At 39.4% G+C, this 230686-nt stretch carries 188 protein-coding genes and 1 other annotated feature (2 of these 189 running past the window's edge); of the genes, 152 read left to right on the top strand and 36 right to left on the bottom strand.

The features are described from left to right. The 3 genes from IGI67_RS14565 to IGI67_RS14575 all read left to right on the top strand — a co-directional run. On the top strand, positions 1–1915 hold the 3' portion of the coding sequence (locus IGI67_RS14565) for a hypothetical protein (protein ID WP_429958150.1). Its footprint begins 1628 nt before the window's first position; only the last 1915 of its 3543 coding nucleotides appear in the window; the start codon falls outside the window, past its left edge; its stop codon occupies positions 1913–1915. A 95-nt stretch (positions 1916–2010) separates the two neighbouring features. Next, on the top strand, positions 2011–2478 hold the full coding sequence (locus IGI67_RS14570; RefSeq protein ID WP_429958151.1) for a MarR family transcriptional regulator: 468 nt from the start codon (positions 2011–2013) through the stop codon (positions 2476–2478). A 272-nt stretch (positions 2479–2750) separates the two neighbouring features. Further along, the gene (locus IGI67_RS14575; protein ID WP_207109081.1) at positions 2751–4157 is read left to right on the top strand and encodes an MDR family MFS transporter; all 1407 of its coding nucleotides are present in this window, start codon (positions 2751–2753) and stop codon (positions 4155–4157) included. Positions 4158–4234: 77 nt separating this feature from the next. Here IGI67_RS14575 and IGI67_RS14580 read toward each other — a convergent pair whose 3' ends face one another. Further along, positions 4235–5512: a replication-associated recombination protein A gene (locus IGI67_RS14580; RefSeq protein WP_429958152.1), complete on the bottom strand. Its 1278-nt coding sequence runs from the start codon at positions 5510–5512 to the stop codon at positions 4235–4237. A 215-nt stretch (positions 5513–5727) separates the two neighbouring features. Between IGI67_RS14580 and IGI67_RS14585 the strand changes: the two genes are divergently transcribed. The 10 genes from IGI67_RS14585 to IGI67_RS14630 all read left to right on the top strand — a co-directional run bounded on the left by IGI67_RS14585 (position 5728) and on the right by IGI67_RS14630 (position 16045). Next, a complete protein-coding gene (locus IGI67_RS14585) occupies positions 5728–6354 on the top strand; it encodes a DNA-3-methyladenine glycosylase (RefSeq protein WP_429958153.1) in 627 nt (208 codons plus the stop codon). A gap of 2 nt (positions 6355–6356) precedes the next feature. Next, complete coding sequence (locus tag IGI67_RS14590) at positions 6357–6833, top strand: DUF3013 family protein (RefSeq protein ID WP_429958154.1); 477 nt, start codon at positions 6357–6359, stop codon at positions 6831–6833. Positions 6834–6910: 77 nt separating this feature from the next. Then, positions 6911–7858 (top strand): 50S ribosomal protein L11 methyltransferase, encoded by a 948-nt coding sequence (gene prmA, locus IGI67_RS14595; protein ID WP_429958155.1) that lies wholly within the window; start codon positions 6911–6913, stop codon positions 7856–7858. A gap of 1 nt (position 7859) precedes the next feature. Next, positions 7860–8603 carry a 16S rRNA (uracil(1498)-N(3))-methyltransferase gene (locus tag IGI67_RS14600; RefSeq protein ID WP_429958156.1) on the top strand — a complete coding sequence of 248 codons (744 nt, stop codon included), beginning with the start codon at positions 7860–7862 and terminating at the stop codon, positions 8601–8603. A gap of 73 nt (positions 8604–8676) precedes the next feature. Beyond that, the gene (locus tag IGI67_RS14605; RefSeq protein ID WP_429958157.1) at positions 8677–10884 is read left to right on the top strand and encodes a RelA/SpoT family protein; all 2208 of its coding nucleotides are present in this window, start codon (positions 8677–8679) and stop codon (positions 10882–10884) included. Between the two features lie 153 nt (positions 10885–11037). Beyond that, a complete protein-coding gene (gene dtd / locus IGI67_RS14610) occupies positions 11038–11484 on the top strand; it encodes a D-aminoacyl-tRNA deacylase (RefSeq protein WP_429958158.1) in 447 nt (148 codons plus the stop codon). A 276-nt stretch (positions 11485–11760) separates the two neighbouring features. Beyond that, on the top strand, positions 11761–13143 hold the full coding sequence (gene fumC, locus IGI67_RS14615) for a class II fumarate hydratase (protein ID WP_429958159.1): 1383 nt from the start codon (positions 11761–11763) through the stop codon (positions 13141–13143). Continuing rightward, complete coding sequence (locus tag IGI67_RS14620; protein WP_429958160.1) at positions 13130–14299, top strand: NAD(P)-dependent malic enzyme; 1170 nt, start codon at positions 13130–13132, stop codon at positions 14297–14299. The genes fumC and IGI67_RS14620 overlap by 14 nt, the downstream gene beginning before the upstream one ends. Before the next feature lie 22 nt (positions 14300–14321). Further along, a complete protein-coding gene (locus IGI67_RS14625) occupies positions 14322–14666 on the top strand; it encodes a DUF2200 domain-containing protein (RefSeq protein WP_429958161.1) in 345 nt (114 codons plus the stop codon). Positions 14667–14797: 131 nt separating this feature from the next. Next, complete coding sequence (locus tag IGI67_RS14630; RefSeq protein ID WP_429958162.1) at positions 14798–16045, top strand: IS256 family transposase; 1248 nt, start codon at positions 14798–14800, stop codon at positions 16043–16045. A 253-nt stretch (positions 16046–16298) separates the two neighbouring features. Here IGI67_RS14630 and IGI67_RS14635 read toward each other — a convergent pair whose 3' ends face one another. Next, positions 16299–17414 (bottom strand): glycosyltransferase family 1 protein, encoded by a 1116-nt coding sequence (locus tag IGI67_RS14635; RefSeq protein WP_429958652.1) that lies wholly within the window; start codon positions 17412–17414, stop codon positions 16299–16301. A gap of 411 nt (positions 17415–17825) precedes the next feature. Between IGI67_RS14635 and IGI67_RS14640 the strand changes: the two genes are divergently transcribed. Both IGI67_RS14640 and metG read left to right on the top strand, forming a co-directional pair. After that, a complete protein-coding gene (locus tag IGI67_RS14640) occupies positions 17826–19994 on the top strand; it encodes a MucBP domain-containing protein (RefSeq protein WP_429958163.1) in 2169 nt (722 codons plus the stop codon). 262 nt (positions 19995–20256) lie between these two features. Further along, a complete protein-coding gene (gene metG, locus IGI67_RS14645; RefSeq protein WP_207108017.1) occupies positions 20257–22266 on the top strand; it encodes a methionine--tRNA ligase in 2010 nt (669 codons plus the stop codon). Between the two features lie 44 nt (positions 22267–22310). On the opposite strand, the gene IGI67_RS14650 is transcribed toward metG, so the two are convergent. Genes IGI67_RS14650 through IGI67_RS14665 form a run of 4 tightly spaced genes read right to left on the bottom strand, consistent with a single transcriptional unit; the run spans position 22311 to position 25165 of the window. Then, positions 22311–23024, bottom strand: coding sequence for a hypothetical protein (locus IGI67_RS14650; protein WP_429958164.1), 714 nt, complete (start codon positions 23022–23024; stop codon positions 22311–22313). Next, on the bottom strand, positions 23008–23721 hold the full coding sequence (locus IGI67_RS14655) for a hypothetical protein (RefSeq protein ID WP_429958165.1): 714 nt from the start codon (positions 23719–23721) through the stop codon (positions 23008–23010). Before IGI67_RS14655 ends, IGI67_RS14650 begins: the two co-directional genes overlap by 17 nt. Continuing rightward, positions 23718–24575: an ABC transporter ATP-binding protein gene (locus tag IGI67_RS14660; RefSeq protein WP_429958166.1), complete on the bottom strand. Its 858-nt coding sequence runs from the start codon at positions 24573–24575 to the stop codon at positions 23718–23720. The genes IGI67_RS14655 and IGI67_RS14660 overlap by 4 nt, the downstream gene beginning before the upstream one ends. 2 nt (positions 24576–24577) lie before the next feature. Further along, positions 24578–25165 carry a TetR/AcrR family transcriptional regulator gene (locus tag IGI67_RS14665; RefSeq protein WP_429958167.1) on the bottom strand — a complete coding sequence of 196 codons (588 nt, stop codon included), beginning with the start codon at positions 25163–25165 and terminating at the stop codon, positions 24578–24580. A 620-nt stretch (positions 25166–25785) separates the two neighbouring features. Between IGI67_RS14665 and IGI67_RS14670 the strand changes: the two genes are divergently transcribed. The 7 genes from IGI67_RS14670 (at position 25786) to IGI67_RS14700 (ending at position 38287) form a co-directional block, all read left to right on the top strand. Beyond that, positions 25786–25935, top strand: a complete 150-nt coding sequence (locus IGI67_RS14670) for a hypothetical protein (RefSeq protein ID WP_429958168.1) — start codon at positions 25786–25788, stop codon at positions 25933–25935. 570 nt (positions 25936–26505) lie between these two features. Continuing rightward, positions 26506–30678, top strand: a complete 4173-nt coding sequence (locus IGI67_RS14675; RefSeq protein ID WP_429958169.1) for a SpaA isopeptide-forming pilin-related protein — start codon at positions 26506–26508, stop codon at positions 30676–30678. Continuing rightward, positions 30675–32147, top strand: a complete 1473-nt coding sequence (locus tag IGI67_RS14680; protein WP_429958170.1) for a SpaH/EbpB family LPXTG-anchored major pilin — start codon at positions 30675–30677, stop codon at positions 32145–32147. The genes IGI67_RS14675 and IGI67_RS14680 overlap by 4 nt, the downstream gene beginning before the upstream one ends. Positions 32148–32151: 4 nt before the next feature. Then, entirely contained in the window at positions 32152–34053 is a 1902-nt protein-coding gene (locus IGI67_RS14685) for a SpaH/EbpB family LPXTG-anchored major pilin (RefSeq protein ID WP_429958171.1), read from the top strand. A gap of 16 nt (positions 34054–34069) precedes the next feature. Then, positions 34070–34912 (top strand): class C sortase, encoded by an 843-nt coding sequence (locus tag IGI67_RS14690; RefSeq protein WP_429958172.1) that lies wholly within the window; start codon positions 34070–34072, stop codon positions 34910–34912. 536 nt (positions 34913–35448) lie between these two features. Beyond that, positions 35449–36291 (top strand): BglG family transcription antiterminator LicT, encoded by an 843-nt coding sequence (gene licT / locus IGI67_RS14695; protein ID WP_207108010.1) that lies wholly within the window; start codon positions 35449–35451, stop codon positions 36289–36291. A 94-nt stretch (positions 36292–36385) separates the two neighbouring features. Beyond that, entirely contained in the window at positions 36386–38287 is a 1902-nt protein-coding gene (locus IGI67_RS14700) for a beta-glucoside-specific PTS transporter subunit IIABC (protein ID WP_429958173.1), read from the top strand. A 36-nt stretch (positions 38288–38323) separates the two neighbouring features. Here IGI67_RS14700 and IGI67_RS14705 read toward each other — a convergent pair whose 3' ends face one another. Beyond that, positions 38324–39241 carry a MurR/RpiR family transcriptional regulator gene (locus tag IGI67_RS14705; RefSeq protein WP_207108008.1) on the bottom strand — a complete coding sequence of 306 codons (918 nt, stop codon included), beginning with the start codon at positions 39239–39241 and terminating at the stop codon, positions 38324–38326. 218 nt (positions 39242–39459) lie between these two features. On the opposite strand from IGI67_RS14705, the gene IGI67_RS14710 reads away from it, so the two are divergent. The 10 genes from IGI67_RS14710 (at position 39460) to IGI67_RS14755 (ending at position 60568) form a co-directional block, all read left to right on the top strand. Continuing rightward, positions 39460–40851 (top strand): 6-phospho-beta-glucosidase, encoded by a 1392-nt coding sequence (locus IGI67_RS14710; protein ID WP_429958174.1) that lies wholly within the window; start codon positions 39460–39462, stop codon positions 40849–40851. 17 nt (positions 40852–40868) lie between these two features. Next, positions 40869–42299 carry a 6-phospho-beta-glucosidase gene (locus IGI67_RS14715; protein WP_207108006.1) on the top strand — a complete coding sequence of 477 codons (1431 nt, stop codon included), beginning with the start codon at positions 40869–40871 and terminating at the stop codon, positions 42297–42299. A 344-nt stretch (positions 42300–42643) separates the two neighbouring features. Next, positions 42644–45832, top strand: a complete 3189-nt coding sequence (locus IGI67_RS14720) for a vWA domain-containing protein (protein ID WP_429958175.1) — start codon at positions 42644–42646, stop codon at positions 45830–45832. Between the two features lie 687 nt (positions 45833–46519). After that, a complete protein-coding gene (locus IGI67_RS14725) occupies positions 46520–48013 on the top strand; it encodes a helix-turn-helix domain-containing protein (RefSeq protein WP_207110026.1) in 1494 nt (497 codons plus the stop codon). 336 nt (positions 48014–48349) lie between these two features. Beyond that, positions 48350–51532 carry a vWA domain-containing protein gene (locus IGI67_RS14730; RefSeq protein WP_429958176.1) on the top strand — a complete coding sequence of 1061 codons (3183 nt, stop codon included), beginning with the start codon at positions 48350–48352 and terminating at the stop codon, positions 51530–51532. Between the two features lie 2 nt (positions 51533–51534). Beyond that, positions 51535–52251 (top strand): pilin N-terminal domain-containing protein, encoded by a 717-nt coding sequence (locus IGI67_RS14735; protein WP_207110024.1) that lies wholly within the window; start codon positions 51535–51537, stop codon positions 52249–52251. Between the two features lie 5 nt (positions 52252–52256). Beyond that, positions 52257–53906, top strand: coding sequence for a SpaH/EbpB family LPXTG-anchored major pilin (locus IGI67_RS14740; RefSeq protein ID WP_429958177.1), 1650 nt, complete (start codon positions 52257–52259; stop codon positions 53904–53906). A 476-nt stretch (positions 53907–54382) separates the two neighbouring features. Further along, positions 54383–58231 (top strand): SpaA isopeptide-forming pilin-related protein, encoded by a 3849-nt coding sequence (locus tag IGI67_RS14745; RefSeq protein ID WP_429958178.1) that lies wholly within the window; start codon positions 54383–54385, stop codon positions 58229–58231. Beyond that, positions 58231–58986 (top strand): hypothetical protein, encoded by a 756-nt coding sequence (locus IGI67_RS14750; RefSeq protein ID WP_429958179.1) that lies wholly within the window; start codon positions 58231–58233, stop codon positions 58984–58986. Before IGI67_RS14745 ends, IGI67_RS14750 begins: the two co-directional genes overlap by 1 nt. After that, complete coding sequence (locus IGI67_RS14755) at positions 58976–60568, top strand: SpaH/EbpB family LPXTG-anchored major pilin (RefSeq protein WP_429958180.1); 1593 nt, start codon at positions 58976–58978, stop codon at positions 60566–60568. The genes IGI67_RS14750 and IGI67_RS14755 overlap by 11 nt, the downstream gene beginning before the upstream one ends. A 71-nt stretch (positions 60569–60639) precedes the next feature. On the opposite strand, the gene IGI67_RS14760 is transcribed toward IGI67_RS14755, so the two are convergent. After that, positions 60640–60852, bottom strand: a complete 213-nt coding sequence (locus IGI67_RS14760; protein ID WP_429958181.1) for a hypothetical protein — start codon at positions 60850–60852, stop codon at positions 60640–60642. A 661-nt stretch (positions 60853–61513) separates the two neighbouring features. Between IGI67_RS14760 and IGI67_RS14765 the strand changes: the two genes are divergently transcribed. The 4 genes from IGI67_RS14765 (at position 61514) to IGI67_RS14780 (ending at position 66810) form a co-directional block, all read left to right on the top strand. Next, on the top strand, positions 61514–62974 hold the full coding sequence (locus IGI67_RS14765; RefSeq protein WP_429958182.1) for an NAD-dependent succinate-semialdehyde dehydrogenase: 1461 nt from the start codon (positions 61514–61516) through the stop codon (positions 62972–62974). 93 nt (positions 62975–63067) lie between these two features. Continuing rightward, positions 63068–63751, top strand: a complete 684-nt coding sequence (locus IGI67_RS14770; protein ID WP_429956748.1) for a transposase — start codon at positions 63068–63070, stop codon at positions 63749–63751. A gap of 17 nt (positions 63752–63768) precedes the next feature. Further along, positions 63769–64650, top strand: coding sequence for an IS3 family transposase (locus tag IGI67_RS14775; protein WP_429956747.1), 882 nt, complete (start codon positions 63769–63771; stop codon positions 64648–64650). Between the two features lie 666 nt (positions 64651–65316). Then, on the top strand, positions 65317–66810 hold the full coding sequence (locus IGI67_RS14780; protein ID WP_207110018.1) for a helix-turn-helix domain-containing protein: 1494 nt from the start codon (positions 65317–65319) through the stop codon (positions 66808–66810). A gap of 116 nt (positions 66811–66926) precedes the next feature. Here IGI67_RS14780 and IGI67_RS14785 read toward each other — a convergent pair whose 3' ends face one another. Then, positions 66927–67124: a hypothetical protein gene (locus IGI67_RS14785; protein ID WP_429958183.1), complete on the bottom strand. Its 198-nt coding sequence runs from the start codon at positions 67122–67124 to the stop codon at positions 66927–66929. A gap of 122 nt (positions 67125–67246) precedes the next feature. After that, on the bottom strand, positions 67247–67843 hold the full coding sequence (locus tag IGI67_RS14790; RefSeq protein WP_207110016.1) for a hypothetical protein: 597 nt from the start codon (positions 67841–67843) through the stop codon (positions 67247–67249). A gap of 224 nt (positions 67844–68067) precedes the next feature. Between IGI67_RS14790 and IGI67_RS14795 the strand changes: the two genes are divergently transcribed. The 12 genes from IGI67_RS14795 to IGI67_RS14850 all read left to right on the top strand — a co-directional run bounded on the left by IGI67_RS14795 (position 68068) and on the right by IGI67_RS14850 (position 80923). Continuing rightward, entirely contained in the window at positions 68068–69228 is a 1161-nt protein-coding gene (locus tag IGI67_RS14795) for a PTS transporter subunit EIIC (RefSeq protein ID WP_429958184.1), read from the top strand. 20 nt (positions 69229–69248) lie between these two features. After that, a complete protein-coding gene (locus IGI67_RS14800; protein WP_429958185.1) occupies positions 69249–70055 on the top strand; it encodes a Cof-type HAD-IIB family hydrolase in 807 nt (268 codons plus the stop codon). Positions 70056–70093: 38 nt separating this feature from the next. Next, the gene (locus tag IGI67_RS14805; protein WP_429958186.1) at positions 70094–71041 is read left to right on the top strand and encodes a LacI family DNA-binding transcriptional regulator; all 948 of its coding nucleotides are present in this window, start codon (positions 70094–70096) and stop codon (positions 71039–71041) included. Positions 71042–71234: 193 nt separating this feature from the next. Further along, entirely contained in the window at positions 71235–72011 is a 777-nt protein-coding gene (locus IGI67_RS14810; RefSeq protein WP_429958187.1) for a TatD family hydrolase, read from the top strand. Further along, entirely contained in the window at positions 72004–72567 is a 564-nt protein-coding gene (rnmV, locus tag IGI67_RS14815; protein WP_207110011.1) for a ribonuclease M5, read from the top strand. Before IGI67_RS14810 ends, rnmV begins: the two co-directional genes overlap by 8 nt. After that, on the top strand, positions 72564–73442 hold the full coding sequence (rsmA, locus tag IGI67_RS14820) for a 16S rRNA (adenine(1518)-N(6)/adenine(1519)-N(6))-dimethyltransferase RsmA (protein WP_429958188.1): 879 nt from the start codon (positions 72564–72566) through the stop codon (positions 73440–73442). The genes rnmV and rsmA overlap by 4 nt, the downstream gene beginning before the upstream one ends. A 111-nt stretch (positions 73443–73553) precedes the next feature. After that, positions 73554–74702: a DUF3089 domain-containing protein gene (locus IGI67_RS14825; protein ID WP_429958189.1), complete on the top strand. Its 1149-nt coding sequence runs from the start codon at positions 73554–73556 to the stop codon at positions 74700–74702. 148 nt (positions 74703–74850) lie between these two features. Further along, positions 74851–74976 (top strand): hypothetical protein, encoded by a 126-nt coding sequence (locus IGI67_RS14830; protein ID WP_429958190.1) that lies wholly within the window; start codon positions 74851–74853, stop codon positions 74974–74976. A 1008-nt stretch (positions 74977–75984) separates the two neighbouring features. Beyond that, positions 75985–77019 (top strand): DUF916 and DUF3324 domain-containing protein, encoded by a 1035-nt coding sequence (locus tag IGI67_RS14835; protein ID WP_429958191.1) that lies wholly within the window; start codon positions 75985–75987, stop codon positions 77017–77019. 14 nt (positions 77020–77033) lie between these two features. Continuing rightward, entirely contained in the window at positions 77034–77381 is a 348-nt protein-coding gene (locus IGI67_RS14840) for an LPXTG cell wall anchor domain-containing protein (protein ID WP_429958192.1), read from the top strand. Beyond that, positions 77374–80043, top strand: coding sequence for a WxL domain-containing protein (locus IGI67_RS14845; protein ID WP_429958193.1), 2670 nt, complete (start codon positions 77374–77376; stop codon positions 80041–80043). The genes IGI67_RS14840 and IGI67_RS14845 overlap by 8 nt, the downstream gene beginning before the upstream one ends. A gap of 280 nt (positions 80044–80323) precedes the next feature. After that, positions 80324–80923, top strand: coding sequence for a winged helix-turn-helix domain-containing protein (locus tag IGI67_RS14850; RefSeq protein WP_429958194.1), 600 nt, complete (start codon positions 80324–80326; stop codon positions 80921–80923). 48 nt (positions 80924–80971) lie between these two features. Here the strand turns inward: IGI67_RS14850 and IGI67_RS14855 are convergent, their stop codons facing one another. After that, a complete protein-coding gene (locus IGI67_RS14855) occupies positions 80972–81790 on the bottom strand; it encodes a MurR/RpiR family transcriptional regulator (RefSeq protein WP_429958195.1) in 819 nt (272 codons plus the stop codon). Between the two features lie 146 nt (positions 81791–81936). On the opposite strand from IGI67_RS14855, the gene IGI67_RS14860 reads away from it, so the two are divergent. The 3 genes from IGI67_RS14860 to IGI67_RS14870 all read left to right on the top strand — a co-directional run bounded on the left by IGI67_RS14860 (position 81937) and on the right by IGI67_RS14870 (position 84691). Next, positions 81937–82620, top strand: a complete 684-nt coding sequence (locus IGI67_RS14860; RefSeq protein WP_429958196.1) for an N-acetylmannosamine-6-phosphate 2-epimerase — start codon at positions 81937–81939, stop codon at positions 82618–82620. A 78-nt stretch (positions 82621–82698) separates the two neighbouring features. Continuing rightward, positions 82699–84201, top strand: coding sequence for a PTS transporter subunit EIIC (locus IGI67_RS14865; protein WP_429958197.1), 1503 nt, complete (start codon positions 82699–82701; stop codon positions 84199–84201). A 28-nt stretch (positions 84202–84229) separates the two neighbouring features. After that, a complete protein-coding gene (locus IGI67_RS14870) occupies positions 84230–84691 on the top strand; it encodes a PTS sugar transporter subunit IIA (RefSeq protein WP_429958198.1) in 462 nt (153 codons plus the stop codon). Positions 84692–84899: 208 nt separating this feature from the next. On the opposite strand, the gene IGI67_RS14875 is transcribed toward IGI67_RS14870, so the two are convergent. The 3 genes from IGI67_RS14875 to IGI67_RS14885 are packed head-to-tail and all read right to left on the bottom strand — an operon-like array spanning position 84900 to position 87880. Next, a complete protein-coding gene (locus tag IGI67_RS14875; RefSeq protein ID WP_429958199.1) occupies positions 84900–86000 on the bottom strand; it encodes an SIS domain-containing protein in 1101 nt (366 codons plus the stop codon). 15 nt (positions 86001–86015) lie between these two features. Then, complete coding sequence (locus tag IGI67_RS14880) at positions 86016–86822, bottom strand: Cof-type HAD-IIB family hydrolase (protein ID WP_207109998.1); 807 nt, start codon at positions 86820–86822, stop codon at positions 86016–86018. Next, on the bottom strand, positions 86822–87880 hold the full coding sequence (locus IGI67_RS14885) for a LacI family DNA-binding transcriptional regulator (protein WP_429958200.1): 1059 nt from the start codon (positions 87878–87880) through the stop codon (positions 86822–86824). Before IGI67_RS14885 ends, IGI67_RS14880 begins: the two co-directional genes overlap by 1 nt. A gap of 181 nt (positions 87881–88061) precedes the next feature. Here IGI67_RS14885 and IGI67_RS14890 point away from each other — a divergent pair, with 181 nt between their 5' ends. Genes IGI67_RS14890 through IGI67_RS14900 form a run of 3 tightly spaced genes read left to right on the top strand, consistent with a single transcriptional unit; the run spans position 88062 to position 92711 of the window. Beyond that, complete coding sequence (locus IGI67_RS14890; RefSeq protein ID WP_207109996.1) at positions 88062–89024, top strand: ROK family protein; 963 nt, start codon at positions 88062–88064, stop codon at positions 89022–89024. Next, complete coding sequence (locus IGI67_RS14895) at positions 89017–91395, top strand: glycoside hydrolase family 9 protein (RefSeq protein WP_429958201.1); 2379 nt, start codon at positions 89017–89019, stop codon at positions 91393–91395. The genes IGI67_RS14890 and IGI67_RS14895 overlap by 8 nt, the downstream gene beginning before the upstream one ends. Before the next feature lie 5 nt (positions 91396–91400). Continuing rightward, positions 91401–92711, top strand: coding sequence for a PTS sugar transporter subunit IIC (locus tag IGI67_RS14900; protein WP_207109994.1), 1311 nt, complete (start codon positions 91401–91403; stop codon positions 92709–92711). A 39-nt stretch (positions 92712–92750) separates the two neighbouring features. Here IGI67_RS14900 and IGI67_RS14905 read toward each other — a convergent pair whose 3' ends face one another. The 5 genes from IGI67_RS14905 to IGI67_RS14925 all read right to left on the bottom strand — a co-directional run bounded on the left by IGI67_RS14905 (position 92751) and on the right by IGI67_RS14925 (position 97334). Then, complete coding sequence (locus IGI67_RS14905; protein WP_429958202.1) at positions 92751–93371, bottom strand: hypothetical protein; 621 nt, start codon at positions 93369–93371, stop codon at positions 92751–92753. Continuing rightward, on the bottom strand, positions 93355–94566 hold the full coding sequence (locus IGI67_RS14910; RefSeq protein WP_429958203.1) for an ABC transporter permease: 1212 nt from the start codon (positions 94564–94566) through the stop codon (positions 93355–93357). The genes IGI67_RS14905 and IGI67_RS14910 overlap by 17 nt, the downstream gene beginning before the upstream one ends. A 1-nt stretch (position 94567) precedes the next feature. Continuing rightward, a complete protein-coding gene (locus tag IGI67_RS14915) occupies positions 94568–95452 on the bottom strand; it encodes an ATP-binding cassette domain-containing protein (RefSeq protein ID WP_429958204.1) in 885 nt (294 codons plus the stop codon). Positions 95453–95526: 74 nt separating this feature from the next. After that, on the bottom strand, positions 95527–96675 hold the full coding sequence (locus IGI67_RS14920) for a HAMP domain-containing sensor histidine kinase (protein ID WP_429958205.1): 1149 nt from the start codon (positions 96673–96675) through the stop codon (positions 95527–95529). Further along, positions 96663–97334 carry a response regulator transcription factor gene (locus IGI67_RS14925; RefSeq protein WP_429958206.1) on the bottom strand — a complete coding sequence of 224 codons (672 nt, stop codon included), beginning with the start codon at positions 97332–97334 and terminating at the stop codon, positions 96663–96665. Before IGI67_RS14925 ends, IGI67_RS14920 begins: the two co-directional genes overlap by 13 nt. Positions 97335–97511: 177 nt before the next feature. After that, positions 97512–97753, top strand: a binding site (T-box leader). Between the two features lie 58 nt (positions 97754–97811). Here IGI67_RS14925 and IGI67_RS14930 point away from each other — a divergent pair. From IGI67_RS14930 to IGI67_RS15045, 24 genes are all read left to right on the top strand, one after another. Then, positions 97812–98915: a 5-methyltetrahydropteroyltriglutamate--homocysteine S-methyltransferase gene (locus IGI67_RS14930; protein ID WP_429958207.1), complete on the top strand. Its 1104-nt coding sequence runs from the start codon at positions 97812–97814 to the stop codon at positions 98913–98915. Positions 98916–99563: 648 nt separating this feature from the next. Continuing rightward, on the top strand, positions 99564–100667 hold the full coding sequence (locus IGI67_RS14935) for a tyrosine-type recombinase/integrase (protein WP_207109988.1): 1104 nt from the start codon (positions 99564–99566) through the stop codon (positions 100665–100667). Positions 100668–101153: 486 nt separating this feature from the next. Continuing rightward, positions 101154–102938 carry a SpaH/EbpB family LPXTG-anchored major pilin gene (locus tag IGI67_RS14940; RefSeq protein ID WP_429958208.1) on the top strand — a complete coding sequence of 595 codons (1785 nt, stop codon included), beginning with the start codon at positions 101154–101156 and terminating at the stop codon, positions 102936–102938. A 27-nt stretch (positions 102939–102965) separates the two neighbouring features. Beyond that, complete coding sequence (locus tag IGI67_RS14945) at positions 102966–107864, top strand: SpaA isopeptide-forming pilin-related protein (protein WP_429958209.1); 4899 nt, start codon at positions 102966–102968, stop codon at positions 107862–107864. 1 nt (position 107865) lies between these two features. Continuing rightward, the gene (locus tag IGI67_RS14950; RefSeq protein ID WP_429958210.1) at positions 107866–108582 is read left to right on the top strand and encodes a pilin N-terminal domain-containing protein; all 717 of its coding nucleotides are present in this window, start codon (positions 107866–107868) and stop codon (positions 108580–108582) included. A 110-nt stretch (positions 108583–108692) separates the two neighbouring features. Beyond that, entirely contained in the window at positions 108693–110447 is a 1755-nt protein-coding gene (locus tag IGI67_RS14955) for a class C sortase (protein WP_429958211.1), read from the top strand. A gap of 14 nt (positions 110448–110461) precedes the next feature. Beyond that, a complete protein-coding gene (locus IGI67_RS14960) occupies positions 110462–112642 on the top strand; it encodes a glucosaminidase domain-containing protein (RefSeq protein WP_429958212.1) in 2181 nt (726 codons plus the stop codon). A gap of 160 nt (positions 112643–112802) precedes the next feature. Beyond that, positions 112803–113366 carry a signal peptidase I gene (gene lepB, locus IGI67_RS14965; protein WP_429958213.1) on the top strand — a complete coding sequence of 188 codons (564 nt, stop codon included), beginning with the start codon at positions 112803–112805 and terminating at the stop codon, positions 113364–113366. Positions 113367–113409: 43 nt separating this feature from the next. Next, positions 113410–114186, top strand: a complete 777-nt coding sequence (locus IGI67_RS14970; RefSeq protein ID WP_429958214.1) for a hypothetical protein — start codon at positions 113410–113412, stop codon at positions 114184–114186. Next, on the top strand, positions 114186–115763 hold the full coding sequence (locus IGI67_RS14975; protein WP_429958215.1) for a hypothetical protein: 1578 nt from the start codon (positions 114186–114188) through the stop codon (positions 115761–115763). The genes IGI67_RS14970 and IGI67_RS14975 overlap by 1 nt, the downstream gene beginning before the upstream one ends. A gap of 47 nt (positions 115764–115810) precedes the next feature. Beyond that, entirely contained in the window at positions 115811–116551 is a 741-nt protein-coding gene (locus IGI67_RS14980; RefSeq protein WP_429958216.1) for a hypothetical protein, read from the top strand. A gap of 22 nt (positions 116552–116573) precedes the next feature. Further along, on the top strand, positions 116574–117677 hold the full coding sequence (locus IGI67_RS14985; protein ID WP_429958217.1) for a hypothetical protein: 1104 nt from the start codon (positions 116574–116576) through the stop codon (positions 117675–117677). A gap of 47 nt (positions 117678–117724) precedes the next feature. After that, complete coding sequence (locus IGI67_RS14990; RefSeq protein ID WP_207109978.1) at positions 117725–118519, top strand: helix-turn-helix domain-containing protein; 795 nt, start codon at positions 117725–117727, stop codon at positions 118517–118519. Between the two features lie 79 nt (positions 118520–118598). Further along, positions 118599–120308 (top strand): immunoglobulin-like domain-containing protein, encoded by a 1710-nt coding sequence (locus tag IGI67_RS14995; RefSeq protein ID WP_429958218.1) that lies wholly within the window; start codon positions 118599–118601, stop codon positions 120306–120308. Between the two features lie 93 nt (positions 120309–120401). Next, positions 120402–121106 (top strand): DUF975 family protein, encoded by a 705-nt coding sequence (locus IGI67_RS15000; RefSeq protein WP_429958219.1) that lies wholly within the window; start codon positions 120402–120404, stop codon positions 121104–121106. A 158-nt stretch (positions 121107–121264) separates the two neighbouring features. Then, a complete protein-coding gene (locus IGI67_RS15005) occupies positions 121265–122524 on the top strand; it encodes a hypothetical protein (RefSeq protein WP_429958220.1) in 1260 nt (419 codons plus the stop codon). A gap of 166 nt (positions 122525–122690) precedes the next feature. Next, positions 122691–123632, top strand: a complete 942-nt coding sequence (locus IGI67_RS15010; RefSeq protein ID WP_429958221.1) for a rhodanese-related sulfurtransferase — start codon at positions 122691–122693, stop codon at positions 123630–123632. Positions 123633–123736: 104 nt separating this feature from the next. After that, entirely contained in the window at positions 123737–124348 is a 612-nt protein-coding gene (locus IGI67_RS15015; RefSeq protein ID WP_207109973.1) for a hypothetical protein, read from the top strand. A gap of 169 nt (positions 124349–124517) precedes the next feature. Beyond that, the gene (locus IGI67_RS15020; RefSeq protein WP_429958222.1) at positions 124518–125222 is read left to right on the top strand and encodes a winged helix-turn-helix domain-containing protein; all 705 of its coding nucleotides are present in this window, start codon (positions 124518–124520) and stop codon (positions 125220–125222) included. A 179-nt stretch (positions 125223–125401) separates the two neighbouring features. Then, entirely contained in the window at positions 125402–126574 is a 1173-nt protein-coding gene (locus IGI67_RS15025) for a glycoside hydrolase family 3 protein (RefSeq protein WP_429958223.1), read from the top strand. A 114-nt stretch (positions 126575–126688) separates the two neighbouring features. Continuing rightward, positions 126689–127912 carry an MFS transporter gene (locus tag IGI67_RS15030; RefSeq protein ID WP_429958224.1) on the top strand — a complete coding sequence of 408 codons (1224 nt, stop codon included), beginning with the start codon at positions 126689–126691 and terminating at the stop codon, positions 127910–127912. A 259-nt stretch (positions 127913–128171) separates the two neighbouring features. Continuing rightward, positions 128172–128510, top strand: a complete 339-nt coding sequence (locus tag IGI67_RS15035; protein ID WP_207109969.1) for a carboxymuconolactone decarboxylase family protein — start codon at positions 128172–128174, stop codon at positions 128508–128510. Positions 128511–128602: 92 nt separating this feature from the next. Then, on the top strand, positions 128603–128914 hold the full coding sequence (locus tag IGI67_RS15040; RefSeq protein WP_429958225.1) for a hypothetical protein: 312 nt from the start codon (positions 128603–128605) through the stop codon (positions 128912–128914). 834 nt (positions 128915–129748) lie between these two features. Beyond that, complete coding sequence (locus IGI67_RS15045; protein WP_429958226.1) at positions 129749–129982, top strand: hypothetical protein; 234 nt, start codon at positions 129749–129751, stop codon at positions 129980–129982. Positions 129983–130623: 641 nt separating this feature from the next. On the opposite strand, the gene IGI67_RS15050 is transcribed toward IGI67_RS15045, so the two are convergent. Continuing rightward, positions 130624–131241: a DUF4386 domain-containing protein gene (locus IGI67_RS15050; protein ID WP_429958227.1), complete on the bottom strand. Its 618-nt coding sequence runs from the start codon at positions 131239–131241 to the stop codon at positions 130624–130626. Between the two features lie 141 nt (positions 131242–131382). On the opposite strand from IGI67_RS15050, the gene IGI67_RS15055 reads away from it, so the two are divergent. Further along, complete coding sequence (locus IGI67_RS15055; RefSeq protein ID WP_429958228.1) at positions 131383–131961, top strand: TetR/AcrR family transcriptional regulator; 579 nt, start codon at positions 131383–131385, stop codon at positions 131959–131961. Between the two features lie 1458 nt (positions 131962–133419). Here IGI67_RS15055 and IGI67_RS15060 read toward each other — a convergent pair. Then, positions 133420–133776, bottom strand: coding sequence for a helix-turn-helix domain-containing protein (locus IGI67_RS15060; RefSeq protein WP_429958229.1), 357 nt, complete (start codon positions 133774–133776; stop codon positions 133420–133422). A 300-nt stretch (positions 133777–134076) separates the two neighbouring features. Here IGI67_RS15060 and IGI67_RS15065 point away from each other — a divergent pair, with 300 nt between their 5' ends. The 7 genes from IGI67_RS15065 (at position 134077) to IGI67_RS15095 (ending at position 138651) form a co-directional block, all read left to right on the top strand. Beyond that, the gene (locus IGI67_RS15065; protein WP_429958230.1) at positions 134077–134283 is read left to right on the top strand and encodes an XRE family transcriptional regulator; all 207 of its coding nucleotides are present in this window, start codon (positions 134077–134079) and stop codon (positions 134281–134283) included. After that, entirely contained in the window at positions 134283–134834 is a 552-nt protein-coding gene (locus tag IGI67_RS15070) for a hypothetical protein (RefSeq protein WP_429958231.1), read from the top strand. Before IGI67_RS15065 ends, IGI67_RS15070 begins: the two co-directional genes overlap by 1 nt. Before the next feature lie 35 nt (positions 134835–134869). Next, positions 134870–135730, top strand: coding sequence for a LysM peptidoglycan-binding domain-containing protein (locus IGI67_RS15075; RefSeq protein WP_429958232.1), 861 nt, complete (start codon positions 134870–134872; stop codon positions 135728–135730). A 118-nt stretch (positions 135731–135848) separates the two neighbouring features. Next, positions 135849–136736, top strand: coding sequence for a hypothetical protein (locus IGI67_RS15080; protein WP_429958233.1), 888 nt, complete (start codon positions 135849–135851; stop codon positions 136734–136736). Positions 136737–137306: 570 nt separating this feature from the next. Further along, entirely contained in the window at positions 137307–137867 is a 561-nt protein-coding gene (locus tag IGI67_RS15085) for a hypothetical protein (RefSeq protein WP_429958234.1), read from the top strand. 37 nt (positions 137868–137904) lie between these two features. Continuing rightward, positions 137905–138357, top strand: coding sequence for a GTP pyrophosphokinase (locus tag IGI67_RS15090; protein ID WP_429958235.1), 453 nt, complete (start codon positions 137905–137907; stop codon positions 138355–138357). A 72-nt stretch (positions 138358–138429) separates the two neighbouring features. After that, a complete protein-coding gene (locus tag IGI67_RS15095) occupies positions 138430–138651 on the top strand; it encodes a hypothetical protein (RefSeq protein ID WP_429958236.1) in 222 nt (73 codons plus the stop codon). A gap of 702 nt (positions 138652–139353) precedes the next feature. Here the strand turns inward: IGI67_RS15095 and IGI67_RS15100 are convergent. The 3 genes from IGI67_RS15100 to IGI67_RS15110 form a co-directional block, all read right to left on the bottom strand. Further along, positions 139354–141111: an ABC transporter ATP-binding protein gene (locus IGI67_RS15100; protein WP_429958237.1), complete on the bottom strand. Its 1758-nt coding sequence runs from the start codon at positions 141109–141111 to the stop codon at positions 139354–139356. Further along, positions 141108–142832 (bottom strand): ABC transporter ATP-binding protein, encoded by a 1725-nt coding sequence (locus IGI67_RS15105; RefSeq protein ID WP_429958238.1) that lies wholly within the window; start codon positions 142830–142832, stop codon positions 141108–141110. Before IGI67_RS15105 ends, IGI67_RS15100 begins: the two co-directional genes overlap by 4 nt. A gap of 195 nt (positions 142833–143027) precedes the next feature. Beyond that, the gene (locus IGI67_RS15110) at positions 143028–144548 is read right to left on the bottom strand and encodes a helix-turn-helix domain-containing protein (RefSeq protein WP_429958239.1); all 1521 of its coding nucleotides are present in this window, start codon (positions 144546–144548) and stop codon (positions 143028–143030) included. A gap of 413 nt (positions 144549–144961) precedes the next feature. Here IGI67_RS15110 and IGI67_RS15115 point away from each other — a divergent pair, with 413 nt between their 5' ends. The 11 genes from IGI67_RS15115 to spxA all read left to right on the top strand — a co-directional run bounded on the left by IGI67_RS15115 (position 144962) and on the right by spxA (position 155450). Next, positions 144962–145741 (top strand): putative ABC transporter permease, encoded by a 780-nt coding sequence (locus tag IGI67_RS15115; RefSeq protein ID WP_429958240.1) that lies wholly within the window; start codon positions 144962–144964, stop codon positions 145739–145741. A 194-nt stretch (positions 145742–145935) separates the two neighbouring features. Beyond that, positions 145936–147132, top strand: coding sequence for a 3D domain-containing protein (locus IGI67_RS15120; protein ID WP_429958241.1), 1197 nt, complete (start codon positions 145936–145938; stop codon positions 147130–147132). A 230-nt stretch (positions 147133–147362) separates the two neighbouring features. Further along, positions 147363–149951: a sigma 54-interacting transcriptional regulator gene (locus IGI67_RS15125; RefSeq protein WP_429958242.1), complete on the top strand. Its 2589-nt coding sequence runs from the start codon at positions 147363–147365 to the stop codon at positions 149949–149951. A gap of 131 nt (positions 149952–150082) precedes the next feature. Continuing rightward, complete coding sequence (locus IGI67_RS15130) at positions 150083–150490, top strand: PTS sugar transporter subunit IIA (protein ID WP_429958243.1); 408 nt, start codon at positions 150083–150085, stop codon at positions 150488–150490. Continuing rightward, positions 150487–150966: a PTS sugar transporter subunit IIB gene (locus IGI67_RS15135; protein WP_429958244.1), complete on the top strand. Its 480-nt coding sequence runs from the start codon at positions 150487–150489 to the stop codon at positions 150964–150966. Before IGI67_RS15130 ends, IGI67_RS15135 begins: the two co-directional genes overlap by 4 nt. 20 nt (positions 150967–150986) lie before the next feature. Then, entirely contained in the window at positions 150987–151751 is a 765-nt protein-coding gene (locus IGI67_RS15140; protein ID WP_207110625.1) for a PTS mannose/fructose/sorbose/N-acetylgalactosamine transporter subunit IIC, read from the top strand. Then, on the top strand, positions 151744–152559 hold the full coding sequence (locus IGI67_RS15145) for a PTS system mannose/fructose/sorbose family transporter subunit IID (RefSeq protein WP_207110624.1): 816 nt from the start codon (positions 151744–151746) through the stop codon (positions 152557–152559). The genes IGI67_RS15140 and IGI67_RS15145 overlap by 8 nt, the downstream gene beginning before the upstream one ends. A gap of 13 nt (positions 152560–152572) precedes the next feature. Continuing rightward, the gene (locus tag IGI67_RS15150) at positions 152573–153343 is read left to right on the top strand and encodes an alpha/beta hydrolase (protein ID WP_429958245.1); all 771 of its coding nucleotides are present in this window, start codon (positions 152573–152575) and stop codon (positions 153341–153343) included. After that, positions 153343–153690 carry a hypothetical protein gene (locus tag IGI67_RS15155; RefSeq protein ID WP_429958246.1) on the top strand — a complete coding sequence of 116 codons (348 nt, stop codon included), beginning with the start codon at positions 153343–153345 and terminating at the stop codon, positions 153688–153690. The genes IGI67_RS15150 and IGI67_RS15155 overlap by 1 nt, the downstream gene beginning before the upstream one ends. A gap of 18 nt (positions 153691–153708) precedes the next feature. Next, positions 153709–154509, top strand: coding sequence for an SDR family oxidoreductase (locus tag IGI67_RS15160; RefSeq protein WP_429958247.1), 801 nt, complete (start codon positions 153709–153711; stop codon positions 154507–154509). Positions 154510–155024: 515 nt separating this feature from the next. Then, positions 155025–155450, top strand: coding sequence for a transcriptional regulator SpxA (gene spxA / locus IGI67_RS15165; protein ID WP_429958248.1), 426 nt, complete (start codon positions 155025–155027; stop codon positions 155448–155450). A gap of 101 nt (positions 155451–155551) precedes the next feature. On the opposite strand, the gene ahpF is transcribed toward spxA, so the two are convergent. Both ahpF and ahpC read right to left on the bottom strand, forming a co-directional pair. After that, a complete protein-coding gene (gene ahpF, locus IGI67_RS15170) occupies positions 155552–157084 on the bottom strand; it encodes an alkyl hydroperoxide reductase subunit F (RefSeq protein WP_429958249.1) in 1533 nt (510 codons plus the stop codon). Positions 157085–157093: 9 nt separating this feature from the next. Further along, positions 157094–157657, bottom strand: coding sequence for an alkyl hydroperoxide reductase subunit C (gene ahpC / locus IGI67_RS15175; RefSeq protein WP_207110618.1), 564 nt, complete (start codon positions 157655–157657; stop codon positions 157094–157096). Positions 157658–158158: 501 nt separating this feature from the next. Here ahpC and IGI67_RS15180 point away from each other — a divergent pair. The 17 genes from IGI67_RS15180 to IGI67_RS15260 all read left to right on the top strand — a co-directional run bounded on the left by IGI67_RS15180 (position 158159) and on the right by IGI67_RS15260 (position 183143). Continuing rightward, entirely contained in the window at positions 158159–168094 is a 9936-nt protein-coding gene (locus IGI67_RS15180) for a SpaA isopeptide-forming pilin-related protein (RefSeq protein WP_429958250.1), read from the top strand. A gap of 861 nt (positions 168095–168955) precedes the next feature. After that, on the top strand, positions 168956–169564 hold the full coding sequence (locus tag IGI67_RS15185) for a hypothetical protein (protein WP_429958251.1): 609 nt from the start codon (positions 168956–168958) through the stop codon (positions 169562–169564). Continuing rightward, positions 169557–170240: a class D sortase gene (locus IGI67_RS15190; protein WP_429958252.1), complete on the top strand. Its 684-nt coding sequence runs from the start codon at positions 169557–169559 to the stop codon at positions 170238–170240. Before IGI67_RS15185 ends, IGI67_RS15190 begins: the two co-directional genes overlap by 8 nt. Positions 170241–170255: 15 nt before the next feature. Next, a complete protein-coding gene (locus IGI67_RS15195) occupies positions 170256–171101 on the top strand; it encodes a hypothetical protein (protein ID WP_429958253.1) in 846 nt (281 codons plus the stop codon). A gap of 14 nt (positions 171102–171115) precedes the next feature. Beyond that, on the top strand, positions 171116–171904 hold the full coding sequence (locus IGI67_RS15200; protein ID WP_429958254.1) for a YveK family protein: 789 nt from the start codon (positions 171116–171118) through the stop codon (positions 171902–171904). 14 nt (positions 171905–171918) lie between these two features. Next, positions 171919–172680: a CpsD/CapB family tyrosine-protein kinase gene (locus IGI67_RS15205; RefSeq protein ID WP_429958255.1), complete on the top strand. Its 762-nt coding sequence runs from the start codon at positions 171919–171921 to the stop codon at positions 172678–172680. 7 nt (positions 172681–172687) lie between these two features. Further along, positions 172688–173455, top strand: coding sequence for a tyrosine-protein phosphatase (locus IGI67_RS15210; RefSeq protein WP_429958256.1), 768 nt, complete (start codon positions 172688–172690; stop codon positions 173453–173455). Positions 173456–173479: 24 nt separating this feature from the next. Continuing rightward, positions 173480–174196 carry a sugar transferase gene (locus IGI67_RS15215; RefSeq protein WP_429958653.1) on the top strand — a complete coding sequence of 239 codons (717 nt, stop codon included), beginning with the start codon at positions 173480–173482 and terminating at the stop codon, positions 174194–174196. A gap of 14 nt (positions 174197–174210) precedes the next feature. Continuing rightward, complete coding sequence (gene pssD / locus IGI67_RS15220) at positions 174211–174666, top strand: PssD/Cps14F family polysaccharide biosynthesis glycosyltransferase (protein WP_429958257.1); 456 nt, start codon at positions 174211–174213, stop codon at positions 174664–174666. Next, positions 174650–175156, top strand: a complete 507-nt coding sequence (pssE, locus tag IGI67_RS15225; protein WP_429958258.1) for a PssE/Cps14G family polysaccharide biosynthesis glycosyltransferase — start codon at positions 174650–174652, stop codon at positions 175154–175156. Before pssD ends, pssE begins: the two co-directional genes overlap by 17 nt. Before the next feature lie 24 nt (positions 175157–175180). After that, entirely contained in the window at positions 175181–176128 is a 948-nt protein-coding gene (locus tag IGI67_RS15230; protein ID WP_429958259.1) for a glycosyltransferase, read from the top strand. Then, the gene (locus IGI67_RS15235; RefSeq protein ID WP_429958260.1) at positions 176118–177032 is read left to right on the top strand and encodes an alpha-1,2-fucosyltransferase; all 915 of its coding nucleotides are present in this window, start codon (positions 176118–176120) and stop codon (positions 177030–177032) included. Before IGI67_RS15230 ends, IGI67_RS15235 begins: the two co-directional genes overlap by 11 nt. After that, positions 177029–178255: an O-antigen ligase family protein gene (locus IGI67_RS15240; protein ID WP_429958261.1), complete on the top strand. Its 1227-nt coding sequence runs from the start codon at positions 177029–177031 to the stop codon at positions 178253–178255. Before IGI67_RS15235 ends, IGI67_RS15240 begins: the two co-directional genes overlap by 4 nt. A 9-nt stretch (positions 178256–178264) precedes the next feature. Next, entirely contained in the window at positions 178265–179446 is a 1182-nt protein-coding gene (locus tag IGI67_RS15245; protein ID WP_429958262.1) for a CDP-glycerol glycerophosphotransferase family protein, read from the top strand. Positions 179447–179450: 4 nt separating this feature from the next. Further along, positions 179451–180980, top strand: coding sequence for a lipopolysaccharide biosynthesis protein (locus tag IGI67_RS15250; RefSeq protein WP_429958263.1), 1530 nt, complete (start codon positions 179451–179453; stop codon positions 180978–180980). Positions 180981–180984: 4 nt separating this feature from the next. Next, positions 180985–182151 carry a nucleotide sugar dehydrogenase gene (locus IGI67_RS15255; RefSeq protein ID WP_429958264.1) on the top strand — a complete coding sequence of 389 codons (1167 nt, stop codon included), beginning with the start codon at positions 180985–180987 and terminating at the stop codon, positions 182149–182151. 56 nt (positions 182152–182207) lie between these two features. Continuing rightward, positions 182208–183143, top strand: coding sequence for an LCP family protein (locus tag IGI67_RS15260; RefSeq protein WP_429958265.1), 936 nt, complete (start codon positions 182208–182210; stop codon positions 183141–183143). A 212-nt stretch (positions 183144–183355) separates the two neighbouring features. Here the strand turns inward: IGI67_RS15260 and IGI67_RS15265 are convergent, their stop codons facing one another. The 6 genes from IGI67_RS15265 to IGI67_RS15290 all read right to left on the bottom strand — a co-directional run bounded on the left by IGI67_RS15265 (position 183356) and on the right by IGI67_RS15290 (position 186175). Further along, a complete protein-coding gene (locus tag IGI67_RS15265; RefSeq protein ID WP_429958266.1) occupies positions 183356–183448 on the bottom strand; it encodes a type I toxin-antitoxin system Fst family toxin in 93 nt (30 codons plus the stop codon). A gap of 199 nt (positions 183449–183647) precedes the next feature. Next, complete coding sequence (locus IGI67_RS15270; RefSeq protein WP_429958267.1) at positions 183648–184220, bottom strand: DUF2922 family protein; 573 nt, start codon at positions 184218–184220, stop codon at positions 183648–183650. 48 nt (positions 184221–184268) lie between these two features. Continuing rightward, positions 184269–184652, bottom strand: a complete 384-nt coding sequence (locus tag IGI67_RS15275) for a hypothetical protein (protein ID WP_429958268.1) — start codon at positions 184650–184652, stop codon at positions 184269–184271. A gap of 64 nt (positions 184653–184716) precedes the next feature. After that, complete coding sequence (locus tag IGI67_RS15280) at positions 184717–184929, bottom strand: DUF2922 family protein (RefSeq protein ID WP_429957477.1); 213 nt, start codon at positions 184927–184929, stop codon at positions 184717–184719. A gap of 19 nt (positions 184930–184948) precedes the next feature. Continuing rightward, on the bottom strand, positions 184949–185158 hold the full coding sequence (locus IGI67_RS15285) for a hypothetical protein (protein WP_429958269.1): 210 nt from the start codon (positions 185156–185158) through the stop codon (positions 184949–184951). Between the two features lie 291 nt (positions 185159–185449). Then, positions 185450–186175, bottom strand: coding sequence for a hypothetical protein (locus IGI67_RS15290; protein WP_429958270.1), 726 nt, complete (start codon positions 186173–186175; stop codon positions 185450–185452). Between the two features lie 547 nt (positions 186176–186722). Between IGI67_RS15290 and IGI67_RS15295 the strand changes: the two genes are divergently transcribed. From IGI67_RS15295 to IGI67_RS15335, 9 genes are all read left to right on the top strand, one after another. Continuing rightward, positions 186723–187829, top strand: coding sequence for a tyrosine-type recombinase/integrase (locus IGI67_RS15295; RefSeq protein WP_429958271.1), 1107 nt, complete (start codon positions 186723–186725; stop codon positions 187827–187829). Between the two features lie 363 nt (positions 187830–188192). Then, a complete protein-coding gene (locus IGI67_RS15300; RefSeq protein ID WP_429958272.1) occupies positions 188193–188972 on the top strand; it encodes a WxL domain-containing protein in 780 nt (259 codons plus the stop codon). A gap of 84 nt (positions 188973–189056) precedes the next feature. Continuing rightward, complete coding sequence (locus tag IGI67_RS15305; protein WP_429958273.1) at positions 189057–190148, top strand: DUF916 and DUF3324 domain-containing protein; 1092 nt, start codon at positions 189057–189059, stop codon at positions 190146–190148. Continuing rightward, positions 190138–190479, top strand: a complete 342-nt coding sequence (locus IGI67_RS15310; RefSeq protein ID WP_429958274.1) for an LPXTG cell wall anchor domain-containing protein — start codon at positions 190138–190140, stop codon at positions 190477–190479. The genes IGI67_RS15305 and IGI67_RS15310 overlap by 11 nt, the downstream gene beginning before the upstream one ends. Beyond that, positions 190476–192872: a WxL domain-containing protein gene (locus IGI67_RS15315; protein WP_429958275.1), complete on the top strand. Its 2397-nt coding sequence runs from the start codon at positions 190476–190478 to the stop codon at positions 192870–192872. Before IGI67_RS15310 ends, IGI67_RS15315 begins: the two co-directional genes overlap by 4 nt. An 18-nt stretch (positions 192873–192890) precedes the next feature. Continuing rightward, a complete protein-coding gene (locus IGI67_RS15320) occupies positions 192891–193106 on the top strand; it encodes a hypothetical protein (RefSeq protein ID WP_429958276.1) in 216 nt (71 codons plus the stop codon). Between the two features lie 71 nt (positions 193107–193177). Then, positions 193178–193909: a helix-turn-helix domain-containing protein gene (locus IGI67_RS15325; protein ID WP_429958277.1), complete on the top strand. Its 732-nt coding sequence runs from the start codon at positions 193178–193180 to the stop codon at positions 193907–193909. 24 nt (positions 193910–193933) lie between these two features. After that, on the top strand, positions 193934–194650 hold the full coding sequence (locus IGI67_RS15330; RefSeq protein WP_429958278.1) for a helix-turn-helix domain-containing protein: 717 nt from the start codon (positions 193934–193936) through the stop codon (positions 194648–194650). Between the two features lie 175 nt (positions 194651–194825). Then, positions 194826–195389, top strand: coding sequence for a VanZ family protein (locus IGI67_RS15335; protein ID WP_429958279.1), 564 nt, complete (start codon positions 194826–194828; stop codon positions 195387–195389). A 294-nt stretch (positions 195390–195683) separates the two neighbouring features. Here IGI67_RS15335 and IGI67_RS15340 read toward each other — a convergent pair whose 3' ends face one another. After that, positions 195684–197393 carry a hypothetical protein gene (locus IGI67_RS15340; RefSeq protein WP_429958280.1) on the bottom strand — a complete coding sequence of 570 codons (1710 nt, stop codon included), beginning with the start codon at positions 197391–197393 and terminating at the stop codon, positions 195684–195686. Next, the gene (locus tag IGI67_RS15345; protein WP_429958281.1) at positions 197393–198475 is read right to left on the bottom strand and encodes an acyltransferase family protein; all 1083 of its coding nucleotides are present in this window, start codon (positions 198473–198475) and stop codon (positions 197393–197395) included. The genes IGI67_RS15340 and IGI67_RS15345 overlap by 1 nt, the downstream gene beginning before the upstream one ends. 363 nt (positions 198476–198838) lie before the next feature. Between IGI67_RS15345 and IGI67_RS15350 the strand changes: the two genes are divergently transcribed. The 7 genes from IGI67_RS15350 to IGI67_RS15380 all read left to right on the top strand — a co-directional run bounded on the left by IGI67_RS15350 (position 198839) and on the right by IGI67_RS15380 (position 208371). Next, positions 198839–199627 carry a helix-turn-helix domain-containing protein gene (locus tag IGI67_RS15350; RefSeq protein WP_429958282.1) on the top strand — a complete coding sequence of 263 codons (789 nt, stop codon included), beginning with the start codon at positions 198839–198841 and terminating at the stop codon, positions 199625–199627. A gap of 726 nt (positions 199628–200353) precedes the next feature. Then, positions 200354–204328, top strand: coding sequence for a SpaA isopeptide-forming pilin-related protein (locus IGI67_RS15355; RefSeq protein WP_429958283.1), 3975 nt, complete (start codon positions 200354–200356; stop codon positions 204326–204328). After that, entirely contained in the window at positions 204309–205991 is a 1683-nt protein-coding gene (locus tag IGI67_RS15360; protein ID WP_429958284.1) for a SpaH/EbpB family LPXTG-anchored major pilin, read from the top strand. The genes IGI67_RS15355 and IGI67_RS15360 overlap by 20 nt, the downstream gene beginning before the upstream one ends. A gap of 65 nt (positions 205992–206056) precedes the next feature. Next, the gene (locus IGI67_RS15365) at positions 206057–206878 is read left to right on the top strand and encodes a class C sortase (protein ID WP_429958285.1); all 822 of its coding nucleotides are present in this window, start codon (positions 206057–206059) and stop codon (positions 206876–206878) included. Positions 206879–206942: 64 nt separating this feature from the next. After that, positions 206943–207542 carry an alpha/beta hydrolase gene (locus tag IGI67_RS15370; RefSeq protein ID WP_429958286.1) on the top strand — a complete coding sequence of 200 codons (600 nt, stop codon included), beginning with the start codon at positions 206943–206945 and terminating at the stop codon, positions 207540–207542. A gap of 25 nt (positions 207543–207567) precedes the next feature. Next, complete coding sequence (locus IGI67_RS15375) at positions 207568–207909, top strand: hypothetical protein (RefSeq protein WP_429958287.1); 342 nt, start codon at positions 207568–207570, stop codon at positions 207907–207909. Positions 207910–208056: 147 nt separating this feature from the next. Beyond that, on the top strand, positions 208057–208371 hold the full coding sequence (locus IGI67_RS15380) for a putative quinol monooxygenase (RefSeq protein WP_429958288.1): 315 nt from the start codon (positions 208057–208059) through the stop codon (positions 208369–208371). Between the two features lie 325 nt (positions 208372–208696). On the opposite strand, the gene IGI67_RS15385 is transcribed toward IGI67_RS15380, so the two are convergent. Then, the gene (locus IGI67_RS15385) at positions 208697–208927 is read right to left on the bottom strand and encodes a helix-turn-helix domain-containing protein (protein ID WP_207107783.1); all 231 of its coding nucleotides are present in this window, start codon (positions 208925–208927) and stop codon (positions 208697–208699) included. Positions 208928–209263: 336 nt separating this feature from the next. On the opposite strand from IGI67_RS15385, the gene IGI67_RS15390 reads away from it, so the two are divergent. Both IGI67_RS15390 and IGI67_RS15395 read left to right on the top strand, forming a co-directional pair. Then, on the top strand, positions 209264–210169 hold the full coding sequence (locus IGI67_RS15390; protein WP_429958289.1) for a magnesium transporter CorA family protein: 906 nt from the start codon (positions 209264–209266) through the stop codon (positions 210167–210169). A 68-nt stretch (positions 210170–210237) separates the two neighbouring features. Continuing rightward, positions 210238–210471 (top strand): type II toxin-antitoxin system prevent-host-death family antitoxin, encoded by a 234-nt coding sequence (locus IGI67_RS15395; RefSeq protein ID WP_429958290.1) that lies wholly within the window; start codon positions 210238–210240, stop codon positions 210469–210471. A 78-nt stretch (positions 210472–210549) separates the two neighbouring features. Here the strand turns inward: IGI67_RS15395 and IGI67_RS15400 are convergent, their stop codons facing one another. Beyond that, the gene (locus IGI67_RS15400) at positions 210550–211524 is read right to left on the bottom strand and encodes an alpha/beta hydrolase (RefSeq protein WP_429958291.1); all 975 of its coding nucleotides are present in this window, start codon (positions 211522–211524) and stop codon (positions 210550–210552) included. 114 nt (positions 211525–211638) lie between these two features. Here IGI67_RS15400 and IGI67_RS15405 point away from each other — a divergent pair, with 114 nt between their 5' ends. From IGI67_RS15405 to IGI67_RS15500, 20 genes are all read left to right on the top strand, one after another. Beyond that, positions 211639–212076: a MerR family transcriptional regulator gene (locus IGI67_RS15405; protein ID WP_429958292.1), complete on the top strand. Its 438-nt coding sequence runs from the start codon at positions 211639–211641 to the stop codon at positions 212074–212076. A gap of 297 nt (positions 212077–212373) precedes the next feature. Continuing rightward, positions 212374–214218 (top strand): BglG family transcription antiterminator, encoded by a 1845-nt coding sequence (locus IGI67_RS15410; protein WP_429958293.1) that lies wholly within the window; start codon positions 212374–212376, stop codon positions 214216–214218. A 40-nt stretch (positions 214219–214258) separates the two neighbouring features. Beyond that, the gene (locus IGI67_RS15415; protein ID WP_207107778.1) at positions 214259–214591 is read left to right on the top strand and encodes a PRD domain-containing protein; all 333 of its coding nucleotides are present in this window, start codon (positions 214259–214261) and stop codon (positions 214589–214591) included. 17 nt (positions 214592–214608) lie between these two features. Continuing rightward, positions 214609–214962, top strand: a complete 354-nt coding sequence (locus IGI67_RS15420) for a glycine-rich SFCGS family protein (protein WP_207107777.1) — start codon at positions 214609–214611, stop codon at positions 214960–214962. A 12-nt stretch (positions 214963–214974) separates the two neighbouring features. Continuing rightward, positions 214975–215325: a DUF4312 family protein gene (locus IGI67_RS15425; RefSeq protein ID WP_429958294.1), complete on the top strand. Its 351-nt coding sequence runs from the start codon at positions 214975–214977 to the stop codon at positions 215323–215325. A gap of 101 nt (positions 215326–215426) precedes the next feature. Continuing rightward, positions 215427–216206 carry a DUF4311 domain-containing protein gene (locus IGI67_RS15430; protein ID WP_207107775.1) on the top strand — a complete coding sequence of 260 codons (780 nt, stop codon included), beginning with the start codon at positions 215427–215429 and terminating at the stop codon, positions 216204–216206. Between the two features lie 382 nt (positions 216207–216588). After that, positions 216589–217281 carry a DUF4310 family protein gene (locus tag IGI67_RS15435; protein ID WP_429958295.1) on the top strand — a complete coding sequence of 231 codons (693 nt, stop codon included), beginning with the start codon at positions 216589–216591 and terminating at the stop codon, positions 217279–217281. Between the two features lie 15 nt (positions 217282–217296). Continuing rightward, complete coding sequence (locus IGI67_RS15440; protein ID WP_429958296.1) at positions 217297–218403, top strand: amidohydrolase/deacetylase family metallohydrolase; 1107 nt, start codon at positions 217297–217299, stop codon at positions 218401–218403. Further along, the gene (locus IGI67_RS15445) at positions 218393–219481 is read left to right on the top strand and encodes a DgaE family pyridoxal phosphate-dependent ammonia lyase (RefSeq protein WP_429958297.1); all 1089 of its coding nucleotides are present in this window, start codon (positions 218393–218395) and stop codon (positions 219479–219481) included. The genes IGI67_RS15440 and IGI67_RS15445 overlap by 11 nt, the downstream gene beginning before the upstream one ends. Positions 219482–219516: 35 nt before the next feature. Next, on the top strand, positions 219517–220254 hold the full coding sequence (dagF, locus tag IGI67_RS15450) for a 2-dehydro-3-deoxy-phosphogluconate aldolase (RefSeq protein WP_429958298.1): 738 nt from the start codon (positions 219517–219519) through the stop codon (positions 220252–220254). A gap of 184 nt (positions 220255–220438) precedes the next feature. Beyond that, positions 220439–220873, top strand: coding sequence for a hypothetical protein (locus tag IGI67_RS15455; protein ID WP_207107770.1), 435 nt, complete (start codon positions 220439–220441; stop codon positions 220871–220873). Between the two features lie 391 nt (positions 220874–221264). Then, complete coding sequence (locus IGI67_RS15460) at positions 221265–222257, top strand: ABC transporter ATP-binding protein (RefSeq protein WP_207107769.1); 993 nt, start codon at positions 221265–221267, stop codon at positions 222255–222257. A 1-nt stretch (position 222258) separates the two neighbouring features. Beyond that, complete coding sequence (locus tag IGI67_RS15465) at positions 222259–223257, top strand: ABC transporter ATP-binding protein (protein WP_429958299.1); 999 nt, start codon at positions 222259–222261, stop codon at positions 223255–223257. Positions 223258–223326: 69 nt separating this feature from the next. Continuing rightward, on the top strand, positions 223327–224928 hold the full coding sequence (locus IGI67_RS15470) for an ABC transporter substrate-binding protein (protein ID WP_207107768.1): 1602 nt from the start codon (positions 223327–223329) through the stop codon (positions 224926–224928). A gap of 24 nt (positions 224929–224952) precedes the next feature. After that, positions 224953–225975 (top strand): ABC transporter permease, encoded by a 1023-nt coding sequence (locus IGI67_RS15475; RefSeq protein WP_207107767.1) that lies wholly within the window; start codon positions 224953–224955, stop codon positions 225973–225975. Beyond that, complete coding sequence (locus IGI67_RS15480) at positions 225975–226802, top strand: ABC transporter permease (protein WP_429958300.1); 828 nt, start codon at positions 225975–225977, stop codon at positions 226800–226802. Before IGI67_RS15475 ends, IGI67_RS15480 begins: the two co-directional genes overlap by 1 nt. 336 nt (positions 226803–227138) lie before the next feature. Continuing rightward, on the top strand, positions 227139–228179 hold the full coding sequence (locus tag IGI67_RS15485; RefSeq protein WP_429958301.1) for a serine hydrolase: 1041 nt from the start codon (positions 227139–227141) through the stop codon (positions 228177–228179). Between the two features lie 203 nt (positions 228180–228382). Beyond that, positions 228383–229315, top strand: a complete 933-nt coding sequence (locus tag IGI67_RS15490) for a zinc-ribbon domain-containing protein (protein ID WP_429958302.1) — start codon at positions 228383–228385, stop codon at positions 229313–229315. Positions 229316–229435: 120 nt separating this feature from the next. After that, positions 229436–230272 (top strand): serine hydrolase, encoded by an 837-nt coding sequence (locus IGI67_RS15495; protein ID WP_429958303.1) that lies wholly within the window; start codon positions 229436–229438, stop codon positions 230270–230272. A gap of 326 nt (positions 230273–230598) precedes the next feature. Further along, positions 230599–230686, top strand: partial view of a zinc-dependent alcohol dehydrogenase gene (locus IGI67_RS15500; protein ID WP_429958304.1) — the 5' end (the start) only. The gene runs 947 nt beyond the window's last position; only the first 88 of its 1035 coding nucleotides appear in the window; the start codon lies at positions 230599–230601; its stop codon lies off the right edge, out of view.

The following is a 230686-nucleotide window of genomic DNA, read 5'->3' on the forward strand; positions in this document are numbered from 1 at the left end:
TGATTGCCGCCTGCGATTGGAGGGAGGACAAGTCAGCGGGCTTTGCGGAGCCGGCGGCGGTTGTTATCGTATCTATGGAAACAGTTTGCTTGAAATGACTGGCGGTGTCCTCGAACGATACGCAGTAGCAGGCAGCAACTACGATCGTTGGATGGTCGGCAATGCGCGTACTGAAATTTCCGGTGGTAAGATTCTAGGATTGCTGGCGGCTTCCTATGGTGTGCGCTCGAACCATAGGATCGAAGGAGATGTTGAGACTATTGTCAGTGGAGGACGCTTTGCCAAAAGCAATGAAGCAACCCAAATTATGGGCGGGATAGCCAAAAATGGACTGGTTAGTGGGAATGTTTCATTGAAGTTGACAGGATCATTAGAGCTAGCAGCAGGTATTGGTATTTCAGCAGCACGACCTAGAAATGCCGAAGTAAAAAATTGTCTCGGCGGCGCTGACAAACAAGTCGCTTTTGAATTAACAACTGAGCAGCCATTTACAGCAGTTGAATTACTGGGAGATGGAGCAGAGAATCCATTGTCGCTCTATACTCCGAAAATTGATTTGAAAATCAAGGCGCCCAATGGAAGCTTTTCTTTGATTCAAGGAATGATCAAAAATAGTTATGGTACCCGGTTGAATCATGAAGTGGCGATTGATGTTCAAGCAGCTCAAGCGCTCGAAACAATCATCGGCAGCGACTTGACGACTTTTAATAATCGATTAATCGAAAATAGTACTGTGGATGTCGCGTTGAAAATCGGCGCTGAGCAGGACGGAATTCAGGTCGAAAAAATCGCGAACTTCACCCAATTAGCTATTGAAAAGCAAGTATCGGCAAAAGCAATTCTCAATGGCAGTGGAGCGACTAGTGAAAATTTTGAACAAAGCCATCATCAATTCGGTGACCTCACCTTGGCGGCAGGAGCTCAGTTAGCGGTGGAGGAATTGAAAACAGGACGTCTGATCGTTGCTGAAAATGCTGAGCTGCATTCCCCGCCAGCAGCGAAAAGTATATTTCTCCGAGAATTAGTCCCAGAGAAAAGACTGATTTGGCGCTCGTTGCTCTCTGAAAGTCTGAGAGCGGTTCAAGGAAAGTACTTTGCTCAGCAAAAAGGCTATTCTGTGATGACTTTTGCAGGGGGTGCAAGTGCATTATCTCCAGAAAATTTTATCGGCTTTGATGCGGCTGGCTCTGCTTTTACGGGGGATTCCAATAATGAGGTGGGATTGGCGGTCGCTGCTGTGATAATTGATTATCAAGTAACCAGTCCATCTGGCAAGATCACGCATAACCTTCCTTTAAAGCCGGAGAACCGACCGTTACCGCTAACTGCCTGGGGTACTGTGAATGAGAAAGGAGGGGAGATGGTTCTTCCCGTTGGAAATAAACTAGTCCCTGAGCTGACATTTATTGGAACAGAAAATTCTTCTTTTCAGCAAGCAGAAATAACCGCCGGCAACGGCGAGAAGGAAGTGGTAACAGAAAATTTTTGGCGTCCGACAGAAAATGGGTATTATCAGATCAAAGCCCAGTTTGAACAGGCCAACGGGACTCTTCAGCTGCTTTCAGTTCCAGAGATAATAGATTTTGGCCGGCAAGCGATTGGAAAGAAGACAACTTTTTATCCGAAAGTTATCGGGCAACTTGAGATAGCAGATACGCGAATCGAACAAGAACCATGGGAACTGACTTTACAGGCTGAAGCACCAGAAGATGGGTACCTTTATTTCCAAGAATTTGGGAAAAGCTTTCCCTTAAATGAGGCAGCAGTATTGTTTAAGCAGACTGGCTCTTTGACAACAACCTTTGACGATTGGGGCGAAACGAAGGGAGTATACCTAACTATTCCAAAAGAGCGTCAAAGAATGGGTGATCATACAATGACCTTTCATTGGACATTAACGACTAAGGTTGAATGATTTTGTTGAAAAAGAAACAAAATTGACCTAGAATAGTTTTGCACTCATCAAGTTATCAGGAGACAATTCATTACGATGAATAGGAGAAAAAGCGCATGAACAAAAGAGAAGAAGTTCTAGAAGGGTTCAGCGAAGTATTTAATAAACGCGCCTGGTTGGATAAAATGAAGATGGAGAAAGCTTTAGCAGGCTATACAGCTTCAGAGGTTCACTGTATTGAATTCATTGGTAAACACAAAGAGCCCAATGTCACGAAAATGGCCGAGTCGATGTATATGACCCGCGGAGCAATCAGCAAACTGACGAAAAAAATGCTGAAAAAAGGGTATATCGAAAGCTATCAAAAGTCTGATAACAAGAAAGAAATCTATTTCAAGCTGACAGAGGAAGGAAAAAGAGTCTTCACTGTTCACGAGCAGCTTCATCAGGAGTTTGAAGCTCGTGATGAGATCGTTTTTGAACCAATCACTGATGATCAATATGAAGCTTTTTTAACATTTCTCGACCGCTACAATCAGCATTTGGATCAAGAAATCAAAAAACAAGGAATGACCATTCATTAGTTTGCGGCAGTCGATCGAGGCTGCTTCTTTTTTTTAAAGTTTTTTGTTGACTGGGAAACAAAGCGGGTGTATAGTTTCCTAGGAAACAAAAACTCGACTGCAACGAGAAATGCATCTTTACTCATATTCGATGGGAGGAAACCTTCGATAGATGAGATGAAGAGCGAATCAAAAGATATTGCGCAAAGCTATTAATCTAGTTTTTCTTATGGGTTAATCAGAGCGGAGTACTCTTTGACTATAGTTACTTAACAGGAGAAAGGAGTTTTTTTATGACTCAATCAACTAAATTATCCAAAAAGGTGTTAGCGTCCGCTTGGGCGATTGCCCTTGGTGCGATCGCACCCATGCTAGACTCTACAATGGTGAATATCGCTATTGATCAATTAACCAAAAACTTTCATACGACACTAGGAACAATCCAGTGGGCGATTACGGGTTACGTACTTGCACTAGCTATTGCTGTGCCGTTGGCAGGCTGGATGATGAATCACTTTGACGGAAAGAAAATTTTTATCGGAGCGGTCATTCTTTTCGGCGTCACCTCTGTACTAGCTGGTATCAGCTGGAATGTCGTCAGTTTTATCGTTTTTCGTTTGCTTCAAGGGTTTACAGCAGGGATCATCACACCGTTGATGTCGACACTTCTAGTAAAGACAGCAGGACCGGAAAATATCGGTCAGGTAATGGCGATTGTTAGTACGCCCATGATTTTTGGTCCGATCCTTGGCCCAGTGCTGGGCGGCTTCATTGTTCAAGCAGCTTCTTGGCGCTGGATTTTCTTCATCAATGTCTTTATCGTTTTAATCGCAGTGCCCTTGATGATTCAGCTGCTGCCAACATTTGCTCCATTCAATCGAGAAAGCAAATTAGATCTTTTCGGTATTCTCGATTTGTCGATTATGAGTGCGGCTTTGATTTACGGCATCACAAAAGCTGCTGATCACGCAACCTTTAAGAATGGTGAAACAGTGATCTGGACAGGTATTGGAGCGGCTTTTCTACTGGCGTATATTTTTTACGATCGTTATAAGAACCATGCAACTGTTCTGCCGCTGACGATCTTTTCTCATAGAAGTTTTCGGGCTTCTAGTATTGGTCTGTTCTTTGCCAACATCGCGATTATGGGACCCATGATAATCCTGCCGCTGTTCTTCCAGAATTTCCGTCATTTTTCAGCGATGGAAGCGGCTATTGCTTTGATTCCGCAAGGATTGGGTATGCTAGTGACCCGACCATTGATCGGTCAGCTGATCGATAGAATCGGGGCTAAATATGTTGTGATTGTTAGTTTACTGATCTCTTTGCTAGGGACCATTCCGTTGGTATTTGTTACAGATAAAACCAGTATGATTTGGATTTCTGTAATTTTATTTGTTCGCGGCACCAGCTTTGGCGGGATAAATTTACCATTGACGAGTGATGCGTATACAGGATTAGCGGATGAAGAACTACCGGATGCTGGTGTTGGAATCAATATTATCGAAAATCTTGGTGCCAGCTTCGGTTCGGCCATGATTGCTACGGTCGTCGCAACGGTGCTTCAAAACGATCAACCAACGATTGCTCATGAATTATCTGCTTATCATACGGGCTTTCTTGTCTCTGTCATCGTCTTAGTGCTGATTTTTATTCCAGGTGTCTTTCTGACAAATAAAACGAAACAGACGGTCAAATAACGTGTTTTGTAAAAAAATCCCCTAACTAGGAATGGTTCTTTGTCCTAGTTAGGGGATTTATTGTGTTCAATTGTGGCTTATTTTTTCTTCTTCCATTCCTCGATTCGCTGATATTGCTGACCGAGTGCTTGTTCATATTTACCTGTAGCTTTTGGTTCATAATAATGCGCATCTTTGATTTTATCAGGCAGATACTGCTGATCGACCCAAGCATTTTCAAAGCTGTGGGGGTATTGATAGCCGACACCGCGATTAAGAGCTTTAGCTCCTTTATAATGACTATCCCGTAAATGATCAGGCACTTCTCCAGCATTTCCCATCTGAATATCTGTGATCGCTGCATCCAAGGCTACGTAGGCCGAATTTGATTTAGGCGAGAGGCACAGATCAACGACAGCATCCGCTAAAGGAATTCGAGCTTCCGGAAAGCCCAATTTTTCGGCCGCTTGAACCGCTTGAACCGTGCGCGCAGCGGCAGCGGGATTGGCTAAGCCGATATCTTCATAGCCCATCACCATCAAACGACGACAAATAATCGGTAAATCCCCTGCTTCGACGAGTCGTCCTAAATAATGCAATGCCGCATTGACGTCACTGCCGCGAACGGATTTTTGAAAGGCTGAGATCACATCATAATGGGCATCCCCATCTTTGTCGTGGGTCAACGCCTTGCGCTGAACACATTCTTCAATAATGGAAAGGGTCAGATGAATCTTTCCTTCGTCATCTTTTGGCGTCGATCTAGTTGCCAGCTCAAGCCCATTCAAAGCGCTTCTTAAATCCCCATTGGTGGCACGAGCTAAATGGTTCAAGGCCTCTTCATCTAATTCAACGGGGTACTCTCCCAGTCCACGCTCTTTATCCACCAATGCTGATCTGACAGCTGTGATAATGTCCGTTTCATCTAGCGGCTTCACTTCGAAAATCTGCGTCCGGCTGCGGATGGCGGGATTGATAGTGATATAAGGATTTTCTGTGGTAGCTCCAATCATGATGATGCGGCCGCTTTCTAGGTGAGGCAAAAGAAAATCTTGTTTGGTTTTATCCAAGCGATGGACTTCATCTAATAATAAAATGACCGTGCCGCTCATTTTGGCTTCCTCGGCAACGATCTGTAAATCCTTTTTCGTATCGGTAGCGGCATTCAACATACGAAAGGCATAATTAGTCGAGCCGGCGATGGCACTGGCGATACTAGTTTTACCTGTTCCGGGTGGACCGTATAAAATCATGGAAGAAAGCATTCGAGCATCTACCATGCGTCGGATGATTTTTCCGGTGGCAACTAAGTGTTGCTGTCCGACAACTTCATCTAAGTTACGGGGGCGCATGCGGTAAGCTAAAGGCTGTTGCATAAGAAACCTCCTTGAGTTAAAAATCAGAATATATGTTCTCATTATAGCACTTTTCTGTTCATTTTGCTTTTAGTAGGAAGCAAAGGGCAAGAAACGGAACAATTATTTAAGAAAAGCTGTTCTTTCTGTGATAGGCGGCTTAGGATTGCTTGAGTTTTGGTCGCTGGACGTAGCATGCGGCAGGATTATTGTGTATCATGTAGAAGGTGAGAAAAATGGAACAATTAATCAATTATTTTAATACGGAAACAACCGAAAACGTGGCGCAATATTTATTAGGCATGTATTTGGAGCATGAGACAGCCGCAGGTAAACTAGGCGGATATATCGTTGATTGCGAAGCCTATCTAGGACCAGACGATGAAGCAGCGCATAGTTATGGCATGCGTGATACGCCGCGTGTGCGAGCGATGTACGAGAAGCCAGGAACGATTTATTTATACACAATGCATACGCATTTGATTTTGAATATGATTACTCAGCCTGAAGGAACGCCTCAAGGTGTAATGATTCGGGGAATCGAGCCGGCAGCAGGCGTGGAGCAGATGCGCCTGAATCGCCATGGAAGAACTGGCGCGGCAATTTCAGACGGGCCAGGAAAATTGGTGGAGGCATTAGGAATCAGCAAGGACTTATACGGAGAATCTATCTTTACTAGCTCCTTGCATTTAGTTCCAGAAAAACGGCGAATTCCAAAGCAGATTGATGCCCTGCCGCGTATTGGGATTCCTAACAAAGGGATTTGGACTGAGTGTAAATTGCGTTATGTTGTTCATGGAAATCCTTATATAACGAATCAGCGCAAATTATTAATAGAAGAAAACAATGGATGGAGGAACTAAAAATGGCAAAAGAGACAATGATTACTTATTTAGATAGCTACTTAAACAAAAAAATTCCTGACTATGAGCTAGCCTTAGACTGGGATACACGCAACCGCAGTTTTGAAATCGCGTTTCGCATTTACGGAGAGAACAAAGGTCAGATCGAAATTGATGATGTAGACGGTGTGGCTTCAGAAGAAGAAATCATCGAGTTTGAGGATGCGATCTTATTGGTGGACCCGGATAAATCAACCTATGATGCTGACGATTTCTTGGCGGTGATTCCTTATGAAGGCAAAAAAGGCATGAAGAAAAGCGAATTAACGGCTGTTGTGGATTATTTGAAAGATGTAATCGAAGAAGGTCAAAGTGATTTATTAGATTTCTTAGCGGACGATAACGACGAGGCGATTTTTGAAATGAACTGGGACGATGCTGCCTTTAAGGCGCTGATCAAACCAGCCGACAGCAGCTATCTGCCTTATCCAAGCTATTAAAGGATACCTATTGTAGTGAGCTTAGCGATCTATGCAATGAGCAGCAACTTATTTTGAATTAGGAGGGACGAAAAAATATGAAGTGGAATGAAGTTAAAGTAACAACGGAAAGCGAGGCGGTTGAAGCCGTTTCGAATATTTTAATGGAAGCCGGTGCTTCAGGAGTAGCGATCGAAGACGCATTAGATTTTGAGAACTATCAAGAGGATCAATACGGCGAGCTGTTAGATAAAGAAACATTTTCAAGCCTAAGTGAAGGTGCTGTCGTTATGGCCTATTTTCCAGAGACCATTTTTCTGCCGGAGATTTTGCCATTTATTCAAGCCAGTATTACGAAATTGCCAGAGTTTGGCTTAAATATCGGGAAAAATATCGTAGAAGTCAGCGAAGTAGAGGAAAGTGATTGGGCGACAGCATGGAAAAAATACTATCATCCTGTTCGTGTCACCCGCTATTTAACGATCGTTCCTAGCTGGGAAAAGTATGAAGCACAGCATGAGGACGAGAAAATTATTACTTTAGATCCCGGTATGGCTTTTGGAACAGGAACACATCCGACCACCAATTTAACCCTGCAAGCATTAGAGACCGTTTTGCGTGGCGGCGAAACAGTGTTAGATGTAGGAACAGGATCGGGCGTCTTGAGTATTGCCAGTTCACTTTATGGGGCGAAGGATATTTTTGCTTACGATCTGGATGAGGTAGCGGTTCGATCTGCACAAGAAAATGTTGATTTAAATACGAATACTGAAAATATCCATGTTTCTGCCAATGATTTGTTGGTTGGTGTGGAGCAAGAAGCCGATGTGATCGTGGCGAACATTTTAGCGGACATTATTGTATTGATGATTGAAGATGCTTGGCGCTTATTAAAGCCGGATGGGACATTGATCGTTTCCGGTATCATTGAAGACAAAAAGGATATGGTACTGGAAGAGATGTATACGCAAGGATTTGAGGTGGATCGAATCTTTCAACAGAAGGATTGGTTTGCTATTATTTTGAAGAAACCTGAGGAAGATTAAGATGCAGCGCTATTTTATTGATCAATCCTATCAACCAACGGTAGAAATCACTGGTGAATCTCATCATCACATGTCGCGAGTAATGCGAATGACTGCAGAGGATCAGGTTTTCCTTGTTTTCAATGATCAAACAGCTATCAAGGCAAGAATCACGGCAATTGATAATGAGAAAGTGATGCTAGAGGAAGTCGAAAAGGAGCGCCTGCAACGGGAATTACCTATTCAGATCACGATTGCCAGCGGTTTTCCCAAGGGTGAGAAGCTGGAGCTGATCGTGCAAAAAGGAACAGAGTTAGGTGCCCATGCATTCATTGCTTTTCCCGGTGACAGTTCGGTTGCGAAATGGGATGCAAAGAAGCAAAACAAGAAGCAGCAGCGATTGAACAAGATTGCTCAAGAAGCGGCGGAGCAGTCTCATCGACAGGCTTTGCCAAAGGTCAATTTCACCTCTGAAAAAGAATTAATGGCCGCATTTGCGGATTATGATGCGGTTTTGGTTGCTTACGAAGAGTCTGCCAAGCAAGGTGAGAAGGCACAGCTAGTTCAAACATTTCAACAATTGCAGGCTGACCAAAAGTTGTTGGTCATTTTTGGCCCAGAAGGCGGGTTGACACCGAGAGAAATTGAACTTTTTCAAACAGCAGGGGCGAAGCTTTGCGGTTTAGGCCCACGGATTTTACGAACAGAAACCGCGCCGTTTTATCTGCTGAGTGCAGCGAGTTTCTATTATGAATTGCAGTACTGATTTGATTGAAAAAGCTTACTATAGTTTGTATAATAAGAACAATCATTTTCAGAAAATAAGGGGGGAACGTCACATGGCAAAAGAAGTTGAATTGACTGGCCCTGACGTCATCAGGATGGTCAGCACATACATGGGCAAAGAGCACGTGGCGTTTGTACAAAAGGCTTACGACTTTGCTTATGAAGCCCATAAGCCGCAGATTCGAAAATCAGGAGAACCCTATATTATTCATCCAATTCAAGTCGCAGGGATATTAGCTGATTTACATATGGATCCTCATACGGTGGCGACAGGCTTTTTACACGATGTTGTAGAAGATACACCTGTTACATTAGAGGATTTAAAGGTTGAGTTTGGTGAAGATGTGGCATCATTGGTCGACGGCGTGACAAAATTAGGGAAGATCAAGTATAAGTCCCATGAAGAGCAGCTAGCAGAAAATCACCGCAAGATGCTGTTGGCGATGGCACAGGATTTGCGCGTCATCATGGTAAAGCTAGCCGATCGACTGCACAATATGCGGACTTTAAAATATTTGCGCGATGACAAGCAGCGTCGGATCGCCCGCGAAACACTGGAAATTTATGCCCCGCTGGCGGATCGCTTAGGGATGAGCCGGATCAAGTGGGAATTGGAGGATACAGCATTACGCTATTTGAATCCAAAACAGTATTATCGCATTGTTCACTTGATGCGCAGCAAACGTGATGAACGAGAAGGGTTTGTAGCAGAAGCGGTCGATGAAATCAAAGAAGCGACGAAGGAACTAGGGATCGAAGGCGACATCTACGGTCGACCAAAGCACATTTATTCAATTTATCGTAAAATGCGGGATCAAAAGAAACAGTTTGATGAAATCTATGACTTGTTAGCCATTCGTGTGATCGTGGATTCGATCAAGGATTGCTATGCGGTCTTAGGAGCGATCCATACCAAGTGGAAACCAATGCCTGGACGCTTCAAGGATTATATCGCAATGCCTAAAACAAACATGTACCAATCCTTGCATACGACGATAATTGGACCAAGCGGAAACCCAGTAGAGGTTCAGATTCGTACGCATGAGATGCATCAGATCGCCGAGTTCGGGGTTGCTGCTCACTGGGCATATAAAGAAGGTAAAACAGACAAGCAAGAAGCTAATCAAGACAACAAACAGTTGGATTGGTTCCGGGAAATCATTGAACTGCAAGATGAAAGCTATGATGCGTCTGAATTTATGGAAAGCGTTAAGGGCGATATTTTCAGTGATAAGGTCTACGTATTCACGCCAAAAGGTGATGTAACAGAGTTGCCTAAGGGCTCGGGACCGTTAGATTTTGCCTATAGTATCCATACAGATATCGGAAACAAAACGACTGGTGCCAAAGTCAACGGCAAAATGGTTCAGCTGGATTATAAGTTGAAGAATGGCGATATCATCGAAATCATGACCTCAGCCAATTCATTTGGGCCGAGCCGCGACTGGTTAAATCTAGTAAAAACCAGCAAGGCGAAGAATAAAATCAAGCGTTTCTTTAAAACGCAGGATCGGGAAGAAAATGTCACGAAAGGCCATGATGCGGTTGTTAAATGCATCAATGACCTAGGCTTTGTACCGAAGGAAATGCTGACGAAAGACAAGCTTTCAGAGGTATTGGACAAGTTCAATTTCCACAGTGAAGATGATTTGTATGCAGCCATTGGTTTTGGTGAAATGAGCGCGTTGACCTTTGCCAATCGCCTGACAGAAAAAGAACGCCGCGAACAAATGAAGCAAAAACAACGGGATGCCGTTGATGAAATGGTCAACAATCCGAAAGAGCCAGAAAAAATCAAGGTTCGTCATGAAGGCGGCATCGTCATCCAAGGGATCGATAACCTGCTGATTCGGATCAGCCATTGCTGTAATCCGGTTCCTGGTGACAATATTGTCGGATACATTACGAAAGGACGCGGGATATCGATTCACCGTGCCGACTGCCCTAACATCACGAAGCAAAAGGATATTCAGCAGCGGCTGATCGAAGTGGAATGGGAGGATACGATCAATTCTGTTCAAGAGTACAATGCTGATTTGGAAATTTACGGCTTTAATCGTGACGGGCTGTTGAACGATGTTCTAAATATTGTCAGCGGCATGACCAAGAAGCTGGTCAGTGTCGAAGCGAAGCCGACGAAAGATCGATTAGCGGTCATTAACCTGACCTTCAAGATTCAAAACTTGAATCATCTGTATTCGATCGTTGATAAAGTGAAGACGATCCCAGATGTTTACAGTGTCAAACGGACCAAAGGGTAACCCTCCTTCCTTTTGTACTTTTAACAAAGTAGTGGAATGGGTTGTGTATGAAAAATGGATGGTGCTAGTAAAAAGCATCATCCATTATTTATGGGCGAATGTGGATTAAGCAAAAATAAACTAGAAAAAAAGGATATCTTTCAGGAGGTTTTTATGCGAGCAGTTATTCAACGAGTGAGCCAAGCGAGTGTGACGATCGATGAGAAGGTAATTGGCAAAATCGATCGCGGATTTATGATTCTTCTAGGCATTCATGAAGAAGATACCCAAGCAGATGCGGATTATTTGATTCGGAAAATCCCCTTATTACGCGTGTTTGAGGATGAGGAAGGAAAAATGAATCAATCCCTGCAAGATGTTGTCGGCAGTGTCTTAAGTGTTTCGCAATTTACATTATACGCGGATACGAAAAAAGGCAATCGTCCAAGTTTTGTGAAGGCTGCCCGACCAGAAACAGCGATTCCTTTGTATGAATATTTCAATGAGGGCCTGCGACAAGCAGGATTGAACGTCGAGACCGGAGAATTTGGCGGCGACATGGACGTTGCATTAGTGAACGATGGACCTGTAACCATTCTTTTTGATACAAGAGATAAATAATAGACCAAGAACCTTGTTTTGGAAAATACTTAACAAAATGAAGCCGGAGAAGCTTATTGCTGTTTATTACGATAGCAAATGATTCTTCGGTTTTTTTGATCTTTTTGTAATTAAGCGTTCTGAATGAGTTCGTAAAGCCATAGCCATGTACAAAAAATCAGCGGCAGCTGAAAGTGAACAGATAAAAAAATTAAGTTAGCTCTACCTTTTATTCTCTAAATAAGCGATAATTGAACAAAATAGATTGAAAAACACGAACATGAAGGAGTCGGATATATGGAAAAACGGATCGAACAGGATTCAATGGGCCCTATTGAAGTGCCAAAAGAAGCTTGGTGGGGGGCGCAAACCGAACGAAGCCGGCAAAATTTCAAAATTGGCGGAGAAAAAATGCCGCCGGAATTATTGCATGCCTTAGTCTTGGTCAAGAAAACCGCAGCGATCGCCAATCAAAGAACTGGAAAGTTAGCAGCTGAAAAAGCGATGGCTATTCAAAATGCGGCAGATCTACTGTTAAAGGGTGAGAACTGGGCGGCGTTTCCCTTGGTAGTTTGGCAGACTGGCAGCGGGACTCAAAGCAATATGAACGCCAACGAAGTACTCGCTCACTTGGCAAGTCAAAAGGATCTGGCCGTTCATCCTAACGATGATGTGAATATGTCGCAAAGCTCTAATGATGTTTTTCCAACTGCCTTGCACATAGCAGGTACGATTGCGATCGAGAAGAATCTGTTACCGGCAATCCATGAGATGATTGGCGTGCTAGAAGAGTTGGAAGAAAATAATAAACACGTAATCAAAATTGGACGGACCCATCTGCAAGATGCGACACCAGTGACCTTCGCTCAAGAGATTAGCGGCTGGCGTTCGGCCTTGGAGCATAACGAAAATATGCTGATTAACAGTTTGGCAGAATTGCGTCAGTTGGCCATTGGCGGAACAGCTGTAGGGACGGGCTTGAATGCGTCGAAAGCATATGAAGAAGCTTTTATTGAGGCATTAAAAGAAGAGACGGGGATTCATTTCATCAGCGAGTCCAACAAGTTTCATGCGTTAGCCAATCGAGATGCAGTGGTATTTGTCAGCGGGGCATTAAAAGCGTTAGCGGCTAATTGTATGAAAATGGCGAACGATATTCGCTGGCTGGCTAGTGGTCCTCGCAGTGGATTAGGAGAAATTACCTTGCCTGCAAATGAACCAGGGAGCTCGATCATGCCTGGGAAAGTGAACCCGACGCAGTGTGAAGCTTTGGCGATGGTCGCTGTTCAAGTGATGGGAAATGACACAGCGATTGGTGTTGCAGCCTCTCAAGGGAATTTTGAATTGAATGTCTATTTACCGCTGATTGCCTTTGATTTATTGCAAAGCATCCGCTTGCTGACAGATGCCTTGCATTCCTTCAGTGACAAATGTTTGCAGGGATTAGTCGTAAACGAAAAACGGATGGCTGAATTGTTGGAGCAATCATTGATGCTGGTAACAGCATTAAACACGCATATAGGTTATGACAAGGGCGCCGAGATCGCGAAAAAAGCCTTTAATGAAGGAACAACGCTTAAGGAAGCAGCCTTAGTTTTAGGATATGTAACTGAAGAAGAATACGAAGCATGGGTCCGACCGGAAAAAATGATTGGAGAGAACTACGATGACTATCTATGATGACGCATTAACAGCACATAAAAAATGGCGCGGCAAAATCGAAGTGACCAGCAGAGCAAAGGTACGGAACAAGGAGGATTTATCTTTAGCTTATACACCAGGTGTTGCAGAGCCTTGCCGCAAAATTGCCGAAGACAAAAATAAAGCCTATGACTATACTTGGAAAGGCAATAGTGTCGCTGTTGTCACAGATGGTACAGCAGTCTTAGGGTTAGGAGACATCGGACCGGAAGCGGCATTGCCTGTGATGGAAGGAAAAGCCTTATTATTCAAAGAGTTTGCTGATATTGATGCAGTGCCGATCTGTCTCAATACAAAAGACCCGCAGGAAATTATCCAAATCGTTAAAGCTATGGCACCGACTTTTGGCGGGATTAATCTAGAAGATATCAATGCACCGCGTTGTGTGGAAATTGAGCGGGCGTTGATCGAAGCGTTGGATATTCCTGTCTTTCATGATGATCAGCATGGGACCGCGGTTGTCGTGACCGCTGCTTTGATCAACGCGCTGAAGCTGGTCAAAAAGGAAGCACAGGATTTGAAGGTCGTGATCTCTGGAACAGGAGCGGCAGGCAGTGCAATCATTCATATGTTAGTCGATCTTGGTGTGAAAACGATCATTGCCTTTAATAAAGAGGGGGCATTGAATGAGCAAATGTCAAATGCAACCTTTGTTGAAAGAGAAATTTTAGAGTTGATCGCGCCAAAGGACTTTTCAGGAACGATGGCAGAGGCTTTTGTGGGGGCCGATGTGTTTATCGGTGTGTCCGCACCGAATTTAGTCACTAAGGAAATGGTTGCTTCGATGAATGAGGGAAATATCGTTTTTCCGATGGCAAATCCTGAACCCGAAATCACTTATGCTGAAGCAATCGCTGGGGGGGCATCGGTAGTTGGAACGGGTCGATCCGATTATCCGAATCAAATAAACAATGTGTTGGCCTTTCCAGGGTTGTTTCGCGGTGCGTTTACAGCAGAAGCGAAAAAGATCACTCCTCGCATGAAATTGGCCTGTGCCTATGCAATCGCGGACTCAATTCCTTATTCTGAATTAACCTCTGACTACATCATTCCATCTGCCTTTGATGAAAATGTGGTCGACTTAATTACTCTAAAGGTAGCAGAAGCAGCCAGAAAAGATGGCGTCACACGATAATCAAATAAAGGAGCCTTCATTGATGAGTAAAGTATTTAAAATGAGCTTTGCCTCGATCTATCCCATGTATATCCAGAAAGTCGAGAAAAAAGGACGAAGCAAAGAAGAGCTAGACCAGGTTATTTTTTGGTTGACCGGCTATGATGAACAAGGACTGCAAAAGCAAATTGATGATGGGGTCGATATGGAAACTTTTTTTGCTGAGGTTCCGCAATTAAACGAAAATATTTCTTTGATTAAAGGCGTGATCTGCGGGTATCGAGTAGAAGATATCGAAGATCCATTGATGCAAAAAATTCGCTATTTAGACAAGTTAGTGGATGAATTGGCTAAAGGAAAAAAGATGGAAAAAATTTTACGGAAATAGTTCGAATGGCGAGTCTAAATAGACTCGCTGTGAGAGTGTAATATTAACTGTGTAAGTAACCACTAATCCTAGGCAGGTGGTTGCTTCACAGTTTTTCTTTTCCTAAAATGTAACTAAGAGGTGATCTTATTATGGCTAGAAAGAAAAGAAATCCCGATGCTGAAAAGTTAGCTGAAACTATTCTAAACGCTTATCAACCTGAATCTGTAGATGACATGCAAGATGCCTTGAAAGATGTGTTTGGCCCCTTATTTGAGAAAATGTTGCAGGGAGAGTTGAACAACCATTTAGGTTATGACCCTCATTCGAAAGAACCCAAAGAACATAAGAATCGACGTAATGGCTACGGAAATAAAACGTTAAAAACAAGTTTTGGTGAAGTGGATATTGATGTTCCAAGAGATCGGGATGCCTCTTTTGATCCTGAATTGATTCCAAAGAGAAAGGGAGATGTCTCCGACATCGAAGGCAAAGTCCTCTCGATGTATGCTCGTGGAATGAGCCAGCGAGATATTGCCGCTACGATCGAAGACATTTATGGCTTTGATATCTCTCATGAAATGATTTCAGATATCACAGACGCTGTGCTTCCCGAATTAGAAGAATGGCAAGCACGCCCGTTAGCGAAATGCTATGCTTTCTTATTTGTTGACTGTATGTATGTCACCTTACGTGAAAACTACGAAGCGAAAGAATATGCAGTGTACACGATTCTTGGGTATGATCTCAAAGGAAAGAAAGAGATTCTAGGCTTATGGCTCAATCAAACAGAATCTAAAAATCGCTGGATGCAAGTGTTTGATGAATTGAAAGCACGTGGTGTAGAAGATGTCTTCTTTATCTCCATGGATGGTGTCTCTGGTCTCGAAGAAGGCGCGAAAGCAATCTTTCCATCGGTCATCGTTCAACGTTGTATCGTTCATCTTGTTCGAAATGCCTTGCGATACATTCCAAGTAAAGATTACAAGGAAGTCTGTAAGGATATGAAAAGATTTTATGGTGCATCTTCTCTCAATGCAGCGCATGCCGCTTTTGACAGTTTCCAAAATCGGTGGTCCCAATATTCTGGTGCAGTAGATGTATGGAAACGGAACTTCGCTCATGTTGAACAATTATTTGATTACGGCAGTGCGATTCGAAAAATTATGTATACTACGAACGCCGTTGAAAGTGTCCATTCCAGTTTTAGAAAAGTCACCAAAAAAGGAGCGTTCTCCAATGAGACTGCACTCCTTAAACTGCTTTATTTACGGACGAAAGAGTTACACACGAAGTGGGCAGGCGGTCATATTCAAAACTGGGCTATGGTACTTAACCAGCTAATGGTTAACGAGACCTTCTCTTCTAGAATTGAAAAATATGCGATCTACCTTCCGTAAGGTCAAGGTTTATTTAACTGTATGTTCAAATAGTTTTCTCTTAGCTGCTTAAAATACTGTGAGAGTTTACTCTCTAGAAAACTTAACTAATTAACTTCCACAGTTTAGTTGACAAACCCCTCGCTGTTTTTTTATCTAACAAATAGTTGTCAAAATATATGGATTAGCAGTAAAAATTCCCATGACAAATAGTCCCGCATTTTCAGGCAGTTTTCCAAGCTGACGTCCTTAGTCCGTCGTAAATATGCTATTTCTATTTACGTTTTCTTTTTGGCTTCCCTTTCCCTGTTTGCCTTTTCTTCTCCTTTTTTGATCTGGATGCCTTTTTTCCTTCAGGCGTCCGCTTCATCAGCTCCTCTTTCCGCTCTCGTTCTTGTTGGGCTTTGCTCTTCGGTTTCTGATAAGGCTTATAGGGCATTTTTTCAGCGGCGGATAGGGCCATCGGTTTAGGTTCAGCGGCTTTTGGCGCTTGGTTTACTATAGAAGCTGCGGGTTTGTTAGTTGGCTCGGCTTTTTGTGCTGCCGCGACGGGACTTTCAGATTCACTTGCAGTCCGCACTTCTTCCTTTGGCGCTTCCTCTTTCAGCTCTGCCATCCGTGTATCAGTCAAAACGATCCCTTCAGGTAAAAGGGCCTTCACTAATTTCAGCTTCTCTTCGTCCGTCATCGTACTGAAGTCAAGACCAGATGATGCTTCCATTTTTGGCTGAGTCGCAACTGCATTAATCGGCTCAGTCTCATCCACGACTTTTCCCTTTTTGATTTTAGGATGACGGGTACAATTTTGGATTTCAGAATTTTCTAGTTTTACAAAACGGCGGATACCGTCCTTTTCAAAGATCGTTAAGGAGCTCATCAGCTCTAACACCGCATCGATCTTCATCCCCGAAGAACGGATATCGGCATCGCGCAAACTCCAGGTATGAATCTTGCCGACTGCATCCTCAAAGGTGGAAAGAAGTTTATATTGCTGGCCGTCTGTTTCCTCCACAGGGGTCGTTGGGACAAATAAATATTTTTTACACTCACTCAATCGATTGTTGAAGCGGTGGTATTCGTTCTTATTTTTATACAGCCGACGAGTGACTTCTTCCCACTCTTTGCCGCCTTTAAAGGAGTCCCGAAATAACGGGCAAAGTTTCCGCAGCACGTCTGTCGGCTCAGCATAAAGAAAAATCTCCCGAATTAACTCACTGCAGAAATCTGAAAAATCACTGATACACAAGCTTTGCCGAATCAGCACTGCCACAATATATTGAATCACCGCATCCGCATCAGATGATTCTGCGTATGCCTGCGAGATTCTTTTCTCAAGATTGATCTTCCCCATTGTGAACAACGTGATTTGTGATATTTTTTTGCTTGCCATCATTTTTCTCCCCTTCAGATCCTGATCGGTCCATTCTTTTCTTCGTTCGGTTCTTACCTTCGTTTCTTTATTATATAACAATGATAGCGCTTCAAACTGGTCAACCTTTTTAATTTTTTTAAAGGATTTGAATAATTGAAATGGTAATTTGTTCTAAAGTATGAAGGAACAAAGGGACAGGGGATGGGAAGTAAACGAGTGCTATTCAATTTTCAATCATTTTGGTAGCAACAAATAAAGAGCTTAAATGATATTTTATAATGATTTAAATAAACTTAAAACAGTTTTTGTAGTGTTTTAACGCAATTTTCAGATGGGAATATATAATTAATTAACTTTACTTTTAAATGAAACGCAATTAAAATGAATTATAAATATTATATTGTAAAATAAAGGAAAAGAGGCGTAATGATGAAAAGGCTGAAGTTGGTTGTCTTATTGGTATTGTCTCTATGTTTTTCTGTGTTGATTGCTTCTGGTGAGGAGGCAAACGCTGCGGATATGCATCGTTTGTATAACCCTAATTCAGGTGAACATTTCTATACCGCAGCGTCTGGTGAAAAGAATCATTTAGTAAAAGTCGGATGGAAATATGAAGGGATTGGTTGGACCTCACCTGAAAATGGAAGCGCTGTCTATCGTTTGTACAATCCAAATGCAGGTGATCATCATTACACAATGAATGTCGGTGAAAAGAACCATTTAGTGAAGGTGGGTTGGAAATATGAAGGGATCGGCTGGTATTCAGATACCAAAAAGGCCGTCCCGCTTTATCGAGCATACAATCCAAATGCAAAGGCGGGCTCTCATAATTACACGGTAAATTATGCTGAACAACAGAACCTGCTACGTGTTGGTTGGAAAAATGAAGGAATCGCCTGGTATGGAATAAAAAAAGCAGTCCCCGTCACTAAGTATACAGTTACAGTGAAGCATGTCGGTTCAGATGGGAAACTGCTGAAGTCTGCTACAGTAAATGTGGAGAAAGGAAAGTCCCACACCGCAAAAGCAGAAAGCTTTAGCGGATACACTATAAAAGGCAGCAGCTCGCAAACCGTTGTAGTTAATGGCAATAAGACGATTACCTTCAATTATACGAAAAATGTGACGCCAGTGACTAAATATACGGTGACAGTGAAGTATGTGGATTCAGCTGGGAAAGAAATTGAAAAGGCCCTTACAGCAAGTGTAGAAAAAGGAAAAACCTACAAGGCAACAGGAAAAGTTATTAGCGGTTATACCTTAAAGGGAAATGATTCGCAAATCGTCACAGTTGATGGAAATAAAACAATTACATTCACGTATACGAAAAATGTGACGCCAGTGACTAAATATACGGTGACAGTCAAGCACGTTGGTTCAGATGGAAAAGAATTAAAGAAAACGACGGTACTTGTAGAAAAAGGCAAAGCTCATACTGAAAAAGCAGAAACATTTGCCGGTTATACACTAAACAGCAAAGAGACTCAAACAATTTCGGCTGTGAATGCAGATCAAACGTTAACGTTTAATTACACGAAGAACAAGTATACGATAACGGTCAAATATACAGACTCAATAGGAAACAATATAAAGACAGCGACCACCCAGATTATAGAGCATGGAAAGTCATTTTCAATGACAGCTCCAGACATCACAGGTTACACGGTAGTACCCGCGGATAAGACAAAAACCATTGCGTCAGTAAGTAAAAATGAAACCGTCACATTTAGGTATACGAAGAATCCAGCAGTGAAATACAAAATCACAGTGAAGTATGTGGATACAGAAAATAATACAATAAAGGCTGCAACAACTGAAAGTGTAGAAAAAGGCAAAGCCTACACCGTAACAGCCCCAACAATTACTGGCTATACTGTGAAAGGAAATAATACTCAAACAATTTCATCTGTGACCAGTGATGTGACATTGACCTTTGTATATAACAATCTAGCATTTGATAAGGTTACTCTGCATGCTATAGTAGATGGAAGAATAGTGAAGTCCATTACGTTTAAAGTGAAGTCAGGTGAGGTATTTAATCCATCATTAGATAAGCTGGACTTAGATCCAACTAAATATGATTTGTCATTAAGACCACTGCATCCAGTAGTTACGGGTAAGGGCGGGAGAGAACTTGAGTTTAATTTTGAAGTGACTCCTTTTAAAAACTATGTGACACAAGAAGAGCTACAAATAATGCAGCAAACAATAATAGATAAAGTGAATGAATTGCGAACCACTTCAAATCCACCTGTGAGTGCTCTTAAATTAGATTCTAAATTAACTATCGCTGTTAATATCCGAGCTCAAGAATTAATAGAGTTATATGATCCTAACCATCTTCGTCCTAATGGAACTAGCTGCATGACAGTATTAACTGAACAAGGAATCAGTTATAGGACGGCTGGAGAAAATATTGCATGGATTGATTCAAGAGAGACTTCTGGGAAAGTATTAGGAGAGAAAATGTTTACTAGTTGGTTTAATAGTGCTGGACATAAAAGAAATATGTTAGATCCTAATTTTCAGTATATTGGAGTTGGAGTGTCTTGCTATGGAACAAAAGTTTATGGAGCACAACTATTCATCGGTAGGTAGTTTCATGAAGATCAAATAGTTTTTGTACTATATGTAATAAAGAAGAGATGATCAATTTCGATCATCTCTTTTTAATCATGAAGATAGGGTAAAATAGCCTTCGCTTCGAAAATAATACCTATGCTACTTTTTACACATAATTTCTGATAATAACTAAAAGGGGCATGAAAAAAGTAATTATCCATATGCTTAATCCATTTCTTAAAAGCTATTGCCTTTTATGGTATACTACGTAGGAATCTATTTTTAAAGGAGGAGCCTCATGGCAGAGAAAGAAACATTCTATATTACAACGCCAATTTATTATCCAAGCGGCAAACTGCACATTGGGAATTCTTATACAACGATTGCCTGTGATGCGATTGCTCGCTACAAACGCATGATGGGCTTTGATGTGTTTTATTTGACTGGGGTCGATGAGCACGGACAAAAAATTGAAACAAAAGCCGATGAACTTGGCGTGAATCCGCAGGAATATGTGGATAAAATGGCTGCGGACATTAAGAAGCTATGGAAGACATTGGACATCAGCTACGATAAATTTATTCGGACGACGGATGAGTATCATCAAACAGCAGTCAAAAAAATCTTTGATCAGTTGTTGGAACAAGGTGATATTTATTTAGGGGAATATGAAGGCTGGTATTCAGTATCGGATGAAGAATACTTCACAGAAACGCAGTTGGAAGAAGTTTATCGCGATGAAGAAGGCAACGTAATCGGCGGGAAAGCCCCAAGCGGTCATGAAGTTGAACTGGTTCGTGAGGAATCTTATTTCTTCCGTATGAGTAAATATGCTGATCGGTTACTAGAATACTACGATGAGCATCCTGAGTTCATCCAACCAGAATCTCGTAAAAATGAAATGATCAATAACTTCATCAAACCTGGTCTGGAAGATTTAGCCGTATCACGGACAACCTTTAAATGGGGGATTCCAGTCAATGCAAATCCTGAACACGTAGTTTATGTATGGATCGATGCCTTATCTAATTACATCACAGCTTTAGGTTATGGCTCTGATGACGACAGTCTATACCAAAAATACTGGCCAGCAGATGTTCAAATGGTCGGAAAAGAAATTGTACGATTCCATACGATCTATTGGCCAATTATGTTAATGGCTTTAGATGTGCCATTACCGAAAAAAATCTATGGTCATGGCTGGTTAATGATGAAGGACGGAAAAATGTCTAAATCAAAAGGAAATGTCGTGTATCCTGAAATGTTAGTAGAACGTTATGGCTTGGATGCTGTTCGCTACTATCTACTAAGAGCGATTCCGTTTGGTTCAGACGGCGTATTCACACCAGAAGATTTCGTTTCTCGGGTGAATTATGATCTAGCCAATGATTTAGGAAATCTACTGAACCGTACCGTTGCCATGATCAATAAATATTGTGAGGGTGTCGTACCGGCTTATAAATCACTGGTGACCGATTTTGACAGCGAGTTATCTACGACAGCTGCAAATGTAGTCAGCCGCTACCGTGAAGCAATGGATAAAATGGAGTTCAACAATGCTTTGGCAGAAGTTTGGACGTTAGTTTCTCGCGCGAATAAATACATCGACGAGACAGAACCTTGGGTCTTAGCGAAAGACGAAGAACGCAAAGCAGAATTAGACAGCGTAATGGTTCACTTAGCGGAGAGTCTGCGAATCGTAGCTATTCTGTTGCAGCCGATCATGACTCAAACACCAAAACGTATTTTTGAGCAATTAGGCTTGAATGCTGACATGATGAATTTAGCAACGATCCATTTTGGCGAGTTTCCAGAAAATACGAAAGTGACTCCAAAAGGCAAACCGATCTTCCCACGTCTGGATATGGATGAGGAAGCAGCCTATATCAAAGCAAAAATGTCTGAAGGCAGTCAGCCGGAGGAAGAGAAAATCAAATGGGATCCGGAAGAAACAGAGTTAGTTTCAGTTAAGGATAAGGAAATCAAGTTTGATGTTTTTGATAAGGTTGAACTAAAGGTTGCTGAAGTAATGGAATGTAAAAAAGTCGAAGGCGCGGACAAGCTATTACAGTTCCGTCTAGATGCAGGCGATAAACAAGATCGTCAAATCTTATCTGGAATCGCAGAATTCTATGCGGACCCAGAAAGCTTAGTTGGTAAAAAACTAATCATTGTCGCCAACCTGAAGCCTCGTAAAATGCGCGGTGAGATCAGCCAAGGAATGATCCTTTCTGCTGAAGCTCCTGACGGCACATTAAAAGTCGTAGAAGCACCAGGTGATATGCCAAATGGCGCGATCGTAGGATAAAAGTTAGCGAAAAGGGACGAAACTCCCACGAGTTTCGTCCCTTTTTAATGATTAATTTTTTGTAAGAACCTTTTTGTAAAACAGGCAATCCATACTAAGCTTGTTATTGTTCCTAAAAATAAATTGATTCCCAGTGAAGCCCCCCGAATGAGTTCCCCTAACCAAAAAGTTGGAAGGATACCGACAATCCAGCGCCATGAGTCAGAAACAAACCATGGAACGAAAATGCCCATCATTGTGATACCAGTCAATTTAGAAAGTGCCAATCCCTCAACACGATTATTCGCGAATGCGACAATCAGCATAGCGATAGCACAGCCGAACAAAGCAGCGACAAAGGAAAACGCCACAACTACTGAGAGAGAAAGTATGGATAAATAAAACACTTTTCCTATAACAATACTGCAAAAAAATCCCCATAGCGCTGGAATGCCAATTCGTGCCATAAGATAATGGTGACGACCAGCCGGCGTAATCTGAAAATAGCTGCTGATTCCTTCATCACTTTCCTCTAAAAGCAGAAACGCACTAGACATAGTCAAAAGAATAGGTGCTAATAGCATCATCAACCCATCACTCAAGTCATAATAACGTTCAATAGTAAATGTGAAGTGCTGTATCAAAAAACGATTCAGCAATGGCAGTAAATAATGAAAAGTAACTCCAACTAAAAAGGGCGCCGGGATCAAAACCAGCATAATTGCGTCCCGCAGGATCACTTGAAAACCAATCGAAAATACTTTAATTGTTGAACGCATGTCTTTTTCCTCCTGAAGGGTTGATTTCATGGGCGATACGACGAAGAGTCACCATGAATAAAAGACAGGTCCAAAAAAATAATCCGATGATATTCAAAAGCACGTGTGCAGGATTATTAGTCAGCGTATCTCTGATCAGGTTAAAGACTATTGTTCCTGGAATAATGGCCGCAAAAGGAAAGTTTATTCCAACTATTGACAAGACTCCCGGTGCCAAAAGGATTAATGCCGGCGGCACGCTGATCATTAAGTAACCGTTAACAGTTTTTGCGAAGGTCGCCAAAATTAACCCTAATAAGGTGAAGAAGCAGGAGGAAAGAAAAATGATTCCAGCCGCAATGAAGAGGTTAACCCAAGGCATAGTGACTCCCATAATAATGACTGAAGAACAAGTAGAAACGACACCTAATGAGAGGATTTTTCCTAATACATAATCAGAATGCTTCAAAGGAGAAATCGCCATGTAGCTATGCAGCTTCTCTTCCTTTTCCAGCAGCCAAATGCCTCCAATAAAGAAATACCCCAGAACAGCCGGATCGCTAAGAACAATCAACGTTCCGATCAAACTTTTGATCAAAGGATCAGTAATTTGATTAAGAATCAAAATGTAGAAAAAGGTTAGAAGCATATAAATAGCGTAAAATCCGTACCGCATTTGATAATGCATATCGTTTTTGATTACATACAAAAGTCTCATAGCAATTGCCTTCCTGTTATAGAAATAAAAATATCCTCCAAACTTTGCTCGTTGGAATGGATGCGGGTGATTTTCTGAACCTCTGACATAGCACGGAAATGGGCATCTGAAAAGAGAGTGTTCACCGGGACGACACGCTCCTCTTCTACATTTTTTTGATTGAGAAAGGAATATATGACATTGGTTTCATGAGACGATTGGCGAAAGGCGGCAGGCGTATCGAGTGCGCGAATCTCACCATCAACAATGAAGGCAACACGATCACAAAGCTCCTCTGCATCATGCATATTATGAGTCGTAAGAATAATGGTCTTTCCGGCATTTTTCAATTCCTTGACCATATCCTTGAGTATTCGGGCGTTTGCTGGATCTAATCCGCTAGTTGGCTCGTCTAGAAATAGCAGATCTGGATCGTGCAGCAAGCAGCGAATAAAGCCCAATCGAGTTTTCATTCCTTTAGAAAAGCGGACAACTGGCTTTTGAGCATCCTCCTGCAAATTCATTCGTTGTAAAAGCGGCAGAGGATCTAAAGATTTTTGTGTATACAAAGAAGAGAAGTAGTTCAAATTTTCCAGCGCGGTAAATTTGCTGTAAAAATTTGGAAACTCAAAATCGACCCCTATCTTGTTATAGTAGTCGTCTGACAGCTGTTTAAGCGAATAATCCAAAACAGAGACATTTCCCTGATAGTCAGAAAGGGTACCAGTCAAGATCTTTTGCAAGGTACTTTTGCCTGCACCAGAAGGACCCAAAAAGCCGAAAATTTCGCCCTTTTTAACTTCAAAGCTAATATTTTTCAAGGTGTTTGCCTTATTTTTTGGATAACGATAACAAAGCTTTTCAACAGTGATCATCTTCATTCCTCCACTAATTCATTTACTAAGCCGTCTATCATGACTGATAATACTTGCCCGCGTAAATGTTCATCTTCCTCCTCTAACAGAACGATTACACCATAGAGTGCTTGGAAGGTTTTAGTAACAACTTCGATTGGTCGTGTGAAGCGTACCCCATGCTTGAGTAAAAGCTGCAATGCCTCAGCATCTTCTCCAGAGTGCTTTTCAACAACTTCAGGCGGAAGTTTTCGGAACAGCACAGCCATTGTTTCGCTGTCTGTTTTTTGAATCAAAGGATAGCGATTCATCAAGTCAAACATAAAAAGCAACGTTCCTTTTACTAATTCTCTGGATTGCAGAGAAGGATGCTCATCCAAGAAGCAGTCCATCTGTTTCCACATATCTTTTTGGCAATTAACCAATATGGCAAAATATAATTCTTCTTTACTAGGATAAAAAGCGTAAAAGGAACCCTTGGCGATCAAAGCAGCCTGGGCAATCTCTGCGACAGTCACCTTTTTTAATCCATGTTCACAAAAGAGTTTTTCTGCGGCAGTAAGCAGTCTATTACTAATAAGTAGTCTTTCTTGTTCAGTGAATTTTGGCATCGTTTCCTCCGTGTGATTTTATATGACCAAAAATATAATTCGGTCATATAAATATATATGGTTCCCAACCCTTTGTCAATAGTCGCTGTGACTTTGATTGATCAAAAAAAAGCGTTCTTCTAGGTTCGGATTTATCGATACCTTAGAACGCTTAATGATGGGGTATGTTTTATTACTCCGCTAAGATAATTAAATAATAAGAAAGAATGCCGTGCCGCTAGCTGTCCCATTTTCAAATACCAGAAAAATGTGCTATAGTTGATAAATACGAAAAATATTTTTATGCGACACTTTAACTCATTTTGATGAAATTTAATCAAACTGGCGTAACTATAGGGTTACAAGGATATATTAGAAGGATTTGGGAATATATCGTTTAAACGAGAAATAGTTAATTTTTAGTAATAGTCAACACCCTCAACTTTAGAATAATAAATATTGATTAGTTAGATAGCCTGCTCATGATTGAGCGGGCTATCGTTCATTTTTGGACCAAATTTGTGGAAGGCGTTTACAGGCTTATTTTGTATTTGCTAGAATTGATAGTAACTATCCGTGCTGTTTTTAAAACTAGAAATGGTTGAATGGGATTAGATTTGTGAATGAAAGGGGGCTGCTTGATGAATTTTAAACAAATCGTGGTTTTTTCGATCAAAGATTACAATAAGAACAAGGAAAAAGATGGTTATTTCCCGCAGGATGGGACGATTATCAATGCTTTTGTGGGCTTCAATGGGTTGAATTGTGTTGCTGTAGGTTATGTAAAGTAAACTGAATATTAAGAAGGACTACGATATAAGTCTCTAAAAAGCTCCGGAAATAACGCGAAAGCGTTCATTTCTGGAGCTTTTTTTTGATAAGAGCTTATGACTTGTGCAATAAAATTTATCATTTTCTAGCATAGAATTTGATTCTACCGCTGTGACCAATTTAATAGGGGATTTTAAAAAAAATGGGAAAATTCTTTTCGGATATATAACCAGTAGAACATTGTGAAAAAACTTGTGATACAAGTAACAAATAATTTCGTAATGTTAATTCCATCAATTTAATCGATTAATTTTAAAAGAATCGACTATTTATATTAGTTTATTTTTAAAAAATAACTCTTTTTTAGAAATGAGGTCAACTTTATATATGTGTTTATGTTAGTTAAATTACAGTTATTTTTTTAAATATGGTGTTTTTGTGATGTTTGTTCATGAGTTTGATGGATGGAATATTTGTTGTTAGGATTTAATTAAGGTTCATTTAGTTATATTTGACCTAATTTTAGGTCGCTATAGTTTAATTTTTATAATTTTCTGTTGTTCTGATATTTTAGAGAAGGGGATGAGGATATGCGAAGAACAAGGTTGATAACAGGTGTGATGCTCGTAATGGGGCTATTTTTTAGTTTGCTTCCAATAGATGCGGGAAGTCGAGCTGAAAACTTAGAAACTCAAAGTGAAGTCAAAGTAACGAATGCGAATATTTTGACTTCATCAGGAGAGTCCAACACACCAGATCAACTAGTTAATGAGCTGGATATGATATTAATCGAATTGATGTGGGAGATAGATAATCCAAGCTTAATTGAAGCTGGAGAAATCCGGCAACTGAGACTACCAAAGGAACTAAACTATATCGAACAAAGCGGTAATTTGTCGGATGGAATGGGCAGTTTTCAAGTAACCAATGGGGCTGTCCAGTTTACTTTTTCTCAAAATTATCAATTGGCCTTTGATGAGAGGGTGCCAGACTACAGTTCTGTTAAACAATACCAAGGAAGTTTAACAATTCAAGCAGAAATACCTAAAAAAGGGAACTCAGAGGTATTACTTGATTTTAGCAATCAAATAATACGATCACTATTTATTAATACAAATACTGAAATAGAAAACTCAGTCGAAGCAGGAAATGAGATTGAAGGGGTCACAACTCAAGGTCGTAATCTAAATGATTTGGGCGTTTGGGTAATCCGCAATATGAAAGTGACAGATGAGAATGGAGAGGCATTTTCGGAAGAGAAACCGCCTACTCGAGATGACAACATTAAAATTGATTTTAAGTGGTTGTTGAAAGATGAAGTCGAAATTCAGGTAGGGGATTATTACACCTATCAGCTGCCTGACTATTTTGCTGTGCATCAAACGGTCAACAATGAACCGCTAGAAAACACGACTCCAGGTGGTGAATCTCTGGGAACCTTTGATCTAAGTATTGATGGTCAGTTAACGATCAAATTCAATGACAAGGCAGGCACAGTAAGCAAGCGTGAAGGGACAGTCCACCTTTTTACTCAATTAGATGTCCAACAGCATGTTGAGGAAATCATTACTGAAGAGGAAATCAATGAAGATGGGAGTACAAGTGGAGAAGTAAAGGTCAAAATTGCTAAAGCTGAGATTACAAAAACTGGCTCAATTGGTACTGACAATGTCATCACTTGGGAGATTGTCATTAACGAGAATAGCCGCAAGCTGTCTAACGTCAAAGTGACTGATTATTTGCAGGCGTATCAAAAATTCTTAAGTACTAAATGTGAAGTACCTGATGGCGATGGTGGCTGGAAAGAAGCGGATAGTGGTTTTTATCAATGTATGCATTTTAGACCTGACGGAGAGAAACCTTACTTTGAATTAACTTTTCCTAATTTAGATAAAGAAAAAGAAAAGTTGACACATCCAGTAAAATTCACCGTTCGTTCGAAGATCACAGATACTGTAAGTGTCAATGATTATCAGAATAGTGCAGCGATCTCAGGATCGAATTTTATTGAAAATGGTACATTGGCCACGGTTTCTTTGGTCGATATTCCTAGTTATAAATTCCTGATCGATTCGCAATTTGAAAAAGGAATCCTAGATTGGCGAATCAAAGCGACAATCGAAAATGCAGGCGGGATCATCATAGATCAGATGTATAAAAATGATAGCTGGCCACAAGGAGCACTGCACTATTTAGATAAATCGAAATTAATGATTACTGATGCTAAAGGTAATTCGCTTGATGATCAAGACTGGAAATTTATTGAAGCAGAAGAGAAAACAAAGCAAGACAAGAATGAGGAAGAACAAATCATTCGATTTGGTATCGAATTCGCTAAAGCAGGCACCTACTATCTGAGCTATCAAACAAATGCATTTGAACTACCGTTGCCGACCAACGAAGAAATCCCCAATTACTTGTGGGTCGAAGGTAAAAAATATGATGGCAGCAGCGGTATTGATGACGATGATCTGTTAGGAGTAACTAAATACCATGCTGAAACAGATTATATGAAACGAGAAATAACTTGGTGGACCTCAATCAATAAGAATAAAGTCGTGATGAAAAATGCGGTGATCGAAGATAGGTACAGCAGAGTGGATGGTGGCAATAAAAGTGCTTTGCAGTTGAACGAGGGGACTCTCCACATCTATCCATTAAAAGAGAATCCAGCGAACGATAATGACATTGATAAGTCTCGTGAATTAGAAAGAGGCGAAGACTTCCTATTAGAATCCAAAGGCAAAGATTATAAAGATGGATTTGTGATAAGACTGATCGGAAAGTATGAGAAAACTAGTGAGACGTTGCAAATTCGATATAACACACATTTTTCTATGGAAGAACAAAGTGAAAGTAGTCGTGGAAAAAGTAATTATTTTACTAATTCAGCAATTGTTACTTATGAGAAAGAAAACGGTGAGAAGGGGTATGATTCGGACGAGGCCGAGATGTGGCTCGACATTCAAATGAGCCAAAATGGCTGGAAATATGGTGCTTTTGTAGCTAAGGATGAGAAATATAAAAACCAAGTTAGCCCTTTTGAAGGTGAAGAACCTTCAGAAGATACTGTGTACTGGACAGTGCCGATAAATTCTTGGGGAATGAAGCTAAAAGCTGGAACGATTATTCAAGAAGATATCCATGAAGGACAAACGGATCCGAAGGTTGAAATACACAAAGTGAAATATGATCGGCCAGAATATGGCTTAACAGGATATGGTCCTCAACTTAGGGAAAACCAGGATTATAAGCTTATTTCAAATCAAGATGGCTCTAAAGGATTTGATATTGAGCTTTTGAAAGATATTGATGAGCCGTTTGCCCTTTTTATTAAGGTTAATGCAGATGAAGATATCTTTAAGTATAAAAACAAGGCCTATATGGAGTTTGGGGACGAGAACCTCGAAGTAGAAGCGTTCGTAGAAAAAAGTTATAAGGGGAATTGGTTGACCAAGAACGGCCAACAAGAGATGAATGATAATGAGGCAATGTCGCAGGCGAAGTATGAGTTATTGCTGAATAAAGATAGTCGGACAATCAAAAAGCCAATTATTACCGATACTGTGACAATCAATGAGCAGACTTTTCAACAAGAAAATGGTTTAGCAAAAGTAGAGGCGTACAAAGCAATTAATAAGTCTGGTCAGTATGTGAAAGGTGAAAAAATCGACTTGAATAAGGATGGACGTTCGACAAAGGTTACTAATGACTCGGTAAACGGAACGCAGACATTAACAATTTCTTTAGGCGAGTCTATATCAGCTCCTTATATCATCGAGTACTATACCAATATTGATCCAGCAATTCGAAATGGGACACAGATAACAAATTGTGCAGTACTTTTTGGCTCAGACCAGCAAATCAGTGAAGTAGTCAAAAAGGTGGAGGTAAAGGCTACCCAAGGCTCTGGAACTTCTAGCGGAGTAGATGGGGCACTAAAAATTAGAAAAGTAGATGAAAATGCTGAATTGATTGATGGAATTGCGGAATTCGCGCTTTTCAGAGTAGATGCGGAGGGTAAACTGCATGAATTCTTGCCGAGTATCAAAGTAAAGAAGAATCGGATCGTTCAAGTAGGTGAGGGTGAAATGGTTGATCTTGAAAAAATCGCGAATCTTCGTTACGGGACATATGCAATCCAAGAAACCAAATCACCAGATGGGTATGAGTTAGATGATACTATCCACAAATTTTCGATCGATGATACCACACCGAATCATGAGCATCTACATGAACACAAAAACAATAAAATCAGGCCGTTTGAACTGTCAATCTTGAAAAAAAGCATGATCGGTGAACGGGTCTTAAAAGGAGGCAAGTTTTCGTTAAAAGAAACAGGAGTTAAAGAACCACCACTATTAGCAACAGCAATAACTGACGAAAGTGGAGTTGGTGTTTTCAAGAATACTTCAGGTTCCCCTTATCAACTTACTTTAGGGAAAAAATACAGTGTCAAAGAAACGGAAGCGCCTGACGGCTTTGTTAAGTTAAAAGGAGAATTTATTGTTTCAGTTTCCGAGCGTGGAGAAATCAAGGTGAAGTATGATGGCGAAGACCTTGATGACAAGGATGTACAAGTTGAAAAAGGGGAGGGTGATGAAAACTCTAAAATCCAGTTTACAGCTAGAAATAACCCTCGCACCCCATTGCCGAAAACTGGGGGGGCTGGCGGAGCATTACTTATTACGCTAGGCCTGATCGGCTTGATCATTGGTTTGTGGTACCACTTTCCATTGAAGCAAAAGGAGGGATTATCATGAGAAAACTCATTCGATTGATAACGATGCTCACGATTCTTTTTTCAATATTTTTTGGAATGGGGAGTCGTGTCGGTGCAGAATCGGCAGATACGATAACCTTTACTCTGCACAAACTGGTTTTTCCAGAAAACAAGATGCCTGATCCTACTCTGAATGACGGAGATGAGCGCTTAACAGATTATGACGGCCTGAATGGTGTGACTTTTGATGTGTACGACGTGACATCTGACTTTTATTGTTTATTGAACGAATCAGACGATAAAGAAGCAAAAGAGGTCCAGTCAGAACTGCAAAATATGGATGTTTCCAATCACAAATCGATCGCTCAACAAATTACAGCGACAATCGGGACTGCTGATGGAGTGGCTAATTTTCATTTGCCAAAGATTTCTGACGGGAAGGATGCCGTCTATCTCTTTCGGGAAACTGCTGCACCTAGCGATGTGAAAAGCAAAGCTGTTGATATGATTGTAGCTTTGCCTGTGCTGGATACTGCTGGCGATATATTGGAGGGGCCTATTCATTTATATCCTAAAAATGAGATTGTGACGCCTCAGTTTGAAAAAAGAATTATTGATCAACAGCCCAGCTATCAGTTAGGAGATCAGATCAGATATGAATTGACAACCAAATTGCCATCCAATCTGTCGATGTATAGCAAGTATCTGATTTCTGATCAAGCAGATGAGAGTTTGGTGTTAGACGATCGATCGATCAGAGTCCATTTTTTGGATGAAACTTACAATGGGTATCAATTAGAAACATCAGAGCACGGATTTCGATTGATCTTTGATTTGGCTAAACTAAAACCTTATGTAGGGAAGGAGATAACCATCTCTTATGCCATGGCCCTGAAGAACGCAACGAAGGTCGATCAGGCCATCATTAATCGAGCAAAACTTGAAACTGATTTTGATAAGATCGAAAGAGAAAAGAAAGTAAAAACTAGCGGGAAAAAATTTATTAAGGTTGATGCGATAAATAAGGAACAAACGTTAGAAAAGGCCGTATTTGTAGTTAAAAATTCGAAAGGAGAATATTTGAGAGGAGGTGAAAATGAGTTTCACTGGACTCCGAAGAAAGAAGATACTGAACTAGTCAAATTGACCTCCAATAAGAAGGGGCATTTCGAAATCAAAGGATTGCGTTACGGCAGTTATTCGTTAAAAGAAGTGAGTGCTCCCTCAGGCTACTATCTAAGTGAAAAAGAGATTCCCTTTGACGTGTCAGAGAATAGTTATTCCTTTTCTGAAGGGATTTTACAAGTAATCAATCAGAAGGCCCCGCCAACGAACAAACAGACCTATCCAAGTCCAACTCAAACGAAAAAACAATTTGCCGCTGGGTCACTTGATCAATATCCTAAAATGAATGACACACGAAATGTTTTGTTTGTCTTGATAGGAGTGAGTCTAGTTGTATTAGCTGTCAAGCTTACAATTCAACATAAAATAAAAAGGAGCGAATAATTCAATGAAAGTTAAAATGAATCTTTTTCTTGCACTTGGTTTATTAGTAGTGATTTTTCCCCAATTTCTTTTCGGCACTTCTAAAATGGCAGAAGCCGCTATACCAGAACAAAGAATCGTGATTCACAATCTTAAATATGAAAAATTACCGAGTGAAATCAAAAATACCGGGGATGAAATGACCGATTTTACCGGTGAACCGTTAGCAGGATCAATCTTTACAGCTTATGATGTAACAAGTATTTATTGGCCAGCTTACGAATCGGCTGACGGCGATCACGCAGCAAAGGAAGAAGCCGGAATCGAGGCAGCCAAAAAAGCAGATACATCGACTATGAATGGAACAGCCTTTCCTAGAACAGATAGCGATGGTTTGGCTGAATTATCTTTGCCGATACAATCTGAGAGTCAAAATGCCATCTATTTAATTAAACAGACAACTTTTCCTGCGGGAATAGTACCTGCTAAGTCAGAGCCTTTTGTTGTTGGATTACCTTCCTACGATGAAAGTGGAGAACGCAGAACGAAGGTTCATGTCTATCCCAAAAATGAGATGCCGACAAATGATGTGAAGTTTATCAAATATGGTATTGATTCGGAAGGGAATAAAGATGTTTTAAAAGGCGCGAAATTCATTTTTAAGAAAAAAGACGGCAACTACTATAACTCAGCCACTAATGATTTCGATATATCGGAAGATGATAAAGAAAACGCAGCTGTATTCACTTCTGATGCAGCGGGTATCGTGAAAGCGGACGACTTAACATTATCGCCTGGAGTTTATGAATTTTATGAAATTGAAAGTGAAGTAGCAACAGCAGAAAAGCAAAGTGAAAACCCGGAAAACGATTACAAATTCCATTTTAGAATCAATCCTAAGGTGTCAGTTAATGTATCAGATGATTGGAAAGTGACTAAATATAACTACTTTGATCAAAAACTACAGCCGAAAGAACTCACTGAGCCTTTCAATTCTAAGATAGCCGAAGCGTATAATTTTAAAGTACCAAATGTGAAAAAAGAGGTTGATGATGAGCATGTTCGAAATGGGCAAGAGATCACGTATACCATTTCGAAAAAAATTCCTGAAGATGTTGGGAATTACAATACCTACAAGCTGATTGACAGCTTTGATAAACGATTGGAGCTTTGCTGCAGCGAAGAAAAAATTCTAAAGAGTATCAAAGTTGATGGAGGAGAACCGACAGGACTATCTCCGCAATTTTCTATGGAGCCTGGAACAAATCAATTTAGCATATCCTTTACTCCGAGAAATTTGGCTCAACATGCAACGAAAACCTTGTCCTTTGAGGCGACAATGAAAGTCAAAGCAGGAACTGACCTGAAGGAAATCGATAATGATGTCATTTTCGAAAATTGTTTCCGAGACTCTAAAGATAAACGGCGTGTCCAAACTTATGCAAAACGTTTTGTGAAAGTTGATAGCAATTCAAGTAAAAAATTGAAAGGTGCCGAGTTCGCGATAAAAAATGATGCCGGAGAGTTCATGCGATTGACGAAAGAAAACGATGGGGAGTTCGTTGAATCCGTGACAGGATATGCTAAAAATTACGTTGTTAATTGGGTCGCAGATGAGAAAGATGCGACAAAGCTCATTTCTGATGATGAAGGAAGATTTGGGATATATGGTCTTGGTTCAAATGAAGAGGATTACTATACCTTGATTGAAACCAAGACACCAGATGGCTACGTGAAATTAAAAGATATGCCATTCACAGCAGATGGAGCGGGTGAGGATCAAATCCTGAGAGTAGAAAATAAAGCTAAAGGGATTCTGCCAATGACTGGAGGGATGGGGATCGCCGGACTGATTATTATCGGAATTATTGGATTGGCAAGTGGGATTACCTATTTCAAAAAACGCCATCAATTGACTGGAAATTAAGAAATTTGGTGATTTGATGAAAAAAAGACGTCGCTATTTGTTCATTGATATCCTTATGTTGGTCGTGATGATCGGGGGGTTGGGTGCGCTGCTATATCCGTTTGTTGGTGATGCGTTGAATAATTATTGGAATCAACAGGTCATTAATTATTATCAAGAAAAGTCCAATACTGAGAATCGACAAGCGATCCAACAAGAGCAAGAGCGAATCAAAGAAGAAAATAAGAAAATTGCTAAGATGAGTATTCCTGGCAGCGATCCATTTTCAAAGAGCAAAAAAAAAGCAGCAAAAGTTGAAAAGGATTACTATCAAAAACACACGATTGCGGTTATTCGAATCCCTAAGATCAATATCACATTACCAGTGTTCGATAAAACGGAGGGATCTTTGCTAAAGCGCGGAGCGACCTTGCTAGAAGGAACATCGTATCCCACCGGCGGCAAAGGGACTCATACGGTAATTACCTCACATCGTGGGCTAAAAGAGGCTCGACTATTCAGTGACTTACCCAAACTGAAGAAGGGAAATCACTTTTATCTGGAGTATAAGAATCAGACGCTTGCCTATCAGGTTGATAATATTCAAACAATCGAACCAACAGAAGTCGAGACGTTGAACATTGTTGAAGGTAAAGATTTTGCAACACTGATGACATGCACGCCTTATGGTGTTAATAGTCATCGTTTGTTAGTCAGAGGAACGCGTATACCTTTTAATGATAGGATGAAAAAGGAAATTACCCAAGCTGATCACACCCGTCGTAATAAATATCTGATGATTACAATTTTTAGTCTTTTAATGATTATCGGAATAAGCAGTGTGATTTTTCAAAAAGTTAAAGTCATGAAAACTTATTAAAGCATTTACGATGAATTGACAGTGAAATACATGAAACTTTCTGTTTCTTAATTCGTATAAAAAATTAGAGACAGAAAGTTTTTTTGCTTGCTCGTTTTAATAGAATGAACATTATCATTGAAAAAAAGGCTGGGTAAAATTTTAAAGTAAGAACAGAGAAAATGGTCTGAAACGAAAAAAAAAAGCGTTGTTTAGCAGCAATAAGCAGAGCAATCGCATTCACAAATTCCACGAGAATAAAAAGTTTTTTTGTAAAACTTGTTGACAGCGCTTTCCGTATTTGTTAAGCTAACGTTGAATTAAATAGACCAAGTGATGGATAGTGATTGTTTAAATACAAGCTAAACCTGATGATGTGTACGATTTATTTGTCGTGCCCTCATTGGGTTTTTTTGTTGCTCTAAAACAGGAGGTGTTTAATAAAAAAGAACAAAGTTGTATTTGACAATGATTACAAAGGTATCTATCATTTTAAGTGAACAAAGTCAGTGGATATGATTTTTAGTAGCGAATGTCGCAGAACGGAGGAGCATTGAATGCAGATTCAGAAGATTTTGAATAACAATGTAGTCATCACGACTGATCAAAAAAATAACGAGATTGTCGCGATGGGGCGTGGTCTAGCCTTTCAGAAAAAAATAGGGGACGAGATAGCCGAAGAGGCGATCGACAAAACCTATCACCTTGCGAACAGTGATTTATTCCATAAGTTTCAAGAGTTGTTAGTAGATGTTCCAATCAGCTATGTAGAAATCGCCAATGACATTATTGATGAAGCGAAGGTTACATTAAAAAATCCGTTAAATGACTCACTCTATATCTCGATTACTGACCACTTATATGCAGCAATTCAACGTGTCAAAGAAGGTGTTCGCGTTCGAAATTTATTGTTGTGGGATGTCAAACGTTTATTCCCCGATGAATTTTCAGTGGGTGTAAGTGCTGTAAAGAAAATCAAGGAAGAGTTCAAAATTGATCTAGGTGAAGATGAGGCAGGAAACATTGCTTTGCATTTAGTAAATGCTCAAACAGAAAGTGATAATGAAGATGCCTATATGATGGCAGAATTGATGCAGGAAATCATTCAAATTACCAGCTATTATTTTAAAGTTCAGCTCGACGAAGAATCTGTCTATTTCTATCGTTTCACTACGCATTTACGTTTCTTTGCTTCACGTATCATGAACCGGCGGCAGCTGACAGATGAAACGGATGATGAACTTCTCTTGATTATTCAAAAGAAATATCAGAATGCTTATCAATGTGTGGAAAGAATTGCCGATTTTATTAGTAAGAAATATCATTACGAAATGTCAAATGATGAGAAATTGTATTTAACGATTCATATCGCACGATTAGTACAAAAGGTCAATCAATAAAAATTAACCCAACCCACTTTTCACAGTTATCCCGGGTCGTTGTTTAGTGGAAGGGCATACATTACAAAAGACTAGTTATTTAGGAGGAAAAACAGTGGGTAAATATCATGATTTAGCAGAAAAAATTGTCGCAAATGTAGGCGGCAAAGATAATATTAGAAGCTTAACGCATTGTATTACACGTTTACGATTTAAATTGAAGGATGAAGGCAAAGCCAATGAAGAAGCACTGAAAAATATGGACGGTGTCGTGACTGTCATGAAAAGCGGCGGCCAATTCCAAGTAGTTATTGGCAATCATGTTCCTTTAGTCTATGCGGATGTTTTAGAAGTTGCGGGAATTACTGGTGAAGCGAGTGAAGAGGATGAAGGAGAAAAAGGCAATATCTTCAATCGTTTGATCGATGTCATTTCCAGCTGTTTCCAACCATTCTTGGGTGCCTTGGCTGCCTGCGGAATGCTAAAAGGGTTTAATGCGTTATTTCTATATTTCAAATTGTATGAGGCGGGAAGCGGAACGGATTTATTTCTAACTGCAGCCGGCGATTGTATCTTCTATTTCATGCCAATCGTTATTGGATTAACAGCAGCTCGTAAGTTTAAAGTAAGTGAATTTACAGGTATCGCAATTGGTGCGGCTTTGGTATATCCAACGATCCAAGCTTCTGCTTTAGGCGCGGGCAAGCCGATTATGACATTGTTTGCTAATACGATCTTGGAAAGCCCAGTGTTTATCAAAGTCTTTGGCTTACCGATTATTGCAAACAACTATACGAGTAGTGTAGTACCGATCATCTTAGTTGTCTGGTTTGCAAGTCACGTTCAGAAATTGGCGAAGAAAGTCATTCCTGAGTTGGTTCAAACATTCTTGGTTCCATTGTTTACCATTTTGATTTCAGTATTCTTTGGTTTCTTGATCATTGGTCCGGTAATCACTTTCTTGACCAATATTCTAGGCAGCGGATTCACAGCATTATATGAATTCTCTCCAGTATTAATGAGTGTTGTAGTTGGATTCTTCTGGCAGGCGTTGGTTATTTTCGGTTTACACTGGAGCTTGATTCCATTGGCAATGATCAATCTGTCAACATTAGGCTTTGATACGATTTTAGCTGCTTCATTTGCGGCAAGCTTTGCTCAAACAGCGGTTGTTTTCGCAATGTTCTTCAAACTAAAAGACAAAAAATTAAAAGAGCTATGTATCCCTGCCGTTATCTCCGGAATATTCGGAGTAACAGAACCAGCAATCTACGGCTTGACTTTACCTAAGAAAAAACCTTTCTTGATTTCAATGATCGGTGCGGCAATTGGTGGATTAATCACTGGTCTCTTTGGGGCTAAAAGCTTCATTATGGGTGGTCTAGGTGCCTTTGGTTTTGTCAACCATATCGATACAGCTTCAAATGACATTAGCAGCATGGTGACTCAGTTTATCGCAGTCGGTGTAGCGATGGTCTTCAGTTTCGTAGCGACCATGTTGTTCTGGAAAGACGATGAAGTAACAGAAAAAACAGAAGTTCAAAACGAAATGGGTGTCCGTAAAGAAATCGTGACTTCACCTGTTCAAGGCAGTATGATGCCATTAGAAACAGCAAAAGATCAAGCTTTTGCACAAGGAGCATTAGGTAAAGGTGTAGTAATCCATCCGACAGTTGGCGAAGTAGTTGCACCATTTGATGGAACTGTGATGACAATGTTCCCGACAAAACATGCGGTTGGCTTGATTTCAGATAATGGACTAGAATTATTGATCCACATCGGTTTGGATACGGTTCAATTAGATGGTAAATATTTTGAGGCACATGTGGAGCAGGGGGCAAAAGTAAAACGCGGCGATAAATTAGTCAGCTTTGATATCAAAGCGATCGAAGAAGCCGGTTTCAGTGTGGAGACACCAATTATCGTAACAAATTCAGCAGACTATCTAGATATTATTGAAGCAGACAAGCAAGAAGATGTTTGCAATAGTGATGAACTGTTGACTGTATTAGTTTAATTTCGCAAAAAAAGTTCGGGGCATTTGTCCCGAACTTTAATTTGGTCGAAAGGATTCAGTAAAGTGAATCATTGACTCTGGTGATTCAGCCATGATGGCGGAACTAGTTTTTCGTTTATCGACTAATTCGCTGATCGCGATTAAGTGATTTAGATTTTTTTGATAATCCTCTGCAAAAACACAGCTGTACAAAACATCCAGCAAGTAGCAGATGGAGGAGTTGATCGTGAAGTTGCCGATCTTTGAGTATAAGCGTTCGCGTGTGGTCATCCGCAAGACTGCTTGGCTGACAGAAGCAAGCGAGTTTTCACCAATACTAGTGAGGGCGATGATGGGAATATTTTGCTTTTGCAGGATTTTCGCCAGCTGCATGATAAAACCATTTTCGCCTGTATAAGAGATTAAAATGGCGCAGGTATCTTCATGACTGTTGAAGGCTTCATAAGCATCTTCCCCCATCGTTTGGCTAGTGACGACATTTTTTCGAATGCGGCGCATTTTCAACGCGAAGTCTTGAGAAATGAGTAAATTGGCATTGCTGCCAAAAATTTTGATTTGCTTTGCATTCAATAGAAGCTGTTTGGCTTTTTGCAGATCATCATGATTGAGCAAACTCAATGTGTCTTCAATTGTGGACCGTTCTAATGAAGCCATTTTATTGGCAATGGTCATTAAGCCGTCATTACTTTGGAAAGGGAAGTTGGCATCAACATCCTCAAAGTAGGTTTGCAGATAAGTTTGTTCGGCAAGAAATTCGGTACGCAGCTCAAGCCAGCCCTTATAGCCTAATTTTTTGGCTACTCGGATCAAAGTAGAAGGATGCACGAAGTTGGCTTCGGCGATTTCTTTGATCGTCATGGGTTCGATGGCGGTTCCCTTGTCCAAAATGAATGCTACTAAGGAGCTTTCCGCGCTAGAAAAAGCAGTTTGTTTCATTTTTTCTGATAGTAACATGACGAGCCCTCCTTTTATTTACATTTATTATAGATTATTTGTGAATGATTATGTGCTTGTTTTAGAGATTTCACAAAAAAAATCCACTGATATTTACAAAATAAATCGTTTTCAGTGCTTGTTTTGTAAATGATGATGGAATGACTTGTAAATAGATTGAATAAAGTTTTTACGTGAAAGATAATTAGAATGTAAATAAAACAGAAGGAGTCGATCGAATGTCAGCAGGAGTAAAAATCGCTACAATTGGTGGCGGAAGCAGCTACACACCGGAATTAATGGAAGGGTTCATCAAACGGTATGATGAGCTGCCAATTCGCGAGATATGGTTAGTCGATATTGAAGCAGGTCGTGAGAAATTAGAAATCGTTGGGGCGATGGCTCAGCGGATGTGGGATGCTTCCCCTTATGATGTAAAAGTTCATATGACTTTAGACCGTGAAGAAGCACTGAAAGATGCTGATTTTGTTACGACTCAGTTCCGTGTAGGCTTGTTAGAAGCACGAATCAAAGATGAGCGCATTCCAGCTTATTATGGCATGCTTGGACAAGAAACGAATGGCGCTGGCGGAATGTTCAAGGCTTTCCGTACGGTTCCGATTATTTTAGAAATCGTTGAGGATATGAAGCGTCTATGTCCGGATGCTTGGCTGATCAACTTCGCTAACCCAAGCGGCATGGTGACGGAAGCAGTTGTCCGTTATGGTAAATGGGATAAAGTGATTGGCTTATGTAATGTTCCAGTGATGGCGACAATGATAGAGCCTGAAATGATTGGCAAGAAAGCAGATGAATTGATCTACAAATTTGCTGGCTTGAATCACTTCCACTGGCACAAAGTAGCCGATAATCATGGTAAAGATGTTACGATGGATATCGTTAAGAAAATGTATGAAGGTGATGAGACAGGGATGCCGAAAAATATCCATGACATCCCATTCCCAAGAGAAATTTTGGAACAAATGAAAATGATCCCTTGCGGCTATCATCACTATTATTACCAAGAAGAAGAAACCCTGGCTCATGCGTTAGAAGAGTACAAGACAATTGGTACGCGTGCTCAGCAAGTGAAGCAAACAGAAACAGAATTGTTTGAATTGTACAAAGATCCAAACTTAGATTACAAACCAGAGCAGCTGGAACAACGCGGCGGTGCTTATTACTCTGACGCGGCGTGTGAATCGATCGCTTCAATTTATGCGAATAAAAACACGCAATTGGTTGTTTCGACGAAAAATGATGGTGCAGTACCAGATCTCCCAGCTGATTGTGTTGTTGAGGTCTCTGCCTACATCGGTGGTCAAGGTGCTCGCAATGTGGCCTTTGGTGAATTACCAACAGCAGAACGCGGCTGGCTGCAAGTCATGAAAGCAATGGAATTATTAACCATCGAAGCAGCTGTTACAGGGGATTACAATACAGCGCTGCAAGCATTTACCATTAATCCAATGGTTCGTTCTGGTAAAACAGCCCAACGCATCATGGATGAATTATTTATCGCACATAAAGATTTCTTGCCAAACTTCAAAGAAACGATCGAACGTCTAGAAAAAGAAGGGATCGAAGTACAAGATGAAGTGGCGCGTGAATTAGATTTAGAAAAAGTATAGAAAGCAGGAATGGATAAATGGGATTTAGAAAAGACTTCTTATGGGGCGGCGCAACGGCTGCCAATCAATGTGAAGGCGGTTATAAAGAAGGCGGACGCGGACTAGCAAACGTAGACCTAGCTCCAGTGGGAGAAGATCGCTTTGCAGTTATCGCAGGTAAAAAGAAAATGTTTAATTTTGACGATGAACATTTTTATCCTGCAAAAGAAGCAATCGATATGTACCATCATTGGAAAGAAGATATCGCGTTATTTGCCGAAATGGGCTTTAAAACATATCGACTGTCATTAGCGTGGAGCCGTATCTTCCCGAAAGGCGACGAAAAAGAACCGAATGAAGAAGGTTTGAAATTCTACGAGGATATTTTCAAAGAATGTAAAAAATACGGTATTGAACCTTTAGTGACAATCACTCACTTTGACTGCCCAATGCACTTAGTTGAAAAATATGGTGCATGGCGCAGCCGTGAATTAGTCGGTTTTTACGAAAATCTATGTAACGCAATCTTCAATCGTTACAAAGGATTAGTTAAATATTGGTTGACCTTTAATGAAATCAATATGATTCTTCACGCACCATTCATGGGCGCAGGTCTTTACTTTGAGGAAGGCGAAAATGAAGAGCAGGTCAAATACCAAGCGGCGCATCATGAACTAGTAGCCTCTGCGATTGCAACGAGAATTGCTCATGAAGTGGATCCAGAAAATCAAGTCGGCTGTATGTTAGCGGCAGGTTCTTATTATCCATATACACCAAAACCAGAGGATGTTTGGGAAGGGCGGAAAGAAGAAAGAGAAAACTATTTCTTCATTGATGTACAATCTCGCGGAGAATACCCAGCATATGCTTTGAAGGAAATGGAACGCAAAGGGATCGAAGTGAAGATGGAAGAAGGCGATGCAGAGCTGTTGAAAGCTCACACAGTCGACTTTATCTCATTCTCTTATTACTCTTCTCGTGTAGCAACAACTGATCCTGAGCTGTTGGAGCAAACAGCAGGAAATATCTTTGCCTCTGTGAAGAACCCTTATTTAGATTCAAGTGAGTGGGGTTGGCAAATTGACCCGCTAGGATTGCGTATCACGATGAACGATTTATATGACCGATATCAAAAACCATTGTTTATTGTAGAAAATGGTTTAGGCGCAATTGATACTCCTGATGAAAACGGCTATGTGGAAGATGATTATCGAATCGATTATTTAGCTCAGCATATCCAAGCGATGAGAGATGCGGTTGATCAAGATGGCGTTGACTTATTGGGATACACGACTTGGGGCTGTATCGACCTTGTATCTGCTGGAACAGGCGAAATGAAAAAACGTTATGGCTTCATTTATGTGGATCGTGATAACGAAGGTAACGGAAGCTTGAAGCGCAGCAAGAAAAAATCATTTGATTGGTACAAAAAAGTTATCGAAACAAATGGTGAAGATTTAAGTAATTAATTTAGAGCTGAAACTTGTTTATCTGCAGGTTTCAGCTTTTTTTGTGTTGAGGTACTTAATAGAAAGAGAGGGTGCGGCAGTAACTATTTGGCTGATGTGCTCTCCTTTTTTTGTTATCAGGAACGAATTATTCTAAACGTTTATTTTTTTTAACGTTTTTGAATACCCTTTTCTTTAACAATAAATAAGAAAAAATGCAAAAAAACAGCTATGAAGCGATTTTTTGTTGTAGTAACGGTTCATTTCTGACTTTTAATAACTTACCCAATTTTTTTAATAAAAAGTTTAAAAATTGGATTTCTGCTATTCTAATAGAGCAAAAAAGTGGGTTAGGGAGATAGAGAATGAAAAATGCTGGTTTATGGTTATTTATGTTTGTCCTTTTTTCGATTGCGGCTGAGTTTGCTGCAACGGTTACAGTAGTTCAGGCAGAGGATAAAGGGATTCAATTAATAGAAGAAAAAGAGTTAAAGCTTTCCTATATATATAAGGAAGAAACAGATCAACTGCGTTTGGATTTTGAGCATAAAAGTAAGGAGGTGCAGCAACGATTAAAAATCAGAGTGACCGATGAGAAGGGAGAAGCTGTCGACTGCTCTGAAGCGGCCTTTATGGTCGAGAAGGAGGGCTGGCTGATTGAAGAGAATTTTTCGGCTGGGCGGGCTGGCCAACTGCTGTTTCATGTGACGGATGCTGTTGGCAAGCTGTACGTATATGTTCAAATGGATCGATGGGTTACAGCGGACACGGGAGAAGCAACCATCGAAGAGAACATTTTAGAGCGCACAGAACCCTATATTCTGGCAGCAGGAACTGATGGACAGGAAACAATGACTTCTGATCATACACAGACAAAAGATCATAACAGTCTCTTAAAAGAAGCAATTGTTGGGCCAAAACAGCTGGAGACTGAGCAGACTGGATTATCAGTTAACAAGACGCGTTCAATGTACGAGCCTCTTTATGTGAACAAGGCTCCGCGATACAAAACAGACAGTAAAGGGACTTACCCGGAGTTTGCTTGGCAGCCAGAAGGACAAACCAATGTACTGAATCACCAAGGAGGCGATGAAAATCAAACCGATTGGGATAATGTAGTGCGCTGGGATGTAGCAGCGGATAGTCATGAACACTCATATGTCAAATATGGCGAGGATTCCGCTAACGCTAACATTCAGCTGCGGAAGTATGCACAGCAAACGGCGAAGGAGGATGAATTTAAGATCAAGCTGAATGTTCGAGGCAATACAACCTATAAGCCCGGTGTCGATATACTCTTTTTGCTGGATAATACCGGTTCGATGTCCTCTGGCGGCTCGACTAAAAAAGCGGATAGTGTAAAGGCACTAGGGAAGATTCTTGATGAATTAGAAAAAGTAGCCGATCCCAGTACTGGCGGTATTCGGATTGGCGGACATATCTTTGCCAGCTACGATAAAGCCATTGAGGAGACATGGGGGTGGACCAGAGAGAAAACGCATCATCCATTATCAAGCGATCCGGCTGATTGGCGGAAAATCGAAACCTCGTATAAAGAATTGACCGCTGCCGGAGGGACGTTTACCCAAAGAGGGCTGCAAGAGGCACAGGATATTTTTAATGATCCAGAAACAGACACTGGGAATGAACGGCACAAGCTATTGTTTATTTTGACCGATGGTGCACCGACTTCAAGCTGGATGCCTTTAACCGCGGAAAAAAACGATTCAATCTTTTATGATCCGACTTTAGTCACTAGCTTTGCGAAGGGAATAAAACCAGCCTATTCCTCTGGCCTATCCTTAGGGGCAGAGGGAAATAAAAGTTTGTTTACCAGTCCATTAATGATAGACGGACAAAAAATCACCAGCCATTTGACTACAACAAACTCGACGGCTTATCAATTGAAAAATGACGGAATCGAGATTCACAGTTTGGCAGTAAAAATCACTTCCTCTGGAAAAGATCATTCTGGCCAAGAGCTGCTTCGTGGTTTGTATAAGATGGCAACAAAGAAGGCCAATGTCAGCGAAACGAATGATCAGCAGTCGGACTACTTTTTCTATCATGCCGAGAATTCTTCCGAACTGACGGAATATGTTAAAGCCTGGTATCAGAGAATTATTCGTACGGTTGATATGGGGGAGATCACCGATCCATTAGGAGATAGGGTCGATTTTGTGACGTCTGATGACAAAAAGCCAATCATTACCCAAGTTGATAACGGCGCTCCAAAGATCGAAGCCGCCGATCTGCCGATCCTTTCTACCACCGATAGACAAATAAAAGTAGAAAATGTGAATTTGACTGCCAATCAGGAAATTGAAATAGAATATACGGTAAGTTTAAAAACGAATGAAATCGTATCGAATCAATGGTACCAAACGAATAAGACGACAACGTTAAAACCAACGCCGGAACGAACGACAGATGTGATCGAGTTTGGCAGTCCTTCAGTGAGACTGCAAAAGACTGATTTTGTCATACCTGTGAAAAAAATTTGGGCGGATGATGAGCAAGGGACCGCTGATTATTGGAACTTGAGACCAGAAAAGGTCACAGTAACTTTACAGAAGTGGGACGGCAAAGCTTGGCAGGCCATTGAAGCAAGAGAGTTGAGTACAAGCAATAATTGGCAAGCAAAGTTCTCGGCTGTCAAAGGCAGCGAAGAGAATACCTACCGAGTAGTTGAGGATGTGCGAACAAAAGGGTACAAGGCGCCAACCATCAATCAAGACAGCTTCACCTCTGAGACGATCGCCGCAGAGGGAATTGAGATTACAAATGAGCTGCTTCGAGGGAGCTATTCGTTTAGTAAATATATGGAAGATGGAAAGACGCCGCTAACTGTTGATCTGCCAAAATTTACTATTATGCGCAGCGATGGGAAAGTCCTTGTACAGGAGGTGACGCCAAATAGAGAAGGAAAAGTTCTGCTCAATGATGTACCGATCGGTGTCTATATTGTGGAAGAAGTCTACGTACCAGCTGGGTTTCAAAAAATGACGAATTTTGAGCTTCATGTCACGGAAGATGCGTCTGCAACCGGTCTTGTATTCAAGGTGAATGACAGTATCGAACCGTACATTGCCATGAATACGTTAAAGGATTTCTCGCTGCAAGTGGAAAAAGTCGATTCGTTGAAAAATCCGCTGGAGGGCGCGAGTTTTAAATTAACTGGACCGAATTATGAAGAAACAAAGCAGGCGGGACCTGTATTTACTTTTACGAAGCTGCGCCCAGGAAGCTATACTTTGACAGAAGTTGAAAATCCAGAAGGCTATCAACGCCTTGAAGAGCCGATCCTCTTTGAAATAGCGCTCGATGGCAAAGTGACGATTTTACCGCATAAAGATGTTGTTGGAACAAGTGCAATTACTGAAGAGAGCAACCGTATTGACTTGAAAGTGTCGAATACAAAGGTCAAAGCGGGAGTACTGCCCAGTACAGGAGGAAATGGGATTCGCCTCTTTTATTTAACAGCGATCCTGTTGGTTGCTAGTGGATTTCTGCTGACAAGTTTTTCTCTATATCTTAATAGAGGAAAAAAGTAAAGTTTTGTCAGAATACTAAAAATACTGTTTATAGGAGTTTAAAAGCTGATAAAAAGCTTTTAAACTCTTTTTTTTTGAAGGGATTTAAAATTTTTAATTCAAATCTTTTAATTAGTTTCTGCAATTTGAGTATTTATAAACTTAATGTCTTATAAAGAAAAAGATTTAAATAACTCAAGGATATTAAAAACTTATTATTTAACAGGTTTTAAAGTGTTTACAATAACTACAAATAAAAAATTAACGAAAAAGCGTTTAAAAATAAGATTGGTTATCATATAGATATAAAGAAAAATAGTTAAAAAATTGGGTTTTTCTAACGAGTAAATAATACGAAAGGGCGGTTTTTAATTTTTTAGCAGCAATCTTCTTTCAAAAAATTAAATACATAGGTTTATCAGGGCAAATGATTTGACGTATTCATAAATGGAAGAGAGAGGTTATCCAAAATTTTAAGAAATCAAAAAATGATTCTAAAGAGGCAACGCTTCTTAATAGAAGAAATTCCTCTTATGAATTTGCTATGAGGTGAGGGGCATCTCAGGCAATCGATAAATGAGAGGACGCAGTTGGTAGGAAAAAATTAGTTCGGTGCATTCATTATGTGTTGATACTAATGCTTTTTTTAGCTTATGAAGACAAAACGCTAGTTATCAAAGGGAGTACGAAGGAAAAGGGGATGAGGAAATGGATTTTAGAGAGGTTTTAGGAACAAGCAGTTTGCGACGTCTGCGCTTTGTTGAACTACTCTATGCAAGTCAAGTCGGCTTGCCAAGCGATCAGCTGCTTGAGGAACTAGAGTGTTCATTGCCTATCCTGTTGAAGGACGTCAAGATAATCAATGATGAGCAAAATGACTTCCATATTGAAAAATTCAAAGGGCTTTATCAGGTTCAAGTCAAACCACATGTAAGTATCAATCGGCTGTATGCAGATGTGCTTCAACAATCACCAGAGTTCCAGATCATTGAGGAATTGCTTTATGAGAATTGTTCCAGTATCAGCGATCTGGCTGACAAGCTTTATTTGAGTGCTTCGAACACACAACGGTATTTAAAGAAGATCGAAATGGCTTGTAAAAAGGCTGGTATCAAGTTGGATTACCGCCCATTACGTATCGAAGGAAAAGAAAGTGTCATCCGGCATTTTTACTATCGTTACTTCTTGGAAAAATCCGATCGGTTAGAATCTTTGTTCATTGATATGAAGGATTATCAGATCAAAGCGATCACTGATTTGGTGGATCAATTTATCCAAGTCAACCATTTAGAAAATCGTCATATTTTTAGAAAGCGTCTCAGCTACAACATCTACATCAGCTTGTGGCGTATCAAAAATGGCCGGCATTTCCCAGAAAATGAGCTGATCAGTCCATTAAGTCTGCCAGATGAAGAAACCTTGGAAGCTTTTGAGCGTATGGTATTGGAGGTTTTTAGAGTTCGGCTGACAGAAGATGAGATCAAGGACTGTCTATGGCTGTCTTATGCAGACATGCTGATCTTTAGTGAAGACCAATGGAAATCTGCTATGAAGCAAAGTAGGAGCTATCGCGATCTTTATCAGAAGCATCACGAATTAGTAGAAGAATTTAATCGCTTGATCGGTCGTTCACTTGATGATCTAGAGCGAAGTGAATTGACGATTGTTTTAGTCAATGATCAGCGGATGTATTCACCTAAAGGAAAGTTCATTGACATTTTGTATCGTCAACGAGGGATTTTCTTGGAAAAAATGATGGAGACTCATTTTCAAGCTGTGAAGAAGGTCTTGCAGATTGCTGAAACCTTCGTCAAGAAATATCGAATCTATCAAGAGAATGATTTTGTTTGGAATTACGCCTACCTATTGATCACGATGGTACCGCAAAGCTTGAATCTGCTGGCAACCAACGATCAGCCGCTAAAGATTTTATTACTTTCTGAACTGTCGCCTACAGAAGAAACCTTCTTGGCTGAACAGATCGAAGAACGGATCTACGGCAATTTTAAGATTCATTTTGTCGAAGAACGGTCACGAGACACTCGAATCGATATGCATGAGCTGGCAAAATACGATGCATTGATCACATCCAGCAGTGTGGAAGAGGTCCCATACGATTACCCAACTGTGATCATCGATCCTTTCCTGACTAGTCAAAATATCGTTCAGCTACAGCAGCTGATCAGTGATCTTTCTGGTTGATAAGAGATTTGAGGTTTGAAAAGATTGGAATAAATAAGGATAGATTAGGTGCAAACAGCTCGCAAACGTTAATGTTTGTGGGTTGTTTTTATGGATGGATCGCCTTGTAGTCAAATGATATATATTTTTTTAAGCAAATGAGTATTAGATAATGAAATATAATATAAAGAAAATGGATTGGATAACTGATAGTTCGAATATAGTGTGAAAATAGCAGGTTTTAAACTACGTTTAATAACTAAAATAATTCAAAATTAGAAAAAACAAAGAAAAATAATTTCGGCTATTATTGTCTATAGAGGAAGACAGCAAGAAAAAATGAAGGGAGGGGAAAAAATGAAAAAGTTAAATCTGTTCATGTTTTTTTTAATGCTTCTTTCCTTGGTTACTAGTTTAACTCCGCTAGTAACAACGGTACATGCCGAAACAATAAAAAATGAGCTGATCGATGAGAAGTATTTAAAACTTTCTTATAGTAGTGAAACAAAAAAAGACACGAATGAGTGGCAGTTGAACTTTAAACGAATCAGTGAAGCAGCTAATACCGAGCAGCGTTTGAAAGTTAAACTTACTGATGATAAAGATCAGGTAGTTACTTATCCAAATGTAAAAAACATGGAGGAAAAGGGAGATTGGCTCATTGAAAAGGGGTTTTCAACGAGTGGGGAGGATCAGGTAACGATCGAATTATCCAAATCCATTAAGAAATTGAAGCTATATGTTCAAGTGGATCAAAAAAAGGATGATGAAGTCGAAGAAAGTATCCTTGAACGGAAAGAGCCGTTTACTTTAGTTTTAGAAGATTCAGCTGAAAAGCAGACGAATATGAATACTTCTTCAACTACTGAACCACATAAAGCGGCAACAGAACAGACACTAGAATCAAAGGAGTTTATTGGACCAAGGCAGACAAAGGCGAGTGCTCAACAAACAAGAGCCAACCTGATGTACAGACCTATATATACAAATAAACAACCACAGTACAAACAAGATGGAAGCGGAGAGTATCCAATATATGCTTGGCAGCCAGAAGGTCAAACAAATGTCAAAAACCATCAAGGCGGTATCGAAGGAACCCCAATAACTTCTTGGGATGGAGAAAAAAGTTGGGATGTTACTAAGGAAAATTACACTAACTCCTATATAAAGTATGGGGAGGAATCAAATCCTAATTTATGGATGCGCAAATACGCTCAACAAACAAATGAGAAAGATGAGTTTAAGGTTAAGCTGAATGTTCGTGGGAATACAATCTTTAAACCAGGAGTTGATGTGGTATTTCTATTAGATAATACCGGATCAATGACGGACTATGGTAGGAAAAAAGCAAGTGTAGCAGCCGTTGAGAAAATTGTTAGTGAATTAAAAAAGGTGGCAGATCCTTCGTCAAATGCAATTCGTGTCGGCGCTCATGTCTTCGCTAGTTACGATAAGTCATTAGAAGAGCCTGCATATGGTTGGAAAAGAGAAAATACACATTTCAAATTATCTAATAATCCAAATGATTGGGACAAAATAGCAAAATCTTATAATGAAGTCAATCCGTTAGGTCCAACGTTTACACAACGTGGATTGCAAGAGGCTGCAGATATTTTCAATGATCCAGCATCGGATATCGGAGAAGAACGACACAAACTCTTGTTTATGCTGACAGATGGTGCACCGAACTCCAGTTGGGCACCGTTAACGGCTGAATATAATAGTTCTATGTATTTTGATCGAACGTTAGTGACTAGTTTTGATTCTGGTGTAGCTCCAAATTATTCAAAGGGACTTAGTTTGGGAGCTACGGGGATTTACACGAGATTCAACTGGAGCTCGCAAACTGTTGATGGACAAAAAATCAGCAGCCATTTAACTACAACAAATTCGACTGCTTATAAGCTGAAAAGTGAAGGGATTGAGATTCACAGTATCGCACTGCAGATTTCTTCTCCTAATGATGGGAAAGAGCATAGTATCTATGAATTGTTAGAAGGAATGTATAAGACAGCGACTAAAAAGGCTAATGCTACCGGAGATGAACAAAAGGATTACTTTTTCTACCATTCTAAAGATACTAGTGAGCTGACTAAAACATTTAAAGATTGGTATGAAACAATCATTCGAACGGCTGATAAGGGAAAAATAGTCGATCCACTAGGTGATATGGTCGAGCTTGTGGGAGAACCAACTGTTAAACAAGTAAGTAATGGGGCACCGTTATTTGAAGAGGTAGATCGTCCCAAGATTACTGCGACGAATAATAATCGTCAAATTGAAGTAGAAAATATTAATTTAACTGGCGGACAAGAAATTGAAGTAGAATACACCGTTCGCCTAAAACCAACAGCTGTATCGAATCGCTGGTATCCCGTGAATAAGACGACAACATTAGCACCAACACCTGAACGAACAACCGATTTATTAGAGTTTGGCTCACCTTCAGTACGAGTGCAGTTAGAGGATTTTGTGATTCCAGTCGAGAAGATCTGGGCAGGAGATGACAATGATTATTGGGGTCTACGGCCAAATAGCGTCAATGCTGTATTGCAAAAATGGGATGGATCTACTTGGACAGATGTTGAAACAAAGGCATTAAACACCGGGAATAATTGGAAAGCTGAATTTTCAGCAGTTCAAGGCGGCGCAGAACATAAATACCGAGTTTTGGAAACACTGCGTAAGAAAGGGTATAAGCAGGCGCGGGTCAATCAGGAAAGCTTTACTTCAGAGGATCTAGTTGCTGGTGGCATAAAAATTACGAATGAAATGCTGAAAGGCGAATACAAATTCTTCAAGTTTTTAGAAGATAGGGCTACGCCATTCACGAATGATCCACCGAAATTCACAGTGAGACAAAAAGGAACGAACAAGATTCTTGCACAAGACTTAGAACCAAATTCTGCAGGTCAAGTAACTGTTAGCGGATTGCCGTTGGGAGATTTTATTGTAGAAGAGACTTATGTACCTGCCGGGTTTCAAAAGATGCCATTCTTCGAAATAAAAGTTACTGAGAATGACCCTCCTACGTCACTAGTCGCCAAAGTCTCAGATAGTACAGCTCCTTATAAAGCTGTCAATCTATTGAAAGATTTTTCTTTACAAATAGAAAAGCAAGATGCTGATGGCAACTCCCTTAGCGGAGCGAATTTCAGATTAAAAGGGACAGGTTATGAAAAGACAAGTGTAACTGGACCGATATTCAATTTTACTGGGCTGCGTCCGGGAAGCTATGAGTTAACCGAAACACAGGCACCAGATGAATACAGTATTATTCAAGAGCCGATCCGCTTTACTATCGCGCAAGATGGAAAAGTAGAGATTACGCCACACTCAAATGTTTCTGGATCGGGTGGAATAAATGGCGGAGCGAACACGATAAATCTAAAAGTCACGAATAATAAGGCTAAAGCAGGAATACTTCCAAGTACAGGAGGCGGAACCTCTAAAGTTTTATTATTAGTAGCGACGGGACTCGTTGTCACAGGTACCTGTTTAGGCAGCTTCTATTTAATCCGCAGTAGAAGGGAGGGCTAGGAATGAAAAAAATATTCTTACTCTTTCTAGTTCTGCTTCTAGGAACTTGTTCTTTGGGCTCAATAGCCAGGGCAACGGAGAAGCAAGTAGATTTATGGATTCATACATGGTCAGAAGATGGGAAAAAGATAGAAGGTACGGAACAACTAGATTTTGATGTGTATGATTTGACCAAATGGCGAACAAATCGAAAGGGGGACGAAAAGCAAGACAAAGAATTTTTATTAAACACATATTCTACAAAGGAAGAGTTGCAGTCATTTGTAAAACAGGAACAATTAGTCAAATTGAATCAAATGCCTTATCCAGCTGATGGCAGCGGAAATGTTTCATTCAGTGTTCCTCGATATCACGAGGAGCAAGACGCAGCATATTTAATTTTAGCCAATGGCGAAACAGGAAAATATCATATGCTGCCAATTATATTGTACTTACCGCAAACACATCCTGAAACAAAGGATGAGGCACAACGTTTATTAATTTATGCAAAGTATCAAGATACCACCCAAGAGCCTGAAAAGCCGGAGGAATCGACTGAACCGGAGCCTGAGAATACGTTAAAGAATCCGGGAATGGAAAAAGGACTGTCCTCATCGAGTAAAGCGTACCCTGCCACAAATGATTTGGTTCGGGATTACACTGTTCTTGGTTTGATACTTATGAGTATTGGTTTTATTGGATTCAAAACTATAAAAGGAAGAAAAAAACAAGGGGGATAAGAAATATGAAAAGCAGGGGATTTTTAGTCAGATTGTTGATGGCGCTAGTATGTTTATTGCCAGTCGGAATAGGAATGTTTAGTTTAGGCGATTCCGCCTTTGCAGCAGATTCAGTTAATGTTACCTTACACAAGAAAAAGATGGATGCATTTCCAACGGATTTAACGGAAAATACTGGTAAGGAAGATAGTCGCTTTGATCGATATGACCCGTTAGAAGGTGTCACTTTTACAGCGTGGAATATAACTGATGAGTTCTATAATCAGTTAAATGCGAAGTTGACTGGTTCTGAAACTGACAGTGAGTACCAAGCAAAAGTAAAAGAATTTATGATAGAGCAAGATCAAAGTAAAGGATTCAATTTTGATAAATCAAAGGCGCAAGATATGGGCACGAAAACTACAATAGCTGATGGGACTGCCCAATTTACTGGATTACCAATGCGTAATAGCAAAGGACTCTATAATGTGTATTACTTTGAAGAACATAATAATCCAAGTGTAAAAGGCTCTCTTCCAGTTATTTTAACACTGCCAGCAATTGATACTGATGATGGCACTCACATGGAAAATATCCATCTTTATCCAAAAAATGTAGTTACTGGTGGAGAAGTAGAAAAGGAAGTTATGGATGGTGATCAACCTGCGACACCAAATGTTGACGGAGCCTATGATTATGATATCGGGAAGGAAATTCAATTCCGTGCTAGTTATAAGATTCCATCACAAATCGGGGAAGTTTTAACTAATCCAAATACAACTGCTAAAAGTACTCGATATACTAAATTAGAATTCAAGGATGAAGTTGATAAATTTGGTGTTCAATTTGAAAGAATCGATAAAATTTTAGTGGATGGTAAAGATATCAAAGCAGAGTTCTTAGAAGTTCATACTGCAAAACCAATTTACAAAGGTCAACCAGCTAAGGCGAATGAAAAAGCAGGTTTTGAGATTAAAACCAATTTAAATGCTTCGACTGATAAAATGCCTGGTCAGAACTTTACTAAATCAAAAGATGCTGCATCATATTTAGCACGATATGCTGGTAAAAAAATGGAAATCTACTACACTGTTTCGTTAACTGAATTAACACCCGTTGATGAAGAAATTAAGAACAACTTTGTAGTAACACTTGATCATGATGGTAAAGGCGATGAAACTCAAACACATCCAGAGGTTCCAGTGATTACAACTGGTGGTAGAAAAGTCTTCAAATATGAAGATCCTAATGGACAAGGGTTAGGCGGAGCGAAATTCGTCGTTATTAAGAAAGATAGCAACAATAATGATTTATACCTGAAAATTGACGGCGGTAAAGCGACTTGGTTACCAGTTGGTTCAAATGAAAAATATGATAATGCAACTCAATACATTTCTGATGATAATGGTAATTTTGAAATCAAAGGTCTTGAATACGGAGAGTACTACTTACGAGAAATCAAAGCACCAGATGGTTTCCAAAAACTAGACCAAGACAAAGATTTTACGATTGCAAAGGGTTCTTATGGAATCAAACCAGTAGAAATTGGAAACGTGACTAAAGACGGCTTCTTACCATCAACTGGTGGAGCAGGGATCATCGCATTCTTGATCATCGGTGGTGCATTGATGGGAGCAGCAATGATTCGCTATCGCAAAATTAACGCAAAAGCATAAAAAATAGAATAATGATCTACTAAATGGAGTAAAAAGGAAATCATCCTTTTTGCTCCATTTTTTTGTTTGAGACGCAGTTAAGATTGATAGAACAGCGAATTTATCTTGAATAAATAAGCAGCAATTTAACGATAAATAGATTTTTAAGGTGAAATCTAAGCTGTTGTTTAGAAATATACTCTTCAAAAAAGCCAAAATGGACTTCGTTTTGGCTTTTTTGTGTTTTTTTGACGAATAATTCAATTGGTGAATTTTTTTTGCGACAATCAAACTTTATTATTCTTTAATTAAAATAAAATAATTGAGTTCAATAACTATTAAGATGAACAAAATGTTCATTAATACTAACTATATTTGATTTAGAATAACATCTATTGGTAAAAGTGTTAAAAAAGCGCAATAAAATTACATAAGATATCATATTGTTACGTGGAAGGACAGTGGATGAAAAAAGAAAGAAGGGAGGAATTTATGGAATGAAGAAAAAGCACTTGCTCATGTTAGTTGTTCTGCTTTTTTCTTTTATCGTTGAGTCCGTTCCATCACTGACAAAAGTGTATGCCGAAACAACCAAAACAGAATTGATAGATGAGAAATATCTGCAAATGTCCTATGATACAGCATCAAAGGACGATCAAATCCACTGGCGTATCTCCTTCAAGAGGCAAAGCGAAGACAGTGACACACAACAACGGCTCAAACTGAAAGTGACTAACGAGGAAGGGGAAGTGATAAGTTATCCAAAAATCGAGCAAATGACGCAGGAAAAAGATTGGCTGATAGAAAACACGTTTTCGTCATCTATGGAAGGTCAGCTCTCTTTTGAGCTGCCTAAGTCTGTCCAGAAGCTCTATTTGGATGTGCAAATGGATCAACAAACGCCATCGAAGGATGGAAAAGAACCAGAAACTCAAGAGAATGTTTTATCTATTAAAAAGCCGTTTGAGTTGCAGGCAAAGAAGGAAACAGGAAGCAAAGCCAAAAGCAAAGCGGCGGCAGCGCCTGCGGGAGCAGACGTTGTCTATGAGGATCCAGAGGATATCGTTGGACCGAAAGAAGATGAGAAAGTAGTACCGGCGACGGCAGTACCAATGAACGGATTATTGCGAATGGATCCGGCAAAATATACCAATAAGGCCCCAGTCTATACGAATAATGGCGGCATCTATCCGACTTGCTATTGGACACCGACTGGACAATCTGATGTTCGAAATCATCAAGGTGGTTATGAAAAAGATTCTGGTTGGGATGGAGTGACTAGTTGGGATGTATCATCCGATGATTACACAAAATCCTACATCAAGTATGGGGTCGAAAAAACAAAACCGAATATTTCTTTGAGAAAGTATGCGAGTGAAACGGCTGAAGAAGATGCATTCAATGTTCGTTTGAATGTTCGAGGAAGTACGATCGCCAAACCGGGTGTGGATGTTTGTTTTGTTTTGGATAATTCTACTTCTATGGAAGTATCCAGTGGGAATATTGGCGGGATGACGAGAAAAACGTTAGCGGTCAATTCTCTGCAAAAATTAATCAATAAGTTTAAGGATGCCGAGCCAGAAACAGACAGCTTAAGAATCGGGGGAGTCATCTATTCTTCTTCTGAAAAAAGCGGTTATTCCAATATCACGGTACCAATGTCTAGCAATGAAACGAATTGGCAAAACTTAGCGACTACTTATCGAAATGCCACTGCTTATGGGAACACCTATACACAAAAGGCGATGATGAATGCCCAAACAATGCTGAATAGCGCAGGTGGAACGAATCGTCGGAAAGTCATTTTCCTATTGACTGATGGTGCGCCCAACTATAGTGCGGTGCCGACTGCGGCAGTGTCAGATTCCAACATCTATTATGACGGCTTGCGGATTACTAACTATAGTAACGTAGCTACTGGCTCCAATTTAGGGTCAACACTAACTTCTGGAAATACTTCACCGACTAAAATAAAGAAAGGCTACAGTGTAACAAAGTATGGGCCTTGTATCTATAGTCATTTGACACCTGCGAACTCAACTGCAGCCGATATTAAGGATCAAGGAATGGAAATCTATTCTATTGCCATTAATATCAAAAGTCCTTACTCCTATACAGAGGAACATTCGACTTCTGAGCTGGTTAGAGGGCTGTATAAAATGGCGACCAAAAAAGCCAATGCTACAGGAGATACAGAACAAGATTACCAATTCTTCCATGCGAATACGACGGGTGATTTTGATATTTCTTTTGAAGATTGGTTTACCTCCGTTATTCAAACAGTGGATAAAGGCGTCATCGAAGATCCGATTGGCGACATGTATGAGCTAGTAGGGAAACCGACTGTTAAGGAAATTAAGAAGAGTGGCGTACCTGCAATTGAAGCCAGTAAATTGCCTAATGAGGCGAAGGTCGTTAACAACAAGATCACTGTTGATAACATCAACTTATACGGCAATCAGGAAATTCAAATGGACTACAAGCTTCGATTGAAAACAGATGATTCAGACTATGAGGGTGGAAAATGGTACCAGACAAATGGGAAAACTACGCTTACACCAACACCGGAACGAACAAGCGATGTACTGGAGTTTGGGGTACCATCGGCACGTGGAAAAATTAAGACATTCAAGATTCCAGTCGAAAAGAAATGGTCAGATTCACACCTTAATACTGAGAACTATTGGGGACTGCGGCCAAACAGTGTCAAAGTCGTTCTACAAAGAAAAAGTGGGAGTTCATGGGTAGATGTAGAAACGAAGACACTTTATGCGGCCAATGGCTGGAGCAATTATTTTACAGCAGAGGGCGGTACGAAGAATACTTATAGAGTCATAGAAGAATCTAGGACGACAGGGTATGAGAAGTCAACCTCCAATGTGGATGAGTTTACAGCAAAAGATATGCCGAGCAAAGGAGTACAGCTTACGAATAAATTGCTGAAGGGGAAGGCAGTTATTTGCAAGTACAAAGAGGATGGCAAAACGCCATTTAGCGGAGAGAAACCGAAATTCTCTGTAAGACGCAAATCAGATGGCAAGCTGCTAGCAGCCGACCTTGAACCAGATGCGAATGGTCAAGTAACGATTTCTGATATTCCATTGGGTGATTTCATCGTGGAAGAATCCTATGTGCCAAAAGGCTACACGAAGATGGATGATATCGATCTTAAAGCGGTGGAAAACGGCGCAGGAACAGACTTGAACATTACATTGAACGGGCAGAAGTCACCTTATAAGGTGGTCAATAAATTAGCCAAGGACCTAGAGATTCCCGTAGAAAAAATCTGGTCTGATAAGTTTCAAGGGACCGATAACTATTGGGGGCTTCGAACGAGCTATGTCAGAGTGACCTTGCAAAAGAGAAGCGGGACTACTTGGGAGGATATCGAGACATTAACTCTGACACCGATCGATCAATGGAAAGGGGTATTCCAGGGAGTCGAGGGTGGAAGCAGTGTCTATCGTGTCGTTGAGGAAGCACGAACGACCGGATATGCCAAACCAACCTATAATTATAGCACCAGTTTTACCGCAGCAAGCGTGCCGAAAGAGGGCGTTAAGTTAACGAACAAATTATTGACTGGTCAGGCGGTCATCTGTAAATACACCGATGACGGGAAGACACCTTTTAGTAAGGACAAACCAAAATTTACGGTGAAACGTAAATCAGATGGCAAGGTCTTAGCGACGAATTTAGAACCGGATACCAATGGTCAGGTAACGATCACAGATATTCCGCTGGGTGAATTCATTGTTGAGGAAAGTTATGTGCCGGCTGGGTATGAAAAGATGGCAGATATTGAACTGAAGGCAGTGGAGAATTCCGCAGGCGATGCCTTGGTCATTACGCTGAATGGAAAAAATTCACCGTATAAGGTCACCAATAAAATGGCTGATTTTAACTTAAAGATCAAGAAAGTCGATCAGGATGGCAATGAGCTTCGCGGCGCAAGCTTCCGATTAGTCGGGACAGGCTATGATCAAACAAGAACTGGTGGACCGAACTTTGAATTTACTGGCTTGCGGCCTGGAGAATACAGCCTATCTGAAGTAGCCGTTCCAAATGGCTACCAAGGGATAGACGGTACAGTCAGAATCAGTATTTCATCAACAGGAAATGTCACAGTTCAACCAAATTCAAGTGTCAGCGGATCAGGCGGATTGGGGAATCCGAACCTTATTCAATTGACTGTCACAAATAGGAAACGAGGACAAGGACCGCTGCCTAGAACAGGTGGTTCAGGGACAGCGCTGTTCTTCAAAGTAGCAATTGGGGTTATTTCAACAGCAGGAGGACTGCTAGGCAGCCTCTACTGGCTTCACACTAAGAGGAGGGGATCGTAATGAAAAAAATGATTCTTCTCTTGGGACTAATTCTGGGGATTTGTAACTTGGGGGTTACTGCTTTTGCAGAGGAAAGTCAGATAGAAATACAGATAGATACTCGGCCGGAAGGAAAAGTCATCGAAGGGACCGAGGCGCTGACCTTGGATGTCTATGATTTGACCGAGTGGCGTGCCAAACAATCGGGGAACGAGAAGCGTGATAAGGAATTCATCTTGAACACCTATTCAACAAAAGAGAAATTGGCTGACTTTGTTAAGGCTGAAAATTTAGCAAGGATAAACCAAGCACCGCTTTTATTGGATGACGCGGGAAAGACTTCTGTTATGCTGCCTCGTTATCAAAATGGAAAAGATGCGGCATACTTGATTCTCTCGTCAGGAGAAAAAGGGAAGTATTTTATGCTGCCGATTGTGGCTTATCTGCCGCAGCTGATGGCTGATTCAGCTAGGGAGTACACCAGCTTATTATTTAATTGCAAATACGATGAAATTCCGGTAATACCGCCGTCATCATCGACAGAACCGACAACTACACCAACTAAATCGACAGAACCGCCGATAACAGATAGCTCAGGACCAAGGAAAATTGAACCACCAAATGATGGAGGGAGGGATCCGAAAAGTTATCCAGTAAAGGAACTTCCTTCAACCAATGAGTTGATACGTAATTATTGTTTTCTAGGGTTGTTGCTAATGTCTGTTGGTTTAATTGGAATGCACAAAAACAAGGGGGAAAAAAATTATGAAAAATAAGAGAAAATGGGTTGCGTTATTAACCACGCTGCTCTGCATGATTCCACTGCTAGCAGGGGTGCTAGGTGGAGGAGAAAAAGCGTACGCAATTGATTCAGTGAATGTAACATTGCACAAGAAAAAAATGGACGAGTTTCCATCTGATAGTATTAATAATAGCGGTTTGGAAAATCCAGACTTTGATCGCTATGAAGGACTGCTGGGGATTACCTTTACTGCTTGGGACATTACAGAAGATTTCTATGATGCTTTAGATCAAATCCTAACTGGAAATGAAACAGATGCAGAATACAACACTAAAGCAAAACAGATCATGGATGCCTTTGATTTGAACAATGCACCAAATGCTGTTGATGTCGGTGATCAAACAACAGATGCCAATGGGGAAGCAAACTTTGCGAACCTGCCTGCTAAAAACGCAGATGGTTCTTACAAAGTATACTTCTTTGAAGAGCATGCTTCACCAGGCGTTGAGATCGGTTCTTACAAATTGATTCTAATGCTGCCTTTGAAAGATGGCAATACAGAACTTAAAGATATTCATCTATATCCTAAGAACAAAGTAGAAGGCGAAGATCCTGAAAAGGAATTAGTCGACGAAAATGGCAATCCTTTGCCACCACGTCCGGCTGGCGCTTACGATTTTGAAGTAGGTCAGCAAATTCACTACCGTGCAAGCTTCATGATTCCTAACCAAATCGGTGAACTAGTGAATGGCGCTCCACGTTACAGTAAATTAGAATTTAACGATGCGGTAGACCAAACAGGGGTGAAGTTTGAAGGAATTGATCGGATCCTTGTGAATGGCAACCAAGTTAATGCAGCTGATTTCTTACAAACGCATGGTACCTATACACCAGAAAATGAAAATTCTCCATGGGCTGGTTATGCAGGATTTAACCTGGCTATGAACTTAACTGGTGCAGCAGGACCTGCAACAGCGAACTTCTTAAGTCAATATGCGGGTCAAACAATTGAGTTCTTCTACACGGTGTCGTTCACTGAAAACACACCAGTTGATCTAGACATCAACAACGAGTTCACCGTGACAATGAATCATGATGGTGGACAAGATGATTCAAAAGTAAATCCGCCAATTGATCCAATCAAAACTGGTGGTAAGAAATTCTTCAAATATGCTCTAGAAGGAAGCAATAAAGAAGCATTGGGCGGAGCTGAGTTTGTTGTCATCAGACAAATCAATGGTGTGGATAACTATCTAACTGCCGGAGCAGATTCAATGACTTGGACTCCAGTTGGCGCAAATGAAGACTATGCAACTGCAACAAAATATACTTCTGATGCTAATGGGTTGTTCGAAGTTACTGGTTTAGAATATGGAACCTACTACTTACGTGAAACGAAAGCACCAAGTGGTTTCCAAAAATTAGCAAACGATGTTCAATTTGAAGTTGACGAAGGTACTTATACAGGTGCAGCAGCACAAGAAATCGAAAATACTTCTAAAGGTGGAACATTACCATCAACGGGTGGTATGGGAATCATTGCCTTTATCGTAATCGGTCTTGGCTTGATGGCAGCAGCGATCGTTCGCTACCGCCGTGTGCAATTTGAAGTATAATCAACGCGAAAGCACGAGCAATAGGCTTAAGAGCCTTTTGCTCGTGCTTTTTTGTCAGATATTGAGAAAAGTTACCCTTTCTGTCTAGTAGACATGAGTCCAAATCGTTTAGTAATCAGTAAATAAATAAAGGCAATCAATGTACCCAGAAATCCAAAATAAGCATCAACAATATCCGGAGTGTTCAAGAAGGTCATCAAGGTTTCGCATAATAAATTACCAATCACGTATACAATGCCTAAAAATACGATAGAACGGAATTTTACACCTTCCATTAGCCACATAAAACCAATTCCAAGATAAGACATTAAACTTAGTGAGAAGTTGGAGATATGGGAGTTGATGTAAGAATTAATAATGACAAAATCAGTTGATTGACTATACCATCTTCCAATAGTGAGAGCGAATCCTAGAAAGATTAGCAATGAATAGACTACTAAAAAAGGTTTACGAACTTCAAATTTATAAATTGTTTTGAACACGATAAAAGAATCTCCTCAAAATTTAATGTATTTTAATCTTACAAGAGCCAACGGAAAATATCAATGTGCGAATATCGTGAGAATTACAGGCAATATCGGTCTACCAAAGACTTTCTCTCTTCTAAAGCCCCTGTGGCATAATCTCCCAATAGTACAACTACAATCTGAATATCCGGCGAAGGTCCTAAAAGCGTTGGAATCATTATTCTGCTAGCAATCGAAGTTATTGGATAGTGATGATTCCTTCATTAAGATTGGCGGCTGCTTTTCTTTTAAACTATGATTTTTCGTCTTGATATATTAACGTTTGATCATTGTTGGGGATAAATTATCTACTATAAGCCGAATTTTTGAGCTTTGTTTTTATCCGTGTTACGGTACTTTATGTACTAACGGAACGTTTGAAGATCAGAAGGCACCATGATCTTCAACCAAAACCATAGCTTAGGAGGAAATTAGACATATGGGAAAACAGCAAGAGTTACCAGCAGTCGAAACACGTCTCTATATTAATGGTAAATGGGTGGAAGGCTCGGAAGGTACAAAATCGGTGATGAATCCTGCGACAGGAGAGACATTGGCAAGTGTTCATGTTGGAGGGAAAAAAGAAGTCGTTTCTGCGATTGAAGCAGCGAACCGAGCATTTCCTGACTGGTCGCAAACATCTGCAGCGGAACGGGCAAAATTAATGAATAAAATGGCTGATCTTGTGGAAGAAGATGCCGATCGTTTAGCAACAATCATGACGATGGAGCAAGGCAAGCCTTTGACACAAGCAAAGAGCGAGATTCAGACGAATGTGGAGAACCTGCGCTGGAATGCAGCTGAGGGACAACGTTTACTAGGAGAGATCGTACCGTCACCAGCAACGAATCAATGGCAGGTAAGAAAGCAAGCTGTCGGGGTAGTGGGCGCGATCACACCATGGAATTTTCCTTCGAATATGATTATACGGAAGATTTCACCAGCAATCGCAGCCGGCTGTACCGTGATTTTGAAGCCATCGAAGGAAACACCACTTTCTGCGTTGGCGTTGATGGAATTGTTTGATAAAGCAGGGTTTCCTGATGGAGTGGTAAATATCGTGCTGGGTGATTCCTCAACGATTGGATCGATCCTTTCAGAATCAGAGGATGTTCAAAAAATCACCTTCACTGGTTCAACAAAAGTCGGTCAAACGCTGAATGAACAGGCTGCACCGACTTTGAAAAATGTCTCGATGGAATTAGGCGGGCATGCGCCATACATTATCTTTCCAGACGCCGACATTGACCGCGCAGTAAAAACCTTGATTCAAACGAAATTTATCAACAACGGGCAGGTCTGTACGTCGCCAAATCGGATCTTTATCCATAAAGATATCAAAGAAAAAGTGACCGATCGAATCGTGGAAGCAATTAAAGATGTTACGGTAGGAAACGGCCTGGATGATCCGACAACTGGTCCGCTGATTAATCAAGCTGGTGTGGACAAAGTGACCGAGCAACTGAAGGATGCGACAAGCAAAGGCGCGAAAATTTTGGCTGGCGGTCATAAGCTGGAATCTGGCGAGTATGCGAATGGTAATTTCTTTGAGCCGACGGTATTAGACGGCGTAACGAAAGAAATGGACATTTTCTATCAAGAAACCTTTGGTCCGGTGATCCCGCTGATTACCTTCGAAGATGAGGAAAAAGTCATTGAGGACGCAAATGATACAGAATTTGGGTTAGCCTCTTATTTCTTTTCCACCAATATCCATACGGTTGAAAATGTCAGCAGTAAATTACAATATGGCATGGTCGGCGTGAACGATACAGCTATTTCGAACTCAGCAACACCATTTGGCGGAGTCAAGCACTCTGGTTTTGGACGTGAGAATGGGACGTATGGGGTAGAGGAATATGTAGATGTCAAATTCGTCAATATTCGTACGGAAAAATAGATCAATAGATAGAGCAAAGGGCGATCCTGTGAATGATATGCTACCCCTAACTAGGACAAAGAAACAATTAAATCTTAGTTAGGGGTTTTTAGTATGGGAAAAAGAAAGATGTCAGGGACTCCAGTAGAACGAGTGGCTATTGTTGAACAGTGTTTAAATGGAGAGATTAGTAGAAGCCAAGCTGCTCAGAAAGCTCAAGTAAGCATTAGAACGATTCGCAGGTGGTGTATTCTCTATGAAAATGAAGGACCAACTGGATTGCTCGCTACCAAGAAAAATAAGCATTATTCTAAAGATCTAAAATTGACAGCTGTTCGGGATTACTTAGATGGTAACAGAGGCCTTGATCAAGTTGCTCAAAAATATGGTTTAAGAAGTGAAAGGCAACTTCGAGACTGGATTAGGATATATAATACTCATGGAGACTTCAAATCAGAAAGTGGTGGAAGTAAAGTGAGACAAACAAAAAAATTCAGTCTAGATGAACGAATCGAAATGGTCCTCTATTGTATTGCCAATGAGTATGATTATAGCGGGACAGCTGTTAAGTACCAAGTGAACTATGCCAATTTATACCAATGGGTCAAACGATATGAAGAAAAAGGCAAAGCTGGTTTAGAAGATCGGCGAGGGCGACGCAAAGCCAAGCAAGTTAGCCGAACGCCTGAAGAAGAAGCGCAGATCAAAATCGCCCAACTGGAAGAACAAGTAAAGGACCAACAGATGGAGATTGATTTATTAAAAAAAGTCAGGGAATTAGAAAGGAGGGATCACTAGGACAAGTCCGAAAAATCGTGTCTTACGAAGCAATCAAAGAGCTTCACGAGGAAAAAGGCTATGCCATTCTCCCAATGTGTAAACTTTTACAGGTTACCCGTTCTGCTTATCTTCGTTGGATCAAACATCCGTATAGCGAACGAACAGTGGAAAATATGGAATTAGCCAAAGTAATCCGAACGATTCATGACGACCATCCAGAAAAAGGCTATCGCAGTATAAATAATACACTGAATCGAGAACATGATATCCATGTAAATGACAAACGCGTCTTGCGGATCTGCCGACACGAAGGCATTCAGTCAACGATTAAACATTCAGCCAACAGTATCACGAAACGTGCGAACCAACCCTATCATGTTGCCGAGAATATCCTAGATCGGAAGTTTACTGCTGAAGCGCCGAATCAAAAATGGCTGACCGATGTCACGGAGTTCAAATATTATGTGGGACCTGAAGTGAAGAAACTTTATCTAAGCGCCATTTTAGATTTGTATGATCGTCGTATCGTCTCTTACGTGATTCGGGATACGAATGACTTGAACCTTGTTTTTGATACCTTCGATCAAGCAGTTGCCCTTGAACCAGACGCTCATCCGCTCTTTCATAGTGATCGCGGCTTTCAATATACCCATGTGAATTTTTACAAGAAAATCGTTAAAGCAGAAATGACGCAAAGCATGTCTCGAGTAGGAAAATGTATTGATAACGGACCAATGGAAGGCTTTTGGGGGATTCTCAAACGCGAACAGTATTACGGCAGAAAATTTATCAGTCGCGACGAATTGATGACAATGATCGATTCTTATATCGACTACTATAACAATGGTCGCTATCAACGAAAACTGCACATCTTAACACCGATGGAATACCACAACCAATACTACGAAGCAGCTTAATGATTGTTTAGACGCTTCTTCAAATAGAAAAAAGCTGCCTTTCGCTAACCGAAAAGCAGCTCATAAACTCTTTAAATATTTCATTGTCCTATTGACGGGGTGCCCACCAGAAAAAGGATCGGTCTTTTTTATGATTAAATCAATGAATAAAAAGATGAAAAGAGAAATGTTCGATGTGTTTTCGGAAAATAGAAGTGCTTGTTTTTATTCATTATCATTCAAAAATATCATTTATTCAAAAGGGACAAAAAAAATTTAACTATTAGTTTCTAAAAAAATTTATTTTAAATTTAAAAAGTGAATTAAATAACTAGTGTGTTTCGTGAGATGTCATATGTGACTTGGCGAATATGACTTTCTATAACGGTTTTTATTTTTCTATGGGTAAAAGCAAAGAAGCTTCATATCAGTTACCATTATTATATAGCAGAACAACGGATAAACCGAAGCAATAATCCGTTTCAATATTATTGCTTGGCTTTTTCTTTTGTCAAACTAAAACAAAAGGAGGAGGGAAGTGTACCATTTTGATTGCTTCAAAGGAGTAGTGATAAAGGATTCAGTATGAAACAAAAGGGGTTTTGATTCATACACATATGACTACTAGCCTACTAGAGTCAACTGTTGGTGGGGATTAGCATAGGAGTTAGTGAAGAGGGTGAGGATATGAATTTTAGAGAAATTTTAGGGGTGAGCAATTTACGGCATCTGCGCTTAGTTGAATTGCTGTATGCATGTCGAACGGGACTATCAAGTGATCAGCTATTAGAGGAACTGGAATGCTCGCTCTCTGTTTTATTAAAGGATGTCAAACTGATTAATAGTCAGCAGGACGCCTTTCGAATTATGAAGTACAAAGGACTTTACCAGCTGCAGATCAAGTCTCATGTCAGTATTAATCGACTGTACGCTGATACGATCCAACAATCGCCGGAGTTCCAAATTATCGAGGAGCTGCTTTATGAAAAATGTGAAAACATTATTGATCTGTCGAAAAAGCTTTTTTTGAGTCCGTCAAAAACACAGCGAAATCTGAAAAAGATCGAGAGTGTATTGCTGAAAACAGGCATTAATTTGCACTACCGGCCGTTGCGTCTAGAGGGAAATGAAAGTGTTATCCGGCATATGTATTACCGCTATTTCATTGAGAAGTCGGATCGCTTGGATTCGTTGTATCGTGATTTGAAGGAGTTTCAAATCAAAGCCATCACGGAGCTAGTGAATCAATTTATTCAGGTGAATAAATTGGAGGACAATTATATTTCCCGTAAACGATTGGGGTACAACATGTATATTAGTTTGTGGCGGATCAAAAATGGCCACTATTACCCGAAATCAGAGCTGGATAGCGATTTGATGCTGCCGGAAAAGCAGAGCTTAGATGCTTTTAAACGAATGGCGATGGAGGTCTTTCGAGTGAAGCTGTCTTCGGACAAAATCAAGGATTGTCTCTGGTTGACCTATTCAGATGTGGTCGTTGCAAGTAAAGGGCAATTGCATAGTGCGTTAAGAAAAGAAGACGAGTACGCGGATTGCTATTATCGCCACCTAGAGCTTGTTGAGGAGTTCGACAGTCTTTTGAACTTCTCATTAGGCAACGAAAAGAAACAGGAATTGGCGATCGTTTTGCTGAATGAGCATCGTATCTATGAGCCAGATGGACAGCTGATCGATATTCTATTTCTTCAGCGAAAAATCTTCCTTGAAAAATTATCGGAGACCCATGATCAAGCCGTCAAAAAGGTAAAGAAAATCGTGGATCACTTTGTCCGACGCTATCAAATCTATCAAGAGGAAGATTTTGTTTGGAACTATGTCTATATCCTGATTACGATGGTCCCGCAGAGCTTGTCGCTATTAGCGAGCTGTGATCGGCCATTGAAGCTGTTATTACTGTCTGAGCTGTCACCGACAGAAGAATTTTTCTTAGGCAGTCAAATTGAAAACCAGATTTACGGGAACTTTGAGGTTCATTATGTGGAGAAGAAATTGACCAACGTGAATATCCATCGTTCTGAATTGGAAAAATATGATGCACTGATCACTTCGAGCAGTGTGGAAGAAGTACCGGAGGAATACCCGACTGTTGTGATCGATCCATTCTTAACGAATCAGGATGTGTTTCAGCTGCAGCAGCTAGTTAGTAAGCTAGCCGGCTGAAAGGGTACGTTTCCACCCAATAGAAGGGACGATGCAGACAAGCGCACGTCTTCAAGAAAAAAAGGCAGCGAGGAAATCGATTGATTTCCTTGCTGTCTCTTTGTTTGTCCTCGTATTTAGATGATTTTTCCATTTTTGTTATAGACTTTCGTTTCTTGGGAATGCTGGGGACCGGTATCCAATAATTGATCTAAGAGTTTGTAAGCATGGGGAAAATTCTTTGCATCAACTTTATCAAAGAATTGGCGGCCTAATTTTTCAAATTCTTTGGCTAACAGCTTTTCATTTGTTGGAATATCATATTTTGAGACCATATCAATCTCCCCCTTTAACTATGAACATCCTATTCTTTTAGTTTAACATGTGGGGCTCCGACGTCTATCCCAAAATTAAAAAAATCGTTAAAGAAGGGTAACCCTTCCTTAACGATCATTTTTTAGCGCTTTATTCTAGTTGGTTGTGCCGTAGTCCGAAACGGTTTCTTGAAGCGCTTTGGTAAAACGAGTGAGATTAATTCAAAGGGCGTGGCTAAGACTGTCCATGCGACTTGCCGAGCACTTGGATGGAAGTAATAAACCTGCATCAATACAAAATGCAATAGCAGTAGACCTGGTAATAACTCAAGACCAATCTGCCATGGCGCTTCCCAGTGAGTGAAGTAGCGCAGCAAACTCAATCCTAATGGATATAGGTAAAACAATGAGGTTACAAGGTTTACCCGCCAGCTTTTCGTCAATAAACGAATATTAAATAAGAAGAAAAGTGCTGAAAGAACGATTCCGATTGGTGGAAATAAACTGACTAGGAATGAGTAAACAACACCAAAAAGTAAGATCCCCGGTCCTTTGATCAATGCTGCAACGAGAATCAATAGTCCGATCAGTAATAATTGCTGCTTAATTGTTGCGATACATAAAAGGGCAAATAGTCCCAATGTCGCCCAATGCCAAAAACTGCTTAAGGGCTCCTTATCTGGATACCTTTGTTTTAAGTAGCGTGCGGCATTTGGAAAATCCTTTTGAAAATTAGGCATAAAATCATCTCTTTCTGATTGTACTTATTTATACTGCGCTAATTTAGCAAGCAGCACATCATGTTCTGTTTTTGAAATACATCGTTGTATTAAAGATCAAACGTTAATACATAGTATAGAGAGAATACTTGTCAGAAACATCCGACTTTCGACGGATTTTCTCTTGACTTGGAAAGCGTTCCAGAAATTATGATGAATGTAATCAAATAAAAGGACTGTTTTAAATGGAAAAAATAAGAAGATTAGGCGGTTCTCTGTTACCAGCAATTTCAGTTTTACCGGTGGCCTCCTTAATGCTGGGGATTGGTCAATGGGTAAATTCTTTTCAAAGTGATAGTTTCTTAGCCAATCTGTTAATCGTTACAGGCAATTTCATTTTAGGCAATATTTCAATTCTATTTGCTCTGTCTGTATCGATGGGACTAGCTAAAGGGGGCGATGTTTGTCTGCCAATCAGTGCGACTCTGGCGTTTTTAATGATCACAAATTTATTAAAAGGGACCTATTTAACTAAAATGGGGATAACAAATTTTGCTGATCGGATAGACGCATTAGAAAAGCTGAATAATCAGTTTATCGGGATTATTATTGGCGTACTTGTCGCCTACTTGTATAACCGCTTTTCAGAGACTAAGCTCCCAAAATATTTGGCCTTTTTCGATGGGCCGAGAATTGTACCGATCTTGACTGTTTTAGCAACGCTGATACTCGGGGGGATTCTATATTTTATTTGGCCGTATCTATTTTCCCTACTTGTCGATTTCGGCAAAATGATCAGTGGATTAGGGAGTGTCGGAGCGGGGCTTTTTGGCTTTTTCAACCGGTTATTGGTTCCTACGGGGCTTCATAATGCGTTGAACTCGGTTTTTTGGTTTGATTTAGCAGGAATAAACGATATTGCCAATTTTTGGTCCTCTAAAGGGGAAAAAGGAATCGTAGGAATGTATCAAGCCGGCTTTTTTCCTGTAACGATGTTTGGTTTGCCAGGAGCTGCATTAGCAATGTATCAGCATGCGTCAAACAGGAGTGAAAAATTGAAGTCGCTTCTGATTGCAAATACCTTTACAGCCTTTTTGATGGGGGTATCTGAACCAATCGAGCTGCTGTTTATGTTCAGCTTTCCCCCACTTTTTCTGGTCCATGCGTGTTTAACCGGCCTGTCTTTGTTTGTATGTTCGTTTTTCAGATGGACCGCTGGATTTGGATTTAGTTCCGGCTTAATGGATTATGTATTGAGTTTAAAAATACCGATAGCCAATCAGCCATACATGCTGCTAATAGTTGGTGTAGCAGCGTTCTTGCTGTACTATGTATTATTTTCATTTTTCATTAATAAATTTCAATCAGAGCTATTCACCGATGAGATCGGAAATAGTATAGAATAAAGAAAAAAGGAGAGTAAAAGATGAGTATTAAAATGATTGCAGTAGATATGGATGGGACCTTTTTAAATGATCAAAAGGAGTACAATCGAGAGAGATTTGAAAAACTTTTTCAACAGCTGAAAAAAAATAGCATCAGGTTTGTTGTCGCTAGCGGCAATCAATACGATCAATTAAAAAGCTTTTTTCCTGAGAATCATACCGAAATGTCGTTTATTTCTGAAAATGGTGCCAATATTGTTGTTGAAGGCAATGATTACTATAATGCGCAGCTAGCGATGGATCAGGTATTGGAAACGTTAAAAGGAATCAATGCACTGGAGCCGACAGCCATCGTAATATGTGGCAAGAGGAGTGCGTATGTCTCAGAGACAATGCCTGATGATGTTTTCGAAAGCGTACGGTTCTATTATCCGAGTATAAAAAAACTTGAGAGACTGGAAGACATCGCAGAAGAAAATGATGAGGTCTTCAAGTTTGCCTTGTCGTTTCCTAATGTCGGTATTGATGCAAAATTGGCAGCTTTAGTAGAAATTTTAGCAGGAGCAATGATTCCTGTTTCCAGCGGACATGGCGATATCGATCTAATTATCCCGGGAGTTCATAAAGCCTATGGTTTAGAAAAATTAAGCAAAGAGTGGGGAATTGATCCATCTGAAATAGCTGCTTTTGGTGATAGCGGCAATGATGTTGAAATGCTGTCGTATGCAGGTTCAAGTTTTGCCATGGAAAATGCTCAGGAAAGAGTCAAGCAGGTTGCAAATGGACTTATTGGTTCGAACAATCAGGAAAGCGTGCTGGACACAATAGAAATTTTGTTAAATTCTTAACCTGTTTTTTGTTAAAGTAAGGGATGTGAAGTGAAGTGGTGAATATCCGTGATATAGCACAGATGGCAGATGTTTCTTTATCTACAGTATCAAGAGTAATCAATAAGAATAAGTATGTTTCAGAAAAGACTAGAAATCATGTACAGAGTATTATTGATGAAACTGGTTATATAAAGAACGGCGTTGCTGTAAAGTTAAGTACTGGAAAAAGCGGCGTTATCGGGGTGCAGATTCCCTACAATAATACCTGTTACGATCAATTGATCGATAGTATTTTACTAACCGCCAAAGAAAAATATTATCAAGTCCAACTACTCCCAACATATTATGAGCAAGAAACAGAAAACTATTACTATGCTATGTTGGAGCAGAAATTGATTGATGGCTTGATTCTAACATCGCGGTCAGACTGTACGACCGATTTGGATCAGCTGCTGCTAAGAGGAAGAGTCATTTCGACTGAAAAATTAGAAAATGTAGGTGTGCCGATGATTTATGCGGATCGAGAACAAGCCTACGAGAAGGTATTCGCTCATTTATTTGAGCAGAAAGCGCAAGATGTCGTTTTTATAGCCAAAAGATCTTCCGAGCAAAGTATCACCACTCGAAATAAAATCAAAGCCTATGAAAAATATTTTGGTGAAGCGAAAGAAAATAAGAATTTCTTTATTGGCATCGATCAGTATGAGAGTGGGTATTCCTGGGCGCTAAACCAAGTCAAAGAGCAAAGAATCCCAGCATATATTTATGCCAATGGAGATAATACGGCTGCTGGAATTTTACAAGCTTTTCAAGAAAACGGCTGGGAGCATAATAAAGACTTCACGCTAATAGGCGAAGGCAACCTATCCTATAGCCGGATTTTCAATTTTTCCACAATTGATTTTGCTTCAGAGGAAATCGGCAAGGAGTGTGTCGAATTTCTTTTATCAGATAAGAAAACCATCAAGTGTGGAAAAGAACCAACATTTATTCTGCGCAAATGAGAATTGGAGCTGTAAGGCGTTAATCGCTTTAAAGCTCTAATTTTTTTATTTTTATCAATCAAGCGATTCTTCTTCATGGTAAAAAGATAAGTCGATTACTAGTGTTTAGTCTGTTTGCAGGCAGTATGTTAAAATAAGTTGATTCTAAATGGATTCAGAAGATAAATAGGGAACAGTATTAGGAGGACTAGCAATGATTTTTGATTCTCACACGCATTTGAATGCGGAGCAGTTTGAAAATGACATCCCAGAAACGGTCGAACGAGCACGTGGGCTTGGTGTGACGGAAATGGCTGTTGTGGGGTTTGATACACCAACGATTGAAAAAAGCTTGGAGCTGAACCAGCAGTATAATGGTATTTATTCGATCATCGGCTGGCACCCGACAGAAGCAGGGAGCTACACAAAAGCGATCGAAGAAGACTTGATCAATAAATTAACGTTGCCAAAAGTGGTGGCATTGGGAGAAATCGGGCTGGATTACTATTGGATGGAAGATCCAAAAGAGGTTCAGGACAAGGTTTTTCGTCGCCAAATCGCGATCGCTAAAGAAATGAATCTGCCTATCAGCATCCATACTCGTGATGCGTTGGAGGACACATATAAGATTTTGAAGGAAGAGGACATTCGTGACATCGGCGGGATCATGCACAGCTTCAGCGGTAGTGGAGAATGGGCGGAGCGCTTCTTAGATTTAGGGATGCATGTGTCTTTTTCTGGTGTCGTGACGTTTAAGAAGGCACTAGATGTTCAAGAAGCAGCAACTATTGTTCCAATGGACAAATTATTAGTGGAGACAGACGCGCCTTATTTAGCGCCTATGCCTTATCGCGGAAAACGCAACGAACCGGGCTACACCCGCTATGTTGTCGAAAAAATCGCGGAATTAAGAAATTTGTCGATGGAAGAAGTTGCGCGCCAGACAACAGAAAATGCGCATCGTTTATTTAGGATCAATGCCCATGACTAAAGAGAAAATCGAAGAGGTCATCGTTGTTGAAGGCAAGGACGATACCAAACGCTTGAAGGAAGTCTTTGATGTTGATACGATCGAGACTCGCGGGTCAGCGATCAACGAATCGATCCTCGAACAAATCGAGCATGCTCAAGAGACTCGCGGGGTGATCGTTTTTACCGATCCTGATTTTTCTGGAGAGAAAATCCGTAAAACTATTATGGAGACTATCCCTGATGCTCAGCATGCCTTTTTGTCTAGACGAATGGCGGCTCCGCAAAAACGCGGTGCAAGTCTGGGTGTGGAACACGCCAGCGATGAAGCGATCATTGAAGCTCTGCGCAAAGTTGTGACTCCGGCAGAAACGAATGAGGCAAAAATAGCTAGACAAACGCTGTTGGATTATGGTTTAATAGCGGGAGCTCAGGCTCGCGAACGCCGCGAGCGCCTAGGTGATGAGCTGAAGATCGGCTATACGAACGCCAAGCAATTAGAAAAACGATTGACGATGTTTCGAATCACCGAAGCACAGCTGCATGAGGCAATGAGGAAAGTAGAGGAAACTTTGTGAACAAAGATATAGCAACCCCTTCACGAACAAGAGAGATTCTGCAAAAGCACGGATTCTCCTTCAAGAAGAGCCTTGGTCAAAACTTTTTGACCGAACCAAACATTTTACAAAAGATCGTCGCTACCGCTGAGATCGATGAACATACCAACGTGATCGAAGTCGGCCCGGGAATCGGTGCTTTGACGGAACATTTGGCCCGCGCGGCGCATCAAGTTTTGGCTTTTGAGATCGATGATCGTTTGATCCCTGTTTTAGCCGATACCTTGAGCCCTTATGAGAATATCAAAGTCGTTCATAACGACATTTTGAAAGTTGATTTAAAAAAAGAAACCGAGTATTTTGATCAAGCAGGGTCAATCAAGGTCGTAGCGAACCTCCCGTATTACATCACCACACCGATCATGATGCATATCTTGGAATCAGAACTCGCCATTGATGAGATGGTAGTAATGATGCAGCGGGAAGTGGCTGATCGAATTTCGGCTAAGCCGGGAACCAAGGCATACGGTTCATTGTCGATCGCCGTTCAATACTACATGGAGGCGACGACCGCGTTTATTGTGCCAAAGACGGTTTTTATCCCGCAACCGAATGTGGACTCTGCCATTTTACGGCTAGTCCGGCGTGAAACGCCCGCAGTCGAAGTAACCAATGAGACGGAATTTTTCAAATTGACGAAAGCGGCTTTTAATATGCGCCGTAAGACTTTATGGAATAATTTGTTGAGCAGCTACGGCAAAGAAGAGGCCAAAAAAGCTTGGTTGGAAACCAGCTTAAAACAATCGGAGATTGATCCGAAGCGTCGTGGTGAAACCTTGTCGTTGGAGGAATTTGCTCGGTTATCGAATGCATTAGAGGCGAATAAGCAATCATAAAAAGAGCGCAGGCTCTTTTTATTTTTTCATTAAATCCCAACGAAATTTGTCAATTAAAACCGAACTCACCTATAATAGGAAGGTATATAAATTTTTTACTTGGAGGACACGATGAAAAAATTCCTAATTGGATTAGTAATAATAGCTGTATTAGCTACAGGCGGATACTATGCCTATACAACATTTTTCAGCAAAGAGGACACACCTAAACAAGAAACACGCAAGACAACGATAAAAAAAGCAAAAGAACCAGAAAAATCTGGAGAAACGATCAAAACCAGTGATTATAGCGACTCTGGCAACTGGTTGGCCAAGCCATCAGAAATTACCAGCCAAGCAGATGTTTTCATGCTGTATCCAACAGCCTATGCTCAAAAAAATAAAGATTCATCACCAGTAGCGAAAATTGATGACGCAACGATGCGTGCAGGTGCACAAGTATTCTTAGCGACTCAAGGCTCTGCCTTTGATACCAGCGGAAATATTTACGCTCCGTACTACCGTCAGCTAGACGCAAACTGGCTGTATTCAAAATCAAAAACGGAACAAAATGAATACGTCGATGGTGTACCAAAAGCAGATGTTTATGCCGCTTTTGACTATTACATCAAGCACGAAAACAATAATCGACCATTTATTCTAGTCGGTCATTCGCAAGGTGCTCGTATGATCAAAGCAATCATGTATGATTATTTCAAAAATAATCCTGGTGTCAGCGATCGCATGATTGCAGCCTATGTACTTGGGCAATCTGTGACACAACAAGAAATGAATGACAATCCGCAGGTGAAATTTGCGACTGGTCCAGATGATACGGGCGTGGTAGTTTCGTATAATACGGTTGCTCCAGATTTTACAGGAGAATTACCGACATGGGATGAAGGGGCATTAGCCATTAATCCGATCAACTGGAAAACAGATGGTACGCCAGCACCAGCCGAAGAGAATCTGGGGTCTTATGTCCGAAATGATGATGGAGACTACACGAAAGTCATGAATCTTGCCGATGCTACGGTTGATGGAACAAGAGGTCTGGTCGTGTCTTCAACTGTTGATAAAGCGAAATACGAAATGCCGGAAAGCACACGAAAACTTTATCCTGCTGGTTCGTATTTAAACAACGATATCAGCTTCTATTACTATAATCTGCAGCAAAATGCAGAAAATCGTGAAGCACAGTACTTTGCGACACATCCACAGACAGAGAGTGCTGAGCAACCAGCACAGGGAGACGGACAAGTTACTGATGCGGTTCAATAAGAGATAAATGACTATCAAATAGAGACAGGTTTTTAAATACAGTAGACAAAATCCATTTTTTATGGAGGATGTCTACTGTTTTTTAGTAAGCGGACGTAAAGGGGTCAACGAATTTTCATTGATTATGATTTCAAAAGGAGTGTCTATATTGCCGAGTACAGCAACAGTTTTATACGGACTATCCGTGCTGATCAACGCTATTATTATTTCACTATTTGTGTTTTTGGACCTTTCCTTGTTTGCTATCGGGAATCATTTTTTCTCTGAAAAGTAAAAAGCAGTGAGTGAAGTCTATTTACAGATAAATCTATGTGTAATTAGAGAACTGGTTTTCATTTCATTCATTTTTTTTGTAGCTTTTCTTATATATTTTTGTATAAATTTTTCCGTTATTATAATTCTGGATTCTTTGTGTTATACTTTTTATTCGGCATAAATAATTTTTTAAGGAGGTCTTATATGAAAAAAACGAATTTCGTAGTTGTTTTTTGGTTACTATTAACACTTATATCTTTCGTTATCTTTCTATTCAATTTTCACTCATTCTGGGACGCTATTTCTAGTCTGATTTTTACATCTCCAGATGGTTACCGGAGTAAAAATGATCTTTATCGTGAGATGTTTACGGATTTTCCAATGATGATAGTTACGTCTATAAGTTTTTATATCGGTCTAAAACAAGGATTGAAAGTTTATAACCAAAGTTAAAAATATATCGCTCATTTGATAGTTGCCTAGTGAAACTATTTTACTTAGCACCTGCAAACAAGCGTGCTGAGGTATTATTGAGCAAAAAAATATGTAAATAAGTGATCCAGTTTAATCAGCAGTATAATAAGTGAAACTGTCTATCAATGAATGATAGGCAGTTTTTTTGCATGTACAAAAGATTTTTAGTTCCTTGCACTGATTTTTCTAAGAAGCGGAATATAGTTCTGAGATCACCCATAGATACAATTCGTGATTATATGTTAGTTATAACGGAGTATCTTTAAATTATATAATAGATATTATTGCTTTGTTTGAGCTTGTAATGTATACTTTTTAAAAGTAAATAATAAAATAATAATATTTGTTGGTTAATTTCTTGTTGTCAGTATTCAAAATATCAGAGTGGCGTAAACACTTGATATAAATAAGCGAGAAAGGGTTTTGTGATGAAAAAATAGTATCGTTTTATTAAGCAATGAAGAACTGGGGGATGGATGATGCGACTTTTTAAGGTATTAAGGATTATTGAGAAAAATAATTTTGCTAAAAATTTTGAGGGAAATACGGTTTAATGTTGAATCCATTGACAAAGAAAAAAGCGAAGTTTTTATTCATAGGACTATTTTGCTTCTTACTATCACCAATGGTGACACAGGCAGAGGAAGCACAAGAATCACCGGGATTTACTGTGGAGAGTGTCGTTTCAGAAAAACAAGTCGATCCAAATCAAAGTTATTTCTATTTGAGCGTTGAACCGAATACTCTTCAGACGATTCAAGTGAAGGTCCGAAGTATTCAAGAAGAGCCTGTGACTGTCAGTCTAGCTATTCATGATGCGGTGAGCAGCTCTATTGGGTCGATTGACTATACCCAGAAAAAGCCGGAACTGGATGAGAGTCTAAAAGATCCGATTACAAAAATAGTCACGATTAAAGAGGATCCAAAAGAAGTGACCGTTGCTAATTTTGAAGAGAAGATCATTGAGTATCAGATTAAACCGCCTGAAGAGAATTTTCCGGGGATAAAGCTGGGAGCGTTACGATTTGTAAAAAATGACACGGGAAAAGCACAAACAGGAGGCTTAAAAACTGAATATGCTTATGTTATCGCCTTAATGCTGACAGAGGACGGCGAAGATTTTAATCGCGGAGCTGATTTGACATTAAAGAGTGTCGGTATGAAACGCTCAAAAGGCAAGAATGTTGTCGCGGCAAAGATTCAAAATCATCAGCCGAAAATGTTACAAGAAGCGAGCATCATGGGCAATATCAAGCGTAAAGGGGCGAAGAAAGTTTTAAATAAGTTTGAAATCAAAGAATTTTCAGCAGCACCTAATTCTAATTTTGAATTTAACGTTCCATTAGATAAAAAAAATCTATCCGCAGGTACGTATGTCTTTACCGGCGTTGTTAAGAGTGATGATCAAACGTGGCGCTGGAAGAAAGAATTCAATGTCGCCAGAGAAAAGGATAGAAAATTAGACAGCAACAAACAGGCGCAAACGCCAAAATGGCAGGAACAATTTCCTATGGTTGTTGGATTGATCCTGTTGGCGTTAGGAGTTCTGTCTATTTCAATAAAACAAAAACAGCGTCAGATAAAATGAGGAGTGTAGTAAAAATGTTAAAGAAAAGAAATTGGTTGGTACTATTTGCCTGCTTGACTATCGGGTTTCCAATGCATACATTGGCAGCAGATAACGCCACAACCGAGGTAGGGATCGGTTTTGCAGACGAAACATCGAAGCTAGAAGAATCAAAGCAGGATGATTCAAAAAAGGCTGGCACGCTACAAGGAGATAATCAGCAGAAAGGAAATGTCGCTTCTAGCCAAAGCGGGAGAAAGTTTTTGCCAAATACTGGAGAGAAAGAAATGTACATGATTCAAGTTCTTGGATTTGTTTGCCTAGCAGGAGTTTTTTTGGCAGCATTATTCTTTAATGTTAAGAAGGAGGGCAAGCATGAATAAAAGAATGGGTTCAATTCTGAGTTTAGGATTATTAACACTATCATTATTACCGTATACTGCGATTTATGCTGAAACAACAAAAAGTTCTACTGTTGAATCCACATTATCGTCTGTGGCAGAAGATCCGTTAAAAGAGATCAGAAAACAGACTGGCAATTCCGCGACAACAGAAGCAGACAGCGGCCGTGATCAAAGTTCAGCTAAAGCTGATAAGCCACAAATGACGGGAGAAGCAGATAAGGCAGCGTCTGCCGCGAATAATTCACCAAAAAGTACTCAAGGAACCGTCAGGCCTCAAGCAACAACACTAAAAGAAGGAAATCTAGGAGATTCAGCACCATATGATATTGATGCTAAATTTGCACAGGCTTTGAGAACAGATGCAACGATTAGCCACACCCATGCTTCATGGAGCGGGTTTGGAAAAGCTGAAAACACGCTAACAGTGGATGACATGGCAGCGTTGACTTCTATTGAAATAAATCAAAAAGCATTGAGCAGCTTAAAAGGAATAGAATATGCAGTAAATTTGAATGTGCTTAAATGCTACAATAACCAACTTACAGAGCTGGATGTTAGCAACAATCGTTCTTTGCAAGAATTGATTTGTTACGACAATCAATTAACGAGCTTAGATGTGACGCAAAATTCCGTATTAAAGAGATTAAGTGTATTCAAAAATCAGTTAACGACATTAAATGTCAATGGTTTAACCGAATTGGAGGACCTTACCTGTTATGGGAATCAGCTGCCTTCGATTGATCTTAGTACGAATACTAATCTGCGACAATTGACCTGCTATAATAACCTGTTACCATCAATAGATGTCACTCATAATAAAAAATTGAGTTATTTGAATCTTCGTAACAATCAATTACCTGTGATTGATGTCAGCGAGAACCTAGAATTGGAATTTCTTGATACTTCTAAGAATCAGCTGCCTGCATTAGATGTTACCAAGAATGCGCAATTGACGACACTCTATACAAGTGATAACAGCTTGCCTACATTAGATATTAGTCAAAACCCAGAGCTGCAATATTTAGTTTGCGACTACAATCAACTGACGAGTTTAGATGTCCGCAAGAACCCTAAATTAATTGATTTAACTTGTTCTGTTAACCAGCTCACGGCATTAGATTTAAGCAACAATCCAAAATTAAGAATGCTGCAAAGTTACAGTAACAAGTTAACGCAACTCGATATGAGTAATAACCCTGATTTAGAGATTCTGTATTGTGATGGGAATCAATTGACTGAGTTGGATGTGACAAAAAATACTGCGATGACCATTTTGAGATGCAGTGCAAATCAATTAAAAGAACTCGATGTCAGTAAAAACACTGCTTTAGAAAGTCTGGAATGTTTTGCTAATCAGATTAGTGATATTACTAGCATGAATGGGCTGACGAAACTGACGAAATTAAAAGCATCAAGTCAAAAGATCAGAATACCAGCTCCAGCAGTGACAGACGAAGAAACAATGATTGATATCTTGAAAACAACGAATCACGCTGGTTTGAAGGCAACGAATGGTTATATAGGAAAAGAGATCATTCCTTATCCTACTTTTTCAACCGATGGGGACGCTATCAAAATGGCGGGAGTTACTAGGTTAGCCTTAATCAATAAATCCATTAACTTCAGTTATGATGGGACACAATTAGGCGAAGGCAACAGCGCTGGAGAAAAAGAGTTCTCAGGCTCAATCTATTTTGATGCTGTCAGTGAGCTGGATAACCAAATAGAAGCGACGCCTAAAAAGGTGCACGATGGTAAAAAAGTAGCCTGGAAATGGACGATTAACAGTTTCTTGCCTAAAAAAGCAGAAGAGATTAAAGGGACTTTGGACTTACCAAAAGGATTAACAATTATTCCAGAAAGTATCAAAATTGATGGTATAGCGGCGACGATTGAAGATATCAATGGAACGAATAGTCTTGGCGAGTTGGATCAAGATGAGTCCAAAGTGATTTCCTTTGAGACTAGAGCGAAAGGAAATATTGGAGACTCGTTGGAAGTAGAAGCTCGAGTAGATTGGATAGATGACACTGTCGCAAGTCCCTATTTTAAAATAGCTAAGGACAGTATTCAGATTCAAGAAGAACAAATTGAAGAACCAAAAGATGGAGGCATTGCTTTATTATCAGCACCGACTTCTTTTAACTATGGTGTGAAGAAACTTCAAGCTAAAGAGACTTCCTACACGTTGAATGCGGAGCAGTACACAGACAATAAGGACGTTACAACAGAAGGTTTTTATGCGCGAATGAAGGATGAACGTACAAACAGTAGAGGCTGGAAATTGACAGCTCAGCTTTCAGACTTTAAAGACACTGACAAAAATGTGATGCCTAATAGTAGCGGAGCTGCTTTAAGCTTTGATGGAGTTACGATTGAATCAGTTACCAACCAAGATACTCCACAAGAGACGATCAGCACTTCAACGATGGGAGCACCAAGCAAGGTCAAAGCTTCGGAAAGTATAGTTGCTGGTGCAAGTCCTACCACCTTAGTTTCAGCTCAAGATGGAGAAGGAAAAGCAACATGGCAGCTAAGGATTCCATTTGACAAGGTCTCACTAAATTTACCGGCTAATGCTGGGAAAAAAGGGGAGAAATACCAAGCGAAATTAACGTGGTCACTAGATAATACACCGTAAATTCTCCAATAAACGCTGCACTTAGGTTTGACGAAATGAACATGCGCTCTTTATGAACAAGTGACGTGATGCCAAATTATTTTGGTCGAGATTAGCGCTTCAGGCTGCTTGTGCGAGCAAGCAGCCTGAAGAAGTCTGGAAGAGTAAAAACCATTAGAATGGGGTGATAAAAATATTTCGAATTCTTTTTTTGACGAAAAGTCCCTATACAGAATTAACGCTTGAAGAAACTCTTCGTAAATTAGGGCACGAAGTTTTTTGCAGCAGCAGCTTAATAAAAATGTTGAAATATCAAGAAAAGGCGATGGAGCTTTTGGATACTTTTCAGATTGTTTTATTAAGTGAGACCATTCCTAACAGAGAGACCGAAGAATTATTAGAGCGGACAAGTCTGAGTAATGTCATTGTTTTGCAAATAGTGGAGAAGATGCCTGAGGAAGAAGAGCTGCTAAAAAAACAGGAACAAGGGATTAATTATTTCTTATCTAAACACGCTTCTTTAGAAGAAGTTCGTGAGCTGTTAAGCTTTGAAGGAATAGGCGATTTTGGTACCCAGAGTAAGCATTCGTCTTCTGAATGTGTGAGTATTACCGATAAAGAAGTATTTTTATCGAAGCTGTCTCTGACGCCCCAAGAACAAAAATTGTTACAAGAGTTGATAAGAGTGAAGGGGAAGGTTCTATCGCGCAAGGAGTTATGTCAGCAGATCTGGAATAAAGAACTGACAAATTCGACGCAATCACAGCTATCATTTCTAATTAAAAAGATTAAAAGAAAGATAGAGGATGCAAACCTCGATAGTTCTTGCATCAAAACTCTTTGGGGCAAAGGGTATTCATTTGATGATGTCCATTTGACCCAAAACAAACGTGAATACTGAAAAAAGTGATCAGCTGCTTCTGCTGATCACTTTTTTTATCACAAAGAACTAATCCAAGCTTTTATCCAAAATAGAACGCAAAACCGTTTCTCGTAATTCAATCGAATTCACATTGTTTTCGATCTCATAGCCTTGAACCAGCAGATCACATACATACAATTGAGAAATTTTTCCGGCTAAGGAAGCACCGTCTAAGAATTCCTCGATCGCAGTTTGCAGGACAACATCTGCTAGTTGGGCAATGGGTGATAACTGATAATTGGTAATAGCAATTATCTTTGCATGATTTTTCTTTGCGATCTGCAGTGAATCATGAGTGTCTTTGGTCCTGCCCGATAAAGAGAGGCCGATAACTAGGTCCTTTTCTGTCAGTAAAGAAGCGACTTGCGCTTGGAAGTGAGGATCAATGACAGAACGAGATTGAACCCCTACGCGCAGCAGCATTGCTTCCAAGTCATTGCCGGTATTGCCGCTTGAGCCTACACCAAAAATATAAAGTTGGTTTGCTTCGGTGATTAATTGGACGGCTTGTCTAAGCTGTTCGGTATCTAATCGTTGATTTGTCGTTTTTAATGCATTGTTGATGGTTTTCGTTCGTTTGTCAAAAAGATCAGATTCTTGAGAATCTTCTTGCTGCTTGCTGAAATCCTCTTTAGCAATTGCAATTTTTAAATCAGAGAAACCGGAGAAACCGATTTTTTGGCAAAACCGAATAATTGTCCCGTCGCCCACATTTGTCGCTCCACGAATATCGCTCATGGTACTGTGAACGATTTTTTCACCGCTGGACAAAATATAGTCGGCAATTTTTTTTTCTGATTTGGTTAGCGTTGAGTAATTTTCTTGGATCGTATACGTAATGGTCATATTTTCTCCTTTAGTCCTTGCGTTGTCATAATGAATTATACGTCAAAACAACTTTTTTTTCATTTTCTATTTACATTTCTGAAAGCGCATGCTATATTTTTGGAGTAATAATCCAAAATATTTTAAAAACGGAGTGAAAATGGAGCGTGAAGAAAAAAGAATTTTTGAGTGCTGTAAAGGGCGGATTGATTGTTTCTTGTCAAGCATTGCCGGGAGAACCACTATACACATCAGAAGGAGGGATCATGCCATTAATAGCATTAGCTGCAAAAGAGGCCGGGGCAGTTGGGATTCGTGCCAACACAGTCAGAGACATCCTACAAATTAAGGAAAAAGTGGATCTGCCAGTCATCGGCATCATCAAGCAAACCTATGCTGGTTCTGAAGTGTTTATAACACCGACCATGAAGGAGGTTGACGCATTAGTAGCTACTGGGGTGGACGTTATCGCTTTTGACTGTACTTTGCGTCAGCGACCAGATAATCAAGCGATCGATCAATTTATCAAGCAAGTCAAAGAGAAATATCCTGAGCAATTATTCATGGCGGACATTGCAACCTTTGAAGAGGGAGTCAATGCTTGGCATGCGGGGATGGATTTCATTGGGACCACTTTGAGAGGCTACACAGACGCCGCTGCGCCAACAACTGAAGAGTTGGTAAAAGCATTGGTTGCTGAAGGAGTATCGGTTATTGCGGAAGGACAGATTCATACACCAGAGGAGGCGAGAAATATACAAGATCTAGGAGCAGCTGGAGTGGTTGTTGGCGGTGCGATTACACGACCGAAGGAGATTGCAGCTCGTTTTATTCAAGCGCTGACAGAATAAGAATGATGGTTTTTAGCAGAGACAACTAAATGGTGTGTGGCAGGAGTACTTAATAGTAAATAAGGAGGATAAATCATTATGTTTAAAAAGTTTTCACAGTTAGGGCGGGCATTTATGCTGCCGATCGCTATTTTACCAGCGGCCGGATTGCTGTTGGGATTAGGCGGGGCGCTGACAAATGAAAGTGCAGTAGCGGCTTACCCATTTTTGGATCAGCCGTGGCTGCAGACAATTCTCAGTGTCATGAGTTTTGCAGGGAATGCGGTATTTGCAAATTTGGCTTTGATTTTTGCGATCGGGATCGCCGTTGGGTTAGCTAAAGGTGACAAAGGAACTGCGGGATTAGCTGGTGGAGTAGCATTTTTAGTTTATACTGCAACAATTAGCGGGTTATTGGAATTATTTTCTGCTAAAGATGCCAGCATTGATACCGGTGTCGTAGGCTCGATCGTTATCGGAGGAACCGTCGCTTTCTTGCATAACCGCTATCGAAAAATCGAGCTGCCGCAATTTCTAGGGTTCTTTGGCGGGTCACGTTTTATTCCGATCGTCTCTTCTTTTAGTGCGATCGCGATTGGCTGCGTATTCTATCTGATTTGGCCACCGATCCAAAACGGGCTGGTTGTTGTAGGCCAGCAGGTAGCACAAATGGGCAGCATTGGAACCTTCTTTTATGGTTTCTTACTTCGGTTGACTGGTGCAGTAGGTTTGCATCATACCATTTATCCAATGTTTTGGTACACTTCTTTAGGTGGAGTAGAAACGGTTGCGGGAAGTTCAATCTCTGGAGCACAAAATATTTTCTTCGCTCAATTAGCGGATTCTAGCCACACAGGATTATTTACTTATGGGACTCGTTTTTTTGCGGGGCGTTTTGCAACGATGATGTTCGGTCTGCCAGCGGCTTGTTACGCGATGTATCGTGCGATTCCAAAAGAGAACCGCAAGAAAAATGGCGGATTGTATTTTAGCGGCGCCTTGACTTCTTTCTTGACTGGGATCACTGAACCGATTGAGTACATGTTCTTATTTGTTGCTCCTTGGTTGTATGTGATTCACGCATTTCTAGATGGTTTATCGTTCTATTTTGCAGATATATTGAATATTCGAATCGGAAATTCTTTTTCTGGCGGGCTGATCGATTACTTATTATTCGGTGTTTTACAGGGAAATGATAAAACCAATTGGATAAAGGTGATTCCATTTGGAATAGCTTGGGCGTTTATTTATTTCTTTGTATTCAGTTTCTGCATCAAGAAATTCCGTGTCGCTATTCCAGGAATGGAGAATGATGAAGAGTTGACTGTCGAAGTGGATGACTCTGGTTCCAAAAGCTTACAAGAGGAAGCTTGGCAAATCATTGAGGCATTGGGCGGAGATACAAATATCGAAACGGTTACGGCTTGTGCGACACGACTGCGGGTAGCTGTAAAACAAGGAGATCAGGTTCAAAAGGCAGTCTTCAAACGACTTGGTGCAACAGCGGTTTTTGAAGTTCAGGGCGGTATTCAAGCGGTTTTTGGCGGCAAGGCTGATCTGTATAGTCAAGAAATCAATCAGTTGCTGGGACGTGACGATTAAGCTTGAAGATTGATTGGAGGAATAAGGGATGTTTGAGAGATTCAAAAAGAAAAAGACTGAAGCGGTGTTCGCACCGGTTGATGGTCATTTCGTAGCGTTGCCGGATGTTGCTGATCCGGTCTTCGCACAAAAAATGATGGGTGAAGGCTTTGGCATACAGCCGACCTCAGCAGAGATCTATGCGCCCATCCAAGGGACAGTGACAACGATTTTTCAAACGAAGCATGCCATTGGATTAACAGGAAACTCAGGCAGTGAAGTGTTGATCCATATCGGATTAGATACAGTTGAGCTGAACGGTGAACCTTTTGAAGTTCATGTAAAAGAAGGTCAATCGGTCGATGAAACCACATTGCTGGTTACCGCTGATTTTGAAAAAGTTCGGGCCGCAGGCAAAGCAGAAGTAGTCCTAACATTGTTTACAAATGGCGGTGAGAGTTTTGATTCGTTGAATAAAAATCAGGTTAAGCATCAAGAAACGTTAAGATAGAGCTGATAACTACAACGACGTGAACGAATTTATTTTCTAAAACTGAAAAAATTGCATATGATTTTCGTCACGCATATGAATTTACTAATCACGTTAAAGACGAGAAGTGGAATACGAAAACAAACCGCTCAATTCTGAAAGGATTGAGCGGTTTCGATTATTTCTAATTGACTGGAAGTTAGGGACTTGCCAATCAAGTAGGGGCGATTTAAACGTAGTCCTGGACGACGGTTTTACTTTTGACTGCTTGTGAGAAGTCGGTAAAAATCCGATTCGTAATATCGATGCCTTTTTCTCTGGAGATATACCAGCAGAAGACTTGGAAGGGAATGACTGCCAGATAAGGTGCTTTGAATTCATCTGTGCATTCTCCTAAAGCTAGCGTGTTTGCATCTTCAGCTTCGTTTTCTCGCAGCGAAATGGTAAAGACATGTTCAGTATGTCTTTGTTCATAAGCTTTCAGCAGTCCAGCCTTTTCGATGATCTCAGGCTTCGCAGGTGTCTCAATGAAAAATAAGCGATGCTCAGGACTGATCTCTAGGTAAGGACCGTGCATGAAGGCTTCCAGCTCGACACCTAATGAAGGAACGCGAATCGTCTCGGAAAATTTAGTCTCCATTTCTTTCGCGGTTCCAACAGCTGGTCCATAAGCAATCGACGTGAAGCGTGGTGCTGCTTGGAAATCCTTGCGATGAGTTTCAAAAAAGCTCGTTGCAGCTTCGATCACATGGTTGAAACGGCTCGTCAATTCTAAGAAATCTTTCAATTCAGCTGTCTCTTGTTTTTCGGTGATTAGGCCTTTTTTCACACCAATCCGCAGACCTAGCAGCATTAATGCTAAAACGGTCGCAGAAAAGCCTAAGGTCACATAGCCGACACGTTCACGGCCTGATAATACGTCTAATGTTGAAGTGGTGACTTTCGTGATCTCACTATCAGAAATACTAGTCACCGCCATTGTATGTACCGCGTGATGATTGGTGATTTTGTCCATCGCTTCGATCGTTGAGGTACTTTGACCGCTTTGGGAGATACCTAAAACAACTTGAAGCTGGGGATCGATTTTTTCATAATGGGTAAAATTGTATGGTTCTTCAATCGCTAATTTTACCTCAGCCATTTTTTCAATATAGTATTTGGCGCTTTTCGCCGCGTTGATACTAGAGCCTGTGCCTAAGACAAGCCAGTTCGCAGCATCTAGGTTCAGCCCTTTGATCGCCGCATCGATATTTACGGGATATGTATTGATCGCCGCGGTCAATTTTTCTTGTTCTTCTAATATATAGGACAGCATAGTTGGTTTCGACATGGTTTTACCACCTTTTTATTTGAAATAGTCCAGCAGAAAATTGGCGATGCCATCTTCTACGTTCGTGTTCGTAACATATTGCGCGTGCTGCTTCAGCTCATCTACGGCATTGCCCATCGCGACACCGATACCAGAAGCTTGCAGCATCTCTAAATCATTCATTCCATCACCGAAGCTGATGATGTTTTTTTGCGGAACCGTTAACTCCTTACGCACGGCATGGATCGCCGTTGCTTTATTCACGCCTAACGGGATCAACTCGATATTGTTTGGGTGAGAGGAGGAGACAGATAGTAACCCACTCTTGGCCAAAATTTCCCGAACTTCTTTCAGCTTGTCCTCTTGATCATCCGCAATAATGATGCCGTTGACGATGCGCTGACTGACCTCCATCAAGGTCTCCATTGAATCAATCGAACAAAAATCTTCTTCATCATTTCCGATTCGCGATTGATCATTTTTCTGCAGGTAGCTAGGAAGCTGCTGGGTATAGAAAATCGTGTGCTCACCAAAGAAAAACATCGGCAGCTGATAGTCTGTGGTCGTTTGATAAACGAACCGCAAAGCTTCATCAGACAAACGCTTTTTGTGGAGCATTTCATTGACTGTATAGACACTGCCGTTTGAAGCGATGACCTGCGTATCATCGGACAGCTTTCGCGCCATTTCGAAGGCGGAAGAATATTTTCTCCCCGTCGCTACGTAAAACTGATGACCATCTTGCTGCAGCTCCTTGACAACTGACTTTGTTCGTTCGGAAATCTTTTGATCCCGAGCAACTAAGGTGCCGTCGATATCCATAAAAATCAAATGTTTTTCCATTAATCTCTCATCCTCCCAATACCGCAGGATTCGCGAATAATTAATTCAGGCGAATGTGCTTCTAAAGTGTCCAACGGTTCTTCATTGATCATTTTTAATAGCCGCTTCACGGCTTGTTTTCCAAGAAACTGGTTATGCTGATTGATGGTGGTGATTCGCGGAATTTGATAATCTCCATCAGGAAATGCGTCACAACTGGCGATTGCGATGTCTTTTGGACAGGACAATCCGTGATCCGCTAATGCACGAAAGGCACCTAGAGCCACACGATCATTGATCGCTAACACTGCATCAGGCAATGTTCCTTGCTTGATCAGGGTCTCCATATTTTGATACCCATCTTCGGTATAGAAATCACTTAATAGGATCAAGTCAGGATCGAAGGTACTATATAGTGAGATCACTTTCTTAAAAGCTTCCACCCGCTGAGTCGTGATTTTGACACTTAGTTCCCCACCGATAAAACCGATCTTCCGATGTCCTAACGCCAATAAATGTTGGACTGAAAGAAAGATTCCTTTCTCTAGATCCCGCTCAATAAAAGCGCAGCTGCAGTTTTCCTGCTTTTGTCCAATGATCAGGACCGGCACTTGGCTGTTCAGCTGTTCCAATGTATGAAGGTAATCAGGATTTGGTTCGTCCCGGTCGATCTCGCCACCGAGAATCAGAACGCCATCGACCTTCTTTTCAAAAATCGTATTAAAGGTGTCACGTTCCGCGAAGCTGCTATCGGCTCTTTTCTGGCGACCAGCAGTCATAGTATTAAAAAGTAAAAGTGAATAATTTTGCTCAAAGCTGGCCAGCTCGATCTCAGAAACCAACGAAGTAAAGTACGGGTTGGTGATATCTGAAACGACGACGGCAAGCGTTTTCGTTTTATTTGAAATCATGCCGCGAGCCAGCATGCTTGGCTGAAAGCCTTCCTTGTCGATCACTGCTTGAACCTTTGCTCGTTTAGCAGGTGAAACAGAAGGATGATCATTTAAAACGCGGGAAACTGTCGAAACAGACACACCGCTTTCTTTTGCTATTTCTTTGATTGTAATATTTTTTTTCATGAGAGAGCGCCTCCTAGAAATTAGTTTAGGGGAGGAATGAAAAAAAAGCAAGATATTTTTGGTAACGTTTCTAAATGTTAAAAAAACTATTGACAGGGTGAATAAACGCAGGTTATGATGACCTTGAAAACGGAGACAATTTATATTTATTTGGTAACGTTACCAAGATGTGAGGTGCAGAATGACACAAACAGTTTTAGCCGTTGATTTAGGCGGAACCAAGATTCTTGTTGGGGAAGTCACTCCTGCTGGAGAAATCCTTAAGAGTGAAAAATACCCTTCAACAGTCGTCGATCAACGCAGTGCGACAGAAAAAATCAAAACAGCCATTAGAAATTATTTGCAGCAGCATACCATTCAAGGGGAGCTGATCGGTATCGGTGTCTGTGTAGTCGGCAGAGTCGATACAGAGCAAGGGCGCTGGATGGAGATTCATCCGGGGCTTTCAGATCCGATCTTTTTAGCGGATGAACTTACCCAAGCCTTTCAATTACCCTGCTGGATCACCAATGATGTATCCGGAGCGGCTTTAGCCGAAAGCATTCTCGGCGTCGGTCAGGAAACAGGAAATTTTGTTTATATCAATATAGGAACAGGTATCGCCGCTCGAGTAGTCGCGGATAATCACCTGATCAAAGGCGGAAATCATAACGCCGGCGAAGTTGGACATATGGTGGTGGACATGATGAGTGAGGACATTTGTACCTGTGGCAGAGCCGGATGCGCCGAGCTTTATGCTTCAGGACTGGGAATGCACAATCAGGTGCTGAAATTCGCGCCGGAATATCCAGATTCGATCATCACGATCGAAGGTGAGAAACGTGTGACCTTCCAAGAGCTGATTGCCGCTTATGAAGCCAACGATGGACTTGCTAAGAAGGTTTTAGACCAAGCATTGCATGCGGCAGCCGCTCTAACGATGAACTTGATTCGAGTCAGCGACCCCGAAGCAGTCGTCTTCGGCGGCGGTGTAATGAATGACGGATGGTTTTTGAATCATTTGGTAACGTTTCTAAATGCGAAAACAGTCCGTTTTGTAACAAAAGGATTCCGGGTAACGACACTTGATCCCAATGAGGTTGCGTTAAAAGGAGCCGCGACATTGGCTTTTATTATGGAGAAAGGAGTGAAAACCTATGCGTGATTTTAAACAGGACCTCAAAGCGACAGGCTATATCCATCGACCGTTGCCGTTAGACAATAGCCGTTCATTTGAAAAGCAGCAGCTGGAAAGAGAAAACATCACAGAACGCCGACCTTTGACTAAAAGCTTTCAAAGCTGGCAGCAGCGGGGACGCGGTGAAATCCATAAAACGGATGCAACGGTCACTTTGTTAAGTCCAACTCGCTATGATTCTTGGGAAGAAGGCGCACCAGAAGATGGTGATTATGTGAACTTCGGTGATGTGGGTGCTTATCTGTCAATCCCAAGAGAAGACTGGTCAGCCTTCACCCAAATCAAGCTGGATATCTCAGCCGATTGTATCAACGTGGTCAATCCGAATCTTACGATCACGCTGGAAAATGACGGCGAGATCAAGATTCCTGATATCTACAACCGAGAAGGAACTCATGTCATCAATCTTGAAGGGCAGGCAAAACGGACTTATGTCTTAGATATCAGTAATCTGCCAAGAGACGTGGTCACAGGCATCCGGATTTTTTCAGGAGCAAATGGTTCGTATATGAACTTAACAGGACAGCTTAGTTATACCGTCAGCGATTTATATTTGGAGAAAAATGAACAGTTTACCTCCGCAAAAGGCTGGCAGGCGCCAAAAAATCAAATCGTCTTCTCGCATATCGGCTATCATCCAGAGTATTCCAAGACGGCGATCATCAATCGTGAAGATTTCTCAGCGACCACCTTTGAGCTGAAAACTGAGGATCAGATCGTATTTCAAAGCGAGATTCAAGAAACTAAGGCTGAAACAGGGACTTTTGGATTATTGGACTTTTCGGAAGTGAAGGAACCCGGCACTTATTATCTGCAAATCAATGACACCAAAACACCGGAATTTCAGATTGGCACCGTATCAAACTTAAAAGCTCATTCACTTTGGAAATCCTTGAACTTCATTTTCTGCGAGCGATGTGGTTGTCCCGTTCATGGCATTCATGGAACCTGTCACGAGGATTTGACAGTGGAATACAAAGGTTCTCTGGTCAGCTTCAATGGCGGCTGGCATGATGCTGGCGACCTTTCTCAGCAATTAGTTCAGACAGCAGAAGTGACGAGCAGCTTATTCGAAGCAGCGGAAACGGTCAAGGATCAGCCGGAGCTTTACCTGCGCTTGATCGAAGAAGGCGAGTGGGGCATTGATTTTATCTTAAAGACACGTTTAGATGGCGGCGATCGGGTCACTAGCGCTGGGATCACACGCTGGACCGATAATCGAATCGGTACGATGGATGATGCGGTTCCGCGGATTCATAACAGTCCCTATGACAATTTCCTGATCACTGGACTTTTAGCGAAAATCATCAAGTCTTTACCTAAAGATTACGCTATGAGACCGCAGCTGCTTCAAGTAGTAAAAGAAGATTATCAGTATGCGTTGGCTGGATTTGAAATGACCGGATTCAAGCATGAACCGATTTTCTGGGAACATACCTACAACACCTCGAAAAGCCTATTTTTAGCGACGATGGCTTGGACAGCGGCATTGATGTATCAACTTACAATAGAAGATAACTATCAGGAACAAATGACAGAATGGTTCGAGCCGTTGCTTGAATGTCAAGAACAGGAAGGCTTGCAGCTAACTGATGGCACAGTGCTTAAGGGGATGTTTTATCGCGACGAGACTCATAATGTTTTCCAGCATTTCAATCACCAAGCCCGTGAGCATCTTTATGCTTTAGCCTTTGAAGAAGTTTTCGCGGCTTCAACGAACCAAGAGCAAGTAGCAAACTGGCAGGAAAGAGCCAATGATTACGGCGATTATTTAGATTATCTCGGTCAATTCACAGATCCGTACCCTATGTATGCCAGCGGGATCTACAAAGAAGATGAATGGCAGGATAAAGAGAGCTTCTATAAGCAGCACTTATTAGTCGATGAGGAAGCAGAAACCAGCTATCAAGAACAGTTGAAGCAAGGTATTCAGATCGGTGAAGGGCTATACATCAAACGATTCCCAGTCTGGTTCTCTTTCCGCGGCAACAACGGTATCTTGCTTTCAATGGGCAAGAGCGCGGCAGTGATGGGACGTTTACTTGATCGTCAAAAGTTGCTGGATAAAGGGCATCAGCAACTGCAATGGATGGTAGGGAAAAATCCATTCGGACAATCGATGATCTACGGCGAAGGCTACAATTATCCGCAGCAATACTCGGTTTCCTCCGGTGAGATCATTGGGGAAATGCCAGTCGGGATGCAGACTTTTGGTAATGAAGATCAGCCGTATTGGCCGCAATTCAACAATGCGACATATAAAGAAGTTTGGGTTGGTATCGCAGGGAAATGGCTATCATTAGTGGCTGAATTAATAAAATATGAAAAAGGAGATTAAAAACAATGATGAAAGATGGCACGTTCAATAAGGAAGCTTTAGGAGAAAAAGTCGCTTATTATGCGAACAGGATTTCAAGCAATCGCTTTATCGCGGCAATCCGTGATGCGTTTGCCAGTACCATCCCAATCACGATCACCGCAGCGTTCTTTCTATTAGTGAACAATGTTTTACTGACAGAAGAAACAGGTCTCTTGCGAGGGATTCCAGGTCGCGCGATTATTTCTGAAATTTGTGTACAGGCATATAATGGGACATTGGGAATTCTTGGTTTGATGGCAACCTTCTTGATTGGTTTACGTTTGGCGCGGTCATACGATGCAGATGGTGCTCTTGAAGGGATCGTAGCACTGGCTTCCTATGTGGTGTTAGTACCAAATGTCATCAACATTACAGGTACTGGTGGAGGCGAGCTAGAAGTAGCTGGAGCGTTGACTCAAACATATACAAGCGCTTCTGCGATGCTACTTGGGATCATCGCGGCGCTGATCAGTGTACCGATGGTGGTAAAATTAACGAATAATCCGCGTTTGAAAATAAAAATGCCGGACAGTGTTCCGCCGGCGATTGCGAAATCATTCAATAGCTTGATTCCAACATTTTTGACTATTAGTATGTTTGCAATCGTGGAAGTAGGGTTGCGGACAGCGACAGGATTAACGATTCCAGAAATTATTATCAATATCTTGCAAGCTCCATTAGTTGGTGGATTCCAGACATTACCAGGGATTTTATTGTATGTATTCTTGTCAACTTTTGTCTTTATCTTTGGTATCCATGGTGCCTTTGTATTCGGTGCAATCTCAGGTCCGATTCTTTTGACTTCTTTGCAACAAAATGTTGAAGCAATCAATGCTGGCTCAGCTGCACCAAATATCGTGACCCAGCCATTCCTTGATGCTTATGTTTACATGGGAGGTGGCGGAACGATGATTTGTCTAGTGATTGCCTTACTGGTTTTTTCTAAGAGACAGGATCAACGGCTGATCGCAAAACTAGGCGGCGTTTCGAACCTATTCAATATTAGCGAGCCGATCATGTTTGGTTTACCGATCGTTTTCAATCCGATTTATGCGATTCCATTCTGTATCGTACCGATGGTTTCAACAACGTTAGCTTATATCGCGACCAGCTTACATTTGGTTAATCCGACTTATATTTTGATTCCGTGGGTCACACCACCCGTTCTATCTGGTTATCTTGCAACAGCAGGGGATATTCGAGCGGCCATTTTACAACTGGTGATCATCGCTGTGGGAGTATTTATTTATATGCCCTTTGTCTTGATTTCAAATAAACTAGAAGAAAACGTTTAGAAAAATAGCGCGGCAGACTAACAATCTGTCGCGTATTTTCTATTTTCTCCTTTCCATTAATAAAATGCTGAAAAGGATCAGCAATATTCCACTAGTAAGTAATACGTATTTTGAAGCCATGTCATTTTTTATCAATGAGAAGAGATAAAAGATTTTCAAATATTTGTCTCCCGTAAAAAGGCAAGCGACATAATAGCCTAATGGTAAGATCAAACCGATGACAGGCTGTGCCGTAAAAGCAAAGCCGATCGCATAGAGACCACCCATGAACAATGCATCAGCCATTCCGCTTAACAAAAAGTGGTTGAACTCGACCACCGCATTGCTTTTGTCAAAAATTAGTAGACAACCGCAGGTCATCAAAAACAAAGAACAAAGAATCTGAATCAAGCGCAGAACTAAGATCTTTACATAACTAAATCGCTTAGTTCTGATTAGCGCCGTTGCTTCCTCATTACTATCTGGCAGATACAGCGGCAGAAACAAAAGCACACTGATCAATGGGAAAAACCGTTCGTAGATTTCCGCGCTCTGTATAAACGAAGCATTTTCGATCCCAAAGAAGAAGGGAAATAGCAGCGTGAGACAAACAGCAGCAATCACTGCTGGATAAAAATGAAATCGCCAGAAAACGGTCGAGATTTTAACGAGGATTCCCATAAAGCACCTTGCCTTTCCGTTTCAAATCAACGATCACACAGCTGATGAAGAAACAAATCAAGCCTAGTGCAAACCAAAAGATCCGGTTAATTACTAGTTCGGAAAAGATGTGTTCAAATATCTCTCGTGAACCGACATTGTTGAAACGAGGCATCAGGTTTAGACCAACGCTGCCGACGACTTGCCGTCCGTTAGTCATAAGCGATAAGAGCCAAAAACCAACTTGAAAGATGACACTCACTAGCCCATTAAACAGTGTTGTGACCAGGAAGCTGATTCCTACCACCGCAACGATTGTTGGTAATGTCCAACCAAGAATATACTGATAGAAAAGCAGCAGATCACCAGTATGCTGATACTTTTGAGCAACATAGACGGATTGCACAGCAGGCATCAAGCTAAATAAAATGATAGGCAGCAGTAACAGTAGAATCGTTGCCAAAAAGCGGGTTCCGTATAGCTTGAAGGTAGAGATTCTTTTAGTAGAGATGACTAATTGACTCTGAGCGCGCTTATCACGAAGAACTACTGTTGCTGCGATGAACACCGGGACTAAACCTAGAATAATGACCAAATAATCACAGGACATACGGGCGAAGGCTCCTGAGACACGATCCTCGGTTAAGATCGACTGGAAGCGTGCCGTTGCTTCTTCGTAGTTCATTTCTTTAATTGTTTGATGGAGGTAGGTATCTTCCGCAAAATCAGAGCCTTTACCGATCCGCTTTTCGATTTTAGACATATCCTTTTGAAAGGATTGAAACGAATAATTCTTGGCTATCGGCACCCCTTCATTCATGGCTGTTTGATTGATTTGTTGTCCTTCCTCAGTTAATTTGTCCCTTGACTGAACTTGATTTAACTCATCGATCGATTGACCAGTTGCTCGTTCTAAAATGTCGCGAATCGCTGCTTGATCAGATTTTGAGGGCTTGACGACCTTTAGAAACCCAAAAGGGTAGGTATTGTATCGTTTATTATTGTACTGCTGCAGCAGAGTATGGAGTGTTTGGCGCTGAATAACCTCCTTATTCGTTGTTCGAGTGAAACCATAATCATTTTGACCAGGTTCTGGCTGCTTTAGCGAGACAAAGTCAGATCCCAGCTGCATAAAAAGAAAAGCACCGATGAAGAGGATGACCAGCCAATAGGTTAGACTTTTGAACGTCAAATCGAATTCTTTTTTTAGCAACAAGCTAATCGCCTCCCTTCACTGAGAGCAGATAGAGATAGGCATCTTCTAACGTAGGGCGTTCTTCGATTACGAGCGGATGCTGCATCAGCGATGCTTGTGAATTGCCGATAAAACGCAGGTGAGAAGTACTGCCTTCCTGTTGCAAACTGATGATTTGAACCTGTTTCTTTGCAGCACTCAATTCAGTTCGCGGTATTTGTACACTAAAAATTTTCCCTTGGGCATTCAATAATAATTGTTCGATCGAATCAGCGAACAGGATTCTTCCCTGTTCCAAAATCGCGATATTTTCTGCCGCGGCCTCGATATCACCGGCGATATGAGTCGAAAGTAAAACGATTTTATTCTCACTGACCTCAGCCAATAAATTCCGAAATCTCAAGCGTTCCTCCGGATCCAAACCCGCGGTTGGTTCATCAACAACCAAAATTTTCGGGTCATTCAGCAGGGCTTGTGCGATCCCTAAACGTCGTTTCATCCCGCCAGACATGGCTTTGACTTTGACATTTTTATGAATCGTCAGATTGACTTGCTCCAGCAATGCCTGGATACGCGTTCGTCGAGTTCGCTTGTCTAGTTCAGAGAGCACAGCTAGATAATCCAACGCTTGATAAGCAGTCATGTTGCCGTACATTGAGAAATCCTGCGGTAAAAAACCGATAATCGAACGAATTTTTTTCTGTTGATGGATATTGATCCCATTCATTTGAATATCGCCTTCAATGGTTGGAAGCAAGGTCACCAATGTTTTTAACAAGGTCGTTTTTCCAGCACCATTGCGGCCTAGCAAACCGAACATGCCGGTGGAGATTGAAAGATTGATGTCATAGAGAACTTGTTTTTTTCCGTAGTATTGATTTAGATGATTAATTTCGATTTTCATCATTGATCCCTCCTAATACTCTGTTCACTTACAGGATAATCATCAAATCTCTATAAATTCTCTACAATTGAGATAAATTAATCTTTTAGGGAAAAAACAGCTGAGACAATCGCGCCGCCTTCGAGACTATTGGCGATTTTCAAATTGCCGCCATGCTTTTGCGCCAACGCTTCGGCGATGGTTAAACCTAAACCAAAGTGACTACTCTTATTTTGAGAATAGTAAGGCTCTGTAGCTGTCAGCAGTTCCTTTTTCGAAAAGCCGGGACCATCATCTTTGACGTAGATAATTAATAATTGCTCTTGCAGAGTGATCGTAATCGAAATGGTCTTTTCAGCGAAACGATAGGCGTTATTCAGTAGATTTTCTACGACTTCGTTAATCAAATGACCGTCGTACTTAGTGGTGATTCTTGGATATTCTTTTGTCAGTATCAGCTCTTTTTCCGAGCGAAGTCTACCGAGATCCAGCACATGCTCTTCGATCCTGCTCAATGGCTGTAAGGTTTTCTGGAGTGGACGATCTTCTAATTTTTGCAATTGGTGCATTGTTTTCGAAAAAGAGTTTAAACGTGTGATGCTATCCTTGATTTTTCTAGCAGATTTCTCAAAAGCTTCTTGACTCAAGCAATCCTGCTCAAAATAAGCCTCCAACAGTTCCAAATTATTCTGGATCGTCGCTAAAGGTGTACGCAGATCGTGTGAAAAAGCCGCATTGACTTTTTTCTGATCATGATAAAGCTTGTTGAGCTCCTTTTGATTCGTCTGCAAAGTTAATCGCAGATGATCCAAACCTAATGAGGTTTTCTCAAATTCGTCATAGGTATTGTAATAGACTGGCTGGTGATAATTCCCCTGTTCAATCTGCTCGATGCTTTTCTCTAGAATTCTGATAGGTTGTAAAATACGCTTACGGTAAAATAGTTTTGTCGCGATATAGATACCCAAAAAAACATAGAGAAAAATCGAATACTGACGGATTAGCTCTAGCATTTGAATCGTTCGTGAGGATTTTACTGGCGGTGTCCAAGTGAGATATTCCCAATAGCTGGATTCTTTAAAGTCTGGCATGATAATCAGCCGCTCCCAGCTGACACAAATGGAAACAGTAATCAATGTAGTAAAAGCCACTGCCAATACACCGATAAAAAGATAAAGTAGCAAGCTTTGATCTAGGCTGCTTCTTCTGGCAAACAGCCGATTGATGACGCCATCTAGCCAATCCATTTATAGCCCACCCCCCAAACAGTTTGAATATACTCAACATCAGAACAGAAGTTGATTTTTTTTCGAATCCGCCGGACATGCTCCGTAATGATCGAAACCTCTCCTGCTTTATCCCAATCCCAAAGCCTCTGATAGATTTCTTCTTTCGAAAAAGCTCGACCAGGATGCTTAGAGAGCAATTCAACAATCGCAAACTCAACTTTAGTTAGATAAATCGCTTGATTGCGAATGTGCAGATTTTTTTGATCATAATCAATGATCAACTCGCCAAAATAAGCAATTTTGCGAGAAGTGTTCCTTCGATTTTCTCTTCTAAGGTGGGCTTCGATCCGTAACCCCAGTTCCTTCAAGCTAACAGGTTTGATCAAATAATCGTCGCCGCCGATCATCAATCCATAGAGCCGACTTTCTTCATCCTCCTTGGCAGAAAGAAAAACGATTGGGCATGTGATCTGCTCCCGAATCCTCTCGCATAATTCAAAGCCATCCATTTCCGGCATACTCACATCCAGAATGATGATATCAGGCTGGTGTCGTAGCTGCTTTAAGCCTTCATGGCCGTTACTTGCGGTATAGACTAGGTAATTCATTAATTGAAAGTAGTCTTTGAATGTCTCCAATAAATCGTCTTCATCATCAATGATCAATATTTTTTTCACAGTAACCCTCCTGACATTGGGAATCGTATAAATTAATCCTAACACAATAAATAGAAGGAAGAAATTTCCGATAATAATGAACTTCGGTATAGTAGGTACAGCGAAATTTCCGCGATATTAACGAAATAGAGTTTGACAAATATCGGACTGCCCGCTATTCTTAACTTAGATTAATATTAAAACACTATGAGAAAGAAAGTAGAGATAATGAATTCCAGCAGAGAGTCTCGGCAGCTGAAAAGAGACGGAACCTATTTATTTTGAAAATGGCTTTTGAGTGGATCTTCTGACTGATTAGGAAGGTACGGGATGTTCCGTTAAACGACAGAAGCCCCTATTTCAGGGGACTTATCGAGGCAGTGATTCGTGAGAAGACTGCATATATCAAGGTGGTACCGTATATCAATTATGCCCTTAGATAGCTAGTTAGCTATCTGAGGGCATTTATTATTTTGAAAGAAAAGAGGAGAGAATGTTATGAGCAGTATTCCATTTCGTTTTGATCAAGTAGGCAGTTTGTTAAGACCAGAGAGATTAAAAGCGGCCCGTGAAGCATTCAAGCAAGGCACGATCACTCGAGAAGCGTTGACTCAGGTTGAGGACGAAGAAATCATCAAAGTGATTCAGAAGCAAAAAGAAATCGGGCTGCAGGCAGTGACTGATGGTGAGTTTCGTCGCCGCTGGTGGCATTTAGATTTTATTGCGGGACTCAAAGGAATTACTGTTTATGATTTCGAAACAACAGCCTTTGGACTCACTACCGAAGCACAGGGAACATTTGTCAGCGGTCCGCTTTCATTTGATCCAGCGCATCCATTTTTGGATCATTTTAAATTTACTAAGAAGCACGCCGGGGAAACGTTAGCAAAGCAGACCATACCAGGACCTAACATGATTTATTTGGACTCCTTCATTTTGTCAAAGCAATACCATGAAAATCCTGTTTACCCAGATAAAAAGGACTTTATTCAAGATTTGATTACCACCTATCAAGCCGCTATCCAAGCCTTTTATGATGCCGGCTGCCGCTACTTACAATTGGATGATACAAGCTGGGGTGGGTTATTTGATGAACGATTCCGTGGGATGATTGCAAAAAATGGTTATGATCCAGATGAGTTAATTCAAGAGTTCGGTGACATAACTGAAGCCGTTCTAGCTGATAAACCAGCTGATTTATCGATTACCTTCCATTTCTGCAAAGGAAACTTTCAATCTCATTGGCTTTACAATGGGTCCTACGATAAAATTGCGGAACGGCTATTATCCATCACGCAATTTAACGGCTTCTTCTTGGAATTTGACGATGAACGTTCTGGCAGCTTTGAACCGTTGAAGAATATCAAAGATCAACGAATCGTATTAGGTTTGATTACTACAAAGACACCAGAATTAGAGGACAAGGAAAACATAAAGGCGCGAATCAAAGAAGCAACCCAATATGTTCCATTAGAACAGCTATGCCTTAGTCCACAATGCGGCTTTTCTTCTACTCACGAAGGCAATAAAGTGACTGAGGAGGACCAATGGGCGAAATTGGCATTGGTTGTTGAAACAGCGCAGGAAGTTTGGGAAGATTAGAGTAGTTTAAAATTGGAAAAGGAATAAAAAGAACCGCGGTGTAAATTTCTACACTGCGGTTCTTTTTATTCCTTTTAGTGTTGTTTCAAATTGAAAGCAAAATGCGCATTGAAACGTGATAAAAGACAAATATTTTATGTGAAGATTCTAGACAACACAAATCATGAAAATAAGATTTTGTATGTAATTTTAGTTGTTTAGATTAGTTTTTTGAAATAAATAAACCACATTATTTTGTTCGTTAGTTATTAAAATATGATTGGTTTTATTTTATATAACATCTTTATGTTAAAATATTAAGGTTTGTAATGTAGGGGTGTTCGTTGAAGTGTGAGGAGACTGAATTAGATATACAAGTATTCATTCAGTAAATATTTTCTTAGTCTTCCGAAAAACTAGAAAGATTTTCAAAGTGTTTGAAAAAAATTAACTTATTTGTTAGCTATATAGAAACTTGGTCATGAAACAATTATATATTAACGATTATTATTAGGCAATACAATTCACTAAAATAATTATTGTTATTGAGAAAAGGTAATGTTCTTCTAGTAAACTGTTGCTTTTCCCCAATTATATTAGGCATGAATCACCAATAAAAACAAAAAATAGGCCGTCTATTACGCCGTCAAAAAAAGGAGGATATAAGAAATGCGCAAAGGAGAAAATATTTATCTACGGAAAGATGGGCGATGGGAAGGTAGGTATCCAAAGGGAAGGAAAGCTGATGGGAAAATCAGATATGGCTATGTTTATGGAAAAAGTTATACAGAAGTAAAACAAAGAATTTTTCCACTTCGAGTTCATTATAGTACGCTTCGCCAAACCTGTGGTAACTCAAGTGAGTCTTTCGAAGAGTGGACTACTCAATGGTTAGAAGAGATACAAGGAGAAGTGAAACCTTCAACTTTTTCAAGTTACTTCTACAAATTAACGAAATATGTGTTTCCTACAATTAAAGATATTCCATTAAATGAGTTATCAGGAGATCAAGGAAAAATGCTCCTAAAAGAGCTACAAAAAAAATTGACTAATTCGACAATTCAAGTCATTTTTCGAATCATCAATAAATGTCTAAATCACGCAAAAAAATATGGAAAGATTGTAGCAAATCCTTTTTCTGACATTCAATTACCGAAGGTCAAAAGGAAAAGAGTCAGTCCGTTAACCCGTTTTGAGCAATCGAGGCTTATGGAAATTGCTGAAAAAGAAAAGAAGGATCGAGGGGTGCCTGTATTATTAGCGTTACATTCAGGAATGAGAATCGGCGAAATTGCTGCGCTGAAATGGGAAGATATTGACTTTGAAGCGGGACTTATCTATATCAACCATACCTATCAGCGTATCGGAGCTTTGAGCATATACGATAAGACTCGATTAATTTTTGCAGAATCAAAAACCGATTCTTCTATAAGAGTGATTCCTATAGGGAGAACATTAAAAAAAATATTGTTGAAACATCGTAAGCAGTCAAAAGATACCTTTGTTTTTTCAACAAATGGTCATCCTTGTGAACCGCGATTACTTACCTATCATTTTCATCAGATTAGAAAGAAAGCGAATCTTCCCAACATTCATTTTCATCAATTGCGTCACACATTTGCTACTCGGTGTTTAGAAGCGAAAGGAGATGTTTCTTCTGTGAGTGCACTCTTAGGTCATGCCTCTACTCAAATGACACTGGACACTTATGTGAATGCATTGATGGAGCAGAGAGTTCGTGTAATCTCTAGAATGGAAAAAATGATAAGTTAAAATAATTAAAAAAAAATTAGAAAAGGTTCTTTAGGGAAGCTTTTTTTGCTTTCTTAAAGAAAGCGCTTACTATCTCTGCTCGAAATTTATAATGCCATTTTTATCACTAGATTACAATTTCAAAATTAAAATAAATCAAATAAAAGTAGTCCGCCGTCAATCATCGTCAAGTTACGCAGAAAAGAGTATTGTAGTTAGCCTTTCGAACAAGCTTCTAGTTTTTCGGAAGACGAAGAAACAAATTTTAGCGTTCTATACTGCGAACACGAAGTTTATAACGAAAAAAATTACGATTTGCCTTTTTTGAAAGGAGGTATGTTTATCGAAGGACAGACATACATTAGTTCCTAATACAAAGGAGAGATGGAAGACCTCAAGGGTGTATTGGAAAAAATGAATAATTGAAAAAACGGCGGCAACCTCTTTTCAATTATTTATTGTAGCTAATTTGGGCGTAGAAAACAAAAAATAGCAAAGGAGTTTATTATGAAAACGAAAAGAAAATGGATTAGTAAAACAGCGATGACTTTGGGTGTGTTGACTATGGCAGGATCAGTGGGAGCCGGGGTGATTAACGTTCCATATGCTGTGGCACAGAATATTAGTGATAATGCAGTTTCAGACAATACATCGAAACGGTCGATCACTGTTTGGAAGTATGAAATCAATAGTAGTGCTGAACTTGGCGAACGTGGGGATGGAATTAATTCTGACCCAAGTAAAGCCCCTGATTTAGGCGGCAAGAAATTAATGAAGGATGTCAATTTTGAAATCATTAAGGTAAAACCAATCGGAAATGCTTCTTTAACAAACCCATTGGAACAAGTTGAGGGAACAGCTTGGGAAGAAGATTCTTCATTCACTGCGATTCAAGGAAAAACGGATGCAGGTGGGAAATTAACGTTTGATGTTGGTACAGGGAAAGCTGCAGACGGCATTTATTTAGTCCGTGAAATTAAAGATGCTACAACAGGGGATTACACGTATACAGATGAAAATGGCGCTACGAAAAAGATTACAAAACCAATGGATCCATTCTTTGTTCATCTACCACAAACTAAACGAGATGACACAGGAAAATTGATTTATGACGTTCATGTGTATCCGAAGAATATCGTTACAGAAACAGAATTAGATAAAACAATTGAAGGTGGAAAAGGATATTCCATCAAGGCTGGAAACTCTTTCCAGTGGGAAGCCACAACAAAGCTGCCTGATGGCTTGTATGCAATTGCCCCACAGGACATGACGATAACAAACTACGTAGACCCAGACACTGGTGTGACATCTGACAAGAAATTTGCGGCGGGTGATGAGATTTATGCTTCTTACTTTAAAGTAAGCGATAGCATCAATGAGAATCTTTTGTTAGAGGACGCTGAAGTATATGCGATCGCCAAAGATGGAACAAAAACGAAATTGACCAATGGTACTGAATATACAGTTACATTGGGTGGGACAACCATTACGAATCCAGCTAAAGTGGAAGATTTGACTGAAGGTACGAAAAAAGATGTCGTTGTTAGTTTGACAAAAGCAGGAATGAAAAAATTAGGTGTTGATGAGGATACCCATCTTCAAGTTGTTTATAAAGTGAAGACGAATAAAGACTTTAATGGAACAATTTCCAACCAGTACACTATTGACTATTTGCTACCTGGTGGAACACCTACGACGGGTGAAAGTGACGAACCAGAATACTACAATGGCGGATTCGATATTGAAAAAACGGATGAAGGCTCAAATGCATTAGATGGAGCAGAATTCCATATTGCTACAAGTGAAGCAGATGCGAATGCGAAGAAGTACTTAGCTTCAGATGGTAAATCATACACATTAAATGCTGATGGTACAAGTACTCCTGGGTTACCAACTGGAGTGACTTATTTGACAGCAACTTCTGTAAACGGAAAAGCTGAGTTTAACGGATTAGCATTGAACTGGTTTACAGATGTAAATGGTGACGGTAAACAAGATCCTAAGAACCCAGAGGAAGCAACTTGGGAAAAAGAGAAGATCGAAAAAGTCTATTGGGTAGTGGAAACGAAATCACCATCTGGTTATGAATTGATCAAAGATCCACAAGAAGTAAAAGTGACTTTAGGAACAGCAGACGATGCGTTGGTTGAATTGACAGTTGTCAATAAGAAGAAAACCGATCTGCCATTTACCGGTGGGACTGGAACAATGTTACTTGTGATCATTGCGATCGGAGCAATCACTATCGGTACAGCAGCAATTGCAATTGATAAAAAACGTCGTCACGCTTAAAAAATGGGACAGAAAGGAGGACAGACCGTGCGCAAGAAAATCAAAGAAAAGGCAATAGTCGCAGTTCTTCTTCCAATCTTCTTTCTACTGGTAGCCACATTTTCCGTCTACCAGTGGAATCCATTGAAGGCAGATGACCATAACACTCATTTGGTTGATGTAAAAGTCAATGGAAAAAAAGTCGATGAAAATTATTCAGTCACTGAGCCGGCCATTCTTCTAGAAATGAGTTCTAAAAAAAGACAAGTATTGAGATTTTTGGAATCAGATAACTATGGAGTGAGCTTTATCAATGATAAGAATGAGTTTATTCCTGCTAAAAAGGTTTCGAAGGATAAACTCACTTATTATACTAATTTAATCGAATCTGCTCAAGAGAATATTGAAAGTACAGAGACAACTGAACAAATATCAACTTCAAATAGTAAGACTAGTTCATCACAAGAAGCTGAGAGAATCGAGAGTCATTTGTTTTATGTTGAGGAAAAAGGAAAGAATGTTTATTGTCTATTATTGGAAAAAGAACAAAAAATTCAATTAAGTATCTCTAATAAGACGAACAAAAAGCTTACAAATGTTGCACTAGAAGTACCCAAGACAAAAGAACAACAAATACTTTTTAGTTTTAATCAGAAAAAGGAGAATGTAGATTCTTCCAAAGTATTAGAAAAAATAGCGGACTCTTCTGAAAGCAAAGAAACTAGCAACAGTTTTGATAAAGATAAAACGACAATAGAAAAGAATTCATCTTCAAGCAATGTAAAACCGGCGACAGCCACTAGTAGTGAGGGAAAAGAAACATCTAAACAAGCAGAAAATAGAACGAAAAAAAAATCAAAGTCTATAAAGCAAACGAAAGAAGAAACAGAACGTGACTTAGTCATTGATCAGTTATTAAAAAAAGATTACGAAGAGAAAGATTCTTTTAAAGCAATTGAATTACCAATAAAAACAGCAAATGCAAAAGAAGAAAAAAATACTTCATCACCAATTTCGGTAACAGGAATAAAAATGAACATAAAAGATGGAACAGATGAATTTGATGAAGGAAATGATAATCCTGGATACGACTCAGGTTCCAGCAATTATAGAGTACGATCCTTTGATTCTATAAGTTATGCGGTAGCCTTTTCATTGGAAGCAAACGATCCAACTACTACCTATTCAAACATAAAATATCGGGTCGAAATGAATCTGCCTAATGCGTATTCTTTAGATTCATCTGGAAAACAACGGTTTAATGCCGAAGTTGTTGACAGTGAACATGGAAAATTGATTGATACTTCAGATAATACAAAGGAGTCCATAGGATTTAGTGAGTCAACTATTAAAGGTGTGGGAAATTACGCGATTATGGTTCCGATGATTGTAAATGTTTATGGAGCTCAACATAATACGATAATTAATCCTGCGATGAAAATCACAATTATCAGTGCTCAAAATGATAAAACCGGCAAAACCGAAGAAATGAATCTCACATATGATAAAGCAGATATGCCTGAATTGAATTTGGATAAGATTACAGTATCTGCCAAATCTTCTGTTAAACCTACTTTAATAAAAGGAAATAGAGTTTTAATTAGTGATTTTGCATCAAAAGCAACAGGAAATGATAGATGGGATGCGGTAGGTATTGGGATGACATTGGGGTTGAAATCTATTTCTGGAAGAGATCCCTCAGATTTTAGAGGGGCAACCTTCCCAAATGGAAAAATAGAAGTAGAAATAGGATCAGATACCGTTTATCAAGAAACGATAGGTGGAACCCCAATTTCTGTTCCAACTTCAGAAACTGCGAGTCTTACAACGCACACTAGACCGGTTTGGGCATTAGCTTCTACTGTTGCGACATCTGAAAAAACTGGATGGACCCAAAATTTACTTTTCGATAACACTTTCAATTTTACGGATGAATTTCCAAGAATTCCTGTTCCCAATGGTAAGACTGAAGAAATCCACGTAGTAGAGCCGAGCGTAGAAGAAAGGCAAAAAATCGGAGTTTACGATACTGGAAAAGTTGATGTAAAAAATGATGGACTTTCTATAAAAGTTGCTAATTCTGAATATGCGCCAATTTATAACCCATATACCTACAATTTAATATCCGGTACAAAGACAAATAATAATGAAAAGATATTCTCAAGTTCGATGATGGTTGTCCAGTGGACACGGCAGTATCTTCAAAATAAGACTAAAGGCGGAATTTTAAGTACAGATCTTAAAATTAAAAAAATTAGGTATGAAGATCAAGATTATTCAGATAATTCGGTTGTTACTATTTCTGATATAACGATACCGAGAGGAAGCTACACACAAGTAGCAACTTTTGTCAGAGATCCTGGAGGATTAGATTACTCGGGATTAAGTAGTACAAATTCCTGGGCAAATACTAATGGTGATGCAACAGTCGGCCAAGGAGAAGCTAAGATATTTGTTGGTGGTGCAAGTATTGTAAATCAAGCTATTGCTAAACAAGTTCAGACGATTATTCGTTGGAATGCCAATTCATTTGAATATGATATGGATAGAAGCCTTTATTCTCAAGGTTCAGCGTCTGGATTATTTATCAAAAATAAAACACGATATGGAGTTGGAAAAAGTTCAAGAAACCATCCCAACTTAACTATAAGTGAGAAAACGGCAGTGGAAGGTCAATATGATTGGTACACCTCACCAGAAGAAGCCATTGCTCATGGGAAAATATCTGCCGTAAAATTTGTGAATAATAAGCTTAATGAAACTTACTCAATCTGGCAAGGAGTACCAGTGAAAGTTATTGGTATAGCAGGTGACAAAGACAAATATGGAAATTCAACTGCTGCTCTATCTAATACTTATTGGTATGACTCTTTCCAAAATTTGGTAGGAAAACACCCAAACTCGGATACCTATAAAGGATTTACTCCATCTACTTTTGATTCTGAAGGAAATATGTTGAAACAGCAAAGTGATTTAAATGGGGATAGTATTTTCATCAAGTCGTTTAAGATACAAACTACAACAACTCCAGATAAACCAACATATAAAACAAATGAAAATGTGAAATGGAAAGTTGAGGGTAATTTATTAACTGAGGGAAAAGTTGATTACGGAGTCAAATTAACAACCACTTTACCAAAGGGACTTAAGTATAGCGTTGGTTCGTCAGTAGATAGTCGAGGAGACCCCCTACCAGAAGAACCAGATGTTGTTGAGAATGATAATGGAACGACGACTCTAATTTGGAATTTTAGCAATGTTAATCCAAGTAATGGGGACACAGTTGAGATTATTTTTGAAACATTGCCTTCTTTACGGGATTTAACTTTTAATAATCAGTCTTTAGCAAACGTTAGAGTAAAAACAGTAGGTGAAATGTGGGTTCAAAGCGATTCTAGTCAGAGGGACACATCCAGAGAGGTACAAAGAAGCTCAGCTGGCCAGGTTCAACTCTATCAGATCCAACAAATAGTTCTAACTAAAGAAGTAAATAAAAGTTTGATTGAGGTAGGAGAGAAGGACGATGCTGATTTAGCAGCATCAAGTGATATTACTTATAAAATTACGTTGGAAAATTACAGTTCTGACAAACTTTCTAAAGTGAATGTTTTGGATGTACTACCTTATAATGGCGATTCATTTGGTTCAAACTTTGACGGTTCATATACTGTCAAGAATATCAAAATTGTTGAAGGTAGTGGAACGATTAACTATACAACGGATGCAGCGTCTGAGAAAACGGATCCCAATGACGTTTACGGCTGGGGATTATATGTTCCAGGAAATTCGGAACCTGCAATAATTAAGAATGCTAAGGGATTCTTAGTTTCAACTGAAGAATTAAGTATTGGAGATAAGTTGGCTTTCGAAGTCACAATCTCAGTACAAGGACAAAAAACAGCAAATATCTATAGAAATCGAGCTACCTTTAACAGTCATCTTAAACTTCCGGTAAATAGTAATATTGTTCAAACTCAAGTATTGAGCCGAGATTTAACAGGATATGTCTGGTATGACGATAACTATAACGGGGTAATCGAGTCGAATGAGGATCCTGTTGGTGATATTTCAGTGAAACTTTATAGGACAAGCCTAGTAAATAGTAGTTATGAAAAACAGTTAGTTAAGGAGAGCCTGACTGGTCAAAAATTTGTTGATGGTTCAGGGAATTCATTGATCAAAACTAAAACGACTGGACAGGATAAGGGAAAATATCAATTTCCAGATCTTCCTGAAGGGGAGTATCTCGCTGAGTTTATGGTGGGTGATATAGTTGTTACGAAAAAAATTGCTATTGTGACCAAACAGTTAGTTGGCAGCGATCCAAAATTAAACTCTAAAGCCGATCCAGATACCTTCAAAACACCTGAATACAATCACCCAGTATTGAAGGATTTACCAACATTACTAACGGGAACGGATAAGGTTCATCATGTGACTGATGTCAACGCTGGGCTGACCCGTCTATCAAAGATCAAGCTCTTCAAGTATGAGGAAGGTACTGTAATTGATACGAACGGCGATGGAAAATTAAGCGATGCAGAGATTGAAGCAAGTAGCACTAATGCCTTAAAAGGTGCGGAATTTCAATTATATAAAGGGGACAGCGATAATCCTGATCCAGCAGATAAGATTGGTGATCCGGTTAAAACTGACAGCGATGGTTGGTTAGAATTCAGCAGTCTGCCACCAGGAGATTACACCATTATTGAAACCAAAGCGCCAGATGGATTTGAATTATTGAAGGATCCAATCAAAGTCACAGTCCCAACGTATAACCATATCGCCATCGTTCATGTCCCAGATAAGGGCCAAACGGAACTACCATTTACTGGTGGAACCAAAGCCATGAGATTCATTCTGATTGGAGCCGCAAGTCTATTGGTAATTGGCATGACTGGTGTCTTCCTGCATTTTCGACCAATCAAAGGAAGGGGAGGAAAATAAAATGAAAAAGCTACGTCGTTTGTTGTTCTGTTTGTTTATTTTCTTCCCGAGCTTTGGTGGGGTGTTGTCTGCTCATGCCGAAGCAGACAACACTGAAACTGCAGGAAATACTGGATACAGCATTTTTATCCAAAAATATAAGATTGTTGATTTTGCCAAGATTGCCGATACGATGCCCTTAGATGGGACAAAAGCTGATCAAGTCAAGGATGCGGATGGAAAGAATCTGGATCCTTTGGCAGGAATGTCTTATGAGATTACTCGTGTAACGCCGATTCAAGGCGGCGCAGGATTTGAACCTGTACAAGGAGATGGCGCATTCCATACCACCGTGACTACGGATGAAAAAGGTCTAGCGCATGCGGGAAATTTGGTTCAGGGGATGTACCAGATTGTTGAAAAGGAACACGCACAGTTAAAAGACGTGATGGAACCTGTTGTCGTCGAGCTGCCGTTTCCTCAACAGACGGGGGAACCCTTGAATGAAGTCTATATCTATCCGAAATCCAGTGTCTTAGGGGATACCCCTAAATTACCTGTGACCAAAGGACCGGACGGTACTCCGATCGAAGTAGATGAAAAAGGGGAAATCAAGAAGCTGCCGCAAACCAGTGGAAACATTGGCACGGCGCAAGTATTGATGTGGATACTCGCGATGATCATTGCCATGGGCGGTGTCGGAATGTTCAGTATCTATCGTAAGAAAGATGTTTTTTAAGAATTCATTTTGTGCATCATCAGTGAAGAAAGAATCTTGGATGCGTACCCTTTAGTGTCCTTGATTCTTTCTTTCAAATTGTCAAACCCTATTGGAAAGAAGGACTCGTCATGAAGAAACGAAACAAGCCAAAACGAAAACATTCCTTTTTAAAGATTTTCGCGATCCTGATGATCGTTGGCGGTGTTTTGACGCTTCTTTACCCCATTGTAGGGAATTATTTAGCCAATCGTGAGCGGAGTCAGGCGGTATCTGAGTACGACGACACGATGAAAAAGATGTCGCAAAAAGAAAAAGACGAACAGTGGGCCTTAGCTAAAGCCTATAACAAGTACATCTATAACAAGCAAGAAGGATTACCGAAGGGTGATCCAGTGGTTTATAACAAAATCATGAAACAAGGGGATGTCATGGGAACCGTCGATATTCCCGCGATTGATATCAAACAAATGCCTTTTTTTCACGGCACGTCATTCAAAACATTGGAGAAGGGCTTGGGGCATTTTGAACCTACCTCGATCCCAATCGGTGGGAAAAATACTCACTCAGTTATTACGGGACACAGTGGGGTCAAGAACCAGGTGCTCTTTACCGATATTCGAAATTTAAAAGAAGGCGATTTGTTTTTTATCAATATTTTAGGCAAACGCTTGGCGTATGAGATCGATTCCTTTGAAGAGATTTTGCCAAGTGATGTCGATAAGGTCAAGATTCATAAAGGCAAGGACAAAGCCACCTTATTGACCTGTACGCCACCGGGGATCAATACGTTCCGACTGTTAGTCACCGGGCATCGGGTAGATTACAAAACGGCTGTTCAACGGAAAGTCAAGAAACGCAATACGTGGAGCTATCAAAATATCGTCTTGGCCACCTTGGGACTGAATGTCGCGATCTTCGCCTTACTCATGGGCTTGTATCGTCGCTTCATCAAACGATTCCGATCGGAGGATCCGATCATTGCGGCTAAGGCACGAAAGAATTTGAAACGATTATTCCTAGTTACGAAAACGCTCTTCATCCTTTTGTTTGTGACAATGACGGCGGTACTTGTCACCGCCATCTACGGGTATCTCCACATGGAAGAAGAACCGGCGTCTGCCGCAGTCAATATCGGGCCTCGGGAAGAACTGAGTGCTTACAATATCGATAAAATCAACGAAGCGAACTATGGCGAGAAACAAATCGCCAGTGTGAAAATTTCAGATTACGCGAAAGCAAAATCGGTCGTCCAGAACACAACGAATAACTGGGGGATTGGAAAAATTGTCATTCCAGATGTGTCGATCGATCTTCCGATTCTAGCAGGGATGGCGAATGAAAATCTGTTAACCGGAGCGGCGACCTACCGCTCCGACCAACAGTTAGGCCGCGGAAATTATGTCGCACTGGCGCATAATATATTCGACAAAGACGTGTTGTTGCATCGTATCCAGGATTTAAAGAAGGGACAGCTGATTTATGCGACGGACTTTAAGCAAGTGTATGTCTATGAGGTGTCTTTGAACAAGATCATCGAAGAGACCGAGGTGTCCTATGTGGAAAAGGAGCCGAAGAATGGGATCGCGAAGCTGACCCTCTTACGATGTGAAGGGGATATCGGAACGATCTATCGGCGTCTTGTTCAAGGAGACCTCAAGAGTGTACAACCTTTACATGGTGCTGAGGAGGATCTTTTCCAACAAATGAAGCTTAAGCGAAATGAAGGAGAGATCGATGGCACTCTGATAAAAAAGGATCCGGTGTCTAAACCTGAGCGGGTAAGCATGACGTTGGCTGCGAAGATCATTTCTGACCCGATGCAGACGGTAGTGCCCTTATTTTTACTCTTCTTATTACCGATTTTATTCTTTAGTTTGATTTAGAAAGGAACCCATGTATGAAAAAGATAGTATTAGGCACTTGTGGGCTGCTCGTCTTTATTGGTGGCTTAGTTAGCATACGCAGCGGATCATTAAAGGCGGGAGAGCTGACCAACGATTCCTCTTTAATAGTAGAAACAGGAACCGTAGAAAGTGCGGTCACTGTTCCAGAGAGCAGTGAAGCACCTGTAACTGAAGCAATCGTGCCAGAAGTCGTTGAGGAAGTTCCCGTTGCAGAACCCGAAGTTCCTGTAGCGGAGTCGTCAGAAATGCCAGAATCGTCTGTTCCATCAGAACCAGCACCTCCGGCAACGTCGGAATCGGTGCCGACTGAGAGTAGTACAACAGTACCTTCGACCGGGACGAGCTCGACAGCGCCCTCTTCTAGTAGTACATCAAGTTCGACGAAGCCTTCAACGAGTTCGTCTACTTCAAGTACCACAAAACCGAGCAGTACAACACCAAGTAGTACGAAGCCCAGCCAAACGAAGCCGAGTGCGTCAACACCAAGCAGTTCGGTACCAGTGCAGTCCTCGACTAGTCAAAGACAAGAGGAACCAAAGCAACCAGTCATACCAGCGCCAACACCTGTTGTGCCAAGTACACCTGCCGCGGCAGCTCCGGTGACACCAAATACGACAAGTGTTCAAGCCAATTCATTTGTCGCACCGACTGCACCAGAGGCCTTTTCGCAGACGAGTGCCTTGAAGCTGCCAAGTGAGCTGAAAACGACGGAAGTCGCTCAATCAGATTTGAAGGGCTTCGAGCTACCGTTACTTCGCAGCTTTGAAAATAAAAACCATGCGGCAGTGATTTATGAAGGCATTAAAAAGCTTGGAGTAGAACAGGAAGAGGATTACAACGCTGAGCAACTAGCGACGGATGTATACCATGATTTATTTGAAAAAGAGAGTACTGGGACACCAAAAGAACTGCCGGAAGAAATCAGTGTGGGTAGTTTGTTGTACCAGAAGAAAAAAGATAAAACGACGTTGCTGGGAATCTACATCGGGGATGACTATTATTTAACGGTTGATGATGTAGAAATTGAGGAAGATGCTGAAAAGACATCCGATACAAATGGGAGTAAATCAGACGAAACTTCGAATAAAAAATCAGAAGAAACACAGCGTCAAGTAGTAGTGGAATCTATTGATTTAGATGAAGACCTATTAATTAAGGAATTGCCCGAAGCATCATTGACTGAATATGGTGAACAGGTCCTTGCGGAATATCCAGCGTCCATGAACTTCACTGAAAACGATAGTGCGAAAAACTTCATTGAAACGGTTGGCGAAGATGCTCGCAAGTTGGGACAAGACTACGATGTTTTTGCCTCTGTGATGATCGCTCAAGCGTTATTGGAAAGCGGCTCCGGAACAAGTAGTTTGTCGTTAGCGCCTAACTACAATCTGTTCGGAATTAAAGGAACCTATCAAGGTCAGTCCGTTTCAATGGCAACACAGGAAGATCGCGGTAATGGGGATCTATATTCCATCAATTCAGCGTTTCGTAAATATCCAAATTACGCGGCATCCTTAGGGGATTATGTGGAACTACTGCGTGGGGGGATTTCTGGAAATGCTGGGTATTATCAACAAGCATGGCGTTCTGAAGCGAAAAATTATTTGCGCACAACGAACGTATTGACCGGGACTTATGCGACTGACACGAGCTATGGACAAAAATTAAACTCGATTATTGCCTTATATCATCTAACACAATACGATCAACCGAAAACAGAAGGAACAACATCAGGAGTTTTTATTAAAGGAAAGGAAGAAATTCCAGAAGAATATCGTTCTATGATGAAATATCCTGATTACAACGGAGTGGATTACAACAGTTCAGGCTCCTACCCAGTTGGTCAATGTACATGGTATGCCTTCAACCGTGTGAATCAATTAGGAAAAACCGTCGATGATTACATGGGCAACGGTGGCCAGTGGGCAACCAAAGGTAAAGCTTTAGGTTATGAGGTCAGCCAGAAACCGAAGGCTGGATGGTTGATTTCCTTCAAGCCAGGGGTCGCTGGATCAGATCCGCGATATGGACATGTGGCTTTTGTGGAAGTCGTTCGACCTGAGGGCATCTTGATTTCAGAAGGTAATGTCTATGGCGGTACAGTAATTTCCTATCGAGTGATCGATACTGCCTTGGCGACATCTGATCAAGTTTCATATATCAAAGCAAAATAAGACAAGTTCAGTTTAGCAGCTTTACTTCTTGCTTCAGTAAGTTAACAAACGTTAGTCGTAGCTAATTATTAATGTACGGAAAGATAAGCGACTTAAGAGTAAGACAGATTTTTCCATAGAAAATTTATTTATTAACACAAAAAAAGGAGCACCGTAACTTATGGCAACTGTTCGCTCACGTCAAATAAAAAAAGAAGACCATCCGCCGCAACGATCGATCGCAAAGAGTCTAGTTCTCACTATTCTCACTCTTTTATTGCTGGTTGTCCTGTTCATTTCAGGACAACTCGTGCGCAGAGAGTATAGTTTTCACCCAATTTCAGGAACTTCTATGAGTCCGACGTTGACGGAAAAGGACATGGTTTTAGTGAAGAGACGAAATCCGATTCACCGATACGATGTAATTGCTTTTTCTGTCAAAGGAGAGGATGGAAAATTTGTGAAGCGCGTAATTGGGATGCCAGGAGACACCATGTTCATCCGCAACGATCGAATGGTCTTGAGTATAGGTGAGCAGGGGGATTTTGAAACGACGTATACCTTTCAATTATCTCCAGCAGTTGCTGAAAAATTTCAAGACTTAACGAAGATTCCTAAAGGGTTATACTTCACGACCGGCGACCATATTGATGTATCAAAAGACAGTCGAACATTCGGCTTTGTCGATAAAAAAGAAATCGAGGGGACTGTTCAGTTCCATCTTCCATCAGTGATCAGAAAGTAGGCGAATAGTGAATGAATAAGAAAAACCTGCTAGAGGTGAAGGAATGACGATCATACTAGGAATAATCAGTGCTGGGTTCGTTATTTTAGCTATTATTTTTGTTCTTATCCGACTACTCTTTGATTTACGATTCGCCGCAATTCAAAAGGAACCGGATCAATCACCCTTGTTTCGCCGAAAGGTTAACTACCTGAGAAAGCTTGAACAAGCGAGACACATTCGTTACTTACTACTCATCTGTTTGATGACTGGGCTTGGATTGATGCTCTTTATTGGCTCGTTTTTATTCTTAGCGGAGGATCATCAAAAATTAAAAAGTAAAAATGCTCAATTAGAGGACCGTATCAAAGGGATGGAATATCAACAGGAACAGCTTATATTAAGCATTCCATTGAAAAACTATCCGGATGAAGGAATCGGACTCAAAGCGCATGAATGGAATAAATTAACTACGGAAACTAAAGATTCTAAGCTTCAGAGTCAAATGGAAGCAACGATTTCCCAACAAACGATGCCTTATTTTGGTTCTATTGAGACGAGCGTTTCGTTGTCAGAACCGAAAACGATGTCTCTTCAATTGAAAGGCAGAGCAGATGATGAGGCAAGTAAAGAAACGATCCAAAAAAATATTGATCGTTTTGCGAAGGAAGCGGAAGGCATTTCCGAGCTGACCAATATTCATGTTCGGATGATTACGTCCGTTGGTAAGGAGAAAAAGGTTGTCTACTGTGTGAATTATTCTCGCGAGAACAGCGAGGGTGTTTTCAATAAAAAAAATGTATCTGAGCAGAATCTAAAGAATGACGGTGGGAAAGGCTAATGGCAGAGAATAAGAAAAAACGAAAATGGCTGTCAACGAATGCGTTGAAGGAGTTTATTAACGATATTACCGAAGAAGAGTTGAGTGCAGAAGAGCTGTACAGCGAAACTAAAAATAACTCCGAGACTTCTAGAATGATGGATGAGGAAGAAAACTTTATTCAGGAACAAGAAGGCCTTATCAATCTGAAAATGGATGAGGAATCTGAAAGCAAAATTGTTGTTCCACCAGCAGGGCTAGAAATTCAGGGAAATCCAGAAGAACTGGCCATGTATAAAAAGGAGACCGAATCTCGTATTCAGGAGCTAGAAATAGAGAATGATGAATTGAAAGGGAAATTAGAATTCGAACGCATTCGACTAGAAGATGAGTTAAAAGAACGAGATAGGGATTGGAAAAGAAAGTTTGCCGAAATAGATGAAGAGAAGAAAGAAACAAAATTAACAGTCCAGCAGCTTCAGCAGCAGTTAAATGAAAAACAAAGAGAGTTAATTGATACAGACGAACGTGCTCAAAAAGAAAACGCGGAAAGAGAAGCAGCATCAGTAAAACTGAAAGAAGTAACTAAACAGCTTGAGGAATACCAAAAGAATTACCTAGACGCGCAAGAAGAGAATAAGAAAAAAGAAGAAAAATTAGCTCAGATTAAAGCAGATCATAAAGAAGAAATCAATCAATTTAATCAGTTGAAAAAGCAATACAACGAGTTGGAACAAGATTATCAGCAATTACATACCATTAATCAAAAGAATGAAACAAAGGTAAATGAGCTTCAAGAAGAAAATGATACATTGCTAGAGTTGCTTGATGAGAAAGAACAAGAAACCGAAGCCGAACTGACAAGTCTCAGGGAAGAGAATGCCAAATACCGACAGACGATTCAGCAGTTAAAGGAACAAGTTGCTCAAAAGCTTAAAAATGCATTGGAGGAATCACACATGGATGTTGGGGAACAAGGACAATTACCAGAAGAACAAATTCAAGAAGAAACCATTGAAGATATCGATCAGCTCGCAGCTGAAAAAGAAGCACTCAACAGTGCCTTGTTTGACGCCCATGAAGAGATTGCGAAGCTGGAAGAGAAGACGAGTAATTTGGATCAGTTAGAGGCTGAAAAAGAACGGCTGGCAAGTCGTTTAGCAGATGCTCAAATCGAACTAAGTAAGTTAAAAGAACAAAAAGCCAATGAAGAAAGTCTTGAATTGATTCAAGCTAAGAAACAAGTCGATGAGCTGATGGAAAAAAATGAACAGCTTAAAAAGGAAGTCATTCAGTCACAGCAGGAAATCGGTGAGGTCCTGATTTCAGCGAAAAAACAAGCGAATAGAACGATTGAAGAAGCACAGACGGAAGCGAAACATCTTATCAGTTCGGCAGAATTGGAATTAGAAAATATCAGTAACCGAGCGAGAAAAATCTTGATCGAAGTCTCCGAATCAAGAAAAAATGTCCTTTCTATCTATGATGATTTGGAATTCAAGGTAGAGGCACTTTCCAACGGAACACTGTTGAAGGAGATAAAGAAAAATAAACAAGATCAGAATCGCTCCGAATATTTTGATACAACACGAAACTAAACAAAAGCAATAGTTGACTAAGTCGAAGAAAAGGAGATAAGCATATTTTGATCATAAACTGGATTAGTGTAGGGTTGGTCATTTTAGTATTCATTGTTTGGTTTCGCCGAATGGTTATAAAAGTACAATTACAGCGACTAAATCCACCAACGGATACATCACCATCATTTCAGCGAAAGCTGGAGTTTGTCAAGCAGACTGAACAAGAAAAGCATGTATCCGCTTTGCTCTATCTAACAATTTTTTTGGCAATGGGTCTCCTACTGACCACTTATGGATTGTTTAAGATGGAAGAACAGGTATATATAATGTCGGAACGAAGCAATCAGCTAAAGGATGAGCTTTATACATTGAAAAAGGAACAAAGGCAAATTGTTACGAAATTACCGATAAAAGAATATCCCAAAAAAGGAATTGGATTGAAGAAATATCCATGGGATGAATTATTTTCAAAAGAAAATCGTGAGAAGCAATACGAGATAGAGAGTGATTTGTCGACGAAGGTGAGTTCTTACTTCGGGCTTTCTACCACATTGATCGTATTGGATATCCCAACTCAGACACTGAATATCGCTTTAGCGGGTGACTCTGGCAGTGAAGAAAATCGTCAGCAAATAAAGGATAACATCAAGGCATTTGCTAAAGAAGCAAAAGATGTATCGAAGTTAACCCAGATTACGTTCCAGATGAACTTGATGAATGACAAAAATAAGAAAAAAACGTATAGTTGTACATTTTCTCGTGAGAAAGCGGACGAAGATTTTTCATTGATCCAAGAAGATGAGTAAAGAAAGAGGAGAGGGAGTTACTATGAACGCACAACAAAAGAAAAATGGTTGGTTTTTCAATAAGAATATTATTGATGAGATTAATTCTGTTCCAGAAGAAGACATTCTATTTGAGGAAGAGCCGAACACTCTACCGGAAAAATATTCAAAAAAGCAACTTGATGAAATTGCCGAGTTGAAACGTTTGAACAGTGAGAAAGATGATCTTCTGAATAAGCTGACAAAAGAAAGTACATTAGAGAATCAGCGTTTGATGAAAGAAAACGAGAAATATAAGCAGGCATTAATTAGAACTGGCGAAGAAAAAGCCGAAAATCGTCGTCAGGTTCAAGACTTAGAGGCTGAAGTTCGACGAAATAGACAAGAAATTCAGAGTTTGCAAGACAATAAAGAGTCACGATATTTGAAGGAACAACTAGAAGAAGCAGAAAAAAAAGTTTCATCCTTACAGACATCATTGAAAAGTTATCAGACCTTAGAAAATGAGCTGCAAGAGGCCAAACAGCAAATTCACAAATTCACTAGAGACCAAAAAGATGCCGATCTTCAATATCACGAAGCTATCCAGAAAATCGAACGAGAAATGGAGAGTGTAGTGAATGAACTTCAGGAAAAAGAAGAACAGGTCGCTCAACTGGATCAATTAATCGTGCATAAGGACCAACTAATTTTAGAAAAAGAAGAGCTCGTTCAGCAATTGATCGAAGAGCAGAAACGTAAAGACTCTGTAATTGAGAGTGAACTTATTTCGCAATTGCAGCACCAAATCGCAAAATTAGAAAATGAAAATGAAGCGTTGAAGCAAGAAGCTACGCATTCCCAACATGAAATTGGGGAAGTTTTGATTTCCGCTCGGCGTCAAGCTAACCGGATGGTAGAAAAAGCTAAATTAGATGCTCAACGAATTGTCAAAGATTCTGAAGTAGAACTTCAAACAATTTATGATCGAGCCAAAGAAATTTCATGTGAAGTAGATGAGTCTCGCCAAACAATTATGAGTATCTATGAAGAGTTGAAGAGTCGTGTGGATCAATTGGCACAAAGTAATCTCCCAGATATAGAAGAATTTAAGGGGCGTTACGAATACCCAAAAGTCTCTGTGATCTCACGAAAAGAGTATAAATAAGCTATTGAAAGAGCAAAATAATAATTATTTAGGTAGGGGAGATTACTATGAATCAAGTCTTGATTCTGACTAGAAATGTTTTAGCTGAACAAGAAATTCAACGAAAGCTGCAGGCATTGAATTATGAGGTTTATTGTTCTTCAAAAATTTTTGAAACATGTAGCCAACAACTGGATGCAAGAGAGTTCTTTAATCTTTTCCAATATGTCATTTTAAGTGAAACAATTTGTGAGGGAGAAGTAATAGAACTCATACCGATCTTAAAGAATTACCCTGTCCTTATTATTCGAAAAGTAGAATCAAATGTGACAGAAGCAGATCAACAATATTTAGAATTTGAACAACTCAATGCGATTATTTCTTCAGGAGACTCTGTTGATGAATTACGCGAATGCTTGTATAACCTGAAGAAAAACAGAAATCTAACGGAAGGTACCCAACAGAATAGCAATGTTGTTCAACTGTCAGGCAAAGTTTCACTAATTGGATCAAATTATCTTCAAGATACAGGCAGATACACTGAATCCAATCGCCGTATTATTGAGACGCTGCATCGATTATCCCAAACTGAATCAAAAATTTTATCGATTTTAATCGAAGCAGGAAATCAAATTGTTACTCGAGAAGAAATTTGTCACAAAATCTGGAAAGAAGATGTGACTAAATCACATTTGGCTTCTCTTTCCAGCACGGTAACACGAATTAAAATGAAATTTGAGCAAGCGAATTTAGAGAAAATCGCTATCCATACATTGTGGGGTAAAGGATATAGAATTAATCAGAATTTACTTAAGCATATTCAAACGGATGAACTTTACAAAAGCATTGTTTCAAATGGATAGGTTTTAAGAAAGTGTACAAATGATGATCTTATCCTCTTTTGAGGTTAGATAAATAATTATAGAATAAAGGGAGAGAAAAATGAAAAGAAGAAAATATTTGGCAACATTCACTATAGCATCGGTGTTACTACCCGCATTTCTTGCTACTCAAACGGGGACCGCTGCTGAAAATGAGACAAATTTACACGAACAAACTCAAGCAACCGAGGCACCTGTTGCACCTGCAGCGCCAGTAGTGGAAGCACCAGTTTCACCGCCAGAGGTATCAACACCAGTTGCTCCTGATCCAGTAGCAACACCAGCGCCAGAGGTGTCAACGCCGAGCAATACTGCACCAACAGCAGAAACACCTCAAGCTAGTACACAAGTACCAGCGCAACCAGCGCCTGCGGCACCTCAGCAAGAAAATGCGGTACAAGAAAAGCCAGCAGAAGTAAAACCATTAGATGTGAATCCATTTCCGCCCAATGTACCGTCAGATTCAAAGCCAGCAATCAATATCATTCCAGTTCAGTCAATACCTAAAGGAACTGCATTTGATCCGATGGCTGGAGTGAGTGCAACAGATCAAACAGATGGAGACATTACCTCAAAAGTAACGTATACAGGTACAGTTGATGTAAATGTTGTCGGCTCTTACTTACTTACTTATTCAGTCACGAATTCAAAAGGACAAACCGCAACTCAGTCTGCAAATATTAGAGTAGTCGATACAAATGTTGGTATGTACAGTATTGAACTAGCTGACTTTAGTTTACCTAAAGGGGCTGATTATGTTCAAGCTATTCGGGATCGTATTGTGGTGAAGGATGCTGATGGCACCGTTCTTCCTATCGGGCCATTAAATATTTTAGTTTCGGGCCATCATTCAACAGATAAAGTAGGCACAATTGCTGTTGAAGTTGCCGTTCTTTCAAGTTATAACACAGTAACCAAAAAAATTGTCAATATCACAATTGTTGATAATAGCGCAGTAAGAATTGATGCGAAGGATGTCACGTTAAATGTAGGCGATACTTTCGATCCTTATAGCTATGCTAAAGGCTATGAGACAGATGTCAATGGTACAGAGACAGAATTAGGTCAAGCCGCGGATGCTTCAAGTGTCGGAATCTTTGTTTTGTCAGACAATACTGATACCTCAAAAGCAGGTACCTATCAAGTGACTTATCAAGCAAAAAGTGCTGCGGGTACGGTAGTTACAAAAACAATCAATGTAAATGTTGTAAGTGATATTAGCGATCGTTTACCTAACATTATTGTTGAAGATAAAGTAATGTATGTCGGAGACAAATTAACCAAAGAAATGATTTTGGCTTGGGCAACAACTGAAAATCCAGATGATTTTATTACAGGATTTAAAGTTGTTAATGGGAAAATTAAAGTTAAGTTCGTGGGAAGTACTTTAGTAGAGCCTGGAGTACACGAAATCATGTTTTCTGCTATAACAAATGAAGGAAAAACAGCAGAAAAATCAATGACATTGACAGTCAAAGAGAGAGAAATTCCAGCTGAAGATGACGGATCTGAAGCTAACAAGAATGAGCCGACGCAAACTATTGACTCAGCTGGAGATGTGAATAGTGAAAAGACAAGTCCTAAGGTAACAAGTAAGCTTACGACAGTGAAAACGGAACAAAAAGGTTCAGTAAAGACAGCTTCAACATTACCAAAAACGGGTGAGTCTTCAAGTAATGTGTTCCTGACATTGATTGGTTTGATTATGAGTGCAGGTGTTGGTGCATTTCTGTTTAAGAAAAAAATCACTGAAAAAAATATTAAGAATTAAAAAGTAGAGAAAGCTCTACTGATATTTGCGAATTTCATATTGAGAAAAGAGGGGGATACTTCCCCCTTTTTTATTAGGAAGGTTTAATTGGTTATGAAAACAACTACTGAATTAAAACTAGAAGCAAAAGATAATCTGAGAGGGAGATGGGGTCAGGCAATTCTTTTAAATCTTATTCCTACATTATTAATTGTAGGTGTGCTGATCTTTTCTACATTATCTGGATTAGTCTGGTATTCTACTCACGGAACAACCGCTAGTTTGTCCTCTTTTGCTATAGACTATCAACTAGCTAATGCAGATAGAGGAATGGGTCTTGTATCCACAATTATCAGCGCATTATTTATGAGCGGAATTTCTTGGACATATTTGGATTTATTGCGAAAGGAACGGACAGCAATTGCACCATTTAAAGATGTATTTCGGGGATTTCAGGGAACTTACATTGGTGGTGTAATTCTACTGTCACTACTTTATACCATTTTCAGTTCTTTATGGATGATTCTATTTTTGATTCCAGGAATTATAAAAATTTACGCATACTCTCAATGCTATTTTATCTATTACGATCAGGTTCGACAAACGGGTGAAAAACCGAAAGTTTTAGATACAATCACGGCAAGTCGACGCTTAATGAATGGTCATAAAAAACGTTTGTTTTGGTTGGATATTACTTTTATTGGCTGGTATCTCATCGTCGCCTTAACATTAGGTATTGCTGGCTTATGGATAGCTCCTTATGTTTCTGCAACTAGAGCTGCTTTTTATAAAGATTTGCAAGAGAAAACCCAAAAATAAAATTGATTTTGAGTAATAGTATTTCAAAAATACTATTTTTATGGAGTGGACAAAGTGGGGTTAGTATAAATAAATTTTAGAAAAAGATATGGGTGAGTCCAATCTTTTTTTAATTAGAAATAGGAATGTCAAACATGATTAATGAAAGAAGGGATAAAATGAAAAAAAAGGTAATACTCTCTCTTGCAGCAATCGCCTTATTAGGAATTAGCGGGTGTGGTAAACAAGAGGTTGATAGCTCAAAAACTAGTAAATCAAAGGTTTCTGTTAGTAGCTCAAAGGTAAAAGAAAGTACTACTGAAGCTAGTAGTAGCAAACAAGAAGCTCTCAAAAAAACTGAAAAAAACGACATGAGCGAAGCACAAGAATTACTGAAAGAGAACACCGAAGCAGAAAAGCTGACAACACTTTTTGGAAAAGATGAGCCTATTGTCAATGGCAATGATCAAGCCAGTTTTACTATAAATGGCTATAAATATATTAAGATCGAAAATTTTTCGCGTAATTTTCGTACTCCTTTTGGTGATCAAGTCAAAGAAGGTGGCGTATTGTTAGTCTCAGCGACTTACAAAAATAATAGTGATAAAAGCGTTTATGCTAGCCCAAGCTTTTCAATGAGTGTAGTTGGCTATGATTCTTTAGTTGGTCGCAATGCAGATCTTTTAGGAGAAGACTTAGTTAGCGAGTTAGTCAAGAAGAAAAATGAAATTAAACCGAATGAAGAAATTTCAGGATACGTAGGTTTAGCAATCAAGCCAGCTGCCATGGAAAAAATTTTAGAAACTGGAACAGCTACATTCAATCTTTCAGGGCTTTATAGCAAAGCAAATAGTTTTAATAAGGAAGATGCCATTGTTGAACCTAAAAAAGAAGTCATTGCTCTATCTGACGAAGGAAGCAGCAGCAAGTCTGCCAGTTCTGAGTTTTATGAAGATAAGGCTACGAAGGACAATATGGGTACAAAAACGATGATACAAGAAAAAGAATTAGGTAAAACAGAAAAGTTTGAAGAGGTAGATGTTACTGTAGAAGGCTATCAAGTTTCTTCATTTGAACCAAACGAAGACCAAGCAGCAAGATTTAGTAAATTTGATTCTGGAGTTGTCCTTCTGACAGTTAAACTCAATGTAAAAAATGAAGGAGAGGAATCGCTGGATGTCGACAGCACCTATGCCACTTTGACAATTGGTAATAAAGTCAAGATGATGAGTGAAAATATGTTGGAAGTGGATACTGGAGCAAAAAATATTGGAAAAGGAAGCAATGCTACTAAGTATTTAGTTTTCTTACTAGACAAAGAATCTTACGAAAAGCTTTACAAGAATCAAAACTATCTACTAAATGTCAACCTTTACAATGCAAAATCTGAGCGTATAACAACTAGTGACGATCTATCAATTGAGCTTTCAAATCCATAATGTAATTGTGTTCAGAGATAGAATAGTAGATTAACTAATTGTCCTCTTGTAGATTTTTTACAAGAGGATTCTTTCTTGTAACTGATTACACAAGCATCAAGTTCGAAAAAACGATTTCCATCTCCTATAGTAGTTTATGGACTATAAATGTTGGAGGAGAATCAATATGGATTATCGTGTATTACTATATTATAACTATACAAAGATCGAAGACCCGGAGGTTTTTGCTAAAGAGCACTTTGAGTTTTGTCGTAGTCTGGGGATCAAGGGACGTATCTTAGTTGCACCAGAAGGAATCAACGGCACACTTTCAGGGACAAAAGAAGCGACAGATCGTTATATGGAGGTCATGTTGAGCGATGAGCGTTTTAAGGACACTTATTTTAAAATGGATGAAAGCGAAGGTCATGCCTTTAAGAAATTATTTGTTCGTCCACGAACAGAATTAGTGGCGTTGCATTTAGAAGAAGATGTAAATCCTCGTCAATTGACTGGTAAATACTTGGAACCGCAAGCGTTTCGCGAAGCTTTATTAGACGAAGAGACTGTCGTCATTGATGCTCGGAACGACTATGAATACGATTTGGGTCATTTCCGTGGTGCGATTCGCCCAGAGATCCATAACTTCCGTGAATTGCCTGCATGGATTCGTGAGAATAAAGAGGAATTTATGGATAAAAAAATTGTGACCTATTGTACCGGCGGAATTCGCTGCGAAAAATTTTCTGGCTGGCTGTTGCGCGAAGGCTTCGAGGACGTAGCTCAGCTTCATGGAGGAATCACGGCGTATGGAAAAGATGAAGCCACACGTGGTGAGCTATGGGATGGCAAAATGTACGTCTTTGATGAGCGTATCAGTGTGGAGATCAATCAGGTGGATAAAAAGGTCATCGGTAAAGAATGGTTCGACGGTACACCTTGCGAACGCTATATCAATTGCAGCAATCCGGAATGCAATCGTCAAATGTTGGTCTCAGAAGAAAATGAAGCAAAATATTTAGGTGCATGCTCAATAGCCTGCGCTAAAAATCCAAATAACCGCTACGTAAAAAAACACCAAATGACAACAGAAGAACGAGAGGAACAGCTCGCTTTGATTGAAAACTAGTGAAACTTTTCAAAAAATTCTCACTCTATCTGTCTTGACACATCGAAGGGTTTGATCTACACTAAAGTACGAATTAAGTGTCTTGACATATGTAGGAGGAGAAAATGAAAAATAATTCTGTTAGAAATTTAACGATTTCCGCATTATTGATTGGATTGGGAATTTTGATTCCGATGGTCATGCCGAAAATCGTCATTGGACCAGCATCGTTTACTTTAGCAAGCCATGTGCCTGTGTTTATCGCGATGTTCTTTTCACCACTAGTAGCACTTGCGGTCGTTCTCGGAACGACGTTTGGTTTCTTTATTTCAACCACACCGATCATTGCATTACGAGCCTTTTCTCATTTGATTTTTGCTTGGATCGGAGCAAGTTATCTGCAAAAACATCCAGAACTTGTTTTGAAGGATGGAAAATTCACTTTAGCAAATGGACGCTTCCAGGTATTCAATTTAGTGATTGGCGTTATTCATGCAGCTGCTGAGATGATTGTTGTATCAGCTTTTTACTTCATGGGAAACATGCCAGATACCTTCTATTCACAAGGCTATTTGTACACAGTCTTTATCTTGATGGGGATCGGCGGATTGATTCACAGCTTAGTGGATTTCAATATTGCGTACTTTGTTGCAGGAGCATTGTACAAACAATTTAACTTACCTATCTTTGAGAAAGCTGTTAAACAGGAAAAAGAATTGCATAAGGTAACAGTGTAAACCGTGATAATAAATCACGGTTTTTCTTTATTTAAAAATGAAAAAAGCGAAATAGTTAGGAATGTTCATAATTTTATTTAATATCATCTAAAAAAAGACCTTTTATTTGCTTAAATTTAAGTTATATTTTATTCATAGTTATTCTTGTATAGAAAATGAGGGCGAGTGGATGGTTCGAGTATTAGTTTTAACTAAAAATATTTTGGCGGAAGAAATTATAACCAATAAATTGCAGCATTTAAATTATGAAGTTTTTTGTTCTACGAGTATTTTAGATGAAATTCAAATGGATGGACGTATTCCTGAACTAGTAAATCATTTCCCAATTATTATTATTGGTGAAACAATTTCAAGTTACGAAATGGAATTGATGCTGCCGAAATTAAAGCAGCGCAGTCAGAGTATTTTGCGTGAGGTCGACCACTACCTTAGTGAAGAGGAACGAGCAGCGTTAATTGAACAAGGCTTAACTGGAGTGGTTCAAAATAGTGATTCAGTTGAAGTGTTGCGGGAGCAGTTAGCAGAAGTGGCAACCCAGTACCACGGCAGATCGTTCGAACCTGTCGCAACAGAAGAATGTGTTACCGTGGAAGAAGATAAAGGTCTTTCAGCGATGACTTTGATTAATCTATCTTCGCTTGAGCTTCAGGTATTGGAGAAGTTGCGCAGCCATCCAGGCGAGATCGTTTCGCGTGATGAGTTGTGTATGACTCTGTGGGGGAATGTTTCCCAATCAAGATTGGCTCAGCTATCTTCTTTAGTAAAAAATATCAAGCTGAAATTGGAAATTCTTGAGGTTGATCAAGAAATCATTCAAACCATTTGGGGCAAGGGGTATCGTGTTCGTAAAGATGTCGCTGTCCAAAACAAGTAAACACTGTGCCGATAAAAGTAGCGATACTTTTTATCGGCGTTTTTTTTTGCAAAATTCGAAACGATGCGTTCTTTTTGCAAGCTATGCTAAAATATAAGCGAAGTACTGTATGGATATGAGTTTTACTCAAACTATCTTATAAAAGAGTAGTTTTTCGATCCAATGAAGGAGCAAGAAAAGTGAAAAAAAGTATTTTAATGAGTCTGATGTTTCTATCGGCATTATTTATTTTAACCGCCTGTGGAAATACTGCGACAGACTCTTCAGAAAATAGCAGTTCGAAAAAATCTAGTGAGACAACGAAGCAAACAGAACAAACAACAGAATCGAAGAATGAGGAAATGACTGTGAAAGAAAAAGTCGATAAACTACTGGCAGCAATGACTATAGAAGAAAAGGTCGGGCAGCTCTTCATGGCACGTGTACCCGAGCAAAATCAAGTGGCAGATATTCAAAACTACCATTTGGGTGGTTATTTACTTTTTGATCGCGACATGGAAAATAAAGGCCAAGCCGATGTAAAACAAGTGATTGAGAGTTATCAGGAAGCCAGTAAGACACCTATGTTTATTGGATCGGATGAAGAAGGCGGGATCGTGAGTCGGTTAAGCCGGAATCAAATCGTTTCCCCTGCGTTTAAAAGTCCCCAAGAGTTGTATCAAGAAAATGGTTGGGAAGGTATCACGCAGGAAATCGATCGAAAGGCACAGGTTTTTGGCGAGTTAGGGATTCAATTGGGGATGTTTCCAGATGCGGATGTATCAACAGAGCCCCAATCTTTCATCTATGATCGGACCATCGGGATGGACGCAGAAGGAACCAGTCATTATGTGAAATTAAGCGTGGAGGAAATGAAAAAACAAAAGCTTGGCTCCACCTTAAAGCATTTCCCAGGATATGGTAATAATCGTGATTCGCATGTGGAGATCGTGACGGATAACCGTTCGTTAGATGAGTTGAGAAAAAGCGACTTTTTACCTTTTGAAGCGGGAATCAGAGCAGGAGCTGACAGTATCATGGTTTCACATAATATTGTTCAAGCAATCGATGGTGATCGACCAGCCTCGATTTCAAAACCAGTGCATGATGTCATTCGTAATGAGTTAGGATTTAGAGGTGTGATCATGACGGATGATATGGATATGGCAGGATTAGCAAACTTCATTTCTCAGGAAGAAGCGGGGCTGCAGGCGCTGCAAGCAGGAAATGATATGATTTTATCCTCAAGCTACAGTACCCAGATTCCCTATATCTTGGAAGCAATCAAAAAAGGGGAGTACAGCGAAGAACAATTGGAACAATCTGTTGAACGTTTATTGACATGGAAAGTTGAATTAGGTTTAATCAAGTAAATAAAGGAGGATTTTTTATGTGTGCTTCTATGCGTTTGAGAATTGATCGAATCGCCAAATAATTAACGTTTGACGGACTTCTTGTTTGTTCAAACGACAAACAAAGGAGAAATTATGGAAAAACAACAATGGAGAAAAAAATATTTAACGATTTTATCTGGACAGACGGTTTCTTTGATTGGAAGCTCCGCTGTTCAGTTTGCCTTGATTTGGTGGCTGACCAATGAATCTAAATCAGCCATTATGCTATCTTTAGCCGGATTATCCGCCTATTTACCGCAGATCTTTTTAGGCCCTTTTGTCGGTGTTTGGCTAGATAGACTGAAGCGAAAATATGTCATAATTTTTGCGGATCTATTTATGGGCCTAGTAGCACTTGGGCTGTCTATTTGGTTTCTCTTCGGCAATCCTGGCTATCTAGTGGTGATCGCAGCCCTATTTTTACGATCATTGGCAAATGTATTCCACACGCCTTCGATTCAAGCAATCGTTCCTTTACTGGTACCGGAAGAAGAGTTGGTCAAAGCAAATAGCTGGAATCAATTTTTACAATCGGGTGCTTTTATGCTAGGGCCGGTTCTAGGTGCGGTGATGTTTGCGGCAATGCCGCTATGGGTGATTTTATTGACAGACCTGCTTGGAGCGTTGGCTGCTTGTATGACCTTATGGATTGTAGAAGTACCAGACATTCCCCGCAGCGAAGAGAGTATGCAGCACTATCTGCAGGAGTTGAAGGATGGATTTAACGTATTTAAGGAAGATCCGCCAATGCTGGTAGTCATGTTCTTTTCCTTTTTCATCATGATCTTTTATCTGCCATTAGGAATTTTATTTCCATTAATGACGAATGTTCATTTTGAATTATCCGCATGGTTTGCTAGCGTAGTAGAATTTTCTTATGCAGCCGGCATGATGGTTAGTGCCTTTTTGATCGGAATGAAGAAGAATTGGCGAGAGAAATTGTTAGCCTCACAGCTTTCAAACATCGGTTTGGCGATCACCTTCATCGGCAGCGGCTTAGCACCGGCGAACCTAACAGGATACTGGATGTTTGTCTTCTTCTGTATTTTAATGGGCGGAGTTGGAAATTTATATAATATTCCGTTTACCTCCTACTTACAGGAGACTGTCGCACCAGAAAAGCTAGGCCGGGTCTTTTCACTGTTTGGCAGTGTGATGTCGACAGCGATGCCGATCGGCTTGTTACTAGCTGGTCCTTTGTCAGAAAAATTTGGAATCGCAAAATGGTTTCTGATCTCAGGAATTCTGACTCTATTATTCAGTCTTTTGTGTTTGGTCTTTTATCGTCGAGCAAAACTGAAAATCGAAAAAAGCTAAATATGGTGTTTGAGTGATTAATATTCACTTCAAGACTTGATCAGCGCATGTAAAATTACATCGTTGGTCAAGTTTTTTTGATTTTTTAAAATTACCAGACTTCTCTTTAGCATTTTTCTGTCGGATATCTGTATATAAGTATTCAATATGGTGAATTATTCAAGATTTTTTGTCTAATGAACAAAAATAGTTCATAAAAATTGACCAAAATAGTTATTTTAAATATACTTACTTTTTAATACATGAAAGGGGTAATGACATGATAGATTACAAGGAAGAATATACAGATTTAGCTAGAACCCAAGCCGCTTTAAGGAGAAACACTCCTGAAATGATTGGAAAGTTTCAAGAAGTAGCTAAGGAAGCATTGAAAGAGAAGCATCTACCTACAAAAACAAAAGAATTGATTGCAGTAGGAATCGCTGTTTCTGTTCGCTGTGAAAGCTGTATTTTGGGTCATGTACGGGATGCGATTAAAGCCGGAGCAACAATTGAAGAACTCTCTGAAACGATCGAAGTAGCTATCCTGATGGGTGGAGGACCTTCAACCGCCTATGGAGCAAAAGCGTTATCCATTGCGGAGCATTTGTTAGGTTAGACAGTATGAATTACTTGCTTTTTGACTGAAAATGCAAGCCTTTTCAATCAGAGGGATTGAATAATTGAAAATAAATTTTTAGGAGGTTTATCGTGAATCAAGACTTGAAAAAAGTATTGCGACATAAAAGTGGGGTGCCATTTTTAGCTGCGAAGGAAAACTGCTGGATCAATTCTGAGCGTGTTGAGCTTCCATTAGTCGCAATCAATAATGACCATTTAAAAATCTACTACTATACGTTAGAAGAGGTTGCCAAGAATCTTGAACTAGAAGTAATAGCGATTCTCAGGAATGTATCCGACGAATACGATCCGCTTTTCGACAAGATAAAACGGGCACTAGAAAAGAAAATGAATGAGGTAAAAAAAGAAATTGCTATTCGGAATATCGCTTTGGAAAAGTAATCGAAAACCTTGAATCAAACTATTCGTAATAATCCATAAATCGACTAGTGATAATCACGATCCTACTACAGAATTTTGGATGCGTAGAAGATAAAGAAATACAAAACTGAGTATATAAGTGTATGCTAAGAATTTATTGATAGGGTTTGTCAACTAAACTATGGAAGTTAATTAGTTAAGTTTTCTAGCAAATAAACTTTTACCGTACTTTTTAGCCTTTATGATAAAACGGTTTGAACATGAAGTTAAGTAAACCAGTTCTTATGGAATATACATGTCATACCTTCCAATTCTAAGGGAAAAAGTCTCGTTGAACATCAACTAGATTGAGTACCATAGCTCAGTTACATATTCGACCACTTGCCCATGTCTTGTGTCGTACGTAAATAAAACAGATTAAGGAGTGCATTCTCATTGGAGAACACTCCTTTTAAAGGATTCCCTTTATACATAAAAATTGAAATAAGAATTAGCATGCAGCTTAGTTACTTAAGGCTTCCTCCACTCCAACCGCCACCGCTGTTTCGGAAGAATTGGCCGCAAGCGTCCAATTAAATTTTAAAACCATTTTAGAACCGTCAAAAAGGCTCTAAACTTCCTCAACTACTTTTTTGATTTGCCAGATCGACAACAAAAACCGTTGTCTTGTACCAAATATATTTCAAGGACACAAGGGTAAAATGCACGCAAGCGCCCTTGTGTCTTTGAAATATACTTGGTTCATACTGGCCAACAAATCAAAAAATAGCAGTTTGAGTCAGTTCAAGACCTTTCCTTAGGAAGGTCCGACTCAAACGTTGATTTGTTTAACATTTCATTTTGGAGGCTAGATGTATGCAAAAGTATTATGACGATTTTACAAAATTACTGATTGAGAAAATGGCTCAAAAAATTACAGACATGACCTTTTCTTATCAAGAGACGCAAGTTCCTAAAAAGCACTACAAGGACTTGTTATCAAAAACCGTTGAAGAAGTAATCACAGGCAGTGTTGAGGTCAATCTAATTGACACGTATTATAAGACAATTGAACAGTTGCTGAAACAGAACCCTAAATGTCCTTTTTAAATTTTGTTCAAAAGTTTATACTAGAGTATAATCAAATACTTTTCCCCTGCTACCCCCTAAACATATTATAAGTAAAGTGTATAGGGGAGCCCAATTAGGAACAAATTTTGGGAAAGTAAAATTACACCATATGTCAAAAGAATAATCTATATGGAGTCTTTCGACCAAACATATGTAAAATAGAGAAAGCAAATAATTTTTAGAAATTCACTACTTTCATTCTTTTTTACCGCACTATTTCGTTCCTATGTTCCATGTAGCCCATTAAGGAACTGACCTCATTAACTGAACCAAAAGAAAAAAGCACCTCTTGTTGAATTCGAATAAAATGAATTTAACAAGAGGGGGCTTTTTTCTTTCAGGTAGACTTAAAACTTTTTAGGAGTTCCAATTCTTCTTTAAACGCTTGTTCTCTTTTTTCGAGGCGCGAAATTTTATTTCTATGATCGAATTCATGGCCCCTCTTGTAGACCGTTTTTTTTTAATCTTGAATCCATTGGCAGATGGATTTAGAATGGACATCTAACATAAATAGTTCAAAAACGTACCAAATTAATTACATGTTTTGAAATTAATTTGTGACCAAAAACCTTAAATAGATACTTCATAAAAATAGCAATACAGTTTTAACTACTCTGGTCTTACTTCGAAATTCCTTTTTTTATTAGCCATATTGGAAACACTATTTCAAAAATTGAACCTGGTACATAAAGCAATGTTGTAAAATTATAAAATATATTTGATAGCTCTAGTATGCTGCTAAAAGCCAACGAAACATAAGAAATAATACCCAAAATACATAGAGGTTTAGGTACTATTTTTTTCTTTAAAAATAGTACCATTAGAGCAATACTACCCAACCCAAGAGAGAGCATCCCAATTTGAAAAAAAGTACTATACAAATCTATTAAATTTGCACCACAAGTAGTGATCTTCTTTCCAAAAAAAAGTGGAAATACACACAAAACACTTAGAGCAAGAAAAAAGCCTTCGACAATTCTAGAAGACAGATAAATTGTTGAAAGTTTTGAGTTGTAGCATTTTGAAATTGATGAGAGCAACACTCCTATGATAATTACGAAAATTATATTCATAAACTCAAGTAGCATTCCAAATATTATTGAAATACTTTTAAATTGTTCCCCAAGAGTAATCAATTTGAATGCCGTTTCGATGAAGTTTGACCCCACTAAATAGGATATTGTCGCAAAAATGAAAGACATTCCAATAACAATCAGCTTATTTTTTTGTTTTTCCATAAAAATACCTCCATTTCTTTCTGTGTATAACATTGTATAATTGAAATTAAACAGGTACAATTGTTGAAACAGTCGAATTTGTCTATTACTAAACAAAAACAATATATTTGTTTAATAACACCCGTTTATAGGAGGTAGTTAATGGATAGAAGAAAGAAAAAGAGTCGCGCAGCCATTTTTTCTGCTTTTTTGGATCTTTTGAAAAATAAGGATTTTGAAAAAATTACAATAAATAATATAGCTGAGGTAGCAGATGTAAGCAGAGGAACAGTTTATTTAAACTTTGAAGATAAATATGACTTACTTGATCAATTAATCAAATATTATTTAAAAAAACTTTTTCTAATTTGCAAAGAAGTTCCGGTTGACGATAAAGCCTATTTCCCAAAAATTATAAAAAAAATGTTTGAGTATTTAGATAAAAATAGTGACTTATATAAATCATTATTTACAGAAGAAAACTTTTCTAAGTTTAGAGTCTTATTTGAAGAAAATCTATTTCAAGCCTTTAAAACTCAGGCAGAGGCAAATAGAAGAACGGCTATTTCTGATATGTCCATACATTTTTTAACGACAGGGATTACGGGAACAATAGTATTCTGGTTAAAAGAGAATAAACCAAATACACCAAACGGATATGCGACACTTTTAAACAACTTCCTAATTGATAAGAATTTATTGGATTCATATATTCCTAATAACAGTCTTTCAAACTTTTAGGTACAAAGAACTTCCATTTATTGAAATAACAGAAGATTTGCGTATTATCAAGTATTTAAGTCACGAAAACCATTTGATAAAATAATTTTAATTTGATCCAAAAGGTAATTTAAAACGTATGTCTCTTGAGACGAGACGAAAACTAGCCTAATCAAGATATTCTAATTTCAGACGATCCAACAAGGTTTCATTAATATATCAATGAAGAAAAATCAAAAGGAAAAATAATTTTACTTTCTAGTCATATTTGTCTAAAAATCAATGTTATCAGTCGCAAGATAGCAACAACTCGTTTAGAATAGTGTAAAATATTTTTTTATTTTTTCCTTTTGATAAAAACCTATCTATTCTCAATACGAAACAGAGAGCAATTTTCCCGATCATTTTCCAAAGGCCCGTTTTTACGGACCAAATAGAAACGTTGGATTTTCTAGTGACGATGACTGGCCAGAAAAATAAAATCTGAATGTAACACAATTTGATTGAGTTACATTCGCTAAAATTGCTCTATCCCTTGCGGCTCTAAGGAAAGCTTGTTTTTCCTTTGGCCGCTTTTTGTTTCGTGCGTTTTGAACGCAACATAATGCTTGCTGTAATGTATTTTTGTTACATTGATTAAGGAAATTTCCGATTACTTCACCGGTTACTTGCTCAAATACATCGAATATTAGAGATTAACGAACTGAGTACTATTTCCGTTAATGTTGCATAGGCAGCAAGAGATAATTTAGAATCGGTTTATAATGCTGCCACTTAGTGTAGAAGAAACTCGTCATTCAAATTTAAAAGTGATATATCGAACAATTATTTGCACAATTGGTATATAGAAGTAAAAAAGTTTGATGCCTGATATACCATAGTTTCTACAAACGTAAGTATCAGCTTACTAATAAACTACACATTATTAAACTTGAGTTATTAAGTATACGAAAAAATATATCTAGTTTCGTAGTAGATTTATCTAGTTTCATAGTAGATTGTTTTTTCCCGCTAGTAATGTTATCTAGTTTTACAGTAGATTTATCCAGTTTTACACTAGATTTTTTCAATCTTTTTTAGAGTGCAGAATTGGTACACTTACTTCTTAAGTTTTTTTCCAGAACAACATTTATACTCACCAACTGCAAGGAAAGAAGCATATCTATTTCTCACAATAATAAAGTTTTTTAGTATTAAATATATTTACTTAAACTGGCTAACAAAAAAAAGCCTTTAAACAAAGACTTTAGAAAAAATAGCATATGCAATAAATTTAGATGTGAATAAAATTCACAACCAAAATCTTTTCAATTGAAAGAACTATAAGAAACCGACATATGAGATCAACTAGTAGATTCCTGGTGAAATATTCAATAAAAACTTTTGTCAATGAAGAGAATTGAGTTGATTGGAAGAATAAATAGTTCAAGTGCAGAATTTTATATACTGCAAATTTTGATTTATCTATGGTACCCTTTGCTATTCTTCAACATTTTTTTCTCGTTGTTCAACTAGAGCGCGAGCAGCAGCAAGAATCACTTGCTTTTCTGATTCAGATAGGGCTTTCCCTTCATAATTCATAATTACTGATCCATCAGTAATATCAAATTCTTTCAGAATTTCTGAATCATTTATAGCTGGATTGTCAGTGCGGCCTAATAGATAGTCGGCTGAGACGTGGAAATATTCGGCCAGTGCGCTTAATTTGTCTGCATTTGGTGTTTGCTTTTGCAAAGTGTAAAGATAATTTTTGCTATATCCAAGTTCTAAGGAAACATCCTTAAGAGTTTTGTCTCTTTTTTTTGCTAGAAATTGAATGCGTTCAAATATTGTCATATCAAGGATACCACACTCTCGTAGAATACTTTACGAAAGTGAGAACACAATTGTTTGATAAAACGGATTGACAAGTACATAATTGTGGGTTAGACTCATTTCGTAAGCTAATTTAATAAGCTAACAATAAAACACTTTATCAAATCAAATCATTCGATGTCGCCAAACTAAGAATGTCAATTAACAAAGTAATTTTAGTCTTATTAACTATGCCCAAATAGTACACAACTATTGGATACAAGTCAATGAATATTAGCTAATTTTATTAGCTTACAAATCTATGTAGGGAAGGAGTTTGTCATGTCAAAACAACTAATCGAAGACATCAAAGTACAGCTATCTTTAAAAAATAAAAGTCGACGATGGTTAGCTAGAAAATTGGGTATTTCGGCAGTATATGCAAAAGAAATTTTAGATGGGACAAAACCTGGCAAACCACAAATAGAACCTATGGAAGTTTTATTGGCTGAATTACAGGCAGGAAAATACGATGAGGAGGAGGACTAGTGGAAACAAATACGATTAACTATAAAAATTTAAACTATCTTGCTCTCATTCGCTTTGGTCATCGAATTGGTTGTGGCTGGTATTCGATCTTGGTAAAAGCTGAAATGGAACTACGTGATTTAGGATATATGATTGAAGATGTCACCAAGTACAATGGCGCTTTGTCCATTACTACAGATATAGGTAATAATGATATATCCTCAAAAGCACAGAATATTTTATACGAGGCGGAGCAGGCTAGTGAAATGACCTGCGAAAGTTGCGGAAACTATTCTGTTGCACAAACCATCGTTGACAACAACCTTTGTACATTGTGCGAAGAATGTCAAAATAATCTTGGTAGTTTATCAGATGTTGAGAAACGATTATTGAAACAACATATTTTTGAACTGGAACAACAGATTCTTCGTAAGAATCAAGAGATTCAAATTCAAGAAAATAGAGTGGAACATTTCAAAATGGGGCTCAATCATTATAAAAAAAGAAGTGAGCGATTAGCTGAGACGTTAGAAACAGGATCTAAGAAACCCAAAATCAGAGTAGAAAAATAGAATGGGAATAACCTTAGTTCTACAAGGAGGACAATATGAAAAAGGGAAGACATTTTAAAAAAGGTAGCAATGTTAAAATCGGAACAACCATCAAGAGTAAAGTGAAACATGTTAGTTTATTTAGTGCGATTCTTTTAGGGGGCGTACTTTTAGCAGGAGTTCAAGGGACACAAGCGTCTGAGACAGATGGGAAATGGGTTCCTCGTTCAATCGATCAAATTAAAAAAGATGTTGAAGGTAAAAAGGAATACACCATTGTTTGGGGCGATACGTTAAGTGGTATTTCGCAAGCAACAAATTTAACGATGGAAAAATTAGCCTCATTAAATGGGATCGGCGATTACAATCTTATTTATGCTGGAAACAAAATGATTTTCGATGGCGATGTTGTAACCGTTCAAGATGCGAATGGAGTGGTTCAAACTCAGCAACAAATTCAACCATCCGACAAGGTTATTCCAACGCAACCAGCTGGAGAGTCAGTTCCACAAGCAACACAAGATTCAACTGCTCAATCACAAAGCCAAGCTCCAGTAGCTGATAATGGAACTCAAGCACAAACTCCTGCGCCTTCTGCACCAGTAGACAATGGCACACAAGGTGGAGCTGTTGACAACGGGAATCAGGGTGGGGCAGTTGATAACGGAAATAGTGGAGGACAAGTAACACCAACACCAACACCAAATCCAGAACCAACGCCTACACCAGAACCAACCATTCGTTATACAGTTTGGTACACAGTGGACGAAGGTTGTGACCCATCATTTAATATTGTTCGTGGAACTAGGTTTTTTGCAACTGACGCAGAAGCAACAGCATTCATTGATGGTTATTCAGACCAAATACTTATGCAAGGTATCACTGGCAGCTACGGAGTCATGTCTTGGGAAGGATAACTTTCATTTTTATTTAAGAGTTGAGAATTAAAAAAATTATCTATTCGAGCACTTATTCGGAAAACCGTGTAAGTGCTTTTCACTCATTCAATCGTCATTTCATAACAGGGAGAATACAATGAAAAAAATTTTTTTAGTAGGTGTTGTTACTTTAAGTGTGTTCGTATTTAGTGCATGTCAAAAAAGCGAAACAACTAAAACGGATACTTCAGAAAAACAAACGAGCACTGAAGTTGAACAAGCCGATACTAGCAGCTCAATAGAAAATAGTCCGCCGTCTACCAATAGCGAAAGTAAAGCAATTGAAAGGGATCAAGAAGAAAATAACTTAACTGATGAGGAAATTGCCGTTGCAATCTATCTAACACCTGAGACGGAGAATCAAACAATAGATACAGTGATTGATGACTACGTGAATGCCTATGAGAAGGATGAAGGCTATGGAACAAAATTGCAATTATCCAAAAGGGTATTACCAGACATCATTCTAAGTTTTTCCTCAATGGGAACCACGCAAAGAATCCATTTCGAAGGAGATCTGATAACAGTAACCTCACGGTCAAATTCTGGGGAAGAATTTATTAAAACGTTTAGTAAAAAAGAGATAAATAGCCGTTTTAGCAATTACCAAGAAGACCTAGCTTTGTTGGTTAGTAAAGCAGAAAATTATTCTCCTTTACAGGAACAGAAGGAATCCTCTGAAAGTAATGTTGATACAAAATCGTTAACATCGGAACAACTTAAAGACTGGGTTAGTGCTGTTTTAGATACGCAATTCAGCATGGGGAGAGTCTCATTTCCGTATGATTTATCAATCGAGAACCGTGAAGGCTATGCCTATGTTCGGGTGAAACATAAGGAGTTACAAGTAGACACCATTACTATGTTTCGAATAAATGGCGAAGGTCAGCTAGAAGAAGAGGATAAATCCAATGGATACCCCGTTTCTTATAAAGTGATGTCTTCAACATTTATGGATACAACAGAAGTGACCTTAATAGAATAAAAAACGATAGATATAGGTGACTAGTAGTGCTTCCGTTCATAAAAAAATCATCATGAGTTGCCAGAACTAAAAAAGTGCACCATTATTGGAAGTATTAAAAAAAGGGGAGACTAAATAATCAACTAAGTGTTTTTTTGGTATGTTTAGGCAACCTAACTATACCAGATCGTGAAAGGGAAGTCATAAAAGTGTTTACCAAATTTGGTCACTAGTGAGATATATAAGCCCCTTTTGAAAGAGGGTGGATTCACGTCATCTCCATTCTGAATACTCTGGATGGCTGAAAGGAATGGGGATGCATTCTTTTGTGGGTAAACAACATTGTAAAGAAGGAGGGCCGAGAAAAGCGGGCCGAATAATCAATCATTCAAAAATGAAATCATTTATACTGACGGGTAGGTAAAACATCGAGGTTTCTAGAGTTAGAAATGTTCTCAATTGATTGAATCGTTTTTATATCGATCGTTGGCGGAGAATAGTTAAGGAAGTTGCTTAGAAAAGTTCTTTCATTGTTTTATTATTTCTGTATGGTGTAGTTAGGATACCAAACTATACCACCGGAGGTGCAATATGACAGATGAAGAACTTGAAGAATTGATAGATAATGCGAATTGGTTGTTTGCTTCCCTATCGAAAGAAAAATTAACAGGTGATATAAAAAATGTTATGGAATTTGATTTGGAAAATTTAGAGCGTGTTAAGAAATATAAAAAAATTGCAAAAGAAATAGCCAGTCGATTGTTTCATAAAGGGATCTCTGAAGGAAAAGAACTCTCATTTGAAAAGTTAAGCCCTGTTGAACAAAAAGCAGTCAAAAAGATTCGAAACGATAGCACCTTGGATAGGGAACATTTAAAAGGTGATTTTGTTATCTCCAGTTTCTTTGAGGTAGAGAGAATAAGGCAAAATCAAACTCCCCCTCCACGAAAGAGATTGCAGTTAAACGATGAACAACTTTCCCGGCTTTTTCAACTTAAATTCCAAAATGAGTCCGTTAGAGGAATAGCGAGACAAATGAATTTAAACAGGGGCACTGTAAATAAAGTTCTTGAGAAAGATTATGTTAATGCGAGAGATAGAGAACGCATAGCTGCGGCAGAACGGCAAGCAGAAAGTAATCATAAAAAGTAATTGATTTGAGGTTTGTTCAATAAGGAGCGATAAATTAGTGGAAGATAATCATTTGGAAGAAGAGTTGGTTATGGCAAAACAGGTAGCAAAAGCGGCTCATAAAAACCAGGTTGATAAAGCAGGCGTAGACTATTTTGAGCATGTAAAAACAGTGGGTGATGCTGGAGAGACCATCGAAGAAAAAATTGTCGGTTATTTACATGATGTTGTTGAAGATAGTCAAATCATGATAACGGACCTCTCTGAGCACGATTTTTCGGATGCCATTTTGAATGCAGTAGATGCGATCACACGAAGAAAGAGTGAAAGTTGGCAGAAGTATATACGAAGGGTTGGTGATAATTCTATTGCTACGAAAGTGAAGATAAATGATTTGAAACATAATAGTGATTTGAGTCGAATTGAATCACCTAGTGAAGTCGATTTATCTCGACAAAGAAAGTACCAAGAGGCTATAGCTAATTTATTAGAAAAACAGCTGTTTCATTAAATACAAAAACAAGTACTATCAATCGACTTTAAGTTTGTATAAGAGTACAAGGACGATTACGGGAGAGAAAATATGGAGATAGAGATCATAATTGATGCGATTAATGAGCATCAATACAATAGAGGAAAAGAAAGCGGGTATCAAAAAAGCCAACTAAGATATACAGAAATTGTTGACACCGGCGAAAATATTATTCATGTTGAGACGAGGGCATATACTAACGATACAAAGGAACTAGAATTTTCAGTAGTAACTGAAAAAGGAAAGGTAATAGCAATCAATGAGATAAATTGATTAGAGAATATGGATTGGCGCGTTTTCTAGCAATCCATATGTATGAACATAATGCTGTTGATTTTGATGAAAAGGAAAGATTTTGTAGCAACAATAATTTAAAATTTTTTTAACTAGTATGAAATAAAAGGTGATCGGAATAGAGCTTGCAAGGGTGTAACACTAACTGTGTAAGTAGCTACTAATTTTAGGTGGTGCGTCATAGTTTTTTCTATAGGTAATGATGAGATTGCCGAACTTTGTTTATGGTGAACAATAGTCTGGTTCTGTAGAAATTCTTGGAAAATTATACATACTACGAATATCGTTCAAAACCCTTATACTAGTTTGATTTAAACTTGAGTGCTGTAAAATCTTTTAAATGACGTGTCATACTAGTCTAATTGATGGATGCAAATCTTCTTTTGAAATGTCATATTAGTACGATGTAGTCTAGCCTAGACACTAGCCTGCTGCTCTATTTTTTTTATTCGTTCATATCCCCCCCTTTTGAAAATGATGTTTTATGTATATAATACATCATCGCATTTTTGATATTGAACTTTTTCTAGTTAATCAACTTAAGACAAAAAACATACCTAGAAAAGAAAATAGCTAAATCGAGATTTAATCTATTTTTTCAGGTATGTTTTATGAAAATTCAGAACAAGTTTTTTTAACTAGTTATCCTTTAACATGTAAATTTTGTATATGTTGAAAAAATTAACTCTGAGAAAACTGTGCTTCATATAGTTTCTTATAAAATCCGTTTTTCTGCAGCAACTCTTGATGGCTGCCGATCTCAACTATACTGCCATGATCCAATACTAATATTTGATCCGCGTTTTGGATCGTTGATAATCGGTGGGCGATCACGAAGCTGGTATGGTTTTTCATCATCGCCAGAAAGGCACTTTGGATTTTTTTCTCAGTCAATGTATCAACGGAGCTGGTGGCTTCGTCAAGGATCAGCATGGACGGCTGACTGATCATAGTTCGAGCGATTGTCAATAATTGGCGTTGCCCGTCAGAAAGCTTGATCCCAGCTTCACCTACAATCGTATCTAATTTATCCGGCAACCGCATGACGAAATCATACATATACGCATCTTTTAGTGCCGTATAGATTTCTTCATCGGTTGCTGTTTTTCGGCCATAACGTAAATTTGCACGCAGGCTGCTGTCCATCAGCCATGTTTCTTGCAATACCATCCCGAATTGTTGCCGCAGACTATCGCGAGTCAAATGACGAATGTCTGTACCATCAATCGTGATCTTTCCTTGATCGACTTCATAAAAACGCATCAAGAGATTCACTAGCGTGGATTTTCCAGCACCAGTTTTTCCAACGATAGCGATGGTCTCCCCAGGCTCGACAGTCAAGTTAAAGTTTTCAATCAAACGTTGGTCTTTCTGATAGGAAAAATCAACGTGCTCAAAAATGACTTTTCCTTTTGCCTCGGTCAACGTGATTGCATCTGGGTCATCCGTCTGCTCAATCGGCTCTTTCAGCAATTCAAAGGACCGATCGAGACCGGCGATCGCTGTTTGAATCTGGATCGTAATCCCGGAAAGTTCAATGAATGGTTTGGTGAACTGGCTGGAATAAATCGTGAAGCTGGAAATAATCCCGATTGTTACACCATTATCAGAGTTTAAGGCTAATAAACCACCCACAAGCCCTACCATTAAGTAAGCCAAGTGATCAACAAAACGTGACGAGGGATTCGTTAGAGAAGAAGCAAATTGTGCTTTTTGCCCACGAACATAAAGCTCTTGATTTAACGCTTCAAAATTTGTTTGGTTTTGACTTTCTCGTTGGAAAGCCTTGACGATTTTCTGATTTCCCACCATCTCGGTGATAAAGCCGGAGATCGAGCCGACTAGCTGCTGCTGGCTGGTAAAGTATTGCTGAGAAGTACGGGCCACGACATAAGTGAGCAAAAAGATGATCGGTGTCGCCACCAAAACGACTAATGTGAGCATTGGGCTGAGATACAGCATAAAAACTAATGCCACTAAAACGACGGTCATTCCAGAAAACACCTGATTAAAGACTGCAGATATGGCGGTGGAAATATTATCCATATCGTTGGTAAAGCGACTAACGATATCGCCTTTGGAGCTTTGATCGTAATAGCTCAGCGGTAATTTATTCAGATGGGTAAAGGTTTCTTCCCGCAATTTGGCGACTGAGTCAAAAGAGACGGTATTACCTAAACGTTGAATGAAATATTGACTAATAACTGTGACTAAAAAGATACCAATAAACAGCTGTAGAATTTGGAAAAGACGAGTAAAATCAACGGCTCCCTGATTGACCATTTGATCGACAGCTACACCGATGTAGTATGTCATCATTACCGAAGTGATCCCACTAGCGATACCTAAAATGATCGCGGCAATCAATTCTTTCGGATATGCAGCTAGGTAAGGAATAAACAGTTTTAGTGAACGGAAAAAATTCTTTTTCTTGATCATTGGGCCGTCCCGCCTTCCTCTTGAGATTCGACCAGCTCTTGATAAAGCTTGGATTCCTGCAGCAGGATGTCGTGTGTTCCTTGAGCCGCAATTTTCCCGTTATCCATCAATAAGATTGTTTCGGCGTCTTGGATCGAGCGCAAGCGTTGAGAAATAATAATGACACCGCAATCTAGATCACGCTTTAATGCTTGACGTAAATCGAGGTCTGTTTGATAATCCAAGGCTGACAAGGAGTCGTCCAAGATCAGCAATTTCGGCTTACGAATCAATGCACGAGCAATGGTCAGGCGCTGGCGTTGTCCACCAGAAAAATTTTTTCCATTTTCCAAGATCGGCGTATCTAATCCCTTTGGCAGAGTTTCAACGAATTCACTAGCCTGTGCGATCGTTAGGGCTTGCCAGCATTCAGCGTCGGTTGCGTCAGCTTTGCCCCATTGCAGGTTTTCGCGAATTGTTCCGCTGAATAGTACGGCAGTTTGCGGGACAAGGGAGATCTCAGAACGCAAACGTTCTAATTCCCAGTCTTTGACATCACTACCGGCAAAGCTGACGCTTCCTTTAGAGGCATCATAAAACCGTGGAATCAGACTGATCAACGTAGATTTTCCACTGCCCGTAGCACCTGTGATACCAAGAATTTTATTTTCGGTTAAAGTAAAAGAAATATCCTGCAAAGCGAGTCCGGACTTTTCTGTATAACGAAAATCCACCTTATTAAAATCGATCAAAGGGGCCTGTTCGTCTGTCTGCTGAATTGTACCTTCGTCAATTAAGGTCGTATCTGTCGCAAACACTTCGTTGATCCGATTCGCAGATGCTGCCGCTCGGGTGAAGAGTACGACTAAGTTTGAAACGACGATCAAAGCTAAAAGCATTTGATTCATATAATTGATCAAGGCCAACACTTGTCCTTGCTCTAAATGACCGATATTAACCTTAAAGCCGCCAAAATAAAGCAACGCAGCAACACCAGCATTCATAATGAGTGTTGTACTAGGGGATAGAAGGGCTGAAATATTTGCTACTCGTTGATTTAAACGGGAAATGGTTTCAGCTTCATCCTTAAAATGGTTGGTTTCGGTCTTTGTCCGAGCAAACGCACGAATGACACGAACACCACTCAAATTTTGTGTAACTAGTTGATTCAATTGATCCAGCTTTTGTTGGATTTTTTTATACAGCGGGACAGAATAATGAATAATCAAAAAGAGAACCAGACAAAAAAGCGGTAATAGAATCAAGAAAATCAGGCCCATCTGCCAATCAATATAAAAAGCCATGATGACCGAACCGATACTCAAGAAGGGGGCGCGGACAACTAGACGGATCAACATCGCCAGAGCTCCTTGCATTTGGTTGATGTCATTGGTCATACGAGTAATCAGGGTATCCGTGCCAAATCGATTCAACTCGTTATGAGAAAAGCTGTTGATTTTTTCCATCAAACGATTTCGCAAGACTGTTCCGAACCCTTGTGAGGCGATTGATGCATAGTACTGACAGATCAGAGCACAGAGCAGCCCGACGATCGATAGACCTAACATGGCGACAGTCATCTCAATCACCTTGCCTTGATCATGGCGAGCAATCCCTTCATCGACCAATCGTGCCATAAAGAGAGGCAGAATCAGTTCAAAGACTGCTTCTAAAAATTTGAAAAAAGGACCAAGGATAATCTGTTTCCGATAATCTTTAGCGTAACGTAAAAGCTGAAACATGTAAGTTCCTCCAATTATATAAAGTAGATAATGTGCAAAATAGGATTGCTTCTATTGTACCGTATTTGTCAAACAAGTCCGAAACATATACTTAAAAAGAATATCCTGATGAACGGAGAAAACGGCATCTTGAATCAGAGGGACTTGTTTGACAAATAAAAAAGCAACAGAAGGATTTCTGCTGCTTGTTCCTAGTTATTCTGCTGTGATTTGTTCTCGCTGTTTTGAGAGATTACTGATCATTTCTTGGATCCATTGGACGCTTTGCGTTGTTAAGAAGGGATCAATGACTACGACAGGATAATCATCCGGCAAGCCTTTTGAAGCGCCTGTTGTGATTAAGCAGTCGTAATTATCTAGCTCCTTCCAAAGATTGGGAGTACCACCTGATAATTGCTCGAAAAGAACGATTTCGAAATTGCCATAAATAGTATCGGAAATCTGTTTTGCAAGAAAGCTTTCTTCGGTTGGCGTCAAATCAGATAGTAATAAGACTTTTAACAAGGGATCTTGTTCAGCAAGCCACTCTAGACTATTTACTTCAGTCGTGACCAGTAAATAAACATAGTTTTGAATGAAATCCTCTTCCTGATACATATGGTATTTGGTGACGAAACGTTCTACGAGGTCTCTAACTTTTTGCACTCCTCGTCGGTATACGCTAGATACTTCTTGGAGGAAAACAGAACGATTACGCCATAAGACTCCGATGTATTTTCCATTTGGCTCACATAGATAAAAATCATTGTTCAGTACAGTAGCCAAATCAAGTCGATTCAATTTGGTTAGACGATTTCCTAGTAATTGATTGAATTCTTCCGCTAAAGAATAATGCTGCATAAACAGTCTTCTATATTTAGGATTTTCTGCTAAAGCGACTTCCCGATGTAGCAGACTGAATACGATAGAATCTGAAAAAGTCAGCCACAATGCGTCCCGCAGCATTTCTGGTGTAAGCTCTAAATCTACGCCATCTTTAACGGCTTGTTGCAGCATTTTATAGGAAAGTGCCATCGGTAGAAGGATCTTTTCAGTCCTTAACTGCTCCTTTGGAAAAGTATGGCCGCTTTTAATTCGCCAAAAACTGATATACATGCTGTAAATCAGCCGTTTTTGGAAAATATATTTTTGATGGATGCCATTCATGTCTACAAAGTCCTGTACATACCGTTCAATAATATGGTAATGAGCAGAGGGTAATTTTGGTAGGGTACTTTCAAAAGCGCTTTGCCGTTCACTATAAAAACGATAATAAAAGTTTCGAATCTCACCCTCATCGCCCTCTATTCGTAGTGGTCGATAACAAAATTTCATTCCAGCTTCCGTTAAGGTTTGTTTGATCTTTTTTAGATAGCGTTGAGTGTTAGAGGAGCTCAAATACAATTTTTTCGAGAGCTCATTGATATTTTCGCACTCCTCGTATAAGAGCTCTTCGATAATCTGAAATTCCGGACACATGTTCAAAAAATTAGCATATAAATTTCCTAAGCTCATCGACTTATCTATGACAATGCGATAGAGACCTTTTATTTTAATAATTTGAAAATTGGGTCTGTCTGAATTGATCAATTCGATGTCATTTAACAAAATCGGCAACGAACAATCTAGTTCGTCTAGTAATTGGTCACTAGATAGGCCGTCTCGGTGATAATACAAATGCTCCAGTAACAGTAGGCGCCGTTTGTTGGTCGTTCCTAAAACCCCGCGGAAATCCATCGTCACCCCTCCTTTGAAAGACTGATTGTGCAGCATATTAGCCATTTTGATAAAAGATGAAACCTATTAATAAAAAGGGAATATCTATAATTTTTTTATTTGATGAATGACAAGAATATAGTGAAGGAAATCATATAAATAAAACGTTTTCTATATAAAAATCATAAGGCTAAAATGTTCTAAAGACAAGTTTTTATTGATTTATTGTTTCCATTTAAGAGATAAGAAGAACCTTTGTTTAGTAGTTTATTTTGGTTGGAGTGGAAATAAACGGCGAAAAGTCAGCAGAGAAAAATGACTTCCAAAATTTTGTATGACTAAATCGTTGGAAGAATACTCATGAAACTGGTATTTTTTTGCCATCCATGGAATAATTAGGCACAAGTCTTAAACTTAATTAAGGGAGAGAGAAGATGGAAAAACTTTTTACGATTGTTGTGCTATTATTTTTTTGCTATTCATTTATTGGCTGGTTGTGGGAGACGATTTACTGTTCGATCAAAGCGAAGCATTTTGTTTATCGTGGATTTCTATTAGGACCGATTACACCGATTTACGGTTTTGGGGTCGTTGGGGTACTCTATTTCATTGAACCGTATCAGCAGAATATCGTGCTGCTGTTTTTCTTAGCTTTGATTCTAGTAACTGCATTAGAGTATCTTACAAGTTTTCTATTAGAAAAGATTTTTCATCTGACATTGTGGGATTATAAAGAGGTCCCATTGAATATCAATGGACGGGTTGCTGTACCTGTATCCATTTTTTGGGGACTTGCCTGCGTCTTTATCGTTCGTGTCTTAAATCCTTATCTAATGGGGTTAATCTTCAATTGGCAGCAGCGCTTTGGCATATTTTTACCAATGATTTTATTGATGATTACTAGCTTTGATCTAGGGTTTACATTGGCCAACTTAGCGTCATTACGTCAAGCCATGAATAAGATGAGTACAACGATTCAAGAGAAAAAGGAACAATTGCAAACCGATCTTGGGGAATTAAAGGTTGCTGCAGAAGAACGTCGCCAAAGCTGGATGACAGAAATCAAAGAGCAGCCAGAGTGGCGTAAACAATTGCCAAAGCTGAATTTTCAAGAACGCCGTTTCTTGAATAGCTTCCCAAATATGAAGTCAAAGGAAATCAAAAGTCCATTAACGGAGATTCGTCAACTGGCGAAAGAGCTGCGAAGAAAATAATATTACAAAAATATGACAAAAAGATAGTCCCTTTAATACTTGAGGAGACTATCTTTTTTCTGTAATAAAAAGAAAATAAAACAAATGTTACTAAAACGTGCTTTGTTTTGTAATGAAATGTAATGCTTCTGAAACAAAAAGCCCCTCTTTTTTTCGTATAATAACGAAGGGTAAATAGAAAGGTGGACTTTTAAGTGAGAAAGCAAACGTTTGGGTTCGTTGCCACGCTAATGTTGGGTGCTAACGTACTTTTACCAGTCTTTGCACAGGCAGAGTCACTGAATGAATTAGACAAAAAAGAATCCGCGATCACTCGTCAAAGCGACAAAATCAGCGGAGAGTTGCAAATTGCATTGAACGATGTCAACGAGAAGTATCAAGAGGTCAATGACATTCGGATAAAAATCAGCGAAAATGAAGCAACACTAGAAAAAACGAAGACAGAGATCACTGACACTGAGAAGAAAATCGAACAGCGCAAAGAAGCGATCGGCGAACGAATGAAAAACGCACAGGTCAATGGAATGACGGATCGTTCAATCAATGCATTGTTAGAGTCAAAAGATCTTGGTGAATTTTTGAATCGTGCGTTTGCGATGTCCGTCATCCAAAACGCGGAAAAAACAAAAGTTGCCAGCTTAGGTGAAGCAAAAGAAAAGTTAACTGAGCTGAAAGCAACACAGGAAAAGACCCAAACCCAATTAAAGAAAGATAGTCAAAGTTTAGAAGCTGAGACGACTAAGCTGGATGATAAAATGGCGAACTTAAAACAAGAACTAGCCAATAATAAAACAAGCTTAGAGAAAATCAGTCAAGATAAAGAAGTAGAAAAAGCAAGACAAGCTGCAGAAAAAGCCCAAAAGGCCAAAGCAGAAAAAGAAGCGAAAGAGGCCGCTAAAGCAGCAGAAGCAGAAAAAGCGGCACAAGCCGCAGCTGCTCGGGCAGAAGAAAAAGCAAAAAATGAAGCTGCTTCACAGGCTTCGGCACAATCATCGAAACCTGCTGCGTCAGCTTCAAGCTCACAGCAATCAACAACCACACAAACAAGTGAGCAGCCAAAGCAAGAACCAGCAAAACCTGCTGAGCCAAGCACACCGACAACGTCTGGTCGGACAATGCAGATGGAATCAACTGGCTATTCATGTGCTGAATCAGTCAATACGTACTTCACCGCAATGGGCATTGATTTGCGTCAAAATCCGCAAGTTGTCGCGGTTGATCCAAGTGTTATCCCGCTGGGCTCAATGGTAGAGGTGTCAGGCTATGGTATCGCCATTGCTGGAGATACTGGTGGTGCGATCAAGGGGAACATCATTGATTGCCATTTCCCAACTGTTGAACAATGTATCCAATGGGGACGCCGTTCTGTAACAGTTACAGTTATTAGTTAAAAGTTTAAGCATCGATTGAAATCTGTTGATTTTGATCGATGCTTTTTTGTTTTTCTTTGTTAGACGATCAGTGGTTTTGTGGACGAAGAAATGAAAGGGCTAGTGTTGTATTTGAATAGAGTCAACAAATGAGTTAAAAGATTAGTAAGTTGAAAAAGGAAAGTACCAAACTTGTTCAACGCAGTGCTGTATAATTAAAGATGGATACGTACAAAGGGAGGTGTTTGTTTATGAAAGCTGATACAAATAAGGAACGGCTCACGGCTTTTTTCTACGAGAAAAAGCAGACTTTTACAACTAAGCAACTTACTCAGGAACTTGAGATTCCGCGACCAACTGTCAGTAAACTATTGAATGAATTGGTTCGTGAAGGACTTTTAGTGAAGAATGATAAGTATCCCATTTCCTATCAATTGCGAGAGCCTAAAGTAGAAGATCGTTGTTTTTCAGATGTGATTGGATATGACGGCAGTTTGTTAAAGCAGATTATCAGTTGCAAAAGTTCGGTAACCTATCCGCCTAAAGGATTGCCTTTATTGATCTTGGGTGAAAGCGGGGTTGGGAAAAGTTTTTTAGCAGAACGGGTATTTAATTATGCTGTCAGCACAAATCAAATAGCTGAGGACGCGCCATTTAAAACGTTGAATTGTGCGGATTACGCTAGAAACGAAGAACTTCTATCAGCCGCACTTTTCGGCTATACAAAGGGGAGTTTTACAGGAGCTGATACGAATAGAACAGGAATTTTTGATGAGGCTAATGGAGGCTACCTTTTTCTAGATGAGGTTCATCGTCTGTCGCCAGTTGGACAGGAAAAGCTGTTTCGTTATTTAGACAAAGGTGTGATTTCAAGTTTAGGCTCTCAAAAGGAACGAGAAGTGGATGTACGGTTGATTTTTGCTACCACGGAACTTTCGTCCGTATTATTAGAAACGTTTATCCGGCGTATTCCCTTGTTGCTCAATTTACCTAGATATGCCGAGCGTCCAGTTGAAGAACGCTACCGCATTATCTATCAGCTTTTTGCTAAAGAGTGTCAAGCTATTGGACAAAATGTAGAGATTTCCAGCAATTTATACAATTTATTGATTATGTTTGATGGTAAAGGAAATATTGGAACATTAAAGAATATCATTCGAGTGTCCTTGGCACGAGCGGTTCATGATCAAACGGGCGAACAGTTAAGAGTCAGTACGCAGGAGGTTCCCAATGCTTATCGAATTCATCGTACGAACTACAGGTTTGTCCCCAAGGATATTTTGATCGAAAGCAGCAGCACTCATAGGTATGAGCAGCCTATGGATAAGCTAAAAGCTTTTCCAGAAAAGAAACTTGAAGAACTAATTAGTTTATTAATTAAGCAAAATACGTTAGAGAACAATCAAAGAGAAGTTCGAGAAATGATTTTGGAATTAATGAAGGACATTGAGAAGTTTGAAGAAAGTCCGCATAATGTGATCATTTTTCACTCACCAATTGGCAATATTTTGGAATATCTTGAATTGAATTATGGGTTTAAATTTAGTAAGCGTCACGTCCTCTTTTTCTCAAAGATGCTGTCGCAGGTCGATCATCACCTAATTGACCATCTAGAAATAGAAAATCATCGAAAAGGACTTAGAGTAATTAAACGCAATTATTATAAAATTTACAAAATGTCTAAAGTATTTGTCGAAATGATTCGGATCCATTTAGACATTGAATCATTAGGCGATTATTTCTTATTGGTCGCATTCTTTTATTTTTATTATCATGCCACTGCAAATCAGCAATTGCCATTTTTAGTAATCATATCTCATGGCGTTTCTACCGCTTCAAGTATTGCTAGTCTAGTCAATCAAGCCTATAGCCAATATATTTTTGAAGGCATCGACATGCCGTATAATGCAACCAAAGATCAAGTATTGCGTAAGCTGCGCAAAAGTTTGAAAAATATCGATACATCGAAAGGAATTTTAGTTTTAGTGGATATGGGTTCATTGATTGAGATTATCGATGATATTCAAGAGGAAGTCAGCGGAGAAATAGCTATCATGAACAATATCACCTCACAAGTTGCTTTAGAAGCCGCCAATCTGATCTTACAAAAAAAATCAATTGAAGAAACACTCCAGCATTTAGAAGAAAATGTTCAAGTCATCTCTAAATATGTACCTTCCAAAGAAAAAAATAGTTTGGTTATCGTCGCCTGCTCAACAGGAAAGGGAAGTGCGTACAAAATTAGTAAGGTATTGAAAAAATGCTTTGTTAATGAAGGTGTTGTCTATCAGTGCAGTGATTTTCGAACCTTGACGCAACCCGAAGAAATGAAACGACTGAAAGAAAAATACAAACGAATTTTATTAATCACAACTTCAAAAAATCAAACTTCACAAGAAGGAATCACTTTGCAGGAACTCATTAACGATAAAGGTGAGCAGGTTCTTCGCAGCTTTTATAAGAATCAGATTACGGAAGGACAGCTTCAGCAAATTCTTGACCGTATCACTAAAGAGTTTACGTTGCGAAATCTGATCGAACAATTGACGATTTTGAACCCTGCGAAATTAATTGATGATGTCCAGGAATTTATTACTGCGATTGAGCTGGAGTTCGGAAAGGTTTATACGTCATCTGAGAAAAAAATATTGCTAATGCATGTTTCTATTATGATTGAACGACTCTTATTAGAAAATGAGCAACAAAAGTGTAATACTCCTTCGGAAAAGTGTAATAGCATACAAGGTCAGATCGTAAAGAAAAAGCTAAGTGTAATTGAAGGAAAATACAATGTAAGAGTTCATGCGAAAGAGCTAAATTTATTATTGAATCTCTTGTAAAATTAAGCAATGAAAACCCACTGTTTATACGAATTTATAGGCTGAGGATCAAAAGTGTGCTGCTTTTGATCCTCAGCTTTTTTTGGCACGAAACTTGCGTTTATTAAAGTGAAGGAAGGAGCGGAGAACATATGATAGGGATCATCGTAGCAACACATGGGAGGTATGGAGAAGAAATTATCAAAAGTGCGGAGTTCATTTTGGGGAACATACCATGGATAGAGGCCTGTTCCTTGCAACGAGAACAAAAAGCGGATCAGTTTATTTCCCTAATGAATCAAATGGTAAAAGAAATGGAGGAGCTAAATGGTGTGATCATCTTTTCTGATCTTTATGGCGGAACTCCCTCTAATCTATCCATGTTGGAAAACAAACACAGAAAGGTTCGAACGATCTCTGGATTAAATATGGCTATGTTGATTACTTGTGTGATGGAAAGGCAGACAATGGAATTAGATGAATTAGCAAATGTGGTGGTTAAGGAGGGCAAAGAAGGAATCAAATTAACGTCAGATTTGTTAAAGGAGGAGCGAACATGATGGAAAATATCGTGATGTGCAGAATTGATTTTCGTTTAATTCACGGACAGGTAATCACCAAATGGCTGCGTTATTATCCTGCGAAAAAGGTCGTCATCGTTGATAATATGCTGTCAGAAGATGATTTCATGGCAGAAATCTATAAAATGGCTGCACCGCAAGGATTGATTCTAGAAATATTAAATGAGCAAGAAGTGGAAAGTTATCTGGCACAGAATAAGGAGACCATTTTCTTATTGTTTAAAGATATTCCGACGGGCCATCGGTTTGTTAAAAAGGGTCATGTTTTACGAGAAATGGTAGTTGGCGGTGTTCCCAGTGAAGCGGGACGTAAGTTAGTTTTTAGCGGAGTCTATTTAGATCAGGCAGATTTTGAGCGACTAGTAGAAGTTGAACAAATGGGGACACAGGTCAGCTTTTCTTCTACACCGGATGATAAAAGTCTCAAGTTAGCATCTATTAAGGGTTTGTTTTAACTAAGAAAGGAGGTAAGACCATGGATTTTCAAACATTATTAATGGCTTTCGTGATGGGGTTTCTTTATTGGATCGCGAATGGATACTTTGGTTATACCTTATGGATGGGATTAGGAACACCTTTTGCAATGGGGTTATTTGCTGGATTAATCTACGGTGATATCACGACAGGAATTATTTTAGCCGGTAGTATCAAATTAATTTTTTTAGGAGTCATTGCACCGGGTGGACAATTGCCATCAGATGAAAATATTGCGGCAGCTTGTATTATTCCGATCGCGTTGAAAACAGGGATGTCGACAGAAGTTGCGTTAACATTGGCTATTCCTGTAGCTATGCTGGGAGCATTTCTGTACAACTTAAAGAAAATCGTCAATATTCGTTTTGTCAAAATGGCTGATGAGAGTGCTGAAGCAGTTGATTTGAAGGGCTTATGGCGAAGTGCTTTTACTTGGCCAATGCTCACGAACTTTGTATTATTTTTTACTCCTGTGTTTCTAGTCAATATTTTCGGAGAGAATGTTGTCAAACCAGTGTTGGCTATTATTCCCGAATGGCTGATGGGTGGTTTGGAGGTCGCGGGAGGGATTCTACCGGCGATTGGGTTTGCGATGATCATGATTATGATCGGGAAAAAGCAATATATTCCATTCTTTATTATTGGCTATTTCGTGACGGTGGTCTCTCAATTGAATGTTTTAGTGTCGATTATTTTAGCTATCTCAATCGCATGTATCATTATCTTCTTGAAACGAGAATTAAGGGAGGGCGAGCCGAATGTCTAAAACAGAAGTAGAGAAACCTGCAGTGATTAGTAAACGTGATCTCGATTATGCCTATTTGAGATGGTGGATGTTATCAGAAATCAGCGCGAACTATGAACGTATGCAGGCGATTGCTTATTGTGCCAGTATGGCACCAATTTTGCGTAAACTATATCCGAATGACGATGATTTGCGTGATTCTTTGAAACGGCATTTGATTTTCTTTAATACCGAAGCTACATGGGGATCGTTGATTTTTGGTAGTGTTGTCGCGATGGAAGAAGAAAAGGCGAAGGAAGAGAAGATTCCAGCCGAACTGATAACAAGCTATAAGACAGGATTGATGGGGACTCTAGCAGGAATTGGGGATACGATTGATCTGGCAACCATCTATACTTTAGTGACCGCAGGCTGTGCCAGTATCGCAGTAAAAGGCAGTATCTGGGCACCAATATTAATGATGGTGTTAGCTGTTTTTATGTATTTTGAAGGACATGTTTTCAATCGCATCGGCTATAAATATGGAAAGAACTCAGTGAAGAATGTTTTGTCATCAGGTCTATTAAAAGAAGCGGTAGATGGCGCAAATATCGTGGGTCTCTTCATGATTGGCTGTCTGTCTTCCAATTTGATTACACTGAATTCTAGTTTTAAAGCAGGAACTTTTGTCCTGCAAGAGACTTTGGATTCAATCCTGCCAGGATTATTACCCATCAGTGCCTTCTTCCTTGTTTACTTCTTGATGACTAAAGCAAAGCTGTCTGCTTCAAAAGTAGTTCTTTTGATTTTGGCAGTTTCGATTTTAGGTTCATTGATTGGACTTTTCTAGAGGAGATAGACAAATGGGGATTTTAACGATTAGTTTTTACTCGCTCACATTGCAACGCGCGGCTGATTTCATCTTAGTAACTCCTAAGTATGTGGATCGGCCGCTTCAGCACTTAAAACCCATTTACTTGCTGCATGGCGGCGGAGATGATTATACAAAATGGGTGCGTAGGGCACCATTAGAACGGTATGCAACAGAACAAAATGTTTTTTTCGTCTTGCCTGAAGGAGGGTTAAATTATTATTGCAACATCAAAGGGAAAGAGCCTTGTCAAAATCATATTTTTAAAGAACTTCCTCTTTTTTTAGAAACTCAGTTTGGAGTAAAAAATCATCAAAAGATTTTAGCGGGATTATCTATGGGAGGATATGGTGCTTGTCGCGAAGGCCTACTTCATCCTAAAGAATATATTGCAATCGGCAGTTTTTCTGGTGACCTGAATATTCTTGACAGTATGCGGAATAAAGAGCAGCAGACGAAGGTCTGGAATCAAAGAAGATACGAATTTGTTTTTGGTACATTCGAAATGTTCGAAAGAAGCGATCGAAACCTCGCTACTCTACTAGAGACTACACTTTCAGTTACTGAGACATTTTATTATCTCACTTGTGGGACAGAGGATGCACTTTTTCACAGCAATCAATGGTTTAATCAACAGGCTAAGAATCGATTAGATTTGCAGTTTGAAACATGGTCAGGAGGACATGATTGGTTCTTTTGGAATGAGAGTTTACAGAGATTTTTGACTCTCTTGAAGGCTGCTGGGAAACTGGAGGTGGTGTAATGATTGGATTGGATTATTATTTCTATTCTGACTATCTAGAAAAAGATATGCGCAGCATGGCCTTCTATCTAGAAAGAGAATCGATAACAAGAATTCTTTGTCTAATCTTGCCTAAAGAGGAAACAATTAACTCTTTTCTATACAGTGGAAAATTAGGAAATCAGCCAGACTTACTTGAACAGACGTTGCTATTAATACCCGACGCAAGCGAATTTTATTATACAGAGACGGACTATCAGGCGCATTATCTTGAATTTGCAAAACATGAATTGACTCAGATATTTCAGAATATTTTTGGGTTAGATGAAACACTTGAGGTGGTTATCAAAAGATGGCAGTCGATATAGAAAAAAGGAGTGAGAAGGATGCCCGATTGGCTGGATCTCTCAGGAAAGAGCGTGATTGTGACTGGTGGTTCCTCTGGTATTGGACTAGCAATTGTCAAAAATTTATTAGATCAAGGAGCATATGTTACTAATGCAGATCTTAAAAATGGGGACTTCAACCATGAAAATTTGCTCTTTGTTCAAACAGATATAGGATCGAAAACCGAAATAGAAAAAATGGTAACGATTGCTTTAAAAAAATGGCAGACGATTGACGCTCTAGTGAATAATGCTGGAATAAATTTACCAGCGTTAATGGTAGATAGTATTCTAGCAGCTGAAAAAAAAGAAATGACTGAAGCTTATTTTGACAAGATGGTTAGCGTCAATCAAAAAGGTGTCTTCTTAGCATCACAGGCGGTAAGTAGAGTGTTGATCACTAAAAAGAGCGGCGTGATTTTGAACGTTTCTTCAGAAGCTGGGTTAGAAGGTTCTGAGGGCCAGAGTATCTATGCAGCTACGAAAGCAGCGGTCAATAGTTTTACTCGATCTTGGGCAAAGGAGTGGGGACGCTACGGAATTAGAGTTGTCGGAGTGGCGCCGGGTATTTTAGAAGAGACGGGGCTTCGAACGATAGAGTATGAGACGGCTTTAGCCTATACTCGAAATTTATCAGTGGAGGAGCTGCGCAGTGGGTATTCTAGTGTAAAGACCATTCCGCTAGGTCGTAGTGGAAGACTAACTGAGGTTGCTGATCTGGTGTGCTATTTGTTGTCAGATCGCGCTAGCTATATCAGTGGCGTCACTATTAATATTGCTGGCGGAAAAACGAGAGGATAAAAGAGTAGTTGACTAGGAAAACCTTCTTAGTCAACTTTTTCTATTGTCTAAATAGATTTTAAAATTGCTAAAAAGCCTCGTCGATTCTTTTGTATCAGAGAAATCACCAGATTTTGTTAGTAAGTTTTTATTTTATCTAGGAATAAAGAAAGTGAACCGAAATTTCATCGAAAATATAATTTTTATGATAAATTGTTCACAACCATTTTTGTTTTTTCTAGAGAAATTATTGATAATCTACGCAGGTAAAACATTAAACCTGTTATACAGTTTTCAACCTTTAGGCCTTTAAAAGCTTGATAAATCGATGATTTACTCAAATTGGCATAGACAACTTATTCATAAAAATAATCATTTTATGTTATAAAAAGAACGGTGTTGAAGAGTTTAAGTGTCTTTTTAGGAGACTTTCGCTAATGATTTATTTAACAAGTCTATAAAATTGTTGTATCGTTAGATGTGTAGAATAACTCTTGTTATTAATTTAAATGAAAAAGCAGAAAGGTGTATGTAAAATGATTAAATTGTATACGTCAGCTAGTTGTACCTCATGTCGAAAGGCTAAGGCTTGGTTAAAAGAAAATGGATTGGCTTTTGAAGAAAGAAATATTATGTCGAATCCTTTAACGAAAGATGAAATTAAAGAAATTCTTTCAAAGACTGAAACGGGAACGGATGAAATTATTTCAACACGATCAAAGGTCTATGAAAAATTAGCTATTGATTTTGATGAATTGTCATTGAATGAACTGGTAGATGTAATTGAAGAGCATCCTAGTTTGTTAAGACGCCCAATTGTTTTTGATGAAACTAGATTTCAGGTTGGATACAACGAAGATGAGATCCATCAATTTATTCCGCGAGAAGTTCGCAGAGTGACTTCGAAGAAAATGTCTAGATTTTTACTATATTTGGATCTACAGAAAGAAAGTCTTGCATAAGCTAAGAGGCCTTACGGCTGCTTCATGCAGAGACATAAAAATAAAAATCCCTATCCAGTTTCCTTCTATATAAAAATAGAAGAACTGAATAGGGATTATTTTTATGTTTGACGAATCAAATGATCAAAGGCTCCCAGAGCGGCAGTAGCACCTGAACCCATAGAGATGATGATTTGCTTATACGCACTGTCAGTACAGTCGCCCGCCGCAAAAATCCCTTCTACGTTGGTCGCTCCATGCTTGTCGGTAAGAATTTCTCCGCGTTCACTCAAAGCTACTGTGCCAGATAACCATTCGGTATTTGGCATTAATCCGATCAAAATGAAGACACCTTCGACATTCAGTGTATGTTCTTCATTTGTAAGGCGATCGGTATAAGTCAAAGCTTCTACGTGCGATGAACCAGTGATCTCTTTTGTTGCGGCATTGGTAATTACCGTGACATTGGAAAGCGAATAAAGTTTCTTTTGTAAGACTTGATCGGCTTTCAGTTCTGGTAAAAATTCCAAAACATAAATATGTTTGGCCAAACCGGCTAAATCGATCGCTGCTTCAATACCAGAGTTTCCGCCGCCAACGACAACAACTTCTTTATCTTTGAATAAAGGTCCGTCGCAGTGTGGGCAATAAGCAATCCCTTTGTTCTTGAATTCTTTTTCTCCAGGAACATTGATTGCCCGCCAGCGTGCACCAGTGGATAAGATCGCAGTTTTCGCTTTCAGTTGTGCACCATTTTCCAATTCAACTTCAATCAAGTCATTTTTTTGGATTGATTTGGCACGTTGACCTTTCATGATGTCTACGTCGTATTGCTTCACATGTTCCTCTACTTGGCGCATTAATTGCGGGCCTTCCACGTAAGGCGTGCCAATCACGTTTTCGATACCTAACGTTTCCAGCACCTGACCACCAAAAGTTTCTACGACCATCCCAGTTTTGATTCCTTTACGAGCGGCATAGATAGCTGAACTTGCACCAGCAGGTCCGCCGCCAATCACTAGAACATCAAAGGTCTCTTTGTCGGCGAATTCATCTGCGCTCATTGGCCCGCTGACTTTTTCGACGATTTGTTCGATTGTCATTCGGCCGCTATCGAATTCTTCATCGTTTAGAAAAACAGTAGGAACGGCCATTACTTGTTTTTCATCGATTTCAGCTTGGTACATACCGCCTTCGATCATTGTGTGAGAAATTTTTGGATTAATCACAGACATGATGTTCAATGCTTGAACGACATCCGGACAGTTATGGCAAGTCAAACTGACATACGTTTCAAAATTCAATGTACGATCGATGGATTGGATCTGTTGAATCATATTGTCTTCAATTTTCGGTGCTCGCCCGCCAACTTGCAGCAAAGCGAGAATAAATGAAGTAAATTCATGACCCATCGGTAAGCCAGCGAAAATGATTCCACTAGACTCCGCACCTTTTTTGTTGATTTCAAAACTTGGCGTACGCTTCAGTTTTTTTGCTTCAATAGAAATTTTAGCGTCCATTTCTGCCACTTCGGTCAGAAAATCTTCTACTTTTTTTGAATCATCAGATTCGTTTAAACTAGCAGAAAAGACGATCTCCGATTCCAGTAAAGCGAGATATTGCTGCAGTTGTTCTTTCGTTTCGTTATCTAACATATGCGCTCCTTAAATCTTGCCGACTAAGTCAAAACTTGGTTTTAGCGTTTCGCCGTCTTCTTTCCATTTAGCAGGACAAACTTCACCTGGATGTGTGCGAACATATTGCGCAGCACGGATCTTATCGATCAAGCTGCTGGCATCACGACCAATGCCGTCTGCGTTGATTTCCATTGCCTGTACGATTCCATCTGGATCGATAATAAAGGTTCCGCGTTGTGCTAAACCTGATTCTTCATCTAAAACATCAAAGATACGAGAGATGTGATGAGAAGGATCACCGATCATCGTGTAATTGATTTTTCCGATAGCATCTGAAGTGTCATGCCATGCTTTGTGAGTAAAATGAGTGTCAGTCGAACAAGAATAAACTTCTACGCCTAACTCCTGTAATTTTTCATATTGGTCTTGCAAATCCTCTAATTCTGTTGGACAAACGAACGTAAAATCGGCTGGATAAAAACAAACGATCGACCATTTGCCTTGTAAAACTTCTTCAGAAACCTCGATAAATTTTCCTTGACGATAGGCTTGCGCTTGAAACTCTTCAACTTGTTTTCCAATTAATGACATGAATGTACCCTCCTGATTAATATTGAGAAAGCTTTCTCTTAATTGATAAAAGGAAATCTGGAAAAACTGAACTCGATCTCCTCTTATTTAAAATTATTATAAACAAAAAGCGATTGTATTGTAAATGACTTTTTGCCAAAATGTCGAAACTATTTCTTCAAAATAGCAAAAAAAAATTAGGAAAAGGGGTTGTTGACTGAACGATATTGAATTAGTCGGAATGAGAATTAAATTGGATGATTGCGAAAGAAATAGTGTGGGAAGGATTAAAAAGAGTGTCCATAGTTTCTATATCGTAAAATAAAACGTTTAGGAAGTGAATTGATAAATAGTAATATTTTTATGGGCTCATTTTATCGGACTAAGAGACATTTTATTGATGAATTCAAGAGCTATTATTTGTAAAGAAAAAATAATAATCGCATAATGTGAATACTAGTTATCTATTTATGATTTAAGATTCACAAATGTTGATTAAAGAATTTGAAAGGTGGGGATGGTATGAAAAAATGGATCAACACCGTCATGCTGCTCAGCTTACTGGGGAGTTTTGCTTCGCCAGTGATAGGTGTCGCCGTTGATACTACAGAGGGAACTACGAGTGTTCCGACTAGTGAGGGTTCAACGATCAGCTCGATATCAAACGATCCACATAGCAGCATATCGACCGATTCAACTCTGATACCTGAGAAAACTGAGAGTACGGATAAATCTATTGAAAATACAAATACTTTGTCCTTTGACAAAGTTAGTGAATTTATTGACAAAGATATTAGTAAGGATCAATACTCAATGAATTTAGCAGGCGTGATCACTAGCTCTGCAGAAAATGACCAGCCAGTGAGATTTGAAATGACTAAATCTTTCATACCGGAAGACAATAAGGAAGAGAAGGTCATTTTGAATGAACAAAAGGCACCAATCGGCAAGTATACAGTCGACGCAACGGGAACGCGAATAGAGTATACATTGAACTTTAACAAATTGTCTAAAGGAGAAAATCATTTTCGCTTGATGGTCTTAGGAACGATTGCTCGCGGACCAGATAAAACGACTGATTTTTATCAAAACGATAAAAAGCTTTTTCAATTATCTCTGCCTGATGTGAAGGAATCTAGCGATAATACCAACGAGTCAACGGTTAAATCAGAATCAGAAAAGGATTCTAGCTCTGAGACTTCAGAGAGCGATGCATCACAAGAAATGACAACTGAAGAAAAACAACCAACGAAAGATCGTTCAAAGGAATCGGTGAAGAAAGCAACTACGGTCAAAGAACAAGCAAAAGCAGCAGAAGTTCCACGAGCTGCTGGACCAATTGATGATTTGTTTGCACAGTTTGCACCGGGCGACAACTTCGTGACAAACAGCAATTTGAATTTTACTCCTAATCCTCCGACGATCCATTCGACAGTTGATTTTCATTTAGACTTCGAAATTCCAGAGGCTGTTCGAACAGAAATGGTTCCTGGAGATTATTATGAGATGGATTTTCCACACGGATTATCAATTACTCCACCATCTCCTCATGGAAATCTGACAGATAGCGATGGTTTGATTTACGGAACCTATGTTTTTGACGCTGCGACCCAAAAATTACGGATCACCTTCACTAAGCAAGAAGGGGAAGCGTTTTTGCCGCCAGAGAATGGATCGGTTACGGCTGATGTTCACTTTGACACACAAGTAATTACTCAACCCGGGAAAACAACGATTGTTTATCCAAGTAAAACGAATATTCCACCGGCAACAATTACTATCAAACCGACTGTGGGGACTTCTATCAGCAAAGCGGGACACACCGATACACCGAATAATCCAAGTAAGGTGACTTGGACTGTCGATTTCAATAAAGATTTTTCGGAATTGACAAATCCCTCAATAACAGAACATTTTCCAGATCAAGTGACATTCAATCAAGCAGATACGGGAGCAGTCACTATTTACCCCTTGAATGTTGATTTTAACGGGAATGTAACAGGAATCGGGCAAACACCAGTGGATCCAAATACCTATACAGTTGGAAACGATGGCTCGATCCAATTTAAAACAAAGCTAGATAGACCTTATCGTATCGTCTATTCCACAACGATCAAGGATTCAGCGAAGCCAGCAAATGGTGGACAAGTGACAGCAACGAACAATGTGAACTTAAAAGCAGATTCGACCGATTTGAATGCCTCAGCTTCAGTAACCTTGAATTATAAAAAAGCATTGGAAAAGGCACAAACTGGTTATGATCGCATTGGACAAGTATACAGCTGGCAGATTCGTTACAATTATGGACAAAAGGAATTAGCCGATGACACGATTATCTCTGACACTTATACGAATATGGATATCGTTCCGGATAGTTTTAGTGTCTATACTGTTACCTTTGATAGCAAGGGGAATCCAGTAAGAGGAACCCCCCTTGATCCAGCTGATTACACTATCGATACCACGACGAATCCATTTACCATTACGTTTAAAAATAATGTTCAAGCAGGCAAGGCAATCAATATTGACTATAAAACGAAGGTAAATAAGATTGTTTCAGGATCAGCCAGTGATCCTGTAGTGGTTAGCAACCAAGCAAAAACCGATAATTTACCGCCAACAACAAGCAATCATTACACACCGAGTCAACAGGTTGTGATCAAAAATAAACCGACCATTGATGTTGGTACAAAGACCGCTCGCTATTTAATAGATATTAATAAGAACAAGTACGAGATGGATAATGCCCTGTTCACTGATACGATGGAGCACTCTCAAGAAGGATATATCAGTGTACCAGTGAAGGTAAAGAGTCCTAATGGCAACGACGATGCAGGCGTAATCATTCGTGATGTTTCCGATAGAAATAAAGTATTGACTGGAGCCTTTCAATTGTTAGGCACGAATGGTGAAGATATTGGTACGATTGGTGATGTCGCTACTGCTGATTATGTTGTCACTGTAAACGTAACAGCAGATAGAAAAGGGTATACGAATTTTACCGTGAAATTCCAGAATGGGTATAAGCAAACGAATCACCAATTCCAGATGGAATACTACATTGCCTATAATCAATTCCGAGACGATGTCCCAAATCCGAATACCAGCGTTGATTATCAAAATACGATGAAGGCCAATTTTACAAATAATGGAAAACCGTATGATTCCTCTAGTTCAACCGATTTTAAAACGAGTACGCAAGAAGTCAATCAAGGGATGAAGTCCGGCAGCTACAATCCAGCAACCAAGGAGATTACTTGGACAATTGTTACAAACTATAATGATCTAGGCATGTCAGCATTCTATTTCAGAGACCCAATTACAGGGAATCAAGTCTACGAACCAGATTCATTGACGCTCACACGTGGAACGATAAATCAGAGCGGAAATTTCCAGCCAACCACAGATAGTAATTATAGTGGTAATCAGAAAGATAAATCCTATGTAAAAATAACCGATCCGCAGCCAACTGGTGAAAATGAGCAAGGCACATTAGAAATGCAGATTGGTGACGACGGAAACTATATCCCAGGATGGGATGTTACTGGTACACCAATGGTTTTCCGAATTCAATTCAAAACGTCATTAAAAGACAAAATCGTGTACAATCAATCCACGTATGCTAATACTGCATTTGTGAAAATTGATGGTGTCGAACAACAGCTTCCTGCTTCCGTGTCTATTGCATTTGGCGGACAATCGGCAGTGAAGGATGGTAAGTACAATACACAAACAGGACTAATTAATTGGAGTCTAGATATTAATCCTAACCAATCGTTGCTATCAAATGTAAAAATACAAGATACACCAAGTTCAAATCAAATCTTGCAAGAAAGCTTTAAATTATATACTGGAAAATATGCAGGCTCTGGAAGCGCGACGACAGTTCAACCGGATCAATTGGTTCCAGCTGATCAATACAAGGTCGTAGTGACCACTGATCCAGAAACGGGTCAGCAGAGCTTTACGGTAGATATGTCTGGTATAAAAGAAAAATCAGATCCTAATAATGAGGGTGGCTATTTAACTGGAGTGATCGAAAAACCATATGTTTTAACCTATGATACTGAGCCTAACTTCACTTCAAAAACGGAGTCGGTGACGAATAATGCTTCGATTTCAAGTGAAGGAAAAGAATTGCCGGGCAAAGATACACAGAAAAACATCACGGTCACTATTCAAGATTCAAGTGGTACGGCTTATGGCTCAAAAGGCAAGATCAACATTCAAAAAGTAGATAAAAATAGCAGTATTGTTAAAGGAGCGGTATTACAGCTTTTAAGAAAAAATACAAAAACGAATAAGACTGATATTCTCTATCAAACAACGACAGATAGTCAAGGAAGAGTGACCTTTGGGAACTTGATTGCAACAAGCTCGACTTATGAATATTACGTTAAAGAAGTTTCGGCACCGGACGGCTATACGATTTCACCCGATTTGTTAAATGGGAAGAAGGTTTCGGTAAGTACCAGCAGCGATGCCACGATTACTCAGATTGAGAATGAGCCTGTAAAGGTACTCTTTAACAAAAAAAATAACGCTGGCCGAAACATAGCTGGTGGCCTATTCAATTTGTTTATAAATAGCGGAACCCGCGATGTGCCAAACTACACCATTCTTAAATTACTCGAACCAACAAATCAAGGAGTGGATCTTTCAGGACTTGGGGATGGTCAATACCGTATTCAAGAAGTGATTGCCCCAGATGGGTATCAAATCAATCAGACGTTTATCAATTTTGAAATAAAGAAAAATGCGGATAACTCTCGTAGTGTATTTGTAAATGATCAGCCGGTCTCTAATGGTGTATTAGAAATGAAGGACTACCAAGGATCAGCAGTATTGAAGAAGACCGATGAATCGGGTAAAAATCTAGCCGGTGCCAAATTCAATCTGCAACGTGCGAATATAAATTCAAATGACTACAGTGATTTTGGTGATCAGAGCACTTATGTTACCAATAGTAATGGACAACTGAATCTGACTAATTTAGCACCAGGAAAATATAAATTGAAGGAAAGTGCTGCGCCAACTGGTTACTATTCTAATAGTAAGGAATTTACCTTTGCGATTGATCCAGTCTCTACGGGTAACCAAGCACCAACAACGATTCAGCTAAATGATGGTCAAGCATTGATTGATTATCAGGGCTCTGCTCGATTCAAAAAAGTCGATGGACGTGACTTTAGTAAAGGAAAAGAGACACCGCTTGCTGGTGCGCGTTTCCAACTGTATACCGCCGATGGGAAGACCTCGATTGGCGATACCGTGACGTCAAATTCAGAAGGGTACTTTACTTTCACGAATTTAGCACCGGGAACAACGTATGCGATTAAAGAAACACAAGCGCCAGATGGCTATTTGATCAATCAACAAATGGTTCGTTTTACAACACCATTGTCAAACAGCGAAGACAACAGTGCAATTACCATTGACAATGCTGAGCAAAAATTAGTCGTAGACGAAACAACACCGTTTAAAAACTACAAAGAAGGAGTTCGTTTCCAAAAAATTGACGCCAGTGGTCATGGGTTAGGTGGAGCCAAGTATCAATTAATGATGCAACGGAGTGGTCAATGGGTTCCCGTGACGGATTCTGCTAATGGCGCAGGCAGCGATGGCTTCTTCACTTCGGATGCATTAGATGGAAATGTGCGGGCTTTTGAGTTATCCCCAGGAAACTATAAGTTTGTGGAAAAAGCTGCACCAAACGGCTATCTCTTGAATACGAAGGAAATACCTTTTGTCGTACAGACTCAAGCTGAAAGTGATCCGCCTGTGTATGATATCCCAATCACTGGTGATGCGAATGTCAACTTCAAAGGATCGGCACAGCTCTATAAGGAGGCAGAGAATGCTTCAGGCGATGGGTTCAGTAAACTATCAGGAGCTACTTTTGATGTTTACACAGATGCTGCTACACCAGAAAAGGTGACGACGGATAGTCTCAAATCAGACACTGATGGAAATGTGACGATCACTGATTTGGCTCCAGGTAATTATTATTTCCAAGAAGTTTCAAACAGCAACAACTATTTAGTGAATACGCAAAAAATCAAATTTACGATTCCAACCAATGCGGCTGGAAAACCGACAGTTGTAACGACGAATGATCAAACAGCACCTGGTGGTAAAATGACTTTGCGCAACTATCTAGGTGCGGTCGAGTTAACGAAAGTCGATAAAGACAACCAGCCGTTGAGAGCTGCGGAATTCACTGTTTATGATAATGACAATAAAGCAGTCGGAACCGGTGTTTCGGGAGCAGACGGAAAAGTAACGATCGATAAACTAGCGCCAGGCGATTACACAATCAAAGAAACCAAAGCGCCAGCAGGATATTTGATCAATAATAAAGTGATTCACTTTACGATTTCAAATTCGGCGAATGGTCAGCCGCAAACAGTCACGATCCCTGATGATTTCATTGATTATCAAGGGTCAGTCAAGCTGATTAAAACAGATAGCGATGATCGTCCATTAGCTGGTGCGAAGTTCCAATTGCTAGACAGCGAGTCTCGTCCAGTTGGTGGCATAGTGACTGCAAACGGCACAGGTGAAGTTGTCTTCAATAATCTGGCACCAGGCGATTACATCTTCAAGGAAGTTGCTGCACCATCAGGGTATCTGTTGAATACAACAACAGTCCCAGTGACGGTACCCAAAAGTGCGGATGGACAACCTGCGGTGGTGACAGTGCAGGATCATTTTATCAACTACCAAGGAACCGCAGAATTAACGAAGACGGACGGTGACGGCAAAGCATTAGCAGGTGCGAAATTTAAAGTCGTTGATGATCAAGGAAAGGATGTAGCCGGTAAAACAGCAACGTCAAATGAGGACGGACTTGTTCGTGTGACTGGCTTAGCCCCCGGCAGCTATCGGTTCGTGGAGACAGACGCTCCTGACAAAGGGAACGATGGCAAGTACATCATGACTAGCGACAACTTAGCTTTTGAGATTCCAACCGAAAGTAAAGGTCAGCCAACAATTGTGAAACTTGCGGATAAAGTGAAGAATTATCGTGGCATGATTCGTCTTCATAAGGTCGGAAATGACATTAATGACGATTCAAAAACAGTAGATCTTGCTGGAGCAGCGTTCTCACTTTATAAGAAAGCTGATTTCAGCGATGCAAATCCACTTAAGGTAATCTCAAATGCAAAAGGGATGGTCGAGTTTACTGACTTGGCACCAGGAACGTATTACGTGAAGGAAACTGCGGCACCAAATGGGTATCTCTTAAACACATTCCCATTAACTTTCGTCATTCCAGATCGTGTACCAGCAACAATGCCAATGACCGATGGACAAAATCATACCAATAAGATCGAAGACGGCAGCTATGTTGTTGATGCTGGAGATTTCCATAATGCTCGTAAAGAAATTGAGCTGAAGAAAGCCGATGGTGAAATATCTGGCAATTTAGACTTGTCACAAGTTGTTTTTGCATTATACATCGATGATGGTTCAACAGATGGAAAATTAGTCAAAGACAATTTGAAACCAGAATCTAACGGAACAATTGATTTAAGTAATTTGGCGTTAGAGGACGGCAGCTACAAATTAGTCGAAACTCAGACGGCAACAAACTATGTAATCAGCAGTCAGCCAATTTACTTTGTGGTTGATAATCAGCAAGTCAACGGTATGAAATTAGACCTAGAGAACTATCAAGCTTCTATTAAAGGAAGAAAAGTCACTGGTGATAAAAAACTTGCTGGAGCGGAATACGAACTGTTCAAATCGGAGGATTTAAGTACATCAATCGAAACAAAAGATAAAGAAGGTGCTATGCAAACAATCATAAAGACAGATAGTTCTGGTGAATTCTATGCCAAAGGCTTAAGTGCGGGCGATTACGTTTTGAAAGAAACCAAAGCGCCAAAAGGGTATATTCGTGATACGACCGAACACAAATTCACGATCTATCCACAAAAAGGAGAGCCTGCAACAGTAGATTTAGGAGACTTTGAAAATTATCAAGGCACAGCGAAGTTAACGAAGAAAGCGGAGTCTGGAAAATTATTATCAGATGCCCTCTTTGAAGTTCAAACGGCTGCTGGTCAAACAGTGAAGGAAAACTTGAAGACCGATGAAAATGGTGAAGTCACTATTAAAGATCTTGAACCTGGCGATTATCAATTCGTTGAAACCAAAGCACCAGCAGGCTACTTGGTCAATACAACACCCGTACCATTTACGATCAATGAAACAGCTGAAGGCAAACCAGCTATAGTGATCGCCAGCGATAACTTCGTAAACTACCAAGGCTCAGCTCGCTTCCGTAAAACAGATGCCGAGAATAAACCGTTGAAGGACGCGAAATTTGAAGTTCGTGACGATCAAGATGAAGTCGTGGGAGAAGCAAGCTACTCAGATCAAGCGGGTTATGTCACAGCAACTGGACTAGCACCAGGCAGCTATAACTTTGTTGAAGTCGAAGCGCCAGCCGGTTACCTGATCAATACAAGGAAGATTCCATTTACGATCGCATCAAAAGCACTGGGCAAATCATCAGTAGTCGAGGCCTTAAATGGCGAAGATTTTATTGACTACAAGGGTTCGGCTGTATTGAAGAAGGCGGATTCGGATGGAACACCATTAACCGATGCAGTCTTTGATGTTGTAGATGCAAATGGAACGAAGGTTGGTGATACACTCTCACCAAGTGATAAAGATGGTGAGGTTAGCGTTGATGGATTAGCGCCAGGCAAGTACTCATTTATTGAACAAAAGGCACCAGACGGTTATATCATTAATACTGATCCGATACCATTTGAGATTCCAACGAGTGCTAAAGACGAACCACAACAGGTGAAAGCCAATGAAGGTAAAGCTTTTATTAACTATCAAGGTTCCGTCCAACTGAAAAAAGTCGCCTTTGATCGATCAGATGTTGATCAAGGATTAGCTGGAGCAACATTTATCGTGGAAGATGCTGATGGCAATCAAGTTGGAGATTCTAAGATAACTGGATCTGATGGGATTGTTACGTTCAATAAGCTAAAACCTGGTACGTATAATTTAGTTGAGACAGAAGCGCCAGAAGGTTACTTGATCAATAGTACGAAAGTACCGTTTGAGATTCCCAAAGAAGCTTCTGACAAACCAGCTATGATTACATTCGATGGTGACGAATCATTCAACAACTACAAAGGAACCTTCCAAATGGTCAAAGAATCTAAAGATGGCAAACGATTGAAGGGTGCTGAGTTCGATCTCTATAAAGGCGATTCAACGATTCCAGAAAGACAAGGAACCACCGACGGTTCAGGAGTGCTGACTCTAGCCGGATTAGCGCCAGGCGACTATCATCTGAAGGAAAAAGTAGCGCCAAATGGCTATATCATTAATGAAACGCAGATAGACTTTACTATCAGTGGCACAGCAGAAGGTCAGCCAGCAGTTGTTATGCCAAAAAGACCATTTATTAATTATCAAGGCTCAGCAGAATTGATCAAGAAAAATGCTGACGGACAACCACTAAAAGGTGCTGAATTTGAGGTTCTGGATAGTGAAAGGAATCGAGTTGGCGAAACAATTACATCGAATAAAGCTGGTGAAGTTGTGGCGGAAGGCTTAGCTCCTGGTGATTATGTATTTAAGGAAGTCAAAGCACCAGCTGGCTATGTTATCAATTCAACAGAAGTACCATTCACGATCAAGCGATCGACGGAGGATGGTAAACAGACTGCTACAATCAAAGAGCCGTTAATTAATTACCAAGGTTCAGCAAAGATAATCAAGACCAATGAAGAAGGCAAAGGATTATCAGGTGCCATCTTTGAGTTGCGAACCAAGGCCGGAAAAATGGTTAAAAAAGATTTGATCACCGATGCTAAAGGTGAAATCAAGGTGGATCAGTTAGCCCCAGGTGACTATCAGTTCATTGAGACTAAAGCGCCAGCAGGTTATATCTTGAATACGACACCCGTTGATTTTACGATCAAAGCGAAAGAAAAGGGCCAACCCAAAGAAATTTTGGCAAGCGATAAATTTATCAACTACCAAGGCAAAGTCGAATTAACGAAAGTTGATGCGGATAATAAGAATAAGGCTTTGGCAGATGCTGAATTCCAATTGCTGGATAAAGATCAAAGAGTTTTACAGGAAGGTCTTAAAACAAATGCTGCTGGAAAATTGGATGTGAATAAGCTAGCACCTGGAAACTATGCATTCAAGGAAACCAAAGCACCGACTGGCTATCAATTGTCAGAAGCTCCTATTGAGTTCACGATTTCTGCAGCTCATAGCGGCAAACCAACACAGCTTAAAGTAATTGCTGAGAACAAAAAGGCTCCTAATCCAATCTATCCTCCTAACAAATCAACTGCATCAGGACATTGGTTCTATCCGAAAACAGGTGAAGAGAAAGGATTAACGCTTCTCACTGTTGGGGTGATAATTATTCTTATCGTCATCGGTGTCACTTATTTGCGCAGGAGAAAATAGAAAGACGGGACATTTTTATTCATCAATCATTTTATTTCGGAAGAATAAAGATAAAAATGAATAGATGATAATAGGTATGTAAAGGCGAAGTTGCTTTACATACCTATTTTTTGTCAATTTTGCTAAGAAACAAGAGGGGATACCGTAACAGTCTGTCATAAACTGCAAATAATTAACCCATATTTTTGAATTTTTTTCACAAAAAAGATTTTAGCGGCTAAACCCCTTTTTGAAAATTTCAATTAAAAAAAGGGGTTTGGTTTTTAATGAATGAATGGGGCGAAGCATTGCTGGAATGCGTTATTCTAATTTATATGGAGATGAAAAGACCCCTGAAAGAAGACGTAATTGATAGCGCAATCAATTACGGAAAGTATTTTTCAATGATACTTTTGAAAACACCCAAAATACCTTAAAAATGATCGCATTATAAGATATCAAGTGTTTTATATACTTGTTATTTTATCGAGACAATCAAAATAGTCGCCTATTTCACACAAATGCATCGCCTAAAGTTTTTAATTTGCTGAAGTAAAGTGGAAAAAACACCATTCCGTTTATTTGAAACGGCAACAGTTTATCTTATTACCGGCAAAATAATCGCCCCCAACGATTATTTCCATATTATTTAAGTTTTATAAATTATTTGGGTTCTTTTTTATTAATATTAAATAAACAGAAAAATATAATCGTTATTTTTATCATTTAAAATTTTGTAATTCCATGGAAAAAATTAAATTGTGAATTTCATTGTTTTTTTTTGTAATAGAAAGTATACTAAATTCAGCGGAAAAATTGGATTTTTTTTCGCTGAATTGTGACATGGGTAACATAAAAATACTTAGTAAGGGAGGTATGTAGATGAAGAAAATTGTAAGTGGGTTAATTGCGCTCATCGCAGTGGTTTTATTTGTTGGGCCTAGTGCTCATGCGGATGGTGCCATTACTGCTGATGAACAAAGAATTTTGTCAGAGCTGGATAAAGGCGTAACTGTAGGCGGAAAGACGTTTAACATTGGTGCATCAGAACGCGCACAGGCAGAAAATTTCTTGAAACAAAATGATGTTTCTGCTGATAAAGTGAACGGAGTTGTTGCACAAATCCAAAGCGCTCGTTCTTTAGTTGAATCTTCAGGTGTTGATGTTTCAAATATCAACTCTATTGAAGCTTTGATCAAAGCCTTGCCATTGAACACCAAGAACCAATTAAAGGATATTATCACCAAAGCGGCGAATATCCTAGGGCTGACAATCACCTTCTACCCAGGAGGCTATTCTATCACTCAGCCAGGTTCAGGGTCTGCCGGTTCTACTAGCAGCACGACTAAACCAGCCAGCAGTACAGTCTACACATCTGGTGGCGCAGTGAAACAAACTGGTGCTACACATTTGTCTAGTGCAATTTCTTTCGCAAGCTTATTACTTGTTGCAGCAGGTGCATTTGTAGTAGGACGTAAGAAACTTGCGTAGAGCTTCTAGGCTGAAGAGGGTTGGGGCGATTTTGATCGCTCCGATCATCTTTCTGATTTTCGGCTATTCCTTAATATACGTAATTGGAAAACCTGTTATTCAATTTGTTACTTCTTCTATTCAATTGTTTTTATTAACAGATACCCCCGACTTTGAGGCGACGGAACAGACATTTGAAGCTGTAGATAATAAAGAAATCGCGACGAACGAAAAGGACGAGCTTCCATCAAGTAAGATCACTTATCCGGTGGGAGGAGAGCTTTTCGGCAAAGTTAAGATAGAAAAAGTACAATTGGATGTTCCTTTATATTTTGGAGATACCGAACAAATTTTACGTCAAGGCGCAGGCCAATTCATGGGGTCTGTATATCCCGGTGAATTAGGGACTTCGCTGATCGGCGGACATAATGTCGATGATTTCGGCAAGCTTGGCGGTGCGCAAGTAGGAGATACGATCGAAGTCCAAACGACTTACGGGAATTATACGTATCGTATTACCCAGCTTGATATCAAAAACAAAAAAGATAAAGAAATTGACGATATGATTTATCAACGAAACGACCGACGGATTATTCTCTATACCTGCTATCCATTAGATAGCTTGGGTCTAACTGATGACCGCTTATTTGCTATTGGAGAGTATGTTTCAGGTCCGATTATTAATGGAAATGAGTAGGAGGAAAGGCAACTTATGAAACAAGCATCAAAAAATGTCCCACGATGGATCTTAGCATTCATCGGGTCTTTACTCCTCTTTGCTACAGTATCGTTGATCTGTATCCGTATGACTTTGTTTAATCAAAACTTTATGATTAAGCAAGTCCATGCGACGGATTATACAGAAACGATCCGTAAAGATATGACACAAAGTATTCAAGACTTAGGTCGCGGCAGTAACATCCCGCCTGAAGTTTTAGCTGATGTTGTCTCGGAAAAAACTGTTTCCGCAAACGTTGATAATTATATTCGCAGTATTTATCAAGAAATTCCCTTTGAGCTTCAAGGGGAAGAAAAAATCAAAGACAATATTTTGAAAAACGTGAATCAATACGCGCAACAGAAAAATATCACGATCGATGAAACGACACAGCAGAATTTGGATAATTTGGCGAATACCGCTGCGAAGAATTACTCGAACTATATCGAGATTCCTTACCTATTAAGTTATGGCAAAAAGGTAATGGCTTTTCAGTCTGCTTTGACGCTGATTCTGATTATCGTTGGCGTGGCTTTCTTATTAGTGTTCGTCGGCTTGCTGCTGATGGTCAAAATGAAGCATCAAAAGGTTCGCTGGAGCAGCGTCACTTTTTTAGGTGCAGGTTTGATGTTAACTGTTTTACCAGCAATCATCTATGTTAGTGGAGTGATCAACCGGCTAGGAATCATGTCGGAAGGCTTGTATCGTTTTGTGACAGGCTATATTACAGCGTTTGATTTGAGTTTTGTCTTTGTGGGAATCGCATTGACTGTTTTAGCACTGTTAATGGTGCTGCTTAGTGAGAAGATGCGTTCAAAAAAAATACATAACGTTCGTTAGTGAAGGGAAAAAAGATGGAAGAAACAATCAGCTTAGAAGAGTTATTTCAGGTATTAAAAAAGAAAGCATTATTGATCTTAATGACCACGATTGCCGGAATCGGGCTGGCCGCGGTCGTGACCTTTTTCTTGATCACGCCTAAATACGATTCAGCCGCACAACTAATCGTGCAAAACAATCCGGCAGAAGGAGCAAATACCAATCTGCAAAATGATATCAATGGGAACGTGCTCTTGATCAATACATATAAAGACATGATTAAAGGCGATGTCGTTATCGATGCCGTTCAAAAGGAACTACAAAATGAATACCAGTATACCTACAGCAATGCTGAATTGAAAGACATGATTGAAGTCGAACAGGCGCAAAACTCGCAAATGTTCCAAATCGTTGCGACTTCACCTGAACCACGTAAAGCAGCGACGATCGCTAATGTCACAGCGACGACATTCCAAGAAAAAGCAGAAGATGTTTTAGCAGTTAATAAGGTAACGATCACTTCAAAAGGAGTCGTGCCCTCTAAGGCAGTCTTCCCGAACAATAAATTGAACCTGCTGATCGGAGCAGTTGTAGGTTTGATGCTGGGTGTCGGCTTGGCGTTCTTAACAGAGCTGCTAGATAAGACTGTCAAAGACGAGCGCTTCATTATTGAAGCGTTGGGATTACCGATTTTGGGGCAAGTATCTGAGATCAGTAAAAAGGAACTGTATGATAATCGAGGAGCGGCAGCTCCACCGCAAGAAAATAAAAAAGAATCACGAGGGACTCGTACAGCGCCCACTCGTAATCGAAAACGCGTGTAAGGGGAAATTTTTAGATGGCAAAAAAGAGACAAGCAATTACACCGGTTGATTTGATCACTGCGATCAATCCTTTTTCAACGGCAGCAGAGCAATATCGGAAGATTCGTACGAACATCGAATTTTCTTCAGCCGATAAAAAAATCAAATCACTTGTTGTGACCTCTTCAGGTCCTTCAGAAGGAAAAACAACAACAGCTTCAAACTTAGCAGTTGTTTTTGCAAATGCAGGCAGCCGGGTCGTATTAGTGGATGCAGATTTAAGAAAACCAAATATTGCATTAAGCTTCAAGGTCCCAAATGTCAATGGGCTAAGCAACTACCTAACTGAAGGCAACTCTGCGACGGGAAGCTTCTTATCAGAGCCAGAGATGGAAAACGTCTTTCTGACACAGGGAAATACACAGGTTGGCAGTCGCTTGATCGAAACAAATATCGAGAATCTGTATTTAATGCCCAGTGGACCAACACCGCCAAATCCATCTGAGCTGCTGAGCTCAAGACGGATGCAACAATTAGTAGATACCTTAAGCGAGTCCTTTGATTTAGTGATTTTTGACATGCCACCAGTCGTAACAGTGACTGACGCACAGATCATGTCTTCCTATGTTGACGGGACGATATTGGTTGTGCGGGAACGAAAAACCAATAAGCAAGCAATTTTAGAAGCAAAAAAATTATTGGACATGGTCCAAGCCAAAATTATCGGAGTCGTCTATAACGGTAAGAAACAAGGAGAAGACTCCTACTACTATTATGGGACAGAAGGAAGTAAGTGAGTACTAAATGATCGATCTACATAGTCATATCTTGCCTGGAGTCGATGATGGGGCGCAAACACTTGAGGATAGTCTTGAAATGGCAAAAAAAGCCATCAGTCAAGGCATTACCCATTTGATGTGTACCCCTCATCATAATAATGGAAAGTATAACAACCCGGCAGATAAAATTATTCGAGATGTAGCTGCCCTGCAAAGCGAGCTTGATCAACGAGGACTAGAGTTAACTTTACTTGAAGGCCAAGAGGTTCGGATGACCGAACTGCTATTAACGGCCATCAAACGAGAGGAAATCCTTTTTTCCGATTTGGATGATACGTATCTATTGGTCGAATTTCCGACCAATGATATCCCGATCTACGCGGAGCAGATGTTCTATCAGTTGCTTAGTCGAGGACAGGTCCCGGTGATCGTTCATCCAGAAAGAAACGCTGTTTTTCGAGAAGAACCTAATCGATTGATTCCTTTTCTAGAAATGGGCGTGCTAACACAGCTTACTGCCCCAAGTATCGTGGGGATATTTGGCAGTGAGATTCAAAAAACAGCAAGACGAATGCTTGAACATCAGATGCTATTTATGGTTGCTTCCGATGCTCACAATCTTCGACACCGCACCTTTTTAATGAAGGAAGCGTATGAAGAAATTGAAAAAATCGGTGGCAGAGAGATGACTGCAGCGATGCAGCAGATGGCTAAAGACTTAGTGAATGGGGATTCAGTAGTCAGACCGAGGTATCAGGCAATAAAAGAACCGCGCTTCAAATTTTTTAGCTAAATAGTTTGTTGGGGGGATTAGATGATGAAAAGCGAGAAGACCTTTGGGGATGTGAATAGTTTGAATGATAAACCATTTCCTAATCAGGGGAATCCCAAGGTGATTTGGTTAGATAAGGAAAAAATAGAAAATCAAAGAGGCTATGATTTGATCAAACGGATTATTGATCTAATTTTAGGATGCCTTGGGCTCGTGTTTATTTCTCCAGTCATGTTCTGGATTGCCTATAAAATTCGTAAAGAAGATCCAAGTGGACCGGTAATTTTCACGCAAAAACGTGTTGGCAGAAATGGAAAGCTATTCACCATGTATAAATTCCGGTCAATGTGTGCAGATGCAGAAGAACAGCTGGATAGCCTAGTAGATAAAAACGAGATCAAAGGCGCGATGTTCAAAATCAAGGAAGATCCTCGAGTGACAGAGTTTGGTAAATTCATTCGCCGGACTAGCCTAGATGAACTCCCTCAACTACTAAATGTTATTAAAGGTGATATGAGCCTCATCGGTCCACGTCCACCACTACAAAGAGAAGTCGCTGAATACACGCAGTATGACATGCAACGTCTACTGGTAAAGCCAGGCTGTTCTGGATTGTGGCAGGTTAGCGGACGGAATGATGTTCATTTTGAAGAAATGGTTGATTTTGATATTAATTATATTCAAAAACGTGGGATTCGATATGATATCGCGTTGATTCTTAAGACGATAAAAGTAATGATGAAGCCGGATGGGGCTTATTAGAAATCGGGAGAATTATGAAGAAAAAGATTTGTTTAATTGCGTCCTCTGGTGGGCATTACGAGCAGATAATAATGCTAAAAAAATTAGAGGATTATTTCGATGTATATTATGTTACTGAAAAAACTTTTTATAGCAATAAAAATGATAATGTTTATTATATTAATCAGATCAATCGCAGAGAAAAATTTTTCATTGTAAAGTTTATACGAATTTTTTTTCAATCGCTACGAATTTTTTTTATTGAGAGACCAGATATTATAATTTCTACGGGAGCGATGTCTGTAATACCAACTTTTCTAATCGGTAGATTATGTAAAAAGAAATTAATTTTTATTGAATCATTTGCTAAACTTAATTCCTCGACTATGACTGGAAGATTTGTCTATAAATTATCTGATCACATTGTTGTTCAATGGGAAAGCATGTTGACAGTTTATCCTGAGGCACAGTATTTTGGAAGTATTTACTAGAAAGGTATTTTATATGATTTTTATTACTTTGGGATCCCAAAAATTTCAATTTAATCGTTTATTGATTTATATTGACAAACTGATAGACGATGGAGTGATACAAGAAGAGGTTTTTGCGCAAAAGGGAAATAGTAATTATATCCCTAAAAATTATAATTTTGTAGAATTTCTAGAGAGAACTAAGTTTCAAGAGAAAATGGAAGAAGCCGAGTTTGTTGTAACACATGGTGGGACAGGTGCTATAGTAACAGCTTTAAATAATAATAAAAAAGTTATTGCGGTTCCTAGATTAGCAAAATTTGATGAACACGTAGACGATCATCAAATACAAATCGTTGAAGCTTTTTCAAATGCAAATTATATTATGAAAGCTTTAGATTATTTTGAATTTGAACAAAACATCAAGAAAATAAAAAAAATGAAATTCGATCGTTTTAAATCTAACAATAATTTTTTTGTGGCAGAGATAATTAGACTAATAAAAAAATAGTATGGAAAGAAGAATATAATAATTATGGTTACTCCATTAGTATCTATAGTAATTCCTGTTTATAATGTGGAACTATATTTAAAAGAGGCCTTAGATTCAATCATTAATCAATCCTATAAAAATTTAGAGATTATTATTGTCAACGATGGAAGTACGGATAACTCAAAGAAAATCATTGATGATTATGTACATTATATTCCAAATAAAATTATAAGTGTAACTAAGAAAAATCAAGGTCTTTCGAGTGCAAGAAATACTGGTTTAAAATATGTTAAAGGGAAATATATTTATTTTTTTGACAGTGATGATATTTTAAAGTCGAATTGTATTGAAACCCTAGTAAACTTTTGTGAATTAAACAAATTGGAAATATGTAGGTTTGAAGCAATATCATTCGTGAATGATGATATAGAACAAAATATTGATAAAAATAAGTATACTATCAAATCAAGCCTTGATAGATCTATTGTTCCAACAGAAATATATGTTTCTAATCCATTAAAAGTTAGAATGCCAGTTTGGCTTTATTTTTATTCTTCTAGAATTATTTTTGACAATGAGTTGATGTTTGAAAAAGGAATATTACATGAAGATGAATTATTTACCCCTCAAATACTTAGTTGCACAAATCGTATTGGATTACTATCAGAAGTTTTCTTTTATAGAAGAATCAGAAGAAATTCAATAATGAATTCTCAAAGTAATAATGATGAAAAAGGGAGAAGTCTTAGAAAAATTTCTCATATTTTAGTTTCATCATTAGAAGAAAATGGAAGAAATGAAAAAATTGATAGTTTCATTAAATTTAGAATTTTTCGATGCTTCAGTGTATCTGTATATTTGCTAGGAGATTTAAAGAAAATTGGAAAGAAAGAGCTTAATAAACTAGGGATTAAACATAGTTCATTAGTTTGTTGGATATGGCTAACCAGTCTTAGAAATAATCTCGGGAGTGTACTTAATGATAAATAGTGTGGCGATGGGAAATTTAGGAAATCAATTTTTTACGTATGCATATGCTAGAAAGATTCAACATGAACTTCAACAGGATATTAATATATATAAATTTGAGATTGAACGTTTGCATTACAAATTCGATTTAGACTGTTTTTATCTTAATGAACATGTAAATATTCAAGAGATCCCAATGAAAGATGAAAAGATAGTGAAATTATTACTTTTTTTCAATAGAATTACAAGATACTCTACTTCTTTAAATTATATATATAATAGATTTATAAGAAACGTTTTTAGTCATTTAGGAATACAATTCTGGATGAAAGAAACATATGAACATTTTAAAATAGATGGATCACATGACAATACATTGGTTGGCTATTGGCAATGTCCTCAGTATTTTGATGACATACGTGAAATTTTAATACAAGAGTTCCAGCCTATATTTCCGCCAATGGAAAAAAATTTTGAACTCTATAAGATAATTGAGAACAATGAATCGATTTGTGTTTCGGTAAGACGAGGGGATTACACAAGTAATCCAAAGATAAGAAAGAAGTATATGGTTACTGATGAAAATTTTTTTGTTGATGGGGTTAAGAAAATTAGGAGTGTCCATCCTCGAGCACCGATAATTTGTTTTTCAGATGATATTGATTGGGTTAGAAATAACATAGATTTTAATGGGGATGTTTATTATGAGGACGGAGATGATCCTATTTGGGAGAAAATGAGGATGATGACAAAGTGCAAACATTTTGTCATTTCAAATAGTACATTTAGTTGGTGGGCCCAATATCTCTCTGAGAATCCACAAAAAATAATTTACGCTCCTTTCAAATGGTATGCTGATGGTAGGAAAGCTGATATCTATCAAGAAAACTGGAATTTAATCAAAGCTAATGGAGTGAACACATGAATTCGCTATTAGGATTATTTAGTATTGTAATGATTGGTATACTTTGGATTTCTTTATTACTAAAATATAAAAATGATAAGTGTTTATCACTATTGTTGATTTCAAGCGTTGTTTATTATGAGTCGTTTACTTTGGTAAATGTTGATTTGTTCTTAAAGATACTATTTCTTATTACTACAATATCCTTGATCTTGATTAAAGGAGTGAAAAAAGGACCTTTTATCATGGTTACTTTACTTTGTATAGTGCAATTTACTATAAGTCAAGTAGCTCCTACAAATTATAATGAGTATGATTTTCTTGATGGATTAACTTCATTTTTTTCTATTTTAACCGGTTTTTGGTTGATGTGTATAAACTGGGATAAGGATGAATCATTTGATATCTTAAAAACATTATCTTACTTGGCATCTATATCGATTGTTGTCGGGGTATTATTAGGTGGGATGGGCTTAGTAGATTTTTTTGGGAGACACGGTATATCTATTGCGGGTGCATCTCTATCTACAAACTTGAGCTTTTTTGGGACTATTGGGATAATGGCAGCGACATTGGCTGAGTATCTTGCTGAAAATGAAAGTACTTGGAAATTTAGGTTACTTAAATATATTAATCTTATCATTGTTTGTAGTACTTTAACTAGAGGAGGGATTTTAAGCGCATTTATAGTATTTATTCCTGAGTTATTTCTTTTTTTGAAGTTAATTTTCAGAAAGCCTATCTATATCTTGGTAGGGTGTTCATCATTGTTACTATTATACAAACCTATTGAGGTTTTCAAAACCCTATTGTTGCAACGAATGTATAATTCGAATGGAGAATTAAATACTTCTGGTAGATCAATAGCTTGGAACTATATTTTGTCTTTAAATCAACAAAAATATACTGGTAGTGGGCTTGGTAGTTTAAAAACATTTACTTCAGATCCAAAACTTGCTGCTTTTACAGCAGCTCATAACGAATATGTTAGGACATTATTTGAAACAGGTACTATAGGATTAGTTATATTACTTATACTATTTCTATATATTTTTTTCAGTGCTTTTTATTCAAAAACTAAATATCTGAAAATTATTTCTTTTCTGATTTTTAGTTCTTTTCTATTGTATTCTTACACAGATAATACGATGGTTAACTTTAGATATTGGATGCCATTTAGTGTTTTGATTGGTACAATTCTAGAAAGTAAAATTCTAAAAGTAAAATTTCATAAGAATAAGTGAGTGTATTAAATGAGAGTAATTAGTAATGTAAGAGCTTTGTTAATGTATATTGGAGTATATATATTTATTAAAATTTTTCGAAAAAATGATTTTACAGATAATAGTAACATTTGGTTTATTAATGAAAAACTAGATGAAGCTAGAGATAATGGATATTCTTTTTATGAATATATGGAAAAATTAAACAATAATGATTGTATTGAAGTCCGCTATTTAATAATTAAAGGAACTGTTGATTCTAAGAAGATTAAAGATGAGAATGTGATTTATGTGGGAACTCTCAAACACATTTATTACTTATTAATCTCCGATGTACTTATAACCTCACAAAGTCTACCTTATTATGGCAGTCAGCAATTATTTAAGAAATTGAAATTTTTACATAAAGGAAATCAAAAAAAAATCTGGCTTCAACATGGAGTAATAAAAGATAGAATTCCCTATGCTACAATGAAATACTCTCATAATTACTATGATATGGTCAGTTGCACTAACTATTTAGAGAAAGAGTTTATTTCTAAATATTACGATTACCCTGAAAACGTGCTAAAAGTTGTTGGATTATGTAGATATGATAATCTTTTAGATGTTAATAAAAATTGCAGAAATATTCTTATTATGCCAACCTATAGAAAGTGGTTATCAAAATTATCAGTGATTGATTTTGAGAAAACAGATTTTTTTAAAAAATATCTCCTTTTATTGAATGATGCTAAGCTTCTTAAGCTATTGGAAAAAGAAAATATAAAAATAGTATTTTATCCACATTATGCTTTACAAAAATACATTGATAGTTTCAAAAAAGCTCTTGTTTGTTCGGATAATGTGATACTCGCTTCGAAAGAAAAACATGATGTTCAAGAGCTATTGAAGATGTGTCAGATATTAATAACAGATTATTCTAGCGTTGCGTTTGATTTTGCTTATCAAAAAAAACCTGTAATTTATTATCAGTTTGATGGTGAAAAGTATGCTTCAGGACATTATGGGCAAGGATACTTTTGTTATGATAAAGATGGATTTGGACCTGTAGTTCATAATACCAATGAGTTAATATCTTTTGTTATTGACTATGAAAAAAATGGAATGTCTGGAATATATCAAGAAAAAGTGGATCATTTTTTTGAATATAGAGATACAAAAAATTGTGAACGAACATATTCAAGTATTCTGAAGTTATTGGAGAAATAGTTTGATGAAAAGTAGGATACAATATGCCATTTTGAATTCTGGAATAAACAGTATTGCTTTCATTTTAAATTTAATTTTGAAGTTTGTTTCGAGAAGTTTTTTTATAAAATATTTAGGTAGTGAACTTCTGGGATTAAATGGACTTTTTACAAGTATTTTGTCGATGTTGTCTTTGGCAGAATTAGGGATATCAACATCTATTGTATATTCTTTATATGAACCGATAGTCCATAGAAGAGATGGTCAAGTTCGCGCGTTGATGACTCTCTATAAAAAAGTCTATACTTTAATTGGATTGTCGGTTGCGATTATAGGGATATTAGTCATTCCTCTACTCCCTATAATCATCAAGGAATACGATGGAAATGAGAATGTATATTATATTTATATACTATTTTTGGCCAATTCTGTTGTAAGTTACTTCTTTACCTATAACAGATCTCTATTAAATGCGGATCAAAAAATCTATATAGCTACTATGAACGATGCTGTTATTCAGGCTATATGTGTAGTGCTACAGATAATAGTAATAATTTTTTTTAGAAACTATCAGTTATATCTCATAATCTCCATGTTAGGAACAGTAATAGGAAATTTGAATTTAACTCGAATTGTAAAGAAATCATATAAACATATATTGTCTACTAAACCGGAATCTGTTGAGCCTCAAATAATTCAAAGGCTTAAAGAAAATACCATGGGTGGATTTTTGTCAAAATTATCTGGAATTGTTGTTACAGGGACAGATAATATATTAATCTCCAGTTTTATTGGTTTATCAACGGTAGGAGTTTACTCAAACTATTGGATGATAATATCTAGTATTCAAGGTTTAGTATCTCAAATCATGAATTCTATAACAAGTAGCATTGGTAATCTTGGAGCAGAAGGTGATATTGAAAAGAATAGGATATTTTATAAAAGATACAATTTTATTGGGTATGCTTTATGCTTTTTCTGTACAATATTTTTATATTCTTTAATTAATCCATTCATTTCTTTATGGATAGGAGAGAAGATGTTGTTTAGCAATGAAATCGCCTATATATTAATATTTAATTTTTCTCTTTATTTGTATCGATTACCAAATTTGATTTTTATTAACGCTTTTGGTATTTCTTGGATGGTAAGACATAAACCAATCTGGGAAATGCTTGTCAATGCTGTACTTTCAGTTTTATTTCTAGTTGTTTTCAAATTTGGGTTAATGGGAATACTATTTGCAACTACGTTAAGTTCACTTTTTGTAGTATCGTGGTGGGAACCATATGCAGTTCATAAGTATATTTTGAAAACTAGTACAAGAAGCTACATTATTTCAACAATTCAATTTTTAGTACATATTGGATTAACAATATTAATTATATCTATTGTCCAGCTTTTTTTAAAATCAAATGGTTTGCTTAATTTTATTTATCTTAGTGTTATTGTTGCTTTCATTTCAATAACTACTTTCTATGTGTTCTTCAGAGAAATAAATGAGTTTAACTACCTTAAGTATTTATGCAAGAAAATAATTATGAGGAGAAAGTAAAGTAATGAAAATTTCGGTTTTTGGTTTAGGGTATGTTGGATTAAGTAACGCACTATTATTAGCTCAGAAAGAAAAAGTGAACGCATACGATATAGTCTCAAAGAAAATAGAAATGCTAAAAAAGTCTAAGTCATTATTAGTAGACAAAGAGATTAATTATTTTCTCAATAGGAATGATATAGAAGTTGAGTTTACCCAGTCTTTTGAAAACTGTGTAAAATTTGGTGATTATTTAATCATTGCAACTCCAACCGACTACGATGAAAAGAAAAACTGCTTTAATACATCAACTGTTGAAGATGTAATCGAAAAAGCTTTAGCTATCCGACCAGATGCTACTTTTATTATCAAATCAACAGTCCCAGTCGGATACACTGAAGAGTTAAAAGAAAAATATGGAACTGAGAATATCATTTTCTCACCTGAATTTTTAAGAGAAGGTCGAGCGCTTTATGATAATTTGCATCCTTCAAGAATCATCGTTGGTGAATGCTCTGAACGCGGTCAAGAAATTGCTAATATGTTTTTAGAAAATGCGCATGATAAAGATGTTCCTGTACTATTGACTCATTCTACAGAGGCGGAAGCAATTAAGCTATTCTCAAATACATATCTCGCATTACGTGTTGCTTACTTCAATGAATTGGATACTTATGCTGAATCTAGAGGTCTAAATACTAAACAAATTATTGAAGGTGTTGGTCTTGATCATCGTATAGGAACACATTACAACAATCCATCCTTTGGATATGGTGGTTATTGCTTACCAAAAGACACAAAGCAGCTGCGTGCGAATTATGAAGATGTACCAAGTAATATTATTGGTGCAATTGTAGAGGCGAATACGACTCGTAAAGATTTCATCGCGGAACAGATTTTGGCGAAAAATCCAAAAGTTGTTGGTATTTATCGTTTAACTATGAAGGCGAACTCTGATAATTTCCGTTATTCTTCGATTCAAGGTGTAATGAAACGTTTGAAGGCTAAAGGTATTGAAGTCGTTGTATTTGAACCTACTTTAGATGAGGATGAGTTCTTCCACTCGACAGTTATCAAGGATTTTGAAGAGTTTAAAGAAATGTCTGATGTGATTGTCTCTAATCGTTTTGAACCTGAACTTCAAGAAGTTGAAGATAAAGTTTATACAAGAGACATTTTTAGAAGAGATTAATTTAAATAAATTATTTTTGACAGTCGTTTATTTTAATTTGGAAGTGAGTTGATCTTGTGTCTAATCGAAATAAACATAATAATCGCTCAAAAAAAATCCTTCTAATCTTACTCGGTATCTTCCTAACAATCATCCTAGTAATAGCTGGTTTCGCCGCCAAAATGTACTACGATGTAAAATCCACAGCAAATGATACGTTTGAAGTTGCGGATCGTAAAGGTAATGCCAATAAACGGAAGGTTAACTTGTCTGCACAAGAACCGTTTAGTATTTTGCTTTTGGGTGTCGATACAGGCGCTCTTGGGCGAACGGAACAGGGACGCTCGGATACGATGATGGTGGCGACGGTGAATCCGTCGTCGAATGAATCATTGTTAGTGAGTCTGCTGCGGGATACTTATGCGGAGATTGTTGGTCATGGTACGCAGGATAAGATTAATCATGCGTATGCGTTTGGCGGAGCAGCGATGTCGATGGATACGGTAGAAAATTTGCTGGATATTCCAATTGATCATTACATAACCATCAACATGCAAGGCATCGAGACGTTAGTTGATGCGGTCGGCGGAGTTGAGGTCAATAATTCGTTGGATTTTACCTATGATGGAAAGACGTTCTCCAAGGGGAAACAGGAACTGAACGGTGAGGAAGCATTGAAATACTCCCGCATGCGTTATGATGATCCAAACGGTGATTATGGGCGACAAGGCCGGCAGCGGCAAATCATTACTGGCATCGCAAAGAAAGTCTTAAGTACGAAAGGCTTGACTAGCTATCGCTCTATTTTGGAAACGATGGGTCAGAATGTAAAGACGGATCTGACTTTTTCGGATATGCGTACTTTGATGGGGGACTACCGAACTGCTTTTAGTCATGTTAAATCCGATCAACTGAAAGGTGAAGGATTTATGCAGGATGGTGTTTCTTATCAGCGTATTGATCCGAGCGAGTTGAAGCGTGTGCAAGATGAATTAAAAGGTACAATGAAATAAGTTGTAGCGTGGTACAAAGGCTGGCTTATTCTACGCAGTACCATCCATCAACAGTGAGAAATATTGTCTGCAAAATAACTAAATGAAATCAGTTCGTTTCTTAGAATAGAGATAATGGGTGTATTTTCCTCCATTGGCAATGACTCTTTTCAATAAACTACTTAATATCCCCCTACAATCAAACGATCGCAGGGGGATTTATTTTTTAGTCGTCATGGATCACGCCCACTCAACCAATGGTTGACGAGGGCGATGATCAGCCCCGCAAAGAGCGGAGCGAGGACATATCGAATCAGCTCGCTCAAGGTGCATCACCTCCTCTCAGAAGTGGAGATAGACGACATGAGCGGGGGTACCTACGCAAAAGGTATTCAATTGTGAAAGGACAGAAGTTGACTAAGCTATTCTAGCTTATGTGGCTGGTTACCTGGATCATCCTTGATCCGATTTTTCTTTCGCCGAAGCCAGGAAAGAAACCTTTTTCGTGTGCTTTAATCCACTTGATTAATTTTTTATTCTTAATGAAGAGTGATTACTTCTTGCTTCTGCGGTTCCTTCCAATGTCTGTTCAAGTGCCATTCTTGAGGAATTGTACAAATAGTCATAGCTTCTTATTGATCTAGTAGAAGCTGTTCGTGCTGGAGTTTTAGAGTTAATTGGAGTTTCCAGCTTTATTGAATCGGCAGTCGTAGGTTCCTTTTTCTTGGACTTCATTAAAGAGTCTGCCGTTGTCACCTCTTTATAAGTCTGTTCAGTTGTTGTTTCTTCTTTACTCGATTCTTTAGATGAATCCTCTACATCATTTTTTGGTGCAGCTTCTTTACAAAGTTGTTCAGAAGGAGCTGCTGGATCATTCTCCACATCAAAAATATCGGTTTCGTACGTGGTGACGAACTTTGCCGTGACAACAGTATCAAATAGTTTTACGCCATTTTTTTCAAAAATATCCAATTGAGTCAGTAGTTCGCAAGCTTCTTTGATCTGTTCAACAGGCAAATCGGCATTCACATTTTTATAGGTCCAGTCGTGTTCTTTGCCTAGACCGTTGGTAAAAGTTGTGACTAAATCATGGGTCATTGTTCTGCTTTCCTTTCATTCTTTTTTTCTGCGTAGGTAGTTTTTTTATCAAGGTTCGTTGGTTTCTGTAGGACGAACTTTTGCAATAAGAGAACGGACAAGTGAGATGGCTTTTTCGCCAAAGTTACGGACAGGAAATACTCTTGCAGCTAACGAGCGCCATTCGGGTGCCATGAAGTAATCTTGAAAGTAATAAAAGAAGCGCTTCATGGTGCGAGTGGCTTTAGTATTCATAAAAATCTCACGGACAAGATCCTTCAGAATGAAGGCAAACTCCTCCGCACCTAGCTGGTGTCTTACACGTAATGTCAAAATGTATTTGATCGTTAAGCTGCTATTTTGAGTTTGGTAATAGTATTCAGTAATTCGTTTTTCTAGTGTTTTTGGTGTTAAATTGAACAATTGTCGGCAAGATAGTGTTTGTTCATTCATGGATCGTGTCCTCCTTTAGTGGAGGAGAGCGGCGAAATCACCGCGGCTCCTCAATTTTCTATGCTTAAAAGATAATTGTCTCAACGGTTTCGACGTACTTTGCGCTGACGACTTGGTTGAACAGCTTCTCGTCGTCCTTCTTAAACAGGCTTAACATTGTCAGACGTTCCAAGAATCCTCGAATTTCCTCAGGCGCTTTTCCTTCGCCAGGAGTTGGAAAGCTCCACGTTTGCGAACGTCCTGTGCTGGTTTTAAAAATTGCTACTAATTTTTTCATATCTATTTTCCTCCGTTTCTTAATTCTTCGTTACGCGTGATTGACTGGTGATAATCACGCCATCCAACAATGTATCTTCCTGATCCAGGTTCTTCATAATTTCTCCCAGCTCAAGAATTTCTGCTTCAGCGGGATTGTCTACGACATTTGGGAATGTCACTTTCTTTAATTTCTCTACACCAGGTACAGCGAGCTGCACTTGTAATTTTGTACTTAGTTTTTGGATCATTTTTCGTGTCCTCCGTGTGTTTTGAATTTTTTGTACCGGCCGGTGACTACAAGATAATGGATTTGCAAATAAAATGCGAACCGCAATTTCGATGGCGCCCCCCCAATTTCGAATGTTTTGGACAGAGAAACGTTGATTCACCGTTAAAAACATTCGAAGTTGAGGGGGTCAAAACGAAATTGATGTTTGACATGGGTGGCTCAAAAGGAGTACACTAAAGAATTTTTCCTCGTATCGTTGGTTTCAAGAGAAAAAAGACTGGATGAAGAACTCATCCAGTCAGTAAGGGGATTAGTGCCAATTCTCCCAATCAATCTCTTGGGGCGCATCCGCTAATTCTTGATAATAATGGAGAAAGCGGGCACGTTGATAGCGGCGGTGGACCTCATATTTTCGGGTGACGAAGGTTTTGAGGAGCGGACGTTTTTTCAGACTGCGGCCAAACGAAGTATCCGGCAGGTCCAAGTAATCCATGGGCTGATCGCCATACATTGAAAAGTGGAAGTGGTCTTGCCGAATCGCTGCCAAGATCCCACAGGCGATCTCTGATCGGACCAATGCATAATACCGCTGGATCGGAATTGCCAACTTTATCCCATTGAGCAGTTCAACATAATGCAGTCCACCATAGGCATGGACATTCTCGATCTTTAGTGGATTGATCCACACACTGTTACTGCCGCCTTCCATCGGACACAGGGAAAAATAAGGGCACGCCCAGGGAAACTTATATTTGCCGAAATGACCGATATCTTGCAGGGCGGAAGAAAGAATCTTATGATCAGGAAAGCAGTGAGCGAAGGAAAATGCCTGCAGTGTCGTTAGCGGACTCTGCTCACTGATGAGGATGTCGTCTTCTGTAATGATCAATACTCCGGATCGATCCGGCATTGGAAGGATACAATCGATCTCCTCCACATCCAATGGATCAAAGGGTTCAGAAGCCCTACGGTACTCCTCCCATATCTGTCCTCTTGACCGGAAATCCAGTATTTCTCTATAGTAACTCTTCGTCATTGTAACTCCTCCTTGTAAAATAAAGCGCTTTAATTTTATTGTTCCACTAAGAATATACGATAAAACAAGGAATCAGGTGTGTTGAATTTCTTTATTTTCAGAATAGAAAATCGAAAAAATGTAAAAAAGGTGTTATATATTAAGAAAATAAGAAAGGTTGTATTTTCATCTTTTTGTAAGGAATAAACACTGTTAAATGAATAAAAATAGGCATCTTCTTAATGAATGTAAGAAGATACCTCTTATTTTTGTTTATATAGATGGTTGATTAAGTTGTTAATTTTGGATAACTTATTACATAGTTTGTCTAAAACTAAGAACAATTTTATTTCATGCTACGAATAATTTAGCAAAAAAATGAATTGATTTGAATTAATTATAAAATACAGAGAAAGAATAATCAATATCTTTTATTAAAATCACGAAAAAAGAATAATTGTAATGTTTTTAGCGGAAATGTTTTTGTGAAAATCAATTAGAAGTAAGGTCGAATGAAATTAATTCTTGATTATTTACCGTCAAATAAGCCGTCAGGAGGAGAAGAAGGATGCGCAGAGGAGAAAATATCTATAAAAGAAAAGATGGTCGTTGGGAAGGACGCTATAAAAAAGGCTATAAACCCAATCGCCAAATTAAATATGGCTACATTTATGGACGAACATTCAATGATGTACGAACAAAGCTCTATTCCATGAAAGCCTACTATCTTACCCAACAAGAACTGTATGGGGATGCGTGCATTCCTTTAGAAGAATGGGGAAAGACGTGGTTAAAAGACATCCAGCAGGAAGTAAAACCCGCCACCTACAGTTCTTATGAATATAAGTTAAAGCAATATGTGTTCCCTTATATTGGAGAAACCTATCTGAACGAAATAACCGAAGAAACAGGGAAGTACTTGATCCAGCTCTGGCGAACGAAAGGGTTGGAAGTCTCTACCATGCAGGTCATTTTAAGAATCACCGTTCAATGTTTAACAGCCGCCAAACAAAGAGGCTACTTAAAAGAGCATCCCTTTCTCTCTTTAAAACTGCCAAGGAAACCCAAAAAGCCTATTCGCTCCTTGAATAAACAGGAACAACGAAAGTTGGAGAAAGTTGCCTTAGCTGAAAAGAATCAGACTGGCTTACCTACCTATTTATCCCTGCATACTGGATTGCGAATCGGTGAGATTGCCGCTCTGCGATGGAAGGATATTGATTTCGAGCGGAATATGATTACAGTGAATCAAACCTATCAACGGATAACTTTAGGAATAGACGAACAAAAAACGCAGCTACTCATTGGCTCAACCAAAACAGAATCCGGCACACGATCCGTTCCAATGGGGCAATCGCTAAAAAAGAACCTACTCAAGCATCGGCGAAATTCAAAAGGAAACTACGTGTTTTCTACGAAGGGGCATCCAATGGAACCAAGACTATTAACCTATCACTTTCATCGGATTCGAAAAAAGTGCGGGTTGGAAGAGATTCATTTCCACCAACTACGTCATACATTTGCGACTCGTTGTCTAGAAGCACAAAGCGATATTCTATCTGTCAGTGCACTCTTAGGGCACAACTCCACCAAGTTGACCTTAGATACCTATGCAGATTCTATGACTGAACAACGAGTAGAAGTGATTTACCGCATGGAAGCCGCCATGTGCTAACAATATCAAATGGTAGATAGCGTTTTCAAAAAATGATTTTCCTCATTTACTGCCCTCTTCTTTTTGCCCAAATTAAGTAAGCGCTTACTTATCGAAGGATTTATCTATCAATTTTTTTCTTTAACTTTTCGTTAAAAAAAAGAGTATTCGCGAGTTCACAGACAACCATCCGCCGTCACCTTCCGTCAACACCCTTCTATAAACGTTGATATATCAGTGCTTATAAGCATAATCCTAGTTTTAGACAAACATAGAAAAAAATAATCAAAACATAGTGAAAAAGGCCCATCTTATTTTAGTATCAAATGTACCACTTTGTACATTTTAGATATAGAAAAATGAACATTTAAGGAGAGAGAAGAGATGAATAAGAAAAAATTAGTGACAGGGTTGTTAAGTGCAGCCTTTGTAAGTGGGATATTGGTGAATTCAACACTTTCAGCAGATGCCGCGACATATGGTGGGCGCTCTACAGGATCAGTTTCATTCAAGTCGGGAACGCTAGTTCTTCCGCCAATTGATCCGCCAATTGATCCGCCAGTAGATCCGCCAGCAACCGATTTTGGTTTGTTGTATGTTCCTAAAGAGTTTAACTTTGCGGAGACAACAGTACCAACTACGACGGTTACTACGACAACTAAAATTGCGATAGACGATGATTGGGAAGGAAGTCCGGCTTCTAATACTAGTGGAGCAGCAGGGTCAAACACGACAACCAAACACTTTGCGGTTGGGGATGTACGTGGAAAACGTGCTTCGGGTTGGAAACTAGAAGCAAAACTAAGAGCAGATTTAGAGGATAGTGGAACGTCCAAAAAGCTAACTGGTGCAACGATCACGATGGCACAAGGAATCAATGAATTGACTCCAACAACTTGGGCACAAACACCGACTACTGCTAGTGCGACAGCTAACACACCTGACACAGTAAACTCATCAGTTACTTTGAGTACAACTAGTGCATCTATTATGAGTGCCTCTGGTGAAACAACTACAAATGCAGCAGACGGTCGTGGTGAAGGGTATTGGCAAGGTGAATTTACCAATATTGAATTAAATGTTCCTGCAACTGCAATGAACAATGTTGCAACAGGAGAACAATATGCAGGAATTGTTGATTGGACCTTAACAGATTCCATTTAAAAATGAATACGTAAGATAGAAACAGAAGATGGGTTGAAGAAAGAAATAATATCTTCAATCCATTTTCATTCTTAGGAGCCATACATGAAAAATAAAAAAAAATTTTACAAACTATGTTTTTTGCTACTCGTTCTATTTTTGTTACCAAGTGGAATCACCCATGCTGAAAAGACAACTACGAGCGATAATGATGAAACAACTGAGACAAGGAAACAGGCTGGCTTCCAAGTTCAGTCAGTTCTACCGGAGAATCAGATAAATGACAGAGTGAGCTATTACCACTTACTTGTGCATCCTGGTCAGACACAGACTATTGAATTAAAAATCATGAATAATTCACCTGAAACACAACACTATACTGTAGAAGTCATTCGTGCAGCGACCAACAAGAATGGATTAATCACCTATGATGAGCGAGACAAAAGACCGGATGAAAGTATGCGCCTACCGATAACGGATGTAGCACAGCCTAGATCTAATGAGGTTTCAGTAAAAAGTTACTCGGAAGGAAAAGCAGAAATCGATCTTTCCATTCCTAACGATCAACCTTTTGAAGGGATACTTTTAGGTGGTATACGTGTCTCCTTAAAGGAAGGTAGTACAGAGGATAGCGAAACGGGCTTATCTGTGAAGAACACCTACGGTTATGCTATTGGGATGGTTTTAACAGAAGATGAGAAAAATTCGATTTATGGAGAACCTGAACTGAAGTTAACTACTGTGAAACCTGAAGTGAATTACGGCAGTAAAATCTTAGAAGCTTCTATCCAGAATCCAGAACCGGTTTCTATTAAAGATGCGACAGTGGAAGGAAAGATCATTTCAAAGAGAACGAATAAGTCTGTTGCAGAAGGAAAATTAAAGAATGTGAGCATTGCGCCTAATTCAGTCTTCCCTTTTCACATTGATTGGGGCATGAATCAGATTGTCGCGGGAGAGTATACACTTAAGGGGATTGCTAGGATTGGGGATAAGAAATGGCAGTTTGAACAGAATTTTACGATATCGAGTAAGATCGCTAAAAAAATGAACGAACAAACTGTTTTTAAAATTATCATTCCTGATTGGTGGATGCATACAGCATATATTCTCATTATGGTTACTGTGGGAGTACTCGTATTCTTGATTGTTCGACTAGTAAAGAGAACGAAAGGAAGGAAATCAAATGAAGCGTAAACTTTTTTTGAGTATTTTTTTATGCTTTGCAGGATTATGGTACTCGTCTCTGATTGTTCATGCGGACAGCTTTAACGGACAGACACCAGTAGGAGTAGGGTTTGTGGATGAGAAAGATAAGAAAAAAGAAGACGAAAAAAAGCAAGAAAAGACTGGAGGAGAGATGTTTCCCGGTACAGGTGGGAATTCAAGTGACCAATCCCTCTGGAGCAAATTACTCCCGAGAACAGGTGAAGAAATGAAAATGGGTATCAGTGTTTTAGGTGTCCTTCTCTTTTCGGGAACACTCCTTTTCTACGTGAAACGACATAGGAGGGAGCAAGAAAAATGAAAAAAAAACAAAGAATTATTTCTGTCATGTTAGGAATTTTAGTAATATCACTTTCACTTCTTCTCACACCCAAAGTATTTGCGGCTAGGACAGGATATTTTCCTGCAATGGAGGGAAATATTCGTTTTTTGGATAGAGACGGAACAGATTTTTCAAAAACGCTGAACTTACAAGGTGTAATCCAGAGAGGAGAAATGGGATATGGAGGTACACCGATTCTCACTCAGATGCCATTAAGTATTTCAAAAGATCCTGGAAAGAATGAATTCACACTTCATTTTCCAGAATTTAATGAAACTACTCAACCATGGACAGTTGAGTATAGCATCAGTCGGAGAGCTCAAGACCTAGTGATACCTACTGTTTCGTCAGCAAGATATGTAAAGCATTTTATTTTGAACAAAGGAAATCCCGTAAGTTATGTGAAACACAATACGTGGCATGCAAATACAGGCGGTTTCGGAGAATCTCTTATATATTTTGTAAGGCAATCAGACGGATCATTTAAAGGAGTTGTAAATTTAAATCCAAACCCTAACACGCATTTATCCTTGGGATTGGCTGCTGTCCGAGAAGATTTTCTTTACCCGAATACTTCAGAAGCATACATTATAGGGGACACAGGGCTGGTTATAGACTATTATGCAGTATATCAACAATTTAAAGAGGTGTTTGAAGATGAGTCTGGTGCATCAATTACACCGCCAACTGGCTATACTCAGAATAAATTAACTGATATTACCTCAGATCCTTATACGTACACAATGAACAAGGGAAGCTCATTACCAAAAGTATATGTTGTCGGGACAGACGCATATACGTATAAAGGTTGGTATAAAGGTAAGGGAAATAAAGCATCTATCAATGACACATACCCACCAAGTATAACCAGCCAAGCTGAATTCGATGATTCAAAAGATGAAATTCACATCGTGTATGAAAAAAGAACTGCGCGAACTGTAAAAGAATTATATGTAAGTACAACATGGACAAATATTCATGCCCCATCGAACACGACTCAAACAGTAGGTGATGGGAATACATTTGAAGGCAATCCACCAGCGAGTAAAACAGATGCTGGAAATAGTGAGTGGGAGTACAATGGCTGGAAACTTAGTACAGAATCTTCAGGGGCTCTACGCCCGAAAACAACACCCGTATCATTAACGATTAATGCGGATACTAATATCCAGTACCAGTATACTCGGAAGAAACGAACAACGACGGAAAGATATTTAAAGAACTCTGATAGCACACCAATCTCGGTGCACTCTTCTTTAGGAATCTCGAATCCTAGAATCGCTACGATTGATGATAATGGAACCTTCTATTATGGTCGCCCAACTCTAATTGATACATCATTAGGAGTTTGGGACATGGTTGGTTGGGAAAATGTTACGGACGATCCAGGGGTAATCAATTCGACAAATGGAGGAACGCTAAGAAATGTTAAAGAGGACAAAGAGTTTAATTACTATTATTCGCCTAGAAAGTCGGCAGCTACTATTGATTTAACACCAAATCCAAAGATTATTAACAGTGGAGGAAGTGTTTCTTGGACCAGTCGAGTTACAAATACTAGTACTACGGTATTGAAAGACTTAGTATTGAAAAAGACTGCTAATTGGTCTAGTGGCTTAGCTGCACCAACTCAGGTTACGGTGACACCAGCAACAGGTGCCGCTCAAACATTCCCTGTAACTGCAAGTGATTGGACTTCAGGAGTAACATTGACTGGAGTCTCAATTCCTGTGACAACTAACAATTATGCGGATATTACCTTCTCCACAACTTCTACAGGGGCAGTTAACCAAGTGTTACCAGCGGAAATAGAATTAAACGGTAATATTTCTACTCCAATTGAAGCAGATAATTTTATACGAATCGATGATCCGGATGAGCCGAATTTGGAGCCTGGTAATGCGGGATTAATCAATATTCCATCATTCAAGTTTGGGCAAGTTGAAGTCAAAACTTCTGCACAGACTAAGAAACTGGATGCCGCATCCTATCAAAGCGGTTATAATCCTTATATTCGTTTGATTGACAAAGAAAGTATGGGTGGCTGGGCACTAACAGCAAAATTGGGTCAATTTACTAGTGGGACGAAGACCTTGCCAACGACTACTAGTATCAATTTGAAAAATGGCGATCTAAAAGAAGTGAATGATTATGATAAGCACAATGAATCTATGACTTCTATTGGGGGAGTGGGAAACAAAGTAATCACTTCAGATGGTGCAACAGTTTCTTTGACTAATGGTGGATCTCAAGGTGTTTATCAATTGGACTATGCAATTAGTGACGTTGAACTTAACTTACTTGGTAATACTGGTATTGCAGGAAATACCTATACTGCCAATATGGATTGGATTTTGACTACCGCACCTTAAAGAAAGCGAGAGAACGATATGTATAACTATGTTTGGCTATCTACTGGGATGGGGATTGTTGTTCTATTTCTAGCCATCTTTTTCTTAGTGAAGGATCTGGCTTATTGTGAGCGGACGCAACAGAAGAAGCTGACCTATCTGCTGGCGAACTGGGGGATGTTCCTCTTAGCGATCGTCTGGATTGGTCTGGGAATCAGCTTATATGTTCTGATCCAGAATCAGTTAACTGCTTAGAAAAAAGCCGCTCGAGTTCCTTCGAGCGGCTTGTACATAGAAATGCAAGAACAAGGGGGAAGAGGTGGAAAATGACGCGCATATTGATCTTAACAAAAAATATTTCGGTAGAAACATCCCTGCAGCTGCAGCTCCAAAAACTGAATTACGAAGTGCTGGTTTCGGTGTCGATTTGGGAGCTGTGGGCGAACGCGCGGCGGGTGGATCATTTGATGAAGTCCTTTCAGTGGATCTTTTTGAGCGAGACGCTCACAGATAGTGAAGCAAAAGAGTTCGGGGAACAAGTCACCACTGATTGTCTGGTACGGATCGTCGGAGAAGAACCCGATGAAGCCGCTTTAGCCAACTGGCGCAGCTGGCATGTGTTTGATTGGGTCGAAGCGGACACCTCATTGGAAAGGCTGAGAGAAAAGCTGCTCTATAAGGCACTGCTGCAGCGGGTCGATTTTAGCGTTGATCCACTGAGCTCTAGCCCTCGTTTTTCTGACTATCAGAAAAAAGCCTTTCCCTTATATTTTTCAGATATACATTTTACAAAGATGGAGAAAGAGATCATCCAGCACCTGATGGAAGCGGACAATCTATCCTTGGCCCGGGATGCGCTCTGTCACGGCTGGCGCTCGAAAAATCAAAACTCCAAGCTGAGCCAGCTATCCTCAGCGATCACGAGAATCCGCAAAAAAGTCGCCGATGCCTATGGAATAGAGGATGCGATCCATACCCTTTGGGGCGAAGGCTATCAGCTGAATACGTACTTTTACAACTGCCTAATGAAGGGTGAATATCAAAACCAGCAGCACTAAAAAAATCAGAGAGTAGGAATATGAATGAGTCAGATTCTATTATTTACCAAAAACCCCTTGAACGAACAAGTATTTGAAGACCGCCTAAGACAACTGGGACATGAAGTGTTCACGACGAAAGAGCTGGTGGAGCTGTGCCTGTTGGATACTGCCAATCACGACTTTATCCAAATCTTCCACCAAATCATTCTCAGCGAGACCATCGCCAATGTCGAAGTAAAAGAACTCGTGAAAACGCTGAACAACTACACGATCCCGATCTTCCGCAAATCCGATGAGCCCGTCGATGAAGCCCAACTGGAAGAATGGCAGAAGCTCGGCATCACCGAATGGATCGAAAGCCGCCCGAGTGTTGAATCACTAAGAGAAAAACTCAGCTGCGACAAACTAACCAACGAAAGCAAGATCGTCTTTTTACCAAAGACCAAGGAAAAGCTTTCCCTAGCCAGACTGGCGCTAAGCAGCGGCGAATTAAAACTGTTCGTCATTCTTTATGAGCAGAAAAACCAAACCATCCCTCGCGAAGAACTCTGCCTGCGGATGTGGAATAGAGGCAAAAGCAACTCCAGCATGTCTCAGCTTTCGGTGATGGTGAAACACTTAAAAGCCAAGCTCGCAAGTAAAGGCATTACTGGTCCGATCATTGAAACCTGTTGGGGACGAGGGTATCGGCTGCATGAGACGGTGAATGAGCAGATCCTGGTGGATGTTGTGGATGACGTGCTGTTTGGACAGCAATAAGAGGTCTTCGGGCCTCTTTTTTGTTCGTTATGAAATCCATCGCCAATTATCAAAGTTAGGAATCTGAGTAACCACTCCTCAAATATAGAGAAATTGTTAATCTTTTTTCAAAAGTAGGGATAATGATTAAAATATAGGAGACTTTCTTTATAATATGAATGGAGGAGGGGATCGAATGAAGAAAATCATTGCAGGAATTCTATCTGCTATATTAAGCTATGGAATGGTCTATTATTTGGTCCTGCCGACATTGCAGAATTATCCGCGTCTGGATAGTATGACGCAACGCTTTGAGTATACGGATGAAGCGCTGTGGCTTTTTATTTTCTTAAGCTTGTGGCTCTTTTATTGGCAGTGGGAGCAGCGAAGGATTTGGAATGTTTATCTCTACCTTTTTTATAGCAGCTACTTTTTATTATTGTTCATCATGCTGTTTACCAAAGCTAGGGCCTATCATTCTTTCAATCTAGATCCATTTGAACTGTACTTGAATAATAGCCAGCAGATTATAGAGCTGATCTTGAATACAGGGTACTTCATTCCGTTAGGGTGCCTGTATGGGATACGAGCCGGTAAAATAGAAGCGGCCGTAATCGCATTGATCACTATCCTGGGGATTGAGACAATCCAATATGTCTTTTATCTGGGGACGTTTGATATTTGGGATATTATGACAAATTTCATAGGCTGTATGATTGGGTATGCTTTGTGCAGGATAATCAAAAGGCGGCTCCGTTAGAAGAACATACCACTGGGCCTTTCGGTTGACTGGCGCTCTTTTAGGAACTAATGTAATTGTTCCATCATCGGCATTACTTATTCCTGTCATGCTTTTGGCTATTATTTTGAATGGCAACTTACCAGAGAGTTTGTCTTGAAAAATCAATTGATGTCAGAGTCTAATCCAATGAAGTTACGTAATTTATCGAAGGATCATCAAGAGGACTTTAAAGCTTATCGCTTCTAGTATTTGAAAGAAAAGTTTGCTCGGGGAATGGCGATTATTGACTATAATTAAAAAGATCAAGTGGGGTCAAAAGAAATGACCGCCACTTGATCTTTTTATTATGCTAAACACTGCATATAGGCATAGGATTAGCCAACTGATAAGAGTGAGTCGTAGACTGCCAGTGAAATAAGACGGTGCTTTATAAGTTAAAATCGCATAATTCTTACCAGAAACTTGTTTGATTGTGGGTGTTCCAATCTCGCTAAGAGTTGTCTTTTGGGGAGAAATTTCTTGACCATTCACTATTAATTGACTGTTTTGGTAGAGAATGATTGGTAAATTTGTCGTTTCTTTTCCTTGAGATGTCCACTCGATCCGCAACCCTTCTTTGCATGATTTCTTTTCGAATTGCCGATGTTGCTCGAGAATCAACTTTTCGTATAGCTGATATTTATTTTGCTCTGTCTTTTGATAAAGAGGCAAATAGTCAGGCGTCGATTTCTCCCAATAACTTAGTCCTTTAGCGAGGTCATTTTGATGGAAAGAATCTTTGATGACTTGGCTGTCTATCGGTTGAATATGCGTATGTAAACTTTCGAAATAATGAATATCATTTAGCAGCCAGAGACCCAAGGCATAACTGATAGTTAACAAAACTTGAACTAGACTAAGTAAAATGACTGGCTGTCGATATTTTGAATAAGCTTTTCGCTGAAGACTGTTTTCTTCAAGAGATAATGCAAAGGAAAATAAAATGAGAACCGTAAAGGGAATAAAAAAGCGGAACGGAAATTGAATCAATTCGACAATTTTGATTTTTTGACTCATTAGAAACTTCCAAGGAATTAAACTAGAAGAAAGAACTAGAAAAAATATCGCAGTCATAGAAGCCATCTTATTGACCTGAGAAAGCTTTTGTTGTCGACTAAATAAACATTTAAACTGACAAATAATGATTGGAACTAAGAAAATTGGATTTGCTAACCAGTACCAACTACTGCGATCAATGGTGTTGCTGTCCAAGCTTTGATTAATAAACGGAGGTAAAATTTCATTTGTCAAATATAGATGCAGCATGTTCACCCATATATTCGCTGTTAGTAGAGAAAATAATAAAACTGACAAAGTGATATCACGGATCATTTGAATTTTATGCTGGTTTTTCCACCAACTGTAAATGAAAAAAATAAAATAGATTAGAATCAACAGCAGGCAAGAAAAAAGGTGAATTTGCATCATCAATGCCACTGAGAAGCCGATCTGCACAATGGCTATTTTTCCTTCCAGTACCATTTTGCGTAGAGGAATTAAAGCAAATGGTAAAAAAGCGGCCCCCCAACCACTAAAACACTGACCAATCGTCCAATAATGGACACTGTACGTAGTCATGAAAAGAATAGACGTAAATAAATTGATTTTCAAAGTTACTTTATTGCATTTCAAGAGGCTGAACATTGAAACGCCTGAAATAAAATAGAGAATAAAATTGGCCAATATTTGGTAACGAAACCAGGAACCACTAATTATTACCAATAAGCCTTGAATATAGGCCATCAGTGGTCCATAAAAAGGATTGATAATACGACCTGTTTGCTGAAATCCAAAAGTTGTTAAGAAGTAGTGGATATTGCCAGTTTTGATTTGCATAGCCGTATCGTAAAAGCGATTAAAATGAAAAATAGCATCAGAGCCAATAATCATTCCTCCACTGATAATTTGTGGTAATGTGAAGAGAAGAGCAATACTGAAAATTAAAAAAAATGGAAAAAAACGATTTTGCAAAAATTTAGCCATCATAATTTCCTCCTTGAGGTCAGAAATTTATTTCCGGGTTGAATGATTTGAGGCAAAATGGTCCGGCATGCCAAACGTTTTTTAATAAAAAATAAGATTTCTATACTCAAAGTAGTCAATACGAAAGTGATCAAAAACAATGGAATTCCTTGGAATTTCTGAACACCTAACTGGGCTAGAAACCACTTTGTCGTTTCAAGAAAAGCAGGATGTAAAAAGAATAAATATTGAGCTGATTTTCGTAGGTGTGAAAAGTTCCTGCTTTGCAAGGCTTTGGAACGCAAAAGCAAAATCATTAAAAATAAAGAGACAGGAATCAAGGAAAAGAGAAAATTCTTGTCGTCTCCCTGTCTTAAACAAATAATTAACGTTTCGATCCCTAAAAGAATCAGACTGATTCCGAATTTTACTGGAATATTCCGTTGCAGGAAAGTATGATTTCCTTCCAGATAATCTGCTAAAAAAAAGCCAATAAGAATAAAAATAGGTGTATAGAAAAGACCATTGCGAGTTGTCATAAAGAGTTGATTGTAAAAAGCATATAGGTCGTAAATCAAAGTTCCTTGAAGATACCCTGAGTATGTTTCTGTCGCTCCCAATGCAAACAATAGAAGACAAATACATAAAGCAATAGGATAATTGAAACGGCGCAACCATTTTCTAACTAGCCAAAGGCCCAAAAACAATGCGGGAAAATACCACAAATGATAACAAACCCCTAAATAAGCTAAGCCGATAGGAAGTGCAGCTAAGTATAAATTAGAAGGTATACCTAGATCCTGAATAAATAAAATCCCATAGGGAAGATAGATCAAGCTCCAAAATAGGTATGTTTTCCATTGACGTTTAAAAAAATTACTTGGATATGTTGTATTTTTCTTTTGCTTTGAGCGGAAGAAGTAACTAGAACCTATAAGGAAAATAGGTACGGCTAATCGCGCGCAGCAAACTTTCAAGAAAAAATGAATAAAATCATTTTCAGCTAAACGATCACAATGAGCCAAAATGACAAATAGTGAAGCGGCATATTGTGTGAGATCAAGTAAGGGAAAATTATTTTTTATTGTTTGACTGGTTTCCATAAACTTCATTCCTTTTTGTAGCGAAAAATCTTCATTAGTGAAGACTTAAACTAGTAAATTTGTTAGTGAGTTTGCTAAAGCAAAAAGAACATTACTCTCATGGAAGGCATGCTTGTTTTCTACAATTTTTGGCACTCCTGAGAGATAGAAATATTCTCTTTCTTTCACAGTAAAGTAGGATGAAATTGTCGCCTAGAAACAAAAGCAAACATCGGGGGGAATTATCGCAATCAAAATGAACATGCTAGAAAGGTTGATAAATCAAGATGTTATCATTTGTTGCAAGCCTAATTTCGCTAGATGGAATTTCTATTTAGAGTAATTTCCGTTAAATTAGATAAAGGGATAAGGAGGGAGCGAAAGATGGATATTGGAAAAATTATCAAAGAGAAAAGAACCGAAAGAAATTTGACACAGGAAGATTTGGCACAGCAATTTTTTGTCACGCGTCAGTTGATTTCTAAATGGGAGAATGGGAAAAGCTATCCTGATTTAAAACAAGTAGTTCAACTAAGTGAACTCTTTGATATTTCTTTAGAAGGACTTCTGAAGGAAGATACCGGCATGGTCAAGGATTTGAGTTTTGATATCAAACAGAAGCGATTATTTAAAGGATTAATTCTGTTTTTAGCAGTAATTTCCGTCGGAGTGATTTCTATTTTTAGTTTTTTCTGGTGGGTTGATTTAACTTATTTAGAAAAAGACGATATTGAGATTACGAAAATTACGAAACAGATATTGCCAGAAGAAGTAGTAGTCGTCGAACAAACCGGCGAGGAAATTACTTTGCCACAGGATGTTGAATATACAGTTCATTTTAAAACGAATAAGTGGCTAATTGATTTAGCAAAGATATCCGGGACTAATGTGACCTCTGATGCGGAGGGCGTTGAAATTCAAATATGGGGACACCATAAATTGTTTGGCGCGAAGAAGGAAAGTAAAGCAGTTGTCTATAGCAATAGGGATAAATTGTTGAATGAGGAGTTTGATTCTAATATAGGAAAAAGTCTATATATGTATAACCGTAAAAAAGGAGCTCAAATGTTTAATCCTCAACAAGCAAAGGATAGGGATAAATGGCCGTTAATTAAAGAAACGAGTGATAAAATTGCGGATGTTAAAAGTCTAGAAAAATTGCCAGCTGAATGATAGCTGACTGAAACATCGCGCATTAGAATTTCGAAACAGATTCGCATAAAATCGTGTCTGAGAGATTGACTTAAGTCTATTTTCTTTTTGGTCGCTTTTTTTAGAGCTAGGAGGCTAAGTTCATTATGAAATCCGTCATTGTATTTGAATAATAAAAAAACAAATTATTGAGTTGATCTTGAATACAAGATATTTTAATACATTAGGGTGTTTGTATAGAATACGAGCCGGTAAATTAGAAGTGGCTGTGATTACGGTGATCACTATTCTATGGACTGAGACAATCTAATATGTCTTTTATCTGGGAACATTTGACATCTGAGATATTATTTCCAATTTTATTGGATGCGTTATTGTCTATCAGTTTTATAGGATAATAAAAAAGCGAATGACTTGATTTCTTTATAATAGCAGTGATTGTGACAGCTAGGATGAAAATCCTAGCTGTTTTTTTGAGTTAATAAAAATTCCCTTAATATAAATAATATCTATTTCTCAATAAAATCTAATAATATATTTAACAATAACTTCTTTTTAATTCAAAATCACAAAAATTACAAATGATATTTGAATTATTAATAGTATAATAGTAAAATATGATATATAGAAACCATTTTTTTTAAAATAATAGTTTTTGATTTTTATAAGTTAAGGTGATTTTATGACTTATTTATTTTTAAATATTGATGGTTAGAGCAATTGTTAAAGGGGGGAAGGTGAGAAATAGTGCGAAAAAAGAGAGATTTTATTGGAAAGTTAGTCAAATTGCTAGCTGCCTTTTTTATTCTTTTAACTGTTCTGATTCCGACTCTTTCTATAGGTGCAACAAACGTTGAGACAACCTCTAGTAATCAAGTAAATGAGACCTTTGATTCAAGTGAGCTGATGCCAAACTTGGACTCTCAATTGAGCAGTAGCTCTTTTAATGAACCAAATGAACTTGATACCACGGAATCCACTACGGAGGATATGACTAAAACGAAAGCGGGAGAATCTGAAAATGAGCGTCAAGATACAATGGTTGAGAAAGAAGTTAAAGCTTCTACCACAAACATTATTCATTCGGTTGTGGTGAATGATTGGGAGTTGTATCGGTTCAATGGTCAAAACCGCGAGTCACTGACGACAGCTCCTAAAAGTAATGCGATACCCAATCAAGCGTATAATTTCAGTTTTTCTTGGAGTATTCCAGATGGAAAGTTAGGGAGAAATATCCTCCCTGGGGACTACTTTGTTCTGAACATCCCACAAAATGATGATCCAAATACAGGTAACTGGTACACGTTGCCTGGTGAATGGCGCACAATAGCGACGGATGAGGGGGAATCGATTTATCGTTATCGAATCGAAAATTCAACTACTGATAATACCCAAATGATTCGAATTGAGTTTTTGGAAGGAGTTGCTGAGCCAAGTACTAATAGTATTGACTCGGATTTGGAATTTCCTGGCTTCATGAACTACGTTACCAAAGCTAGTGTTCAAAATGTTGTTTTTGGTCGAGATGCGAATGGAGCGGCACTTTCAAAAAGTATTACGTTTAATAAAATTGATTTGAGTGCTTCGAATGGCTTCTCTTTTAAACATGGTACACCAGGTTCTAGTAATTCGATAAAGTGGGATATTCAATTTAATGGGGCATCCAATATCGAACTAGGTGGAGATGAAGTAGATTACGATGTAAATGGTGGAGCAGGAAGTGCGCATCAAGGCTTTTATACAGATAAACCTGATCGAGATGTTTGGCATCCATGGGGGACCAACTATACAGATATTTATGCTCCTGCTGGGAAGCAAGGAGGCGGTGAACTAGGTGGATACGTAGAAGATGAGTTGCCTGCAGATGCTGAGGTAACAACTCTAACCATTGCTGCATATATCCAAGTTCCAATTGGTTTGAGCCAAGAGAATTACGAGAAACAAGAAGGGGTCTATCCTTCTTCAGAGGTTTCTTTTCAATCGTTTGTTTTAGCAGATTATGGAGATGGACCAACCTATCGAACAGGCTCGGACACTAGTGAGGTACAAAGTCCAAAAGCTGGTACTGGCTTTACTCGATTAACGCAATTGGAGAATGAAACAAAGATACAGTTTAAGGTTCGAGTTCAAGCCGCTCCTTATCAATATGGCGTTTACAAAGAACAAACTACGGGTATTTCGACTGTGATGCTGCATTATGGAACAATGAAAAAAGCAACTAATGAGCAGCAAAAACTTAGTGATTTAACAGATACAGCATACACGGGAAGAACAATCATAAACCCAAAAACGAATCAGACAGTAAATATCACACAATTTGCGGCACAAGCGGCTGATTTTACAATCAAAAAAGGCTATTATGCTGAAGAAGATCGCGAGCTTTTGGAAAATTACTATTCAATCACTTTTGGGGACACCAATGTCATAGGTGGGAAAATCGCGTCATACAATATTTCCTTGATGGTTCGCTATCCGCCAAGTACGCCATCTGGACCCATTAGAAATGAATCGGCTATCTATACCCATAGTGCGCTGACACTAAAGCGAAAGCCTCCAGAAATAATGCCAAAGATAGACGGACATACTGTCAATCTCAAGAACTCATACGGTAGTATCACTTTGAACGCCAATCAAGCTTTACTGCAAAAATTCGACGTTGAACGTGATGAGAATGATGAGTATATCCCAATTAATGGCGCAAAGTTCAAGCTGCAAGTAAAAGATGGAAGTACTTGGTCAGACGTAAAAAAAGATGGCACTATATTAACCTTTATTACTGATGGCATTCAGTACTACGAAGTGGAAAATGGTGTGACCGTTGAAAAGACAGCCAATGGACTGGTCAAAGTGGATTTCGGCGCATTAGGATTAGCTGATGGTACCTATCGATTTGTTGAGACCAAAGCGGCTGCAGGTTATGTTGAAGAAACCAAAGTATCTGATGAGTTTGTTATACCGTCAACTACTAGCAGAGGGCCAACTGTCACTGTTTGGAATAAGAAACTTCCGCAGGCTAAATACACTGTTAAACACTATGTGCAGAAGAGTGAAGGAAATACAGCGAAAGATAATTTTGAACTGAGAGAGACAGAAGAAAAGTCCGGCTATTTAGGACAAGAGATCATCGGTGAGCCATTGATGGAATTATTGAAGTCCTATGAGTATAGCGAGACGCTGTCAATTGCTTACGGGAAAATCACTGGAACTGTTACTGCAGATGGCAACTTGACTATAGAGCTATATTATACGATTGCAGCGAATGTACCCTTTACTCTTTATAAACAAGGGATGAATGGTGAGATGATGCCCTCTGTCGATTCGAGTGGTAATCCATTGCTAGATGAGCAGGGTCGAGAAAAGAAAGTTGCTTTTGATGTTTATGAGTGGGATGAGGATTGGGGTGTAAGTAATCCTTATGCAGATGGAAACGGACCTATCTCAAAGCCGGAAGTTTGGACAAAGATAAATAATACTCCCATTGCTACAGATGCGTTAGGCAGAGTTCGAGTTCCGGAAATCAGCGATTTGACAAAGTATTATGCAATTATTGAAGTCTCCTCTTATCCAGATTACGTTCAGCCGGCTAATGAAGTCTATTGGGTAATCAAAATGAGCGCTTCGGAGATTTTCTCCATGCCAAACTGGGTTGCCGGAACAGAGGTTGAGCGTCCAGATTATGAAAAACCTAGTCAAGAAAACGGTAATCAGTATATCTTGAAAAATAGGAAGCCTGATATTTCGCTTTTTAAGATCAATGAACAAGGGGAAGCCATGCCATCTACTGATCATCAGAAAGTTCAATTTGATATTTATCGTTGGAATGGCAGGGGCTATTTTGAAGAAACTCATCCTTATAACTGGAGTACATGGACAAGAATAAATTCAAATGCTGCAACAGACAATCAGGGCTACTTCGCCACAATCGGACAAACAGGATCGGAAGGATCGGATCCAAAAGAATTTGACTGGTACATCATTCGTGAGACAGACACGTATAGCGGATATCAATTGGCTAATGGTTATTGGTTAGTTTCCACTGCTTGGAATCCTTCTACGCAAAAATTTGAAATCTTTGAAGTGAAATATAAGATTATTCAAAATGGTACAGCGGTTGATGCTGAAGATCCCGGACACAAAATCAGTGATGATAAAACGAATCTTTATTTAACGAATAAGAGCAAGCCAATCAGCTTTTACAAAGAAGATGAAAAGAAAAATCTAATAGGCGGAGTTCACTTCTCTCTTTATAAAGCGAAAGATGGCGAAGCTGGAACCAACGGCAGTGAAGATCCAGAAGCTGCGGATACTAAATGGGATATGACGAATCCCATTGAAAAAGTCAGTAGTGATAATGATGCTGATAAGGGGAAAGTCACCTTCGATGCATTAGCGAGAGGCGATTATTTATTAGTAGAGACTAAGACACTTCCGGGCTATCAATTACCGCTGGGCTATTGGATTGTCACCGTGGATTTCTACGGAGAAATCGAAACGATCCGCGGGCGAGGTGATCCATTACCGCCAGCCTTCCGGATAAATAACGGCAAGTATTATTTACCAAACTATTTAAAGAACTCGCTGCCTAGAGCAGGTGGTTATCTGAGAGTATTCTTGGTTGTATTAGGAATTGTATTGCTGGGTTCTGCAGGGATTGTTTTGCAGAATCGAAAAAAGAAAGTAAACGATGAAAAGGGGAAAAAAGATGAGAACAAAGCTAAGTAAGCTAATAGCGATAGCCTTTATTTTATTAACAACATTAGGAGGAGCGATTTCCGGATATGCTGCTCCAGGTTCACGACCGGCGAATGGAGATTTAACGATTCATAAATATTGGGCGGAAACATCAAGTGATATCGGGAACGAAGGGAGTGGGGAAAAGTTGCCAGACGGCACTATAACCAATCCCGCGATAAAAGGTATTCAATTTGATGTTTGGCAAGTAAAAGTCCAATCGCCTAATAATTCGAATGCTCCAGAAACTCCTCCATCAGAGAAAGACAATTGGAATTACTCAAGATCAGGTTCTGTTCTGACTGTTAGTAAAGATTCGACAATTTATCAATACGATTTGACTAACCCAAAGAACGGTAAAACTAACGAAGATGGCGAGTTGGTATTTAGCCCATTACAAGCTGGTTATTACTATGTAGAAGAGAATTTGACTGCCTCAGCTGGGTATACAGTTAAAGGATATGAAGCCGAAGATGTCAAAAAAAAGATTACTTCTCCAGCAAAACCGTTTATCGTTGCAGTGCCTATGACTAACCCTGCAGGAGACGGGTGGAACAGTGATGTTCATGTCTATCCGAAAAACCAAGGGTTGAATCCTGAGAAAAAACCAGAAGTACCATCAGTTAATGTAGGTGATGAAGTAGCTTGGACCATTACTGCTAATGTACCTTCGGATTTTAAGGATTATGTCACCTTTACTATTACCGATGAACTTGATAAACGTTTGAACTTTGTGTACGATTCAGGAGATATTAATGCAAGTGTTGTTGTGACAGGAATTGGTGCTTCTTCAAATGTATTGGTCACATTGGATAAAGGCACTGATTATACAGTAACTCATTCACCTGTCGCAGGAAGCGATCCAGAAAAATTCATCGTTTCGTTAACGGGTGCTGGAATTCAAAAATTAGCTGGGACTCAGAATATTGTCAAAATATCTGTTTCATTTAAAACAATCGTGAATGGCAATATTACTTCTGAAGATGGTAGTGATAATAAAATTAAAAATGAGGCGACAATTGAGTTTACAAATACATCCAGTCTTGGTGGAGACAAAACTACCAGCCCTCCTTCTGAAGTGGATACTGGGGAAATCTTCATTGACAAGAAAGATTCGGATGGAACAACTAATTTGAAAGGTGCGGAATTTCAATTAGCTCTGTCTGAAACAGCTGCAAATGCTGGAGAGTTTATAAAGGTGAAAGTGAATGCTGAAAATAAAATTATTGATATTCTTTTTCCAAACGATTCAAACTATAATGACTCTGATGCATATCCTTGGGTAGTACGCCCTCATGAAACAAAAGAAGAAAAACTTGGTTTGAGGGAGGAGGATTCGATCAAGAGTTTCTATGCAACTACTTTTGAGGGGTTGCAGACGCATACTGTCTCTAATGATTCTCCTGTGTGGAACAGTTATTGGGTAGCAGAAACAAAGGCGCCAGCAAAGTACAATTTATTAGATGGCCCCGTAGAAGTAACCTTTAAGGATGAACTAACGAATTATGTATTGTCTGAGACTATAGTCAACAAAAAAGGCTTCACTCTCCCTAACACCGGGGGCGTAGGAACGATCTTGCTAGTTGTCTTCGGGATCGTCCTGATCGGATTAGCGATCATTCTAACAATGAATAAAAAGAAAAAGACTGCTTAAAGGAGTCTTCAAAAAAAGCCGAGTTTGCGCTCGGCTTTTATTATACATAGAAAGGGGAGCGGGCGATGAAGCGGACGATTTTGATCCTTCTTTTATTGATGGCTGGAATTGGCATCATTGCCTTTCCTTTTATCGGAAATTACTTAAATCAAAAAAATGCGACACAGGTGATGGAAAAGTATCAAAAGGATACAGAGGAGCTGACACCTGAACAAATTGCTGACATTTTTCAACAGGCTCAGGTCTACAATGAGAATCTGTTGGGGCAGCCGGCGCATGATCCCTTTCTGCCTGGTTCTGGAATTGTAATGCCGGATAATTATTATCGTGTATTGAATGTCGGCGGTACGATGGGGCAGGTAGAGATTCCCAGTATTGATGTGAAGCTTCCAATTTATCACGGGACAAAAGATGCTGTTTTGCGAAAGGCAGTTGGGCATCTGGAGGGTTCGGCTCTGCCAATCGGAGGAGCAGGAACGCATACGGTACTGACTTCTCATACTGGTTTGACGCAGGCGAAATTATTCACGGATTTGACTGAACTGGAAAAAGGGGATCAATTTTTCATTCATGTGTTGGATCGAACACTGGCTTATGAGGTGGACAAGATTTCAGTCATTAAGCCGGAGCAGACGGATTTATTGAAGGCGGTCGATGGCAAAGACTATGCGACATTATTGACTTGTACACCTTATGGCGTGAACTCTCATCGCCTCTTAGTTCGCGGAAAACGAGTTCCTTATCAGCCGCAGAAAAAAGTACCGAAGAAAAAACTAACCAAAGAAAATCACTTATTATTGAAGGCAGTGCTGATCACCAGCGGAATTATGCTGCTTTTGATTCTATTGAATTATTGGTGGAATAAACGGAAAGCAGCTAAAGCATAAACAAAAAGTTTGTTCTTAATGCTTGTTCATGTTAACTTACAATTAGTAAGTGAGGTGCATGAGGATGGAATATCTTTATCAAGCAGGAAAGCCCAATGGCAAAAAATTTATTTTGCTGCATGGAACGGGCGGCGATGAACGATCATTGCTAGAAATGGCGAAGTTTTTAGATGCGGACAGCACAGTTTTATCGTTTCGCGGAAAAATTGAAGAAGAGGGTATGAATCGTTTCTTTAAACGGAATGGCTTGAATCAATTTGATTTTGCGAGCCTGGAAAAGGAAACGGATCATCTATTAGAGGAGATCAAAAGGATTAGCAAAGAAAAAGGGATCGCTTTAGAAGAATGGATTTTAGTTGGTTATTCGAATGGCGCAAATATTGCGGCACATCTATTGTTGGAGCGTGAAACAACTTTAACACAGGGGATCTTTTTCCATCCGATGTCATTAGAAGTTCATACCCAATCATTTAATTTATCAGATAAAAAAATTTGGGTTTCTTATGGCGGGAGCCAAGATCCAATTGTCAGTCAAGCATCTTTTGCTGAATTAGTCGCGGCCTTCCGCGATCGAAGCGCAGAGGTCACAGTAGTAGAAACAGCTTATGGTCATCAAGTTTCAATGGATGAAGTTCAAAATGCTCGGGAATGGCTGAAAGAGTAGTGACACGCTTTTGGGATATGGTAAAATGAATCGAAGGGGTGGCGTGATGACAGACTCATTTGATTACAAAGGCTTGACCTTGACACCAACGGACTTAGCATTTAACGATGAAGAATTACAAAAGTTATTGACCTTTGAAGGAGCGATCACTCATGAACGCTTGAAGGGCTTTAATTTCCATTATTTTTTGATGCCGGAATATGATTTGAATGGTCTTTTGGCAAAGCTTGGCGACGCTGAACGCAAGGCGAAACGAATTTACTATATCACAGGGCAGCTAGTTTCTAGTGATTTAAAGGACATGTCGGTGGACGGCTATTACATGCCGACCAACTGGGGCTTTATGCATGTCGAGAACCATACGTAAGAAAAAAACGACTGTCCAAAAAGTCTTTCTCAGTTTAAAGGGAAGTAATCATACTCCCTCTCCTGTCTAGATCAGATAAGAATCAGATTATTAGAATTTTCCTAAACCTGGATGTATGCTAAAGGAAACTCATAAGGGATGATCATTATGAACCGTTTCTGCAAATTTGGAAAATTACAGGCGATCAAAGGTGAAGGAAAGACACTTCTGGACATATTATTGAAAGCTTCGGAGGAATTGCAAACCGAGGAAACTTGCTTTTGCTATATCGTGGGAATGAGTCAAGAGGAACCTGACGGTGTGTACGTGTATGAAGTTTGGGAAGACAAAGCGGCACATGAGAATTCATTAAAGTTGGAGCCGGTAAAAGAATTAATCCAAGAAGCAATGCCAATCCTAGACTTTTCTAAAAGCACCAATTATCCTGACTTAACAATTTACGGTGGAAAAGCAAATTTTTAAAACACTATAAAAGGAAACAGTTTATCTGAAAACGATAGACTGTTTTTTTGTTGTTTTCGATCATTTTTTTTATCCAAAGGGCCTATTTTGTAAGGTGGGAAGCAAAGAAAGGAAAGTATAACGGAAAAATGCAGCGGACCGCACGCTGCACTGTGTTAGAGGTTATGTTTTCCGTCAAGATGTGTCAATGAGAGAATAATCATCGCGGCCTTTTTGACACAACAGCAATCTAACACCAAAGTATGAAGAAAGTTAGAAAGCAGGCTTAAAAAAAAGCATGCTTCGTTTATTCCGCAAAGCAACGCCCTTTTTATATAAAAATAAATTAATTTTCGGTTCTTCCCACCAGATAATCTAAGGTTACCTGATACAGATCTACGATATCAATCAATTCCAAAATATGGGGCAATGATTCTCCGCTTTCATAAGACTCGTATTGGTCGAATGGAAGATTCAAACGCTCAGCCACCTCTTTTTTCGTGTAATTGTTTTTCGTTCGCAGGAAATCAAGTCTGCAACGTAAGGTATCAAGTAAAATAGCTTCTTCAATACTCAAAGAAACATAACCTCGATTCTAAATAATCTGACAGATAAATAGGGACAGTGTAACATTTTCAAAAGACAGCCGGTCGAACGGCTGCCTTTAAACATTGATCAATGCCTAGTTTCCGCTAGACAAGTCGATTTTATCAAAAAGCTTATGCTAGTCAACCGCGAACGGTAGCTCATTCTTCGCAAACGGAAAAAAGTTGCGATAGCAGGTCGCCGACTATAGTAGGCCCATTTATAATAAAGCGAAAAAAATGAATGGAGAAGAAAATGTCTGATAGTCTCAGTTGTCCGTTTTGTGATAGAATGCAGACGGATTGAATGTGGATGAGGTGAATGATAGATGTATACAAAAGAAGTGTTCAACAATAAGATGAACAGCTGGATCAATATTGACGCGGAAAATGTGGATGAGTTGAAGAATCTTTATCGTGATTTTGGAATCGATAGGGAATTTGTCGATTATTCTCTGGACCGTAACGAGCGGGCGCATTTAGACTATGATAAAACGACGGATGTGCTGTTGTTGATTTTCAATGCCCCCAATCGCCGAAAGATCGATAATCATCATGAAACGGTGCCGATGACATTTATTGTTGTGAATCGAACCTTGATCACTGTTACGAATCAGCAGACCAACTATTTGTATTTTGAGATCAAAAATTACTTAGAGAAAAATCCTGATAGTACGTTGTTTGAACTGCTTTTTGGCAGTCTCTTCACTATTTCTGATCAGTATTTTCCTTTTGTGGAAGGAATGGATCGTGACCGCAAACGGATCAGTCAATTGCTGAAGGAGAAGACGACAAAGCAGAATCTACTACTGTTATCGGATTTAGAAACGGGGATCGTCTATTTCGTAACGGCTTCACGGCAAAATGTACTGTTAGTGCAGCAAATTAAGAGTCATGGAATTTATCGACGCTTAAGTGAGCAGGAAAAGGAACGGTTGGACGATGTCTTGATCGAGGCTCAGCAGCTAGTGGAAATGACGCAGTTGTCATCACAGATTTTGCAGCAGCTATCCGGAACCTACAATAATGTCTTAAACAATAATTTGAATGATACGATGCGGATTTTAACAGTGTTATCGGTGTTGCTAACGATTCCGACGATTGTTTCGGGCTTTTTCGGGATGAATATGCCGTTGCCGCTGGAGCATAATGCTTCAGGTTGGATTATTACGATTGTGGTCAGTCTTTTGTTGTGGTTTGGATTGTCTTATGTCTTGCGGAGGTTAATGAAGTAAAATGGAGCTTAAGAAACTTATGATTTAGATGCTGTAAAATAGGGTACATTACAATTGAGGTGACTAATATGTTAAACATAAAGCCAGTTTCTGATTTGCGTAACTACAATAAAGTATTAGAGCAAGTAACTACGGATGAGCCTGTTTTTTTGACGAAGAATGGGCATGGAAAGTATGTTGTTGTAACTATTGAAGAGTATGATCGTTTGAAAAAGAGTCTTGAAATCGTTGAGAAGTTAAAAAAAGCAGAAGAGAGTGGCACCATTTCTCTTTCTGAAGCTAAGCAGAGGTTTGGTATATGAGTTATATCGTCCGAATATAAGTAGTAAAGCCCCCGACAACACGGATAAAAGTGTTGTCGGGGGCTTTTTCGCCGCTAACTATTCTTTCAAGTTTGTTTGAAAGAATTCTGTTATTTGATCAAATGGGATAATGGATGTTTGATCATACAGATCGGTATGTGAAGCGCCAGGGATAATCATTAATTCCTTATTTTCTCCGACTAATTGTTTATAGGCATCTTGGCTAAAATACAAGGAATGCGCCTTTTCCCCATGGATCATCAATACGGCATTGCGAATTTCATTGCTGTATTGTAGGATCGGCATGTTTATAAAGGACAGAGATGAGGTAACATTCCAACCGTTATTAGAGTTTAGTGATCGTGGATGATAGCCTCGATTTGTTTTGTAATACGCGTGATAATCTTTCACAAATTGTGGAGCATCATCAGGGAGCGGATCGATGACGCCACCAGCAAGGGCATAGTCTTCATTTCTATAATCATCAATTCGTTGGGCATTCAAGGTTTCTTTTAGTTTGTAACGAGCATCTTCGTCCATTTCATCAAAGTATCCTTTGGCATTTACGCGCGACATGTCATACATTGTCGAAGTAACAGTGGCCTTGATACGTGTATCGATAGCGGCAGCATTGAGTGCCATTCCGCCCCAGCCACAAATTCCGATAATTCCAATCGCTTCTGGCTCCACATTGTCTTGAACCGATAGGAAATCGACGGCTGCTTGGAAATCTTCCGTATTGATATCAGGTGAAGCGACATAACGAGGGACTCCGCCGCTTTCTCCAGTGAAGGACGGATCGAAAGCGATCGTCAAGAAGCCTCTTTCGGCCATTGTTTGAGCATACAAGCCAGAGGACTGTTCTTTGACTGCACCAAAAGGTCCGCTAACGGCGATCGCAGGTAATTTTCCTTTGTATTCTTTCGGTTCGTAGAGGTCAGCTGCTAATGTGATGCCATAGCGGTTATGAAAAGTGACCTTGCGATGAGTGACTTTTTCACTTTTTGGAAATACCTTATCCCATTCTTGAGTGATCGTTAATTCTTTTTCCATGATATTGGCTCCTTTTTTGGTTTGAATTTGACAAGTCATACTTGCCTATACTAATATGTTAATACCTAAACCTGACTTTAGGTCAAGAGATGATGAAAAAGATGGAGGAATTCGATGTATACAATTGGACAAGTTTCTGAAATGTTTGGATTGCCAATATCTACGTTGCGTTATTATGATAAAGAAGGACTGTTTCCGGAGATTCAACGAGTATCTGGAATTCGCAAGTTCTCTGAAAATGAGATAGAAGCATTGAGAGTCATTGAATGTTTAAAGAAATCAGGATTAGAAATCAAAGATATCAAGCAATTTATGGAGTGGAGCAAACAAGGCAGTCAAACCTTCCAAATTCGAAAAGAGCTTTTTGAAAAACAAAAGGTCGTTGTTGAAGAAGAAATAGCAAAGCTGAATCGGGTACTCAACATGCTGCAATATAAGTGCTGGTACTATGAAGAAGCGATCAAAGCGGATAATGAAGAGAGTGTTAAGGCAAAAGTTCCAGAAGAATTACCGGAACAGATCAAAAAGTATTATGAGTACTCTCATTCCTAATCTTATAAAAAAACGAAGGCATGATTTCAAGAAAAGTTGAAGTCACGCCTTTTTTCTTACGAAAATTTAAAAAAAAGAAGATACAAAGGGGATGAGAAATGCTATTTTAAAGAAGGTGTTAGTGCAATGTTTTTTTGATAGAAATGGAAGATCAACCACAAATTATCTTCTATACATATGAGAAATTGCCAAATTCCCTGTAAAATTTGGATTCTTTGCACTAGAGTAAGTGCAATCATTTCATATTGTTCCAGGGAAGACAAATCACTATAGTTAAGTGTGTAAGGAGAGAGCATGATGCAACAAATTACGAAAAGACAGATTCAAGTCTTGCTGCAATTTCTTGAGAATCCAGAGCCGATCACTACTAAGGAATTAGCAAGTCAGCGAAATGTAAGCGTACGCACAATCAAATATGACCTAGACGATATTCGTTTGTGGCTTCAAGAAAGGAACCACGACTTAACGAGTAAAAGAAGTCAGGGTGTTTGGCTGGAGCTGAGTGATTCCGAGCGGATCAAGCTGAAAAGCGAATTAATGGAGGTTGACCGGCTGGAATTATTTGCTGATCAAACGTTGCGACTGGATCGCTTGAGTATCCAGCTTATGCTGACAAATCAAGCCATTACCTCTTATGAATTGGCGGAGCGTTTGACAGTCAGTAAAGATACGATCCTCAATGATTTGGATAGTTTAGAAAAGCAGCTGAATTCGTTAGGGTTAAAGCTGGAACGCTTGCCTCGCAAAGGCTTTTTGATCACTGGTTCAGAGCATCAGGTCCGTTTATTAATTGAAGAGGTTTTTCAAAAGGATTTGACTGATTATGATATTTACAAAATCATGGATCTGCTTCTGCAAAGTGAAAAGCAGGACGGATACGAATTGTATTCAGCCAAGGGAACGGCCTTTCAAGAGGTCTTCAATCAGGTGCTTGCGGATATGCGGCAGCTATTAAAGCAGATCGATACGGCGGAGCTAAATTATTCAGAGTTACTGAATATGCTGATTCGAGTGGCGATTGCAACCGTTCGTTTGCAAAATGAGTATACGATCGGCCGCTATCAATTGCTGAATGATCCGAAAGAGCAACGGGAACTCTCTTACTTATTGATGCAGCAAGTTTTCGCACATTATCAGTTGCCTTTGTTTGAAGATGAGTACCGCTATGTTTACAGCGATACCTTCGAAAATGATTTGCAGCAGGACGTGATGGCGTTGACGGAAAACCTGATCCAAAAGGTGAGTAAAAAAATCAACTACTCCTTCTTTAATGATCCGCAGCTGCTGACCAATCTTTATGCGCATTTGTCCATGCGGCTATCGCGCAAACAGAAGTTTGTCAATGAGTACAATCCTTTCAAGGATGATATCAAGGCTAAGTATCCAGAACTCTTTGATGCAATCGAGATGGTGGTGCGAAGAGAGATTCGAGGGAAAAGCTTGCTGATTAATGATTCCTTTATCGCTTATATCGCATTGCACTTTCTCGTTTCTTATGAGAAGGAAGTGGATTTACGAAGTGTTCGAGCGGTATATGTTTGTTCCACTGGTTTAGGAGTGACAAGTTTGATCAAGCAAAAAATCTCAGAGGAGCTTTCAAATATTGAGATTGCGGCTTTTGCTTCGGTACTGAATGCCCAAGAGGTCATTAAGCAGAAGGAACCGGAGTTGGTCATTAGTATCTTTCCGATTGAAGGAATGGATTGCGAATTCATCAAGGTTCATCCGCTGCCGACGAAGCAAGATTTGGAAAAGATTCAGCAGGCCGTTAAAAAAATCTTGAGTCAATCACCGCAAAAAGGGACGAGGAAGCTGAGATTAGAAACACCAGGAAATCGAACATCGCTAGAGGACTTCAGCAAAGAGCTGATTTTACAAGCATATACGATTTATGAAAAGCTTTTGAGTCTGTTTAAGGAGGAGCTTAATCAAGAATACCGCGAAGCCTTTCTGCTGCATGTATTCTTGATGGTCCATCGAATCACCTTCGATCAGCAATATATGATGGAAGGAAATAAAACGGATGAGACAGAAAAAACAGTCTCAACGTACAACCAGCAAATAGAGCAATTATTTTCTGAACACAATCTAGCGATTAATCAATCAGAGATCAATGCATTATTTGCTTATATCAAAAGTTAAATTGTTCTGCTTTTCGCATATATGTTAAAGGAGGAAATGAATGATCGTGACTGAAGAAGCACTACAGATTATTTCGACGAGTAAGTATCAAGAAGAATTAGAAAGTTTAATCAACTGGCTGAAAGAAGAGCTTTCAGCAGTAAACATTGCACCAACGGAATTACAATGGACGATTTTAATCAATCATTTAAATGAGATGCTGAAGCGTTCGAAAGAGCAAGAACGAATTCCAGAGGTTGATCCAGAAATGTTCAGCGAAGTTTCGCAGGAGGCGCTGCGATTAGCTGATGGTGTCGTTCAAAAAATCAGTAATTTAACACAAGACGAAATGTATGTTTTATCGATCCATTTTGAAACAGCTAAGCAAAATTAATTTAGGGGGAAAAGTAAATGATCACAGTAGTAATTGCAGACCGTATGGGTAAAGGACAAAATGTAGCAAAAGGTGTAGAAGCAGCAGGCGGAAAAGCAGTCGTGGTACCGGGAATGGGCGCAGATATGCGTTTAGGTGATGTAATGCAGCAGGAAAATGCGGATATGGGGATTTCATTTTGCGGAAGCGGCGGAGCAGGTGCGCTGACTGCGGCTACAAAATACGGATACCCAGAACGCCACGGGATGCGTTCGATTGAAGAAGGAATAACGGCAATCAATGATGGAAAAACAGTTTTAGGATTCGGTTTTATGGATCAGGAAGAATTGGGGAAACGTCTAGTAGAAGCTTTTGAAAAGAAACACAACTAGGGAGATGAGTAGATGAGTATCCAAGATTGCCAACAAGTCATCGTAGCAGTCGAAGGCAAGGGCGATTCCAAGCAGCATGCGTTTGCTAGTGCACTGGGAGATATCCAAAAGAAAATGATGCAGGAATCCGAAGTGATTTTACGCATTGAACCAGTCGAAGTCGAGGTTATTGAAGCCACCGAAGAATCGTATAAAGAACGTTTTCTCTTTTTCTTCTTTCCAAGAAAAAGGACGAGCTATCATGTAAAGCTAGAAGTAACAGTTAATGTGACGACGCTTCAAGTAAATGACGTGACGTTTACGAAAAAAGTGACGGACGATCCTGATGGGGTTCAAATTCCTATTATTTCCAAAAAGATATAAGCGCAGAAATATCCGTTTTACTTTCTATTTAGTAGGTTCGTAAAAGGATATGCGGTATGAGAAAAATGAATACCGACTAACGAATAAGGAGGATATAGATAGTGGAGTTTACAGTTATCTTAATTAAATCAATCATCATCGGCGGCTTGCTTGGCTTTTCTGCTTCGATGGGTGCGGCGCGAATGTTCCACGCGCCGAGTACACAAGGCTTGGGTGCATTTCGTACTTTAGGCGAAATGAATGCATGTATGGGAGATCCGGCATCGCATTTTTCATTCGGACTGGGCTTTTTCTTCAATGCTTGGGCTTCAACAGTTGGAGCGGGAGCTTTTACACAGGATGTCACCCATCGAATCATTCCGAACTGGGCAGCATCGGTCTTATTAGCTAAAAATAAAAATGTTTCAGAAACCATGCACGATCCTAGAAAAATGGGATTTGTGGGTGCGGTCGTTGGTGCCATCGTTGTTGCTTTCTTAAATTCAACCGCAGCAGCAATTCCATCAGCGTTACAGGTAACAGCAGTAGCCGTATTGGTTCCAGCAGCAACAACCTTGATCAATATCGTAATGCCAGTCATTTTCTGGTTGGCGGCTTTGGATGCAGGGAAACGGACGGGATTCTGGGGCACGTTATTCGGCGGAATCGCGCAATTGATTATGGGAAATGCTGTACCAGGAGTGGTACTAGGAATCTTAATCGGTAAAGGTGTCGATGAGATCGGCTGGTCTAAAGTAACGAAGATGATGATGGGTGCAATTATTTTGCTATTCGTTTTAAGCGGCTTCTTCCGCGGCTTCGATCTGCAAATGTTGGAAAGCTTCAAGCTGCAAGCACCAAACTGGTTGGAAGACATCCATAAAATGTTAGGCTTGAACTAAGCCAGATTGGCAGAATGAAATAAATGGTAGAAAAGTAATTCCATTAATATGAAGAAGAATGTCAGTTCCACTCTTCGCAGTTTACTTACTTCAGCGCGCTAAAAGTTGCAAGTATAAGTAAGCATAAGCTAAAGCCCCTAGTGGAATGATATACGTGACGAGAATAAGAGTTACTTTTTCTTCGGAAAAAGTAACTTCCTAAATAACGAGATAGGATGTCAGTTCCACTTTTCGTAGTTTAGTTACTTCAGCGCGCTAAAAGTTACAAGTATGAGTAAACATAAGCTAAAGACCCTAGTGGAATGATATACGTGACGAGAATAAGAGTTACTTTTTCTTCGGAAAAAGTAACTTCCTAAATAACGAGATAGGAGTGAATCAAATGGATAACACAGAGGAATTGGAAAAGGAACGATTAGCGCTTTCTGAAGAAAAGAAGGCGAAGAGTTTCTGGTATGCTGACTGGGCATTTCCCATCACAGTAGGGATTATGGCTGCGGCAGTATTCGCTGGAACGCATATGTACGTGACCCATGGTGTTGGCGCGTTTAATGAAGTGTCGATTGTGGCAATGTTGAAGGCTGGATTAGATGGTGGTTCTTACGGGGCTGCCGCAGCCTTTGGAGCAAGTTTCTTGTTTGCTCGTATTTTAGAGGGCTCATTGGTGGGGATTCTTGATTTAGGCGGCTCGATTTTAACAGGGATTGGTATCGGTATTCCCGCGATTTTCTTAAGTATGGGAATTCGCGCACCAATCGATAATTTTGCTCTGTCGCTGATCACTGGTGCTGTCTTAGGTTTGTTAGTTGGCGGTGTGATTATTTTGATTCGTAAATTTACGATCAATCAAGCAAATTCAACCTTTGGTGCAGATGTGATGATGGGTGCCGGAAATTCTTCTGGCCGATTCTTAGGCCCGTTGATTATTTTAAGTGCTTGCGGCGCTTCTATTCCGATCGGTATCGGCGCGACCTTGGGAGCATTGGGCTTCTATGCGTGGAAAAAACCAATTGCTGGTGGAGCGATCCTAGGTGCAATGGTACTTGGAACAATCTTCCCAGTAGCACTTCAATAGAAAGAAGGCCAAAGAATGTTTGATTTATTAATCAAAAATGGAAAGTTAATCAGTGGGGAAAAAATAGAGGTCGCTGTTAAGGATGGGGTGATTCTGGCAGCAGAGACTGAGATCGAGTCATCAGCTAAAGAAATTCTCGATCTTGAAGGCAAACATTATCTGTCTGCCGGTTGGATAGACGACCATGTCCATTGCTATGAAAAAATGACGCTTTATTATGATTATCCAGATGAAATCGGAGTTACAAAAGGTGTTACGACGGTGATCGATGCCGGAACAACCGGGGCCGAAAATATTGGTGATTTTTATGAATTGACCAAATCGGTAAAAACCAATGTCTATGCACTAGTAAATATCTCTAAATGGGGAATTGTCGAACAGGATGAGTTGGCTGATCTGACGAAGATTCAGGCTGACCTCGTACGGAATCGTCTAACGGAGCTTCCGCAATTCATCGTCGGGATCAAGGCACGGATGAGTAAAACAGTCGTTGGTGAAAATGGTATTACACCACTAGAACTGGCTAAAGATATTCAACAGAAAAATCAAAACCTTCCATTAATGATCCATATTGGCTCGGCGCCGCCAGAGCTGCAGGAAGTTCTGGAATTATTAGATGAAGGCGATGTATTGACTCATTGCTTTAATGGCAAGCCTAACGGGATTCTGGATAGAGAAACGGATCAGATCAAGGATTTTGCGAAGGTAGCTTATGAAAAAGGCATCGTTTTTGATATCGGACATGGGACGGACAGCTTCAACTTCCATGTAGCTGAAAGGGCGTTAAAAGAAGGAATCAAAGCAACGTCAATCAGTACAGACATTTATCACCGTAACCGTGAGAATGGTCCAGTGTATGACTTGGCAACCACGATGGAAAAATTGAGAGTCGTGGGGTATTCGTGGGAAGAAATTTTAGACAAGGTAACAGCAGTACCCGCAAAATATTTCTATTTAGAGAAAAAGGGTCAACTAGTGAAGGGCTATGATGCAGATCTGACGATTTTTGATTTGGAGGTCGGCGAGAAAACGTTGACTGATTCAAATGGGTTCACGCGAACAGCCAAAGAATTGATCAAGCCAGTGAAAACAATTATTGGGGGCACCATTTATGACAATTAGTTATGATAAATTTGGTTTAAAGGAAGTTATCAATGCTTCAGGAAAGATGACGATTTTAGGTGTATCAAAAGTAGCAGAGAATGTTCTGACGGCGCAACGCTTCGGAGGCGAGCATTTTTTTGAGATGAGCGAGCTTTCTAGCCAAACCGGCGCCTACTTAGCCAAGCTTCTGGAAGTAGAAGACGCTCAGATCGTTTCCTCGGCATCCGCAGGGATCGCTCAATCTGTTGCTGCGATTATTGGAGAAGGCAGTGTCTATCATGCATATCATCCTTACACAGATCGCATCAAAAAACGAGAAATCCTTTTACCTAAAGGGCATAACGTTGATTACGGCACTCCGGTTGAGGTGATGGTGAATCTTGGCGGCGGACAAGTGGTGGAAGCTGGGTATGCGAATGGCTGTTCCGCTGAGCAAATGGAAATGATGATTACCGAAAATACCGCAGCCATTCTCTATATCAAGAGTCATCATACTGTACAAAAGAGCATGCTGACGGTAGCAAATGCAGCGGCTGTTGCTGAAAAGTATCAAGTACCTCTGATCGTAGATGCGGCAGCAGAAGAAGACCTTTATCGTTATAGTAAAGCCGGAGCAGATCTAGTCATTTACTCAGGAGCTAAGGCGATCGAAGGACCTAGCAGCGGTCTAGTCATCGGTAGAAAAAAGTATGTTGAATGGGTTCGTCTGCAAGGTAAGGGAATCGGTCGTGCGATGAAGATCGGTAAAGAGAATATTTTAGGTCTGACACAAGCGGTGGAGGATCGCTTAGAGCACGGAAGTGAAACGGGTGATTCAATGAAAGAACGTTTGACACCATTTATCGAAGCGATCAATCAAATTGACGGACTGAAAGCAACGATGGTTCAGGATGGTGCTGGACGGGACATTTATCGCGCAAGCGTGAAGGTTATAGACCAATCCGCAAAAGCAGTAATTGCTGCTTTGAAGGCGGAGGACCCGGCGATTTATACAAGGGAATACCAAGCCAATAATGGGATCATCGAGTTCGATATTCGTGCAGTAAATGAAAGAGAAATGGAAAAAATCATCACACGACTAAAAGAAATCATGTAAACAAATAAAACTAATAAACGAGGTGCGTATATAGAATGTCATTAACCCCAAAGTATTATAACGATCGAGTGTGTTTGAATGTTTTAGCGAACTCAGTCGAAAACGCTCGCGACTGCTATACAGCAGCAGAAGGTCATGTTGTTTTAGGTGTACTATCGAAAAATTATGATAGCGATGCTGCTGCTATTGAAGATATGGAAAAATATCAAGCAGCCACTGAGAACGCGTTATCTGTTGGACTGGGTGCCGGTGACCCCAATCAAAGTCAGATGGTCACACGAATTTCCGGCAAGCTGCAGCCGCAGCATGTAAATCAAGTTTTCACAGGAGTCGGAGCATCACGAGCATTACTGGGACAAAAAGATACAGTGATCAATGGTTTGGTCTCGCCCTGCGGCAAAGTCGGCTATGTCAATATTGCGACCGGCCCGTTGAGTTCCCAAACAACAGAAGCCATTGTGCCAATTGAAACAGCAATAGCTCTATTAAAAGATATGGGCGGCAGCTCTGTTAAGTACTTTCCAATGAAAGGCTTGGCATGTAAAGAAGAATACCAAGCAGTAGCGAAGGCCTGCGCTGAAAATGATTTCTATTTGGAACCAACTGGCGGTATTGATTTAGCGAACTTCCAAGAAATCGTAAAGATCGCACTAGATGCTGGTGTCGAAAAAGTAATCCCGCATATTTATAGTTCGATTATCGATCCAGCAACAGGGGATACCCGACCAGAGGATGTCGCAGCACTATTAGCGATGGTAAAAGAAATCGTATAAGTATATGAAAGAGCATGGGATTGCCTCCATGCTCTTCTTTGTTGAGAATAAATCAGTTTGCCGTTTATTGACAGCGCTTTAAAAATGATGTAAGTTAAGAGACAACATGACGAGATAGGCGGTCAAATTTTTTTAGCTTATCTCGTGAATTATTGCACAAAATAATAGAGTAGGAGGAAACGAAATGATTGAAACGTTTGTATTTTCAAGTGAGAGTATATTTTTACGGGAGGAAGATCAAGCAAATGTCCAGCAGCTGTTGGATTATTTGAAAAGTCGTAAGCAGCAGATCGGCATAGTCTTCTATGATCAAGCGATGATGAATCACGTTCTGCTAGAGCATCACTTAGCGGATTATTTAGATTTTTCAATCAATGGTGAAGACGCTGAAGTCATTTCACCTGGGTTAGTCGACTTTTTGAAGGTAGAACTGAGTCATCGAAAAGTGACTTTCATCTCGAATTCTCTAGAACAATTGGCTGAAGCTGAAGCGTTAGGCTTCAAACCAATTTATATTGCGGAAGACTGTGATAAAGAAACCGTGCCCTGCCAATCTTTTAGAGATTTCAATCAACTGCACTTGGGAGTCATCGAAAGCCGGTTTGAAAAATTGATGTAGTATGCAATCGAATAGTGAAAAGAGCCTTAGGCAGTTTTCTTTTTAAAACTGTTTAAGGTTTTTGTTTTGGTTATTTTATGACTTCTAGAATGATCATAAAATCAATGATCTTAAAATGAGTAATTGTTTAATTAGATTAGCTCATGATAAATTCATAATGTGCATAATATTTTTGGGTTATAGAAGATTAGAGCTACTAACGCTGGATTTTGAAAAACAGTCCTTAAAACTTTATATTGACAATCTTTTGGCAACTGGTATAATCAAAAAAATAAAATATTTTCTGAATATTCCAAATAAAATAACGATTAGCGGCAATAAGATTCATTAGATTAGATAGTTATTTTTTAATCTTATTCTAAAAATACAGAGACGGGGAGTTAATTATTTTATGGAGAAAGAACTGCTACGGGTCGAAGAGCTCACAGTCAAATTTCGAACCTATAACGGAGAAGTAACTGCCGTAAATAATTTAGATCTTCTATTAAATGAAAACGAGACATTAGGGATTGTTGGCGAAAGCGGCAGTGGAAAAAGCGTGACTTCATTAAGTATTATGGGGCTATTAGAGGAAGCAACAAGTCGGGTCAGCGGAAAAGCCTTGTTTAAAGGCACCGACTTGATAGCTATGAAAGAGAAGGAAAAGCAGCAGTATCGCGGCAATCAGTTGGCGATGATCTTTCAGGAACCGATGACCTCTTTGAATCCGCTCCATAAATGCGGAAGTCAAATTATTGAATCTATGCGGATTCACACGGATATCTCAAAAGCAGATGCAAAGGAAAAAGCGATTGAGCTGTTAAAGCTTGTAGGAATCCCAGCTCCTGAACAGCGCTTCAATGAATACCCTCATCAGATGTCTGGCGGGATGCGGCAACGAGTGATGATCGCAATGGCACTTGCTTGTGATCCTCAGCTTTTGATTGCGGATGAACCGACAACGGCATTGGATGTAACGATTCAAGCGCAAATATTAGAAGTATTAAAGGAATTAAGAGATCGTCTCAAAATGGGGATTATTCTGATTACTCATGATTTAGGGGTGGTATCGGAAGTCTGCGATCGCGTGATTGTGATGTATACCGGAAAAGTCGTGGAGCAGGGATTGATTCGTGAAATCCTAGACAATCCTAAGCATCCTTATACAGAAGGATTGATTGCTGCGATTCCAAATATTCTAGATGAAAAAGGAAAGCTGAACAGTATTGAGGGAATGGTTCCTCAGCTGGATAACATGCCGAAAGGATGCAGCTTCCACCCTCGCTGTCCTTATGCGATGGCTATCTGTAAAGAGAAGCGGCCAGCGTTGACGACGGGAGAAGACGGCCGCAAGGTTCGCTGCTTTAAGTATTCGACGGAAGAAGAGACCGAGGTGACGACGTAAAATGATGACACAAGAACCGATTATTACGATGGAGCACGTCAAACAGTATTTTGAAATTCGTGATGGCAAAGGAAAAAAAGGAACACTGAAGGCAGTGGACGATGTTTCGCTAACCGTAAATAAGGGTGAGACCTTCGGCATTGTAGGCGAGAGCGGCTGTGGGAAAAGTACCTTGGGGAAAACCATGTTGAACCTTGGTGCAGTGACCGACGGAACGATCATCATCGATGGGCAGGATGTCAGCGCCTTCAAGAATCGCAAAGAAAAAATAGCCTTTGGATCAAAGGTTCAGCTCGTTTTTCAGGATCCATCCGCCTGTTTAAATCCTCGAAATAAAATCAGAGATATATTGGCGGAGCCTTTTCAAATCCATCACAAAAAAGATATGACCAAGGCAGAGATTGAAGCAGAAATCGACCGCTTATTGACAATGGTTGGTTTAGCACCAGATTACAAGAAGCGATACCCCCATGAAATGTCAGGCGGGCAGAAGCAGCGGATCGGGATCGCTCGAGCACTGGCTTTAAAACCAGACATCATCATTTGTGATGAGCCTGTTTCCGCGTTGGATGTGTCGATTCAGGCACAAGTCATCAACCTGCTAGTAGAGCTGCAGGAACAAATGAATCTGACTTATTTCTTTATTTCCCATGATTTAGGAGTTGTTTATCATTTATGCGATCGAATCGCTGTAATGTATTTAGGAAATGTAGTAGAGCTGGCAGATCGGGATGCTCTATACAAAGATACACTGCATCCTTATACGAAAGCGCTGATCTCGGCAGCACCGACGATTGATAAAGAAAAGACGGAACGAATCGTATTGACTGGAGATGTTCCAAGTCCTGCGAATCCGCCTAAAGGCTGCAAATTCCATACCCGCTGTCCATTTGCGATGGAAAAATGCAAAACAGTCGTGCCCGAACTGATGGAGGTAAAGGACAACCATTTTGTGGCCTGTCATTTGCACGATAAGAAAGAGGAAACAGAAGCACCATAAAAATCAGAATTAATTTTTCTTTTGAAAAATTAAATTACATTTAGCAAAAATAAGGAGGAGTACAAGGGTATGAAAAAAAGAAAGATGTTGTGGAGCGTCATTTGTTTAGTGATGTTGACACTTGCCGGTTGTGGCGGCGGGGGCGGCAGTACTGACGGATCAAACGATGGTGGCAGCGGTGATGGCGGCAAGACATTGGTAGTCGGGATGGCATCTGATTTGAAGACTTTGGATCCTCACCATGGCTATGAAGTTTATGGAAACATGGTGTATTATGCGCTTTACGATTATTTGTATCGCACGTTTGATTCATCAACACCAGAGCCTTCATTAGCAGAATCACATGAATTGGATGATTCGCAAAAGGTTCATACATTTAAAATCAAAGAAGGCGTGAAATTCTCCAGCGGCAATGAGCTGACTTCTAAAGATGTGAAGTTCAGTGTCATGCGAACGAAAAACCTGAAAAGTAATACGAGTCATCATACTGAAAACGTTGAAAGCATTGAAACACCAGATGATTATACGGTGAAATTCACGTTGAAAGAACCAGACGCAGCGTTCCTTGTTAAATTAGCGAACAACTCCTTCGCGATCGTGGATTCAGAGGTCGTTAAGGAACATGGCGGGACGGATGCGGAGGATGCATCGTCTAAAGATACTGCTGAAAAATGGTTGAATGCTAACTCAGCTGGATCTGGCGCGTATGTTTTGGACAAATGGAAACAAAACGAAGAGCTAAGTCTGGTCAAAAATGACAAATACTGGGGCAAAGTGAAAAACGATAAGGTCATTTGTAAAGAAATTCCAGATGTAAATACTCAGATCCAAATGTTGAAACAAGGCGACATTGATATCGCGTTAGGTATCGGTGTGGACAATGTATCGCAATTGAAGGATCAAGAAGGCGTGAAGATCAAAAACTATGTTGGCTCAACAACGACCTTCCTATTAATGAACCAAGATGAAAAAATTGGCGGACCAATGGCGAATCCGAAAGTGCAAGAAGCGGTTCGTAAAGCGATCAATTACAAGGAACTATTGAAGATTTCAGGTGACGAAGCAGTGTTGCCGCTAGATATCGTGCCAAAAGGCTTTGTCGGTGCTTTAGAAAAAGAAAAAGACTACCAAGATTTGGATGAAGCGAAGAAGCTGATGGAAGAAGCTGGCTACAAAGACGGCTTTGACGTGAAATTCACTGTAGCAAACTTTGATACAGAAGGAATGTCATGGACCACCTTAGGCCAAAAAATCAAAGACGATTTGGAAAAAATCGGGATCAATGCGAAGATCGAAACATCTGAGATTGGTGTCGTAATCGATTCTTACCGTGAAGGAAAAGAAGCCTTCTTAATGATGCACTGGCATCCAGATTACATGGATATCAATAACCAGCTAGTCTTCTTACCAGGCGACACCGTTGGGGAACGTGCGAAATGGGCAGACACTTCAAACGAGAAGATGGCTGAACTGAAGAAAACGATTCAAACAGAATCAGATGAAGAAAAACGTTCAGCGGCTTCAGAAGAATTGCAAAAGCTATTGGCAAACGACATGCCATATGCGTTCTTAGTTCAACATCCGAAAGTATTGGCTTACCGCGATAACTTGAAGGGTGTCAGCTACTTTGAAGTACAAAAAATCAATTTCCAAGATGTCAGTATCAACTAACCAAAGGGCAAGGGGCAAAAGTGTATGAGGAATATGGCTAGGTTTTTATTACGGCGCTTATTATTTGTTTGCTTTTTGATCATTGGGGTGACGTTTTTAGTATTCATGATCTCGCATCTCGTTCCCAGTGATCCAATTGCATCGAATATGAGTCCAAATGCGATGAGCGATCCTGCAGCGGTAGCGGCTTATAAGGCCCGCTGGGGATTAGACAAACCGCTAATGGAGCAATACTTTATCTATCTGAGCAACTTGTTGCGGGGAGATCTAGGGACTTCGATTCGCACCGGTAATCCTGTTATCAGTGATTTAAAACAGTTTTTCCCTGCGACTTTGGAACTATCCATCATGGCTATGCTGATCGCCGTTTTATTCGGGATCACGTTTGGGATCATCTCTGCGGTTTATCGCAACAAGCCGTTTGATTATCTAGTTCGTACTATCTCAATCAGCGGGGTCTCGATCCCAAATTTCTGGTTCGCACTAGTCATGCTGCTGCTTTTCTATTCTAAATGGCGGTTGTTTCCAGGCGGCGGGCGAGTCAGTTCGCGTATCTCCGCACCGACAGGAGGAACAGGACTTTATGTTTGGGACGCCTTAACCAGTGGGAACTGGGCATTGCTAAATGACGCGCTCTCCCATCTGATCCTGCCGGCGATTGTTTTAGGGTTCTTTACTATGGGATTGATCTCACGGCAGACGCGTTCGAATCTGTTGGAGGTTTCTTCATTGGATTATATCCGCACCGCAAAAGCTAAAGGGCTGTCCCAACGTCAAATCGTTTTGCGACACGCGTTAGGAAATGCCTTGATTCCTGTAATAACCGTCATGGGTATGGGCTTTAGCAACTTGCTAGGCGGTATGGTCTTCGTTGAAAAAATCTTTTCATGGCCGGGGATTGGACAGTATGCATATCTTTCGGCAACAACGTTGGACTTTCCGGCGATCTGCGGCGTTTCATTATTGATCGCGATGGTCAATGTGATACTGAATCTCTTGATTGATATCCTTTATGGAGTCATCGACCCGAGAGTGAGGTACAGCTAATGAAACGACTATTGAAGCAAAAGAATTTCTTGTTCAAACTAGGATTGATTATCTGTGCGCTATGGGTGATCGTGGCGGTATTTGCACCGCTGATTGTTCCGAAAAATCCATTAGCGCAGGATATGATGGGGCGCTTTTTAGCCCCTGGCTCATCCGGTCATTTACTTGGAACGGATGAATTAGGTCGAGATGTTTTCTCTCGGGTATTAATGGGAAGTCGTGTATCGATTACCGCTGGATTAGTAACAGTCTGTATCACGATCGTTATTGGGACAATCTATGGTGGTATCGCCGGATATGTCGGTGGTATCATCGATGATATCATGATGCGTTTTGCAGAATTGATTGCAGCATTTCCACCGCTGATCTTGGCGATGGTAATCGCTGCTGCACTAGGACCAAGTATTTTTAACTCGGTTTTGGCGATGACAATCATTTGGTGGCCCAATTATGCACGATTGATGCGAAGTCTCGTGATTACTTTGAAGGAAAATGAATACATCGTTGCTTCCAAAGTTTTAGGTGCTAGTCATTTGCGAATCCTAGTTAAAGAGATCGTTCCGAATGCCTTAGGCTCATTATTAGTTATGGCAACACTGGATATTGGGAATGCGATTGTTACCTTTTCAGGGTTGAGTTTTTTAGGATTGGGTACGCAACCGCCAACTCCTGAGTGGGGATCAATGGTATCCGATGGGGTCAATAATATGAACTATTGGTGGATTTCCACCTTCCCAGGTATCGCGATCTTCTCTATGTCGATCGGCGCGAACTTTGTTGGTGACGGCCTGCGTGACTATCTCGATCCAAAAATCAAAAATAAATAAATCGATAGAAGTCTGTCTCATGAATCACATGAGGCAGGCTTTTTTCGCCCGTTCATTTTTTATGTTAGGACGATTAAGTGAAAGATTAGGCGTAAAACCATTATTATTGCTTTATTAATGGTTGCGAGCGCTGGTTTTTCACAGATTAATAAGAAGGCGGATTAGTCAGAATGATATGTATAAGAAAAATCCTTACTATACGCAGTGGAGAACAGTAATAATTAATGTTTATAAATTATATATTCTTTTCCGAAAGAAATTATTTTAATAATGAAATGTGATAAACTTATTGTTGAATATAAAACTCAGGTATACGAAAGAGAGAAGGTGAAGAGTTTGGGTAAACATACTGATCCAAATGAAAAATCGAAAGGCAAATATGTCGTGATCGGCCTGGCGGCACTTCTATTGGCGGGTGGTGCTTATTTTGGTGTGACACGCGTGTTGAATTATTCAGCAGAAAAACCAAAAGAGGCAGTCACCGCTAAGGACAGCCCATCTTCGTCAAAGGAAAAACCTGCTGCCAGCAGTAAGAAGAAACCGGCTAAGAAAAAAACAGAGAAGAGCTCTGAGAAGAAGACGACAAAATCATCTAAGAAAAAGACAAAAGAATCTAGTACAAGTAAGAAACAGGAAAGCTCTGAAAAAAAGGCGGCTAAGAAAAAGACTTCAACAAAAGCGAAAAAGAAACCGGCTAGTTTAGATGCGGGAGCTTTAACCCAGAGTGCTGGAAAAGTGTATTATGGTGTTCATTATTTTAAGGACAAACAAGATTTTTCTAGTGACAATTCTGAACCAACGATCGCTGCCAACGTCATTGAGTTGTTTATCATGGATTATGCCCTTGCTCAAAAAGACGGCGGTGATCAGATGATCCAAGAGAAGAAGCTGACGGAATGGCTGGTTCCGATGATCCAACAAAATGATATTAATGCAACCAACGTATTGATTGATCATTATGGAATGGACAAACTGAATGACTATTTCAAGACACAGGGATATCCTGATACGCGGATCGAACGTCGAATGGTGGATATCAATGTTCGCATAACTGACAATGATAATTACACGTCATTGAATGATTGCATGAAGCTGTTGAAAAAGATTTACGATGATCGTGAAAAGGAACCGCAGAAAACGATGATGGAAATATTGAAGGGGCAGGTTATCCGTACAAAGATTCCACAGAAATTACCGGAAAATACTGCAGTCGCAAATATTACTGGAGAACAACAGAATGTCGAAAATGACATCGGACTCGTTTTAACAGAGGACAACCCATTCGCGATTGTTGTGTTGACAAAAGAAGTTTCAGATATCGTGAAAACTAGAACAGCGATCGCTGATTTTAGTTTAGCCGCAACAAAATTGAAATAGACTTAGAGGAGCTTACTGAAGAAAATTCGGTAGGTTCTTTTTTAGTTCTGCAGAAAAAATTAGCTATAATAATAAGCCGGAAGAAGTGGTATATTGAAAGAATTGTGATTTTTTTCGATATTATTATGATAAAATAAACACATGAAACAGTGGTTATCATTATTTTAATGGATTTAACAAAGGGAAAAAGGAGCGATTTTAAAATGAAACTATGTCCAAGATGTGGAGAGGAAAATAGCGATCGATCACTATTTTGTGAGCATTGCGGCTATGAATTTGCAAAATCAGAAACATCGCCAAAGAGGAGTCAGGGAGCAAATCTGCAGGAAACGGCGCCTATATCAGATTATACACCGAATCCTCAAAAATCCAGTGTTCCCAAATGGGCCTTCATGATCGCTGGGTTAGCGTTGTTGGCAGTTGTTATGGGTGTCGGTTTTGCTATGGCTGGGCGTAATAATAATGAGACACAGTTGCCAGCAACATCTTCGACCTCCAGCACAATTGATACTAGTAAATACGATGAAATCATCGCTGAGGCCAAGGAATTAACAATCAATGGCGACTATAAAAAATCAAACCTCAAGCTGAGCCGTATTCCCGCTAGTGATTTAGGCAAGAGTGAATTTTCAGCCATTGCTGATGAGGTAGACGATCTAACTGAGAAGAATGAAGAAGGATTGAAGCAAGAAGAGGACAAAGAAGCTGCTCAAAAAGCACAGGAAAAGGATCGTCCAGCAGTAAGGACTTCTGGGAGCACGAGCGGCTTTAGCGGCGATTATGCGAAATGGGCGAATACCTATTATTTCTATTACTCGCAAACTAGCCAAAGGCAAACTGCTTTGACGATTGGTGCGAATGGTAGTGTAACCCAGAAAAATGTTAACGGCACACAATATTTTGGGAAGGCAACGATTACAAGTGCTAGCGGCGATGTTTTGAGTTATGAGACGAACGAGCAGTATCCAACAGAAATGCCGGATACTAAACTGATCAATCCGAACGTCCAAATCACGGTGACTTGGGACGGTGGAGGTACCCAGATCTATTACGGCTACATCTCCTATTCTTCACGTTTGGCATTGACCGATGGTGTTTCGAAAAATGATGGGGTCAATGAGGTCTGGATCTCTTAAAAACGGAAAGAAAGAAGATGAAACCTTTTGGGAAGACACTCCAGTCCGAAAAAAACGAGAAACGCTAAATACCTTTTGATGGGGATGCTTTTTCTTATACTAGCAGGCTCCTCTTACCTAGTGGTGAATACCTTTTTCGCCCAGCAGCAGGAAAATGTGCCGCAAAAAGTTAAGGAAAGCCGTTCGGAAAAAATAAGTTCAAAACCAAAGCTTGAAACTAGTGAGGCAAAGACTGCGAGTACCAGCAGTACACAACAATCAAGTGCTCCTGAACCACAATTAGATACGGCCCCGTTAATAGCAAGCGCGGATCAAGTTTACTATGGGATTCATTATTTCAATCAGAATAGAGATATTTCTAGTGATAATTCAGCGCCGACTATCTCTGCGAGTGTGATTAAAGTCTTTATTATGGAGTACGCTTTTACAAAAGCTGATCCCAATGAACGGATTGAAGAAAAGCCACTTAGTGATTGGATCGTACCGATGATTCAGCAAAGCGATAACGAGGCTGCAAATGTACTGATCTCTCATTTCGGTATGGCGAATCTGAATGAGTATTTCCAGACACAAGGCTATCACGATACACGTGTGGAGCGAATGATGCTGGATAATGAAGCACGTAGTCAAGGAAGAGAAAACTATACGTCGTTGAATGATTGTATGTCTTTTTTGAAGAAGCTCTATCAGCAGCAAACTGCATATCCTCAATCAGCGATGCTAGATATAATGAAGGGGCAGGTGCTTCGTACGAAAATTCCGAGTAAACTACCCGAAAATGTCCTAGTAGCGAATAAAACAGGGGAACTGGATAATGCAGAAAACGATATTGGTTTGGTTTTATCCGAAGAGAATCCTTTTGCGATTGTTGTGCTGTCGCAAAATTTTAAGAGTGTGGAAGGGATTCGAGGGGCTATCGGCGAATTTACTTTGGCTGCGACAAAAATTTATCAATAAGTTAGAAAAAAAGAAAATCGGTTTTGCTTTAGAGAGCTAAAGCAGCGCCGATTTTTTTGTGTAAAAAGAAGTGTGTGAATTTAGAAAATTAAGTATTCGGATATGGATAATTAATAGTACACGTAAAACACATTCTAACTTATATGGTTGTTAATGGAGATACGATAGAGTTTCTCTGTAAATCGTTTTCAAATAGTCGTTGACAAAGAGGGAGGATGGTTATATATTTAATTTGCGAATAGAACCATTGGCTCTTTTTTAGAACCGAAGGATTTTTTCGAAGCACTTAAACTATTTTAGTCAATTGCTGAGAAGGGAGACAGAAGATGAAGACAGCAGTTTTTTATGGAATCAAGGATTTAAGGATCGAAGAGTGTGACATGCCGGAGGTTTCGGAGAATAAAATTCTAATTA

The sequence above is a fragment of the Enterococcus sp. AZ196 genome (genome assembly GCF_050498845.1).
GTDB classification, from domain to species: Bacteria; Bacillota; Bacilli; order Lactobacillales; family Enterococcaceae; genus Enterococcus_A; species Enterococcus_A murrayae.

Bases quoted from the DNA above. Each gene is read 5' to 3' on its own strand.
- IGI67_RS14570 (WP_429958151.1), top strand. From the start codon at position 2,011: ATGAACAAAAGAGAAGAAGTTCTAGAAGGGTTCAGCGAAGTATTTAAT.
- IGI67_RS14575 (WP_207109081.1), top strand. From the start codon at position 2,751: ATGACTCAATCAACTAAATTATCCAAAAAGGTGTTAGCGTCCGCTTGG.
- IGI67_RS14580 (WP_429958152.1), bottom strand. From the start codon at position 5,512: ATGCAACAGCCTTTAGCTTACCGCATGCGCCCCCGTAACTTAGATGAA.
- IGI67_RS14585 (WP_429958153.1), top strand. From the start codon at position 5,728: ATGGAACAATTAATCAATTATTTTAATACGGAAACAACCGAAAACGTG.
- IGI67_RS14590 (WP_429958154.1), top strand. From the start codon at position 6,357: ATGGCAAAAGAGACAATGATTACTTATTTAGATAGCTACTTAAACAAA.
- prmA (WP_429958155.1), top strand. From the start codon at position 6,911: ATGAAGTGGAATGAAGTTAAAGTAACAACGGAAAGCGAGGCGGTTGAA.
- IGI67_RS14600 (WP_429958156.1), top strand. From the start codon at position 7,860: ATGCAGCGCTATTTTATTGATCAATCCTATCAACCAACGGTAGAAATC.
- IGI67_RS14605 (WP_429958157.1), top strand. From the start codon at position 8,677: ATGGCAAAAGAAGTTGAATTGACTGGCCCTGACGTCATCAGGATGGTC.
- dtd (WP_429958158.1), top strand. From the start codon at position 11,038: ATGCGAGCAGTTATTCAACGAGTGAGCCAAGCGAGTGTGACGATCGAT.
- fumC (WP_429958159.1), top strand. From the start codon at position 11,761: ATGGAAAAACGGATCGAACAGGATTCAATGGGCCCTATTGAAGTGCCA.
- IGI67_RS14620 (WP_429958160.1), top strand. From the start codon at position 13,130: ATGACTATCTATGATGACGCATTAACAGCACATAAAAAATGGCGCGGC.
- IGI67_RS14625 (WP_429958161.1), top strand. From the start codon at position 14,322: ATGAGTAAAGTATTTAAAATGAGCTTTGCCTCGATCTATCCCATGTAT.
- IGI67_RS14630 (WP_429958162.1), top strand. From the start codon at position 14,798: ATGGCTAGAAAGAAAAGAAATCCCGATGCTGAAAAGTTAGCTGAAACT.
- IGI67_RS14635 (WP_429958652.1), bottom strand. From the start codon at position 17,414: ATGGCAAGCAAAAAAATATCACAAATCACGTTGTTCACAATGGGGAAG.
- IGI67_RS14640 (WP_429958163.1), top strand. From the start codon at position 17,826: ATGAAAAGGCTGAAGTTGGTTGTCTTATTGGTATTGTCTCTATGTTTT.
- metG (WP_207108017.1), top strand. From the start codon at position 20,257: ATGGCAGAGAAAGAAACATTCTATATTACAACGCCAATTTATTATCCA.
- IGI67_RS14650 (WP_429958164.1), bottom strand. From the start codon at position 23,024: ATGCGTTCAACAATTAAAGTATTTTCGATTGGTTTTCAAGTGATCCTG.
- IGI67_RS14655 (WP_429958165.1), bottom strand. From the start codon at position 23,721: ATGAGACTTTTGTATGTAATCAAAAACGATATGCATTATCAAATGCGG.
- IGI67_RS14660 (WP_429958166.1), bottom strand. From the start codon at position 24,575: ATGATCACTGTTGAAAAGCTTTGTTATCGTTATCCAAAAAATAAGGCA.
- IGI67_RS14665 (WP_429958167.1), bottom strand. From the start codon at position 25,165: ATGCCAAAATTCACTGAACAAGAAAGACTACTTATTAGTAATAGACTG.
- IGI67_RS14670 (WP_429958168.1), top strand. From the start codon at position 25,786: ATGAATTTTAAACAAATCGTGGTTTTTTCGATCAAAGATTACAATAAG.
- IGI67_RS14675 (WP_429958169.1), top strand. From the start codon at position 26,506: ATGCGAAGAACAAGGTTGATAACAGGTGTGATGCTCGTAATGGGGCTA.
- IGI67_RS14680 (WP_429958170.1), top strand. From the start codon at position 30,675: ATGAGAAAACTCATTCGATTGATAACGATGCTCACGATTCTTTTTTCA.
- IGI67_RS14685 (WP_429958171.1), top strand. From the start codon at position 32,152: ATGAAAGTTAAAATGAATCTTTTTCTTGCACTTGGTTTATTAGTAGTG.
- IGI67_RS14690 (WP_429958172.1), top strand. From the start codon at position 34,070: ATGAAAAAAAGACGTCGCTATTTGTTCATTGATATCCTTATGTTGGTC.
- licT (WP_207108010.1), top strand. From the start codon at position 35,449: ATGCAGATTCAGAAGATTTTGAATAACAATGTAGTCATCACGACTGAT.
- IGI67_RS14705 (WP_207108008.1), bottom strand. From the start codon at position 39,241: ATGTTACTATCAGAAAAAATGAAACAAACTGCTTTTTCTAGCGCGGAA.
- IGI67_RS14710 (WP_429958174.1), top strand. From the start codon at position 39,460: ATGTCAGCAGGAGTAAAAATCGCTACAATTGGTGGCGGAAGCAGCTAC.
- IGI67_RS14715 (WP_207108006.1), top strand. From the start codon at position 40,869: ATGGGATTTAGAAAAGACTTCTTATGGGGCGGCGCAACGGCTGCCAAT.
- IGI67_RS14720 (WP_429958175.1), top strand. From the start codon at position 42,644: ATGAAAAATGCTGGTTTATGGTTATTTATGTTTGTCCTTTTTTCGATT.
- IGI67_RS14725 (WP_207110026.1), top strand. From the start codon at position 46,520: ATGGATTTTAGAGAGGTTTTAGGAACAAGCAGTTTGCGACGTCTGCGC.
- IGI67_RS14730 (WP_429958176.1), top strand. From the start codon at position 48,350: ATGAAAAAGTTAAATCTGTTCATGTTTTTTTTAATGCTTCTTTCCTTG.
- IGI67_RS14735 (WP_207110024.1), top strand. From the start codon at position 51,535: ATGAAAAAAATATTCTTACTCTTTCTAGTTCTGCTTCTAGGAACTTGT.
- IGI67_RS14740 (WP_429958177.1), top strand. From the start codon at position 52,257: ATGAAAAGCAGGGGATTTTTAGTCAGATTGTTGATGGCGCTAGTATGT.
- IGI67_RS14745 (WP_429958178.1), top strand. From the start codon at position 54,383: ATGAAGAAAAAGCACTTGCTCATGTTAGTTGTTCTGCTTTTTTCTTTT.
- IGI67_RS14750 (WP_429958179.1), top strand. From the start codon at position 58,231: ATGAAAAAAATGATTCTTCTCTTGGGACTAATTCTGGGGATTTGTAAC.
- IGI67_RS14755 (WP_429958180.1), top strand. From the start codon at position 58,976: ATGAAAAATAAGAGAAAATGGGTTGCGTTATTAACCACGCTGCTCTGC.
- IGI67_RS14760 (WP_429958181.1), bottom strand. From the start codon at position 60,852: ATGTGGCTAATGGAAGGTGTAAAATTCCGTTCTATCGTATTTTTAGGC.
- IGI67_RS14765 (WP_429958182.1), top strand. From the start codon at position 61,514: ATGGGAAAACAGCAAGAGTTACCAGCAGTCGAAACACGTCTCTATATT.
- IGI67_RS14770 (WP_429956748.1), top strand. From the start codon at position 63,068: ATGGGAAAAAGAAAGATGTCAGGGACTCCAGTAGAACGAGTGGCTATT.
- IGI67_RS14780 (WP_207110018.1), top strand. From the start codon at position 65,317: ATGAATTTTAGAGAAATTTTAGGGGTGAGCAATTTACGGCATCTGCGC.
- IGI67_RS14785 (WP_429958183.1), bottom strand. From the start codon at position 67,124: ATGGTCTCAAAATATGATATTCCAACAAATGAAAAGCTGTTAGCCAAA.
- IGI67_RS14790 (WP_207110016.1), bottom strand. From the start codon at position 67,843: ATGCCTAATTTTCAAAAGGATTTTCCAAATGCCGCACGCTACTTAAAA.
- IGI67_RS14795 (WP_429958184.1), top strand. From the start codon at position 68,068: ATGGAAAAAATAAGAAGATTAGGCGGTTCTCTGTTACCAGCAATTTCA.
- IGI67_RS14800 (WP_429958185.1), top strand. From the start codon at position 69,249: ATGAGTATTAAAATGATTGCAGTAGATATGGATGGGACCTTTTTAAAT.
- IGI67_RS14810 (WP_429958187.1), top strand. From the start codon at position 71,235: ATGATTTTTGATTCTCACACGCATTTGAATGCGGAGCAGTTTGAAAAT.
- rnmV (WP_207110011.1), top strand. From the start codon at position 72,004: ATGACTAAAGAGAAAATCGAAGAGGTCATCGTTGTTGAAGGCAAGGAC.
- IGI67_RS14825 (WP_429958189.1), top strand. From the start codon at position 73,554: ATGAAAAAATTCCTAATTGGATTAGTAATAATAGCTGTATTAGCTACA.
- IGI67_RS14835 (WP_429958191.1), top strand. From the start codon at position 75,985: ATGTTGAATCCATTGACAAAGAAAAAAGCGAAGTTTTTATTCATAGGA.
- IGI67_RS14840 (WP_429958192.1), top strand. From the start codon at position 77,034: ATGTTAAAGAAAAGAAATTGGTTGGTACTATTTGCCTGCTTGACTATC.
- IGI67_RS14845 (WP_429958193.1), top strand. From the start codon at position 77,374: ATGAATAAAAGAATGGGTTCAATTCTGAGTTTAGGATTATTAACACTA.
- IGI67_RS14850 (WP_429958194.1), top strand. From the start codon at position 80,324: ATGTTGAAATATCAAGAAAAGGCGATGGAGCTTTTGGATACTTTTCAG.
- IGI67_RS14855 (WP_429958195.1), bottom strand. From the start codon at position 81,790: ATGACCATTACGTATACGATCCAAGAAAATTACTCAACGCTAACCAAA.
- IGI67_RS14865 (WP_429958197.1), top strand. From the start codon at position 82,699: ATGTTTAAAAAGTTTTCACAGTTAGGGCGGGCATTTATGCTGCCGATC.
- IGI67_RS14870 (WP_429958198.1), top strand. From the start codon at position 84,230: ATGTTTGAGAGATTCAAAAAGAAAAAGACTGAAGCGGTGTTCGCACCG.
- IGI67_RS14875 (WP_429958199.1), bottom strand. From the start codon at position 86,000: ATGTCGAAACCAACTATGCTGTCCTATATATTAGAAGAACAAGAAAAA.
- IGI67_RS14880 (WP_207109998.1), bottom strand. From the start codon at position 86,822: ATGGAAAAACATTTGATTTTTATGGATATCGACGGCACCTTAGTTGCT.
- IGI67_RS14885 (WP_429958200.1), bottom strand. From the start codon at position 87,880: ATGAAAAAAAATATTACAATCAAAGAAATAGCAAAAGAAAGCGGTGTG.
- IGI67_RS14890 (WP_207109996.1), top strand. From the start codon at position 88,062: ATGACACAAACAGTTTTAGCCGTTGATTTAGGCGGAACCAAGATTCTT.
- IGI67_RS14895 (WP_429958201.1), top strand. From the start codon at position 89,017: ATGCGTGATTTTAAACAGGACCTCAAAGCGACAGGCTATATCCATCGA.
- IGI67_RS14900 (WP_207109994.1), top strand. From the start codon at position 91,401: ATGATGAAAGATGGCACGTTCAATAAGGAAGCTTTAGGAGAAAAAGTC.
- IGI67_RS14905 (WP_429958202.1), bottom strand. From the start codon at position 93,371: ATGGGAATCCTCGTTAAAATCTCGACCGTTTTCTGGCGATTTCATTTT.
- IGI67_RS14915 (WP_429958204.1), bottom strand. From the start codon at position 95,452: ATGATGAAAATCGAAATTAATCATCTAAATCAATACTACGGAAAAAAA.
- IGI67_RS14920 (WP_429958205.1), bottom strand. From the start codon at position 96,675: ATGGATTGGCTAGATGGCGTCATCAATCGGCTGTTTGCCAGAAGAAGC.
- IGI67_RS14930 (WP_429958207.1), top strand. From the start codon at position 97,812: ATGAGCAGTATTCCATTTCGTTTTGATCAAGTAGGCAGTTTGTTAAGA.
- IGI67_RS14935 (WP_207109988.1), top strand. From the start codon at position 99,564: ATGCGCAAAGGAGAAAATATTTATCTACGGAAAGATGGGCGATGGGAA.
- IGI67_RS14940 (WP_429958208.1), top strand. From the start codon at position 101,154: ATGAAAACGAAAAGAAAATGGATTAGTAAAACAGCGATGACTTTGGGT.
- IGI67_RS14950 (WP_429958210.1), top strand. From the start codon at position 107,866: ATGAAAAAGCTACGTCGTTTGTTGTTCTGTTTGTTTATTTTCTTCCCG.
- IGI67_RS14955 (WP_429958211.1), top strand. From the start codon at position 108,693: ATGAAGAAACGAAACAAGCCAAAACGAAAACATTCCTTTTTAAAGATT.
- IGI67_RS14960 (WP_429958212.1), top strand. From the start codon at position 110,462: ATGAAAAAGATAGTATTAGGCACTTGTGGGCTGCTCGTCTTTATTGGT.
- lepB (WP_429958213.1), top strand. From the start codon at position 112,803: ATGGCAACTGTTCGCTCACGTCAAATAAAAAAAGAAGACCATCCGCCG.
- IGI67_RS14970 (WP_429958214.1), top strand. From the start codon at position 113,410: ATGACGATCATACTAGGAATAATCAGTGCTGGGTTCGTTATTTTAGCT.
- IGI67_RS14975 (WP_429958215.1), top strand. From the start codon at position 114,186: ATGGCAGAGAATAAGAAAAAACGAAAATGGCTGTCAACGAATGCGTTG.
- IGI67_RS14985 (WP_429958217.1), top strand. From the start codon at position 116,574: ATGAACGCACAACAAAAGAAAAATGGTTGGTTTTTCAATAAGAATATT.
- IGI67_RS14990 (WP_207109978.1), top strand. From the start codon at position 117,725: ATGAATCAAGTCTTGATTCTGACTAGAAATGTTTTAGCTGAACAAGAA.
- IGI67_RS14995 (WP_429958218.1), top strand. From the start codon at position 118,599: ATGAAAAGAAGAAAATATTTGGCAACATTCACTATAGCATCGGTGTTA.
- IGI67_RS15000 (WP_429958219.1), top strand. From the start codon at position 120,402: ATGAAAACAACTACTGAATTAAAACTAGAAGCAAAAGATAATCTGAGA.
- IGI67_RS15005 (WP_429958220.1), top strand. From the start codon at position 121,265: ATGAAAAAAAAGGTAATACTCTCTCTTGCAGCAATCGCCTTATTAGGA.
- IGI67_RS15010 (WP_429958221.1), top strand. From the start codon at position 122,691: ATGGATTATCGTGTATTACTATATTATAACTATACAAAGATCGAAGAC.
- IGI67_RS15015 (WP_207109973.1), top strand. From the start codon at position 123,737: ATGAAAAATAATTCTGTTAGAAATTTAACGATTTCCGCATTATTGATT.
- IGI67_RS15020 (WP_429958222.1), top strand. From the start codon at position 124,518: ATGGTTCGAGTATTAGTTTTAACTAAAAATATTTTGGCGGAAGAAATT.
- IGI67_RS15030 (WP_429958224.1), top strand. From the start codon at position 126,689: ATGGAAAAACAACAATGGAGAAAAAAATATTTAACGATTTTATCTGGA.
- IGI67_RS15035 (WP_207109969.1), top strand. From the start codon at position 128,172: ATGATAGATTACAAGGAAGAATATACAGATTTAGCTAGAACCCAAGCC.
- IGI67_RS15045 (WP_429958226.1), top strand. From the start codon at position 129,749: ATGCAAAAGTATTATGACGATTTTACAAAATTACTGATTGAGAAAATG.
- IGI67_RS15050 (WP_429958227.1), bottom strand. From the start codon at position 131,241: ATGGAAAAACAAAAAAATAAGCTGATTGTTATTGGAATGTCTTTCATT.
- IGI67_RS15055 (WP_429958228.1), top strand. From the start codon at position 131,383: ATGGATAGAAGAAAGAAAAAGAGTCGCGCAGCCATTTTTTCTGCTTTT.
- IGI67_RS15060 (WP_429958229.1), bottom strand. From the start codon at position 133,776: ATGACAATATTTGAACGCATTCAATTTCTAGCAAAAAAAAGAGACAAA.
- IGI67_RS15065 (WP_429958230.1), top strand. From the start codon at position 134,077: ATGTCAAAACAACTAATCGAAGACATCAAAGTACAGCTATCTTTAAAA.
- IGI67_RS15075 (WP_429958232.1), top strand. From the start codon at position 134,870: ATGAAAAAGGGAAGACATTTTAAAAAAGGTAGCAATGTTAAAATCGGA.
- IGI67_RS15080 (WP_429958233.1), top strand. From the start codon at position 135,849: ATGAAAAAAATTTTTTTAGTAGGTGTTGTTACTTTAAGTGTGTTCGTA.
- IGI67_RS15085 (WP_429958234.1), top strand. From the start codon at position 137,307: ATGACAGATGAAGAACTTGAAGAATTGATAGATAATGCGAATTGGTTG.
- IGI67_RS15095 (WP_429958236.1), top strand. From the start codon at position 138,430: ATGGAGATAGAGATCATAATTGATGCGATTAATGAGCATCAATACAAT.
- IGI67_RS15100 (WP_429958237.1), bottom strand. From the start codon at position 141,111: ATGATCAAGAAAAAGAATTTTTTCCGTTCACTAAAACTGTTTATTCCT.
- IGI67_RS15105 (WP_429958238.1), bottom strand. From the start codon at position 142,832: ATGTTTCAGCTTTTACGTTACGCTAAAGATTATCGGAAACAGATTATC.
- IGI67_RS15110 (WP_429958239.1), bottom strand. From the start codon at position 144,548: ATGGATTTCCGCGGGGTTTTAGGAACGACCAACAAACGGCGCCTACTG.
- IGI67_RS15115 (WP_429958240.1), top strand. From the start codon at position 144,962: ATGGAAAAACTTTTTACGATTGTTGTGCTATTATTTTTTTGCTATTCA.
- IGI67_RS15125 (WP_429958242.1), top strand. From the start codon at position 147,363: ATGAAAGCTGATACAAATAAGGAACGGCTCACGGCTTTTTTCTACGAG.
- IGI67_RS15130 (WP_429958243.1), top strand. From the start codon at position 150,083: ATGATAGGGATCATCGTAGCAACACATGGGAGGTATGGAGAAGAAATT.
- IGI67_RS15135 (WP_429958244.1), top strand. From the start codon at position 150,487: ATGATGGAAAATATCGTGATGTGCAGAATTGATTTTCGTTTAATTCAC.
- IGI67_RS15140 (WP_207110625.1), top strand. From the start codon at position 150,987: ATGGATTTTCAAACATTATTAATGGCTTTCGTGATGGGGTTTCTTTAT.
- IGI67_RS15145 (WP_207110624.1), top strand. From the start codon at position 151,744: ATGTCTAAAACAGAAGTAGAGAAACCTGCAGTGATTAGTAAACGTGAT.
- IGI67_RS15150 (WP_429958245.1), top strand. From the start codon at position 152,573: ATGGGGATTTTAACGATTAGTTTTTACTCGCTCACATTGCAACGCGCG.
- IGI67_RS15155 (WP_429958246.1), top strand. From the start codon at position 153,343: ATGATTGGATTGGATTATTATTTCTATTCTGACTATCTAGAAAAAGAT.
- IGI67_RS15160 (WP_429958247.1), top strand. From the start codon at position 153,709: ATGCCCGATTGGCTGGATCTCTCAGGAAAGAGCGTGATTGTGACTGGT.
- spxA (WP_429958248.1), top strand. From the start codon at position 155,025: ATGATTAAATTGTATACGTCAGCTAGTTGTACCTCATGTCGAAAGGCT.
- ahpF (WP_429958249.1), bottom strand. From the start codon at position 157,084: ATGTTAGATAACGAAACGAAAGAACAACTGCAGCAATATCTCGCTTTA.
- ahpC (WP_207110618.1), bottom strand. From the start codon at position 157,657: ATGTCATTAATTGGAAAACAAGTTGAAGAGTTTCAAGCGCAAGCCTAT.
- IGI67_RS15180 (WP_429958250.1), top strand. From the start codon at position 158,159: ATGAAAAAATGGATCAACACCGTCATGCTGCTCAGCTTACTGGGGAGT.
- IGI67_RS15185 (WP_429958251.1), top strand. From the start codon at position 168,956: ATGAAGAAAATTGTAAGTGGGTTAATTGCGCTCATCGCAGTGGTTTTA.
- IGI67_RS15195 (WP_429958253.1), top strand. From the start codon at position 170,256: ATGAAACAAGCATCAAAAAATGTCCCACGATGGATCTTAGCATTCATC.
- IGI67_RS15200 (WP_429958254.1), top strand. From the start codon at position 171,116: ATGGAAGAAACAATCAGCTTAGAAGAGTTATTTCAGGTATTAAAAAAG.
- IGI67_RS15205 (WP_429958255.1), top strand. From the start codon at position 171,919: ATGGCAAAAAAGAGACAAGCAATTACACCGGTTGATTTGATCACTGCG.
- IGI67_RS15210 (WP_429958256.1), top strand. From the start codon at position 172,688: ATGATCGATCTACATAGTCATATCTTGCCTGGAGTCGATGATGGGGCG.
- IGI67_RS15215 (WP_429958653.1), top strand. From the start codon at position 173,480: ATGAAAAGCGAGAAGACCTTTGGGGATGTGAATAGTTTGAATGATAAA.
- pssD (WP_429958257.1), top strand. From the start codon at position 174,211: ATGAAGAAAAAGATTTGTTTAATTGCGTCCTCTGGTGGGCATTACGAG.
- IGI67_RS15230 (WP_429958259.1), top strand. From the start codon at position 175,181: ATGGTTACTCCATTAGTATCTATAGTAATTCCTGTTTATAATGTGGAA.
- IGI67_RS15235 (WP_429958260.1), top strand. From the start codon at position 176,118: ATGATAAATAGTGTGGCGATGGGAAATTTAGGAAATCAATTTTTTACG.
- IGI67_RS15240 (WP_429958261.1), top strand. From the start codon at position 177,029: ATGAATTCGCTATTAGGATTATTTAGTATTGTAATGATTGGTATACTT.
- IGI67_RS15245 (WP_429958262.1), top strand. From the start codon at position 178,265: ATGAGAGTAATTAGTAATGTAAGAGCTTTGTTAATGTATATTGGAGTA.
- IGI67_RS15250 (WP_429958263.1), top strand. From the start codon at position 179,451: ATGAAAAGTAGGATACAATATGCCATTTTGAATTCTGGAATAAACAGT.
- IGI67_RS15255 (WP_429958264.1), top strand. From the start codon at position 180,985: ATGAAAATTTCGGTTTTTGGTTTAGGGTATGTTGGATTAAGTAACGCA.
- IGI67_RS15270 (WP_429958267.1), bottom strand. From the start codon at position 184,220: ATGACCCATGATTTAGTCACAACTTTTACCAACGGTCTAGGCAAAGAA.
- IGI67_RS15275 (WP_429958268.1), bottom strand. From the start codon at position 184,652: ATGAATGAACAAACACTATCTTGCCGACAATTGTTCAATTTAACACCA.
- IGI67_RS15280 (WP_429957477.1), bottom strand. From the start codon at position 184,929: ATGAAAAAATTAGTAGCAATTTTTAAAACCAGCACAGGACGTTCGCAA.
- IGI67_RS15285 (WP_429958269.1), bottom strand. From the start codon at position 185,158: ATGATCCAAAAACTAAGTACAAAATTACAAGTGCAGCTCGCTGTACCT.
- IGI67_RS15290 (WP_429958270.1), bottom strand. From the start codon at position 186,175: ATGACGAAGAGTTACTATAGAGAAATACTGGATTTCCGGTCAAGAGGA.
- IGI67_RS15295 (WP_429958271.1), top strand. From the start codon at position 186,723: ATGCGCAGAGGAGAAAATATCTATAAAAGAAAAGATGGTCGTTGGGAA.
- IGI67_RS15300 (WP_429958272.1), top strand. From the start codon at position 188,193: ATGAATAAGAAAAAATTAGTGACAGGGTTGTTAAGTGCAGCCTTTGTA.
- IGI67_RS15305 (WP_429958273.1), top strand. From the start codon at position 189,057: ATGAAAAATAAAAAAAAATTTTACAAACTATGTTTTTTGCTACTCGTT.
- IGI67_RS15310 (WP_429958274.1), top strand. From the start codon at position 190,138: ATGAAGCGTAAACTTTTTTTGAGTATTTTTTTATGCTTTGCAGGATTA.
- IGI67_RS15315 (WP_429958275.1), top strand. From the start codon at position 190,476: ATGAAAAAAAAACAAAGAATTATTTCTGTCATGTTAGGAATTTTAGTA.
- IGI67_RS15320 (WP_429958276.1), top strand. From the start codon at position 192,891: ATGTATAACTATGTTTGGCTATCTACTGGGATGGGGATTGTTGTTCTA.
- IGI67_RS15325 (WP_429958277.1), top strand. From the start codon at position 193,178: ATGACGCGCATATTGATCTTAACAAAAAATATTTCGGTAGAAACATCC.
- IGI67_RS15330 (WP_429958278.1), top strand. From the start codon at position 193,934: ATGAGTCAGATTCTATTATTTACCAAAAACCCCTTGAACGAACAAGTA.
- IGI67_RS15335 (WP_429958279.1), top strand. From the start codon at position 194,826: ATGAAGAAAATCATTGCAGGAATTCTATCTGCTATATTAAGCTATGGA.
- IGI67_RS15340 (WP_429958280.1), bottom strand. From the start codon at position 197,393: ATGGCTAAATTTTTGCAAAATCGTTTTTTTCCATTTTTTTTAATTTTC.
- IGI67_RS15345 (WP_429958281.1), bottom strand. From the start codon at position 198,475: ATGGAAACCAGTCAAACAATAAAAAATAATTTTCCCTTACTTGATCTC.
- IGI67_RS15350 (WP_429958282.1), top strand. From the start codon at position 198,839: ATGGATATTGGAAAAATTATCAAAGAGAAAAGAACCGAAAGAAATTTG.
- IGI67_RS15360 (WP_429958284.1), top strand. From the start codon at position 204,309: ATGAGAACAAAGCTAAGTAAGCTAATAGCGATAGCCTTTATTTTATTA.
- IGI67_RS15365 (WP_429958285.1), top strand. From the start codon at position 206,057: ATGAAGCGGACGATTTTGATCCTTCTTTTATTGATGGCTGGAATTGGC.
- IGI67_RS15370 (WP_429958286.1), top strand. From the start codon at position 206,943: ATGGAATATCTTTATCAAGCAGGAAAGCCCAATGGCAAAAAATTTATT.
- IGI67_RS15375 (WP_429958287.1), top strand. From the start codon at position 207,568: ATGAATCGAAGGGGTGGCGTGATGACAGACTCATTTGATTACAAAGGC.
- IGI67_RS15380 (WP_429958288.1), top strand. From the start codon at position 208,057: ATGAACCGTTTCTGCAAATTTGGAAAATTACAGGCGATCAAAGGTGAA.
- IGI67_RS15390 (WP_429958289.1), top strand. From the start codon at position 209,264: ATGTATACAAAAGAAGTGTTCAACAATAAGATGAACAGCTGGATCAAT.
- IGI67_RS15395 (WP_429958290.1), top strand. From the start codon at position 210,238: ATGTTAAACATAAAGCCAGTTTCTGATTTGCGTAACTACAATAAAGTA.
- IGI67_RS15400 (WP_429958291.1), bottom strand. From the start codon at position 211,524: ATGGAAAAAGAATTAACGATCACTCAAGAATGGGATAAGGTATTTCCA.
- IGI67_RS15405 (WP_429958292.1), top strand. From the start codon at position 211,639: ATGTATACAATTGGACAAGTTTCTGAAATGTTTGGATTGCCAATATCT.
- IGI67_RS15410 (WP_429958293.1), top strand. From the start codon at position 212,374: ATGCAACAAATTACGAAAAGACAGATTCAAGTCTTGCTGCAATTTCTT.
- IGI67_RS15415 (WP_207107778.1), top strand. From the start codon at position 214,259: ATGATCGTGACTGAAGAAGCACTACAGATTATTTCGACGAGTAAGTAT.
- IGI67_RS15420 (WP_207107777.1), top strand. From the start codon at position 214,609: ATGATCACAGTAGTAATTGCAGACCGTATGGGTAAAGGACAAAATGTA.
- IGI67_RS15425 (WP_429958294.1), top strand. From the start codon at position 214,975: ATGAGTATCCAAGATTGCCAACAAGTCATCGTAGCAGTCGAAGGCAAG.
- IGI67_RS15435 (WP_429958295.1), top strand. From the start codon at position 216,589: ATGGATAACACAGAGGAATTGGAAAAGGAACGATTAGCGCTTTCTGAA.
- IGI67_RS15440 (WP_429958296.1), top strand. From the start codon at position 217,297: ATGTTTGATTTATTAATCAAAAATGGAAAGTTAATCAGTGGGGAAAAA.
- IGI67_RS15445 (WP_429958297.1), top strand. From the start codon at position 218,393: ATGACAATTAGTTATGATAAATTTGGTTTAAAGGAAGTTATCAATGCT.
- dagF (WP_429958298.1), top strand. From the start codon at position 219,517: ATGTCATTAACCCCAAAGTATTATAACGATCGAGTGTGTTTGAATGTT.
- IGI67_RS15455 (WP_207107770.1), top strand. From the start codon at position 220,439: ATGATTGAAACGTTTGTATTTTCAAGTGAGAGTATATTTTTACGGGAG.
- IGI67_RS15460 (WP_207107769.1), top strand. From the start codon at position 221,265: ATGGAGAAAGAACTGCTACGGGTCGAAGAGCTCACAGTCAAATTTCGA.
- IGI67_RS15465 (WP_429958299.1), top strand. From the start codon at position 222,259: ATGATGACACAAGAACCGATTATTACGATGGAGCACGTCAAACAGTAT.
- IGI67_RS15470 (WP_207107768.1), top strand. From the start codon at position 223,327: ATGAAAAAAAGAAAGATGTTGTGGAGCGTCATTTGTTTAGTGATGTTG.
- IGI67_RS15475 (WP_207107767.1), top strand. From the start codon at position 224,953: ATGAGGAATATGGCTAGGTTTTTATTACGGCGCTTATTATTTGTTTGC.
- IGI67_RS15480 (WP_429958300.1), top strand. From the start codon at position 225,975: ATGAAACGACTATTGAAGCAAAAGAATTTCTTGTTCAAACTAGGATTG.
- IGI67_RS15490 (WP_429958302.1), top strand. From the start codon at position 228,383: ATGAAACTATGTCCAAGATGTGGAGAGGAAAATAGCGATCGATCACTA.